The sequence below is a fragment of the Mesorhizobium sp. WSM4898 genome (genome assembly GCF_029625845.1).
GTDB lineage: Bacteria > Pseudomonadota > Alphaproteobacteria > Rhizobiales > Rhizobiaceae > Mesorhizobium.
The window spans coordinates 1,327,670-1,512,015 of sequence record NZ_JARTVQ010000001.1 but is presented as its reverse complement, the minus strand read 5'-3'; the positions used below and the strand labels follow the sequence as shown (position 1 = coordinate 1,512,015).

The following is a 184,346-nucleotide window of genomic DNA, read 5'->3' as shown; positions in this document are numbered from 1 at the left end:
AAGGCGCATCTGCGCGCAAAGGCCATCAGAACCATCGACGCCCTGTGGCAGGCCATCGGCGATATCTGCAATCTGTTCTCCCCAACAGAATGCAGAAACTACTTCACTGCCGCAGGCTATGGACTCACATGAAAATCCGCCGCTCTAGCTTAAGTGAATACGCGCCGAAATAGGCCGCCGAGTTGGCTATTCTCTATTGGCGACGAGCCATGCGCGAACTCTGGCGGCGTCAAGATCAGCGATCCTCGGCGGATTGGACACAGACAACATGCGAACTACAAACAATTCTCCCAGTTCGGGGTATTCATCGTAACGCTCCTTCGCAATTTCGCTGCCAATTTCACCTGCTTCCCTTAATCCATCAAGATGCGCCTCCAGTCTCTCTATCAGACGGCCAAGGCGCACGTCATCCATGTCAGGATTTTCGGCAGGGTGGAGTAGATGGTAGTCGTAAACGGTCCATAAGAATGCCGCCATCTCGGCATGCTGACGGACAATTTCGCGAAGAACTGGCGCGGGCATCAATTCAAATTGACCGAGCCGCCGCGGATACGGTTTGCCGCGCTGGCGTGGCTTGTCAAATACGTACCCCGTATTGTGATGTGGCCATCCTTCTCCATGACGATGGTCGCCTTGCCGCAGCGAAGCTCGATACGCTCGTTGGCGCTAATTCGGATTCGATCACCGTCTCGAATCACCGTCGAAGTATCCGACTTGGGAACGGAATCAATGATGCGCCCCACGATAAGCGGTCGACCGGGATCTCCGTCTTGAAACAGCAGAGCTACCTCTGCGCCAATCATTTCCGAAGTGAGTTCTGCAAGGCTACGCGCGGGAACAGCCGTCTCTCGCAGGTTGCCCGGAAAGACGACCAAGGGGGCATTCTCGCCGAAGCCCAGGAATATACCGATCACAACTCCGTCGATCCGTTCGGCCGTCCGTGTCATTTTTTAACGCCCTCAATTCTGCTTTATTTCCGAACCTTTCATCGTGATATCGCTAGAAGCCTTCACGTTGATCTTACCCGATCCTTTGACCGTGATATCCTTGCCTTCGATCGTGATCGTGCCGTCCTTCTTCATGCCGATTGCAGCTGATCCGCACTTGATGACGATTGAGTCTCCCGCGTCGATCACCAAATCTTTCCCAACTCTGATAGCACCGTCTTCGTTAATCTCGACCACGCTGCCCTTGCCAATCTTCAGTGCGCGTGCGCCAGCCACTTGCGTAGCATCGTCTTCTGCAATTTTGGCGCTGCGGCCCTTGCCGATTTCAGTAGTCTGACCACCTCCAATTTTGAAACTCTGATCGGCGCCGACATTGACGCTTTGCCCGGTTCCGATGTTCCAGCTATCAGCCGCTCCAATATCGTGGCTCTGCCCAGTTCCTACCGTCACGCTCCGCGACGCGCCGATCGTGTTCGTCTGCGAAGCGCCCACGGTCCTCGCCTCAGCCGCCCCAACCGTATCGACACGCGCCGCACCCACCGTCACCGTCTGCACCAGCCCCACCGTCTGCGAGTGGTTGGCGTCGATATTCTCCGTCGAGTTCGCCACGACATGGATGGTCTCGTTCGCCATCACCGTCAGCGAGCGGTTCGCGCCCACCGTTTCGGTATCGTTCGACCCGATATTCGTCGTCTGGTCGACGCCGATCTTGACCGTCTTGTTGTTGCCGACGTCCTCGTCGAGGTTGTGGCCGACGGAGTGCTTGGCGTCGTGGTCGATGCGGTCGGACTGGTCGTGCTGGACCAGCTTGTTGCGGTCGTGCTTGATCAGCAGATGGTGGTCCTTCTGGGCCTGGAAATTGACCAGTTCGGAGCCGGCCTTGTCCTCGAACATCAGCTCGTTGTAACCGCCGCCGCCCTTTGAGGAATTGGACTTCCAGCCCGATTGCGTCGCATTGCCCGGCAGCCCGTAGGGCGGCATCTGCGACGCGTTGTAGACCCGGCCAGTGATGATCGGCAGGTCCGGGTCGCCTTCGATGAAGTCGACGATCACCTCCTGGCCGATGCGCGGGATCTGGATGAAGCCCCAGCCGCTGCCGGCCCAGGTTTGCGACACCCGCACGAAGCAGGAAGAGTTCTGGTCCTTCTTGCCGAGGCGGTCCCAGTGGAACTGCACCTTCACGCGCGCATATTTGTCGGTGAAGATTTCCTCGCCCGAGGGGCCCACCACCGTCGCTGTCTGTGGGCCGCGCATGATCGGCCGCGGGGTGATGCGCGGCGGCCGGTAGGGCAATGTGGCGGGCGCCACGCCGAGCACCACCTTGAAATTCTCGCTATGGGCCTCGTTCTGGGTCCGGTAGCCCGGATCGAACAGCCGGTACTCGGCGCTGATCACCAGATAGTCCTGGTTCTGGTCGTCGCGCGGAAAGCTTTCCAGCTTGAACTTGCAGCCAGAGAAGAGGCCGCGCACGGTGCCCACCGCCGTGCTGCGCTGGTGCACGGCCTGAAGCTCCTCGCGGCGAATCCCCGCAATCGTGTCGCCGCGCCCGACATCGAGATGCGCGCCGGGCTGGCGGTAGTTCTCGCCCGCGGCCTCCTTGTGGCTGAACGGCTGGGCGGACTTCGCCATCAAATCCGCGCCGGGCTTCTCGAAATCAAAGTCGGTGTGGGCATAGGCCCCCGGCCGCACCGCGCTGCCTGGAATCCATTCGGTGATGTACTCGACGTCGCGCCGCGAGCCCTGGCCCTCGAAATTATAAAGCACCTTCTCGTAGCCCGGCGCCGGCTTCAGCTTGCTCATCGCATCGCACAGGACCAGCGTATGCTTGCCCTCGTCATGCTCGAAGAAATAGAAGATGCCCTCGTGCTCCATCAGCCGCTGCACGAAGTCCAGATCGCTCTCGTCATACTGGACGCAATATTCGCGCTGGGGATAAGACCCCTGCAGCCGCTTCTCGAATTTCGCGATGCCGTATTTCGAGAAGATTTTCTCGACGATCTCGACCGCCGTCATATTCTGAAAGATGCGGCAATCGGTGGTGTTGCCGAGGAACCAGAGCCATGGCCTGACCATCGCCTCATAAAAGGCGAGCCTGTCCTCGATGCGGATGAGCTTGAATTCCGACACAAGGCCGCTGAACCAGCGTTTCGGATCGGATTCGCCCTCGACCGAAACGACGCCGCCCAGCATCTTCAGCGGATCGACGTCATGGCTCTTGGAGACGAAGCCGATCGTATAGGCGAAACAACGGCTGATCTCGTCGCGCCCGACGAGATGGGTGAAGGTCAGCACATCGCCGCCAACGGGCGTCTGCACAACCGTGGCGCGTTCGTTCGGCATGGGTCGTGCCCCTCCTGGACGCGGCCGCCAGTATGATGGATTGAAGCCCCCGCTATGTTAACCGCATCACGTTCGGGAACTTTTCGCACCCACCGCACCGGACCTTTTTCAGCCTAGCACATGTTTGGTGGCGGCCAAATAACAGCTGTGGCTAAACCCGACATGCGCCGGTGTGAAACGCTCCTCTCCCGCCGCGCTCGCAAGCTGCTAGAATGCCAGAGCAATTCTCGGAACAGCGCATAGCGATTTTCCGTTCGGAGTTGCGTGAAGAATAAGCATTTGTTGACCAAGTTCGGCGACGCTTCCGGATGTTCATCTCGCTCCAGATCAGCAATGTCGACAGGCTGCCATCCGGCGCCGCCGCGAGCTACGCCGCCCGCGACCGCAGCTTCGAGATCGGGCGCGAGAATTGCGACTGGACGCTTTCCGATCCGGACAAGATCATTTCGGGCCGGCATTGCGAAGTCCGTTTCCAGGCGGGCGGCTTCTGGCTCTACGACATCTCGCGCAACGGCACTTTCGTCAACGGCTCCAGCCAGCGCATGGCCGGTCCGCACCGGCTGTCGCATGGCGACCGGATGCTGATCGGCCGCTATGTCGTTGCGGTATCGATTGACGAGGAAGGCGCCGCCGCCGCCCATCCGCGAACCCGGCCCGCGTCGACGCAACGCGAGCTGCCGCCATCGACGGGCAGACCGCTGGAGCTCGGCAAAGAGCCCTTCTTCAGTCGGACGGAGCAGCGGCCCGGGCGGGGGGCGGCATCGACATCTTCGGCGCTGCGGGCGCCTCCGACGCCGGTAAAGCAGGGTAGCCAGCCCGCGGGAACCGATATGCTGCTGCAGGATATCGCGAAGGCGGCCGGCATTTCGCCTGACCTGCTTCAATCGCGCGATCCGCATGAGGTAGCCGCCGAGATCGGCACCGTGCTCAGAACAACGGTCGAGCAGTTGTCGCTGCTGCTCAAGGCGCGCGCGGCGGCCAAAGTGCTGGCCAAGAGCGCCAACCGCACGATGATCGGCGCTGAAAACAACAACCCGCTGAAATTCGTTCCCGGCACCGACGACATACTGGAGATCATGTTCGCCAAACGCCGGACCGGCTATCTCGACGCCGCGCAGAGCGTCGAGGACGCCTTCCGGGACCTCAAGACGCACGAATTGGCCACTTATTCCGCCATGCAGGCGGCGCTTTCCAGGCTGCTCGACGACCTGTCGCCGGAGGCCATCGCCAGGAAGCTGCCGCCGGCCTCCTTCTCATCCAAGAAGAGCCAGGCGTGGGATGCCCTCGTCGCCACCTGGCGGACGATGGAGGAGAAGCATGAAAACGGCATGCTCGACGTCTTCCTGGCCTATTTCAGCGAAGCCTATGCCAAGGCCAGCAAGCAGAAGTAGGTGGACCCGGGCTATGTGACGGGTCTCACAGAAGAAAGCGCTGCTTCGAGCATCCTGCTTTCCGATTTCAATCAGCTGCCTGTACGGTTAGGATAGCGTACGGAAGCTTGCCTGGCGGGCAAAGCGGCGTGGCTTGGGGCGTGTGCAGCAATGTCATGTTTCGGCGAGATGAGCCTTTCCATCCGGCCCGCCCCCAAAGCTCGGCTTGAAAAGCCGCAAGCCGACCTCATTTCCCGTCAAGGAAATGTTCGCCGCGCCGCGACGGTGGATCGCCGATGAGTTCGAAGGACGATCCCTCCCGGCCGGCGGACAAGACCGTCATCCGAGCGCCACAGCCTAGACAACGCTCGCCCGCGGCTCCCGCGAGTTCCTCGTCGGCTGGCGCTGAGCCCGCTGCGACACCCGCCAGGGAATCGACGGTTTTCGACCCCGGCGTCGGCCGGCGGATGCCGACAGGCTGGTCCTCCGGAACCGTGGTCGTTCAAAACCCGGTTCCCGGGGCTGCCGCTGCAGCGGCGGCGCCCGCGTTGCAACAGGAAATCCTGCTTAGTGCCGCGGATGGCGTGAATTACGCCGCGGCAAATCCAATCCTCGCGGCCGCGGCGCCCTTGCTGATGCTGTTCGGCCAGCTGCGGCTGATCCCGGTCGAGCGGCAGGCGGCCCCTTTGGCAGAGCACATCACCGAAGCGATCGAGACATTCGAGCGGGAGGTGGCGAAAGCCGGCATCGCCGAGGAAGACGCCCGGATTGCTAAATTTGCTCTATGCGAAACCGCCGACGATCTGGTCGGCAACCTGCCGTGGCCGAAGGACGACGGCTGGAGCGCGCACAGCCTGGTGGCTCGGTTATTCCACACCAAGCCCACCGGCGCCGGTTTCTACGAGGCGCTGAACAAGATCCTGGGCCGGCCGGAGGGTCATAACGACCTCCTCGAACTGATGCACGCGTGCCTATCGCTCGGGTTCGAGGGGCAGTATCGTGGGAGGGTCGGCGAACGGGACGCGCTCGAACGCGTCCGGCGCGACGTCTACGACACGATCCGGTATTTTCAACCCGCCGGGGACGACATCTCGCCCCATTGGCAAGGTATGGCGGCGGCGCTGTCAAAGCCCCAGGCGCGGCTGCCGCTATGGGCGGTCGCGGCCGCCGCGGCGACGCTGGTGACGGCGGCCTTCTTCGGACTACGGATCCTGATCACCGACGAGGGCGACGCAACAGCCAGCGAATTGCTGGCGCTCAATCCCTCAACGCCGGTCACCATCGAGCGCGCGAGCGTCGCTCCGGTTGCCGAGCCGGCTGTAGCCGCTCCGCCGGAAGCCACCCCGTCGCCGCCTGCCGTTTCCACCGTCACCCAGATCGACGTTCCCACCATCACCCAGATCGACCGCATCCGCGCCGCGCTCGCCAACGAAATCGCCGGCGGCGGGCTGACGGTCGGCACGAAGGGCAACTTCATCGTGGTCGAAATCAGCAACCAGCTCTTGTTCGCGCCCGGGCAAGCCGAACTGAAGCCGGAGTTCCAGCCCATTGCGGCGGACATCGCCACGGCTCTCAATGCCGAGCCCGGACCGATATGGATCGTCGGCCACACCGACAATGTGAAGCCGAAGAAGTCGAGCCAGTTCAAATCGAACTTCGATCTTTCCGTCGCGCGCGCCAAAGCCGTACAGGCGATGGTGGCGAACGAGCTCAAGGACCCGTCGCGGGTCGCGGTGGACGGCAAGGGCGAGGACGAACCGATCGCCGACAATGCGACGGCGGACGGCCGCGCCAAAAACCGCCGCGTCGACGTGATGATCCCGAAGGAGGAGACGTTGTGAGCGCGCGCGGCGGGGAGCGGCACTGATGCGCTGGGTGCTGCGGCTGTTCAGCCTGCTCGCACTTGCCGGCTTCTCGGCTGCTGTCTGGTATGCGGGGCCGCTGATCCGGTATGCCGATACACGCCCGCTCGGACCGGTCTGGCTCCGGACAACGATCATCGGCGTGGCCGTTGCGCTGCTTGCAATCTTCTACGGCATCCGCTTCTGGCGAGCGCGCAAGGCGCAGAACGCGCTTGAAACGGGCATCGTACGCAGCGGCGACCGCAACGACGATTCAGAGGTGCTCGAGGCGCGTATGAGCGAGGCCATCGCGACCCTGAAGCAGTCGAGCGGCAGGCGCAACTTCCTCTATGAAATCCCGTGGTACATCATCATCGGCCCGCCGGGCGCCGGCAAAACGACGGCGCTGGTCAATTCGGGGCTGAAATTTCCGCTTGCCGGCTCCGGCAATGCCCAGCCGCTGGCCGGAGTCGGCGGCACGCGGTCCTGCGACTGGTGGTTCACCGAGGATGCCGTGCTGATCGATACGGCCGGCCGCTACACGACGCAGGATTCGGATGCCCAGCGCGACAAGGCGAGCTGGCTCGGCTTCCTTGGACTGCTCAAGAAGTACCGCACCCGGCAGCCGATCAACGGCGTGATCCTCGCCATCAGCGTCGCCGATCTGATCGGCTTCGACGACCAGCAGCTCGATGCGCATGTCACCGAGTTACGAAGCCGGCTGCGGGAGTTGCACGAGACGCTGAAGATCCAGTTTCCGGTCTACCTGCTCTTCACCAAGGCGGACCTCGTCGCAGGCTTCATGGACTATTTCGGCAATTTCGATGAAGTCCGCCGACGCAAGGTCTGGGGCGCGACGTTCCAGACCACCGACCGCAACAGGAACATGGTCGGCGAAACCTCGGCCGAGTTCGACGCGCTGGCCAGGCAGCTTGCGGACGAGATCGCCGACCGCCTGCAGGACGAGGCCGATCCGGTGGCGCGCATCGCGATCTTCGGCTTCCCGGCCCAGTTCGTCGCGCTGCGAACCCGCGTCGTGCGGTTCGTCACCAGCCTTTTCGATGCCTCGCGGGCCCAGGTGAATGTCAGCCTGCGCGGCCTCTATTTCTCGTCGGGCACGCAGGAAGGAACACCGATCGACCAAGTGCTGGGCGCGATCGGCCGCAATTTCGGCAGCGCTTCGCAGGCGCATCTTTCCGGTACCGGCAAGAGCTTCTTCCTGCATGATCTTCTGGCGAAGGTGATCTTCCCCGAGGCCGGCTGGGTCTCGTTCGACAGGACAGCGGAGCGGCGCGCCAGGCTCGCCAGATTTGGCAGCCTCGCCGCGATCGCATTGGCGGCTTTTGCAGCGCTCGGCGTGCTGGGCCTCAGCTACTTTGCCAACGAGTCGCTGATCGGCTCCACTAGACAGGCCATGGCGCGGTATCGGGACGGCGCGGATTCGCTGCTCAGGAGCACGACAGTTACTGATGTCGACCTCGAAAACGTCATCGGCCCGCTCGATCAACTGCGCAACCTGCCGGCGGGATATGAGACCGCCGGCCAAACGAAGCCGATCGAGGAGAGTTTCGGGCTCAGCCAGCGGGAGAGGCTTCTGTCGGCGTCCAAATCCGCCTATCGGCAGGCGCTGGAGCGTAGCTTCCGCTCGCGTCTGCTGGTTCAGGCGGAGCGCACGATCCAGGCCAAGATGGCCGACCCGATCGCGCTCTACGAACCGTTGAAGATCTATCTGATGCTGGGCGGCAAGGCGCCCAAGGTCGACGACGAGCTGATCGTCTCCTGGATGAAGCAGGATTGGGAGGAAAACCGCTACCCCGGCGAGAACAACCGCGAAGGCCGCGCGCAGCTCGAAAAGCATCTGCGCGCCATGCTGGCGCTCGACGATGCCTACGACCCGGTGTTCGAGCTCAACCAGCCGCTGGTCGAGGCCGCGCAACGCTCGCTCGGACGCATGAGCCTTGCCGACCGCGCGTCGGCGCTGATCAGATCGGCGGTCTATGCGGCAAGGCTCCAGGATTTTTCCGTTGCCGCCAAAGCCGGTCCGGAGGCGCAGCTGCTGTTCGAACGCATGGACGGCGCAGAGCTCGCCGACCTTGGCGTTCCCGGCCTCTACACCAAGGCGGGGTTCAACGGTTTCTACCTGCCGCAGCTCTCGCGCATCGCGCAAATGCTGGTCGATGACCAGTGGGTTCTCGGCGGCGGCGGCGAGCAGGGCGGCATCGATCAGGACCTGCCCAGGCTCGGCCCCGAACTCATCGATCGCTACGGCAAGGAGTTCGCCTCCGCCTGGAACGGCGCGCTCGACCAATTGAAATTCAGGGCGATGCTGAAGGACAAGCCGCAATATATCACGCTCTCGGCCGCCGCCTCGCCGGACTCGCCGCTGGACCGGCTGTTCACGGCCATTGCCGATGAAACCGCCCTGACAAAAGACGGCGCCGCCTTCGCAGGCGACACCGGAACGGCGCAGCAGGACCCGGTCGTTATGGCCAAGGGTCTCGCCCGCATCGGTCTGCAGATCGCCGGCGGCAAGTCGCAGAGCCGCGCCGGGGCAAGCTCGTCCGCCACGCAGAATGCCGGCGCCACCGTCGAGGCGCAGTTCAGGCCGTTCCAAGCGCTGGTGAGCGGCTCCAGCGGTCGCCGCCCGCTCGATGCGCTGACGCAAAACTTCCACGACATCTACCAGAGCGTGAAGCTGGCAGCGGATGTCCCCGCGCAGACGGAGCGCGTCAACGCGAACCTGAAGCTGCAGATTTCGACGATGCGCGCCAATGCCTCGCGCCTGCCCAAGCAGCTCGCGCGCATGGTCAACGCGGCGGCGGACGAGTTCGAAGGCAATGTCGCCGAGACTTCGGTAGCCAACCTCAACCAGATGCTCGACGAGACGGTCACGCGCCCCTGCGAGGAAGCCGTCAACGGCCACTATCCCTTTGCCGGCGACGGCAGCGAGGAAATCTCTCTTGCCGATTTCGCCAAGCTGTTCGCACCGGGCGGCCTGATGGACCGGTTCTTTGCGCAGAACCTGGCGCCGCTGATCGACATGACAGGCCAGGACTGGACCTGGAAGCAGGAGGCCCGCTCCAGCCGCGACCTCGCCAAATCGACCTTGAAGGCGTTCCAGTCGGCGGCGGAAATCCGCAGCGCCTTCTTCCCCTCCGGCGGTTCGGCGCCGTCGGTCTCGATCACCTTCACGCCCTCCTCGCTGAACAGCGAGGTGGATAGCGCGGTGCTCAACATAGATGGGCAGACGGTGCAAAGCACGCAGGCCGGCAATGCGCCGAGCACGGTGACATGGCCGGGCGGCGGCGCTTCCGGATCCGCGAGCCTCAGCCTGACGCCGGAGATGCCCGGCCGCGAGTCCGCCCTCAAATTCGAAGGGCCATGGGCTCTGAAGCGCCTGCTGGACAAGGCGAGCGTCACCAGCAACGGCGCCGGCGCCGAGGCGCGCTTCGTGATCGGCGGACGCGACGTCGCCTACAAGATGGAGAGCGGCTCTGGCGCCAATCCCTTCCTGCTCCCGGCGCTGTCCGGGTTCAGCTGTCCGAAGGCATTCTGAGATGGCGCCGTCATGGTCGATCGGATCGTTCCCGAGCAGCACCGTCTCCCGCCTTCATTTTGATACTCTAAAGTATGCGCTTGTGGCAAACTGGCCTGGGCACGCGGCCCATCGTTCGTCACAGAGGACGCTCGCGAAGCGCTTGGTGGCAAATTGAGCACTGTCGCCCTTTCCATTGAGAGTTTCGGCGTCAGCCACAAAGGCTGTGTGCGCGACCACAACGAAGACAACTATCTGGTCGAGCAACAAGCCGGCCTTTGGGTGGTGGCCGACGGAATGGGCGGCCATGAGGCCGGCGAGGTCGCTTCGGCCAGCATCGTCGACCACCTGGCGACGATCGGCATTGCGAGCTCGGCGCCGGACCTTCGCGCCCGTTTCGAGGACCGGCTGAGCCGCGCCAATGCCGAGATCCGCAACATATCGCGTTCGCGCGGCATCACCATCGGCTCCACCTTCGCCGCCCTGCTCGCCATGGAGGGGCGGTTCGCGGGCCTGTGGGCCGGCGACAGCCGCATCTATCTGGTACGCGGCGGCGCTATCTCGCAGATTTCCAGGGATCATACCGAAGTCCAGGAGCTGCTAGACCGGGGCATGATCAGCGCGGAGGAAGCGCTCACCTGGCCGCGCCGCAATGTGATCACCCACGCCGTCGGGGTCAGCGACGAACTCGAGATCGATTTTCAGCAAGGCGAGCTGATGCCGGGGGATATCTTCGTATTGAGCACCGACGGGCTCACCGCGCATGTCAGCGACGCGGAGATCGAAGCGGCGGTGAAGTCCGCGCCGCCGCAAGCCGCGTGCGAGAAGCTGCTGGAGACGGTGCTGGCGCGCGGCGGAACGGACAATGTCACCATCGTGCTGGTCAGGATCGGCGACGGACGCAACGGACCGCTCGATGCGGATCGGTCCAGGGGCTGAGACAGATGAGCGACGACGACAGGACGCGGATTTCGCCGAACCTCGCAAATACCGGCGTCGGCACGCAGCTCAGCGGCATCTACGAGCTCGACGAGCGCATCGCATCCGGCGGCATGGGCGAAGTCTATCGCGGCCACAATATCCAGACCGGCGACCATGTCGCGATCAAGATCGTGCTGCCCGAGTTCGCGCGCGACCAAACCATCCTGTCGCTGTTCCGCAAGGAAGCCTCGATCCTCAACCATTTGTCGCATGACGCGGTGGTGCGATACCACGTCTTCACCATCGATACGGGCATCGGCCGCCCCTACCTGGCGATGGAGTTCGTCGACGGCCAGTCGCTGTTCGATGTCATGCGGCGCGGCCCGATGGCGCCACCGGACGTGCGTCGGCTTTGCCATCGCCTCGCCTCGGGCCTGAGCGCCGTCCATCAGGCCGGCGCGGTCCACCGCGACCTTTCGCCCGACAACATTATCCTGCCGGGCGGCCGGGTCGAGCGCGCCAAGATCATCGACTTCGGCATCGCGCGCTCGGCGAATGTCGGCGGCGAGACGCTGATCGGCGGCAAATTCGCCGGCAAATACAATTACGTCTCGCCCGAACAGCTCGGCCTTTATGGCGGGGAGGTCAGCGAGCAATCCGATATCTACAGCCTCGGCCTGGTGCTGGCGGCCGCGCTGCGCGGGAAGCCGCTCGACATGAGCGGCTCGCAATATGAGGTCATCGAGAAGCGCCGCACCGTGCCGGACTTGTCGGACATCGATCCCGATTTCCGCGAACTCATCGAAGCGATGTTGCAGCCGGATCCTCAAGACCGGCCCGCCAGCATGGCCGAGATCGCCAGGGCAACGCGCGACGACGACCTCGACGCGACCTTGCCGCCGCCCGCATCGTTTGCTCCGCGCGAACGATCCGGCTTGCCACGCGCCGGCTGGACGGCGTTGCCAAACTCCAGTCCCCCGGCTTCTGCTGCCTCCGACGAACCGCGTTTCGTTCCGCATGTGCGGCCTGCGCACCTGTCGCAACCGAGGCCAGCGCCGGCGGCGGCTCCGGCCAGTGCCTCAAGCCGACCTGCGGAGCGAAAGCCCTCGCGGATCCCGGCCATAGCGGGCGGCGTCGCGGTTCTGGCAGTCCTGGCGGCGGCCGGCGTCTATTTGAGCGGCGCGTTGGTCACTCCGCCTGCCGTTGAAAAGCCTGGGCCTCTTACGCCGAAGCCGGCAGCAAAACCCGTCGCGGAAGCGCCCAAGCCGGTAGCGGAGGCATCGACGCCTCAGCCAGAGGCACCGCAACCTCGGCCGCAAGCGCCGGCCGAACCGCAGCCGGAAGCACCGAAGGCGGACAGCTCAGCCGCCGTTGAGCCGGCAAAGCCTGCCGCTCCGGCTCTGCCGCAACCGCAAGACACGACACAACCCGTCCAGAAGCAGGCCGAGACTGAGCAGAAGCCGACACAGCCTGCCCTATCGGCTGCGCCGCAACCGCAGGACAAGACTGCCCAGAAACAGGCGCAAGTAGAGACCGGACAGAAATCCGAGCCGACACCGCCTGCCCCTTCAGAGAGCCTGGCCAAAAACAACCAGGCGAAAGCCTCGCAGCCGGCGGAGGCCGAACCGGCTCAGCCGTCGGTCGAGAACTTGCCGGCACCCCTGCCGAAAGCAGCGGAAAACCAAAAGCCGTCGAGCCCGACGGCGGAAGCTGCTGCGGCGCCGGAAGCAAAACCGCCGGCGACGAAACCGAGCGCATCCGACCTCGTCGACGCTCTGTCCAAATTGTCGAAGTCGAAGACGCCGGCGCCGCAAGTTACGGAAAACCAAAATCAGGCGCCGGCTTCGACTGCGCGCCAGCCGGCAGCGCCCGAAGCGGCTACTGAGCCGGCAAGGCCGAAAGTCTCGACAGCACAACCGGCACCAATGCCGCAGCCACCGCCGGCCAACAAGCCATCTCAAAATACAGACGTCGCAATCAATCTGCCAAAGCCCCAGGTTCCGCCGCCGTCAAACAAAACCGACGCGTTGGCTCAGCGCGCCTCCTGGGTGCGCGACTTCAGCGGCGGCAATTGCTTCTACGCGACCCTGACATCGGCAACGGGCACATCCGCGGCGATCGAGGGTTTCGGAACGGCCGTGCAGCCTTTCGAGCAACTGCTCGGTGCGTTCCAGTCCAGGTTCAACGTCGAGCCGGACATCAGCGTGCGCCTGATTACCCCATCACAATGCGGCGTACCCACCTTCCTGCACCTTCTCGACCGAAGCGAAGCTGAACGACCGCAGCTCGTGCTCGACCGGACATCGGTGCCCGACGGATCACCGATCAGCGGCACGCTGGTGACGCGCGGGGGGCTCATCTCCAGCGTGTTGCTGATCAACCACAATGGCACCGCCTTCAACCTCGACAGCCGCATGGTCGCGCAGCCGGACAGGGCGACCTTCAAGATCGCCATCGATCTCGCCGCTGACGACAAGGCGGCCGGCAAGGCTTTGCCTCAGGTCATCCTGGTGATCACCGGGCCACGGGACGTCCAGGCCGCCATGTTCGCGGGCCCGACCCCCGCCTCGGAAGTGCTGCCCCGGATCCTTAAGGAGATCCAGACGGACGATTCCGGATTTTCGGCCACCGCCAAGTATTTCCGGCTTGGCGGATAGCGCGGACGCCGATGGTTCTCTGCCGCCTGCTCTCTTCCACCCTTTCCCAGTCACGCAAGGAGCGCGGACCGATCCGGCCTGTTGCTGATCGCATCGGCCGCATGAAGCTTGCTGCGCTTGCCGGCATGGCTTTGCTCTCCATGCTATCCGTCAACAAGGCACATGCCGAATTCACCGTCTGCAACCAGACGCTCGACGTCGTCAACCTCGCCGTCGGACAGAAGGTCGACGATGCCGACCAGACCGACGGTTGGTGGACGATCGGCGCCAACCAGTGCGTCAACGTCATCCGCGAGGAGCTGACCAACCGCTACATCTACATCTACGCCACGGACGTCTTCGGCCATGCGATCCTCACCGGATCGATCGAGATGTGCATCGACCGGCGCCGCTTCTCGATCCGCGGCATCGACGAATGCTGGCAGCGCGGCCATATCGCGGCGCGCTTTGTCGAGGTCGACACGCAGGAGCAGGTGCGCTGGACCTATTTCCTGAGCGGGAACGGCCCGTGACGCACAGCATCGACACGAGCTTCAAACTGAAGAAGCAGGCGCGCCTTGCCGAGCGGCGACGCAAGCTGTGGCGCTGGATTCTTTCCGGCGTTGCGGCACTCGTCCTCGTCTCGACAGCCACGGGTTTCTACCTCACACGCGATTACTGGTCCTTCGGCGACGAGGACGAGGAACTGCATCCGGTCGAGGGGATGGATGACGTGCCGCCCGACGCTTCGGTCTATGTGCCGGCCATCATCGACCTCGCCGGCGATCCGATGTGGATCACGCTCGCGCCCGATGCCGACACGGCCAAGGGCAAGACCGTCGCGCGCCCGGCCGAGCTCGACAGTTCCGGCGCCTCGCCGCAGATCGAAATCTTGTCCGATGTAATGTTGAGCGCCAGCGAAAAATTCATGACGACGATCCCCTCGACGCAGGAGGATTTCGCCTTCTTCCAGGCGCAGCGGCAGACCGCGCCGAAATCTCCTGCAACGGCGCCGCAGGATCGGCAAGCCGCCCCCCTCGCTCCGGGCGCAGCCGACGACCAGCAAGGCGATCTTGAGAACGACCTTCAGGCCGCACCCGACGAGAGCGAAGCTCCTGCCAGTTCAGCGCCCAAGGCGGATGCCGATGATCCGGAAGCGGGCTGGGGCGAGACCGTCGACCAGGGCGAGGCCGCCCTTCCCGCTTTCAAGAAGACCCAGATCGAGAACAACACGACCGTTGCGACCGTCAGCAGCGAATACCAGCGCTTCGAGGCGACCGAGGACACATTCGTAAAAATCCTCAACGACCGCAGCCTGGACAGCGTCGTCGCCGATGCGCATTTCTCCGCCGACGACGCGAAGCTGGCGGGCGAAGCGCTGAAGACGCTGTTCAACCGTGACGGGCTGGGGGCGGGCTTTGTCGTGGCGATGCGCGGATTCAGGCCGAGCCGCGAGACCACCACCATGTCGCTTATGCAGGTCTCGATCTACGCCAGGAATGTCTATGTCGGGACGCTGACGCGCAATGCTGCGGGCGCGTTCGTGTCGGGCGTCGACCCGTGGGTGCGGGAGGACCTTTTCAACTATTCAGGCGCATCCGACGAAGGCGGGCCCAAGCGCCAATATCGCCTGCTCGATGCGATATATTCGACGGCCGCCCGCAACAAGGTTCCGACCAGCGTGATCGGAGAGGCCATCATGTATCTGTCGCGAGGACAGGATCTCGACGCCTTCGCCAGCGAGGACCAGCGGCTGGTGCTGATCTACTCGCAGACGCCGCGCGGCCAGGGCGAAATCTCCGGACGGGTCCTCTATGTCGGCGTTCAGGGCACGGAGAAGACGCTCGACTGTTTCGTCTTCCAGCAGAGCGATGGCCAGTATGCGTGCGTGACGGGCAATGACGAGGTTCGCTCGCTCAACGTCACCAACGGCATGGTCACGCCGGTGAGCGGGGTGATGACCTCGACGTTCGGCCCGCGCAAGCACCCGATCCTGGGCACCGTTCGCATTCACAAAGGCGTCGACTGGGCCGCTCCGGTCGGCACGCCGATCATGGCCGCCTTCGACGGCGAAATCACCTTCCAGGGCGATGGCGGCAGCTATGGCAATCTGGTGAAGATTACCCATGCCAACGGGCGCGAGACGCGCTACGCGCATATGCAGAAATTCGCCATCGCGAGCGGCGTCGGCACCAAGGTGAAGGCCGGCGACGTCATCGGCTATATCGGCACCACCGGACTTTCGACCGGCCCGCACCTGCATTTCGAGCTCTACCAGAGCGGCCAGGCGATCGATCCGCTGGGTACGGTCACCACGGTCGCCACCTATGCTTCCGGCGGCGCCGGCGGCGGCTACGGCGATGCTGCCGTCGAGACGCTGACCGACCGCATCGTCCATGTCGAAAGCGGCGGCAAAGCGCGAGCCAAGAACCCGCTGTCCTCGGCGACCGGTGCCGGTCAGTTCATCACCAAGACCTGGATCCGGATGATGAATACCTATCGGCCCGATCTCGCCCGCTCGCTGTCGACCGCCGACCTGCTCGCGCTCCGCTACGATGCCACACTGTCGCGCGAGATGGTGCGCAATCTGGCGCGCGAGGGCGAAGCCTATCTTCGCGCCCGCGGCCACCAGATCACCGCCGGGCGGCTCTATCTCTGCCATTTCCTGGGCATGGAAGGTGCTGCCCAGGTGCTGGCGGCGCCCGGCTCGGCGCAATTGAGCGCAGTGCTCGGCTCCGCCGTGATCCAGGCCAACCCTTTCCTTACCGGAAAGACCACCAGCTACGTCGCCGACTGGGCCGAGCGGAAAATGGGTCAGAAGGTGACCCGCTTGGCGTCGTCCGATCAGAACCAGCAGACGACCACGACCCAGGTCCGACAGACATCGCCGGAGTTCGAGAAATACAAGCAAGCCGTCACGGCCCTGATAAGCTCGATCCAGGCCACCCTTTGAGGCCCTGTCGCGCTACCGTCGGTCGCTGTTCGCAGCGTGAGTGATTCGTGCGGCTTATTCCGTCCTGATCCGCATCTCGACCCGGCGGTTGACCGGATCGTAGGGATCGGCGACGCGCGGGTGCGACTTGCCGAGACCAATCGCTTCCAGCCGGGTGGCCTGTACGCCGTTCGCGGTCAGGAATGCGGCAACCGATTTCGCCCTGCGCTGCGAAAGCTCCTGATTGTAGCGATCCGAACCCGAAGCATCGGTGTGGCCTTCCACAACGAAGCTGAACGAACTCAGCCGGTTGTCTTTCAGCGCCTTGGCGAACTCGTCGAGCTCGGTGCGCGCGGTCTGGTCGAGCTGGGCGGAATCCAGCGCGAAATTGATCATCATGTCGAGCCCGGTTTTGGTCGGGGCCGCGGTCTGGTCGTTCTTGCTCTTGCACTCTTCTTCAGTGCCGACGCAGATGCCGCGCGTCGCGCCGAGATTGCCCGCGCCGGTGAAGAACTTCACGATGTCTTCGGATTTCTGAAGCGGATCAGCGGAAACGTGCGTCGAAAAAAGCACGGCCGCCAATGCAAAGGCTGAACTGGCCCACCGCATGACCGTTACTCCCTGTTTGAGCGGATTTCGCTGCGGCGGACGATAGCAAATCTCGCGCCGATTGTCTGTGAACAAACACACGCTGCGTGCGCCCGTCATTTGCTAAAGCTAACGCTTGACCAGCGCCTCCGCCGGGGCTTCAGTATCCCTATTCCTAATAAGGGCGTGGCAGCCATGGCGAGGGGGCTCCGGTTCAGGACGGCGCGGGATCTCTTCAGCGCTTGCCCCGCCATCGCCCGGGACATGAAAGCGGTCCCGACAGACCAGCCCTCGATCGAGTTTTGCCGCGCGCTGCTCGCTGGACGCGTTCCGGAGGAGGCAATCACCTTCTGCGCCTATCTTCTGCCGGAGCGGGCCGCGATCTGGTGGGCGCATGAGTGCCTGAGCAACCTTGCCGAGCTCCTCGGCGACAGGGACCTCGAATTGCTGGCGCTCGTCGGCGACTGGGTCGGCGAACCCGGCAACCCCGACCATCGCGAGGCGGTGGCCCAGGCCGTTGAGGTGCCGCCCGCGACGCCGGTTTCCTGGATCGCTTTGGCAGCAGGCTGGCGCGACGGCGACTCGGGCGTCGATCAGGCGACAGCCGAATTTCCGACCGCCCATGCCGTCAGCGCGGGGATACTGGCAGGCCTTGCGCGGGTATCGCTCGCGGACCGGTTTACCGTGCTTTCAGCCTTCGTCGAAACGGGCATCGAGATGGCGGAGATGGAGGCGCAGCAGCAATCGGCCGATGCTTACTAGCCAAGCCTGCTCAAACCAGCCAAGCCTGCTCGAATGTCGGCGATCACGGATAGCCGCCTTGCGCCCCTTGGGGTCAACCTCCCCAGCCGCCGCCACCACCACCACTATTGCCGCCGCTACCGCCTCCGCCCATCGCTGGAATAACTGGAGGCGGAGCTTCAGTTGTTACCTCCGCCGGTTCGATCGGCTTCTTCGCGGTGACCTTCTTCTGCTTGATCACCTTTGGCGTGGTCGTTGTCCGAACGACTTTTTGCTTCGTCATCGGCTCCGATTCGACCTGGGGCGTCACGGCGGTGCACCCCGCGACAGCCAGAACTCCAGTTAGGAATGTTGCGATGATTGCCAGTTTCGATGCCCTGCCCACCATTGCCTCCTTGTTGATCAGAACAAGTCCCGACGCGGATTGGCTTGCTCCCAGACCGCTCTGGCCGTCTTGACCAGTTGAACGTCCAACGAGCCCTCCGCCGAAATCTTTGATTTGAGTTCCCCACGCAGCTGTTTCAGGGCCGCCGTTTTCGCTTTAGCTCCGAACTTCGCCAGCGTGGCCTTGGCATCTGGAATTTCGTTGCGAACATCGAGCGCCGCCGCGAAAGCAAGGTAACGTACGGCGAGAGGCTGGTCCGCCTTGTCGCCCCGCTGCAGTTCCAGAGCCGCGCGATCATATGCGGCCGACTGATCACCGCGGTCGGTCGCTACCTCGAAAAGGCGTTGCGCCTCAGCAAGGTCCTGCTGCACACCGACACCGTCCCTGTACATACGCGCCAAGCTGCCGGGAGCGTAGGGTTGGCCGAGATCCATGGATTTCTGGAAGAGTTCGAGCGCGCTCTTGGGATCCTTCTCAACTCCAGTGCCGGCGAGATAATTTCGGCCGAGCAGGTTCATCGAATACATGTCCTGCCGTTCGACGCCCGCTTTGAGGAAGGCCACGGCGCGAGCCGGATCGGCAGGTACGCCGTTACGACCTTCCGTAAAAATCGCGGCGAGGTCGTTCATGGCATAAGTGTGCCCCATCGCCGCCGCTTTGAGCAGCAGGTCCAGGCCCTTGGTGGCATCACGATCGACGCCATAGCCGTTGAACAAAGCGCGACCCCACGAGGTCATTCCATACGGATCGCCCTTGTCGGACGCTGCGGCATAGAAGGTATTGGCCTGCTTGCGATTGACGGGCATTCCCGTTCCCGTGGCGTTGAGATAGCCAAGCTCGAACACCGCCCGGACATGCCCCATGTCGGCAGCCTCCTGGATCGCCTTCTTGGCCTCGTCGACCTTGCCGGCAACAAGCAGCGCACGCCCGAGCTGGTAGCGGAAGCGGGCGACGTCGGGATAGGCTTTCACCGCTGCCCGGCAGACATCCACGGCGTTGCTGCTGATTTCGTTCGGCAGCAGGCCGGGGACGACGCCCTGCAGGTCGAGAGGCTCGCCGGCCTCCCTGTCACAGGCGTCGACGCTTGGCGACAGTTTCATCGTCGCCGGCTTCGACGGCGTGTTGTCGGCCCTTATTTCGAAGCCGACGCTCAGCGGCTTGACGGCGCCGATCTGGGGTTCGTAGCGCAAGTGGTCGACTTCATCGGCCATCAGGCTTGAATCCGGAGACAAGGTCCGGTCCGGCAGCGACAGCGTTCCCGTTGCCGGATAGCTTGCAAGCTTCACGCTGACGGTGGGATCCTTGGTCGGAAAAACGAGCTTCAGCGGCACAGGGCCGACACCGACCGGGACGGTTACGTCACGGTTCTCGATCGCCTCGGCGGCGCCGGTGATGTGAATGCCGCGCTCCAGCACCTGCTGCTCCTGCTCGGCCTCGAGCGAAGCCATGAGCTGCTGCCCTTCGGCCGCGTTCCCGTTCTTGACCCGAAACACCAGGATACCTTGGGATTGACCGCCCCAATTGTCATGCGTGGCATAGGCCAGCATGTCGACCTCTTCCTGCGCGCCGGATCCTTTCGGCACGTCCATCTTAAGACGCGGCAGATCCTTGCCCGCAATCGGCTGGCCGACAGCGACAGGCTTGCCGTCCAGCGTCAGGCGTCCAAGCGCCGGCGGCCTTTCGATGCTGACGGTGACCGCGCCGCCGTCGACATCGACCGGCTCCGGCAGGTCAAGCGCCACCGGTCCGACGCCCGACGGCACGACCTTTTCCAGCACCGGCGGCAGTGCCGGTCGACTGGCGCGGCGCATCAGCACCACCTCGTCGATCAGCGACGAATTCTCCCAAGGAACCTGCTTGCCATCGGTGGCTTTGACCACGTCGCGGCGAACCGCCGCCATCACCGTGCGGATCTCCTGGTTGGGCGCCAGCGCCCGGCGCGAGAAGGCGGACGAGAACGGGCTGAGATCATCCGCTCCGTCATAGGCGACGGCTCCCGGCTCGGTGGCGAAGGCAATCAGCGTGTTCAGCGAGCTCTTCACCTGCGCAAGTCCGGTGCCGCCCGCGGCAATCAGCTGGTCCCGCAACCAATAGTCCTTGCGCGGGAACGGATTGTTGCGGCAGGCATCGAGGATGATCACCTGGATCTTCGATTTCGCCCGCAGCTGCTCCAGCACGTCGTCGAGCTTGATCGCCTGGACCTCGATGTCGGCCGCGGCCTTGAGCGAGGCATCGACCGGGATGAGGAAATTCTCGCCGCCGATCTGAAAACCGTGGCCCGAATAGTAGACGACGGCGAGATCGGCACCGTCCGCCGCGGCGAGATAGTTTCGGAACTGCTCCTCGAACCGAAGCTTGGTGAGATCCTTGGCGACGAACACGTCGAAGCCGGCCAGGCGGAATGTGTTCGACACATCCTCGGCATCCTTGTCCGGGTTCTTGAGAGCCGGGATGTCGCGGTATTCGGAATTGCCGATCACAAAGGCGACCCTGCGCTCCGCATGAGCTTCGAAGGCCGTGAAGCTCACGAGAACCAGGGCTGCAAGGAACGCGCAGCATCGCAGCATGGCAAATCCTTAACTGCTATGACCTGTCGGCCACAGGAACGCAGCTTGCGGCGCCGAGGTCTGTTAAAGAGTTCACAATCTGCCGGGACCAGAGCAGACCGCATGCATAACGACAGCGGGCATGCGTCTCATCCAACCAAGTTCTAAATTACTCCAGAGACCTATTCACCGCAATGACAAGACGCGTTTGATCGCCGGATTGCGTCGCGGCCATCCAACTTCAGGTTCAGGGCTGGTGGGCGTTTGCGCTGCCTATGCCATCCGCGCGGCGTGCCACTTCAAATGATCGTCCATGAAGGTCGAGATGAAATTGTAGGAATGATCGTAGCCCTCCTGCATGCGCAGCGTCAGCGCGATGCCTGCCTTTTTGCACGCCTCTTCGAGAAGCCAGGGACGAAGACCATCCTGGAGGAAGCCGTCGGCGCTGCCCTGGTCGACGAGCAGTTCGCCGTAACGATGGCCGTCCTCAATGAGCAGCGTGGCGTCACAGGCGCGCCAGCTCTTTTCGTCTGATCCCAGATATTTTTCCAGCGCCGGCCGCGACCAGCCCGCCGTCGTCGGCTGCACGATCGGCGCGAAGGCCGAGCAGCTCCGGAAGCGCTCAGGGTTCTTCAGCGCGATGGTCAGCGCGCCGTGCCCGCCCATCGAATGGCCGAAGATCGACTGGCGCGAAATGTCGACCGGGAAATTGGCGGCGACGAGCGCCGGCAATTCCTCAGTGACGTAGGAGTACATGCGATAGTTCTTCGCGTAGGGCGCTTGCGTGGCATCGACGTAGAAGCCGGCGCCGCAGCCGAACTGCCAATTGTCCTTCTCATCGGGAACGTCCGGACCGCGCGGGCTGGTGTCGGGGCAGACGACGACGAGTCCAAGCTCGGCCGCCAGTCGCCGGTATTCGCCCTTGTCCATGACATTGGCATGGGTGCAGGTGAGCCCCGAGAGATACCACAAAACCGGCAAAGGCCCGTCCTTCGCCTGGGGTGGCACGAAGACGGCAAAGGTCATGTCGCAAGCGCAGACTTCCGACGCGTGCGAATAGACGCCCTGGATGCCGCCGTGCGATTTGGACGTGGAAAGGACGTTCATCGGTTCTGCCTTCTCGCCGGGAATGTCCGGCCCGACATAGCTGCCGGACCCGGCGCCCGCAACCTTGCACCTCGCCAAAACGGCGCAGATGCGCGATCGAACGGCGGAAGGGCGGACATTTCGAGCCGCTCTCGTTATGCGTCGCCTCCCAGGCGAGCGTTCGCGTGTTCTAGGGTCGGCAAGAGAACATCCGGGCCGGATCGCAAAAAGAAGTCTTTTCTGTCCTTTGCTTCGCCGAAACCGAAGCGGGGCGCTCGCTGGCAAGCGGGCAGGGAAAATTCGACGGGTTGTGAACGGAAGCTATCCGACGGTGCAATGCGGGTGGGGGTGCTCGCATTGCACCGGCGGCTCGGCAATCAGCGGATTGATGAGCAGATCGCGGTGCGCTGCCGCTCGCCGCATCGTCAAGCGATAAGCTGGTCGATCCTGATCGGCAGATCGCGGATGCGCTTGCCCGTCGCGTGGTAGACCGCGCTGGCAACGGCGGCGGCGGTGCCGACATTGCCGAGTTCGCCCAAGCCTTTGACGCCGGCCGGATTGACGGCGTGGTCTACCTCCGGGACCAGGATCACCTGCAGGTCCCTGATGTCGGCGTTGACCGGCACGAGGTAATCCTGCAGGTCGCGGTTGACGTAGCGGGCATAGCGCCTGTCGACCTCGGTCGCTTCATGCAGCGCCTGGCCGATGCCCCAGATCATGCCGCCCATCAGCTGGCTGCGCGCGGTGCGCGTGTTCATGATGCGGCCGGCCGCGAAAGCGCCGACGATGCGCGGCACACGGATTTCCCGAGTACAGCTGTTGATGCGAACTTCGACGAACTCCGCGCCGAAGGCGTATTTCACCGAGTCCTCGTCCTGATCGCCGCCATGGAATTCCGACTGACCGGCATAGAGTTTCTTCACTGCCTCAGGCGTCGCGCCTTTCGGGGCAAACTCGGCATATTCCTCGATCGCGCCAATTTGCATCGCCTTGAAGACGTCCTCGATCTTCGCGGACGCTCCGCCCCTGGCCGCAAGCTTGCCGCCGTCAAGGTCCAGTTCCTCGTTATGTGAGCCGGCAAGCGGGCCGCCTTCGGCCGTGGCTCCGGCGGAGAGCTTCGCCCGGATGGCATCGCAAGCCTTCAGAACCGCCGAGCAGACGCTTGCGGTGGAAATCGAACCACCTGAGACCGGGGCCGGAGGCAGGCTGCTGTCGCCCATTTCGACGGTCACCTTGTCGATCGAAACGCCAAGACGTTCCGAGGCCATCTGGGCGGCCACTGTCCGGACGCCGGTGCCGATCTCATGCGAGCCGCATTGCACCCGCACATCGCCATCCGACGTCAGGCGCACGCGCGCCGCGCATGGTGCCACCGCGGTGGGGTAGATGGCGGTGGCGCAGCCCATGCCGATCAGCCAGTCGCCGTCGCGCATCGCGCCGACCTTGGGGTCCCGCTTCGCCCAGCCGAAGGCATTGGCCGCCTGTTCATAGCATTGGATCAGCGAGCGGCTGGAGAAGGGCTTCTTGCCGATCGGTTCCGCCTTCGGCTCATTGATGCGGCGGAACTCGACCGGGTCCATGCCAAGCGCCACCGCCATCTCGTCCATCGCGTTTTCCAGCGCGTAGACGTAAGGTGTCTCGGGCGGCGAACGCATGTAGCCCGGCGTGTTGCGATCTGCCTGGACCAGCGACACATGCGTCAACACCGAGCCGTAGTCGTACATGCGGCCGGTCGCCGAAGTGCCGCCGACAACATAGGGATCAGGGCGCGATGTCACCTCCCATCCTTCGTGCGCGAAAGCGGTGATGCGGCCGTCCTCGCCGGCGCCGATCCGGATGCGGTGGCGGGTTTCGGCCCGGTAAGTCTGTGTGCCGAAAGCCTGCATGCGGCTCGTCACGCAGCGCACGGGACGCCCGAGACGTTTTGCGGCTACTGCGACGATGGCGGTGCGCGGCGTCATCGGTCCTTTTGAGCCGAAGGCGCCGCCGATGAAGGGACTGACGATGCGCACATTGGCCGGATCGATTTTCAATTCTCTCGCAAGTTCGGCCTTCCAGCCGGTGACGTTCTGGGACGGCTCGTGGACGATGAGCTGATCGCCCTGCCAAAATGCCGTCGTGGAGAACAGCTCGATCGGGTTGTGGTGCTGGGTGGGCGTTGAATACCGAGCGTCGATCCTGACCGCGGCGGCTGCATAGGCGGCGTCGAAATCGCCTGCTTTCACATCCTCCTTGAACAGCGGACTCTTGCCGGCGGCGGGAATGGTTTTGGTGCCGGGACTATCGAAACTCGCGGACGGCTTCTCTTCCTCGTAATCGGCGCGGATCAACTGGGCCGCCTCCTCCGCCGCCTCGAATGTCTCGGCAACGGCCAAGGCGATGATCTGGCCGTCGTGGAAAATCGTCCTGTCATGCAGCGGTCCGATCGAGGTCGCGCCGGCGTTGCCGAATTTCGGCTTCTCGACCTTGTCCATGTCGCCATAAGTGACGATGTCGAGAAGGCCGGGCACGGCACGGGCATCGTCCAGGTGAAGCTTCGTCACCCTGCCCTTGGCGATGCTGCTGGTGGCCAGCGCGCCATAGGCTAGGTTTGCCGTCGGCAGGTCTGCCGGATAGTGGGCTTGCCCGGTGACTTTCAGCCGCGCATCGACGCGCGGCAGCGGTTCGCCCATGTTCTCCTTGGGCTTCGGAGCGGCTGGGTCCATGGTCACACCTTCATGTCTCGCGTTTCGAGCAGCGCGCGCACCAGCGTCCGCTTGCCGAGCTCGATCTTGAACGCATTGTGCTGGCGCGGTTCGGCACCGGCAAAGGCAGCGTCCGCCGCCGCACCTGCCGATGCCTCGTCGAGCTTCTTGCCCTGCAGGGCCGCTTCGGCCTCGCCGGCGCGCCACGGCACCGTCGCCAGCCCGCCGAGCGCAATCCTTGCCTCGCGGACGCTGTCGCCGTCGAGGTCGAGCGCAACGGCCGCCGAGGCCAGCGCAAAGGCATAAGACTCGCGGTCGCGGATCTTCAGGTAGCGCGAGCGCCGGGCCCACGGTAAGGCAGGCACCTCGATGGCGGTGATGATCTCGTCCGCCGCCAGATCCGTCTCGATATGCGGCGTGTCGCGGGGCAGCCGATGCAGCCTGGCAAAGGGAATTTCGCGCGCTCCGCGAGACCCCTCGGCTCGAATAACGGCATCGAGCGCAATCAGAGCCTGGGCAAAGTCGCCGTGATAGGTGGCAATGCAGGCATCGCTGGCGCCCAGCACCGCGTGCTGGCGGTTGAAGCCTTCCATCGCCGCGCAGCCCGAACCCGGCACCCGCTTGTTGCAGGCCCAGGAGGGCTCGCGGAAGTATTCGCAGCGCGTTCGCTGCAGCATGTTGCCGGCAAGGCTCGCCGTGTTGCGGATCTGGCCGCTTGCCGCCAGCCGCAAACTTTCGGCAATGACGGGATAGCGGCGTTTGACTTCGCCATGGTCGGCAGCCTCGCCCATCCGCACCAGGGCGCCGAAGCGCACGCCGTCGTCGGTAACCCTGATCTGCCTCAGCCCTGGCTCTTCGAGCCGGTTGAGGTCCAGCAGCCGGTTGGGCGCCGCCACCCCAAGTTTCATATAGTCTGCAAGATTGGTGCCGCCTGCGATGAACTGCGCGTTCGCCCGTGTCGGCTGGTCGTCCTCGGTGGTAAAGCGGGATGCGATGGCGACCGCGGCGGAGACATCTGTCGGCCGTTCATAGATGAAGGGGCGCATCGTCAGGTTCCTCTCGCCTGATCGCGCGCCTGGACGACCGCGGCGACGATGTTCGGGTAGGCCGCACAGCGGCAGATATTGCCGCTCATGTATTCGCGGATGTCGTCCTCGGAGTTGGCGTGGCCTTCGTTGACGCAGCCGATGGCCGACATGATCTGACCCGGCGTGCAGTAGCCGCACTGGAACGCGTCGTGGTCGATGAAGGCCTGCTGCATCGGATGCAGCTTGCCGTCGCTCGAGGCAAGCCCTTCGACGGTCGTCACCTCCTTGCCGTCGTTCATCACGGCGAAGCTCAAGCAGGAGAGCACGCGCTTTCCGTCCACCAGAACGGTGCAGGCGCCGCACTGCCCATGGTCGCAACCTTTTTTCGTGCCGGTAAGGCCGACATGGTCCCGCAGGGCGTCAAGCAGGCTGGTCCTGGCATCCAGCGAAAGCTCGTAAGGCTGCTTGTTGATGCGCAAGGACACCGCGACCTTTTCCCTCAAGCCGGAACGGGTCGCGGCCGGTTTTGCCGCTCTCGTTGGGGAGCTGAGCAAGGGCGCCACCGCGGCGGCTGAGACAGTAGCTGTCATGAAGCTTCGCCGGCTGAGGCCGGTCGCGCTTGGCGCAAAAATTCGGGACATGGCTCGCTCCCAGGCTGGCTGTCATCGGGGCTGGCTATGGGGCGCTAACCTCTCAACGGGGGCATTGTTCCGAATTTTGCAGGCGAAGGCCCGGAAGCTCACGCGACTGTGACAGCATCGACGGAAGTCGGAGGCAGAGCACGCCGGGACAGCAGAGGAACGTTCCGCGCAAGGGAGGTTGACTGCCACGCGGCGGTGCGCACCGGCGCTGCGCAAGCTCGCACAACCGATCGAAAGTCACACCGGTAGATACCAATTCCCCAGTTCGAACCGTAGCTGAGCAATAAGGCTAACAGGCCCTGCCCAACGACAGGAGGGGTGGCTTCGAGCAGGGCATGGGAGCGGGGCTCTGGTTCAATGCTGCGGTCCTTGCGCCACCAGATGGAAGCTGTATCGGTCGCGCACGAACTCGTTGAAGCACCGGCCCTTGGACCGAGCAGCCTTGAATGCCGCGTGGGTCTCTGGCTCAACCTGCTCATAGTCATTAGCGGTCGCCGCTCGGGACAAACCATACCGAAAGGATCTTCGTCGCCGGGTCGTAATAGATGTTCCGGATGGCGGTGGAAGGCATGACGAGCGCCCCGTTGGCCAATGCGTAATTCCCGGAGCTGTCAATGGGTTCCGTCGCACCGGCTGCCGACGGATCAGGGCCTTGCGAGACCTGCCGAATTGCCTATCTGAGGTTTATGCCGTCAACGAAATCGAGCGCCACGGCGCAAGTCCGCCAAGGAGATCTTTTCGGTGTCCCGAACAGCCTGCCGCAAGGATTCCGCTACCGGCCGGAGCTGATCACGCGCAACGAAGAAAGCGCGTTGGTGCGCTGCATCGAAGGCCTGCCGTTCAAGCCCTTCGACTTCCACGGCCATCTAGCCAACAGGCAGGTTGTCGGCTTCGGGCTGCGTTACGACTACGACCGCCGCGAGGTCGTGGAAGCACCGGCCATACCCGACTTCCTGCTGCCGCTTCGCGACAAGGTCGCCGACTTCGCCGGTCGGCCCGCGTCGGAGTTCTCGCAGGTGCTGATCAACGAATACCGGCCTGGCGCGGGCATCGGCTGGCATCGCGACAAGCCCCATTTCGAGCTCGTCGCAGGCGTCTCCCTGCTGGCATCCTGCAGTTTCCGGCTGCGCCGCAGGAACGGCGCGACATGGGACCGGCAGACGATCGAGGTCGAGCCGAGATCCGCCTATCTCATGGCCGGTCCGGCGCGCAACGAATGGGAGCACAGCATTCCGCCGCTCGCAGAACACCGCTACTCGGTCACATTTCGGACCTTGCGACCCACGCTGTAAGTCCGACGTTCTGCCAGGCCGATATTCCAAGTCGCCCAATCAGGGGTCGAGCCATGGCGTGGTGTCCTCCACAGCCGTGCCGGCCTTTGCCGGATCGGACGGACGGCGCGCGACGAAGCCGCCGAAACCAGCTTGCGCCTGCAGCTTTTCGCCCGCGATCAGCGGCTCACCACGCAGCAGCACGGTGATCGGCTTGCCCGTCACCGCCTTGCCTTCGTAAGGCGAAAAGTCGACGCGCGAGTGCAGCATTTCGTGGCCGATGGTCCACTTGCGTGCCGGGTCCCAGAGCGCGAGATCAGCGTCCAGGCCGGGGGCGATGCGACCCTTGCGGTGGTCGAGACCGTAGATCGCGGCGGCATTGCGCGAGGTCAGATCCAGATATCGCTGCAGCGAAAGGCGCCCCGTCAGCAGCCCTTCGGAAAACAGCAGCGGCAGCCTGGTTTCCAGGCCCGGAATACCGCTCAATGTCGTGGTGAAACCTGGCTCCGGCGCCTTGCCGATCTTGTCGGCGAAATAATAGGGCGAATGATCGGACGACCAGAGGTCGATGCCGCCGTCCGCCAGCAGCCGCCAGAGATGCTCGCGGCTATGCGGCGTGCGCGGCGGCGGCGAAAAGACGAAGCGGGCGGCGTCCTTGCCTGGGCGGGCGAGGTCCGCGGCACCGAGGAAGATGTATTGCGGGCAGGTTTCGGCCGCGACGTCGACGCCGCGCTGACGCGCCCGCGCGACTTCCTCGGCGGACTGCCGCGACGACACATGGACGATGGTCATACGGGCGCCGGTCATCTCCGCCAGCGCCAGAGCCCGATGGGTCGCCTCGCGCTCCATGATCTCGCTGTGCGCCACGGCGTGATAGCGCATCTCGGTGCGGCCAAGCTCGATCAGCCGCTGCCGCGTGCGCCGAATGGCGGCATCGTTCTCGGCATGAACCATGACGATCCAGCCGAGCTTCCTCGCCGTATCGAGCACGGTGAAGAACAGGTCGTCGTCGACCGCGAAGCCCTGGTAGGTCATGAAAAGCTTGACCGAAGCAATGCCTTGCCCGGCCAATTGGCTAAGTTGTGCCTCGACGTTGGCGCCGGTCCCCATCGTCACCACCGCATGGAGGCCGTAGTCGATGATGGAACGGCCGGCCGCGCAGCCCATCGCCCGTTCGAGCGCATCCACCGTGGTCATATTTGGACCCGGCATGCCGAAGGGCACGATGCAGGTCGTGCCGCCGAATGCGGCCGAGATGGAGCCCGATTCAAAATCGTCGGCGTTACCGGCCCCGCCCCAAACAGGCTGGTCGAGATGGCAGTGGGCATCGATGCCGCCAGGCATCACCCACAGGCCCGCGGCGTCAATGGTTTGCCCACCTTGCAGGCCTGAATCGATCGCCGCAATGCGGCCGTCATCGATGCCGACGTCGCAATCCCGCCAACCGTCATCCAAAGCGACCCTACCGCCTTTTACGACCAGCTGATGCGAGCGCCGCGCCATTCGTGCCGCTCACGCCGCTGTGCTGTTGCGGGTCACCGGGCAGGCAAGCACCGGTCAGGCCCTCAGCCGCTTGCCATCGGGATCGAAGGGCGGCCTCTCGAGCAACACGGCATTGTGCGGCCGGCCGAGGATCGCGACGGTGACGGCATCGCCGGATTTCACCGAGCCCGCCTTCACATAGCCGAGCGCCAGCGACATGCCGACATGATAGCCGTAGGCGCCAGACGTGACCTGGCCGACCGGCGTGCCATCGGGAAGGAAGATCGGCTCGCCGCCCGTGGCGTCGGCATCCTTCGCCTCGATCGAGATCATGATCAGCTCGTCGCGGGCCGGCTTCGATGCCAGCGCGGCGTAGGCGTCGCGGTTGAGGAAGTCGCCCTTATCCATCTTGATCAGGCGGTCGAACTTGACCTCCTGCGGCCAGTATTCGGGCGAGTATTCGCGGCCCCAGCTGCCATAGCCCTTCTCGACCCTTAGCGACATCAGCGCGCGCGAGCCGACCGGCCCGCCGCCTTCCTGACGCGCCGCGTCGAGCAGGGCGTTGTAAAGAGCGGTCTGGTCCTTCTCCTCGCAATAGAGCTCCCAGCCGAGATCGCCGGTGAAGGAGACGCGCAGCGCAATGACATCGAGGCCGGCAACGGTGATGCGGCGCGAGGCCATGAAGGGGAACGACGCCGTCGTCAAATCGTCATTGGTCAAGCGCTGCAGCACCGCGCGCGACTTCGGCCCGGCGACGTTGAAGCCGCACATGTTCTCGGTGAGCGAACGGAACGTCGTGCCCTCCGGCAAGGGCAGCATCTTGAAGAAACGCTGATGATAGCGCTCCGCCATGCCGGAGCCGAAGACGCGATACTCGTCCTCCGCCAGCTTGGTGACGGTGAAGTCGCCGGCGATGCCGCCGCGCTTGCCGATCAGCGGCGTCAGGCAGGATCGTCCGACCCGCGAGGGAATCTTGTTGGCGAAAAGCGCGTTCAGCCAGGCCTCGGCGCCCGGCCCCTTCACCTCGTATTTGGCGAAGTTGGAGATGTCGATGATGCCGACATGGTCGCGCAGCATGCGCGCCTCGCGGCCGACAGGGTGCCACCAGTTCTGCCTGGTGAAGCCGATCGTCTCCTCGCGCGGCTCGCCGTCGATCGAGAACCACAGCGGATGCTCCCAGCCGAAGTTCAGGCCGAACACCGCGCCGTTTTCCTTCTGCATGGAATAGGCCGGCCGTGTGCGCACCGGCCGTCCAGCGGCGCGCTCCTCGTTTGGGAAATGGATCTTGAAGCGATGGCTGTACTGGTCCTGCACGCGCGCCTTGACGAATGCCTTGCCCGCCCAGTGGCCGAAGCGGGCGAGATCCCAGCCGAACATGTCGAGCGTCGGCTCGCCCTCGATCATCCACTCGGCCGCCAGGCGCCCGAGGCCGCCGGATTGCGAAAAGCCCGGAATGATGCCGGCGCAGCAGAAATAGTTGCGCAGCTCCGGCACCGGGCCGAACAGCGCGGCGCTGTCCGGCGACCAGATCATCGGTCCGTTGATCACCGTCTTGACGCCGGCAGCGCCGACCGCCGGCACGCGGGCGATCGCGCGCATCATGTTCTCCTCGATGCGTTCCAGATCGTCCGGGAACAGCTCGTGGCCGAAATCCTGCGGCGTCCCGTCCTCGGCCCAGAATTTCATCGCCCGCTCATAGGCGCCGATCAGCAGGCCGAGGCCCTCCTGACGCAGGTAATATTCGCCATCGCGGTCGGCGACCGAAGGCAGACGCCGGCCCATCGAGGCGATCTCTGGGATGGTCTCGGTGACGAAATACTGGTGCTCGGTCGGTATGAGGGGCAGCGCCAACCCGGCCATCGCGCCGACCTCACGCGCCCACAGTCCGGCGGCGTTCACCACCCATTGCGTGCGGACGTCGCCCTTGGTGGTGCGCACGATCCAGCTGCCGTCCGGCTGCTGCTCCGTTCCGGTCACCGCGGTGAAGCGGTGGATTTCGGCGCCACGCTGGCGCGCGCCGGCCGCGTAGGCGGCCGTCACGCCCGAAGGATCGACATTGCCGCCTTCGGGTTCGTACATGATGCAGCGTATGCCGTCGAAGTCGACGAGCGGGTGCAGCCGCTCGGCCTCCGCGCGGTCGACCTCGTAGAAGTTCATCTTGTAGCGGCGCGCTTTGGCTTCCTGCAGCCGGAGCTGATGTTCACGCGCCTCGGTCTGGGCGAGATAAAGCGATCCCGGCTGGAAGATGCCGCAGCCCTGACCAGTCTCCTTCTCCAGCTCCTTGTAGAGCGCCATGGTGTAATGCTGCAGGCGGCTGATATTGGTCGAGTCGTGCAAGCCGTGAATGTTGGCCGCAGCATGCCAGGTCGAGCCCGAGGTGAGCTCGTCGCGCTCGAACAGCACGACATCGCTCCAGCCGTGCTTGGTCAGATGATAGAGGATCGAGCATCCGATCAGGCCGCCGCCGATCACAACAGCCTGGGCATGAGTCCGCATTTACGTGTTCCTTGTGGCTGTGTGCCGGAGCCGGACGGCCGGGCGACGGGCCGGATAACAACAGGGGTCCGTGCTGGCTCTTGTGCCGACAACATGACCCCACTTTTTCGAACGCCGGCAATGTAGAAAGCTCGGGAAACGACTGTAAAGCCTGCTATTGGGGCTGGCTGCTGCTTTTCGGGGCAGTTAAGAGCAAAAAAAACGAGGTCATAGCCACATCAATCTTCGTTTGTAGGCATAGAGGCCGGGTGTAGCTTTTGGCGGGGAATTGAGCAGCCGCGACCAGCGGCGCCACCAATGGGAGCCACCCGCCATGGACCTGCATTCCGAGCGCGGATACAGACCGGTCAGACCGGCATGCCTCTCGTCGTCCATGCGTCTTGACGGTCCGGCGGCGCGGTCGCGCCGCGGCCTTCAAAACCGGTTCCGCACCAGTCGAAAAGACAGCGCCGAAGCGCCCTGTCCGGCACGCGCATCGCGACAACTCGGAGGTTAAGACCTTGGACAAGACATCGCATCCCTATATTCCGACACTGCTCGATCAGCTTAACGAGGGCGAGATCAGCCGCAGGGACTTCTTGCGCAAGTCGACGCTGCTCGGGCTTTCGGCCGGCGCGGCCTATGCCATGGCCGGCATCATCGACCCGGCGACGCAAGCGCGTGCCGGCGACCTGCCGAAAGGCGGCAATTTGCGCATCGGCATGCGCTGCATGGAGATCAAGGATCCGCATCTGGCCGACTTCGCCGAAAAATCCAACGTCATCCGCCAGGTCTGCGAATATTTGACCTTTACCGACCGCAACAACATCACTCACCCCTATCTCTTGGAGAAGTGGGACGTCAGCGATGACCTGAAGACCTGGACGCTGCACATCCGCAAGGATGTGAAATGGCGTGACGGCAGGGCGCTTAATGCCGACGACGTGGTCTGGAACCTGAAGCGTGTCAGCGATCCCAAAGTCGGCTCCTCGGTGCTCGGCCTGTTCACCGGCTATCTCGTCGAGGAGTACGATACCGGCGAGAAGGACGACAAGGGCAATCCGAAGAAGTCGAGCCGGCTCTGGTCCGACAAGGCGATTGAGAAGGTCGACGACAGCACGGTGCGGCTGAACCTGTTCTCGCCGCAGATCGCGGTCGCCGAACATCTCTTCCATTATCCGATGTTCATCCTCGATCCGAAGGACAATGGCGCCTTCGGCCCGAGCGCCAACGGCACCGGTCCCTTCGAGATGGTCGAATACACGGTCGGCAAGGGCGCGAAGTACAAGGCGCGGGCCGATTATTGGGGCGGTGCCGCGCATCTCGACACGTTCGAATTCGTCGATCTCGGCGACAATCCCGGCGCCGGCATCGCCGCGATGGCGTCCAAGCAGGTCGATGGCCTGTCGGAAGCCGACGCGGTGCAGATCAATTCGATGAAGGCCTTCCCGCATGTCTCGGTCCACAAGGTCGAGACGACGCAGACCATCGTCATGCGCATGCATCCCGATGTCGAGCAGTTCAAGGACAAGCGCGTGCGCCAGGCCATGCGCCATGCGCTCGACCGCGACAAGATCATCCAGACCGTCCTGCTCGGCGCCGGCACGCCGGCCGAGGACCACCATGTGGCGCCGTCGCACCCCGAATATGCCGCGCTGCCCAAATGGCCGCGCGACGTCGAGAAGGCGAAGAAGCTGATGGCCGACGCCGGCCATGCCGACGGTTTCGAATTGGATTTGGTGACGCGGCCCGACCCGATCTGGGAGCTCAACACGACACAGGCGATGGCCGAACAGCTGAAGGACATCGGCATCAAGGCCAACATCAAGTCGCTGCCGAGCGCGCAGTACTGGGAAGTGTGGACCAGCGCGCCCTTCAGCCTGACCGCCTGGGGCCACCGCCCGCTCGCCATCATGACGCTCGGCCTCGCCTACCGCTCCAATGCCGCCTGGAATGAATCGCATTTCTCGAACGCCGAATTCGACAAGCTGCTCACCCAGGCCGAGGGCATTCTCGACCCGAAGGAGCGCAGGAAGGTGATGGAGAAGATCGAGCTGATCATGCAGGACGAGGGCCCGATCGTGCAGCCGTTCTGGCGCATCTTCTCGACCGTCATGGACAAGAAGGTGCAGGGCTTCGAACTGCATCCATCACAGTACATCTTCGCCAAGGATTATGCGGTCGCCTCCGCCTAGACCACGCTGCGCCCGGCCGGCGACAGAACGGCCGGGCGTTCCTTTCCACTCGCACCCAGAACGGAAACGTCCGGCTGATGGCAATATTCGTGGCGAAACGGCTGGCGATGATGCTGCTCACCATGGTCGCGGCGTCGTTTCTGGTATTCGCCGTCTGCGAGTTCACCCCGGGCAGCGTCGCGCGCAAATCGCTCGGGCCGTTCGCGACGCAAGAGCAGGTCGATTTCCTGACCAAGAAGCTGAGGGCCGACGATCCGCTGCTGGTGCGCTACGGGCGCTGGGCGGGCGTGCTGCTCGGCATCATTCCGGATCCGCTCCAGGACCCGAGCACCGGGCTCAATTTCAAGGATCCGCGCGGCGCGCAGTATTTCGGCAATTTCGGCTATTCGACGCTGAACAAGCTGCCCGTCAACGACGTCATCTGGAACCGGCTCGGCAATACGGCGATCCTGGCCGGGCTGGCCTTTCTGCTGATCGTGCCGCTGTCGATCGTCTTCGGCATCCTGTCCGGCCTGAAGGAAGGCGGCGTGCTCGACCGGCTCTTGTCGGTGATCTGCATAACCTTCACCTCGATCCCGGAATTCGCGTCGGGCGTGTTTCTGGTCACCCTATTCGTCATTCTCTGGCCCGTGCTGCCGGGCACCAGCCCGCTCGATACAGAGGGCGGCTGGTCCGTTCCCTCGCAGCTCGTGCTGCCGGTGGCGGTGCTCGTCATCTATGATTTCGGCTATGTCGCGCGCATGATCCGCGTGTCCATGATCGGGGTGATGGAAAAGCCCTTTATCCGCACCGCGGTGCTGAAGGGAATGAGCACGCGCCAGGTCGTCATCGGCCATGCCCTGCGAAACGCGATGATCGCCCCGTTCACGGTGCTGCTCCTGCAGATCAACTTCCTGATCAGCGGCGTGGTGGTGACCGAACTCGTCTTCGCCTATCCCGGCTTCGGTCGGCTGCTGCTCGATGCCAGCCTGTTCGGCGACATCGCGACCATCGAGGCGGCCACGCTGATCACCGTCGCCATCGCGGTCACGACGCAATTCGTCGGCGATCTCGGTTACATGCTGCTCGATCCACGCATAAGATTGCGATGAGCGCACTGGTCGAGCAAAGAGCTATGGAGGCGACAGCCGTCAAGGCAACGGGCAGGGCACGCCTGAAATGGGCGCGCATCCTGCGCTCGCCTACCGCACTGGTCGGGCTGTTCCTGGTCGGCTTCTGGGTGCTTGCGGCGATCCTCGCACCGGTGCTGCCGCTCTATTCTCCGACCGAGCAGGATGTGATGGCGCTAGCCGACCCGACGCCATCGGCGGCGCATTGGCTCGGCGTCGACATTCTCGGCCGCGATGAGCTGTCTCGCCTGATCTTCGGCGCCCGCACCGTGCTGGTCGTCGCGCCGCTTTCGGTTGCGGTCGCCATGATCGTCGGCATCACGCTCGGCATGATCGCCGGCTATTACGGCGGCTGGATCGATGCCGTGATCAGCCGCCTTTCCGACATCATCCTCGCCTTCCCGGTGCTGGTCCTCTACGTCATCCTGATCGCCAATATCGGGCCATCGATAATCAACATCGTCATCGCCACGACGATTGCCTCGGCGCCAGGAATCGGGCGAATAACGCGCGGGCTGGTACTCGGCCTGAAGGAGCAGGAATACATCGCCGCCGCAAGGCTGCGCGCCGAAAGTACTTTATACATCATGCTTGTCGAGCTGTTGCCCAACTGCCGCGGCATGCTGATCGTCGATGCCTGTCTGCGCATCGGCTACACCATCATCACCATCGGCATCCTCGGCTTCCTTGGCCTTGGCCTGCCGCCGCCCAATCCCGACTGGGGCGGCATGGTCAAGGAAAGCACGACGGTGCTCAACGTCTGGCCTTTGATGTCGGTGCTGCCCTCAATCGCCATCGTCAGCCTGGTTCTGGGTTTCAATCTTTTGGCCGACGGCCTGCGGGAGGCCTGGAAGCCATGACGATGGTCGCCGAGCCAATTTCGACGAAAGGCGAGCGTGCGTCCGAGACGCCGCTCCTCGCTGTCCGAGATCTGCGCATCGAGTTTCGCGGGAAGGCCGAGACGATCGTTGCGGTGCCGAAGCTGTCTTTCGAGGTGAAGCCCGGCGAAAGCTTCGGGCTGGTCGGCGAATCCGGCTGCGGCAAGAGCACCACGGCGATGGCGATCATGGGCTATCTCGGTGCGACAGGCGTCGTCGCCAGCGGCAGTATCCGCTTCGAACGCGAGGAACTGGTCAACGCACCGGCGCATAAGCTTCGCGCCATACGCGGGCGGCGCATCGCCATGGTCTATCAGGACCCGATGAGCGCGCTCAATCCGGTCAAAACGATCGGCGCGCAGCTTGCCGAGGTGCCGATGCTTCATCTCGGCGCAAGTCGCGTCGAGGCGCTCGACATGGCAGCCGCCATGCTGAAAGACGTGCGCCTGCCCGATGCCGGCGACATGCTGAAGCGCTATCCGCACCAGCTTTCGGGCGGCCAGCAGCAGCGCGTCGTCATCGCCATGGCGCTGCTCGGGCGGCCGTCGCTGCTCCTGCTCGACGAGCCGACCACCGGTCTCGACGTGACGGTGGAGTCGGCGGTGATCGATCTGATCGGCGAGCTGCGCCGTCGCTATGGAACCAGCCTACTGTTCATCTCGCACAATCTCGGTCTGATCGCCGAAAGCTGCGACCGGGTCGGCATCATGTATTCCGGCGAGCTGGTCGAGGAGGCGCCGACGTGCGAGCTGTTCGGCCGGCCACGCCATCCCTACACGCAAGGGCTGATCGACTGCATTCCCGATATCGGGCACGGCAAGCACAGTCGCACGCTTGCCGCCATTCCGGGCCATATCCCGCTGACGTCGGAGCGGCCGCGCGGCTGCCTGTTTGGTCCGCGCTGCGCCGGTTTCCGCGCCGGCCTGTGCGACCGGCCCGGCATGACGCTGGAACCGGTCGGCGAGCGGCATGTTGTGCGCTGCGTGCGCTGGCCCGAACTCGAGGTGGCTCATCGCGAGCTTCCGCCGCTATCCGGCGAGAGTGCGGCACCGGCAGCCGAGATCACTTTCTCCGACATCACCAAGTTCTATCACCTCGGTTACCACAAGACGCTGAAGGCCAATGAGGCCGTATCCTTCGAGGCCGGCAAGGCCGAGATCGTCGCGCTGGTCGGCGAATCCGGCTGCGGCAAGTCGACCCTGGCGCGTATCGTCACCGGCCTCGACCGCGCCACTTCGGGCGAAATCCGCATGGCTGGCGAAAACATCGCCGCGATCGAAGCGAGCGCGCGGCCGAAGCCCCTGCTGCAATCGATCCAGATGGTGTTCCAGAACCCGGACTCGACGCTCAATCCGTCGCACAGCGCCGGCTTCTCGATCCGTCGCTCGCTGAAGAAGTTCGGCATCCGCAAGGGCAAGGCGGCCATCGACCAGCGCATGCGCGAGCTGCTGGAGATGGTCCGGCTTTCGCCGGACTTCGCCGCCCGCCGGCCGAGCCAGTTGTCCGGCGGGCAGAAGCAGCGCATCGCCATCGCCCGCGCCTTCGCCTCCGATCCGTCGCTGATCGTCGCCGACGAGCCTGTGTCGGCGCTGGATGTCTCCGTGCAGGCGGCCGTGGTGACGCTGCTGCTCGACATCCAGAAGACCCGGCATGCGACGATGCTGTTCATCAGCCATGACCTGGCGCTGGTGCGCCACGTCGCCGACAAGGTCGTGGTGATGTATCTCGGCAAGGTGATGGAAAAAGGCACCGTCGAGGAGATCTTCGGCGGTGCGACCCATCCGTACACCGAGGCGCTGATCTCGGCGATCCGCAGCACCAAACCGGAAGGGGCAGAGCGCAACCGCATCACGCTGACCGGCGACACGCCGAGCCCCGTCGATGTCCCGCGCGGCTGCCGCTTTGCCAGTCGCTGCCATCGCAAGCTGGGTTCGATCTGCGACAGGGAACCGCCACCGATCCGCAGGATGTCCGCCACGCACGAGATCGCCTGCCACATTCCGGCGGAAGCGCTGGAGAGTCCCAGGCATCCGGACGAGGCGAGCGACCGTTCATGACGAGGCCAGCTTCACTGGGCCGCCTCTGGCGTCAGGCCGAACGGTCGCGCGCCATCCTGTCGATCATGGCGCGCATCTGCCTGGCCGGCACCGGCAGCGCCATGCTGACCACCGCGGTCTCGCTTGCATTGAGCGCGCCGGGAATCGACCCCTCCGAAGTGCAATTGGTGCTGACCGCTTACCCGGTCGGATTTCTCATCGGCTGCCTCGTCGCGCGTCCGCTGGTGTCGCGCGTCGGCCATGAGCGCGCCTTCTTCGCCATAACCGTGCTTGCAAGCCTCGCCGCCGCGGGGTTCGCGCTCACCGATTCCATGCCGGCATGGCTCTGCTTCCGACTGCTCGGCGGCCTTGCCATGGCGGCGATGTTCGTTGTCTGCGAAAGCTGGATCAACCTCTATGCCGACCAGCACAATCGCGGCAGGCTGTTTTCCATCTACATGCTGACGACGGCGGTCGCGGTGCTGTTCGGACAGCTGCTGCTGGAGATCGTCGGCGCGCATTCGCCGCATTTGTTCGCCGTCAGCGCGGCGACGGTGCTCTTGTCGGCGCTTGCACGGTTTGTCTCCAGGCCTTGGCCTGCCCTGCCCGCCGAGCAAACCGAGCCGTCCCTGGCCGATATCCCGGCGCATGACGAACGCTACGGCGTCATCCAGTTGCTGCGTCTCGCTCCGGTAACGGTGGTCAGCATCTTCCAGGCAGGCATCACCAACATGAACATCTTCGTGCTGACGCCAATCTACGGCGCCAAGATCGGACTGTCCGCCGCCGCCACTGTCGGCCTGGTGACGACCGTCAGCATTGCCGGCATGCTGGCGCAGACGCCTATCGGATGGCTGTCCGACCGGTTCGACAGGCGCATCATGCTGCTTGTCCAGGGACTGCTTTCCGTGTCGCTATGCGCCTCTATCGCCTGGCTGGGCAGCGGACCGCTACCGCTGCTCTTCCTGCTGTTCTTCCTCTATGGAGCAACCGCGCTCACGGTCTATCCTGTGGCCATCGCCTTCGCCAATTCGCGCATGCACAGCCGGCACATGGTGGCGGCTTCGGGGACGCTGCTTCTGCTCTATTCGATCGGCAACATCCTGACGCCGGGTCTCGCCGCGGGACTGATGGAGCGTACCGCGCCGCAGGCCATGCTGTTTGTGCTCGGCACCGGCGGCATTCTGGTGGCGGTTGCGGCTTGCATCAATCTGCGGCGGCGCCCGGTCAGTGTAGCGGTTGCGCAGCCGTGCGGAGGCGAGCCGTGAACAGCGCCCTTCCCCACCGTCTGGATGGCAAGTTCGTTCTGATCACGGGCGCCGCGAGCGGCATCGGCGCGGCGATCGCGCGCCGCTGCGCCGACGAGGGAGCCCGTGTCGCCTGCTCGGATCGGGACACAGCATCGACGAAGGCACTTGCCGCCAGCCTTGGGCCCAATGCTCTGGCTGTCGACTGTGATGTCACCGATCAGGACTCGGTCCAAGATGCTGTCGACGCGACAGCTCAAGCATTCGGCCGGCTGGACGGTCTGGTCCACAACGCCGCGGCTCCCTCGACCGACGGCACCGTCGCCGACCTTGCCGTCGGCAAGTGGCGGCTGGAACTCGACGTCAGCCTGACCGGCGCGTTCCTGATCTCCAAATTCGCCGTGCCGCTGATGGCATCGAGCGGCGGCGGGTCGATCGTCTTCATCGGCTCGCAATTCGCGCGCGTCGCTGTCGGCAAGGCGGTGGCCTATTGCGCGGCGAAGGCGGGGCTTGTGCATCTGGCGAAGGCCATGGCTGTCGACCATGCGGATCAGAACATCCGGGTGAACAGCCTGTCGCCGGGAGCGGTCGCGACCGCGCGCCTGCTGCAGCGCTGGCCCAGTCTGGAGGCGGCCGACAAGGGTCTAGGGCCTGCGCATCTGCTCGGACGAATTGCCGAGCCCGAAGAGATCGCGGCCGCCTGCGCCTTTCTGCTTTCGTCCGACGCTTCCTTCGTCACCGGCACGGACCTCCTGGTGGATGGCGGCTATGCGGTGCGTTGAACCAATTTCCAGCATAGGAGGCTCCAAGACATGACCCTTCTCGTCACAGGTGGCACCGGCTTCGTCATGAGCGTGGTGGCGCGTGCCTGGCTGGACCGCGACCCTGGCGCGCGCGCTGTCATCCTGGATCGCGCCGTCCTCGACGCCGCGGCAGAAAGGCATTTCGCTCCGGTGCGCGATCGGCTTACGGTGATCAGCGCGGATATCCTCGACCCGACGGCGTGGTCCGCCGCACTCGACAAAGAGCACATCACCGCGATCGTACATGGCGCGACGATCACACCGATTTCGCGCGGCAGCGCCACGGAGGCCAAGCGCCAGCCGGAGGCCGAGGACCCGGCCCGCATCGTCGATGTCAATCTCATGGGAACAGTGCGCATGCTTGAATGGGCACGCGCGCGAGCCAGCGTGAAGCGCTTCGTCTATGTCAGTTCGGGAGCCATCTATCGGCACAATGGCCCAGACTGGAGCGGCGAGCCGCTGCCGGAGGACGGCTACGTCGCGCCCTTGACGCTTTACGGCATCTCCAAATTCGCCTCCGAGATGGTGACCAACCGCTATGCCGACCTGTTCGGCCTGTCGGCGGTTTCGGTCCGGCTTGCTTCCGTCTACGGCCCGATGGATCGCGCGACCGAGAGCCGCAACTTTCGCCATGTCCCCAACCGTGTTGCGCACATGGCCCTGGCCGGCGAAACGATCCGGCCGAACAGTCTGGAGCCGGTGGGCGACTATCTTTCCTCGACCGATGTCGCTGCCGCGATCCTCGCGCTGCTCGATGCGCCGCGCCTCAATTACCGCCATTACAATCTCGGCTCCGGCTCCAGCCAGACCATCGGCGAGATCATCGCCTGGGCAAAGGAGCGTGTTCCGGCGCTGAAGGTTGAGGTGACGCCTGGAGAAGACGCCAATATCGTACAGGACGTGTCGCTGAAAGGCGGCATGTGGGGCGCCTACGACATCGCGCGGATCATGCGTGATACGGCATGGCGGCCGCGCCCGGGCAAGGAGGCGTTCCACGCCTATATGGACTGGATTTCGGCCAACGAGATGAAGTGAGAGGGATTGCCATGACAAGCGCTGCCTCACAACCGGTCCAGCCGCGCGACTTCGTCGGCTATGGACCGAACCCGCCCTATGTCACCTGGCCGGACGGCGCGAAAGTCGCGATCAATCTCGTGCTGAACTACGAGGAAGGGTCGGAGTACAACTGGCTGGATGACGGCCGCAACGACAATTGGGGCGAGTACAACAACCCCGGCCTTTCACCGCATCGCGACCTCGGCACCGAAACGCATTTCGAATATGGCAGCCGGGCCGGCGTCTGGCGGTTGGCTCGGCTGTTCGACCGCTACGATGTGCCGATCACGGTGTCGGCTTGCGCAGTGGCGCTGGAGAAGAATCCCGCCGTCGCCGAGTGGATGAATGCGCGCGGTCACGACCTGCTCGGTCACGGGCTGCGCTGGACCGATTATCCCGGCATGCCGCGCGAGGAAGAGGAGCGGCAGTTGCACGAAGCGATCGCACTTTATGAGAGGGTGCTTGGCCGGCGGCCGCTCGGCTGGAACTGCCGCTCGTTTCCAAGCGTCAACACCCGCGATCTGCTGGTGCGCGAGGGCGGCTTTCTCTACCACTCCGATCCCTGCAACGACGAGCTGCCCTATTTCGTCGACCATGGCGAGGAGAAAATCCTGGTCGTGCCCTATTCCAAGACGCTCAACGACAGCCGCTTCCTCATCGCGCCGGGTTACAGCAATCCACGCGACTTTGCCGAGGATTGCCGCTCGGCCATCGATTACATGCTGTGGGAGGCGGAAGAGACGGGCGGACGGATGCTCAACATCTGCGTGCACGCGCGCTGGATGGGTCAGCCGAACCGGGCGTCCGGCCTGCGCGAGGTGATCGAGCACGTGCAAAAGACGCCGGGGGCGATCTTCATGCGGCGCGCCGACATCGCGCGGTACTGGCTCGACAATCACCGGACGTTTGCCGGCAAGCGTGCCGGCTGAACAGCGGAATGTTCGAAACCCTCATCACCGGCGCGACAATCGTCAACGCGGAGGGCGAATCCCGCCGCGACATTGCCATCAACGCCGGCAGGATCGCGGCCCTGATCCAGCCAGGAGACGCGGCCGAAGCGCGGAAGGTGATCGACGCCAGCGGCTGTATGCTGCTGCCCGGTCTCGTCGATGCGCACGCGCATCTGCGCGAACCGGGACTGACCCACAAGGAAGACTTCTTGTCGGGCACGCATGCGGCCGCGCTCGGCGGCGTGACGACGGTGCTCGACATGCCGACCGACGAGCCCTGGACGGCGACGGCAGACCAGCTTGCCGAGAAGATGTCGATGGCCGAAGGCAAGCTCAACGTCGATGTCGGCTTCCAGGCTGTTGTCAGCGAGAGGCTGGACAGTCTCGAAAGGCTCGCGGCGCTTGCCCCGGTGTCGTTCGAGCTTTTCACGGCGGATGTCCCAGAGCCGTTTCTTTTTCCGACGGTGGACACCGTTCTTCACGCGCTCAAGCGGATGAGCTCGATCAAGACGATCGTCGGCATCTCGCCCGGCGATCAATCGCTGCTGGTGGGCAGCGCCGGGCGCGTTCATTCTTGCGACATCGCAGCGTTCCGCGAAAGCCGGCCACCACTGGCCGAGGCCAATGGCATCGCGCGGGCGCTGCTGGCGGCGGCCGAGACCGGCGCGCGCGTTCATGTCCGCCAGATCAACTCGGCGCTCGGCGTCGAGACCTGGCGGCGCCTGCGCGATCTTGCCGATGCCAGCGTCGAGACGACACCCCAGAACCTGTTCTTCTGCGCGGACGACTACGAAAAGCAAGGCGCGCGACTGAAGGGATCACCGCCGTTCCGGCCGAGGCAAGATGTGCAGCGCCTCCGCGAGGCTGTAGCGGCCGGGCTGATCGACATCATCGCCACCGATCACGCGCCACACAGCCCTGCTGAGAAGGCCGCCGACTATCCGGCTTTCGCGGACATCCCGGGCGGCATGCCCGGACTGCAGACGCTGCTGTCCGTCATGCTCAAGCTCGTCGACGAAGACCTGATCGGACTGCGCGACATCGCGCGCCTGTGCGCGGCCAATCCGGCCAACCGGTTTGGGCTTGGCCGGCGCAAGGGCAGGCTGGCCGTCGGCCACGATGCCGACATCCTCCTCATCGACCCGACGCGAACCTTTGCCATCCGCGATGCCGACCAGAAATCAAAGGCCGGCTACACGCCGTTTGACGGTTGGAGCATTTCAGCAAGCTTGCGGCAGGTGTTCCTGCGCGGCGAGGAAATCATGTGTGACGGCGCGCTGGTCAAGTCGGGACAAGGCCAAGTGGTGCGGTGGGAAAGCTGAGGCAGGCAAGATGGGTCTTCTGGACGGCAAGGTTGCCATTGTCACCGGCGCGAGCTCCGGCATCGGCCGCGCCATCGCGCAACGCTACGCACAAGACGGCGCGAAGGTGGTGGTCGCCGATACGCGCGAGGAGCCTATCGAAGGCGGCGAAACAACGGTCCGGCTGATCGAAGCGGCTGGCGGTGAGGCGATCTTCATCACCACGGACATTGCCGATCAGGAGGCCGTCATAACCATGATGCGGCAGGCGGTGGACCGGTTCGGGCGGCTGGATATCCTGGTCAACAACGCCGCGATCTACACCTCGACCAATCTGCTCGAGACCACGCCGGAGCAATGGGCGAAGGTGATCGACGTCAACGTCACCGGCTTCTTCTACTGCTCGCAACAGGCGGTTCTGCAAATGCTCAAGCAGGAGCCGGTCAACGGCGTACGCGGGCGCATCATCAATATCGCCTCGCAGCACGGTATGGTCGCCTGCCCGGGCGATTTCCCCTATTCGGTCAGCAAGGGCGCGATCGTGCAGATGACGCGCCAGATTGCGGTCGATCACGCCGAGGACCTGATCGTCTGCAATGCGATAGCGCCGGGCAAGATCATCACCGGCAAGCCGGGCATCGCCAACGACCCTGGTGCGCTCGACTATTCGCGCCGCCGCACGCCATGGCCGCGGCTTGGCGAGCCGAACGATGTCGCCGGCGCGGCGCTTTTCCTGGCCAGCGACCTTGCGACATACGTCACCGGGATCAACCTGATGGTGGACGGCGGCTGGATGGCCGGCTGACCGGTCATCGCGCGAAAGCAAAGGCCGGCTGCAAAGCGGCCGGCCTCCTTCCTATCCGACGATCACGACGATCGCAGCTACTTATTCGGCACTTCGTAGACCTTGCCGTGCCAAGGTGCTGCATCGATCTGGTCGAGGGCCATCACGTAAAGCTCCTTTTCATCGGGCCCGAAGGCGAAGTTCGGCATGGACGGCGACGGCACCGAAAGCGTGCGCAAGAGCTTGGCGTCCTTGTCCACCACTATGATCTTGCCCGGCGCGTCGAGCGAGCGCGGGCTCTGGCCGATATACATCTCGCCAGCCTCGTCCATCTTGATGCCGTCCGGCCAGATATGCGGCTGGTTCGGGAACAGATCGTCGAGCCGAAGGAAGACGCGACGGTTGCTCAAGCTGTGATCGGCCCCGACATCGAACTCGATGATGCGGTTGTCCTCGGTTTCGACCAGGTAGAGCATCTTGCCGTCGTTCGACATGACCAGCCCATTGGCATTGTGCAGGTCGCCAGCCACCTTCTTCACGCTGCCGTCCTTGCCGATGTAGTAGGCCGACGCGTCGATCAGCGGACCGCCCTTGCCGGAGCCGGTGAAGTAGATGCCGCCCTCCTTGTCCGGCGCGAAATCATTGGGGCCGCTGAACGGCTTGCCGTCGGTGTCCTTGTCGTAGGCCGGCAGCGTCTTGCCGTCGGCCGAGATGCGGCCGATCGTGTTGTTGTCGTAGCAGGTGACGACGAATTCGCCCGTCGCGGTCGGCAGCACGGCCGAAGGGCCGCAGCCATCCATCTTCCAGAAAATCGCGTTCTTCTTGCCGTCCCAAACGTCCACAGTGCCGCGGCCGTATTCGACGTAGAAGAGCTTGTCCTGGTACCAGATCGGGCCCTCGGCGAACCAAGCGTCGTCATTGATCACCTTGACATTCGCGGCGTATGCCGATGCGGTAAGAGCGAGGGCTAACACTGTGCCCAGCAAATGCTGTCTTGTCATGCGCTTCCCCTTTCTTTCGTTGAACTCCAGGCGCTTAGGGCTCGCCGGCGCCGATCTCCTCCTTGCGGCGCGCCACATAGGCGTCCAGCTCCTCGCGGATGGCTGGATCCATAACCGGTTCCTCGTAGTCGCTGAGTGCCTGCTGCCAGAGCTGCGTCGCCCGCTCCAGCGCATCGTGGCCGCCCGCTTCCTGCCAGCTGCCGTAATTTTGCCAATTGGACAGCATCGGCCGGTAGAAGGCGGTCTCGTAGCGCGCCATGGTGTGCTCCGACCCGAAGAAATGTCCGCCGGTCGGCACGGCCTTGATCGCCTCGAAGCCGAGGTCGTCCTCCTCGAACGGCATCGGCCGCAGGAACTCCATCATGTTCTGCAGGATCTCGACGTCGAGGACGAGCTTCTCGTAGGAGGCTGTCAGCCCGCCCTCCAGCCATCCGGCGGCGTGATAGATCAGGTTCGCGCCGCCGAGCACCGCGCCCCAGGTCGCCATCTCGGTCTCATAGGCCGCCTGCAGGTCGACGACATTGGAGGCATTGGCATTGGAGGTGCGGTAGGGAAGGTTATAGCGCCGCGCCAGCTGTCCGGCGACGATGTTGGCCTTGGCGTTCTCCGGCGTGCCGAAGGCAGGCGCGCCGGAACGCATGTCGACATTGGACGTGAAGGCGCCATACATCACCGGCGTGCCGGGATTGACCAGCTGCGTCAGCGTCACGCCGAACAGGGCCTCGGCATTCTGCTGCGCAAGAGCCGCGGCCAGCGTCACCGGGGTCATGGCGCCCATCAGGGTGAAGGGCGTGATCGTCACCGGCTGGCCGTGCTCGGCCATGGCGATCAGGCCTTCGGCCATCGCCTCGTCGAACAGGCGCGGCGAGTTGACGGAAATAATCGTCGTGACCCCCGGCGAATTGCGCAGTGCCTCGATGGTCGTGCCGCGTGCGATCGCCGTCATGGCGATGCTATCCATGGCGCGGCCGCGGCCGATCGCCGAGCAATGGAAGCTCAGATCCGACAGCGTGAGATTGGCGCGATAGGTGTCGAGATGGCGCGAATTCGCCGGCAGCTCCATAGGCGCCACCACCTGGTTGCCGATGATATGGATGGCGTTGAAATGGTGCGCGAGGCGGATGAAGTTCTCATAGTCAGCCAGATTGCCCTGCCGGCGGCCGTTGATGCGGTCATGCACATTGGGCGGCCCGGCGACCAGCCCGAACACCAGCGAATTGCCGCCGATGCGGATCTGCTTGTCCGGATTGCGCGAGCTTAGCGAGAAGGACGATGGCGCGTTCCTAAGCGCTTCTCTGACGATACTCTCGTCGATCCGCACCGTGTTCTCGGCCCGATCAACGATGGCGCCCGCGGCCTCGAAGATACCCAGCACCTTCTCGCCCATGACGCGGATGCCGAGTTCGGACATAATACGCATCGAGGTCCGGTGGAGCTTGTCCATCTGCTCCTCGTCGAGGATCTGCATCGGCGCGTAGGGGTTTGTGACGCGCTGCCAGGGCAGTTGCGCAATGCCGCCGCCACTGCGCCCGGCCGCTCTGGTGCGCCGTCCGCCGCTTCGCCTGTCATGCGCTGTCATCGGCCTGTCCTCCTTAATAGCCGCGTCCCGGATCCACCACATTCGCCAAAGGCTCGCCGCGCCGGTAGCGGGCGAGATTCTCGGCAAACATGCGTGCCGACTTCACGTCCCAGCCGTCGTAGACGGACGAGCAATGCGGCGTGACGATCACGTTCTCGTAGCCCCACAGCGGATGCGCCGGCGGCAGCGGCTCGAGGGCGAAGACGTCGAGCGCCGCGCCCTTGATCCGGCCACCGTCGAGCGCCGCAAGGAGCGCCGCCTCGTCAACGACGCCGCCGCGGGAAACGTCGATCAGCACCGCCGAAGGCTTCATCGCCGAGAAGGCTTCGCTGCCCACCATGCCACGTGTGCTTTCGAGCAGCGGCACCGCGCACAAGATGAAATCGGCACGGCCCCACAGGCTGGGCAGGTCGGCCATGCCGTGCACCTCATCGATGTGGTAGGTCGGTTTCGGGCTGGCGCGCACGCCCAGGGTCGTCATGCCGAAGGCCCTGGCCCGGACGGCGACCGCCTGCCCCGTCTTGCCGAGCCCAAGGATCAGAAGCGTCTTGCCCTGGATCGGCTCGACCTTGCCGGCCGTCCACCTCCTGGCAGCCTGCTCGCGTGCGAAGCCGCGCAGGCCGAGCGAGAAGGAAAGCATCGCGCCGAAGACATATTCGGCCATCATGTCGGCAGCGACGCCGGCCGAATTGGTTATCGTCACCCTTGTCGGATCCCAGGGGCGCAGGTGATCCGTGCCGGAGCCGCCGACCGAAACCCAGCGCACGGTCGGGCTCTCGACCAGCGCCGCGCGCGGATAGCGCGATCCCCGGTCGAATTTGATGGTGAACACCACCTCGGCGCCGGTGTCCGCAATCAGGTCGGGAAGCGCCTCGTAGCTGTCGCAGCCGAGCACCCTGAGATCGGGATGGGTTTCCGCCAGCGCCGCAATCGGCCCGTCCGGCGCGTCGCTGCTGACGATGATTGTTGGCCGCGCGGACATTTCAGCCCCGCCTCGGACCAGGAATGTGATCGGCAAGAGGACCCAGCGCCTCGAGCAAAGCCTTGCCTGCCTGCGGGCTGGTGTTCTCATGCGGCGCGCGCAGGTTGAGCCAGCGCTGGTCGCCGGAGCGCACGGCAAGTGCCGCTTTCATGCCGCCGATCAGCCCCGCGGTCTGAACCGCCTTTCGAAATTCCTTTATGGCGGCATCGGCGGCCGAGACGTCGCGGCCGGCGCGGGCGCCGTCATAGACGGCGCGGATAGCCTTGGCGTTGAGGTTGACGGAAGCGGAAATGCAACCCGCCGCGCCGGCGGCCAGGCCTTGGGTGAGCTGGCCTTCGGAACTCGGGAAGACGGAGACGTTGGGCGCCGCGGCGATCACGGCCGCGGTGTTGTCCCAGTTCCCGGCACTGTCCTTGTAGGCGACAACGGTTTCGGGAAATGCCGCGTTGAGCCGCGCCGTCAGCGCCGGCGATACCGGCACCCCGGAATTCTGCGGGATGTGATAGAGGATCAGCTTGAGCTTCGGGCTGGCGACTTTCTCGACCAGTTCCGAATAGTAGCGCGCCTGCCCGTCATCGCCCGCCGCGGTGTAGAAGAACGAGGGCAGCACCATGACGCCGGCGCAGCCGAGTTCCAGGGCATGCCGGCTGAGTTCGAGCGTCTCGGGCAGCGCGGTCACGCCTGTGCCGGGCATCATCTTATCCGCCGGGATGCCGGCCTCGGCCAGCCACTCCAGGGCTTGCATGCGTTCGCGCGGCGACAGCGACAGCGCCTCGCCGGTCGTCCCAAACGGCGAAAGGTAATGCGCGCCCTGAGCAAGCACCCATTTCGCATGGTTGACCCACAGATCGCGGGCGACGCTGCCGTCTTTGTCGAAGGGCGTCAGGATGGGCGCAATGACGCCTTGTACGCTGTTCATCGATGGTTCTCCCGGGTCGTCGTGTCGCCGTCGGCGAGCTGCGCCGCCGCGTCGACTGTTCTGATAAAGAATGCTGTCGAGGCGATGTCGAAGAAGATGTCGAAGCCCCCCACGCTGCGCACAAGCACGGCTTCGAGATGGGCGACGCGCGTCTGCGCGACCGCGTCATCGGCAAAACGGGCAGGCCTGAGGTCCAGTGCGCAAAGCCTCGCCATCACCGCTTCTGCCGACTGGCCGGAAAGTCGCATCCAGCTCCAGCCCTCCTCGCGCCAGGACCAATAGCCGCGCGGGTCCTTCTCGGCCTGCCAGTCGGCAATAAGCTTTGCGGCGGCGCCACCGGCCCCTATATCGTCAATCGCCAGGAAATCTTCGCTGCCAAGTCTTAGCAGCCTGACGCCGCCCTGTATGGCGATGCGATTGACGGGCGGTAAGGAGAGACCCTGCGCTTCGAGCCAGGCTGAACTGCCGGGGCCCTTGATGCCGAAGCGCGATCGGGCCGTCAGATCGGTCACTATCAGCTGCGCATTTGGCAGAACTGCTTCGGCGGCCGAGCCGTCCGGCGACAGGGGAAATGTTCGCATGGCAAGACCGGCCATCGTTACATCTCCTGCCGGACGTTCTGCGGATCGACGAAGGCGTGACCGATCACCGGCACCTGCACCAATTCGCCGCTGCGACACTTCACCGTGACCTTGCTGCCGGGAGCAGCGTCGTCGATATGGACATAGGCCAGCGCGATTGTGTGGCCAAGCGTTGGCGAGAAGCCAATCGAAGTGATCTGCCCAACCGGGTTGCCGCCGCGCAGCACCAGGCAGGACTCGCCGGGGATATTGCTTGCACCCTCGAAAGAGAGGCCGACGAGCCGGCGCCTTTCGCCAAGCCTCGTCCGCATCTCGATCGACCGCTTGCCGACGAAGAAGGGCTTCTTCTTCGAAACCGCCCAGCCGAAACCGAGCTCGTTGGGCGTGGTCAGCGCGTCGGTATCCTGGCCGATCAGGATATGCCCCTTTTCAAGCCGCAGCATGCGCGAGGCCTCGAGTCCATAGGGACGCAAGCCATGCGGCTTGCCGGCCTCGGACAAAGCGTCCCACAGCGCGACCGCATAGCTCGAAGGACAGTGCAGCTCGTAGCTCACCTCGCCCGTGAAGCCGATCCGCATCACACGCACCGGCAGGCCGGCCAGCATGCCTTCGCGCCCGTGGAGATAGGGGAAAGCGTCGCGCGAGAAATCGATGTCGCCATCTAGCGCCTGCAAGACCTCACGCGCCTTCGGGCCGGTGACGTTCATGCCGGAAAATGCTGCCGTGACGTTGAGCACGTCGACCTTCAGCCGCCACTGCGCATTCCAGAACAGCATGTCGGCCTGCACGCGGGCGACGGCGCCGGTCGTCGCGGTGACGTAGAACAGGTCATCGGCGAGACGATAGGCGACGCCGTCATCGATAACCGTGCCCATCTCGTTGAGCATCAGGCAGTAGCGGACCCGGCCGACGCGCTGGTTGGCATGCGCCATCGTGTACATCCGATCGAGGAAGGCGCCGGCGTCAGGACCGCGGATCTCCAGCTTGCCCAAAGTCGACACGTCGAGCATGCCGACGCCGTTGCGGACCGCGGCGATCTCTTCGCGGACCAGGCGGTCTATCCGGTCTTCCGGCCCGTAAAAATACGGCCGCCACCAGGCACCGATCGGCTTCATGCGAGCGTTGAGTGCGAGATGGCGCGCATGCAGCGCGGTGCGCCGCTCCAACGGCTCGTGATGGCCGGCGAGCACGCCGAGCTTCTCCGGTCCGGTCGGCGGCCGCGCCGTGGTGATGCCCACCTCGCCAACCCCGCGCCCCGTCGCTTCGGCGACGGTCCGCGCCGTGGCGAGCGCCGAATGCCTGCCTTGGCTCGGCCCCATGCCGACGGTGGAAAAGCGCTTCACCAGTTCGAGTTCGCGATAGCCTTCCTTGACCGCATTCCTGAGGTCCTTGACCTGCAGATCCTCATCGAAATCGACGAAGTCGCGACCTTTTGCGTTGCCGGCGAGCGGTTGTGCCCAGGCAGTTGGCTCGGGCTCGCATTCGTTCTGCACGTCAGGAGGATCGCCGTGGCCGAGCCGCTCCAGAGCCTCGCGCGCGGCGCGGCGGCCGTCGGCCATCGCAGACTGCAACCGCGATTTGCCGGCAACGGCGCCTGCCAGCCGGACGGCCGCGCCCACCGGCAGACTGAGCGTCATTCGCGCCGTCGCATCGTCGTAGCCAACTATCGCTCCCGCATGGCAGGGCAACTGCCAGGCAGGCACCGAGCCGACGGAGACCGCCACGAGATCGCAGTCGATCCAGCGGCTGCCAATGCGGACCCGCGTCACATGCTTGTTGCCGCGCGTCCCGGACGCTTCCTCGATCGGGGCGCCTGCGAGGATCCCTATCCCCCTGGCCCGAAGCTCACCGGCGCGGTCGCCGGCATTTGGCCGAGGATCGACGATCGCGGCCAGTTCGACGCCAGCCTCGACCAGATCCAGCGCGGAGTCGTAGCCATCGTCATTGGCGGCCAGCACGACGGCCCGCTGGCCAGGTTGCACCGCGTAATGGCGGAGCAATCGTTGCACGGCGCCGCCGGTCATGATGCCAGGCAGATCGTTGTTGCGGAACACCGCCGGCTGCTCGATGGCGCCTGTTGCCAGGACAACCTCGCGGGCGCGGGTTCGGTAGAGCCGGTTGCCCTGGATCAGCGGCAGCCAATTGTCCTCATACCAGCCGTTGCAGATGGTGCCGGTCATGATGCGCAGATTGGGGAGCTTGGCTGCCTTGGCTGCCAGACTGAACAATATGCCCGGATCGCAGCGGCGATAGGTCAGCGAACCGCCAATTTCGGGATTGTCGTCGCACAACAGCACGTCGGCGCCGGCTTGTGCGGCCGAGATCGCAGCCGATAGACCCGCCGGCCCCGCGCCGACGACCAGCAGGTCGCAGTGAAGATGCGCCTTGTCGAAACTCAGATGCGGCGCCTTGACGTCGACGATCCCGAGCCCCGCCTTGCGACGGATCATCGGCTCCCAGAAGCGGAGCCAGCTGTCCTGTCTCGGACCCATGAAGGTGCGGTAGTAGAAGCCGACCGGCAGGAAACGTCCAAAGCGGTCGATCACCGCATCGCGGTCGTTTTCCAGGGAGCCGTTGACGTTCTGCGCCGTAACCATCATGCCGTCCTGGAGCGGCGTCAGGTCGGCGGGAACATTCGGCTCCGACGGCAATTGCACCAGCGTGTTCGCTTCCGCGCCGGCCATGGTCATGATGCCGCGCGGCCGGTGGTATTTGAACGAGCGCGACAGGACCCACTGGTCCGAGGCCGCCAGCGCGCTGGCGATGCAGTCGCCGGCAAAGCCATGATAAGCCTTGCCTTCGAAGGTGAAGCGGACAGGCCGCGTCCGGTCGAGGCGCGAACCGTATGGCGTGCCAAGCCGCGTCATGGCCGGCTCCCAATGGCGTAGGTGCGGATGATCTCGTTGGTGACGACGTCGCGCTCGGCGAGGAAGAAGAAGTTGCTCGGCACGTGCCGCCAGCACTCGACCACCACACCTTTTCGATTGTCCGCGCGGAAGAGATGCCTTGCCCACTCAGCGTCGGCGGCAGCGTCCGCATCGGGCCTCTGCCGCAGCGGACCGAAGGACTGGAATTCGTCGATGTTGCGCGGGCCGTTCATGGGGCAGTCAAGCAGCTTCATGATCAGTGGCTCGCCGCCGTGGCGCCCATTTCGTTGAGCAGTCGGAACTTCTCGAAGCGCTCCAGCGCAAACGGCTTCAGCAGGTCGGGAACCCGGCCCCTGGCGATGGTTTCCGCCATGCGCTTGCCGGCGACCGCAGTCGCCTTGAAGCCCCAGGTGCCCCAGCCGCAATCGAGCCACAGATTCGCGAGAGGGCTGGCGCCCATGATCGGGCTGTAGTCCGGCGTCATGTCGGTGATGCCGGCCCATTGCCGCAGCACCCGCACACCTTGCAGGAAGGGAAACAGATGCACGGCGCCTTCCGCCAGATGCTCCTTCATGTCCAGCGTCGAGCGGGTCGAATAGAGCTGGTACGGATCCGAGCCGCCACCGATGACGATCTCGCCGCGCGAGGATTGCACCAGATAGGTGTGCAGCGATACGGACGAGACCAGCGTGTGCAGCCAGGGCTTCAGCGGCTGCGTCACCATTGCCTGCAAGGGGTAGCAGCGGATCGGCAGTTCCACGCCGGCCATCATCGCAACATCGTAGTTCATGCCGCCGGCGGCGATGAGCACGGAGCCGCAGGCGACCCGTCCGCGGTTCGTCACCACAGCGCGCACCGGGCCGTTCTCGACCTCAAAACCTTGAACTTCGGTGCGCTGATGGATTTCGGCGCCGCGGCGCGAGGCCTGCGCCGCGAAGCCCCAGGCAACCGCATCGTGGCGGGCCGTGCCGGCATCGGCATGCCAGAGGCCGCCGAGGATCTCGAGCGCACCGTCGCGATCCATGTTGAGTTCGGGCACCAGCTTCTCGACCTCTTTTGCGTCGATCACCTCGGTGCGCGTGCCCATATGCTTGCCCATCTCGGCGCGCAGATGGAAGGCGCGCAGCGTCGCTTCCGTGTGTGCGAGCGTCAGCTGGCCGCGCTGCGAGAACATGACGTTGAAGTCGAGTTCCTGCGACAGCGCTTCGAAGAGCGAAACGCCTTCCTTGTAGAAGGCGACGCCTTCCTGGGTGATGTAATTGGAGCGGATCGTCGTGGTGTTGCGTGCGGTATTGCCGCCGGCCAGATAGCCTTTTTCGAGCACCGCGATGCTGGCGATACCATGGTATTTCGACAGATAATGCGCGCAGGCCAAGCCATGCCCGCCGCCACCGACGATGACCACGTCATAGGACGGCTTCAGCTCAGGCGTCGCAGGAATGTCGCCCGTCACCGGATAGTCGCGGCTAAGCCCGTATTTGAGAAGCCTAAGCGGCATGGCTGCCCTGGCCGCCAGGAGGATCGTAGACCAGAGCGGTCACCTCGGAAAACCGGTGGTCGGCGTCGGTCAGGCCGAGAATACCGTCCCGGATCGCGGCGGCCCTGGTCGAGCCGAGAACGGGCGACGCAAACTCCATGTACTTGGCGACGATATCGTCTTCGCTGAACGGGGCTTCGGGGCCGCCGCGTGCGTGGACATCTCCGGACTCCAGCCGCCGGCCGTCAACCGTCTCGATCTGCACGTCGGCCCAGCGCCCGGCGGGGAAACGGTCGCTGTGCTTCGCCGCCTCGTTCACCTCGACGCGCTTCAGCATATCCGCGACGGCGGCATCGCGCAGACCCGAGCCCGAAATGTGCTCCACGCCGATTCGACCATAGTGGATCATCGTGGCCACGGCGAAGGGCAGGCTGTACTGCGCCTTTGATGTCGTGTCCGGCATGCCGGCAAACAGCGTCGCCGCATAGTGGAAGCTGTTGACATGGACTTTGCGTATGTCTTCCGGCCGAAGCCCATGCTGCAGGCAAAGCGCGCGCGTCGCGTCGATCGCCGCATGGGCCCAGCGGCAGACCGGATAGGGTTTTATGTATTGCCGGGTCATCTGCCAGAACAGGCCGAGGTCATCCCAATGTGCCGCGACCTCCGGCGCCTCGACCGTGATGGCCGGCGCGCCGGCGAAACCCGCTTCGGCAAGCACGGCGGCCGACAGCCCGACCAGCGCCCCCATGCCTGAGCCGTCGTGAAGCATGGTCGGCGTTGCGATCTCGCGCATCATCTGGCTGCGCGGCCCGTGATACTCGGCGATGCCGAAAGCATGGCGCAGTTGATCGTCGTCAAGCGAAAGCAGGCGGGCCGCGACCGCCGCCACGCCAAGAGAATTCCACGCGCCGGAGGTGTGATAGTCCGAGACGGTTGCGTGCAGCGCAATGCCGGCCCGCCCCGCGATCTCATAGCCGACGACGATCGCGGCCAGCGCCTCGGGGCCGGTCAACTCAGGCTTTTCTTCTGCGAGCGCAAGCAGCGCCGGGATAACCGCCACGCCGATGTGCCCCTTGGTCGGCGGGTAACCGTCATGGCCGTCGAGATTGTCGGTCTGGGTCGCCGCCGCGAAGGCGGCGCCGGCCATGCTGGCGCGCCTGCCGTCGAAGATCATCCTCGCCGCGTGCCGGTCGGCGCCGGAACCGTAGAGCATAACCGCGGCATCGCGCGCGATTTGTCCGGCCTGCATCGGGCCGGCGGCGATGGCAATGCCCATCGTGTCGAGGAACTGGAGGGCTGCCGATTTCAGAACGTCGCGCGGGAACGCGCCGGCCGACCTGCGCAGCACGAAGTCGGCAACACGGGCAAATACGGTGGAAGCAGACTCACCTTCCGCCGTCCGCTGGTCCATGGCGCCACCTTTCGCGTCCCGATCGCTCCAAGATAACTACGAATAATTTGGTCTCATGGGCCAGGCACGTAATTAGTTTGGCGCCATCGCACAAAAAAATCGGGGTCAAGGCGATTGCAGAGGCCAACGAAGCCGGTCTAGTTTTCGCTTCGCCAAGGAGCGATCGCATGAAGCCGCCACCCCCACTGAACTATATCCGCTCGTTCGAGTGTTCGGCGCGGCATCTCAGCTTCACCCTCGCTGCCAGCGAGCTCGGCTACACCCAGGCGGCGGTCAGCAATCATGTGCGGGGGCTGGAACACTATCTTGGCCGGCAGCTCTTCGTGCGCTATCCGCGCAGCCTGAAGCTGACCGAAATGGGCGAGGCCTTCCTGCCTACGCTGCGGCAGGCGCTCGACCAGATCGATCACGCCACGGAGGCGATCGTCGCCTCCTCGCGCAACAGGACGGTCGTCATCTCCTGCCCGATGAGCTTGGCCGAAAACTGGCTGGCCGGCTGCATGGCGGCGTTCCGGCAAATCCATCCGGAGATCGAGGTCGTTCTGCACGGCACGATCTGGGAAGACCTCAGCGAGCAGATCGCCGACATCACCATCTCGACCCGCCGCTTCGACGACCGCCCGCCGAGTGGCGTTCCGCTGTGGAACGACCAGCTCGCCATCCTCTGCGCACCCGGCCTGCTGTCCGGCCCGAAAGGGCTGCGCTCGCCGCGCGATATCCTCAACGTCGACTGGATCTTCGTGCATGGCCGCCAAGAATATTGGCAATGCATGGGCGACGCGCTGCAGATCGACATTTCGGATTATGAGAAAGGCATCACCACGAACGCCTCGAACATTGCGCTGGAACTGGCGGCAATGGGCGCGGGCTGCGTCGCCACGCAATATTCGCTGGCGAGAACCTATATCAGCCGCGGGCTTCTGGTAGAGCCTTTCCCCGTGCGAGCCGCCAGTCCATGGACCTATTATCTTTCGGAGAGCCAGCTCTCGAAAGGCAGCGTGGTGAGGACCGTCAGAGGGTGGATCATGGAACGAGCCAACGCCCATGTAGAAGCCGTTTAGGCTGACGGCTCGGCAACCATCCGTCCGGGGGAAGGAAGCAATCCGAAGACAACTACCCGAGGGTCTGACTTGCTAAGGCATAGGTCTTCGGCCTAGCCGAGCCGCCGTCGGAAAAATCGGCGAGGCATTTGCCCTTCGACATGGTCAGCACCGTGTCGAAGACCGGCATTCCGCTGTGCGACAGGAAGGCGGCGAACTCGCCATTGTCCATGTGCGTGTCGATCCTGAGGAAATATCCCGAATGGTCGGCCACGTGCGGCCTGACGACCGCCAGGGCGTCGGGGTCGCTTCCCGCCACCACCGGCCCTATGACATGGCCCCGTCCGAACGGTCGGCAGAGGGCAAAAGCGGTCAGCTTGTTCCCGTCGAAAAGCCCATAGCCGGCCGATTGCCCGAAGAGCTTTTCAACGAGCGCTGTGCGCCTCACGCCAAATCCCGCCGCGTCCAGCGCGATCGCTGCCGCAACATCGCCCGCGTCCAACGTCCGGACGCTACCGTGCGCCTCCGTCGGCCGGCCCGCTGTCGGCTCGCGGGCGATGCCCTGGCATTGATAGACGGTCTTCTCCGGCTGGAAATCGAGGGAGAGATAAAGCCGCCGCGCAGCACGGGTTGCATTGAGGCGCAGATCGCGCCCGGGGATCCTGTCGAAGATCCGCTTCATCAGCCATTGCGCCGCCCCCTGCGTCTGAAGCCGCGGCGAGGTGATGACCATCCCCAAGGTGGCGAAATTGGCGCCGTGCGGGAACCACATGGCCGAACCGAGAGCCCGGCCGATCTCATCGAGCGCCACGAAGCCTTGGCCCGATTCACGCAGGAATTGCCAATCCTCGGCGCGATGCGGCCATCCCACCGACAGGGAGAGCGCGTGCAACCTCTCCAGGTCGACATCTTGGACGTCGCCGATACGCATGGAGAAGGCATCGATTTTCAAGCTCTCGGACGGCTTCACTTCCATGGCCCTGAAAGAAACCCTCAAAAATAAAGAACCCTCAAAAATCAACGGGCGAGCAGACCGCTGCCCCGTGCCCGCCAACGCTAGACAAGCAAACCCCACAGGATTTGCTCGAAAGCCGTGCACCAACGCAAGATTCAACTGAAACACTTCCGCTTTCGGCATGCAATCGCGTGGCAACGCACCCATCCTCTGCGGAAATTCGCCAGCATGCGGCATCGATGCCGGCGAACCCTAAATGCCTTGAGGGCTGCAATGGACGTCTTCGACATCCTCGACCGTCTCGTCGCCTTTCCGTCGGTCGCCGGCAAGCCCAACGGCGACATTGCCGGCTGGATCGAGGCTCATCTCGCCGAACAAGGCGCGAAGGTGACCCTGCTCCCAGGGCCAGAGGGCGACCGTTTCAATCTTTTCGCCACCATCGGCCCGGCCGAGGTTCCGGGCTACATCCTATCCGGCCATATGGACGTCGTCCCCGCCGGCGAGCCGCAATGGAGTTCGGCCCCTTTTTCGCTGCGCCGGGAGAGCGAACGGCTCTACGGACGCGGCACCACCGACATGAAGGGGTTTCTCGCCGCCGCGCTCGCCGCCGTGCCTGCGCTTGTGCGGCTGCGCCTCGCCAGACCGATCCACCTCGCCTTCTCCTATGACGAGGAGATCGGGTGCCGGGGCGTGCCGCATTTGATCGCCGGGCTGCCCGAGCTTTGCGCCAAGCCGCTCGGCGTCATCGTCGGCGAGCCGAGCGGCATGCGCGCCGTGCGCGGCCACAAGGGCAAGGCGGCCGCCCGCGTAATCATCAGCGGCCGCTCCGGCCACTCCTCGCGACCGGATCTTGGGCTTAACGCCATCCATGCGATGTCCGATGTGCTGAGCGCCGCCGTGAGTGAAGCGGAGCGGCTGATGCATGGCCCGTCCGACCCAACCTTCGAGCCGGCCTATTCCTCGCTGCAGGCCGGTGTGATCGCAGGCGGCCAGTCGGTCAACATCATCCCCGACAGCTGCACGCTCGACCTGGAGGCGCGCGCAATACCGGGCATCGAACCGGCTGGCTTGCTCACCCCGGTCAAGGCGCGGGCTGAAGCTCTTGCCGCTCAAGGCTATGTTGTTGAATGGAAGCCGATCAGCGCCTATCCGGCGCTGTCGCTGCCGCAAGACTCGGCTCTGGCGGGACTGCTGCGCGAATTGACCGGCGAAGCGCCTTTAGCCGCCGTCAGCTACGGGACGGAGGCCGGACTTTACCAAGGCTCCGGGCTCGATGCGATCATCTGCGGCCCCGGCGATATCGGGCGCGCCCACAAGCCGGACGAATATATTCTCGCCAGCGAGCTCGCCGCCTGCCAGCAGATGATCGAGGCGCTGGGCGCGCGATGCGCGGCCTGAAGGAGCAGCCGGAATGACATTCCTCTTCAATTCCGACGCGCGGCGTGGCGCGATCTTCGCCGAGGCCTTCGCTAAGGAGTTGCCGGACCTCCCCTTCACGATCGATGCCGCTACGGTCGATCCCGACGCAGTGCGCTACCTGATCACCTGGACGGTGCCGGAGAACCTCGAGCGCTACACCAACCTCGAAATCCTGTTCTCCATCGGCGCCGGCGTCGATCAGTTCCGCTTCGACGCGGTGCCCGCCCCGGTGAAGATCGTGCGCATGGTCGAGGAGGGCATCGTGCGCATGATGCAGGAGTATGTGACGCTCGCCGTGCTTGCGCTCCACCGCAACTTGCCGGCCTATCTGGCGCAGCAGCGCGCCGGAGAATGGCGCGACATCCCTCAGCCTCAAGCCGCGTCGCGCCGGATCGGCGTGCTCGGCCTCGGACAGCTTGGCCAAGCCGTCCTCGACCGGCTGAAACCTTTCGGCTTCCAGCTCTCCGGATGGAGCCGCTCCCCGCGGCGGCTCGAAGGGGTGACCTGTTATCATGGCGAGCTTGGGCTGGAGCAGATGCTGGCGGCCAGTGACATACTGATCTGCCTGCTGCCACTGACCGAGGAGACGCGCGGATTTCTGAACGCCGGCCTGTTCGCGAAACTGCCTGACGGGGCGGCTCTCGTTCATACGGGTCGAGGCCCGCAGCTCGATCACGAAGCGCTTGTCGCCGCGCTCGATAGCGGCCATTTGTCGTCGGCGATGATCGACGTGACCGATCCCGAACCGCTGCCCGCGGGACATCCGTTCTGGTCGCATCCGAAGATCATCCTCACTCCGCACATAGCCAGCGTGACCCAACCCGCGACCGCCGCCCAGGCCGTCATCGACAACATCAAGCGCCATCGCGCCGGGCTCGATCCCATCGGGCTCGTCGACCGGTCGCGCGGTTATTGAAACTCAACTGGAAAGGCCATCCTTTGTCCCTGCTCAAGTCCATCGATATCAACCCGAGCTTTTCGCCCCGCGAATCGACCGCGCTGCCGGAGCGGCTCATTGCCGGCAATCCCGCCTTCAAAACCTGGGCGCAGGACGTGGCCAAGGACGACCTTGTCCATACCGGCGTCTGGGAGGCCACGCCCGGCGAAACGCGCTCGATCAAGGGGGAAACCTTCGAGTTCTGCCATATCCTCGCCGGCGTGGTCGAAATCACGCCCGACGCCGGCGAAACGGTGACCTACCGGGCCGGCGACAGCTTCGTCATGAAGCCGGGCTTCACGGGTGTTTGGAAGACCATCGAGACCGTGCGCAAGATCTACGTCACAGTGGGCTAGCGAGCGCCCGCGCAGGCCCTGACCGCCGCGGAAGATTTTGCCGTCTCTTGTCCCCAGCACGCAACATTCGTCGGCGGCGGATCGCCGAACAGCGCATGCTGCGTGTCGGCACGGGCTAGGCTGAGGCCGATGCTACCGAGTGGTTGCCCATGAGCCTGAGCTTCGATCCCGATACAATCTCGCTTCCCGTCGGCCATTTCATCGATGGAGAGCTGATTTCGGCCGAGGGTGCGATCGAGATGCGCCGTCCGTCCGACGGCAAGTCCTATGCCGCCTGCCCCGTGGCCGGTGCGCACTTGGTGAACCGGGCGGTGGAAAGTGCCAAAGCGGCGCTGAAAGCCAGCAACTGGGGCGGCGTCCGGCCGCGCGAGCGCACCAGGGCGCTCCACGCCTGGGCCGATCTGATGGAAGCGGAAGCCGAAACGCTCGCCAGGATCGAGGCGCTGTCCTCGACCCGGCCCGTGGGCCAGCTCGCCGCCGGCGACATCGCCGTGACCGCCGAGCAGATCCGCTTCTTCGCCGAGTTCGCCGATAAGGAAGGCAGCGAACTCGCGCCGACCGACGACGCCAGTTTCGGCATGATCATGAGCGAACCCTATGGCGTCGTAGCCGCGATCACGCCCTGGAATTTTCCGATCTCGATGGCCGGCTGGAAGCTCGGTCCGGCGTTGGCCGCGGGCAATGCAGTCGTGCTGAAGCCGTCCGAAATGACGCCGTTCTCGACCGTCTATTTGGCGCAGCTCGCCGTCAGAGCCGGCCTGCCGGCAGGACTTGTCAACGTGGTGCTCGGCGACGGCCCCACGACCGGCACGGCGTTGACCGGCCATCCCGAGATCGCCAAGGTCAGCTTCACCGGTTCAACCCGCGCCGGCTCGGCGATCATGGAGAACGTCGCCCGCACCGGCATCAGGCCGATGACGCTGGAGCTCGGCGGCAAGAGCCCGCAGCTCGTCTTTGCCGATGCCGATCTCGACAAGGCGGCGGCAGCAATCGCCGGCAGCGTCACCTTCAATGCCGGCCAGGCCTGCGTGGCCGGCACGCGCCTGATCGTCGAGAAGAGTGTGGCCGACAGCCTGACGGCGGCCATCCTTGAGCGAGTGAAGGCGGTGAAGCCCGGCCCGACCTGGGACGAGACCACGCAGTATTCGCCGATCATCTCGGAACGGCAGCGGGGGCGTGTCGACGCCATCGTGCGGGCCGCGCTCGAGGGCGGCGGCGAATGCCTGACGGGCGGCACCTTTATGGACAGCCCCGGCTATTTCTACGAACCGACGCTGATCGCCAATGTCGACCAGGTCAATCCGGCGATCGTCGAGGAAATCTTCGGCCCGGTCCTGACGGTCCAGACCTTCGAGACCGAAGACGAGGCGCTGGCGCTGTCCAGCCATCCGACCTACGGACTGGCTTCCGGCCTGTTCACCGCCGATCTGTCTCGCACAATCCGTCTCGCGCGCAAGCTCGAAGCGGGTACCGTGTGGGTCAACCGCTACAGCCGCTCGCGCGACCACATCCTGCCGACCGGTGGCTACAAGCGCTCCGGCATCGGCAAGGACCTTGGCCGCGAGGCCTATCTCGCCAACCGCAGGACCAAGAGCGTCCTGATCAGCCTGTGAAGAGATGCCGATGAAGACCTACTCGATCGCCCTGATCCCCGGTGATGGCATCGGTCGCGATGTGACCGCCGCCGCCTGGACGGTGCTGGAAACCGTGGCCAAGCACTCCGGCTTTGCCCTGACTGGGACCGAGTTTCCATGGTCCTGTCGTTTCTTCAAGGAAACCGGCCGCATGATGCCCGAGGACGGCATCGAGACCTTGCGCCGCTTCGACGCCATCCTGCTCGGGGCCGTCGGCTGGCCGACGCAGGTGCCTGATTCCGTTTCTCTCCACGGGCTGCTGCTGCCGATCCGCAAGGCATTCGTGCAATACGCCAACATCCGGCCGCACCGGCTGCTGCCGGGTGTGAGGGGGCCGCTGCGAGCCGAGAGCTTCGATATTCTGTGCATCCGCGAAAACACCGAAGGCGAATATTCCGGCGCCGGCGGACGTGTGCATCAAGGCACGCTGGACGAGGTCGCGGTGGAAACCTCGATCTTCACCCGGGCCGGGGTCGAGCGCATCCTGCGCTTCGGCTTCGAGCAGGCACGGGCGCGGCGCGGCAGGCTGGCTTCCGTCACCAAGTCCAACGCGCAGAAATATTCGATGGTGTTCTGGGACGAGATCACGCGAAAGCTGGCCGCCGACTATCCGGACGTCGACGTGACCAGCTATCATGTCGACGCACTCGCTGCGCGCATGATCATGGATCCGCAGAGCCTCGACGTGGTCGTCGCTTCCAATCTCTTCGGCGACATACTGACGGATATCGGCGCGGCGATCCAGGGCGGGCTCGGCTACGCAGCTTCCGCCAACATCAACCCCGACCGCTCGGCGCCGTCCATGTTCGAGCCGGTGCACGGCTCCGCGCCCGACATCGCCCACCTCGGCATCGCCAACCCGATCGCCGCCATATGGTCGGGCGCAATGATGCTTGAACATCTGGGCGAAAAGGACGCAGCCGGCCGCGTCATGAACGCGATCGAAGCGACAACGGCGCGAGGGGTGGGAACCACGGCCGGCAAAGATCGTACGGACGCCATCACATCCGCCGTTGTCGCGGCGCTCACCTGATTTGCGAGGTCGTTTTCGATGAAAAGCCTGAAAGACAAAACTCTCTTCCGCGAGGCCGGTCTGATCGGCGGCAGATGGGTCGCGGCAGGTTCCGGCAGAACGGTCGATGTGATCGATCCGGCAACACAGATATCGATCGGCACAGTGCCCGACATGGCCGGCCCGGAGGCCCGCGCGGCCATAGAGGCCGCGGCTTCCGCCTATCGGGATTGGAAAAAGAAGACCCACGCCGAACGCGCCGCCATGCTGGAGGCCTGGCATGGTCTGATGCTTAAGCATCTGGACGATCTCGCACTGATCCTGACCACGGAACAGGGCAAGCCGCTGGACGAGGCCAAGGGCGAGATCCACTACGGAGCGTCCTTCGTCAAATGGTTCGCCGAGGAGGCGCGCCGGATCAATGGCCACACCATCCCCTCGCCTACATCAGACCGCCGCATCATCGTCCTGAAGGAACCCGTCGGCGTGTGCGGCATCATCACGCCTTGGAACTTTCCCAATGCGATGATCACCCGCAAGGTTGCGCCGGCGCTGGCCGCCGGCTGCACGGTGGTGATCAAGCCCTCCGAGTTCACGCCCTATTCGGCGTTGGCGCTCGGCGTGCTCGCCGAACGCGCGGGTATTCCCGCCGGCGTCATCAACATCGTCACCGGCATGCCGGCCGAGATCGGCAACGAGATCATGGCGAATGAGACCGTGCGCAAGATCTCCTTCACCGGTTCGACCAGGGTCGGCTCGCTGCTGATGCGCGGAGCGGCCGACAGCGTGAAAAGGCTCAGCCTCGAGCTCGGCGGCAACGCGCCCTTCATCGTCTTCGACGACGCCGACCTCGACCTCGCCGTCGAGGGGGCGCTGGCGTCGAAGTTCCGCAATGGCGGCCAGACCTGCGTGTGCGCCAACCGCATTCTCGTCCAGGCCGGAGTCTATGACGCCTTCTCCGCCAAGCTCAGCGCCCGCGTCAATGCGTTGACGGTGGGACCGGGCACGCAGCCCGGTGTCGCCATCGGCCCAATGATCAACATGGCGGCGGTCGAGAAAATCAATCGGCACGTCGAGGACGCGCTTGCCAAAGGCGCGACGATCGTCACCGAGAAGCCGGTGCTGCCGGAGGGTCCTCAATATGTCGCCCCGCTGGTGCTGGCCGGTGCGACAAACGAAATGGAACTCGCCAGCGAGGAGACTTTCGGTCCGGTCGCACCGCTTTTCCGTTTCGAGACGGAAGAGGAAGCGGTCGCGCTTGCCAACGGCACACCTTACGGGCTTGCCTCCTACTTTTACACCGAGAACCTGAAGCGCGCCTGGCGCGTCGGCGAGGCGCTGGAGTTCGGCATGGTGGGTCTGAACACCGGCTCGGTTTCGATGGAGATAGCCCCCTTCGGCGGCGTCAAGCAGTCCGGCCTCGGGCGCGAGGGCGCGCAGGCCGGCATCGAGGAATATCTGGAACTGAAGAGCTTCCACATGGGCGGGCTGGGTTAAACCCCAGCCCCGATCACTGGATCCGGTCGAGCGCCTTGTAGTAGAGACCGACCATCGGCAGGAACCAGGGCTTGCCGGAATAGCCGGGAATGGCAGGCCACTCGAGCCCCTTCATCGGATTGCGGTCCGCGCGACCAAGCATGGCATCGGCCATGATCATGCCGAGATGGGTGGAAAGCTGGGCGCCGTGGCCGGAATAGCCCATCGCGTACCAGACCCCGTCATGGTAGCCGGCCCGCGGGAAGCGGTCCTTGGTCATGTCGACCAGCCCGCCCCAGCAATAGTCGATCTCCACCCTGGCGAGCTGCGGGAAGATCGCCGCGAGGCTTGCCCGCAGAATCTCTCCGCTCTTGGCATCGGAGCGCTGGTCCGATGTCGCCGAAAAGCGTGCGCGGCCGCCGAAGATCAGGCGCTTGTCCGGCGCAAGCCGGAAGTAGTTGCCGATGTTCATCGAGGTCACGCATGTCCGGTTGCCGGGCATGGTCGCGGCGATCTCGGCGTCGCTCAGCGGTCGCGTGGCGATGATGAAGCTGCCGACGGAAATGATCCTGCGGCGAAAATAGCCGAAATTCGGCGTGGTGTAGGCGCCGGTCGCCACCAGCACATTGTCGGCGCTGATGCGGCCGCGGGAGGTGGTCAGCTGATGCCGCGTGCCCGACTGCCTATGATCCGTCACCGCCGCATTCTCGTGGATGACGGCGCCATGGCGAACCGCGGCCGTCGCCAGCCCGGCCACGTAGCGGCCCATATGCATCATGGCGCTCTTCTTCGACAGCATCGCGCCATGGAAGGGCGAGCCGATCTCGGATTTGAGATCGTTCGGCGACAGCAGCGCCGTATCCGGATCCACCTCGGCATGGACGGCCTCGAAGTTACGGGCGATCGCTTCGAAATGCTGCGGCTTGGAGGCGAGCTTCAGCTTGCCGGAGCGGCGGAAGTTGCAGTCGATGCCCTCCTCGGCGACCAGCGCCTCGATCGTGTCGACGGAATCGTCCAGCGCCCGGTAGAGCGCGATCGCGCGCTCCTTGCCGAGTTCCGCCTTGGCCGAAAGATAGCTGTGGGCGAGGCCGTTGTTCAGGTGCCCGCCATTGCGTCCGGACGCGCCCCAGCCGACCCGCTCCGCCTCCAGCACCGCCACCTTGGCGCCGGCCTTCGCCAGTTGGCGGGCGGCGGCGAGGCCGGTGAAGCCGCCGCCGATGATGGCGGCGTCGTAGTGTCCCTCGACCGGGCCGTGCGCCCCGCCGGAAAAAACTGGAGCGGTGTCGTGCCAGTAGGAGACCAGCTTCATTTGCAATCCGTCAGTTTCAAAGCCCGACCACGCCCGGAAGACCGGAAATGTCGGCGATCTCGACATAGCCGTAATAGGGGTTGGCCGGCTCGTGGCCGCGATTGACCCAGACCTTGTTCTTGATCCCGAGGTCATGCGCCGACATCAGGTCGTAGCGGAACGAGGACGAGCAGTGAAGAACATCCTCCGGGCCACAGCCCAGCCTATCGAACATATATTCGAAAGCCTTGAAGCGTGGCTTGTAGGCCTGCGCCTGTTCGGCCGTGTAGACGGCATGGAATGGCGCGCCGAGCTTCTCGACATTGGACATGATCTGCGCGTTCATGGCGTTGGAGAGGATGACCAGCGGAATTTCCTTGGCAACCTTCGCCAGGCCAGCTGGAACGTCCGCGTGGGGTCCCCAGGTCGGGACACGCTCATAGACCATCGTGGCGTCGTCCGGGCTGAAGGCAACGCCGTTGCGCTTGCAGGCGCGCTCGAGCGCGTTGTGGACGACGTCGGCATAGGGCTTCCAGTCGCCCAGGATCTCGTCGAGCCGGTAAGCCGCGAAGTTCTTGATGAACGCCTGCATGCGCGGCTCGTCGAGTCGGCTGCCATAGAGGTCACGCGCCGCCTCCGCCATCTGGAAATTGGTCAACGTGCCGTAGCAGTCGAAGGTGATGTATTTGGGCCTGAAAGAAGCCATATCCGTCGATCTCCGGTGGAAGCACATCCGCGTTGGGACGTCTTTCATCATAGGCCGGCAGGAAGCGACCTACCTGACCGAAAAGCGCCTGCCGAAAGCAGAAAGTTCCGTATCCGCGGTTCCGTTTGGCACGCTGTAGCATCTTGAGCGTCGAAGGATGCCGCCGGTCGAGGCGCTAAACGCATCCAGTTCCATAGGGGCCAGCACAAGATGCGGCGCACGCCCTCAGCAACGGCGAATGATACCGCCGAAGTCGAGACCTTCAGACGATCTGCGGCGCACCGATGATCGAGACTTGGGGTCAGACTGAAAGGTGCGTCATGCAGCAAGGCGAGATCGAACTCCAGGACTTCGGGCCGGATCATATCGAGGGTGCAGTCGCGCTATCTCGGCAGGAGAATTGGCCGCATCGCCCGCAGGATTGGCAGATGGCGCTGCAGCTTTCGAGCGGCGCGGTTGCGCTCGACGACCAGGGCCGGGTCGCCGGGACAATCCTGGTAACGCCTTACGGCGCCGATTGCGCCATGATCAACATGGTGATCGTCGACAGGAACGCGCGAGGCAAAGGGCTCGGGCGCCGGCTCATGGAACAGGCCTTCGCCCTTGCCGGCGACCGTCCGCTGCGGCTCGTCGCCACGACCGACGGCATGCCTCTTTATGAGAAGCTTGGCTTCGTGCCCTCGGGCACGATTCTTCAGCATCAGGGCCAGGTGGCAGCGCTTGAGGCTTCCGACGGTGTGGAAGCCGCGGGCGCGCACCATCTGCCGGAAATCAAGGCCCTGGACCGTGACGCCTACGGCGCCGACCGTGAAGCTTTGATCGATGCGCTGGCCGAGCGGGGTGAATTCGCCGTCATCCGCCGCAGTGGCGTCATCGCGGCCTATGCCGCAATCCGCCCGTTCGGACGCGGCGAGGTGATCGGCCCCGTCATCGCCGGAAATGCAGACGACGCCAAGGCCCTTATCAGCTTTTTCGCCGCGTCTCGCCCTGGCGCTTTCCTGCGCGTGGATACCGAAAGCAGGACCGGCATCGCCGGCTGGCTCGGAGAAATCGGCCTCGCTCATGTCGGCGGCGGCGTCGCTATGGACCGTCCGGCCAAGAATGGGGCCGAACAGGCCAGGCCAAAAGTTTACGCCCTCGCCAACCAGGCGCTCGGATAGCCCGGAGGACAACAATGCTCGCCAATTCCCTGATCGAACTCGACCGCGCCCATCTCATCCATCCGGTCGCCTCATATCGCGGCCATGAGGCGCTCGGCGTGCGGGTGCTGAAATCGGCGAAGGGCGCTACCGTGACCGATGCGTCCGGCCGGCAACTTCTCGACGGCTTCGCCGGACTGTGGTGCGTCAATGCTGGCTATGGTCACGACAGCATCGTCGAGGCGGCGGCCCGGCAGATGCGCGAGTTGCCCTACGCCACCGCCTATTTCGATCTCGGCTCGGAGCCCGCCATCCGGCTCGCCTCGGAGCTGGCCGACCGGGCGCCGGGGGATCTCAATCACGTCTATTTCACGCTCGGGGGATCGGACGCGGTCGACAGCACGATCCGGTTCGTCCGCTACTACTGGAATGCCAGAGGCGAGCCTGAACGCGACCAGTTCATTTCCATTGAGCAGGGTTATCACGGATCGTCGGTGGTCGGCGCGGGCCTGACCGCCCTGCCCGCCTTTCATGCCGGTTTCGGCATTCCGTTCGAATGGCAGCACAAGATCCCCTCGCCCTATCCCTATCGCAATCCGGTTGGCGATGACCCGAACGCGATCATCGCCGCATCGCTCGCCGCGCTGAAGGCGAAGATCGAGGAGATCGGGCCGGAGCGGGTCGCCGCCTTCTACGCCGAGCCGATCCAGGGCTCGGGTGGCGTTATCGTCCCGCCGAAAGGCTGGATCAAGGCGATGCGCGAACTCTGCCGTGAATACGGCATCCTGTTCATCGCCGACGAGGTGATCACCGGTTTCGGCCGCACCGGCCCCCTGTTTGCCTGCACGGAGGAGGATATCGTTCCCGACTTCATGACCACCGCGAAGGGCCTGACCTCGGGCTATGTGCCAATGGGCGCCGTCTTCATGGCCGATCATGTCTATAACGTCATCGCCGATGGCGCAGGCGCCTCGGCGGTCGGCCACGGCTTCACCTATTCCGCCCATCCGGTCAGCGCCGCCGTCGCGCTCGAGGTGCTGAAGCTCTATGAGGAAGGCCTTCTGGAGAACGGCGCCAGGGCCGGCGCGCGCTTGATGGCGGGCTTGTCTGCCTTGAGCGATCACCCACTGGTCGGCGATGTGCGGGGTCGCGGCATGCTCGCCGCCATCGAACTGGTGGTCGACAAAAAGAAGAAAACGCCGCTTCCAGCCTCGGCCATGCCGGCGCGGCGCGTCTTCGACAGGGCCTGGGACAATGGCCTGATCATCCGCGCCTTCGCGCATGGGGTTCTCGGCTACGCCCCGCCGCTCTGCTGCACCGACGGCGACATCGATGCCATCATCGAGCGCACGCGCCGGACGCTGGACCAGACGCTGGACGACGCCGATGTCCGCCGGGCGCTTGCATGAAGGGCGACGCATTTTTCGCATCTCGAAATATCGCCGCGGCAGACGATTTCGCAATTTTGTGCCGCTGCCTCGCGCCTTTTCGGCGAATCCAGCGCGGGGGAAGTGCCAGACTGCTTTTTAAGACAAGGCCAGAAAGCCCGGATTTCCGGGCTTTTGAAAAAGGCCGACGCCCCGGACAGCACGGAATTTTGTTCTGTTCAGCATCAGTAATTCGGCCGCGCGCGGAGGAGAGCCAGTCTTGCCCAGGGGCTTTAGCGAATTCGAATACATGACCTTCGATGTGGTCGGCACGCTGATCGACTTCGAAGGCGGCATAACGACCTGCCTGGCCGGGATCGCTGCGGACGCCGGTGTCTCAATCGACGGCGAAGAAGCGCTGGCCCTTTACCGGCAGGCCCGCTACATGCCCGATGCGAACCTGTTCCCCGACGATCTCGCACGTGTCTACATGGTCATCGCACCGCGGCTCGGCCTGCCGGCCGAGGAGAAATACGGCGCCCGCCTGCGGGACTCGGCCAGCGTCTGGCAGGGCTTCTCCGACAGCAGGGCGGCGCTGGCCGACCTTGCGACGTCTCATAAGCTGATTGCCATGACCAATGCCCGGCGCTGGGCTCTCGACCATTTCGAGAAGCAGCTCGGATCGCCCTTTTTTGCCACCTTCACCGCCGACGATACCGGCACGGAAAAACCGGATCCCGCCTTTTTCCAGAAGGTCTTCGATTTCGTGGCGTCGCGCGGCGACAGCAAGGACGACATCCTGCACGTCGCGCAAAGCCAGCATCACGACATCGGCATATCCCGGGCGCTCGGCATGACCAACTGCTGGATCGAGCGCCGTCATGCCCAGAAGGGCTATGGCGGCACGATCGAGCCCGAGCGCTTCACCGTGCCGGACTACCACTTCACCTCGATGGCCGCGTTTGCGGCGGCCGTGCGGGAGAGCATGAAAGAACGAACCTGAACCCAAGCCCGGAAAAGCCGCAGCAAGACGCGCGTCCTGACCAACCAACGAAAGGGGAATGACATGACCGACAAGATCACCAACTGGACCGGAGCAGACGATGCGATGGTCGAAAACGCCATCCGGCGAGGCGCGAGCCGCCGCGAACTCCTCAAGATGCTGCTGGCGGGCGGCGCCGCGGTTGCCGCGGGCGGCGTTGTGCTTGGCCGTGTCACGCAGGCCGTCGCCGCCACGCCGGTCTCCGGCGGAAACTTCAAGGCGGCCGGCTGGTCGTCATCGACGGCCGACACGCTCGATCCGGCAAAGGCATCGCTCTCCACGGACTATGTCCGCTGCTGCTCGCTCTATAACCGTCTGACCTTCCTCGACAAGGATGGCAAGACGCAGATGGAACTGGCCGAAAGCATCGACAGCAAGGACGCAAAGACCTGGACGGTGAAGCTGCGCAAGGGCGTCACCTTCCACGACGGCAAGGACCTGACGGCTGACGACGTCGTCTTCTCGCTCAAGCGCCATCTCGACAAGGCGGTCGGCTCCAAGGTCGCCAAGATCGCCGCACAGATGACCGGCTTCAAGGCGGTCGACAAATCGACGGTCGAAATCACCCTCGCCGATCCGAATGCCGACCTTCCGACCATCCTAGCGCTGCACCACTTCATGATCGTGGCCGACGGCACCACCGACTTCTCCAAGGGCAACGGCACAGGCGCCTTCGTGCTGCAGACGTTCGAACCGGGCGTCCGTTCGGTCGTCACCAAGAACAAGAACTACTGGAAGTCGGGCAAGCCCTATCTCGACTCCTTCGAATTCATCGCCATCAGCGACGACAGCGCCCGGGTCAACGCCTTGCTTTCCGGCGATATCAATTTTGCTGCCGCGATCAATCCGCGCGCAATGAAGCTGCTGCAGAGCCAGCAGGGCTTCGAACTGTCGAAGACGACCTCGGGCAACTATACGGACCTCAACATCCGGCTCGACATGGATCCGGGCAGCAAGGCCGATTTCGTGACCGGCATGAAATACCTCGTCAACCGCGAGCAGATCGTCAAATCGGCATTGCGCGGCCTCGGCGAAATCGGCAACGACCAGCCTGTCTCGCCGGCTAACATCTTCCACAATGCGGACCTCAAGCCGAAGGCTTTCGACCCGGACAAGGCGAAGTTCCACTTCAAGAAGGCGGGCCTGCTCGGCCAGTCCATTCCGGTGGTCGCCTCGGACGCCGCGACCTCGTCGATCGACATGGCGGTCATCATCCAGGCCGCCGGCGCGGAAATCGGCATGAAGCTCGACGTTCAGCGGGTCCCGTCCGACGGCTACTGGGACAATTACTGGCTCAAGGCGCCTGTCCATTTCGGCAACATCAATCCGCGCCCGACGCCGGACATCCTGTTCTCGCTTCTTTACGCCTCCAACGCGCCCTGGAACGAAAGCCAGTACAAGTCCGAGAAGTTCGACAAGCTGCTCGTCGAGGCGCGCGGCCTGCTCGACCAGGCCAAGCGCAAGGAGATCTACGGGCAGATGCAGACCATGATCTCCGAGGAAGCAGGCACCATCATCCCGGCTTACATCTCCAACGTCGATGCCCTTTCCAGCAAGGTGAAGGGTTTGGAGGCGAACCCGCTCGGTGGCATGATGGGGTACGCAATGGCGGAATACCTCTGGCTCGAAGCCTGAGAGGCGCCTGCAGGGGACCGGTCAGCCGGTCCCCTGCACTGCATTGCGCAAGATTGTTTGGCCGAACGCAACCGCAGGGAGCTTCCATGAAGTCTGGGGTTCTAAACCTCGTGTTGAAGCGGCTGGCGATCGCGATCGTCACCCTTCTGATCGTCCTGTTCGCCGTGTTTTTCGCCACCAGCATGCTGCCGGGCGACACGGCGTCGATCCTGCTTGGCCAGGCGGCGACGCCCGAGGCGGTCGCCGGTCTGCGCGAGGCCATGCATCTCAATGATCCGGCGATCCTGCGCTTCCTGCGTTGGCTTGTCGGTCTGCTCCACGGCGATCTCGGGACCTCCTACGCAAACGAAATGCCGGTCGCGGCCCTGATCGGCGGGCGCTTCGTCAACACCATGAAGCTCGCCGGCATCACCACGCTGATCTCGGTGCCGCTGGCGCTGACGCTCGGCATCACCGCCGCGATGCTACGAGGCTCCGTCTATGACCGCACCGTCACCGTGCTTTCTATCGGCGTGATCTCGGTGCCGGAATTCATGGTCGCGACCCTCGCCGTCTTGCTCTTTGCCGTTTATCTGAAATGGCTTCCGGCGTTGTCTTCGGTCAACGAGGCGCACTCGCTTGCCGACCTCGTGCGCATCTATTCGATGCCGGTGATCACCCTCACCTTCGTTATCTCGGCGCAAATGATCCGCATGACGCGCGCCGCGGTGATCGAAACGCTCTCAACGCCTTATGTCGAGATGGCGCTTCTCAAAGGCGCCTCTCGCAGCCGCATGGTGCTCAAGCACGCCCTTCCGAACGCGCTTGGGCCGATCGTCAACGCGGTCGCGCTCTCGTTGTCCTATCTGGTCGGCGGCGTCATCATCGTCGAGACGATCTTCAATTATCCCGGCATCGCCAAGCTGATGGTCGATGCGGTCGCGACCCGCGACCTGCCGCTGATCCAGAGCTGCGCGATGATCTTCTGCCTTGGCTATCTCCTGCTCATCACGGCCGCCGACATCGTCGCCATCATGTCCAACCCGAGGCTCAGATGACAGTGGCGCGCGCGGCATCCTCCCGACGGTCCTTCCTGGGCCACAGCTACAACGTCGTGGGCGTCGTGGCCTCGCTGGTCATTCTGGCATGGACGCTGGTCGCGATCTTCGCGCCCTTCATCATTCCCCATCCGATCGGCGACATCGTCGACGACGACTATTTCGGCCCGATGCGCCAGGGGCTGTGGCTCGGCTCGGACTATCTGGGGCGTGACATGCTCTCCAGGGTTCTCATGGGAGCACGCTACACCGTCGGCATATCGCTTGCCGCCGTCTCGATCGCCTGCTTTTCAGGGGTCGTGCTGGGGATGATCGCGGCCGTCACCGGCGGCTGGTTCGATACCTGCCTCAGCCGCTTCCTCGACGCCATGAACTCCATCCCCAGCAAGCTGTTCGGCCTTGTTGTCGTCGCCGCGGTCGGCTCATCGATCCCGGTGCTGATCCTGACGCTCGCCGTCATCTACATCCCGGGCGCCTACCGCTTCGCGCGGGCGCTTGCCGTCAACATCAACACCATGGATTTCATGACCGTCGCCCGCGTCCGCGGCGAGAGCACTATCTATCTCATCGGCTCCGAGATCCTGCCGAACATTATCCGGCCTGTGCTTGCCGACTTCGGCCTGCGCTTCGTCTTCATCGTGCTTTTGCTCTCCGGCCTGTCCTTCCTCGGGCTCGGTCTGCAGCCGCCTTTAGCCGACTGGGGCGCGCTGGTGCGCGAGAACATCGGCGGCCTGCCCTTCGCGGCCCCGGCCGTCATCGTGCCGTCGCTGGCGATCGCCAGCCTGACCATTAGCGTCAACCTCTTAATCGACAACCTGCCGCAGAAGATCAGGGACCGGGACGCATGACCAATCTCGTCGAGGTCAGAAACCTTCGGATCGAGGCAAAGACCGACGCCGGACGTCTGGTCGAAATCATCAAGGGCGTCAGCCTCGACATCGCCGATGGCGAGATCGTCGCCCTGATCGGCGAGAGCGGCTCCGGCAAGACGACGGTGGCGCTCTCCCTCATGGGCTATGCGCGGCCCGGCTGCCGGATTACTGGCGGCGAGATCAATGTCAACGGCAAGAACATGGCTGCGCTTACCGAGCGGGAACGCGCCAGGTTGCGCGGCACCGACATCGCCTATGTTCCGCAAAGCGCCGCCGCCGCCTTCAACCCCTCATCGACCATCATGGAGCAGGTGATCGAAGTCACGCGCATCCACGGCCTGATGCCACCCGAGCAGGCGCGAAAGCGCGCGGTCGAGCTGTTCCGGGCCTTGTCGCTGCCTGATCCGGACGGTATCGGCGCCCGTTATCCGCACCAGGTTTCAGGCGGGCAATTGCAGCGACTGGCGGCCGCCATGGCGCTGATCGGCGATCCCAAACTGGTCATCTTCGACGAGCCGACGACCGCACTCGACGTGACGACCCAGATCGACGTGCTCAAAGCATTCAAGTCGGTGATGAAGGCGGGCGGCATAGCGGGTGTCTACGTTTCCCACGACCTCGCGGTCGTCGCCCAGATCGCAGATCGCATCGTGGTGCTGAAGGGCGGCGAGGTGCAGGAGACCGGCACGACGGCCGGAATCCTTTCGGCTGCCCAGCATCCCTATACACGGGAATTGCTGGCCGCTTTCGAGCCGAAGTCGAGGCAGATACGGGCGGATGAAGATTCCGGACCAAAGCCGCTGCTTCGCATCGACAATCTGATAGCCGGATACGGCCCGGTGAAAGGTGACGGGCAGCCGGTTATCCGCGCGGTCGATTCCGTCAGCCTGGTCGTGGAGAAGGGCCGCAATCTCGGTGTCATCGGCGAGTCCGGTTGCGGAAAATCGACGCTGGCGCGCGCCATCGCGGGCATTCATCCGGCGGCGACCGGCGATATCGTCTTCGACGGCAAGGCACTGGAGCGCGCCGCCCGGAAACGCACTCGCGACCAACTGCGCGAGATGCAGATCGTGTTCCAGTATGCCGATACCGCGCTCAATCCCGCCAAGCCCATTGAGGACATCATCTCGCGACCGCTGGCCTTCTATCATGGGCTCGACAGGCAGGCGCGCTCGAAGCGTGTCGACGAGTTGCTCGACATGGTGCGCCTGCCGAGGTCGCTGCGCTACCGTCATCCCTCGGAGCTCTCGGGCGGCCAGAAGCAGCGCGTGAACTTCGCGCGCGCGCTGGCGGCCGGTCCGAAGCTCATCATCTGCGACGAAATCACCTCAGCGCTCGACACGGTTGTAGCATCCGCCGTGATCGAGCTGCTCAAGGAGCTGCAGCGCGAGCTGGGGCTCTCCTATATCTTCATCAGCCACGACCTCTCCGTCGTCGAGGCCATCTGCGACGAGATCATGGTCATGTACAATGGTGAGCGGGTGGAGCAGATCACGCCCGACAAGGTCAAGTCGCCCACGCACCCCTATTCCAAACTTCTGTTCTCCTCCGTGCCGAAGCTCGATCCGACCTGGCTCGACGGCCTCGTCCGCGACCCCGAGCTGGTCAGCCAGTACGGCCACCGCTGACCAAACTGACCGTAGGGGATTCGCCGGACTACAGTTGCGAGCAGAGCCGGTAGGCCTCATAGATTGACGAGTAGATGTCCCTGCTGGCGACCGCGTCTCCAATGCGGTGCAGGACGAAGGATCCTGGAGCTTGGAGCCCTTGCACCCCCTTTGTCGCCACTCCCGTCATGAGCGCGATGTCGGTGACGCCCTTATTGGCGGAGCGGGCACGCAATTCCTGGTAGGTATCTTCCACAGGTGCCGTGCCGCGCTCGACAATGAGTTGGGCCGCGGTCATTTCCGTTTCTGCACCGGTGAGCTCATGCCGGAACCGGGCGGCGATGCCGTTGCCGTGGCGCGCTGCCTTGATGAGCCGCAGATCGCCGACGACCCGGATGCCGAGTTCGGACGCGAGTTTGCGGAAACTGACCCGGTCCGGATAGGGTGTCTCGATCGCAAGGGTGTCGTCAGCCATGGCCAGGCTGACCGCATGTCCCAGGCGGGCAAGATGCAGGCCACAGGATATGGCGGCCTGGCGTCCAGTCTCATCGTAGATGAGCACATCGGCCTTCGCGGGCATGACCCCGGTCAAGATATCCCAGACGCTGTCGCAATGTTCAGCGCCCTCCAGCCACTCCATGTCCGGGATGCCGCCTGTGGCGACGATAACGGCATCCGGTTTCTCGGCAAGCACTCCATCTGCGTCCGCATAGGTGTTGAGGCGGACATCCACGCCCAGGCGCGCGAGCTCTTCGGCGCGCCAGTCGACTATACCGATCAGATCCTTGCGGTCGGAAGCCGAGGCCGCAACGAGCACCTGCCCGCCGAGCCGGGCCCCAGCTTCGAACAAGGTCACGCTGTGCCCGCGCTCGGCGGCGACCCGGGCCGCCTCCATCCCGCCCGGACCACCGCCGACGACGACCACCCGTTTCGGCGTTTCGGTCCGGTCAATGATGTGGCTGACGGTCGTTTCATGGCCGCTGGCGGGGTTGTGAATGCAATGGACCTTCTTGTACAGGCAGTAGGACGCGCCGACGCACGGGCGGATGCGGTCTTCTTCGCCCCGCATCACCTTGTTGACGATATGCGGGTCGGCAATATGCGCTCGAGTCATGCCGACCAGATCGACAAGGTTTGCGCGGATCGCGTGCCGCGCCGTGGCTACGTCCCTGATGGCGGCGGCGTGGATGACCGGCAGCCTGGTTTCCCGCTTGAACTGCCCAACCAACGGCAGAAACGGCGCGCTCCTGATAAACATGCCGGGCATATTCTGCTCGGCCAGCGACAAGTCGGTGTCCATGCGGCCGAAGATGCAGTTGAAGAAATCGACATGGCCTTCGCGCTCGAACAGCCGGGCGAAGGCAAGGCCTTCCTCGAAATCCGATCCGTCGTCGACCGCCTCGTCGATCACGAAGCGGATCCCGACGGCGAAGTCGTCGCCCACCGCGCGGCGGATCGCTTCGTGAACCATCAGCCCGAAGCGCGCGCGGTTTTCCAGCGAGCCGCCGAAAGCGTCCGTGCGCCTGTTGGTTCTGCGCGACAGGAATTGGCCGATCAGATGGCCGCCGGTGACGGTCTCGACGCCGTCCAGGCCGCCGTCAACGCAGCGCCTGGCGGCACTGGCGTAGTCCTTGACGATCCTGTCGATGTCCGCGGCGTCCATTTCTTTGGGGAAATTCCGGTTTCGCGTCTCGCGGACGCGTGACGGCGCAACCGAGGGCAACCAGTGACCGGCATAGGCAGTAGCGCGCCGGCCGAGATGCGAGACCTGACACATGACCGTCGCGCCGTGGCGATGAATTCGCTGCGACAGCGATTGGAGATGAGGGATGATGCGATCGCTGGAAAGATCCAGCTGACCGCCGCCCCAGCTCGAATCGGGCGACGTCATCGCCGAGCCGCCGACCATAGTCATCGCCAGGCCGCCGCGCGCCTTCTCTTCATGATAGCGCTGATAGCGCTCGAGCGGCAGGCCACCCTCGTCCAGCATTGAGGCATGACTGGTGCTGACGACGCGGTTGCGCAGCGTTAGACCCTTGAGCCGAAACGGCTGAAGCAGTGGATCGCCGGATGTGCTCCCCGCTTGGAATGCCGCTGCCGGCACATGCTGCTCCGAACCATTCATGAGGGTTATAGTTCGCGATTTGCAGGACTGCAGGAAAGCTTGAAAATTGTTGGGGCGGCTATACGCTTGGCGTATGGCTGGCTTCGCAAAACTCGTTCCATCCGCACGCGGACTCCTCGTTTTCGAGGCCGCTGTCCGTTCAGGAAGTTTCACGGCCGCAGCGCGCGAGTTCAACGTCACGCAACCCTCGATCAGCCGCAGCATCGCTCAGCTGGAGGCCGATCTCGGCGTGGCTCTGTTCACGCGCGGTCCAACGGGATTGTCCCCGACCCCGGAGGGGCGCGCCCTCTATTCGGCTGTACGGGAAGGATTTGACGGCATCGAGGAGGCGATCGGCACGATCAAGCGGAACAGTGCCGCAAAGCCGGTGGTTACCCTTTCGCTCTCGAGCTCTCTCGCTACGCACTGGTTCGTTCCGAGGTTAACGGCGTTCAACACGCGATTTCCCGACGTGGACCTGAGGTTCGAACTCATCGCCGGCGTTCTGCGAGGACCCGCCGAGAATGTCGAGCTTGCCACCAGAATCCTGGCCGACGACGACACCCACTATCACCGCTGGGCCTTCTCGCCGGAAATCATCGTTCCGGTGTGCAGCCCATCCTATCTGTCGCACCACGGCCGCTTGAACCATGACTCGGACGGCGAAGGTCATATCCTGCTTCATCTCACCGACGCCAAGGAGCAGTGGCTGGACGCCTGGGGCAGCGTAGCCCACCGCAAGACCAGCAGGGCGAAATGGCTCGAATTCTCGGACTACGCGGTCGTGCTTCAAGCCGCGATGAACGGAGAAGGCGTGGCGCTCGGCTGGCTCAGCAATGTCTCAAGGGCACTGCTTCAGGCAACGCTCGTTCCGGCCTCGGACAGGCAGATCAACACCGGACGGATCCATGAATTGATTGCACCTCGCTCACGGCCAGTGCGGCCGATCGTCTCCGATATCCGCGCCTGGATGATCGCCGAGATGCAAGCCGAGTTGAAAGCGTTGCGCGCACTATTGCAGCCCGGGGTCCTGTAGCCCGGACCGCAGCAGACAACTGCAGCGCCCGGGCACAGCTACCCGCTGACTACATGGGAAACAGGCTGGGCAGCGGCATGTGCGATTTGACGATCGGCGACTTCAGCACCACGAAGCTGAAATACTTGTCGATGCCGATATCCATATCGGTCAGCCGCTCCATGATCGTCTGGTACTCGCCAATCCCGGCGGTCACGAATTTCATCAGATAGTCGTAACCGCCCGACACGAGGTGGCATTCGATGACCTGATCGATCTTCTCGACGACGGCGAGAAAGCGGGCAAAGTCCACCTGGCGATGGTTCTTCAAGGTGATTTCGGTGAACACGGTCAGTGTCTGGCCGAGCTTGCCGATGTTGACCTGCGCGGAATAGCCCTCGATATAACCTTCCGACTGGAGCTTCTTGACCCGCATCAGGCACGGGCTCGGCGACAGGTGCACCAGTTCGGCCAATTCCACATTGGTGATGCGGCCGTTCTTCTGCAATTCATGCAGAATCTTGATGTCGATCCGATCCAGTTTCACGTCCATCTCCGAAGAACGCAAGCCACAGCACAAAATGCCGCCACTTCTCTAGCCGTGACACTACCACAGCCGGCAGGCCTGTCTATCCGATGGGCCTGCTCTGACACGCAGGGACTCTCGATTTCATTGCGCGCTACGGAATAAAATTCTGCCTGAAGCATAACTGCGGCAGCGGCTGCCTGCGCAACGCGCTAGATTCGAGCCTCAAAGGCAGAGAGAGGACCATGCGCGCGCCGCTGCAACAGATCGAGACATCCGACGAACTGCCGCAATCCGCGGATGCGGTGGTGATCGGCGGCGGCATTGTCGGCGTCTTCGCGGCCTACTACCTGGCTAGGCGCGGCTTGAAGGTCGCGCTTGTCGAAAAAGGACGCATCGGCGCCGAGCAGTCCAGCAGGAACTGGGGATGGTGCCGCCAACAGAACCGCGACGCCCGCGAGCTGCCGATGGCGACGCGCAGCCTCGATCTCTGGGAGCGCTTTGCGGCCGAAAGCGGCCAGGACACCGGCTTTCGCCGCTGCGGCCTGCTCTATCTCAGCAATGACGAGGCGGAACTGGCCGGCTGGGCGCGCTGGCGTGACTTCGCCAGAACAGCGGGCGTCACCACGCACATGCTCGACAGCGCCGAGGCCAGCGGGCGGGGCCGCGCCACCGGCCGTACCTGGAAAGGCGGCGTCTTCTCGCCGACCGACGGCACCGCCGATCCGTCGCAGGCCGCGCCAGCGGTCGCCCGCGCCATCGTCCAGCTTGGCGGCACGGTGCATCAGAATTGCGCCGCGCGCGGTATCGAGACCGAGGGCGGTCGCCTGTGCGGCGTGCTCACGGAAAGCGGTACGATCCGCACGAAGGCGGCGGTTTTGGCCGGTGGCGCCTGGGCGTCCTCCTTTTGCCGTCAGTTCGGCTTCCGCTTCCCGCAGGCCTCGATCCGCTCCTCCATCCTGTCCGTCTCGCCCGGCGCGGGGGGCTTGCCGGATGCGCTACACACGGCAAAAATCTCGGCGACGCGGCGCGGTGACGGCGGCTACACGCTCGCCATAAGCGGCCGCGGACGCGTCGACGTGACGCCGCAGCAGCTGCGCTTCGCTTCGCAGTTCGTCCCCATGTTCCTGAAGCGCTGGCGCAGCCTCGCGCCCGGCGGGTTGCAGGGGGTGCGCTCAGGCCACGAAACGCTCCAACGCTGGCGGCTCGACCGGCCAACGCCGATGGAGCGGATGCGTATCCTCGATCCGATGCCGGATCAGGCGACCATCCGCCTGACCCATGCCCGCGCGCTCGAGCTGCTGCCTGCGCTGCGGCAGACGAAGATCAGCGCGGCCTGGGCGGGCTACATCGACAGCACCCCGGACGGCGTGCCGGCCATCGGCGAGATACACGCCGTTCCAGGCTTCTTCCTGGCTGCCGGATTTTCGGGTCACGGCTTCGGCATCGGACCCGGTGCCGGGCACCTCGTCGCCGATCTTGTCACCGGGTTGGAGCCGATCGTCGATCCGAAATCCTACGATCCGCGGCGTTTCGATGCTTCGGCGTGGGGCAAGGTCGCCGACTTCTAGTTTCAAACGCGACATTCCGACATCGCTTGGCAGGTGAACCCTCCGGATTTGCATCAGCTCTCCCGAAGAAAGGCGCCGATGGGGGCAGGCCGGATGGGGGCCTGCCCGCGAAACCGGCCGACATCCTCGGGCCTACAGCCGGCGTGGGCTGCGATGAGTTCGGCGGCTGCCAACTGGCAATAACGCCCCTGGCAGCGCCCCATGCCGACGCGCGAGAGCGATTTCACCCTGTTGGCCTCGCCGCCGCCGAGAGTCGTGCCCTCGCGCACGGCCCCGGCAGTGACGTTCTCGCAGCGGCAGACGATCGTATCGTCGGGAAACGCCCTCACCATCGCGCCTGGCCAAGGAAAGGCCTGGGCCAGACCGCGGGCAAAGCGCTCGAGCCGTGCGAGCCTGCGCGGGTCGGCGCCGACGGAGGGCACCGGGCGTCCAAGATCGGCAAGGCACGCCGCCGCGGCAACGCGTCCTGCGATCTCCGCGCCGTCCGCCCCTAGGAGACGGGCCCCATCACCGGCCAGGTAGATGCCATTGCCGGCTCGCCCCATCTCGTCGGCCTTCGGCAGCCATTGCCGCCACTGTTCGTCATAGGTGAAGGCGCATCCCGCAAGGTCAGTCAGATGAGTCTCCGCCCGCAGGTGCCAGCCCATGCCGACCATGTCACATGGGGTGTGCCGCTCCCGGCCGCCGGCGTCGCGCCAGCGCATCCCGGTGACACCCTGTCCGTCGGCATCGATTCGTTCCAGTGTCACGCCAGCGTGATAGCGGCGACCCAGCCGCGCCCGCAGGGCCAGCCCGCGCAACGCCACGATTGGGCGGGCGGCAAGTCCCCAGAACCCGCGCATCTGCTGGCGCCAGGAAGAGGTGTCGAGCACCGCCGCCACATCCGCTCCGGCCTTGAGGAGTTGCATGCCAACCAGCGTCAGCAAGGGGCCCGACCCGATAAGCACGATGCGCTGTCCGAGCGCGACGCCCTGCGCCTTGAGCGCGATCTGCGCCGCGCCAAGGCTGAAGACGCCGGCGTTCTGCCAGCCAGGGACCGGAGCGACGCGGTCGGATGCGCCGGTGGCGAGGATCAGGCGGTCGTAGAAGACGACCTCCGCGCCGCCCTCCCCCAGCACATGCAGCCGCCCCTCATGCACGGCGATGACGGAGCTGCGCGCGCAATAAGTGAGCCGCCCTTCATCGGCCATCCGGTCGAAGAGCAAATGCAACGCGCGAGCCTTGTCCGCCTCGGAGCCGTACAGTTGCTCCGGAGTTCGGACGAACCCGGCAGGCGGGCGGCGATAGATCTGCCCACCCGCGCGGTGCCCTTCATCGATCACCACCGGATGGAGCCCGGCGTCGACCAGTGTCGCCGCGGCCCTTATGCCGGCGGGGCCCGCACCTACGATCACGATGCGCGGCGATGACGGCTCGCTCACGGCCAGTTCTCCGGCGGCGTCGTGCGCAGCCGCATGCCTTCGACGGCAAGAGTTGTGCACGCACGCAGGCGCGGTCCCTCTTCTTGCCACACCCAGCAGTCCTGGCAGGCTCCCATTAGACAGAAACCTGCGCGCGGCTCGGGACCGAACTCGGAACTCCGGAGCGCATGTGCTGTAGCCAGCATTGCGGTCAGCACGGTGTCGCCGTCCAGCGCGTTGCGCGTCTCACCGTCGAGAAGGAATTGCACCTCCTCGCGATCGCGCTCGGCCAGCCGGACGATGCGGCCGACCGTCATCATTCGGCGGCCTCTCGTACCGGCCCCGGACGAGGCAGTTCGGGAAAGCGTTCGCAGACCGCCTCGAAGGCCGCTTGGACGCCTTCCGGCCCGGAGCGACCTTTCATGCGGCGAAAAATCTCCGTCTTGGCGAAGAACCGCCAGTGGATCGGCAAGGCGTCCAGCAGAGCGTGGAGCCGATCATAGGCAGCCGGCGTCCACTGCGCTTCGTAGCTGTCGCGCTCCGGCCCGAAATGGAAATGGCCGACGGACGGCGTGTGCCTCGCGCGCAGCCGCTCCGTCGCGCGCTCGTCGACTTCGCCGCCGCGGATAACGACCCCGTAGTCGCTTTCGGCTGCGGCCGGCGAGAGATAGCCGCGCCGCACATCCTCACCGACCCGCCAGGGCTCGCGCTGAAACGGGTCGCCGCGTCCGCCGCCGCCGGCGGATCGGATCTCGAGCACGTCGCCCGGCTGCAGCACCGCCGTGTCGATGTTGCCCAGCCGCCGCTCGCGGCCGGTGCCCGGATTGACGACCATGTCCGACAGGCCGGCCGCCTTGCCGCCCAGCACGCCCCAGGGACGGAAGAAGCTGCGGTCGCGATTGCGGGCCGTAATCCGGGAGTCGGGGGCAAAGACACGAAAAGCCATCTCGGTCGCCAGCCCGCCGCGCCAGCGGCCCGCACCGCCGCTGTCCTGGGCGAGCCCATATTTCACGAACTCGACCGGCGTCTCGGTCTCGGTGATCTCGATCGGCGTGTTCTTGAGATAGGCAGCATCGGCGCCCGATCCATTGGTGCCATCGCGATGCGGCATCGCGCCGCCGCCACCCACGACGGGGTTGACCGCCGCGATGACGCTCCTGCTGGTGCGCTCATCGATGGTCATGACGTTGACGATGCAGTTGTTGCCGGCCGGCGCCGCCGGCAAGCGCTCCGGCAGCACCTGTGAGAAGGCCCCGAAGATGACCGAGCGCAGCCGGGCGCAGGTGAGCGAGCGCATGCCGACGGCGGCGGGATGGACGGGGTTCAGCACCGAACCTTGCGGCGTGATGCAGGTGAACGGCCGGGTGAGGCCCGCGTTGAGCAGGATTTTCGGGTTGAGCGTGTAGAGCACGTAATAGACGCCGACCAAAAGCATCGTGTGGCGCGGGTCGCCGCCCGAAGGCACGTTGAGCGAGGAGCCGAGCTGCGGATCGGAGCCGGTGAAGTCGAGCACGGCCTCATCGCCTTTGATCGTCAGCGTCAGCTTCAGCCGGCAGGGATTGGCCTCGACCGAATCCTCATCGGCATAGTCGGCGAATTGCCAGGTGCCGTCGGGCATGGCGCGCAGCACGGCCCGCGCCTGCGCCTCGGCATGGTCGAGAAGAGCTGAAACGCCTTCGACGAAGCCGGCCTTGCCGAACTTCTTCACCATCGCCTGGATCTTGCGCTCGCCGGTGTTGAGCGCGCCGACCAGCGCCTTGATGTCGCCGATGTTGAGGTCCGGCTTGCGCACATTGGTGCTCATGATCCTGAGGATCGTCTCGTCGAAGACGCCTTCCCTCACCAGCTTCATCGGCGGAAAGCGGACGCCTTCCTGATGGATTTCGGTGAGCGCGCGGCTGAGCGAAGCCGGCACAGCCCCGCCCATGTCGGTGTTGTGGATGTGCCCTCCCGTCCAGGCGACGATCTCGCCGTCGACGAAGACCGGCTTCCACAAATGCGTGTCGGGTGCGTGCGTGGCGACGTGGCCGGAATAGGGATCGTTGGTGAAGGCGACGTCTCCCGGCCGATAGTCGTTCACCATGGCGATCGCACGGTGATAGGAAAGCCCGGGGTACCATGTGGCGCCGAGCTCCATCGGGACGGCGAAGGTCGCTCCCGAGCGGTCCATCAGCATCACCGTAAAATCCTGCGTCTCCTTGACGAAGGCGGAGTGCGCGGTGCGGTGCAGCGTGTGGGCCATGTTCTCGGCCGCCGCGCGGGCATGGTTAGCCAGAACCTGAAGATTTGTGCGGTCGAACAAGGCGTCACTCCGCGAAAGTCAGTACGAGATTGAGGTGGCGATCGACCCGCGCCTGCGTTCCGGCGGGGAGGGCGAAGGTGGTATCTTCCTGCACTACCACCGCAGGCCCGTGAAACGCGCTGCCCGGCACCAGGGTCTGGCGGTCATGGAGGTCGACGGTCTCGACGGTCAGACCGGTATAGACCGGCACCCGGCGCGCCGGATGGGTCGGGACGTCGATCTCCTCGGTCTCGGGGAAGGAGAGCGCCGGACCTGCGCCTATCGCGGACAGCCGTACATTCACAAGCTCGATCGCGCCGTCCGGATCGTGGAAGTCGTAGAGCTGCTCATGGGTGCGGTGGAATGCCTGCTCGATCGCGGCCGCGTCGCCGTCCGCCAGCCATTGGGGCGAAAGGACAACCTCGATCTCATAGCTCTGGCCGAAGTAGCGCATGTCGCAGGAGAGTGTGAGTTGCGCGGCCGCATCGTGCCCCTGCGCCGCAAGCCAGTCGCGGCCCTCCTGCGCCATCGCCTCGAAGGCCTCGCGGATTCCGGGAAGCGACGCGCCGGATAGCGGGCTGAAGATGGTGCGGATGAAGTCCCCGCGCAGATCAGCCACCAGCCCACCCAGCGCCGATACCACGCCGGGGCGGCGGGGCGCCATGACGCGCTTGATGCCGAGCTCGCGGGCCAGGAAGGCGCCGAGCATCGGGCCGCCGCCGCCGAATGGCATCAGCGTGAAATCGCGCAGATCGACGCCGGCGCGCGAGGCGAGCTTCTCAACCTCGACGAACATTTCCGACACCGCGATGTCGAGGATCGCCTGCGCGGTCTGCTCGACCGGACGGCCGAGCCGGGCGGCAAGCTCGCCGACCACGCGATGCGCCAGTTGGATCTCGATCCTGAGCTGGCCATAGGCCATCTCCCTATGGCCGAGCCATCCGCACACCACCATGGCGTCAGTTACCGTCGCCCGCTCGCCGCCACGGCCGTAGCATGCAGGTCCCGGCGTCGAACCGGCCGATTCCGGCCCGACCCGCAGCACTCCTTGCGCGTCGACGCTGGCGATCGAGCCGCCGCCGACGCCGATCGAGCTCACTGATACGGAAGGGATATGGAGCGGAAATTCGCCGATCAGCTCGCCGGTGCCGAACTGCGGCTCGCCGTTTATGATGAGCGCGAAATCGGCCGAGGTCCCGCCGATGTCGAGGGTGAGAACCTTATCCTCGCCGGCCTGACGCGCCAGCCACGAGGCGCCGATGACGCCGGAGGCCGTTCCCGACAGCAGCATATTCACGCAGGCGCGCTTGCCTTCGGCGGCGTTCATCAGCCCACCGTTCGACTTCGTCAGCATCGGCCGGGCCGGCACGCCGCGATGCTTCAGCCGCTCTTCCAGCGCGGTCAGATAGCCAGAGACGCGCGGATGGACATAGGCATTGAGAATGGCGGTCGAGCTGCGCTCGTATTCGCGGATGACCGGCCACACCTCGGCGGAGGTGAAGACGAAGAGGTCGGGCGCCAAGCGCGCGATCGCCGCCTTGACCGAAGCCTCCTGCGCGGCGTTGCGCCAGGAATGAAGGAAGGACACGACGATCCCCTGCGCCCCGTTCGCTTTCGCGGCCGCGACCGCGCTCTCCACCGCCGCCGTGTCGGGCGCCTGGGATTCATTGCCATCGACGCGCATGCGGGCCGGAATGCCGAACACCATGTCGCGCGAGATCAGCGGATCCGGCCGCGCGCAGAACAGCGAATACATGTCCGGCATGCGAAGCCGCGCGAGTTCGATCACGTCCTCGAAGCCGGCATTGGTGAATAGCGCCAGCGGCGCGCCCTTGCGCTGGATGATGGTGTTGATGCCGACCGTCGTGCCGTGCACGAAGCGCGTCATATGGGTCGCGTCGAAGCCTTCGCGTTCGGCCAGCAAGGTGAGCCCCGTCATCAGCTCGGCACCCGGATCTTCCGGCGTCGTCAGCACCTTCAGCGAAGCGACGCGTCCGGAGTTTGCTTCGAGCGCGCAGAAATCGATGAATGTCCCGCCGATATCGACGCCGACCTTCCAGTCGGCCTTCTTCAGCGCCTCATCCGTCGCAGTGGCTCCATCCATGGTGCGTCCCTTTCCGTCTGCTCGGAAACTCGCACGAGCGGACAGTCACGGTCCAAGATGGATGATGGGCAAGAATATAAGTCGTACTTATACCTTGACGCTATGCTCGCCGACAACGGCGGAGCAGGCCGTGCGGATGTCATCGCGCATCGTTTCGTCGGCCCTCGAAAGGGCTCGTGCGCGGGACGTGAGCAGCGCGATCGGGAATTCCGGGCCGCCCGCCAGCGGCCTGACAGCGAGGCCGGAAAACTGGTGCCACGGCAGCAGCGCGTCGACGAGAGCCACGCCCAGACCAGCCTGGACGAAGCCGACGGCAGAAATCGAAACGTCGATCTCCAGCGACGGTGAAAGCGCCACGCCTTGCGCGCGGGCCGCGTGGGCCAGTTCGTCGGCGGGACGCGTGTTGCCGCGATAGGATATCAGTTGCTGCCCGACGAGATCGGCGAGCGTCAGCTCGGGCTTATTCTGCAGCGCGTGTCCGCGCGGCAGCAGGCAGGCGAAGCCGACGCTGCCGATCACCTCGGCCTCGATATCGGGAGGCAGGCGGTCATCCATGGCCACGCCGAGGCTGGCATCGCCGGCGCGCAGCATGTCTACAATCGCGGCGATCGGCGCGCTATGGGAACGAAGCAGCATGTCGGGATGCTGCGCCCGAAATGCGGTGAAGGCGCGCGGCAATATCGCCATGGCCGGCGGCGGCGAGGCGGCGACCCGCACCAGTCCGGCCCGACCGAGACGCAGATCGGTGGTCTTGCGGCGCAGGCCGTCGAGCCCCGCCGACAGCCTCTCGGCATCGGGAAAGATCTCGAGCGCCTCAGGGGTCGGCCGCAGCCTGCCCTTGACCCGCTCGAACAGCGTGAAGCCGAGCTCGTCCTCAGTGTGGAGCAGTATCTGGCTGAGCGCGGGCTGGGAGATGTTCAGCATTCGCGCCGCGGCGGTCACGGTGCCCGCGCGCATGACGGCGATGAACACTTCGAGCTGCCGGGCCCGCATTCCTACTCCATAGGTAAAACTTATGGCTTTTATCCAAAGCCATCTTTGACGCATTGCCGCGGCGCCGACAAGATGGATCAGGATCAGCCCTCTGCGCTAAGGAACGACAATGGATGTGATCGTGCTGGGCGGCGGCCTGATGGGGACAGCTTCCGCCTATTTCCTGGCCAGGCGCGGCGCCCGCGTGACGCTGGTCGAGCGCAACCGGATCGGCGGTGGAGCAACCGTCGCCTCCTTCGGCAACATCCGGCGCACGGGGCGTCATCTGCCGCAGCTTCCGCTGGCCCACCGCTCGCTCCGGCTGTGGGGCGAGGCCGAAAAAATGCTGGGGCGCGATGTGGAATTCCGCGCCACCGGTCACGTGCGGCTGATCTTCGACGAAGGCGGTCTCGCCGACATGCGCAGCTATGCCGAGGCGGCGCGTCCCTGGGGACTCGAGCTGGAGCAGCTCAGCCCGCGCGAGATCCGCGCGCGTTTTCCCGGCCTCGGTCCCGACGCGATCGCGGCGTCGTTCTCTCCGCATGACGGCAGCGGCAATCCGCGGCTGATCGCGCCGGCCTTCGCCGAGGCCGCCCGCAAGCTGGGCGCGAAAATCATCGACGAAGCTCGGGTCGAAAGGATCGAGCGGACCGACTCCGGTTTCCTTGTCGCCAGTTCAAAAGGCGCTTTCGCCGGCGAATGCCTGGTCAACACCGCCGGCGCCTGGGGCGCGCGCGTCGCCGCGCTGTTCGGCGAAGAGGTCCCGCTCGATGCCCGCGGTCCACAAATGGGTGTGACCGAGCCACTGCCGCACCGGATCCTGCCGGTGGTCGGCATCTGGACGCGCGACAAGGACTATGGCGCCTATCTGCGTCAGGTCGAGCGCGGCAACATCGTCTTCGGCGGCGCCGCCGAAAGAGTGTCGGTGGACCTCGATCCAGGCCATGCGGCCGCCGACCCCATGCGCCTGCCGACGCAATTGCGGGCCGTCGCGCGGCTGCTGCCGGCGATCGCGCAAGTCGCGGTCATCCGCACCTGGTCGGGCTGCGAAGGCTATGTCCGCGACATGCTGCCGGTCATGGGACGCTCGTCGACGACGCCGGGCCTGTTCCACGCTTTCGGCTTCAGCGGGCACGGCTTCCAGCTCGGTCCGGGTGTCGGCGACGCCATGGCCGAGCTCATCACCACCGGCGACTGCGAAACGGCCCTCGACGATTTTAGGATAGATCGCTTCAATCGCGGAGCCTGACGAGGCGAGTCGATCCCCTGGGCTCAGGCGTCCTTTGACGCGGAAGAAGGGAGCTTCCATCTGTCCGAATGACGGCTTGTTGGGTGAGCAGAAAGGTCGCTTTCGGATGGCTCAGACTGGAGTTCGCCCCCAGCAAACCGCGGCCGCGGATTGGAACGCGTGGGCGCTGCGCGACAAGCGATTCATAAGTGTCGTTGTACGAGCATTCCCCGATCGGCGATTCTTATCCCATGCTTTGCTCAGCCCTATCGGCTTAATGTCGAACGCAGGATGCCGCGCAGAACATGGCGCGCTTCTACGGACTTTCCATCGAAACGACATTGTTTTGCGGCGCTTCGGCCAAAGGATGACGACTGAACCTAGACAGTAAGGAGCTTGCGTACATCGGGCCTGTCCAGATCCTCGGCGGGGCCGGTATGCACGATCTGGCCGCGATCCATGATGTTGACCTCGTCGGCAAGCTCGCGGCAGAAATCCAGATACTGCTCGACCAGAAGCACCGCGATCCCCGCCTGGTCGCGCAGATAGCGGATGGCGCGGCCGATGTCTTTGATGATTGATGGCTGGATGCCTTCGGTCGGCTCGTCGAGCACGAGCAGCTTCGGCCGCATCACCAGCGCGCGGCCTATGGCGAGCTGCTGCTGCTGGCCGCCGGACAAGTCGCCGGCGCGGCGGCCGAGCGTCTGCTTCAACCCTGGAAACAGCTCTAAGACATGAGCTGGAACGTTGCGGTCGGCGCGCTTCAGCGGTGCGAACCCCGATTCCAGATTTTCGCGCACCGTGAGCAGGGGAAAGATTTCCCTGCCCTGCGGCACGAATGCGATGCCCGACCGGGCGCGGTCATACGCCGCGCTCCGCTCGAGCGCTTTCCCCTCGAAGGCAACACTTCCGCTCGTCAGCCTATGATGGCCGACGATGGATCTCATCAGACTGGTCTTGCCGACGCCGTTGCGGCCGAGTACGCAGGTGATCTTGCCCGCGCCCGCTTTCAGCGAAACGCCGCGCAGCGCCTGGGCGGCGCCGTAATGGAGCGTGGCGTCGGAGACTTCGAGCATGGTCAGCCCCTTCTCCAGCACCTGAGGAAGGAAAGGTCGAAACGATGCAACGAGACCCGCCAGATCATGCTCAGCGCCCCAGATAGACTTCGACGACGCGTTCGTCGGCCGAAACGAAATCGAGCGTGCCTTCCGACAGCACCGAGCCCTCGTGCAGGCAGGTGACCTTGACGCCGAGCTCGCGCACGAAATGCATGTCGTGCTCGACGACGACAACCGAATGGTCGCGGGCGATGTCCTTGAGCAGGCGCGCCGTCTCCTCGGTCTCCGCGTCGGTCATGCCGGCGACCGGCTCGTCGACGAGGAGCAGCTTCGGGTCTTGTGCCAGCAGCATGCCGATCTCCAGCCACTGCTTCTGGCCATGGCTGAGATTGGCGGCGACCTCCCCGCGCTTGTCGCCGAGGCGGATGATGCCGAGGATGGCGTCGATGCGCCTGGCCCCGCTCGGCGAGCCGCGATGGAAGAGCGCTGGAAAGATCGAGCGCGGCCCCTTCAGCGCCAGCATCAGATTGTCCTCGACGCTGTGGCTCTCGAAGACGGTCGGCTTCTGGAACTTGCGGCCGATGCCCATCATGGCGATCTCGGCTTCGTCATGCCGGGTGAGATCGACCCGACCGTCGAAGAATACCTCGCCCTCGTCCGGCCGCGTCTTGCCGGTGACAATATCCATCATCGTCGTCTTGCCGGCGCCGTTGGGTCCGATAATGGCGCGCATCTCGCCCTTGTCGAGCACCAGCGACAGGTTGTTGATGGCGCGAAAGCCGTCGAAGGAGACCGAGACGCCGTCCAGATAGAGGATGGTGTTCGACTTGCTCATGGTCGCTTACTCCGCCGGCTGCGGTTCGGGGCCGTTGGCCGACCACGCGCCCGGCGTTCTCGCCGCCGAGCGCTCGATCTTCGGCTGCGCTTCCGGCGGGTCGATGCCGGCTTTCGCGGCGAGCGAGGCCGCGCGCAGCGCCCTGGCCTTGCCGCGCCAGCTATCCCACATGCCGACCACGCCCTTGGGCAGGAACAGCGTTACGGCGACGAACAACCCGCCAAGCGCGAATAGCCAGAATTCAGGCAGCACGCCGGTGAACCAGGATTTGCCGGCATTGACCAGGAGCGCGCCGATAATCGGGCCGACGATGGTGCCGCGCCCGCCGACGGCGGTCCAGATCACCACTTCTATCGAATTGGCGGGCTCGAACTCGCCGGGATTAATGATGCCGACCTGCGGCACGTAGAGCGCGCCGGCGATGCCGGCCATGACGGCCGAGACGCTGAAGGCGAAGAGTTTTACATTCTCGGCCCGCCAGCCGAGGAAGCGGGTGCGGCTTTCGGCGTCGCGCACCGCCATCAGCAGCTTGCCGTATTTGGAGCGCACGATCGCCGCGGTGACAAAGACGGCGAACGCCAGCGTCACGGCGCTTGCTGAAAACAGCGCCGCGCGCGTCGCGTCGGCCTGGATGTTGAAGCCGAGGATGTCCTTGAAATCGGTCAGGCCGTTATTGCCTCCGAAACCCATGTCGTTGCGGAAGAAGGCAAGCAGCAGCGCATAGGTCATCGCCTGGGTGATGATCGAGAGATAAACGCCGGTGACGCGGCTGCGGAAGGCGAACCAGCCGAATACGAAGGCAAGCAGGCCCGGCACGGCCAGCACCATCAGCACGGCGAACCAGAAATGGTCGAAGCCGTGCCAGAACCAGGGCAGTTCCTTGTAGTTCAGGAACACCATGAAGTCCGGCAGGATGGGATTGCCATAGACGCCGCGCGAGCCGATCTGACGCATCAGATACATGCCCATCGCATAGCCGCCGAGCCCGAAGAAGGCGCCGTGGCCGAGCGAAAGGATGCCGCAATAGCCCCAGACCAGATCGAGCGCGAGCGCCAGCAGCGCGTAGCAGAGATATTTCCCGACCAAAGAGACGATGTAAGGCGGAATGTAGAAAGCGCTTTGAGGCGACACCGCGAGGTTTAGCAGCGGCACGATGGCGGCCGCCGCCAGCAGGACGAGGATGGCGATCGCGATGCGCCGGTCGGCGCCGAAGAAGCGCTGCGTGATCATGCTTCCACCGCCCTGCCCTTCAGCGCGAATAGGCCGCGCGGCCGCTTCTGGATGAACAGGATGATCAGTACCAGCACGACGATCTTGCCAAGCACCGCGCCGGCGTACGGCTCGAGGAACTTGTTGACGATGCCGAGCGAGAAGGCGCCGACCAGCGTGCCCCAGAGATTGCCGACGCCACCGAAGACCACGACCATGAAACTGTCGATAATGTAGCCGCGGCCGAGATTGGGCGAGACGTTGTCGATCTGGCTGAGCGCCACGCCGGCGATCCCGGCGATGCCGGAGCCGAGCGCGAAAGTCAGCGCGTCGATCCAGGGCGTCCTGATGCCCATGGATGCGGCCATGCGCCGATTGGCGGTGACGGCACGCATCTGCAGGCCCCAGGGCGTCCGCTTCATGACGTAGAGCAGCACACCGAACACCAGCAGCGCGAACACCAGTATCCACAGCCGGTTCCAGGTGATGGCCAATTGACCGATGTCGAACGATCCCGACATCCAGGACGGATTGCCGACCTCCTGGTTCGTCGGACCGAAGACGGTGCGCACCGCCTGCTGCAGGATCAGCGAGACGCCCCATGTGGCAAGAAGCGTCTCCAGCGGCCGGCCGTAAAGGAAGCGGATGACGCCGCGCTCGATGACGAGGCCGACCAGCGCCGAGACCAGGAAGGCGAGCGGCAGCGCGATGACCAGCGACCAGTCGAAGAGGCTCGGAAACGACGTGCGGATCACCTGCTGGACGACGAAGGTGGTGTAGGCGCCGAGCATCACCATCTCGCCATGCGCCATGTTGATGACGCCCATGACGCCAAAGGTGATGGCGAGACCGATAGCGCCGAGCAGCAGCACCGATCCGAGTGATATGCCGTACCAGATGTTCTGGCCGGCATCCCACAATGCCAGCGTCGAATTGATATGGCCGATCGCGGCGGTTGCCACGTTCTTGACCGCTCCCTGCGCGCCAGCCTCAACGGAGGTCAGCAGGGAAAGCGCATCGCGGTCGCCGCGCGCCGCGATGGCCGAGATGGCGGCGAGCTTGTCGGCTTCCGGCTTGTCGGAAACCAGAACCGACGCCGCGCGCGCCTGCACGAACATCTTCTTGACGGCTGGGTCGGTCTCAGCAGCGATCGCGGCATCGAGCGGTTCGATATTCGCCGCGTCGGGCGTCTTGAACATGGTCGCGGCGGCGGCAAGGCGCACGCTCGCGTCCTTGGCGCGCAGCGTCAGCGTCCCCAGCGCGTCGCGTATGGCGCGGCGAAGACCGTTGTTGACCTTGATCTTGGTGAGATCGGCCTTGGCGGCATCGGCGGACTTGTCGCCGCTGAAAGGATCGAGCAGTTCGACACCGCTCGCCGCGTCCTTGCCGATGAAGACCTGCGAATCGGCTTTGCGAATATAGAGGTTGCCGTCGGCGAGCGCCGACAGCGGCCTTTCGACGGCCGGATCGCCGCTGGCCGCGAGCTCGCGCACGATGGCTTCCGTGGCCGAGAAATTAGTCGCTGTAGCGAACTTGGCTATTGCCGCGCGAAGATCGGCCTCGCCTGCCTTCGAGGGCAGCAGGCTTGCCATCGTCAGCAGCAGCGTCAAGCCAATCGCGCGCAACAGGATCATCAGCTTCAGCGGATCTCGAACGTTTGAGATTTCTGCCCGGGCGGGACGCGAAGGCCCGCCCGGGCCGCGGTCTCGGATCGCGGGGCCACGCGGCGACCCGACAGACCTGGGAGGATCAGTTGGTGCCCTTGCCGCCGCACTTGCCGGTGGCGACGTTGAAGTTGCCGCAACTGAGCGGCGCGCGCCAATCGGAGATCAGGTTCTTGGAATCGGGCAGGTAGTCGGACCATTCGTCGCCCATCACAAGGCCGGGCGTTTGCGAGACGGTCTCGAACTGGCCGTCGGCCTGGATCTCGCCGATGAGCACCGGCTTCGTGATATGATGGTTCGGCATCATCGTCGAATAGCCGCCGGTCAGGTTCGGCACCGAGACGCCGACCATGGCGTCGATGACCTTGTCCGGATCGGTAGTACCGGCCTTCTCGACTGCCTTCACCCACATGTTGAAGCCGATATAGTGGGCTTCCATAGGGTCGTTGGTCGTGCGCTTGTCGTTCTTTATGAACTTGTGCCAGTCGTCGATGAACTTCTTGTTCTCGGGCGTGTCGACGCTCTCGAAATAGTTCCAGGCGGCGAGGTGGCCGACCAGCGGTCCGGTGTCGAGACCGGCCAGTTCTTCCTCGCCGACTGAGAAGGCCATGACTGGAATGTCCTCGGCCTTGATGCCCTGGTTGCCCAGTTCCTTGTAGAACGGCACGTTGGCGTCGCCGTTGACGGTCGAGATCACGGCCGTCTTCTTGCCGGCCGAGCCGAACTTCTTGATCGCCGAGACTTCGGTCTGCCAGTCGGAGAAGCCGAACGGCGTGTAGTTGACCATGATGTCCTCGGCCGGCACGCCCTTCGACTTCAGATAGGCTTCGAGGATCTTGTTGGTGGTGCGCGGGTAGACATAGTCGGTGCCTTCGAGCACCCAGCGCTTCACCGAGCCGCCATCGGCGCTCATCAGGTAGTCGACGGCCGGAATGGCCTGCTGGTTGGGGGCAGCACCCGTGTAAAAGACGTTGCGCTCGCTTTCCTCGCCCTCATACTGGACGGGGTAGAACAGGATGTTGTCGAGCTCCGAGAACACCGGCAACACCGATTTGCGCGACACCGAGGTCCAGCAGCCGAAGACCGCCGCGACCTTGTCCTTGGAGATCAGCTCGCGCGCCTTTTCGGCGAAGAGCGGCCAGTTGGAGGCCGGATCGACGACAACCGCCTCGAGCTTCTTGCCGAGCAGGCCGCCCTTAGCGTTCTGCTCCTCGATCAGCATCAGCATGACGTCCTTCAGCGTCGTCTCCGAAATCGCCATGGTCCCCGAGAGCGAATGGAGGATGCCGACCTTGATCGTGTCGTCGGCCGCTCTGGCGGGAGCCGATATCGACAGGCCGGCAGCGATCACGCCGGCCGAAAACATTTTTGTTATTGTCGAAAAATTGCCCCTCATATTGCACACTCCCAAGCTGGTTGTTTTGCATTGCAACATTGCGGTGCAAGCGGCGTGCCAAACCTGACAGTCCAAAGTGCCGGGCAAAAAAATCGATCAGTTACAGTTGGTTATAATTTCAACTCAAGTTTTCAACGGCCGCTTCCGCTTCAAGGCGTTGTCAAATTTTGGGCTTCTGCCTCTATTTTCATCGCAATTTTCTATTGCATGTTTTACATCGCCGTTTGCCTTCTGCCGACCCCCGTAGTCGCACGGCGAGAGATGTTGGGAATTGAAATCTTTGCGCCGCGGGCGGCTAACAAGTGAGGGACCCGGTCCGTCTCGGCGGCGGGCTTTTCCAATCTGAAGCAAATTGTAGACCGCTCGATTGGTGTCGTCGGTGACGCGAACCCATTGGGTCTCGTCTCGCCGGTCCTGTACGTGGCGGCCGGTCACCCATTCAGCGGCTTCTTTAGGTGAGGTGGTCCTCGCGTAGGCAATACTGCATCCGTCCCCGACATCGTTTCAACGGTGTAGCTGGTCACCGGAAAGCTCTTCAATAAAGCGCCGCCAATGCATTGAAAGAGCCCGACGGTGTGAGGGACGGCTCTTTTGTCGGGTCTCCTCTGATCAGCCCGTTCCAATCGGGCCCGATATGCCATCCCGACGCAACAGCGCCGCCCAGCTACCGAACTTCGACAAGGGGCGAAGGTCCCAGGAGTTGTTCACCGGCGGCTTTTGTCTAGTGCCGCCGCTCGACAGGCGCGCGACAGGTGAACGAAATAGGCCCCCCTGACGCGTTTTCTGCACCCCACTACCTCCGAAGGCTCACGCGCGGCCTAGCCCGGCTTCTGTGGCAAATGGCAATGGTTCCAACATCGCCCCGCCCGATTTCACATGCCCTTCGCTTCGGCAGCGCAGACCAGCCGTCAGCGGGTTGGCGATAGCGCGTGAATTTCTCCTCGAGCGCCACGACTGCTTCGCCCTTGCTGCGTTCAGTGGCCCGCCCACCGACATGCGCGCGCCGGCCGCCGAACATTGGTCATGACGGTCCAGAACAACGTCCCGGCACTGGGCCCATCCGCCGCCAAGGATCCGACGCTATCGGAGCCGAGGAACGTCGGGGAGAATCGCAGGGACTCGGACTGCAAAGACGAGTGTCGCTGACTCGCCCCGGGTAACTCCGGCGGCTGTGCAATCGACTTTCCTTCGCGGCCGCCTAGCAGTTCGCGTCAGTCTGCGGATCGCACGCCTTGTTTTTCTGGCCCCGTGGCTTGGGCTTGGCCGCCTGCTCGGGCTCGGCCTGCTGCTGCTCGGCGGCGGCCTGCTCCTTCGCCTTCCGTTTCTCAGGCTTGGCCGCCTGTTCCGGCTCGGCCTGCTGCTCGGCGGCGGGCTGCTTCTTGGCCTTCGGTTTCTCAGGCTTGGCAGCCTGTTCCGGCTCGGCCTGCTGCTCGGCGGCTGGCTGCTTCTTGGCCTTCGGTTTCTCAGGCTTGGTAGCCTGTTCCGGCTCGGTCTGCTGCTGCTCGGCGGCGGGCTGCGTCTTGGCCTTCGGCTTCTCGGGCTTGGCCGCCTGTTCCGGCTCGGCCTCCTGTTCGGCGGCGGGCTGCTTCTTGCCCTTCGGCTTCTCAGGCTTGGCGGCCTGTTCCGGCTCGGCCTGCTGCTGCTCGGCGGCGGGCTGCTCAGGCTTGGCGGTCTCTTCCGGCTCCGCCCCATCGGCCCTTGCGCCTTCGGTCGGCTTCGATTTACGGCCAGCCTGAACCTGCTTCACCTGCTCGATGTCCTTTAGCTTAGCTGGTTTTGCCTTGGGGTCGGCTTTCACCTCACCTTCGAAGACCGCGACCGTGTCATTTTCCAATTTGCCGGACTGCTCGGGCGCGTCGGTCTTGCTGACCTTGACGGCAGTCACATTCTGGTCCGTCTCCTTTTCGATCACATCAACATCAATGACTTTGTTGACCACCACGTTGTTCTGGATGGTCACGTCGCCGGCCGGCTGGGCCGCCTCGACAATCCGCACAAACTCGGACCTATCACGGATAACGGCGACAGAAACGTCGGCAGCAAGGAATTCGCGGCTAGGGACTACCACCCAGTAATAATCCGGCGTCGTGTCGAAGGTCACCTCGATTGAAATCAAGTCCGGATCACGGCGCGGCGGCAGCGGAGCCCAAATGATGTGCTCCCTGTCACGACGCCAAGTTACCCATGCTGGCGCCCAGCGAGTGCCCGGAACCCAGTACCAGCCGATATCGTCGGCATAGCCCCACCGGCCGTAATGGTACGTCGCCCAGCCGAATGGCTCGTCGGATACCCAGAGCCAGCCATACTCCTCTGTATAGACCCAATGGCCCAGGGTATACGGGCGCCAATCGTCAGGTACATCAACTGGCACGAAAACGGTCGCTCCATGATACGAGACCCAATCGCCATGGGACGACAGGTCTTCGTAGAATGTGCTGATCGAAACCTCGGTGGCGGCCCTTGCCTGCGACACTAGCGAGAATGGTGCAATCGGGTTGGGGATATCAACGACCGTAAGCAGACAGGCGGTTACGCCGCCCAGCATCAGCCGTACCGCATTTTGGGCAAGGACGCGTTTCATCCCAGTCTTCCTCCGAAACAGATGCGCCCTTCATCTTGAAAACTCGCCGGCAATCGGATTGTTCCGCCTTGCTCCCGCCAGGGCTCGTGGACCTTGCAAATGGTAGCTATGGCGAGCCATTGAACGTAATCGCCCGATGGCCGAACTTCGCGGAAGCTTAAAGTACCGTCATCAGGTTTTGAGGGCTGATTTGCAGAATTTACCTTTAGTTTTCAGCTGCTTGGCGTGGAAAAAGGTGACCGTCAGAAGCCCTCTATGACGTGACGGTACTGTCAAAAATCATCGTGGCAATGTGGGTGAGGTCCGGCAACCGGTACGGCACCTCCAAACGACGCACACCGATAACCGGCGAAAATTGCCGGCCAAAACTACTTTTTATATCAGTGACTTAGATCGAACTCTAGCGCAATTTCAGCGGTGTTCGGATGGGCCTGAATCATTCCCACTCGATGGTGCCCGGGGGCTTCGACGTAACGTCGTAAACGACGCGATTGATGCCTTTCACCTCGTTGATGATGCGGGTGGCGGCGGCGCCCAGGAAGTTCATGTCGTAGTGGTAGAAATCGGCCGTCATGCCGTCGACCGAGGTCACAGCGCGCAGCGCGCAGACGAATTCGTAGGTGCGGCCGTCGCCCATCACGCCGACGGTCTGCACCGGCAAGAGCACGGCGAAGGCCTGCCAGATGGCATCGTAGAGGCCGGCCTTGCGGATCTCGTCGAGGTAGATGGCGTCGGCCTCGCGCAGGATCTCGAGCTTCTCGCGGGTGATGCCGCCCGGGCAGCGTATGGCGAGGCCAGGACCCGGGAACGGATGGCGGCCGATGAAGCTTTCGGGCAGGCCGAGCTCTCGGCCCAGCGCCCTCACCTCGTCCTTGAACAACTCGCGCAGCGGCTCGACCAGCTTCATGTTCATGCGTTCGGGCAGGCCGCCGACATTGTGATGCGACTTGATCGTCACCGACGGGCCGCCGGAGAAGGAGACGCTTTCGATGACGTCGGGATAGAGCGTGCCCTGCGCCAGGAAGTCGGCGCCGCCAAGTTTCTTGGCCTCTTCCTCGAACACCTCGATGAACAGGCGGCCGATGGTCTTGCGCTTCTTTTCCGGATCGCTCTCGCCTTCCAGCGCCGAAATGAAGCGGTCGGAAGCGTCGACCAGGATCAGCGGCAGGTTGTAATGCTGGCGGAACATCTCCACCACGCTTTTCGCCTCGTCCTTCCGCATCAGGCCGTGGTCGACGAGGATGCAGGTCAACTGATCGCCGACCGCCTCGTGGATCAGGAGCGCAGCGACCGAGGAATCGACGCCGCCTGATAGCGCGCAGATCACCTTGCCCTTGCCGACCTGCTTGCGGATCGCCTCGACCGCCTGCTCGCGATAGGCAGCCATGGTCCAGCCCGTGCTGAGGCCGGCGATATGGTGGACAAAGTTGCTCAGCAGCTTCGCGCCGTCCGGGGTATGGACGACCTCGGGATGGAACTGCACCGCGTAAAACTTCCGTGCCTCGTCGGCAATCGCTGCGAAGGGCGCGCCGGTGGAGGTGCCGACGATCTTGAATCCTTCCGGAATGGCGGTGACGCGGTCGCCGTGGCTCATCCAGACCTGATGACGCGTGCCCCTGGCCCAGACACCCTCGAACAGCGCGCAGTCGTCCTCGATCTCCAGGAAGGCCCGGCCGAACTCGCGGTGATGGCCGGCCTCGACCTTGCCGCCGAGCTGAGCGCACATCGTCTGTTCGCCATAGCAGATGCCGAGCACCGGAATGCCGGACGAAAAGACCTCGTCGGGCGCGCGGGGCGAGCCGATGTCGACGGTCGAGTGCGGGCTGCCCGATAGGATGACGGCCTTCGGCCGGATGCGGCGGAAGCCCTCTGCGGCTGACTGGAACGGAACGATCTCGCAGTAGACCCCGGCCTCGCGCACGCGCCGCGCGATCAGCTGCGTGACCTGGCTGCCGAAGTCGATGATGAGAACGGTGTCGGGATGTGTCGTCATGGCGAGCCTTTAAAGAAAGAACCGATTCGACGCAATGGTGGCGCGTTGCGGCGTTCGGTCCTTGCCAAAACGCCTAAAGCGCGTCGCGTCGAACGGGCCCAGGCGACGAGCTTCAAGTTTCATCTTGATACATGTCGTTCTCCCAAAAGCACTGCGCACTTTTGGGCGACATGCATTAAGTAAGGCCGATCGCGCCGGACGCAATCGCCTGCTCTAGCAGACCTATCGCCGCCGCCAGCTTCTCGTCGATGACGTGCAGATACTCGGTCCAGTCGCCGACATGCCTGAGATCGACCGCGCCGTCGGAAATACCGCGCAGGCCGATCAGAGGCACGCCGAACAGCTGGCAGGCGCGCAGGCAGGCGAAGGTCTCCATGTCGACCATGTCGGCGTCGATCGCGTCATAGGCGGCGCCTGTGACGATGGCGCCTCCGGTCGACAGCGTCGCGGTCCTGATGCCGGGAATGAGGAAGGGCAGCGGCACCGTCACGGGCAGGTCGAGGAACGGCGTCGCGCCCTTCGCGAAGCCGAGCGGCGAAGCGTCGATGTCGCGGTAGCTCACCGACACGGCCTGGTAGATTTCGGTCTGTTCGAGCGTTCGGCTTCCCGCGGAGCCCAGCGATACGACGAGATCAGGCAGCGCATCCTCGGCCTTCAACGTGGCGAGCTCGGCGCCGAGGCGCACGCCGGCCTCGACCGGGCCGACGCCGGTCATCAGCGGCGTGAACAGCTTTTTGAGATGCGGACCGTATTCGGCCTCGGCCGCCATGACGAAGAGGACGGATTTTTCCCCTAACCGCGCAACGCTCGCCATGGATCACCCCTCGATGCCGTCGCGGCCAACCACCGTCATCATTGTGCCGGTCATGGTGGCGATCAGCTTGGCCTCGCCATCGGCGGCGAAAGCATAGGCCTGGCCATCGGCAACAATGATGGTGCGGCCTGGCTTGGTCACCGAGCCGCGGAACAGGAAGCGCTCGCCCTTCCCTGGCGCCAAGAGGTTGACCTTGAATTCGATGGTCAGCACGCTGGAATTCTGCGGCATCAACGAGAAGGCGGCATAGCCGCAGGCCGAGTCCAGCGCGGTCGAGATGACGCCGGCATGCAGGAAGCCGTGCTGCTGGGTGAGCGAAGGGGCATAGGGCATCTCGATCTCGATGATGCCGGGCGTGACCAGCGTCAGCTCAGCGCCGATGGTGGCCATGGCCTTCTGGCGGGCAAAGGAAGTCCTGACGCGATCCTCATAGTCGGGAGCGGGTACGATCTTGGCTGCCATGGCCTTCGCTCATTTTTGCTGGCGAAGCTTATTGCAGAGGCAGGCAGGACAGGCAATCTCTTATGTTGCAGCGCAGCAAATGCCGGCTGCCCTCATGCGGCCCTGCGCAGGGCGTGGAAATAGAACCCGTCAGTGCCACTGAGCGCCGGCGACAGCGAGATGCCACCGGCTTCGCCAATACGCGCAGCGCCCTCGTGGCCGGGGAAACGGCCGTCCCAGAGTTGGCGGTGGTCGACCGGCGCAAAATCGCCGTGGCGCTCGCGGAAGGCGGCGACCTGCTCGCCGTTTTCGGCATCGAACACCGAGCAAGTGATGTAGACGAGCAGCCCGCCGGGCTTCACGAAAGCCTGCGCCATGTCGAGGATCGCCTGCTGCTCACCTTTGCGGGCATCGAGCTGTCTGTCCGTCAGCCGCCACTTGGCGTCCGGGCGCCGCCGCCAGGTGCCGCTGCCGGTGCAGGGCGCATCGATCAGCACGAGGTCCATGTGGCCGGTGAGCGGCGCGAGTTCCGCGGGCTTGCTGACGACCTGGATGTTGCGGCTGTGCGCGCGGCGGATGCGCTCGAAGATCGGCGCCAGCCGCACCTTTTCCGCATCATGGGCGAAGACCTGGCCGCGATTGTCCATCTCTGCCGAAAGCGCCAGGGTCTTGCCCCCGGCGCCCGCGCAATAGTCGAGCACCTGCATGCCTGGCTCGGCGCCGGCGAGCGCTGCTGCAAGCTGCGAGCCCTCGTCCTGCACCTCGAACCAGCCTTTCTGGAAGGCGGGCTCGGCCTGGACGTTCGGATGCCTGCCGTCGCCATTGATCGGCGGGATGCGAATGCCGTGCGGCGCGATTGCGGCAGCTGCTGCACCGGTGCCCTGGAGTTCCGTCAGCACCTTACCACGGTCTGCCTGCAGCGCATTGACCCTGAGATCCAGCGGCGGGCGCATCGCGAGAGCCGCGCCCTCTTCGACCCAGGCATCGCCAAAGGCGTGTTCGAGGAGCGGCTCGCACCAGTCCGGAACATCGGCCCGCACGGCATCTGGCGCATCGGCGAGCCTGCCGGAGGCTGCCGCTTTCAGTTCGGCGGCGCTGAGCAGCGGCGGCGCGAATTTGTCGCCGTCGAGAGCGTCATTCAGCGACCGCGCCGTCTGGCCCCATTCCAGCAGCAACGCGCCGAAGCCGATGGCGCGCGGCGTCTCCTCGCCGAAGAGCCAGCCGGCCGAGCGCTTGCGGCGCAGCGCGTCGTAGACGATGTTGCCGATCGCCGCGCGGTCGCCGCCACCGGCAAAGCGGTGCGACAAGCCCCAGTCGCGCAAGGCGTCGGCCACCGGCCGATGCCGCCGGCCGATGTCTTCAAGCACTTCGATGGCTGCCGCCAGCCTTCCGCCCAGTCTCATTCCTGCTTCCGTCTATCGTTGCTTTCCGCCCTGCTCTTAGAGCCTTTCCGGCTCCGATTGAAACAATTCTCTTGCGGTGAAGCCAAAACGACCTGCCCATGCCATCGTCCATGAACAGACGGAAGGTTCTTTCGCGGCAGTCGGCGGTCAGCGGACAACAAGAAAAACGCATCGCACATGAAACTTCTCTAATGTCTTGACTGGCGGATGCAAAGCAAGACCGCTGGCTTAACACTCAGCCTTCCAAGTTTTGCCGGCAGGAATACTCTTTCGTCTGTGATTCGCGACGCGGAAAACGCGGTCTGGCGGATCCCTATGAGGAGAGGGCAATGAAGACTTATCTAGCAGAAGTTCTAGGCACGTTTCTGTTGGTGTTCATCGGCACGGCCTCCGTGGTCACGGGCGGCTTCGGCGGCGCGCTGCCGCTCGGACAGGAAGGTATCGGCCTGGCGTTCGGCATCGGCCTGATCGCCGCGGCCTATGCGATCGGCCCGATCTCGGGCGCGCATCTCAATCCGGCGGTGACGCTCGGCGTGTTCCTTGCGGGGCGGATGCCGGCGAGGGAAGTCGTGCCTTACTGGATCGCGCAGATCATCGGCGCCATGATCGCTTCGCTGGCGCTGTGGATCATCGTCACCGGTCAGGCCGGCGGCCACACCGGGGGCTTCGGCGCCAATGGCTGGGACGAGGCGAAATGGGGCATGAGCTCGGCCTTCCTGTGGGAGCTGATCGGCACCTTCACCTTCGTCACCGTCATTCTCGGCGTCACCAACGCCAAGCACATGACGGCCTTTGCCGGCCTGGTGATAGGCCTGACGCTGGCAGGGCTCCACTTTGCCATGATCCCGGTGACGGGCACTTCGGTCAATCCGGCGCGCTCGATCGGCCCGGCGCTGTTTTCGGGCGGGGCGGCGCTCGGCCAGCTCTGGCTGTTCATCGTCGCGCCACTGATCGGCGGGGCGATCGCCGGCATCGTCGCCAAGACTGGCATCTTCGAAAAAGACTGATACGTAATGCAAAAGGCGCGGGCATGAACCCGCGCCTTCTCTTTGGGAGGATGAGACCTAAAGCGCATCGCGATCTTTCAGTTTCGCTCCGTGCGCTTTAGTTGCCTTTGTGCCCAAAAGCGGCTCCCACTCTCGGGAGACATGCTTTACTTCGCGACCAGTTCGAAGCGGTCGAGATTCATCACCTTCGTCCACGCCTTCACGAAGTCCTTGACGAACTTCTGCTTGGCATCCGCCGAGCCGTAAACCTCGGCCAGCGCACGCAATTGCGAGTGCGAGCCGAAGATCAGGTCGGCGCGGGTGCCGGTCCACTTGACTTGCTTGGTCTTGCGGTCGCGCGCCTCATAGACCTCATCCGAGTCTGGCTCGGAGCCGGCCGCCGGATCCCAGATGGTCGCCATGCTGAGCAGGTTGATGAAGAAGTCGTTGGTCAGCGTGCCCGGCCTGTCGGTGAACACGCCGTGCTTTGAGCCGCCATGATTGGCGCCGAGCACGCGCAGGCCGCCGACCAGCACCGTCATTTCCGGCGCCGTCAGCGTGAGGAGCTGCGCACGGTCGACCAGCATCGCTTCGACGGACATGGGCAGCCTGCCGCGGACATAGTTGCGGAAGCCGTCGGCCCTCGGCTCGAGTGCCGCGAAGGATTCGACATCGGTCTGCTCCTGCGAAGCGTCCATGCGGCCTGGCGTGAAGGGCACGTTCACCTCATTGCCGCCGTCCTTCGCGGCCTTCTCGATCGCGGCGGCGCCGCCGAGCACGATCAGGTCGGCGAGCGAGATCTTCTTCTCGCCAGCCTGCGCCGCGTTGAACTCCTGCTGGATGGCTTCGAGCTTCGCCAGCACCTTCGAAAGCTGGGCCGGCTGGTTGACTTCCCAGTCCTTCTGCGGGCTGAGACGGATGCGGCCGCCATTGGCGCCGCCGCGCTTGTCCGAGCCGCGGAAGGTCGAGGCCGAGGCCCAGGCAGTTGAGACCAGTTCAGGAACCGTGAGGCCGGAGGCCAGGATCTTCGCCTTCAGCGCGGCGATATCCTCTTCGCTGACCAGTTCGTGGTCGATCGCCGGAATCGGATCCTGCCAGATCAGCTCTTCCTTCGGCACGAGCGGGCCGAGATAACGAACCACCGGGCCCATGTCGCGATGGGTGAGCTTGAACCAGGCGCGGGCGAAAGCGTCGGCGAACTGGTCCGGGTACTGGTGGAAGCGACGCGAGATCTTCTCATAGGCCGGATCGAAGCGCAGCGCGAGATCGGTGGTGAGCATGGCCGGAGCATGACGCCTGGAGGGATTGTGCGCGTCCGGAACCGTGCCGGCGCCGGCGCCGCCCTTCGGCGTCCACTGATTGGCACCGGCCGGGCTCTTCGTCAGCTCCCATTCGAAGTTGAACAGGTTGTCGAAGAAATTGTTGCTCCATCTGGTCGGCGTCGTGGTCCAGGTGACCTCCAGGCCCGAGGTGATGGCGTCGCCGGCAATGCCGGTGGCATGTTTGCTCGACCAGCCGAGGCCCTGCGCTTCGATGCCGGCACCTTCCGGCTCCACGCCCACCAGCGAGGCATCGCCGGCGCCATGGGTCTTGCCGAAGGTGTGGCCGCCGGCGATCAGCGCCACGGTCTCTTCGTCGTTCATGGCCATACGGCGGAAGGTCTCGCGGATGTCGCGGGCCGCGGCGACCGGATCCGGCTTGCCGTTCGGGCCTTCCGGGTTGACGTAGATCAGGCCCATCTGAACGGCGCCGAGATGGCCCTGCAGTTCACGGTCGCCGGAATAGCGCTGGTCGTCCAGCCACTTCGTTTCGGAGCCCCAATCCACGTCCTGCTCCGGCTCCCACACGTCGGCGCGGCCGCCGGCGAAGCCGAAGGTCTTGAAGCCCATCGATTCCAGCGCGACGTTGCCGGCAAGGATCATCAGGTCGGCCCAGGAGATCTTGCGGCCGTATTTCTGTTTGACCGGCCACAGCAGCCGGCGTGCCTTGTCGAGATTGGCATTGTCCGGCCAGCTGTTCAGCGGCGCGAACCGCTGCTGGCCGGCACCGGCGCCGCCACGCCCGTCGCCGATGCGATAGGTGCCGGCACTGTGCCAGGCCATGCGGATGAAGAGCGGTCCGTAATGGCCGAAATCGGCCGGCCACCAGTCCTGCGAGTCGGTCATCACATGGTGCAGGTCCTTGATCACGGCATCGAGATCGAGGCTCCGGAATTCGGTGGCGTAGTTGAAATCCTCGCCCATCGGGTCCGAGAGGTTCGACTGCTGATGAAGAACGCCAAGGTCGAGCAGATTCGGCCACCAATCCCGATTGGTCCTGCCGGCGGATCCATGCGCCACGGGGCATTTGCCAGCGCTGTTGTCGTCGGTTTTCGCGTCCATCTTACTCTCCAGGGTTTTGATTTTTCCGAGATTGATTCTGCGCAGATTTCGGGGCCGGCCAGCGGCCGCGCCAATCTGGAATGATTCCAGCCTAGGCCGGCTTGGCGATAAAGACAAATTGCCTTTCCTGTTCGTTTTGATAAGCTTTCCTTATGATCGGCCTCACCGTGCGACAGATGCTTTATTTCGACGCGCTGGCGCAGACGCTGCATTTCGGCCGCGCCGCGAAGCTTGCCGGCGTCAGCCAGCCGGCGCTCTCCGCCCAGATCGCCGAAATGGAAGAGCGGCTGAACTGTCTTCTGTTCGAGCGCGGCGGCAAGGCGGTGCGGATGACGGACGAAGCACTTGTGCTGCAGCCGCGCATCGAGCGCATTCTTGCCGATATACGTGACGTCGAGACAACCGCCCGGCGCGGCCGCCCTGCGATGGAAGGCCGCTTCCGGCTGGGCATCATTCCGACCGTAGCGCCCTATCTCCTGCCGTGGGTCCTGCCGGAATTGAAGAAGCATTTCCCGGGCCTGCAGCTCGAACTGCGCGAGGCGGTGACGGCATCGCTGGTCGAGGACAATGTCTCGGGCAAGCTCGACGCTTTCATCGCCGCGCTGCCGCTCGACCATCCGGGGCTTGTCACGGAAGAGCTCTTCCCGGACCGCTTCTTCCTTGCGGTGCCCGCCGGCGATCCGGCTTTCGCCTCGCCGCCCGTGCCGCCGGAAAGCCCGGCGCTGGAACGGCTGATGCTGCTCGAGGAAGGTCATTGCCTGCGCGAACAGGCTCTGGCCGTCTGCGGCAATGTTCGGCCGGTGGCGATGGCAAGCTATGGCGCCACCAGTCTCACCACGCTCTTGCAGATGGTGGCGCATGGGCTGGGCGTGACGCTGGTTCCGGAAATGGCGGCAAGCGCCGCCGGCGTCATGCCGGACCTCAAGATCGTGCCGTTCCAGGAGCCGATGCCGCAGCGCATGATCTGCCTCGCATGGCGGCGCAACAAGGTGCGCCAGGACGAATGCGTGGAACTGGCAAAGATCATACGGGGATTGGATCATGCGGTGCTGGCGAGCTGACCCTGGTTTCTGAGCTTTGCCCAATCCCAATTCTCAGCCAACGCCCCGTATCGGAAGCTTCTGCTGCTTACCGGAGCTAACGCTGCCCGCTTCGAAAATCCGATAGTGCGGGTCCCAACCTCGAGTTCTCTATCCCTCGTTCGATTGCAAGCCTTCACGGCACAAATATGAGAAATACGTAGGTAAAGAACACCACAATATGAACCATTCCGGTCAGGAATGTCGTTCTTTCGGTGCTGAAGCTTACGCTGCAAATGAAAAGCGCCAGGGCCAAAAGTACCGCATCAGCCGCCGGAAGCCCAAGGGTCAACCCTCGGCCTGTCAGCAGGCTGGCGGCCGCGACCGCCGGTATCGTCAGACCGATGGTGGCGCAGGCCGAACCCATCGCAACGTTGAGGCCGCGCTGCAGCTCATTGTTGAGCGAGGCGCGAACCGCCGAAATGGCCTCCGGCATCAAAACCAGCCCGGCGATCATCGCTCCCACGATACTGTCGGCCTGGGTCACCTGGTAGGCAACGAGCGTGTCCTCGACACCGGCGGCGACCTGCTCGGCCAGCATGACGATGCCGATCAGCCCGCTCACCAGCAGCAGAACGCCGACAGAAAGGCTTTCGTGAAGGGCAGTTCGCATCGAAACGTCGTGCGCCTGTTCCTGGACGAAGTCGTCCCGGTGCCGAACGGTCTGGGCGAACACGAAGCTTGCATAGAGCAGCACTGAAAGGACGCTCACAAAACCAAGCTGGCCCGCCGAAAACGTGCCTGGATCCGTCGTCTGGGTGTAGGTCGGCAGGACAAGCGTCACGACAGTCAGCGCGATCAGAACCGCGAGATACGCGCTGGTCCCTTGCCGAACGATTGCCTGCTTGCGATGACGCCAGCCGCCAAGCGTGAGACACGTACCGACGACGCCGGTAGAGATAATCATCACCGTCGAGAAGACGGACTCGCGCGCCAATGTCGGGTTGTTCTCTCCATGCAGCATCATGGAAACGATGATCGACACTTCGATTGCCGTCACGGCAAAGGTCAGCACCAACGTCCCGTACGGCTCCCCCACGCGCCGGGCCACTGCCTCGGCGTGGTCGAGCACCACGAAAATGGTGATGAACATGATCGCACTCGAAAGCGCTCCAACGACAATCCTGATGTTCAGCGAACCTTCGTCCACCGAAAGGCCGCTGGCTCTGACCGCGACAGCCATCACCAGGGCGGCCAATGGCATCGTGTAGGAAGTCACCGACCGCGCGAAACCAGTCATTGAAGCCCCTGCGTTTCCGCGAATTTAGCGGAAAAGCCTGTGGGAAACACCCCAGCCGACATCATTGCGAAGCGGACGGACCGATCACCCGGCGTTCGACTTCTTTGCAGAAAGCCGACCCGCTGCTGCCGAGGATGCGCGAGGAGTTGCGGCGCCGGCTGTTCCAGCGCACCGAAACGTCGAGATGCCGTGGTCTACGCCGTTTCCCTCCCCGACAACGACCATCCACAAAGCACCCGTGCTAGGACTTGGCGTACTCCCCTTGCCGGTCTGGGTGAGGCGGCTTTAGGACACGATCGAACAGCTTCTGGCATCGACGGTGTCAATCGCCTTGCGAACCGCCGTGCAGAATTTTCCCAAAAGTTCCGGCTCGTTCCCCAGCCGCTGGCGCAGGGAGAAGGGTATCTCCAGCTGCGCTCCTTTGCCGGTCAATCCACGATTGACGATGTTCAAATCGCCGATGCCTGGAAAAATATGGTTGTCCCTTTTGGTGTTGAAGCCGGCTTCCTGGAGGCGCCGAACTATCTCTGTAATCAGCGCGGCATCCTTGCCGCCCATATAGATTGTCGAGGGATCGTCCCGATCCTGGCGACCATGGATAGCAACGACAATCGACTTCGCCCGCACCAAGTCGAGCGCGGATTCCTCGTCAAAGTTATTTGATGTTATGTGCAACTCGCGATTGTTTTGCGGCATCAGTCCTTCAAAGCAATACAGATCCAGATCGCTCCCTGCCACCGTCTCGGCAATCAGGGAGGTGCGGGGCTCGATCTTCCCACCGTGCGGCGCGAGGACGATCGCATTGCCGGTTCGAGCGCCACGCCGCACGACGATGCGATAGTCCACGTTTTCGATTTTGGCGGCCTTCAGCGCCGCAAAATTGGGGAACTCGTTGTCCATAATCCCATCCAAACGCGTGGTCGGCAGTTGCGCTTCAAGCGCGTTTTGCGAAGGCTGAATATTTCCGGATCAATCCCGCCTCACGCCGTCTTCTGCGCCACCAGCCCCAGTTCCTCCACCATTGCCTCGCGCATCAGGAATTTCTGCGGCTTGCCGGTCACCGTCATCGGCAGCTCGGTGCGGAAGCGGATGTAGCGCGGCACCTTGTAATGCGCGATCTGGCCGCTGCAGAAGGCCTTGATCTCCTCAGCGGTGGCGATCTGGCCGGGCTTCAGCACGATCCAGGCGCAGATCTCCTCGCCATATTTGTCGTCGGGAATGCCGAAGACCTGCACTTCCTTGATCTTGGGGTGGCGGTAGAGGAATTCCTCGACCTCGCGCGGATAGACGTTCTCGCCACCGCGGATGACCATGTCCTTCACCCGGCCGACAATGTTGCAATAGCCCTCCGCGTCGATCGTCGCGAGGTCGCCGGTGTGCATCCAGCCGTCAGCGTCGATCGCCTCGCGGGTTTTTTCCGCGTCGTCCCAATAGCCCTTCATCACCGAATAGCCGCGTGTGCAGAGCTCGCCCGGCTCGCCGACCGGGACGGTGGCGCCATCGGCGCCGATCGCCTTGACCTCGACATGCGGATGGATGCGGCCGACCGTGGAGACGCGTTTTTCCAGCGGGTCGTCGACGCTGCTCTGGAAAGAAACCGGACTGGTCTCGGTCATGCCATAGGCAATGGTCACTTGCGCCATATGCATCAGCGACACCACCTTCTTCATCACCTCTATCGGGCATGGCGAGCCGGCCATGATGCCGGTGCGCAGGCTGGAGAGGTCGAAGCTAGAGAAATCGGCATGATCGAGCATGGCGACGAACATGGTCGGCACGCCATAAAGGCCGGTGCAACGTTCCTGCGCGACGGCTCTGAGCGTCGCGCCCGCGTCAAAACCTTCGCCCGGGAAGACCATCGTGGCGCCTTTGGTGACGCAGCCCATCGTGCCCATCGACATGCCGAAGCAATGATAGAGCGGCACAGGGATGCAGAGCCGGTCGTCGACGGTGAGCTTGATCGCCGAGGTGACGAAGCTGCCGTTGTTGACGATGTTCGAATGGGTGAGTGTCGCGCCCTTCGGCGCGCCCGTCGTTCCGCTGGTGAACTGAATGTTGATGGCGTCGCCGGGCCTCAGGCTTTCGGAGATGCGATCGAGGCTGTCATGCTCGTCGCGTCCGGCCATTGCGAGCACATCGCCGAAATTGAACATGCCGGGCGAGTTGTCCTCGCCCATGCGGATGACGATCTTCAGCGACGGCAGCTTCTTTGCCTCGAGCTTGCCGGGCTCGGCTTTGGCGATCTCCGGCGCCAGCGTCTCGATCATGCCGAGATAGTCGGAGGTCTTGAAGCTGACCGCCGTGACCAGCGCCTTGCAACCGACCTTGTTGAGCGCATATTCGAGCTCGCTCAGCCGGTAGGCCGGGTTGATGTTGACCAGGATCAGGCCGATGCGCGCGGTGGCGAACTGGGTCACCAGCCATTCCCAGCGGTTGGGCGACCAGATGCCGACGCGATCGCCCTTCTCCAGGCCGAGCGCCAGGAAGCCGGCGGCCAGCGCGTCGACCGCATCCGACAGCTCGCTCCAGGTGAAGCGCTTGTCTTGGCCGACGAAGACGGCGGCATCGAGCGTGGCGTATCTGCTCACCGTATCGGAGAACAGTTCCGGAATGGTTTTGTCGAGCAACGGCGTCGAACGGTCGCCCGAGACATGCGCCCTGCCGTCCATCGGAGCAATGAAGGTGCCATGCGTTCCGCGCCCGCGCAGATTGGTGGCGTTCATGAGCTCGTCGAGTTTGATCGCCATCGCCGTCACCTCCCGGGATGAGCCAGCCTATCAGCCTGCCGGGACGGTGGAAACCCGCCGAAGGTATGGGTTAAGCGACCAGCGCAGCCATCTTCGTGGCGATGCCACGCAACTGTGCCTCATCGGCCGCGTCGCGGACCTTCCTGGAAGCAACGAGACAGGCTTGCGACTTCAGGATTATTCCATCGCCCAGCACCTTGAGATGGTTGGCGCGCAGCGTCGAGCCGGTGGTGGTGATGTCGACGATGACGTCGGCAAGGCCGGCCGCCGGTGCGCCTTCGGTGGCGCCGAGGCTTTCGACGATGCGGTAGCCCTGGATGCCGTGCTTCAGCGAAAAGAACTGCTGCGTCAGCCGCCAGTATTTGGTAGCGATCCTGAGCCGCCGGCCATGACGCTGGCGGAAATCGGCGGCGACATCGTCGAGATCGGCCATGGTATCGACGTCGAGCCAGATATCCGGCACCGCCACGACGACATCGGCATGACCGAAGCCGAGACGGGCGACGATCTCGGCGCGCGCTTCCCAGCCCGCGAGGTTTTCGCGCAGCAGATCCTCGCCGGTGATGCCGAGATCGACCGCGCCCTGGCCGATCTCGCCGGCGATCTCGGACGCCGAGAGGAAGGCCACCTCGACATTGTCGAGGCCGTCGATACGGGCGCGGTATTTGCGGTCGTCCTCGGGCAGAGTGACCGCCAGTCCGGCCTTGGCCAGGACTTCAAGCGACTGCTCCTTGAGACGGCCCTTGGATGGGATCGCCAGCGTGATCATCGCGTGGGCTCCCGTAATGCTTCGATGCGGTCGAGCCACACCGAGAAGCCGACGCCGGGGATAGGCTTCTTCGCGCCGAGCAGCGTCAGCAGCCGATCGTAACGACCGCCGCCCACCAGCGGACGGTCGCCACCCTGGGCAGCAATCTCGAAGACGAGACCGGTATAGTAATCGAGCGGACGGCCGAAGGCGGCGTCATAGCGGATCTTTTCGACCGGCAGGCCATGCGCCGCGATCGCCTCGGCGCGGGCGGCGAAATTTTCGAGCGCCGCGCCAAGGGACAGGCCGGCAGCGGCGGCGAATTTTTCCAGCGCCTCAGTTGCTCCGCCCAGCGCGACGTCGATCTCGAGAAATCCTTTCAACGCCGAGAACGCCTCGTCGGACAGCCGCACGCTGCGCAGTTGCGCCTTCTCGATCAGCCGCCGCGCGATGTCGGCCGGGGCGCGGCCCGAGGAGGCCGACAGCCCGGCCTCTTCCATGCCGGCGGCGATATAAGCGGCGAGGCCGTCGGTATCGCTGTCGAGCACCAGCAAGGCCACCGGACCCGACAGCTGGCTGTTGCGCGGCGGATTGGCGAGGTCGGCAAGGGCCGCTTCCAGCATCGACGCCGAGCCGAAGGCGCGGGCGAGGCGCATGCGCCAGCCACGCGGCAGGCCGAGCGCGGCCAGCACCGCCTCGAACAAGGTCTGGTCGCCGAGCGTGATGGCGAGCGGCACGCTGGGCAGCACCAGCGAGAGCAGCGCGTGCGCGTCGGCCAGCGAGCGCGCGTCAGCGGCGGCGGTATCACGATCGCCGAGATCCTCGATGCCGGCCTGGAAGAACTCGTTGCCGCCCTCGCGGCGCTGTCGGAACACCTCGCCGAGATAGGAATAGCGCCGCGGCGTGCCGGCCTGGCTGGCGATGTGGTCGAGGCAGACCGGAATGGTGAATTCGGGCCTGAGGCAGAGCGTCTTGCCGGTCTCGCTCTCGGTCAGGAAGATGCGGCGGCGCAGGTCTTCGCCCGCCATGTCGAGGAACGGATCGGCCGGCTGCAGCACGGCCACCTCGACCGCGTGGGTGTCCCGGGCAGCGAAGAGTTTTGCGACGTCGGCGGCGATGGCGGGATAGCGGGAAGTCATAAAGCACCACCTCCCCTTCTCCCCTTGTGGGAGAAGGTGGATTGGCGCGCAGCGCCAAGACGGATGAGGGGTGCTGGAAGGAATGAGACGCCGGCGCTCCCTGGAACACCCCTCATCCGACCGAGCTTCGCTCGGCCACCTTCTCCCACAAAGGGAGAAGGAGAGGTTGGCGCCCTACTTGCCACGTGCCCGCTCCTCGGCCTGCGCTGCCAGGATCTTCTTCACCTCGGAGAGCAGCTCGCTCTCCGCTACCGTCACCTGCGCCGGGCGCGCGGCGCGCCATTCCGCGTTATCGGTGATCTCGGCCGACAGGCGCGCGCCTTCGATCAGGTCCTTGATCTGCACCTCGCCCTTGACGCGCTCGTCGCCGCCCTGGATGAGGGCGATCGGGCTGCCGCGACGGTCGGCATATTTCAGCTGCGCCTTCATACCGGCGCCGCCGAGATACATTTCCGAGCGAATGCCGGCGGCGCGCAGATCGGCGACCATCTTCTGGTAGCGGCCGAGGCTTTCCGTATCCTTATCCATGACCAGGACGACGACCGGCGCAATGACGTCGGAAGTGTCGAGCTTGCCGAGGTTCTTCAGCGCCGTCATTAGCCGCGAGACGCCGATCGAGAAGCCGGTCGCCGGTACCGGCTCGCCGCGGAAACGCGAGACCAGCCCGTCATAGCGGCCGCCGCCGCCGACCGAGCCGAAGCGCACGATCTGGCCGTCCTCGTTGGGGATCTCGGCCAGCAGCTCGGCCTCGAAGACCGGGCCGGTGTAATATTCGAGGCCGCGCACGACGGAGCGGTCCATCGCAATGCGGTCCTCGCCATATTCTGCAGCCCTGACCAGAGCTTCAATCGTTGCAAGTTCGCCGACGCCTTCCTGATACACAGCGTTGGCACCGACGCTGGAATCCTGGCCAGCCTGGCCGTTCCTTGCCGTTGCGAGAAGAACCGATTCGGCCTGCGCGTCGTTCAGCCCCGCGCCCTTTGCGAAATCGCCTTCGCCTTCCTTGCCGCCATCCCATCGGCCCGGGCCAAGCAGCAGCCTCACGCCTTCCGGGCCGAGCTTGTCCAGCTTGTCGATGGCGCGCAGCACCGTCAGTCTGCGCCCAGCATTCTCCTCACCGCCAAGCCCAATCGCCTCCAGCACACCGTCCAGCACCTTGCGGTTGTTGACGCGGATGACGTAGTCGCCCCGCTTGATGCCAAGCGCCTCCATCACGTCGGCCATCATCATCGCCATCTCGGCGTCGGCGGCGACGCCCGGCGTGCCGATCGTATCGGCGTCGAACTGCATGAACTGGCGGAAGCGGCCGGGGCCCGGCTTCTCGTTGCGGAACACCCAGCCGGACCGGTAGCTGCGATAGGGTTTCGGCAGGCGGTCGTAATTCTCGGCGACGAAACGCGCCGTCGGCGCCGTCAGGTCGTAGCGCAGCGACAGCCACTGGTCGTCATCGTCCTGGAACGAGAAGACGCCTTCGTTCGGGCGGTCCTGGTCGGGCAGGAATTTGCCCAAAGCATCGGTATATTCGATCATCGGCTGGTCGACCGGCTCGAAACCGTAAAGCTCATAGACCGAGCGTATAGTCGCCATCATCTTCTCGACGGCGCGAATGTCTTCTGCGCTGCGGTCGGCAAAACCGCGCGGCAGGCGCGCTTTCGTCTTTTCCGATTTGTCGGCCATGGATGGGTCTTTTCGCTATGTGAACGCTGACTTATTTCGAGCGGGCGTGTCCTAGACGATACCGCCTTGGGCGGCAAGGGTTGGCGCCTTCCCTTCTCCTTGTGCGAGAAGGAAAGGCCGTGCCTTCGAAACAAAACGGCGCCAAGAACGAAACAATTGCGTCACCAGCGCGGCATGCTGCCGACACAATCAAGGACCATAAAGCGCGCCGAAATAAGGGTTCGGGCCATGACGACCACGGAAGACATCATTGAGAGCAAGCCGGTTCCCAAGCTCCGGCCGGCCGACAGCGCCACCCCCAAGCCGGCGCAGCAGCCCGCAGGGCCGTTCGGGGTCGTGGCGGAAGCCCACAAGCCGACGGTGCGCGACGCGCTGGTGACCGGACTGCTGGTGATCTACCCGGCCTTTGCCGCCGTGGCGGCCATCATCGCCGGGCTGTTTCTGACTAGCGCCGGTAGCCTCTGATCTTGCCCCACCCTCCAATCTGAGGACGCGTAGCGTCGGAGGCGAGAACTCGGTTTTGCGACCCGACCCGCGCCTTCGGCGCGACCTGCCCACAAGGGGGCCATAAGGGGCAGGTAGAGGTGACGCTATTTCGGCCTCTTGAACCTCTGCCGTTCGGCCTCCACCTCTGCCCGGCAGACACAGCCTTCGAGATGGTCGTTGACCAAGCCCATCGCCTGCATGAAGGCATAGACGGTGGTCGGGCCGACGAAGCTCCAGCCGCGCTTCTTCAGTTCCTTCGAGATCCGGACCGAGACCGCCGTCGTCGGATTGGCGCGCAGTTGGGCGAGGTCGACGACCCTCGGCCGCTCGTCAGGCCCCGGCTCGAACTTCCAGAACCAGGCGGCCAGCGAGCCGAATTCATCGGCCATTTCACGGGCACGCCCGGCGTTGTTGATGGTCGAGACGATCTTGCCGCGATGGCGGATGATGCCGACATTGCCGAGCAGACGCTCGACATCCTTGTCGGTGAACGCCGCCACCTTGTCGAAGTCGAAATTGGCGAAAGCCTCGCGGAAATTCTCGCGCTTGCGCAGGATAGTCAGCCAGGAGAGACCGGACTGGAAACCTTCGAGGCAGATCTTTTCGAAGAGCCGGCGATCGTCCGCTACCGGCCGGCCCCATTCATGGTCGTGATAGTCCAGATAGTCCGGCAGATTGCCGTGCCAGAAGCAGCGCGCGATACCGTCGGGGCCATCGAGCAGGCCGGCATTTTCTTGTTCCATTGTTAGAAATCCGTCCGTTAATGCGCGCAAGCGTCGGTTTTACCGTGGCTTTACCAGATTCCTGAACCGGCCGGTAACCACACCACAAAGTTTACTGACAAGTCGGCATTTTACGCGTTCCGATTCATGTTTTGCTTGCCGCTCAGCGCCAAGGATCGCCACGCCGAGGGCTCTTCCCTGCTCTTGGACGAGTTCGACGATCAAGGTGCGTTCCGATGAAGACAGCGTTCACTTTCGTGCTCGGCGCAGCCGCGGTGCTTGCCGCCGGCGCGACGACCTCTTTCGCCAATGACCGTTATGCCGACAGGCCGCCCGTGATGGTGAGCCCCGATCTTTCAGCGCCTTGGGTGCTGCAGCTCGGCCATGCGCCAGGGATCGTGCGCCCGAGCCGCCGGGCGACCCAGCAGCCGCTGCGGCGGCTTTTCCAGGCGCAGCCCGACCAGCAGCGCACCGCAGCCGTGCGGCAGCCTGCCAAGCGCATGGTGATGCGGCCACAGATCAACCCGATCTACCTGCCTCAGGAAGTCGCCTATGACGGGCCGCAGAGGCCGGGCACGATCGTCATCGATACCCACCAGAACTTCCTTTATCTTGTCGAGAAGGACGGCAAGGCGCGCCGTTACGGTGTCGGCACCGGCAAGCCCGGTTTCGAATGGTCGGGCACGCACAAGATCACCGACAAGAAAGTGTGGCCGGACTGGCGCCCGCCGGCGGCAATGATCGCCCGCGAGGCGGCCAAGGGTCGCTACCTGCCGACCTATCTGGCCGGCGGCATCGAGAACCCGCTCGGCGCGCGCGCACTCTATCTCGGCACCACGGAATACCGCATCCACGGCACCAACCAGCCCTGGACGATCGGGGGCGCGGTGTCCTCCGGCTGCATCCGCATGCGCAACGAGGATGTTGTCGACCTCTACGAGCGCGTCAATGTCGGAACAACCGTCGAGGTGATATAGTAATTGCGAATCAGCCGGTTAGGCGGCGCTGAGCAGTTTTGGCGCTTGCTGTTGCCCTCAAGCCATAGCGCGCCTTTGATAGACATGCTTAGACTGGCATCGAGTTAACGGGGGACGGGCCGTGTGGGGATACGGTCAGTCACGAAAGGGCAGCACGGGAGACCGCGCTGCCCTTTTCGTTTCAAGCCCGTCAGCGGGTCGCCCCGGAAGCAGCATGCTTCGCATTCGGGGCTGATTTCCCGGCCCACCTCTGCTATGCAGCGCACAATCTTGTTTTTACGCAATTCCGGACGGAAAACCGCCCTTCTGGAGTTGCTCCAGAAGGCAGAGGTTTCCACCTATGACCCGGTCCGACGACAGCCGCTATCTCAGGGGCGGTCCGGTCGCCCAGCGCATCATCGCTTCGGTACGCGAGGAAGCGGCCATCGCCACAGCGGAAGGCTTCCCGCCGAAGCTGGTCTCGATCACCGTCGGCGACACCGACGCGGTCGACGTCTATGTGCGCAACCAGCGCGCCAAGGCCGGGCTTGCCGGCATCGGCTTCGAGGAACGGCGCTTTGCCGCCGACATCACGGCGGGCGAGCTGGAAGCCGCCATTCACGGCCTCAACGCCGATCCGCGCGTCACCGGTATCATCATCCAGCGGCCGGTGCCGGCGCATATCCCGATCAAGACGCTGCAGGCGGCGGTGCACCCGCTGAAGGACGTCGAGGGCATGCATCCGGCCTCGATCGGCAACATCGTCTACAACCAGCTCGACCTCGCGCCCTGCACGGCGGCCGCATCGGTCGAACTGCTCAAAGAGACCGGCCTCGACCTGAAAGGCCTCGAGGTGGTGGTGGTCGGCCATTCCGAGATCGTCGGCAAGCCGATCGCCTTTCTGCTGATGAGCGAGGGTGCGACAGTGACGGTGTGCCATCACATGACGCGCTCGGTGGCGGCGCATGCGCGGCGCGCGGACGCGCTGTTCGTCGCCGTCGGCAGGCCGCGACTGATCAAGGCCGAGATGGTGAAGCCCGGCGCCTGCGTCATCGACATCGGCATCAATTCCGAGATCGGCCCGGACGGCGAGAGCCGCATCGTCGGCGATGTCGACACCGAGAGCGTCAAGGAGGTCGCCTCCTGGATCACGCCGGTGCCGGGCGGCGTCGGCCCGCTGACGGTGGCGATCCTGCTGCGCAACACCATGGTGGCGCTCAGCCGTCAGCGCGCGCTCTACCGCGCGACCTACGGTGTGGCGGACCAGCTGGCGGCTGAGTAGCTATTCCGCGCCACCCAGGCTGTTCTCGGAAACGCCATCGGGCTTCGGGCCGCCATAGGCCCAGTCGAGCAATTTTATCGTGTGCACCACCGGCAGCTTCGCCGCGGACGCGATCTGCGTGATGCAGCCTATATTGCCGGTGGCAACGATTTCGGCGCCGGTCGCCTCGATATTTTTCACCTTGCGGTTGCGCAGCTTGGCCGAAATGTCGGGCTGCAGGATGTTGTAGGTGCCGGCCGAGCCGCAGCAGAGATGCCCCTCGCGCGGCTCGCGCACGACGAAGCCCGCCTTGGCCAAAAGCTCCTTCGGCTGACGGGTAATCTTCTGGCCGTGCTGCATCGAGCAGGCGGAATGATAGGCGACGATCGTGCCCGGCTTGCGCACCGGCTCAGGCAGGTCGAGGGCAGCGAGATATTCGGTGATATCCTTAGCCACCGCCGAGACACGAGCCGCCTTTTCCGCATAGGCCGGATCGAGACGCAGCATGAAGCCGTAATCCTTGATGGTGGTGCCGCAGCCGGACGCGGTGATGATGATGGTGTCGAGCCCGCCCTGGTCTATCGCGCGCGTCCAGGCGTCGACATTTTGCCTAGCCGACGCAAGAGCCTGATCCTCGCGGCCCATGTGGTGCACCAGCGCGCCGCAGCAGCCCTCGCCTTCCGGCACCACGACCTCGACGCCGAGCCGCGTCAGCAGCGAGACGGCCGCCTCGTTGATGGCGGGATCGAGCACCGACTGGGCGCAACCGGTGAGGATGGCGACGCGGCCGCGTTTCGTGCCCTGCCCCGCATGCACCCCGGGCGAGGCGATCGGCGATGCCGGCGGGATCGACGACGGCGCAAGCTCTAGCATGGCGGCGACCGGCTTCAGGGTCGGCAGCTTTTCCAACAGGCCGATCAATGGCCGGCCGAGCCGGGCGAGCTTCAGCGCGGCGCGGAAGCGGCCTGGATAGGGCAGCACGAAAGCCAGCATGGCGCGGATCAGCCGGTCGAGCAGCGGCCGTCTGTAGGTCTGCTCGATGTGGGCGCGGGCATGATCGACCAGATGCATGTAATTCACGCCTGACGGACATGTCGTCATGCAGGCAAGGCAGGAGAGGCAGCGGTCGATATGGGTGACGATCTCCTTATCCGCCGGCCGGCCGTTCTCCAGCATATCCTTGATGAGATAGATGCGGCCGCGCGGCGAATCCAACTCGTTGCCGAGCGTTACATAGGTCGGGCAAGTCGCGGTGCAGAAGCCGCAATGCACGCATTTGCGCAGGATCTTCTCCGATTCCGCGACATGCGGGTCAGCGAGCTGCGCGGCTGAAAAATTGGTCTGCACGAAAAATGTCCTTATCGTCTAAGCATGATCTTTTCCGCAAACCGGTTTTCACTTTGCTGGATCATGCTCTCATTGACCGAGAAGCCAGCTTTGCGGGTCCCTGATCGGCTCGCCACGCTGCAGCGTCTGCAGGCCGAGAATGCAGCGGACGATGAACCAGACGGCAACCGCAAACATCAGCAGGAAGCCGATCGCGAGCATCATCAGGACCACCGAGATCAGCGCGTAGAGAAGGCCGATCCAGAACGTCCTGATCAGGAATGTGTAGTGGCTTTCGACATAGCCGCCCGCCTTGCCGCGATTGATGTAGGCGAGCACGATTCCGATAATGCCGGTGACGCCGACGACAAGGCTGGCGAGATAGAGAATGTAGATGATCAGCGCGTTGGTCTGACCCGGCTCAAGCCAGCGATCGGTCTGGCGCGAGCCGCTGCCCGGGCCTGGATTGGCATTGCTCATGGTGCTGCTCCCTCCGTTGACAGAGAAAGAGTAGCAGAGCTGGAAGTAGGCGCCATGCGGCCGGGGTTGAGAATGTGCTTCGGGTCAAACTCGGCCTTCACCCGCGCGGAAAGCGCCGCCAGATACGGCGGTTGCGGTTCGAAAACGGGGAGCGCCGCGCGATGCGAGGCAGATGCGCGCGCCAGCGTCGCGTGACCGCCGCCATATTTGCGAATAAGACCGCGCAGCAGTTCCGCGTCCGGGTCGTCCTCGCGCATCGAGAGCCACGCGAGACCGCCCTGCCAGTCATAAAAGGCGTCAACCGCCGCCTGCATGCGCAGCGCCATCACCATATGATGCGCCTCAGACGGCGGCATCGAGACGCGCCAGACCGGCCCTGCGCCGCCATCGGCAAAAGGCACACAGTCGCGGATGTCGCGCCAGATCGCCTTCGACGCTTCGCCGGCAATTTCCTGCAGCGGGCCGGCCTTGCTGAGCAGGTTCCGCAATGCCTCGGTACGGTAGACGACCGAGGGGCCAAAGCCTTCGACGCGCAGCAGCGTCGCGGCATCGCTGCCGAGATGGCCGGCGGCGACCCGCGCGGCGATCCGCTCGGGCAGGTGCGCGGCGCTCGAGACCTCGGCGCTGGAGCCCAGCGCCAGCGCCATAGCCGCAACGGCAGCATCGTCGAGCAGGCCTCGAATGGCCAAAGTCACCTCCGTTTCCGCCGCCGGCAGCACCTTGAAGGTGACGTCGGTCAGCGCGGCGAGCGTGCCCCAGCTCCCCGCCATCAGCTTGGAAAGGTCGTAGCCGGTGACGTTCTTGACGACGCGGCCGCCCGACTTGAAGGCTTCGCCGCGGCCGGAAACCGCCGATATGCCGAGAATGTGGTCGCGTGCCGCACCCGCCTTGAGCCGGCGCGGACCGGATAGGTTGGAAGCCAGCACGCCGCCCAGCGTTCCCTTACCCGGCTCGCCGCCGAGCAGCGGCCCGTAATCCATCGGCTCGAAGGCGAATTGCTGGCCGTTCTCGGCAAGCAGCTTTTCGACTTCGGCGAGTGGCGTGCCGGCGCGTGCCGAAAGCACCAGCTCGGCCGGCTCGTAGAGCGTGACGCCGGTGAGCTTCGACAGGTCGAGCCAATGTTCGGTCTGCAGCGGCCGGCCAATGCCCCGCTTGGAGCCATGGCCGAGGATTTCGAGCGGGCTTTCCTCCGCGGTGGCCCATTGGATGGTGGAGAGGACTTCGGCGGGGCTGGATGGGGTGAAGGTGGTCATTGCAATCTCCGGTTCCTCGCCCCCGCGAAGCGGGGAGAGAAACCCAAGTTCTGGGACGTTCCCATCAAAACCTCGGAATGTCCGGAAACGCCATCTGGCCCCGATGCACGTGCATGCGTCCGAGCTCGGCGCAGCGGCGGAGCTGCGGGAAGACCTTGCCGGGGTTGAGCAGGTGGCTGGGGTCGAAGGCGCATTTGACGCGCATTTGCTGGTCGAGATCGACTTGGTTGAACATTTCGGGCATCAGGTCGCGCTTCTCGACGCCGACGCCATGCTCGCCGGTGAGCACGCCGCCGACCTCGACACACAGCCGCAATATGTCGGCGCCGAAACGCTCGGCCTTGTCGAGCTCGCCCGGCACGTTGGCGTCGTAGAGGATCAGCGGGTGCAGGTTGCCGTCGCCGGCATGGAAGACATTGGCGACGCCCAACCCGTATTCTTCGGAGAGATCGCGCATGCCGGCGAGCACGCGCGGCAGCTGCTTGCGCGGGATGGTGCCGTCCATGCAGTAATAGTCGGGCGAGATGCGGCCGACGGCCGGGAAGGCGGCCTTGCGTCCGGCCCAGAAGCTCAGCCGCTCCTGCTCCGACTGCGAGATGCGGCAGGTGGTCGAGCCGTTGCGGTAGGCGATCGCCTCGACCAAGCCGATCAGGTGATCGACTTCGACGCTCGGCCCGTCGAGCTCGACGATCAGCAGCGCCTCGACATCCAGCGGATAGCCGGCATGGACGAAATCCTCGGCCGCGTGGATCGCCGGGCGATCCATCATCTCCATGCCGCCCGGGATGATGCCGGCGCCGATGATGTCGGCGACGCATTGGCCGCCCTGCTCGCTGGTCGGAAAGCCGATCAACAGCGCGCGTGCCGTCTCCGGCTTCTTCAGGATGCGCACCGTCACCTCGGTGACGACGCCGAGCAGGCCTTCCGAACCGGTCATGACGCCGAGCAGGTCATAGCCTTCCTGATCGAGATGGCTGCCGCCGAGCCGCACCACCTCGCCATTCATCAGCACCATCTGGATGCCCAGCACATTGTTGGCGGTAAGCCCGTATTTCAGGCAATGCACGCCGCCGGAATTTTCCGCGACATTGCCGCCGATCGAGCAGGCGATCTGGGAGGATGGATCGGGGGCGTAGTAAAAGCCCTCCTGCTCGACGGCGGTGGTGATGCCGAGATTGGTGACGCCCGGCTGGGCGACGACGACACGGTTCGGATAGTCGATCGCGAGGATGCGGTTGAAGCGGCTCATCACCAGAAGCACGGCATCTTCGAGCGGCAGCGCGCCGCCCGACAGCGACGTGCCGGAACCGCGCGGCACGACGCGGATGTTGCGCTCGTTGCAATATTTCAGCACGCGGGAGACCTGCGCCACCGTCTCGGGCAGCACGACGACGAGCGGCAGTTGGCGGTAGGCGGTCAGGCCGTCGCTCTCGAAGGCGCGCATCTCGGTGGCCGTGTCGACAACGCCCTCGCCCGGCACGATGATGCGCATGTCGGCGACGATCTCGGCGCGCTTGCGCAGCGTCCCGGCATCTGGCTTGGGCATGGCAAGGCCGGACATCGAAGCCTCCTCCACTCGACTGGTCAAAATCTTTTACCAGCCGGGAGCATTCCTTGCAAACGCTGCTTTGGTCGAAATCGGATGGCGAACGACGGCCGAGCTTTCGCAGCGGCAATCTGCCGCTGGCTTCTGCCCGCTTGAGGGACCCTCGAGGGGAGATGGCCGCGAAGCGGTCAGGGGTTCGCCTCACGTAACCGCCGGCTCGTCTGGCGTCGAGGAAGATCCTGGAGCTTCTCGCGCCGCGGCCCCCTGTTGTCTTCGGGAAATCTCCCGGTCGAGGGGAAGTTTACTCGCCCGGATGCTTGGCCGGCTCGGAGTGCATCCTGCGCACGCGGCGCACGCCCCACCAGACGAGCAGGATGGCGACCGGCACCGAAGCCGCGGTGACGACTTCCGGCGGGAAGGCATGGCCGAAGCTCGACGCGCCTTTGGCGACATAGCCGATGAGGCCGACGACATAATAAGAGACGGCAGCGACGGAGAGACCTTCGACCGTCTGCTGCAGGCGCAACTGCAGCCTGGCGCGATTGTTCATCGAGGCCAGCAGGTCGCGGTTCTGCTTCTCGACGTCGACATCGACCCAGGTGCGCAGCAACGTGGTGGCGCGGGTGAGTTTTCGCGAGAGGTTCGCCTGGCGCTCCTCCACCGAGCGGCAGGTTCGCATCGCCGGCGCCATGCGCCGTTGCAGGAAGCCTGCCCAGGTGTCGTAGCCCTGTACCGACTCCTCATCCAGCGCCTCCAACCGCTCGCTGACGATGCCGTCATAGGCGCGGCTGGCGCCGAAACGGTAGAGGCTGGATGCCGCATCGGCCTCCAATTCGGCTGCAAGTTCGGTGAGGTCGGCGAGCAAGGTCTGGCTGTCGCGGGTCTCGGCCGCCTTCATTTCAAGCGTCGTCTGCGCCAGCCGGTCCTCGATGCGGCGGGCGCGGCCAGACAGCGTCAGCGCCAGCGGCAGGCCAAGCATGGCAAGCGTCCGGTAGGTCTCGATGTCGATCAGCCGTTGCGACAAGGCGCCGGTGCTCGCCGGCGTCAGGCCGCGGTCGAGCACCAGCATGCGGGTCAGCCCGTCACCATCCTGGCGAAAGTCGGTGACGATGGCCGCCGCACCGCGCTCGACCAGCGAATAGCAGAGGCTGGTCGGATCGAAGCCGGCGATCAGCTTCTCGCTCGCCTGCGTCCATTTGCGGATTTCGAGCCGGATGCCGGAGATCACCGTTCCCGGCGGCGAGAAGCCGTTGCCGAAGGGCGAATCCTCCTGGCCCCGGCTGCTTTCGGCCAGCGGCCCTTCCCAGAGATAGGTCGAGAACTCCGTATGCCGTTCCCAGCGCAAGGTGCCCTTGCCCCATTTCATGGCATGGTGGCGGGCATGGCGTTCGGGCGCTGCGATGCCCAAGCGCCGCGACAGGTCCGACAGCACGGCAAGGTCGACGGCCGAGCCGCCTTCGGTCATGAACGAGAGTTGGATGAGCACGCGCGGCTTCTCGACCAGCGGGTGCGGACGAGCATGGACCTCGCCTAGCGCGCCGGGGCGACCCTCATGGGCCGGAAAGCCCATGACGCTGCCCTGGGCACGCGGCTGGAATTCGAGATTGGCGTCCGACACGGCTGGTCCCCCTGGTTTCGACCCTTCGTGCAATCGCGTTGTCTTGCGGCAATCGGCAGGGGCCGTAAACAGCAAATTTCAACTGCAGCCGATTCACAGAGCCGCCGAGGAGTCGACCTGATTCGGCGAATTGGATAAATAATTTGACCAGTTGGCGACGGAGGCTTAGATCTGCGCGACATCCATTCCGTTTCCAGGCGCGCTTCCATTGAGCGATATCTTCTCCAGGATCGAGCATTCGCGCACCGCCGACGAGGTGGTGCAGCAGATCGAGAGCCTGATCCTCGAGGGCGTGCTGCGCACCGGCGACCGGCTGCCGGGCGAGCGCGAGCTGGCGCGTCAGTTCGACGTGTCGCGGCCGATCCTGCGCGACGCGCTGAAGGCGCTGGAAGGACGCGGGCTGCTGACCACCAGACCGGGCGGCGGCACGCATGTCGCCGACGTCATCGGCCAGCTTTTCACCAGGCCGGTGACCGATCTGATCTCGATGCACCGCAAGGCGGTGACCGACTATCTGGAATACCGGCGCGAGGTCGAGGCAATCGCGGCCGAATACGCGGCGCGGCGAGCGACGCCCGAGGATCTGGCGCTGCTTGACCGCATCATGGCGCGCATGGACGAGGCGCACCGTACCGGCGACTTCGACGACGAGGCGGAAATCGACGTCGAATTCCACCACGCGGTCTGCGAATGCGCGCACAACATCATCCTCCTGCACACGCTGCGCTCCTGCTACCGGCTGCTCTCCGAGGGCGTGTTCCAGAACCGGTTGCTGGTCTTCACCGTGCCCGGCGCGCGCGAGGCGTTGCTTGAGCAGCACCGGGCAATCCACGCCGCGATCAAGGCGGCGGATCCCGCCGCCGCCCGCAAGGCGGCGATGGACCACATTACCTATGTCGAGCGCTCCATGGCTGAGGCCGAGCGCAGCGGCGACTGGCAGCGCGTGTCACGGCTGAGGCTCAGGCAGCGCTCGGAAGCCGGCGACATCGAACCGACACGCAAACGCTCCTAAGCACTGATCACGCGGGGACTACCATGAGCGACATCCTCACCATCGCCGACCTCAAGGACATGGCGCGCCGCAAGGTGCCGAAGATGTTCTTCGACTATGCCGATTCCGGCGCCTGGACGGAGAGCACCTACCGCGCCAACGAGGAGGACTTCGGCAAGATAAAATTCCGCCAGCGCGTGCTGGTCGACATGAGCAACCGCTCGCTGGAATCGACCATGATCGGTGAGAAGGTGGCGATGCCGGTGGCGTTGGCACCGACCGGGCTGACCGGCATGCAGCATGCCGACGGCGAGATGCTCGCGGCGCAGGCGGCTGAGGAATTCGGCGTGCCGTTCACGCTCTCGACCATGAGCATCTGTTCGATCGAGGACGTCGCCTCGGTGACCAAGAAGCCGTTCTGGTTCCAACTCTACGTGCTGCGCGACAAGGATTTCGTCGTCAATCTCATCGACCGCGCTAAGGCGGCGAAATGCTCGGCGCTGGTGCTGACGCTTGACCTGCAGATCCTCGGTCAGCGTCACAAGGACGTGCGCAACGGGCTGTCGGCACCGCCCAAGATGACGCTCGCCAACATTGTCGATCTCGCCCTCAAGCCGCGCTGGTGCCTGGGGATAGCGGGCACGCCGCGCCGCACCTTCCGCAACATCGTCGGCCACGCCAAGGGTGTCGGCGACGTTTCTTCGCTGTCGTCCTGGACGACGGAGCAGTTCGACCCGCAGCTGTCCTGGAAGGATGTCGCCTGGATCAAGGAGCGCTGGGGCGGCAAGCTGATCCTGAAGGGCATCCTCGACAAGGAGGATGCGTTGATGGCGGCCGAGACGGGAGCCGACGCGATCATCGTGTCCAATCATGGCGGGCGGCAGCTCGACGGCGCCGCCTCCTCGATCTCGGTGCTGGAAGAGATCGCCGACGCTGTCGGCGATCGGATCGAGGTGCATATGGATGGCGGCATTCGCTCGGGTCAGGACGTGCTCAAGGCGCTCTGCCTCGGCGCCAAGGGCACCTATATCGGCCGGCCGTTCCTTTACGGACTCGGCGCGATGGGCAAGGCGGGCGTCACCAAGGCGCTGGAGATCATCCGCAAGGAGATGGACATCACGCTGGCGCTGTGCGGTAAGCGTCTGGTAACCGACATGGGCAAGGACCAGCTGCGGCGCTAGGGGCTTATTCACCGATCCGCTCTAGTTTCCCGTGATGACAGACACGGGAAGACGTCGCCTTGACTGAAGCCGGCATCCACTATCTAGACGCGCGCGGGCCGAAAGGCATACGCATCTATGCCATCGGCGACGTGCATGGCCGTCATGACCTGCTCGCCGCCATGCACAGCCGGATAGCAAGCGATCTGGAGTACGGACCAAAGTCCGATTGGCGCATCATCCATCTCGGCGATTATGTCGACCGCGGACCGGACTCGAGGAACGTCATCGAATTCCTGATCGAGGCGCGGAGCCGTGATCCCCGCAACATCATGCTTGCCGGCAACCATGACATCGGCATGCTCGAATTCCTTGCCAAACCCGATCCGGAGGGTCTGTTCATGCGCTATGGCGGCGTCCAGACCGCGGCGTCATACGGGGTGAAGCTCTCGACCGGCAGCAGCTGGTTCGGCAGGTCGGACGAGGCGCTGGAGCACGGACACGCGGCCCTGGTCGAAGCAGTGCCGCAAGCCCATGTCGACTTCCTGCGCTCGCTGTCTTTTTCAGCGTCCTTCGGCGACTTCTTCTTCTGCCATGCCGGCATCCGGCCGGGGGTGCCGCTCGAAAGCCAGAACGAGCTGGACCTGATCTGGATCCGCGACGTCTTCCACGATTACCCGGGGCTGTATCCCAAAGTGATCGTGCACGGGCATACGCCGGTGCCGGACGTCGAGGTGATGGCCAACCGCGTCAATCTCGACACGCTCGCCTGGCAGGCGGGAACGCTCAGCGCACTTGCCGTCGACGGCGCTGAAAAGCGCATTCTGACGGTCGAGGGAATGGCGTTCTGGCCATGACCCCAAGTGTGGGATCAGCTTTCCGTTTGTCGGGAAGGATCAGGCTCTAGCGAAGCGCCGCGGTGACGCCGTAGCCGTCGACGGCCTGGTGATTGTTTGCAGCGTCGGCAGAATAAATGCCGAGGCCGCACACGACGATGGCAGACAGCATTACAAAGGACAAAAGCGCTGCTTTCACGGACGTCATCTCTGGTTGAGCTTTCTGCATCTGTGCATGAGGCGGTTACCAATGCGTTGAAACGATAAAATGCGTCTCAATGTTTCGACGATTTCGCCCTTCTAAGCAGATTCTGTATCGCCGGTGTGTCGCTTGGATCACACAACAGGTTCATCGCGGTTGCACGGACGATACAGAGGGCGCCCTCTTAGGCGGGCGGCCGGACACAAACCAAGAATGAAGTGCGTTTTCCCCAGGCGGAACTGCCGCCGCGTGCCAATTATGTCACGCTCCGCGGCGGTGCGACGGTCAGATCGTCGCCACCCAGGCACGCGCGATCGCGAGCCCTGCGGCGTCGGCGTGCGGTCCGTTGCTAGCCATCTCGTAGTCGAGCCTGCCGGTCCAGTCGGGATGGCGCTCGGCGATCAGCGCCGCGAAGGAGGTGCTCCAGTCGCGCACCAGCGGGCGATCCGCCTCGAAATGGAACTGGAAGCCATAGACGGCGCGGCCAATACGAAAAGCCTGGTTCGCCGCGACATCATTGCCCGCAAGCCGCACGGCCTTCTCGGGTAGGTCGAACGTATCGTCGTGCCATTGGAAAGTCGGGAACTTTTCCGGCAAGGTGCCGAGAACAGGGTCGTGCTTGGCTTCGGCCGTTAGCGACACCCCGCACCAGCCGAATTCAACCGCACCGCCGATGTGGTTGTCGGCGCCAAAGGCGCGGGCGACGAGCTGGCCGCCGAGGCAGATGCCAAGCACCGATCGGTCCTTGCCGGCGAAATCGCGCGTCAATTCGAGCAAGGCGGGAAAATAGGGATAGTCGTCGTCGGCCAGCGCATTCTGCCCCCCGCCCAGAACCACCATGGCATCGTGACCGTTCGCGTCCCGGGGCAGCGCATCGCCTTGGTAGGGGCGGCGCAAGTCAAGCTCGGCGCCAGCCTCCGCGAGAGCGGCGCCGACTTGGCCGAGGCCGGTATTGTCGTAGTTCTGGACCACCAGCACCCGCATCCCCGAATCCCTGCTGACATGAAAATGACGCTGGGAGCGATATCATGCCGCCTCGGTTTCAGCCAAGCCGCGCGCCGGAGAGAAAGCTATGCCACTGCAGAACCGGGTCGATCCGTTCGGCGTCATCCATGCCGTGCCCGAGCGCGGCCTCTTCACCGGTAATCGCGGTATCATCCATGACCCCGAGACTAAAACTCTTCTGAGGAAGCGTTGGGCGCTCCCGGCCTGGATCATCTGCGTCTGCCAATTCCGCGGCGTGCGACGCGAGCCGATGGGCCGCAATCGGCCTGGAGGAAAGGCCGGCTGGACCGAGCTGTTCTTTCTCGACGAGGTGACGGCGCTCGCGGCCGGTCACCGGCCCTGCTTCTTCTGCCGGCGCGACCAAGCGAGAGATTTCGTGCGGCGCTTCGGCGAGGTCTTCGGCATTGCCGAACCGCGCGCGCCGATGGTCGACGAGCGGCTGCACAGGGAGCGGCTGGCCTCCGGCGGGCGGCCGCCGGCCGTCTCATCCGATGAACTCGCCGGTTTGCCGGATGGAGCAGTCGTGGCCGAGGGGGAGACCGCATACGCGCTCCGCGCCGGCAAGGCGCTCGAATGGTCCTTCGCAGGGTATGCCGCGCCTCTTCCGTCCAACCGCCTCGCCGGGCGATCGCTGCGACTGCTCACGCCTGCCACAAGCGTTTCGGTGCTGAGACATGGCTACGCGCCGGTCTGGCATCCGTCCGCCGATACTTGACGACAACCTGCGCCTCGCCCATTGCTCGGCCATGCGCGCCAACTACAAAATGCAGCGGCTGTTCGTGCCGGACGATCTCGGACCGGGCTTCGAATTCGATGCTGGACAGCAGCAGAGCCACTATCTCGCGCATGTGATGCGGCTCGGCGAAGGCGCGGAGGTCCTGCTCTTCAACGGTCGCGACGGCGAGTGGTCGGCTTCGATCGCCGCCAAGACCAAGAAAGCCGTGCGGCTCAAGGTGCTTACCCTGCAGCGGCCGCAGCCGCCGCTGCCCGATCTCGTCTATTGCTTCGCCCCGCTGAAGCAGGGCCGCCTCGACTATCTGGTGCAGAAAGCGGTCGAAATGGGCGCCGGCATCCTGCAACCGGTCATCACTCAGCACACACAAGTGGCCAAGCCTGGCATTGATCGGCTGCGCGCCAATGTTGTCGAAGCGGCCGAGCAATGCGGCATCCTGGCGGTGCCTGAGGTGCGCGAAGCAGAGAAGCTGGAGCGGCTGCTCGGCGGCTGGGACAAGGAACGGCGGCTGATCTTCTGCGACGAGGATGCCTCGACCAACAATCCACTGCCAGCCTTGCAGAAGGTAAGCGAGAAAAAACTCGCGCTGCTGGTGGGGCCAGAGGGCGGCTTTTCCGATGACGAGCGCAGGATGATGCGGGCGCTGCCCTTCGTCAGCGCCATTCCGCTCGGGCCGCGCATCCTGCGCGCCGACACCGCGGCGGTCGCGGCGCTCGCGGTGATGCAGGCGACGATCGGCGACTGGTGATCAAATCCAGTTGAGGCGTGGCTCAGGATTTTTCGCTTGATCGGCTACTGGCATTTCGTCCATCTAGCGCCCGGCGGCTAGCTGACAGCTGCGGAGGGCTTTCTTATGGCGCGCGACACAACCGATATCCAGCCCATCGAAGGCATCGACGAACTCGTCGGCTATCTGGCGGCGGGCAACAAGCCGCGCGACAAATGGCGGATCGGCACCGAGCACGAGAAGTTCCCCTTCTATGTCGATGGCAACGCGCCGGTGCCCTATGGCGGCGAGCGTGGCATCCGCGCCATCCTGGAAGGCATGCAGGAAAAGCTCGGCTGGGATCCAATCATGGATGCCGGCCGCATCATCGGCCTGGTCGAGCCGACCGGCCAGGGCGCGATCTCGCTGGAGCCGGGCGGGCAGTTCGAGCTCTCCGGCGCGCCGCTGGAGACGATCCACCAGACCTGCCGCGAGGGCAACGCGCATCTGGCGCAAGTGCGCGAGATCGCCGAGCCGCTCGGCATCCGCTTCCTCGGCCTCGGCGGCAGCCCAAAATGGTCGCTTGCCGAAACGCCGAAAATGCCGAAGTCGCGCTACGAGATCATGACTCGCTACATGCCGAAGGTCGGCTCCAAGGGCCTCGACATGATGTATCGCACCTGCACGATCCAGGTGAATCTCGACTTCGAAAGCGAATTCGACATGCGCCGCAAGATGCAGGTGTCGCTGAAGCTGCAGCCGCTGTCGACGGCGCTGTTCGCCAATTCGCCCTTCACCGAAAGCCGGCCGAACGGGCTGCAGAGCTGGCGCGGCGACATTTGGCGCGACACCGACAACCAGCGCTCCGGCATGCTCGAATTCTGCTTCGCGCCGGATTTCGGGTTTGCCGACTATGTCGAATGGGCGCTCGACGTGCCGATGTATTTCGTCATCCGCGACGGGCAGTATCACGACATGACGCGCTACACCTTCCGCCAGTTCATGGCGGGTGCCGCGTGCACGCAAGTGCCCGACGGCCTGCCGACAATGGGCGACTGGGCGAACCACCTCTCCACCCTCTTCCCCGATGTGCGGCTGAAGCGCTTCCTCGAGATGCGGGGCGCCGACGGCGGACCGTGGCGGCGCATCTGCGCGCTGCCGGCTTTCTGGGTCGGCCTGCTCTATGACGAGCAGGCACTCGACGCCGCGGAGACGCTGACCTCGAACTGGACCTACGAAGAAGCGCTGGCGATGCGCAACGCCGTGCCGGAGCACGGCATTTCGGCGCCATTCCGCAACGCCACCTTGCGCGAGGTTGCCCGCGACGTGCTGGCCATCGCCCGCACGGGTCTGAAGAACCGCGCCAAGAAGAACCGCGACGGCTATGACGAGACCTCGTTCCTCAACACGCTCGACGAGGTCGTGGCGCGCGGCACCACCAGCGCCGAGGAGATGCTTTCGGCATATCACACGCGCTGGGGCGGCTCGATCGAGCCGGTGTTCATGGAATATGCCTACTGACCGTTCGCCGGCCACCTGAGCCGTGGCTCGGCAAAAGCTGCTTCATTCGGTGATGGAAACGAACTAGGCTCCCCCGTGAGGATATTGCGGAGGAGATCTCATGCCTTCCCTGTTCGATATTTTTTTGCAAGCCCAGAACGGCGCCGGCATGCAGGCGCTGGCCCAGCAGTTTGGCCTTTCGATGCAGCAGGCGCAGGCCGCGGTGCAGGCGCTGCTGCCGGCCTTCTCACAGGGGCTTCAGCGCAACACCGCCGATCCCTATGGAATGGGTGCTTTCATGACGGCGATGGCGAGCGGCCAGCACGCCAAGTATTTCGAGGACGCGACCCGGGCCTTCACGCCGCAAGGCATCGATGAAGGCAACGGCATTCTCGGCCATCTGTTCGGCTCGAAGGACCTGTCACGCGCTGTCGCGGCCCAGGCCGCGCAGGCGACCGGCCTTAGCCAGCAGGTGCTGCAGCAGATGCTGCCGGCGATGGCGTCGATGATGATGGGCGGATTGTTCAAGCAGACCAACAGCCAGATGCAGGCCGCCGGCGGCTTCGGTGGCGGCGGCAATCCTTTCGGCGAGATCATCGAGGAGATGATGCGGCAGGCGGGAGGCGGCGCACAGGCCCCGCAGCCGGCGCCAAGTCCCTATGGCGACAATCCGCTCGGCAAGGTGCTGCAAGACATGTTCGGCGGCGGCGCCCAACAGCCGCAAAGCCAACCGCAGCAGGCGCCTAACCCTTACGGCGACAATCCGCTGGGCAAGATGTTCGAGGAAATGCTGCGGCAAGGCGGCGGTTTCGGCACGCCAGACGGACAGCAGGCGCCGCAGCAATCCCAGCCGCAGCCGCAAACCAATCCGAGCGGCCGGCCGAGAAATCCATTCGACGACATCTTCGGCAGGATGTTCGAGACCGGCGCGCAGCAGCGCGAGGAATATCAGAAGGGCATGGAGACGATCTTCGACCAGTTCAAGCGCGGGATGGACCGACGGTAGGGCGCTCAACTCAAAAGAAAAATGCCCGGTCCTGGAGGGGAACCGGGCAATGTGCAGGCAGGCCGGCGGGGAACCGGCAGGGAGTGTGGGAGCCTGCATGAAACTTGGTCGCGCCGAGCCCTCGAAAGGTTCAGCGCGAGCGCAAACGCAGCCGGCGAAGCCGCTCAGGCGACCTTGCGGGCGAGGTCCTCGATCATATCGACGCGCTCTTCTGCGATTGCGCGCAGCTTCACCGTCGGATCGCGGCCGAAAGGCACGCTGACGGCGACGTGGAGGTCGGCGCGGGTCAGGCCGATGTCGGCAAGCTCGGCATCCGACATCTCGCCAAGGCGATAAAAGGCGCGGCGGTTTTTCCAGGCGCGGAAGGCATCGGCGACCGCATTGAGCACGCGGGTCGCAACGGCCGGACGCGTGGTGATGCGCGGGGTCTCGGAGGCGAATTCGATCGTGGTCATGTCAGTCTCTCCTTCGGAGTCGTGCAGACGAAACCATGCAATCGGCGCCTGGGAGGAGCGCCGTTGCGGTCTCGATACAGTTAACGTGACGCATGTCGTTGCCCCCCAACACGGGGGCCACTTTTGGGCGACATGCTGTGCCTTCATGTGGACGATGGCAATTTGCCACGCCGCGATTGATTAATCCAACGAATGTTTCTAATCTTTAGCATCAACACGAATGATGGATTGGACCGATGAAAGCGCCGCTCGATCTCGATCAGTTGCAGACCTTCATCTCGATTGCCGACACCGGCAGCTTCACGCGGGCTGCCGAGGAGGTGCACCGGACACAGTCTGCGGTGTCGATGCAGATGCGCCGTCTTGAGGAGCGGATCGGCAAGCCGCTGTTCGAAAAGGATGGTCGCACCAACAAGCTGACCGAGGAAGGCGACAGGCTGCTTTCCTATGCAAGGCGGCTGATCTACCTCAACCGCGAGACTTTGGCGGCCTTCGACGACCAGCGGCTCGAAGGCACGATACGGATCGGCACACCGGATGACTATGCGGACCGCTTCCTGCCCGAGATCATGGCGCGCTTCTCGCGCTCCAACCCGCGTGTGGAACTCACCGTCATCTGCGAGCCGACGCCGGGCCTTGTCGAGCACATCAAGCGCGGCAATCTCGACCTCGCGCTGGTGACGCACAACGACACGCGCGGCCAGTCGGAGGTGGTGCGGCGCGAGCCGCTTCTATGGGTCACCTCGGCCAATCATGCCACGCATGAGCAGGAAATCCTGCCGATGGCGTTCGGCCGGCCGAACTGCATCTGGCGGCGCGCGGCGGTCGACGTGCTCGACCGGCAGAACCGCGAATACCGCGTGCTCTTCTCCAGCTTCTCGGCGACCGTGATCACCGCCGCCGTGCTTTCCGGCCTCGCCATCTCGGTGCTGCCGGAATGCGCGCTCAGGCCCGGCATGCGCGTGCTCGGCGAGGCCGACGGGTTCGACGCGCTGCCGGATTGCCGCATCGGCATCATGCGCGGCCAGACCTCGCAGCCGGAGATCGTCGATGCTCTGGCCCGCCATATCGCGGAAAGCCTGGACAATATTTCCGTGCCGGTCAGCGAAGAGACGGGAAGCTTCGACTTCGCGGCACTCGCCTTCGCCAAGATGAAGCGGACCAAGGCAAACCAGATCCTGCCTGGATGGTAGGGGTTCAGGCGCGAGCGGCGGCGGGCTGAATCTCGTCCGGCGAAGCTAGACCAGAAAGGCCGAGCAGTTGGACCGGCTCAAGCGGCGGCGACAAGAAATAGCCCTGGAGTTGCCGGCAGCCCATTGCGACCAGCAGCATCTTCTGCGCCTCGGTCTCCACGCCCTCGGCGGTGACGTCGACCCCGAGCGCCATGGCAAGATCGATCAGGGCCTTGACGATCGCGGCCGAGTTGCCGTCGCCATCGAGAAGCCGCACGAAGGAGCGGTCTATCTTGAGCTTATCGATGGCGTGGCGACGCAAGTAGCTGAGCGATGAATAGCCGGTCCCGAAATCGTCCAGAACGATGCCGACGCCCAACTGCCGCAAGGTGGTCAGAGCCGCCCTCGAAGCATCGCTGTTGTCCAGAAGCACGCTTTCGGTGATCTCGAACTGCAGGCGCTGCGGCGCCAGCCCGGTGTCGGCAAGGATCGACGCGACCTGTTCGGGAAAGCCGGCGTCGCGCAACTGCAGCGGTGATACGTTGACGGCGAGCCACGGCAGGTCGGTTCGCACGGCGAAACGGCAGGCCTCCTGCAGCACCCACGCGCCGAGTTGGCCGATCATGCCGCGCTCTTCGGCGATGGCAATGAATTGCGCCGCCGGCAATGCGCCATGCACGTCATGCCCCCAGCGGATCAGCGCCTCCGCGCCGAGGATCGTCTTGCCGTTCGCCGCGAACACCGGCTGGTAGGCGAGCCTGATGCTGGTCCCGCCGTCGAGAGCCTTGCGAAGCTCGGTCTCGACTGTGCGCTTGCGCAAGAGCAGGTCGTCCATGTCGCCGGCGAAGACCTGGTGCCGGCCCCGGCCGTTCTTCTTGGCTTCGTAAAGCGCGATGTCGGCCTTGCGCAGCAGATCGTCGGCATCCGTTTCGCCGCCGTCCGATAGCGCGATGCCGATCGAGGCGCTGACGAAGACCTGATCTTCCATGAGCTTGAACGGCTCCTGCAACTTCTGCAGCAGCCGCTCGGCGATATCCTCGGCGGCACGGATATCGCGGATGTCGACGAGGATCAGCGCGAACTCGTCGCCGCCCAGCCGCGCCACGGTGTCCACCTCGCGAACGGTGTGCTGGAGCCTGGCCGCTGTCTGACGCACAAGCTCATCGCCCGCCGGATGGCCGAGCGTGTCATTGATGTGCTTGAAGCGGTCGAGATCGAGATAAAGCAGCGCCACCCTTCCCATCTCGTGAACCGCCATATCCTGGCTGGCCCTGAGCAGGGCCCGACGCAAGCGGTCCTCGAACAAAGCCCGGTTGGGCAGGCCGGTGAGCGTGTCGTGGAATGCGAGATATTGCGCCTCGTCCTGGCTTGTCTGCAGCGCGGACGAGGCGCGGCGGAGCCTGCTCAGCAGAAACGCCAGAACGCCGGCCGCGACAAGCAGCGCCAAGACCAGCGCCGGGGCCATCTTGCGCACCAGCGTGAGACCTGGCCGTTCCTGGTCCCAGCCGACATAACCGAGGATGATACCGCGGGAATCGACCAGAGGCACCGCAGCGGCTCCGACCGATTGCGACAGCGGCACGAGACGCGCGCCGTCGAGCAGATATTTTTTGGCGATCTTGCCGATGACCGCGTCGTTGATGAACTCCACCGAAACGTGCAGATATTCGGTGCCGGGCGCCTGCGTGACCCGGTCCGTACTCGGCACCAGCGCCATGACGCTCAGGATCGCCGGTTTTCCCTGGAGCGACACAAGGTCCTCCGCGACCATCTTGGCCGGCTGGCCGGAAGCGTCCGCCTTCTGTGGCTCAGCCAGCATGCGGCGCAGCTTCTCGATGGATGGCTGCAAGGCAGGCTCGTCATCGCCATAGACGGACGCATCGACCACCTTACCTTCCTGCATGGCATGGACCGGACGATTGGCGGCATCGAGAATGTAGACCCGGTTGTGACCGTAATAGGTATACATCCAGACGCTGAGGTTCTCCTCGATCCAGGTCCAATTGCCGGCCCTGACATTGGCGACCGCGTCGTCCCAGACCGCAACGCTTTCCTGCTCACGCTGAACAGACGCAATCTGGTCCTTCAAACCCTCGTCGATGAATATCTTCTGCCGTTCGAGCGAGGCGTTGTCAGCCTGAGCCGCCGCGTAGATGCCGAAGCCGACGACCATGGCCAGCGCGAAGACCGCCAACGTCAGCACGGTCAGCGTCACCTGATGCGTCAAAGGTCTGGTGTTGGCGGTTGCGCTCATGTGTTTCCGGCTGGCTCTTGCTACCGCCAGTCAAAGCAAATCGGGCTTAAGATCGCGTTATAATATTAGCGAGATTTCAGCTCTGCCTTGACGCCGCCCGATAAGCGTTCCCCAATCAGAGCATGAGCGAAGCAGCAACCGAATCACGCAGCAATGCCACCGAATATACGGTGAGCGAGATTTCCGGCGCGTTGAAGCGCACGGTCGAGGATGCTTTCGGCAATGTGCGGGTGCGCGGCGAGATTTCCGGCTACCGCGGCCCGCATTCCTCCGGACACGCCTATTTCGCGCTGAAGGACGACCGTGCGCGGATCGAGGCCGTGGTCTGGAAGACCACCATGGCGCGGCTGAAATTCCGCCCCGAGGAAGGGATGGAAGTGATCGCCAGCGGCAGGCTGACGACCTATCCCGGAAAATCCAACTACCAGATCGTCATCGACAATCTGGAGCCGGCCGGCGCCGGCGCGCTGATGGCGCTGCTGGAAGAGCGCAAGCGGCGGCTGCAGGCCGAAGGCCTGTTCGATGCCGGCCGCAAGCGGCGGTTACCATTCATGCCGCGCGTCATCGGCGTCATCACCTCGCCCACGGGCTCGGTGATCCGCGACATCATCCATCGCATCAAGGACCGTTTTCCGCTCACTGTGCTGGTGTGGCCGGTCCGGGTCCAGGGCGACACGACCGCAAAGGAAGTGACCGCAGCCGTCAACGGCTTCAACGCACTGACCTGGGACGGCGCAATCCGCCAGCCCGATCTCCTGATCGTGGCGCGCGGCGGCGGCAGCCTCGAGGACCTTTGGGGTTTCAACGACGAAGGGCTGGCGCGCGCCGTCGCCGCCTCGCGCATCCCGATCATCTCGGCCGTCGGACACGAGACCGATTGGACGTTGGTCGACTTCGTCGCCGACATGCGGGCGCCGACGCCGACGGGCGCCGCCGAGATGGCAGTGCCGGTCAAGGCGGAGCTCGAAGCGACACTGGCAAATCTCGGCGCGCGGCTTAGTGCCTGCACCTCGCGGCACCTGGATCGCAAGCGCCAGGCGGTGCGCGCCGCGGCGCGGGCGCTCCCCTCACCCGACCAGCTGCTGGCGTTGCCGCGCAGGCGCTTCGACGAGGCAACGAGCCGGCTCGGCCGCGGGCTGACGGTGAGCATCGAACGCAAGCGCGCAAGGCTGGAGCGGCAGCGGCTGACGCCGGCCACCTTGTCGCGCCGCCTCAATGAGACGCGCAGGCTGACAGGCAGGGACATCGCCCGCGCGCGGGCCGCGTTCTTCGCAATCGTGCGGCAAGGCCGGGCGCGCTTTCAGCGCAACTCGGCAAGGCTGTCGCCGGCGCCGATCGTCAGGCGCCAGAAGCTGCAGGCCGACACGCTCGCCGGACTGACCCGCCGCCAGGAGCAGGCGATGGCGCGGCGGCTGGACCGCCTGCGTGCCGCTCTTACCCAGGCCGACCGGCTGCTCACCACGCTGTCGCACAAGGCCGTGCTGGCGCGCGGCTTCGCGCTGGTCAAGGACGCCGATGGGACCGTCGTCAAGCGCGTCGCGGAGCTGGCGCCGGGTGCGGCGCTGCAGCTGGAGTTCGCCGACGGCAATGCAGAGGCCATCGCCACCAGCGGCGGCGCGCGGCCGAAGTTGGCCGCCAAGCCCTCGGGCAAGGCCAAGGAGCCGGGCAACCAGGGCTCGTTGTTCTGAAATGAGCAGGAGCGACCCGCATCTGCGCACGCCGTCGGGCAAGCCGCGCCTGCGCTCGTTCAACATCGCACTGGACGGCACGCCCGGCCGCTTCAACGCCATCACCGACGTGCCGGGCGCCGCGGTCGGCTATACGACGCTGATTGCTGGCGGGGGCCCGCTGCAAGTCGGGATAGGACCCGTGCGCACCGGCGTGACTGCGATCCTGCCGAGACCTGTCGGCGAACTGGCGACGCCGGTGTTTGCCGGCGTGTTCAGCCAGAACGGCAATGGCGAGCTGACCGGCACGCATATCATCGAGGAGACCGGCGCCTTCAACCTGCCGGTTACCATCACCAACACCCATTCCTGCGGCCTTACCCGCGACGGAACGCTGCGCTGGATGAGCCGGGTGCTGCCGGCGGCGCTCGACAGCGCCTGGGGCCTGCCGGTGGCGGCGGAGACCTATGACGGCTTCCTCAACGACATCAACGGCCACCATGTGAGCTTCGAGCATGTCGCCTCGGCGCTCGACGGCGCGACGGACGGCGCGATCGAGGAAGGAAGCGTCGGCGGCGGCACCGGCATGATCTCGTTCGGCTTCAAGGCCGGGTCAGGCACCGCCTCGCGCATCGTCGAATGGCAAGACAGAAGCTACACGCTCGGCGTGTTCGTGCAGGCGAATTTCGGCAAGCGGCGCAACTTCACCATTCGCGGCCGGCACGTCGGGCCGGAACTCACCGAGCCGGCGATCCGCGAAGGCACGCCGCGCGCCGAAAAGGGCTCGATCATCGCCGTCGTCGCTACGGATGCGCCATTCCTGCCGCACCAGATGAAGCGCCTCGCCAGGCGCGTGCCGCTCGGCATCGCCCTGGCCGGCGGCTACGGCTACCATAGCTCGGGCGATATCTTTCTTGCCTTTTCGACCGCCAATCGCGAGGCCGCGCTGGCGGCTTCAGGCCGCGTCGCCCGCGCGGAGTTCATTCCCGATGTCGATATCGACCCGTTCTTCGATGCTGTGGTGCAAGGGGTGGAGGAGGCGATCCTCAACGCGCTCGTCGCCAATGAGGACATGACCGGGCGCGACGGCAATTTCGTGCCGGCGCTGCCAAAGGCGTGGCTGAAGGACAATTTCGGCTAAGCCGGACGCCCGGCTGAGGTCAGACAAACCGCGCGCACGGTATCTTATTCGGACGGCTTGTCCGACGTCGTCTGTTGCTCGCTCTCCTCGGCGACTTCCTCAAGGCGCGAAGCGATCAGTTCCTGGATGTCGCCGACCTCTTCCTGGATGTCTTCCAGAAGGATGCCTTCCTCGGCGGCCTTGGCGCAGCACTCCTTGGCGAGAGTTTCGGCCTGCTCGTCGATCTTCACCGGCGAATGCTGCCATTGGACCTTTTCGCCAATCCATCCGCGCAAGAACTCGATCGCATGTTCACTCATACTGCTTTTCCCTAGCGGCAATGCCGATTGGTAGTCATGAACGCTCGCGTCCCGCCACGGGACGCAGGCCCATTCGAGCCGAGTCGGCCCCTGCCGGCAAGACGTCTTGCCAATGGGACAAGATGCCTTGCCCATGGGACAAGATGTCTTGCCCAGGGTCCGCGGAGCCGAAGGACTGGAAAGGTTCGAGGGACACGTTCAGATTGTTGAGGATAATGCTTAGGCCAGGACCGTCAAAGATCCGCTCTGTTGTTTTTACTTGCTTTCTTCCGGTTTTTCAGACCGATTTCCGTCACAACACCACGCATTTACGGCGATCTCGCAGGCGCAGCCAAGGTGCGAGAAACCGAAAGCCGCCGCTATATAGTGATCTCCCCATACAATGTCGACTCTGATCGTCGTGCCTGCTTCTTTCCGCCGCGTCAGGCAGGTGGCGGACAGCCTTCGGGGAAAGGTCTCGGCACCCCTGCTGCGCATCTGGGCATGACGCTGCGCCATACTTGGCAGGTGGCGATGACCATCGCCTCGACTTTCGTTGCCGCGACGCTGCAGCTTCTCATTCCACATTCGTTGCGGCGCGCCATCGACCAGGCGCAGGGCGTGATGGTTGCGGGCGGCGGGACGGCTGCCGAACAGGCGCTTCGGAACACGGCCCTGACACTGCTTGCAGTCAGTGTCGTGCAGGTCTTTTCACGATGGCGCAGAACGAGGCCGTCGGCCATCAGACCGGCTATGAGAGGCGCCTGGCCTTCTGCGAGGTGCGCGGGCTGCTCAGCCTGAGCTGCCCTTCGTCGCCCGGCGATGCTTCGTCACCCAATAGAGGATTGGGACGCGGCGGCCGGAAAAGCGACGTGACCGCCAGGAATCGATGGTACCGTTGGCTGGGCTCGAACCAGCGACCCCCAGATCCACAATCTGGTGCTCTAACCAACTGAGCTACAACGGCACATCCGCCTGAGCGCAATCCGAGGAGAAAATCATTCCCCGTGTCCGCTCCGTCGTCGGCGATGCGTCCAATACGGATTATCGGAGTCTAATTCAAGGCCTTTGATGAGGCAAAGATCCGATGAACGAACCCGCGCAGTCCTGATTGGGCAAAGAAAAGGCCGGCGGGAGGAGGTGCCGGCCTTTTCCTGTTACGAGCCAGCGGGAGGAGGAGCTGGCTGGTCACCCCGGAGAGCAAAGGGAGGAGGTTTCACACTCCGGGTATTCATCTCATCAATTCATCGCACATCCATTTGTCTGACGAAATGCGACGTTTTGATGCATCGTTGAGTTGCGCCTGAAATCAGGCCGCCTTGATGTCCTTGAACGCCTTCTCGAAAGCGGTCTTCACCGGCTTCGAGACGTCCTCGACAGCCTTGGAGGCGACGGCCTGAAAGTCCTTGGCCTGCTCGACGGCCATCTCAGCGCGCTTGCGCAGGAAGGCAGTCTGCAGCTCGACGACTTCCGACAGCGTCTTGGCGCCGACCAGGGCTTCAAGGTGCGAGAAGCTGGCCTCGGCATTGGCGCGAAGGATGGCAATGGTCTTCAGCGAGACATCGCCGGAAACGGTCTTGGCGGTCTCGTAGGTCGACTCCAGAACCTTCTGGGTCTCCTCGGCGCCGTTCTTCAGTTTGGTGTAGGCCTCTTTCGACTGCTCGACGCCCTTCTCGGCGAAGGCGCGGATCTGGTCGGTGGCTTTGGAAGCGTCAAAGCTCGGGAATTCAACGTTCTCGATGGTCTCGGTCTTGGCAGTCTTGGACATTTTCCAACCTTTCAAGGGCAGCGGCTTTGACGGAAAGCCGTCTCGTTCATGTATGATGGCAATATAAAGGCAAGTTTTGTGCATTGCAATATCTTTGTTGCACTGCACCATAAAAAATCGCCCCGCCATTAACCAAGAGCCCAGAGATTTCGGCCGATACACGGCATGGCTTGTGGACCTTGGTCCCGTACGCTTTTATTAACAAAGCGTTAACTCAAAAAGCCCGCCTGGAAGGTCTGCCAGCGCATGCCGCCTGAAAACTACTCCTTCCTCGACGTCGCCGTGCTCGACGCGGTGCGCCAGCGCTTCGCCGCCGGCGACGCGCTTGCCATACTGTCGGCCGATCTCGAGCAGGTGATCTGGGCCAACGGGCCAGGTGCCGCGGTATTCGGCTATCCGGAAATCGAAGCAATCATCGGCGCTTCCGCGCGGCTGCCGCTAATTGCCAGGCGGCAGATCATGGCGACCAGCGGCTTTCCGGATATCGGCAGCGACCGCGCCGTCACCGTGCGGCTGGCGACCGGCATGGTCAGCCGCGCCGTCGGCTTGCTCGCCAGCGCGGTAACGATGCCGGACGGCGAAAAGGCGATCATGCTGGCGATGCCCGCGGCGCAGACCGGCTCGCGCGGCGCCGCCGAAATAGCCAGCCGCGCCATTGGCGGCTTCACCGAGGCCGGACATTTCATCGCCTTCGTCGATGCCCAAGGCCATGTCGAGGCGGCTTCGGAGGGATTTGCCGCGCTCGGCATCAGGCCGGAGACGCTCGCTGCCCTGGTCGCGGACGTGGCAAGTGCTGGAGACCGCATCGTCAAGCGGCTTGTTCCCGGCGCAAGCACCTCGTACCCGGCCGGGCTTGCGCGCTTGACCGACGCGCGCCATCTCCTGGTGGTGATCGACGAAGACCAGCTCGACGGCGAGCGGAACGACCAGCCCGACGCCGGTAAGTCGGCAGCACCGGAAGGCGCGCCCACCGTCTCCGAAGACAAAAACACCACAGTCATCGCCGAGCCGAGCCGAGAGAACAATACCCAGTCTCCGGCCGCGGCAAAGGGCGAAAAGGCAGACGCGGTCCCGCCGGCGGCCACGGATGACGCCCAGCCAACGCAAGGGACCGCGGCCACGGCCGACCACGCGCCGGATGCTGCGCTGGCAGGCGGTGCCGGCCCGGCGCAGCATGACCATTGGTATTTCAATGCCGGCGGCGACGACGTGAAGAGGCCGGAGAGGCCGCCACAGATCGGACCGGCGGAGGTCGCGGCCCCAAGCCGGCAGCACACCGCCGGAACGGCGGCGGCCGAGCCGAGCGCGGCGCGCAACATCGACCGTTCGGCGCCGCCGCTGCGTTTCGTCTGGCGGACCGACGCCGAAGGTAAGTTCAGCGCGCTGTCGCCGGAATTCGCCGATATCGTCGGCAAACCCGCCGCCGATGTGATCGGTCGCCGCTTCAGGGATGTCGCGACGACTTTCGGCCTCGACGCATCGGGCGAGATCGCCACTCTGCTCGAGCGGCGCGATACCTGGTCGGGACGCTCGGTGCTGTGGCCGCTGGCGGGCACGGACCTGAAGATCCCCGTCGATCTTGCGGCGCTGCCGGTCTATGGCCGCAGCCGCGCCTTCGAAGGCTTCCGCGGCTTCGGCGTCGCGCGCAGCGCCGACGCCGTTGTCGACCCGGAAGCGCTCGGCATGGCGCTGGTGCCCAATGGCGCCGCTCCGACAGAACCCGAACCTGCCGCCGGGCAACCCGCGGCCGAGCCGGCGAAACCTGCCGACCCGTTCCTGGGCGAAGTGCCGGCGCTGACCATCGTGCCCAAGCCGGAGCGCCGCTATGCCGACAAGGTGATCCGGCTGGCCGAGCACAGGCAGCCGGCCAACGACAAGCAGCCGGGAAATGACAGGCCGGCGAGTGAGAAAGGGCTGTCGATCCTCGAGCGCAGCGCCTTTCGCGAGATCGGCGAGCGGCTGCGGAAGGACAGTTCGGGACCGGCCGAGCCGCCAAGCGGCGCAACCGCGGGTGCTCAAAAGCAATCAGATGCGGCTGCAACCGCCGACAAGGCTGCTCCCACGGCCGAACAACCGTTGGCCGGTGAGAGGAAGACCGACCACTCCGATCTGAACGCGACTGACGCGACCTCGCCTGAGCCGGCCATACCGGAAGGCAACGAGGCCATTGGTACGGCCGAAGCGGAGACCGAGGCGGAAGATCAGAAGGATCTGGCTCGGCTCGACGGCCTCGATGTTCCCGAGACAGCCGCTGGGAAAGACGAAACGCCCGCCGCCTCCGGGTCGCTGCTCAACTATGCCGGGCGCGAGAAACCCGCCGATGAAGCGGAGGAAGCGGCGGGTTCCGACACCCGCCAAACCGCAGCGGCGGACAGGGCAGCCGAATCGACGGCCGAGCGGCCGGCAGCCGAAGCCCCTGCCCCAGAGGCAGGCGCTGGCGACGACGACGGTATGACCGCCGACGATTTTCGCGACGCGGAAGACAGCGAGGACTGGGCCGGTTCCGACCGGGACGGCGCCCTGCCTGCGCCTGAACAGCCTGGCGAAGCAAAAGCGCGGCCACCGAAAAGGCCGCGCCTCACGGTGCCGCCGCTCAAGCTCGAGGGCTTCGTGCCCTCGGCTTTCTCCACCGGGGAAGGCGACAGGGCTCCCGACACGTCCATCCTCGCCAGGCTGCCTGTGCCGCTGCTCATCCATTCCGGCGACGTGCTGCATTATGCCAATGAGGCGTTCCTCGAACTCACCGGATACGACGCGCTGGAAGACCTTGCCGATGCCGGCGGGCTCGGCGCGCTGTTCGCCGACCATTACGCCGATGATGGCGAGACTGACGAAAGCGACCGTTCGCTGAAGCTCACAACCCGCCAGGGCCAGGAATTCCCGATCGATGCGCTCCTGCGCTCGGTGCCGTGGCGCGGCGGCAAGGCGCTGATGCTGGTGGTGCGCCGCTCGGGCGAGGACGAGGCGCCCTCCTCGCATCTCAGCGCGGCCAATGACGAGCCGAACCAGCAGCCGGACGTGTCCGAACTGAAGTCGCGCATCGCCGAAATGCGCACCATCATCGACACCGCCACCGACGGCGTGGTGCTGATCGGCCGCGACGGCAACATCCGCTCGATCAGCCGCCCGGCTGAAGCCCTGTTCGGCTTCGACAGCGACGAGATCGCCGGCAAGCCCTTTGCCTCGCTGTTCGCCATCGAGAGCCAGCGCGCGGCGCGCGACTATCTCGTCGGCCTCTCCGAACCTGGCGTGGCGAGCTTGCTGAACGACGGGCGCGAGGTGATCGGCCGCGAGGCGCAAGGGCGCTTCATCCCGCTGTTCATGACCATCGGCAGACTGCCCAACGACAGCGGCTTCTGCGCCGTCGTACGCGATATCACGCAGTGGAAGCGGGCCGAGGAAGACCTCACCCAGGCGCGCGCCGTGGCCGAGCGTGCCTCCTCGCAGAAGACGGATTTCCTCGCCCGCATCAGCCATGAGATCCGCACGCCGCTCAACGCCATCATCGGCTTTTCCGAACTGATGGTGGACGAGAAGTTCGGCCCGGTGGCCAACGACCGCTATCGCGACTATCTGCGTGACATCAACCGTTCGGGCAACCACGTGCTCGACCTCGTCAACGACCTGCTCGACATCTCCAAGATCGAGGCCGGCCAGCAGGAGATGGCCTATGAGGCGGTGTCGCTCAACGACACGCTGGCCGAAACGGTGGCGATGATGCAGCCGCAGGCCAACCGCGAGCGCGTCATCATCCGCTCGAGCTTCGCCTCGCGGCTGCCGGAAGTGGTGGCGGATTTGAGGAGTGTGCGCCAGATTGCGCTGAACATACTTTCCAACGCCATCCGCTATACCCAGGCCGGCGGCCAGGTGATTGTGTCCACCGCCTACGAGACCTCCGGCGACGTCGTCATGCGCGTGCGCGATACCGGCATCGGCATGACGCCGGCCGAGATCGAGCAGGCACTGAAGCCGTTCAAGCAGATCAATGCGCTCAAACGCGGCCGCGGCGACGGCACCGGCCTCGGGCTGCCTCTGACCAAGGCGATGGTGGAGGCCAACCGTGCCCGCTTCACTATCACATCGACACCTGGCGAAGGCACGCTGGTCGAGGTCGTCTTCCCATCGACGCGCGTGCTGGCCGAATAACGATCCGCAAGACCGAGCTTCGGCCAAAGAAAAAGGCGTCCTGGAGGACGCCTTGGAAAATGGGATGCTGTCACAACGGGGCTTGAGCTGAACCTCAGGGGACGAGGAACGGGATTTCTCCCTCAAGTTACACGCGACTATCGGCGCCGTCCCTTAACAAGTCCTTACCGGGAGCCAAAAAAATTTACGAATGTGTACCACTCGTGAAATCTAGGTAAATTGGACCGACACTATTTCTTAACCATGCCGGGGAGGCCTAATCAGCAAGCTGCGGCAGGTTCCTGAACAGCTCCAGCGCCTCCGGATTGGCGAGCGCTTCCTTGTTCTTGATGGCGCGACCATGCACCACGTCGCGCACGGCAAGCTCGGTGATCTTGCCCGACTTGGTGTGCGGGATGTCGGTGACGGCAACGATCTTCGCCGGCACATGGCGGGGGCTGGCGCCCGAGCGGATTCTGGCGCGGATGCGCTTTTGCAGATCCTCATCGAGGCTCACGCCGGCGGCCAGCCGCACGAACAGCACGACGCGCACATCGTTTTCGAAATCCTGGCCGATGCAGAGCGCCTCCAGGATTTCCGGCATCTGCTCGACCTGGTTGTAGATCTCAGCCGTGCCTATCCTGACCCCACCGGGATTGAGCGTGGCGTCGGAGCGACCATGGATGATCATGCCGCCATGCGCGGTCCATTCGGCGAAGTCGCCATGGCACCAGATGTTGTCGAAGCGCTCGAAATAGGCCGCGTGGTACTTCTTGCCATCCGGATCGTTCCAGAAGCCGATCGGCATCGACGGGAATGCCTTGGTGCAGACGAGTTCGCCCTTCTCCTGCCGGACCGGCTTGCCGTCGTCGTCCCACACGTCCACCGCCAGGCCGAGGCCCGGCCCCTGGATCTCGCCGGTCCAGACCGGCTCGGTCGGGACACCCAGCACGAAGCAGGAAACGATGTCGGTGCCGCCGGATATCGAGGCGAGATGCACGTCCTTCTTGATGCCGTCATAGACGAAGCGGAAATCCTCCGGCGACAGCGGCGAGCCGGTGGATGAGATGGTCCGCACGCTTGCAAGGTCGTGGCTGTCGATCGGCTTCAGCCCTGCCTTGCGTACGGAATCGATGAATTTCGCCGAAGTGCCGAAATAGGTCATCTTCTCGGCATCGGCGAAATCGAACAGCGCATTGCCGTCGGGGTAGAAGGGCGAACCGTCATAGAGCAGCAACGTCGCCCCCGAGGCGAGGCCCGAGACCAGCCAGTTCCACATCATCCAGCCGCAGGTGGTGAAGTAGAAAAAGCGGTCGCCGTCCAGCAGGCCGGCATGCAGCCGCTGCTCCTTGACGTGCTGGATCAGCGTGCCGCCGGCCGAGTGCACGATGCATTTCGGGATTCCGGTCGTGCCGGAGGAGAACAGAATGTAGAGCGGGTGCGAAAAAGGCAGCCGCTCGAAGGCGAGCGGACTGGCGGCAAAGGGCGAGAGCGCTCCTTCCAGCGCCTCGGCCTTGTCGATGGTGGCGGCGACATCGGCCGACGTGCCGAGATAGTCAACGATCAGCACCTTGCGCACGGTCGCGAGTTTCTCGGCCACCGCGCGGATCTTGTCGGCGACCTCGATGGCTTTGCCGTTGTACCAATAGCCGTCAGGCGCGATGAAGACGACCGGCTCGATCTGGCCGAAACGGTCGAGCACGCCCTGTTCGCCGAAATCAGGTGAGCAGGAAGACCAGACCGCGCCGATCGAGGCGGCAGCCAGCATGGCAGCGACCGTCTCCGGCATGTTCGGCATCATGGCGGCGATGCGATCGCCCTCTCTGACGCCGATCGACAGGAAGAGCTGCTGCAGGCGCGAAGTGAGCGCATGGAGCTCGTTCCAGGACAGCCGGCGCTCGACCTTGTCCTCGCCCCGGAACACGATAGCGAGGCTGCCGCCGGTTTTTTTCAGAAGGTTCTCGGCGAAATTGAGTTTCGCGTCGGGAAAGAAGGCGGCGCCAGGCATCTTCTCGCCATCGACCAGAGCCCGCTCGCCCTTGTCGCCGACAAGTCCGCAAAAGTCCCAGACGAGGTCCCAGAATGCCTCGCGGTCGTCGATCGACCAGCGGTGGAGCTCGGCATAGTTGGAGAAAGCCTGGCCAGACTTCGCAACCGCAGCTTTCATGAAGGCGGTCATGGGCGCGGAGGCGATCCGGTCCTGCGTCGGCGTCCACAAGGGGGTGTCGGCAGCCATATCGTTCCTCCCAAAGCGCGTCGCGATTGCGGCAATTAAGCCTGATGTCGCCTGCGTCGTTGTCCCAAAACCGGCGTGGCGTTGGCGGACCGGACGGGTTTATCGCTTATGCATACCGCAGCGCAGCAGAGCAAGATTTTGTTGAAATGGCCGGCAAGGACACGGCGCAAACGCCATCGGAGGGCCATAAAGACTTGAAAAGCGTCGGCGCTCGGCTACACCCGTCGGGCGATTTGTCGGCAATGGAAACTCACGGGGCGAGATGAGATCATCTTTGATCCGGCGCGGGGTATGGGTAATCGGCGTTGCGGTGCTGGTCATCGCGCTCGCCGTCGCCGCCTTGCCGCTGATTGCCTCGACGCGCATCGTACGCGACCGCATCGCTTGGGAATTGAGCGCCTGGAGCGGCTTTCGCGTGACGATCGACGGTTCGCCGCGCATCGAGGTGTGGCCTAAGTTCCGGGCCATCCTCAGCGATGTGACGCTGTCGCAATGGACGGAAACCGACGCGCCGCCGGTGATCGAAGCCGAGCGCGTCGAAGTCGATCTCTCGGCCATGGCCGCCGTGCAGGGCGACGTCCAATTCTCGACGGCAAGGCTGGTGCGGCCGACGATCAGGGTGGAGCGCAAGGCGAGCGGCCTCTATCTGCCGCCGCTGCCGACCGGCGGCCGCATCACCCGCTCGATCGACACTGCGCGCGGCGTGGTCACCGCGAACCCGCAGAAGCCCGACCTCGGCAGACTCCCTTCCGATCCGTTCGGCATCGTCGAGTTCCGCGACGGCCGCGTCGTGACCTCGGTTGGCGGCAAGGATACCGAGATCCTGAGCAGCCTCAGCGGCCAGGTGAACTGGGCGGCGATGAACAGCGACGCCGCGCTCACGGCGACCGGCATATGGCGCGGCGAAAGCGTCCAGATCGATTTTTCCTCGGCGAAGCCGCTGGTGCTGTTTGCCGGAGGGGTCGCCCCCGTCACGCTCGCCTTCAAGGCGGCGCCCGCCACACTTTCTTTCGACGGCGTCGCCTCGATGTCGGAGAACGGCTATCTGGACGGCCAAGCGAGATTCACCGCCCCTTCGCTGCGACGCCTGCTTGAATGGTCGCAGGCCGGCATGGCGCCTGGTGCTGCGATCGGCTCCGTCTCGGTCGCGAGCAAGGTGGCGGCCTCGGCGGGGCGCGCGAAGTTCGAGAACACGACGGTGGCGCTGGACAACAACCCCGGCATGGGAGCGCTGGACTTTTCGTTCAGCGAGCCCCTTCCCGTTGTTTCCGGCACGCTTGCGTTCGATGCGCTCGATCTTCGATCGGTCCTTTCCGCTTTCACGCCGATCGCTCCGGCCGGCCAGGCAGGCCCCGGCGAGTTCGACACCGGTTTCGCCGACAAGATCAACCTCGATCTCAGGCTGTCGGCGGCGCACGCCACCGCCGGCCCGATCCAGCTTGCCGATGTCGCCGCGACCGCGCAGGTCAAGAACGGGCTTGCCGTCTTCGACATCTCCGACGCGTCGGCCTTCAACGGCAATATCCAGAGCAGCCTGCGCTTCGACCGCAAGCCGGACGGCACTCAGGTCGAGTTGCGGCTTTTGGCATCGGACGTCGACACCGGCGCCTTCGCCACCGCGGCGGGGATGACGCGGCTGGTGCCGGCCGGAACCGGAACCGTCTCGGTCATTCTGAAGGGGCCGGGCAAGGCCTGGGACTCGATCTTCGAGAACGCCGACGGGTCTTTCTCGGCGACGTTCGGGCCGGGCTCGATCAACGGCCTCAACCTGCCTGCCTTTCTCAAGCGCAACGAACAGGGCGGATTCTTCGCCCTCGACGACGTCGCCGACGGCTCGCTGCCCATCGACGGCGCCGAGATCAAGGCGAGCATCTCGAAAGGTGTGGCGCGGCTGGACAAGGCAGAGGTCAATGCACAGAAGTACAAGATCTGGCTTTCGGGCATCGCCTCCTATACCGGGCGCGGGCTGGCGCTCTCGGGCGGCATCATCCCGAACGGACAACCTGCGCAGCAACAGCCGGCCCAACAACCGGCTACCGCCGGTCAGACAGCGGTGCAGGCGCCGCAGCCCCCAAAGCAATCGTTGTTCTTCGTCGGCGGCAACTGGAGCACTCCGTTCATCTCGCCGATCAGCCGCGGCGTTTCAGGCCAATAGAACAAGGCGCAGGTCGCGCCCGTCTTTGTTCCCTATCCGCGTTGCGCCGCCTGCTCATCGCGCTGGCGCTGGACCTCGCGGCGCTTGTTGGCGATCGAGGCAATGATGACGCCGATCGCGACGACAGCGATCAGGATGGTGCAGGCGGCATTGATCTCCGGCGTCACGCCGAGGCGCACCTGGCTGTAGATCTTCATCGGCAGCGTCGTGGCGCCGGGGCCCGAGGTGAAGGAGGCGATGACCAGATCGTCGAGCGAGAGCGTGAAGGCCAGCATCCAGCCGGAGATGATCGCCGGCAAGATGACGGGCAAGGTGATCTGGAAAAAGGTCTTCACCGGCGGCGCGCCGAGGTCCATCGCGGCTTCTTCCAGCGAGCGGTCGAAGGAGACCAGGCGCGACTGCACGACGACGGCCACGAAGCACATGGTGAAGGTGATGTGGGCGAGCGTGACGGTGAAGAAGCCTCGGTCAAGTCCGACGGCCACGAAAAGCAAGAGCAGCGACAGGCCGGTAATGACTTCCGGCATCACCAGCGGCGCAAAGACCATGCCGGAAAACAGCACCCGCCCCTTGAAGCGTGTGTAGCGGGTCAAGGTGATCGCCACCAGCGTGCCGAGCACGGTCGCAACGGTCGCCGAGATGACGCCGACGCGGGCCGTCACCCAGGTGGCGTCCATCAGGCCCTGGTTGTGGAACAGCGACACGTACCATTTCGTCGAGAAGCCGCCCCAGACGGTGACGAGCTTCGATTCGTTGAAGGAAAAGACGATGAGAAGCACGATCGGCAGATAGAGAAAGGCAAAGCCGAGCACGATCGAGGTGATGTTGAAGCGGCTCCAGGTGCCGTTCATTTGCCTTGCTCCTGGGCTTTCGCTTGAGCCTGCTGGAAGAACATGATCGGGACGGTCAGCACCAGGAGCAGGATGACCGCCACCGCCGAGGAGACCGGCCAATCGCGGTTGGCGAAGAATTCGTTCCACAGCGTCTTGCCGATCATCAGCGTCTGCGAGCCGCCGAGAAGGTCCGGTATGACGAACTCGCCGACCGCCGGGATGAAGACCAGCAGGCAGCCGGCAATCACGCCCGGCAGCGACAGCGGGAAGGTGATCTTCCAAAAGGCGCCGATCGGCGGGCAGCCGAGATCCTGCGCCGCCTCGATCAGCGAATAGTCCATCTTCTCCAGCGACGAGTAGAGCGGCAGCACCATGAAGGGCAGATAGGAATAGACGATGCCGATGAAGATCGCGGTGTAGGTGTTGAGGATGACCAGCGGCTGGCTGATCAGGCCAGTGGCGAGCAGCACCTGGTTGAGCAGCCCTTCGGGTTTCAGGATGCCGATCCAGGCATAGACGCGGATCAGGAACGAGGTCCAGAACGGCAGGATCACCAGCATTAGCAAGGTCGGCCGGATCGTCGCCGGCGCGCGCGCCATGCCATAGGCGATCGGATAGCCGACGACCAGCGTCAACACCGTCGAGATGCCCGCGATGATGAGGCTGGTCACATAGGCGTTGAAGTAAAGCGCGTCCTGAGTCAGCCAAGTGTAATTGTCGAAGTTGAGTTCGCGAAAGCCTGCGAAGAATCCGGAAATGCCGTCGCCGAAATCGAGCACCGGGGTGTAAGGCGGCATCGAGATCGCCGTCTGCGACAGCGAGATCTTGAAGACGATGATGAACGGGACAAGGAAGAAGAACAGCAGCCAGAGATAGGGAACGATGATAACGAGACGGTCGACGAAACCCTTCGCCAGCCTGGTCGGCAACTGAGCGGCGGTTTCGGCCGAGGAAGGGGCGGCGGCGATATTGGTCATGGCCGCCCTATTACCTTGTCAGCACGACGCCGGCGTCCGGCCGGAAGGAAACCCAGGCGCGGTCGTTCCAGGTCAGCGGGTCCTCGCTGACCCGGGCAGCGTTCAACGCGCTTGCCCGCACCATCTGTCCGTCGTCGAGCTTGATGTGGTAGACGGTCATGTCGCCAAGATACGCAACGTCATAGACTTCGCCTTCCAGCGCATTGACGGCATCTGCCGGCTTCCTCGACGAGACCTTGATCTTCTCGGGCCGGATCGCGAAGACGATGTCGGCGCCCTTGGTGGTGTCGGCGGCATTCTCGACAACGATCTGCGCACCGGTCGCGCCGGTGATGCGCGTCGTATTCGCTGCCCGCTCGGCAACCTTGCCCTCGAACATGTTCACATTGCCGACGAAATGCGCCACGAAGCGCGACGTCGGGGCCTCGTAGATTTCCGCCGGCGTCGCCACCTGCATCACCTCGCCCCTGTCCATGATGGCGATGCGGTCGGCCATGGTCATGGCTTCCTCCTGGTCGTGGGTGACGACGACGAAGGTAAGCCCAAGTTCCTGCTGCAGGTCCATCAGTTCGAACTGCGTCTCCTCACGCAGCTTCTTGTCGAGCGCGCCGAGCGGCTCGTCCAGCAAAAGCACCTTCGGCCGCTTGGCGACCGAGCGGGCAAGCGCCACGCGCTGGCGCTGACCGCCGGAAAGCTGGTGCGGCTTGCGCTTGGCGAACTGCTCGAGCTTGACCAGCCTCAGCATCTCGGCGACGCGCTTTTCGATATCGGGAGCGGGCATGCCTTCCTGCTTGAGGCCGAAGGCGATGTTCCTTTCCACCGTCATATGCGGAAACAGCGCATAGGACTGGAACATCATGTTCACCGGCCGCTTATAGGGCGGAATGCCGCGCAGGTCCTGGCCGTCGAGCAGAATGCGCCCCGCGGTCGGCTCCTCGAAGCCGGCGAGCATCCTGAGCAGGGTCGACTTGCCGCAGCCCGAGGCGCCGAGAAGGGCGAAGAACTCACGTTCGAAGATGGTCAGCGACAGATTGTTGACAGCGGTGAAGTCGCCAAACTTCTTGGTCACCTTGTCGAACTGGATATACGGCTTGGCGCTCGGATCATTCCATGGCGCGAAATCCCTGCGGATGCTGCCAAGCGATTTCATGTCCCACTCCGGGTCTGTTTCGTTCCGCTGGAACGGTTCATGGTTTCGAGAAAACGCCGAACCGCTCCAGCTTTTTGTTTTTGACGCAATTCCGGGCGGAAAACCGTCCCACACTGTTGCTGGAATTGCTTCTAAAGAAAGCGACCCCGGCAGTTTCTGCCGGGGTCGCGTCTCGATGCTTATTGGCCGGTGACGATCTTGGTCCAGGTGCGCGTGATGATGCGCTGTGTCTTGGGATCGTAGGGCTGCACGGTGTAAAGCTTCTTGGTCGTCTCCTCGTCCGGATAGACCGAGGTGTCCTCCAGCAGTGCCTTGTCGACGAACTGCTGCGAGGCCTTGTTGCCGTTGGCGTAGAGCACATAATTCGAGGATTTGGCGATGACTTCCGGGGTCATCATGTAGTTGATGAACTCATGCGCTTCCGCGACATGCGGCGCGTCGGCGGGGATCGCCATCTGATCGAACCACATCTGGGCGCCTTCCTTGGGCACCGAATAGCCGATCTCGACGCCCTGCTTGGCCTCCTCGGCGCGGTTTCGCGCCTGGAACACATCGCCCGACCAGCCGATCGCCAGGCAGATGTCGCCGTTTGCCAGCGCGTTGATGTATTCCGAGGAATGGAACTTGCGAATATACGGGCGGACCTTGAGCAGGGCCTCCTCGGCCTTGGCGATATCGTCGGGCGAGGTGCTGTTTGGATCGAGGCCGAGATGTTTCAACGTGGCCGGAATGATGTCGGAGGGGGAATCCAGCACATAGACGCCGCAATCCTTGAGCTTGGCGAGGCTCTCCGGATTGAAGAACACGTCCCAGCTGTCGATCTTGTCGGTGCCGAGTGCCGCCTGCACCTTCTTGACGTTGTAGCCGAGGCCGACCGTGCCCCACATATAGTTGACCGAGTACTCATTGTTCGGATCATACTTTGCGGTGCGCTCCGAAATGACATCCCACATGTTGGAGATGTTCGGCAGCTTGGACTTGTCGAGCTTCTGGAAGACGCCGGCCTGGATCTGGCGCGCCAGGAAATTGGCGCTGGGCACCACGACATCATAGCCGCTGCCCCCGGCCAGCAGCTTCGTCTCCAGGATCTCGTTGGAATCGAAAGTGTCGTAGACGACCTTGATGCCGGTCTTCTTGGTGAAGTCCTCGATGATCGAGCTGTCGATATAGTCCGACCAGTTATAGACGTTGACGACGCGGTCGTCGGCATGGCCGCTCGCGGCGAAGAGCGCCAGAAAGGCCGAAGTCGCCGAAAGCAAAAGCGCTTTGCGGATCATGATATTCTCCTTTGGTGAGTGTTCCCGTGCCGGCTCGTCGCGACATGGGCGCGGGACGGCGTTTGTTTCAGACTATGGAGATTTCCGGAGAGCCACAAGCGCGCGCGCCTGGCAGTGCGCCGGATCGTTGAGTGACGGGCGCCGCCCTTGCCTCCTTTCCAGGAAGCTGTTCGGACGGCCTCAGCGGCGTTGGCCGCGGCGTAAGCAGAGATGTAACGATGCGGTCCGGCCTCAATGAGGCCGGCGGAGTCACTTGGCAAGATACGCCTGTCTTGTTGTTGCCGTAATTGCAGCCTGCCCGGCCCGCAGCGGAGTTGTCAATGGGGAAGACACGCGAGCATCAATTGGGAGACGGCAGCCCGGTGATGCCCGGCCGCTCGGGCCGGGTCTGCCGCTTGAACTCAAACGCAATATGAACAAGCAGCGCGGCGATGACGACCGCGCCGCCGATGATGGTGCGCCCCGACGGCACCTCGGAATGGACGAGCCACACCCAGATCGGACCGAGGATCGGCTCGAAAGTGCCGAGCAGCGCCGCGACGGCCGCGGGCACCAGGCGGGCGCCCATGGCGAAAAAAGCAAGACCGACGCCGAGATTGATGACGCCGAAGGCGAAGAGAAAGCCCATGTCGCGCCCGGAGACGGTGAATTCCGTGGCTTGCGAGGCAGCAAAAGCACCGGCGAGCAATGCGCCGAGGCAAGTGGCCGGCACCATGCGCACATGGGCAAAGCGCCGGGTGATCACGGTCGCGAACGACAACATCACCGCGATCAGCAGCGCCAGGCCATCGCCGATCGGCGAGACGGCGCCGTCAAGCGATTCCGAGACCATGATGGCCACGCCGGTGATGACGGCGGCAATGGCGACCCAGGTTCCTGGGGTCACGCGTTCGCGAAACAGCACCCAGGCGAGCATGGCCGCCAGAAGCGGGACACCGGCCTGCATCAACAAGATGTTGGCGACCGTCGTGTAGGCGAGCGCGACGATGAAGCTCGTGGAGGCGGTGGCGAAGCAGAGAGCGACGCCCAGCCCAGGCAGGCCCATGTCGCGGAACAATCTCCAGGTGCCGCGCCAGCCGTCGCGCCAGAGCATGAAGGCGACGAGGAAGCCCACCGCCCAGATCGAGCGCCAGAACACCACGGTCCAGCTGTCGCCGACATGGATGAAGCGAGCGATGGTGCCGCCAAAACTCCACATCAGCGCCGACAGGAAGACCAGCAGCATGCCGATCCGCTCCTCGCGCGGCGAGACGGCGGCCAAGGCAACGCGAGACGAGGCGGTATCGGTCATAGGCGAGACTGTCAGCGATTTGCCGGCGGCACGATCCACCACGGACGACCACACCATATCCCATTCGCGTAGCGCAAATGCTCGAGCCAGGCGTGATCCAGCATCCGCTGAAATGTAGGACAAAGCCGGCTTGCGAGCCGCCGAACCGCTGCGGCTGGCGGGGGTGCTACCCCTGGAAATCGAAGGCGCTGAGACCCGTCACCATCTCGTCGAGGCCAAGCGGCCGGGTCACCGGCGGCTCGGCGCGCGCCAGGCAGCCAACGCGCTCGCAGAGCCTGCAGGCCGGGCCGACCGGCGTTGCATATGCCGTGCTCTGCGCGGCCTTGGCGGCGGACGGTCCGGGCAGCGCCGCGCTGTAGACGATCTCGTCGCGAAAGCCGATGTCGCAGCCCAGCAGAAGCGCCGTGCGCCGCGGCCGCTCGGAGAAGGCGCCTTGCGGCCCTTCGAGCGTGCGGGCGATGCAGAGGAACTCGGCCCCGTCCGGCATTTCCACCGCCTCGACCAGGATCCGGCCCGGCTGCGAAAAGGCCGCATGGACAGGAAGCTTCGGACAGGCGCCGCCGAAACGGCTTTGCGGATAGCCCAGGCTGCCCGCCTTGCGGAAGCGGTTGCCGGCACTGTCGACCTCCAGCATGAAGAACGGTACGCCTGAGGCGCTCGGCCGCTGCAGCATGGTCAGGCGGTTTGCCGCCTGCTCGAAGGAGACGCCGAAGCGCGAACGCAAGACGTCGATGTCGTAGCGGGCGCGGACGGCCGCTGCATGAAAGGCGTGATAGGGCATCATCAGCGCGTGCGCCGCATAGCGGCCGAGCTCGAAACGGGCTAAGCGGCGTGCTTCGTCCGTGCCGAGCTTCAACGTCTGGATCTCGCCCGCCACGGCCACCGTCATGCGCATCAGGCTCGCCTCCATGGCGACCTCGCGCAGCTGATCGAAGGGGGAGAGCCGCTCTGACAGGAACAGGCGTTGCGAATGGCGATCGTAGCGCCTGCGCCAGTTCGGCATGGTGGCCACCGGCAGCACCTTGACCACGATGCCGTGCTCGCGCCTTAGCCACGCCTTCAGCGTGCCGAACAGGTCGTCGCCTGGATCGAGCAGCGAAATGAAGGCCTCGGCTTCCTCCTCCAGCGCGGCGAAATGGTTCGGCCTGCGCTCGAAAGTCTCGTGCACTTCGTCGACAGGCAGGCGCGTGCCGGACAATGCGGTCGCCCTGCCCTCCCGCGCCAGGAGTTCATTGAGATCCGACAGCCGATCGGCCTGCTCGCGATAGGCGCGAAACAATTTCACCATCGCGGCGGAAGCGTTCGGCGCGATCTCGGCGAGGTCGATCAGTTCCTGGTCGCCCGGCAGTTCGCCGGCCAGCAGCGGATCGCCGAACACTTCCTTCAGCGCCGCGATCGATCCTTTGGTCTCGCCTTGCAATTCGTGCGGGTCGATCTTGTAGGCCGACGCCAGCTTGAGGATCAGCTGCACCGTCAGCGGCCGCTGGTTGCGCTCGATGAGATTGAGGTAGGACGGCGAGATGCCCAGGCCTTCGGCCATCGCCGTCTGGGTCAGGCCCTTGGCGTTGCGAAGCCGGCGGATGCGCGGCCCGGCGAAAATCTTCTGCTCGGCCAATCGGCTACCTTGAAAAGAGTTTTACATAACGGCGCGCCGTCGCGGGCTCATCCAGCTTTTTACAATCATGACAGATTTACAGCCCCGACCTGTCAAACGCAACACCAGTTTTCCCGTATTTTAGCGGGCAAGCTCCGGTTTTTCTGGCGACTTTTGCGGCGCAATGTAAACAATGTAACACGTGAACGGCCCACAGATACGTCCCTCAAACGGGCCATCTAAACAAGCAAGACTGACCTGGAGCAATCGATGACTGATTTTTACAACCTCGTCCCGTCCGCGCCGGAGGGCCGTTTCGACGGCATCGAACGGCCCTACTCGGCGGAGGACGTGAAGCGGCTGCGCGGCTCGGTCCAGATTCGCCATACGCTTGCGGAGATGGGCGCGAGCAGGCTGTGGAAGCTGATCCACGAGGAAGATTTCGTCAATGCGCTCGGCGCCATGTCGGGCAACCAGGCCATGCAGCAGGTCAGGGCGGGCTTGAAGGCGATCTATCTGTCGGGCTGGCAGGTCGCGGCCGACGCCAACACCGCGTCGGCCATGTATCCGGACCAGTCGCTTTATCCGGCGAATGCGGCGCCGGAGCTGGTCAAGCGCATCAACCGCACGCTGCAGCGCGCCGACCAGATCGAGACATCCGAAGGCAAGGGTCTTTCGGTCGAGACCTGGTTCGCGCCGATCGTCGCCGACGCCGAAGCCGGCTTTGGCGGGCCGCTCAACGCGTTCGAGATCATGAAGGCCTTCATCGAGGCCGGTGCCGCTGGCGTCCACTATGAGGACCAGTTGGCGTCGGAGAAGAAGTGCGGCCATCTCGGCGGCAAGGTGCTGATCCCGACCGCAGCGCATATCCGCAACCTTAATGCGGCCCGGCTTGCAGCGGACGTGATGGGCACGCCGACGCTGGTGGTGGCGCGCACCGACGCGGAAGCCGCCAAGCTGCTCACCTCCGACATCGACGAGCGCGACCGGCCTTTCGTCGACTATGACGCCGGCCGCACGGTCGAGGGCTTCTATCACGTCAGGAACGGCATCGAGCCCTGCATCGCGCGCGCCGTCGCCTACGCGCCGCATGCAGACCTGATCTGGTGCGAAACCTCGAAGCCGGATCTTCAGCAGGCAAGGAAGTTCGCTGAAGGGGTGCACAAGCACCACCCGGGCAAGCTGCTCGCCTATAATTGCTCGCCGTCGTTCAATTGGAAGAAGAACCTGGACGACGCGACCATCGCGAAGTTCCAGAAGGAACTCGGCGCCATGGGCTACAAATTCCAGTTCATCACACTGGCCGGGTTCCACCAGCTGAACTTCGGCATGTTCGAACTGGCCCGCGGCTACAAGGAGCGCCAGATGGCGGCCTATTCGGAACTGCAGGAGGCGGAATTCGCGGCGGAGGTCCATGGCTATACCGCGACCAAGCATCAGCGCGAAGTCGGCACCGGCTATTTCGATGCCGTTTCGATGGCGATCTCCGGCGGCCAGTCTTCGACCACCGCCATGCATGAGTCGACCGAGCACGCCCAGTTCAGGCCGGCGGCCGAGTAATGACAACACCAGAGGAAACGCCCGAAGGGCACTTACGTCGAGGAGAACAGCAATGGCATCGATAAGCCGGGTCAAGGAACGGGCCGAAGAACAATCAAGCGCGATGAGCGTCGATCAGCAGGCGACGATCCGCATGCTTGCCAACGACCTGCACAGGCTCAACCAGTCTGTGATGAAGGCGGTCGAAGCAGGTGTGTCCGTCGAGCTGGTGCGCTCTGCCAGGCACCATGGCGGAGACGGCAACTGGGGTGATCTTTTGATCCCAGTGATCGTCACCCATCAGAACCAAGGCTGACGTAACGTCAACAATCACTCGCGAGTGTCTCCCGTGTGCTATACGTTCCGGGGGACGTTCGTTTTTTCGAATTGTGGCCGTGGCGCTGGGGAGAACTTGCGCCGGATTTTAGCAATTCTTCCTATATTATCATTTTCCACTATTTTTGCTTGACACCGCTGGCGATCTCGCGCCAATTGCGCGCTTAAGGTTTCAACCCTGCATTGAACCAGAGCCTCCGCCATACATGTGTCCCGCCAATCGTGACGACTCTGAAAAACCAATGAAACCGGCGGACCGTGGCGCGGCGGCCCGGCTGCCGGCGGATATCTCCAAGGTCCTGGTGGTCGGCAAATCGTCGATCAACCGGGTCGTCGTATCGAAAATCGTGGAAAAGTCCGGGCTGAAGCCGATTTCGGAGCCACCGGAGGCGGCCGAGAAAGCTTTGGCCGGCCTGGTTCCCGGCGCAATCATACTCGATGGCGGACCCGACGACAGGGATTGCGACAGGTTGCTGTCCGGCATCGACGCGCTGCGGCGCGCTTCCGGCAAGGCGCGGCCCGCCGTGATCCTGCTTTCAACCAGGAATGGCACGCCGGACAGCCTCGGCCTGTCGAGCGTGGTCGACGCCGTGGTCGCCAAGCCGATCACGCCCGAAAGGCTGCAACCAGTAATCGATCGCCTGGTCGGCCGCGGCTAGGCAGAGGCGACGCTCAGCCGGGCTTCGCTATAGCCTCGACCAGTGCCGGCAACTCGCCGAGATCTGCGATCTCGCGAAAACGCGGCGCCGCGACAGGCGCCTCGGCGTGTTCGATCGCCCAGGTCAATTCGTGCGGCACATGGATGCCCCAGCCACCGGCCTCGATGGCGGGAACCACATCGGACTTGAGCGAGTTGCCAACCATCATGCTGTTCTGCGGACCGTCGCCATGGCGGCTGAAGATGCGGGCATAGGTGGCTGCGCTCTTGTCGCTGACGATCTCGACGGCATCGAAGAGATCACCCATTCCCGACTGCGCGAGCTTGCGCTCTTGATCGAAGAGGTCGCCCTTGGTGATCAGCACCAGATGGTAGGAGCCCGCCAGCTTTTCGACCGTCTCGCGGGCATGCGGCAGCGGCTCGATCGGATGGCTCAGCATCTCGCGGCCGGCAGCCAGGATTTCGCCGATGACCGAACCGGGCACCTCGCCGTTTGTGATCGCGACGGCCGTCTCGATCATCGACAGCGTAAAGCCCTTAATGCCGAAGCCATAGAGGGCGAGGTTGCGCCTTTCCGCTTCGAGCAGCCGTGCCGCGATGTGCTCATGATCGCCGTGCTCGGCCAGCAAGGCGGCAAAACGCTTCTCGGTCAGGCGGAAGAACTGCTCGTTCTGCCACAGCGTGTCGTCGGCATCGAAGCCGATGGTGGTCAAACGTGGAGCGGACATGTGCGACCCTTTGCTTACAGGCTCATCTAGACCCTGTGGCGCTGCGCCGCCAGCAAGAAGACAGGCACGCCGGTTCCTTTGGGCTGCGGCTCGGCTTGCCTGTGGCGACGCGGGCGCCTCCCCTTTCCTTCCGCCACGGCGCCCGGCTATACTTTGAAATCCGCAACACAATCTGGTGAATGATGCCGCCTGAAAAAAAGGAAGTCCGTCCGTCGAGCCGGGGGGGACGCGCCCGCACGCCTGCCTTCTTGAAAAACGAACGCGGTGTGAAGAACTGGAAGGAAGCCAGCGCCTGGCTGGAATGGCGCGGCATCGAGGACATCGAGTGCATCACGCCGGACCAGGCCGGCGTCGCCCGCGGCAAGATGATGCCGTCGAAGAAATTCACCTCCAACACATCGCTGGCCTTACCTTCGGCCGTCTTCATGACGACGATATCCGGCGGCTATCCGGAAGACGGCAATGGCTTCCACTATCCGGAGGACGACGGCGACCTGAAGCTCTTGCCCGATCTCTCGACACTGACCGTCGTGCCCTGGGAGGAAGATCCGACCGCCGCGGTGATCTGCGACCTCGTCCACCAGGATGGCCGCTCCGTCGAATTCACGCCGCGCAACGTGCTGAAGCGCGTGCTGGCCGCCTATGACGACCGGGGGCTGAAGCCGGTGGTGGCGCCCGAGATCGAATTCTATCTGGTACGCAAGAACCCCGATCCGGACTATCCGCTTACGCCGCCCGTCGGGCGCTCAGGGCGGCCGATCGGCGGCGGCGCCGGCTATTCGATCGCGGGCGTCAACGAGTTCGACGAACTGATAGACGACATCTACCATTTCTCGGAGCGGCAAGGCCTAGAGATCGATACGCTGATCCACGAGGAGGGCGCCGGCCAGCTCGAGATCAACCTGCGTCACGGCAATCCGATCGAGCTTGCCGACCAGGTCTTCATGTTCAAGCGCACGATCCGCGAGGCGGCGCTGAAGCACGAAATCTACGCCACCTTCATGGCCAAGCCGATCCAGGGGCAACCTGGCTCGGCCATGCATATCCATCAGTCGGTGGTCGACAAGAAGACCGGCAAAAACATCTTCTCGGCCGAGGACGGCGCCGAGACGGATGCGTTCTTCCATTTCATCGGCGGCATGCAGAAGCACGTGCCGAACGCGCTGGTGATGCTTGCGCCTTACGTCAATTCCTATCGGCGGCTCACGCAGGCAGCGTCGGCGCCGGTCAACAACAAGTGGGGCTACGACAACCGCACGACGGCTTTCCGCGTGCCGCGTTCCGATCCAGCGGCGCGGCGCGTCGAAAATCGGATTCCGTCCTCGGACGCCAATCCCTATCTGGCGCTTGCCGCCTCGCTTGCCTGCGGGTTGATCGGCATGAACAACAAGGTCCAGGCCGAGCCGCCGGTGCTGACGACCGCCAACGAGGACGAGATCGACCTGCCGCGCAGCTTGCTCGAGGCCGTGGACCTTTTCGAGGCCGACAAGGAGCTTGGCGCCATTGTCGGCAAATCCTTCGCAGCCACGTATGCGGCCATCAAGCGAGCCGAGTTCGAGACATTCATGGAAGTGATCAGCCCTTGGGAGCGGGAGTATCTGTTGCTGAATGTGTGAGCGGCCACTTCGTCGAGTGAATGGGTGAATAGTGAATGGTGAGTAATTTCATATTGGATGGGTGAACGCAGCCAGAGCGCTCTAGCACAGCATTCACTATTCACCATTCACCATTCACCTGCGTTTCCGCATGCCTCGATGGGCGGGTATTCCGGCCACGGCATCATGCTGTCCAAACTTCTTCGGCAAGCTCTACGCCGAGACGGTCGCGGGCAATCGCGACCGCTGAAGCTGATCGAGTATCTGAAGATTCCCGCCTTCCCGGACAGCTGTTGTTTACGCGCACCGCTGCTGTTTCTGGCGCTCAACTGGTTCGCACTGCGCCGCAGGATCTGAAGCCGGAACATGTGCAGAAGCTGTTAATTCGACAAGTCCGCTTCCCTAACGGCACGTTGCGGAATCCTTAACAAACGCGCAGAATTTCGCAAAAAGGCGCACTGATGCCATAATCGGCGGTAAAAGATGCCGGTTCTGGGCGATAAGACGGGGATTTGCGCGGGCCTGCCCGCTGGAAATTTCGGGACCGATGCCGATCAGCCGCGAACGGTTTGCGGCAAGATCGAAAGAACGTCGGCCCGGTTGTTGGAGGTGGTTTAGGTGAACGAGCCCTTCAGTTTCGGTGCGCCGGAACGACGGCACTTTGCCGTGCGGTTCGGCTATGACATGCGGCCCTCGTTCTGGCAGGGCCTGCAGTCGAACGCGCATCTGGTGATCGCGGCCGTCGGCACCGCGGCGCTGCTTGGCGTGGCGGCGGTGGCGCTTTGGCTGGCCTTGCCGGCCAATGAGCGGCAGGCGATCGCGAAAACGGAGCAGACCGTCCCCGCGATCCCGGTCAAGACGAAGAAAATCGCCCCGGCCGCGGCGAGCTCTGTCAGTGTCGCCGCCGCGCCGCAAGCGGCGCGCAAGGCCGATGCGGTTTCGCCCATGACTGCGGCCCGGGAAACTGCCATCCCGGCACTGGCTTCCAACAATCCCCGCTGGAACGGCACGGTTGGTGAGCCCGCGCCCGCGGCGGATGCTCCGCCGGCCTCATCCGCTCAGGCAGCGGAGAAGCCGGCGACGCAGAACGACAAACCGGCCGTTGCCGCCTTCGCCGAAACCGGGTCCGGAAACGATGCTTCGGCCGCCCTGGCTGAGGTCGCGGCGCCAGCGCCGGCGGCTGCCCAACCGGCAGACGCAAAAAAGCCTGACGACAAAATGGATGCGGCCCAGACCGCCGCCATCCCGGACGCGAAGCCCCAGGTTGCCGAGGCCCAGCCGGCGTCACCCGAGGATGCGGCTCAGGACGAGCCGAAGCCCGAAAACGCCGGCACTGGCACCAATGGACGCGTCCTGAGGGCTGTTACCATGCGTTCCGGCCCGAAGAACGGCGCCGCCGCGATCGTCACTGTGCCTGCCAAGTCAGCCGTGCACGTGATGGGCTGCAAAAAATGGTGCGAGATCGTCTATAACGGCAAACGCGGCTGGATCTACAAGAGCTTCGTCAAGACCGGCGCCTGATCTGGACGCTCTTGGCGGCCTGACGCCGCCGCGACGTCGGTTCAGATGCAGCGCCCGCCGTCGACCTCCAGCGCCACGCCGGTGATCAAGGCCGCCTCGTCCGAAGCCAGCCAGAGCGCCGCGTTGGCGATGTCGAGCGGCGTCGACAGCCGGCCGAGCGGGATAGACGCGCGGAATTTTTCACGGATGTCCGGCGTGTCGGCGCCCATGAACTTCTCCAGCATGCCGGTCTCGCCGGCGACCGGGCAGAGGCAATTGACGCGAATGTTCTTCGGGGCGAGTTCGACCGCCATCGACTTGGTGGCGGTGATCGCCCATCCCTTGGAGGCGTTGTACCAGGTGAGGCCCGGCCGCGGCCTGATGCCGGCTGTCGAAGCCGTGGTCAGTATGACGCCGCCGCCCTGCCGGTCCATGATCGGCACCACGGCAAGCGCGGCATGATAGATCGCCTTCATGTTGACAGCGGTGATCAGGTCGAAGGTTTGCTCGTCGACGCCGAGCATGTCTCCGTTGCGATGGGTGTAGCCGGCATTGTTGACCATGATGTCGACGCGGCCGAAGGCGCTTTTGGCGGCATAAACCATCTCGTCGAATTCGGAGCGTTGCGAGACGTCGGTCTGGGTCCAGATCGCGTTGTCGCCGATTTCCTTCGCCACGCGCGCTGCGCCCTTGGCGTTGAGGTCGGCAACCACGACGCGCGCGCCTTCCTCGGCGAAGCGCTTCGCCATGCCCTCGCCGAAGCCCGACGCCGCGCCGGTGATGATGGCAACCTTGTTTTGCAGACGCATGGTTTTCCCCATCATTGAAGGGCTGGCGGTCGCCATTCTCCCTTAGCTTTCGTCACATTCAGGTTCTATGTTGCAGGCGCGAACGCTTCCGGAAAGCTGTTGCTTGCCGACAAGCCTCCCGGTGGCGCCAGTGTCAAGGCCGCATTTGGGCCCAATCGATTGTTCAGCGATTGGTCCCGGATGTGACACCATGACACTGGACGATTTAAATCGATTAGAATATAGCAGCCCCGCTACCGGCTAGCGACATCAAACCGGACTGACCATGACCAGCCAGATCATCCCTGTCGAACCTTTCGACTTCATCATTTTCGGCGGTACCGGCGACCTGTCGGAGCGCAAGCTTCTGCCCTCGCTCTACCACCGCCAGCGCGACCACCAATTTTCGGAGCCGACGCGCATCATCGGCACGTCGCGCGCGAAGATGAGCGATGCCGAGTTCCAGACCTTCGCCAAGAAAGCGATATCGGACCATGTGAATCCGGCCGACATCGAGCCGAAGGAACTGGACACATTTCTTGCTCGCCTTTCCTATGTCTCGGCGGACGCCACCTCGGGCGTCGGCTTCGACAAGCTCAAGAAGGCCATCGGCGACAGCGACCGCATCCGCGCTTTCTACCTCGCGGTGGCGCCGGCGCTGTTCGGCGACATCTCGCATCAGCTCAAGGAACACAAGCTGATCACCCCGAACTCGCGCATCGTGTTGGAGAAGCCGATCGGCCGTGACCTCGCCTCGGCACGGGCGCTCAACGACGCTGTGGGTGACGATTTCCACGAAAGCCAGATCTTCCGCATCGATCACTATCTCGGCAAGGAAACGGTGCAGAACCTGATGGCGCTGCGCTTTGCCAACGCGCTTTATGAGCCGCTGTGGAACTCCGCCCATATCGATCATGTGCAGATCACCGTGGCCGAGACCGTGGGTCTCGAGGACCGCGTCACCTACTACGACAAAGCCGGCGCGCTGCGCGATATGGTGCAGAACCACATCCTGCAGCTGCTTTGCCTGGTTGCCATGGAAACACCGTCCTCGATGGACGCGGACGCCGTGCGCGACGAGAAGCTGAAGGTGCTGCGGGCGCTGAAGCGCATCAACGGCAACGAGGCGCCGAAGCACACGGTGCGCGGCCAGTATCGCGCCGGCGCCTCCGCCGGCGGGCCGGTCAAGGGCTATGTCGAGGAGCTCGGCAAGGACAGCAACACCGAGACCTTCGTCGCCCTCAAAGCCGAGATCGGCAACTGGCGCTGGGCCGGCGTGCCTTTCTATCTCAGGACCGGCAAGCGGCTGGCGACCCGCGTTTCGGAAATCGTCATCGAATTCAAACCGATCCCCTATTCCATCTTCGGCGACAGCGCCGGGCCGATCTTCGCCAACCAGCTGGTGATCAGGCTGCAGCCGGACGAAGGCGTCAAGCAGTACATCATGATCAAGGATCCGGGCCCGGGCGGCATGCGGCTGCGCCAGATCTCGCTCGACATGAGCTTCGCGCAATCCTTCCACAGCCGCGCGCCGGACGCCTACGAGCGGCTGATCATGGATGTGGTGCGCGGCAACCAGACGCTGTTCATGCGTCGCGACGAGGTCGAGGCGGCCTGGAAGTGGATCGATCCGATCCAGAACGCCTGGGAAAGCGCCAGGCAGGAAGCGCAGGGCTATACGGCCGGCACCTGGGGTCCGTCGGCCTCCATCGCGCTCATCGAACGTGACGGACGGACATGGCACGAGAGCAATTGAGCGGGGCCGCTTACGCCTGGAACGGCTTTGCCGACCGCCAGCAGCTGGCGGCGGCCCTTGCCGGCCACGTCGCCGCCCGCCTGACCAAGGCGATCACCGACCGCGGCACCGCATTCCTCGCCGTATCCGGCGGCACGACGCCGGCAAAGTTTTTCGCCGCGCTCTCTTTAATCCCGATCGCCTGGGACAAGGTCACCGTGACGCTGGTCGACGAACGTTTCGTGCCGCCCTCCTCGCCGCGCTCGAATGCCGGGCTGGTGGCGGCCAACCTGCTCCAGAACAAGGCAGCGGCAGCGCGCTTCGTGCCGCTCTACCATGAGGCGGCGACCATCGAGGACGCAGCGGCGTCGGACAGCGAGCCCCTGCAATCATTGCCCTGGCCTCTGGATGTGGTGGTGCTTGGCATGGGTGCCGACGGCCACACGGCCTCCTTCTTTCCCGATGCCGGCAATCTCGCCGAGCTCATCGACCCGTCCTCACCGCGGATCGTGCTGCCCGTGCATGCGCAAAGCGCCGGCGAGCCGCGGCTGACGCTGTCGATGGCGCGGATCGTTGCCGCCGGTTTCATCGCGCTCCACATCGAGGGAGAGGACAAGCGTATTGCCTTCGACGGAGCGATGGGAGCGGGCATGAAAAAGCCCATCCGCAACGTGCTCGAGGCGGCGCCGATACCGGTAGAGGTGTTCTGGGCACCCTGATTTCACCAAAGGAACAGCCCCGGAGGCCGTGGGAGGATGTTTTCCGGGGCCCGAAAGGACCAGCCATGACAGCCAGACGCGACATCGAAGCCATCACGGAACGCATCCGCCAACGTTCGAAAGCCGGCCGCGAAGCCTATCTCGGCCGCATCGCGGAGGCGTCGGGACGCGCCGCCAACCGCGCGGTGCTCTCCTGCGGCAACCTCGCCCACGGCTTTGCCGTCTGCAGCCCATCGGAGAAGGTGGCGCTCGGCGGCGATCGCGTGCCCAACCTCGGCATCATCACCTCCTACAACGACATGTTGTCGGCGCATCAGCCGTTCGAGACCTTTCCGGCGCTTATCAAGAACGCGGCACGCGAGGCAGGCGGCATCGCCCAGGTCGCCGGCGGCGTGCCGGCGATGTGCGACGGCGTGACGCAAGGCCAGCCAGGCATGGAACTGTCACTGTTCTCGCGCGACGTGATCGCCATGGCAGCGGCGATCGGCCTTTCGCACAACATGTTCGACGCCGCCGTCTTCCTCGGCGTCTGCGACAAGATCGTGCCCGGGCTGGTGATCGCGGCGCTCACCTTCGGGCACCTGCCGGCCGTCTTCATCCCCGCCGGACCGATGACGTCGGGCCTGCCGAACGACGAGAAGGCCAAGGTCCGGCAGCTCTATGCCGAGGGCAAGGCGGGCCGCGCCGAGCTGCTCGAGGCGGAGTCCAAATCCTATCACGGGCCGGGCACCTGCACCTTCTACGGCACCGCCAATTCCAACCAGATGCTGATGGAGATCATGGGCCTGCACACGCCCGGCGCCTCCTTCGTCAACCCGGGTACGCCGCTGCGCGACGCGCTGACCAGGGAGGCGGCGAAGCGCGCGCTGGCGATCACCGCGCTCGGCAATGCCTATACGCCGGTCGGGCGCATGATCGACGAGCGCTCGATCGTCAACGGCGTGGTCGGCCTGCACGCGACCGGCGGCTCGACCAACCACACCATCCACCTCATCGCCATGGCCGCGGCAGCCGGAATTTCGCTTACCTGGCAGGACATCTCCGACCTGTCGGAGGCCGTGCCGCTGCTCGCCCGCGTCTACCCGAACGGACTCGCCGACGTGAACCATTTCCACGCCGCCGGCGGGCTCGGCTTCCTGATCCGCGAGTTGCTCGACGAAGGCTTGCTGCACGAGGACGTGCAGACGGTCTGGGGCGAAGGCCTGCGGCCCTATGCTGTCGAGGCAAAGCTCGGCGCCGACGGCAGCGTCGTGCGTGAAGCGGCGCCGCTCGAGAGCGGCGACGAGAAGGTGCTGGCGCCGTTCAAGAAGGCGTTCCAGCCGACCGGCGGACTGAAGGTGCTTGCCGGCAACCTCGGCCATGCCGTGATCAAGACCTCTGCGGTCAAGCCCGAACGGCGCGTCATCGAGGCGCCGGCCAAGGTGTTCGACAGCCAGCAGGGGCTGAACGAAGCTTTCAAGTCGGGCACGCTGACCGGCGACTTCGTCGCCGTGATCCGCTTCCAGGGGCCGAAGGCCAACGGCATGCCGGAACTGCACAAGCTGACCACCGTGCTCGGCGTGCTGCAGGATCGCGGCCAGCGCGTCGCGCTGGTGACCGACGGGCGCATGTCGGGTGCTTCCGGCAAGGTGCCGGCGGCGATCCATGTGACGCCGGAAGCGGTCGAGGACGGGCCGATCGCCAGGATCCATGACGGCGACATCATTCGCCTCGACGCCGACGCAGGCACGCTGGAGGTGCTGGTGCCGGGAACGGAGTTCGCGCTGCGCCGCACGGCGGATGCCGACCTGATCGGCAACGAGTTCGGCTTCGGCCGCGAGCTGTTCGCCGGCTTTCGCCAACTGGTTGGCCGCGCCGACCACGGCGCCGCCGCCTTCGCAAATGCCTAACCTCAATCTGCTAAAAAAAGAGCGGCTCGGTGCCGCCGCTCGGAGCCGCCCTTTGTCGTAAGCGGTGTGCCATCGGCACCTAGACAAGAGGTCTCACGAGGTATTCTTGCCACTGAAGACCTCCGCCAAATAGTCAATAAACACCCTGACTTTACGTGGGGTGTGACGTCGCTGAGCGTAGAAGGCGAAGATCGGTTGCTCCATGGGTTCATGATCCGGCAGCAGCCGCACGAGGCGGTTCTCCGCTATATCCTGGGCGACCATGAAATCGCCCAAGAGGGAGTACCCCCCTCCCGCTAGGCAGGCGTTTCTCACCGCTCGCGCTGAGTTCATTGTCAATTGCTGCGGCACTTCGAAGTCAATGACCTTTCCTTGATGCGAAAACTTATGAACGCGCCCCCATTCCCCGCTGACCTGAGTAACGGATGGGCACGCTCTGATCTCGTCCAAGGTCCTGGGTGTCCCATATTGCTGGCAAAACTGGGGTGTCGCGACGAACACGATCCTCTGCGTGAAAATCCTCTGCGCAATCAGGGATGAATCGTTCAACGGTCCTACCCGGATGGCGACATCGAAGTGCTCGCCAATGAGATCAACCAAACGATTGCCAAGGTCGATTGAGACATCGAGCTGCGGGAACCGTCGCACGAACTCAGGAACCACTGGTGCCAGGCACTCATTACCAAAGGCCGTTACGCAGGAGACGTGGAGTTGGCCGCGAGGAGTTTCGTGGCGTTCGCGTACTGCGCTCCGCATCTGATCAAGCTCCTCCAGGAGGCCGGTGCTCTTTTGCACGAACTCCATCCCGGCATCCGTCAGATTGATCTGCCTGGTGGTGCGGTTAAAGAGACGTACGCCGAGATCGGCCTCCAAGTCCGCCACAATGCGGCTTACCGAGGCAGCGGAAAGGCGCAAATCCCGGCTCGCAGAAGAGAAGCTGTTATGCCTGGCGACTGCCACGGCCACCTTCATGGCCTCGATCATATCCATCCGCCATTCTTCCGAAATTCAAAATAATGTCTCTCACCGTGCGCTCTTTAACACGGAAGCCGAAATCATGCATCAATGGGGCGAACGCTCAAATTGAGGAGATGGACATGTCCAAAAATCCTAGCTGGATACTTCGCAGCTACCCTTCCGCAATGCCCTCCGTCGAGAACTGGAGCCTGGAGGAGCGTTCAATTCCCGATGCCGCGGATGGTGAGCTGCTGGTGAAAACTCTGTGGCTCTCCGTCGATCCCTATATGCGCGGTCGGATCAGCCCCGCGAAGAATTATGCTGCTGGTTTTAGAATTGGCGACCTGATGTGTGGCGGCGGAATTGGCGAGGTAATTACGTCTGAGTCTCCAGACTTCAAGCCAGGCGACCTCGTGATGAGCGATCATTTTGGTTGGCAGCCGTTCAGCGTGATCCCGGCCGCGTCAGCCAAGCCCGTGACGACAACCGACGCTCCGATTCAGGCCGTACTGAGCTATCTCGGCATGCCCGGTCTCACCGCCTACTTTGCCCTCCTCAAAACCGCAACTCCGAAGGTGGGGGAAACGGTGTTGATCTCTGCCGCTTCAGGAGCTGTGGGGCAGATTGCGGGACAGATCGCGCGGATCAAAGGGTTCGACCCAGTCGCTGTTGCGGGCTCGGACGAGAAGCTGGAATGGTGCAGGGAGCTTGGATATCGGACTGGCGTCAATCATCGACGCTCCGCTGATCTCGTGGCAGATGTCGCCACCGCATGCCCTAGCGGCGTCGATGTCTTTATCGACAACACCGCCGGGCCGATTCACGATGCAGCCATGTTAAACCTCAACATCTTTGGCAGAGTGGTGATTGTCGGCACTATTGCCTTGGCCAACCGGTTTGACCAACCAGATATCGGTGTCAGGCATCTCAGAAGGACACTAATCACCCGTGCGCGGATAGAAGGGTTCTTGCTCGACGACCACGAAGGAGAATACGAGACCGCGATTGCCGATCTGCTGTCATGGTACAAACAGGGACTGCTTCAGACACGGGAAGATGTTGCGGAAGGGATCGAGACCGTGCCCCACGCTTTCGTTCGGATGTTGAAGGGAGAGAACTTCGGCAAGCAACTGGTCAAGCTATGACGCTCTAACCAGGGTTGTCCGCTTCGGCCCGGCCCGATTTTTGTGCACGCGTTACTCAAGCGGATCGTTCCAAGGCAGCAGCTCATCGATCCGCCTCCGCTTGTGGCCGTTGACGATGGCGGTAAGCGTGGTGGTCAAGTAGGCCTGCGGGTCAACAGCATTGAGTTTGCAGATCTCCTCTGGCGCAGGCAAAACTAGGTTGCCCTGCCGGGCCAGCGTTCGCCAGGACGACAGATGGTTGGCCTCCAGCCCGTGGCGCTCCGCTACTTCGTTCACCGTCACGCCCGGACGCAAGCCCTCCGAAACGATCTGTGCCTTGACCTCATCCGGCCATTGGCGATGCGCCTCACGTCGGCCCCGCCGTGTCGTGAGAACCTCCAATGTCGTGTCCTGGAGAAACTGCTTCTCGCTCATACATGGAACCTTGATCACAGATCAGGCGTCAGCGGACAACGTTGGGGGCAAAACAGCGGTTACCCTTTTTCGTTCATTTGCGGACGGCGATGCCTACTGAACGGTGATCTCGCTCCGCTCGCCGGCCTTGATCGTCACCGGCATTTCCTTGTCCTGGCCCTGATCGGACATGTGCCGCACGACGACATAGTCGCCGGCGGGGATAGTCTGTTGCCAGCCGTCGCCATAGGTCAGGCCGAGCGACTTGCGCTTGCCCTCAGCATCCTTCTTTGACGAGAACACCTCGATCGAATAGGCGCCGGGCGCCGACATTGCCAGCACGCCGGCGCCGAGAGCCACCTTCACATCCTGGTTGTCGCCGGCCTTGATGCTGAAGGGCTGTTCGACAACGGCGAGATCGAGCGTGGTTAGCGCGACATAGTCGTCCGGCGGCAGCCAGAACTTGCTGTCCGGACCGTAGGAGTGCTCCACGCTTTCACGCGAACCGTCGATCTTCTTCTTCGCCTTGACGATCTCGAAGCCGATGCCGGAATTGTCGGCCTTGTCGCCGCCGGCGGTGTAGTAGGCGTTAAGCACGGCATGGCCGACGCCGACCACGATATCCTTCTCGACCGTCTGTCCGGCGGCAAGCTGGATGGTTTCGGTCACCGTGCCGGCGCCGATCTGCACCGTCACCTTTTGCTCGCCGGCGGGCACGGTGGCCTTGGTGTCGCCATAGTGGGTCGTGCTGCCGCCCGGATAGGCGAAGTCGACACGCGCCTCGCCGCTGATCTCCGAGCCCTGGCTCGCATGCGGGTGGATAACCAAGGTTCCGGCGTTCAGCGTGAACAACGGGCTGTAGGTCTGGCCGGCTTCGATCTTGATCTTCTGCTCGCTCCTTGCCTCGTCGGCGCGACCGACGACAATGTAATCGCCCGGCTCGAGATTGATCTTGAGCTCGCCATACTCGGTCATGACCTGATCGCCGCGCGAGCCGTCGGACTTGGCCTTGTAGATCTCCCAGGCATTGCCGTCGGTGATGGCATCGCCGCCTTCAGCCATGACGACGCTCGGCGTGAAGTTGAATTCAGGCTTGGCGGGTTCGGGTGCAGGCGCCGGCGCCGGGGCCGGAGCAGGCTCTGGCGCGGGCGCCGGCGCCGCGACGGTCTCGACCAGCGCTTGCTGCAATGCCTTCTCGTCGGAGGCCTGGATGTATTTTCCGCCGGTGTTCTCGGCGAGGCAGGCGATCTGCCTGCCTTCGTCGGCGGTCAGGCCGAAGCCGACTACGTCGGCGGTGAACTCGACGCCGGTCTCCTTCAGCTCCTTGCCGAGCGCGCACGGATCGCCACCGCAGGTCTCAAGACCGTCGGTGATGAGAACGACCGTGGCCTTGTCCTCGGTGTATTTCAGCGCTTCGGCGGCCTGCTTGACGGCCGCCGTCAGCGGCGTCTTGCCGAGGAATTTCATGCTGTCGGCGGCCGCCGAGATCGCGCTCGCCGAACCCGCCTGCGGCGGCACGATCAGCTCGATGTCCGCGCAGCTACCTTTCTGGCGATGCCCGTAGGCCATGAAGCCGATCTCGTCGTCGCCCGGCACCGACTGCAGCACCGTGCGCAGCGATTCGCGCGCGATCTCGAGCTTCGGCTTGCCGTCTATCTGGGCCCACATGGAGCCGGATGCATCGAGAATGATGATGACCTTGGTGGCGGCAAAGCCAAAGGTGGTCATCGACAAAAGGAGGATCGCCGCAGCGACGCTCCGTGCCAGTCCCGCCATGAAAATCTCCTGAGTGAACCCCCGTCCGCGCCGGGAAAGCTATTTGAGCCGGGCTTTGCAGACAAGTCCGATGGCCGGCAAGTCGCTCAATAGGTGGTTCGGCGCTCTTCCGACGGCGGACGGCCGAACTGCAGCCGGTAGCTTTGCGCGAAATAGGAGTGGGAGGTGAAGCCGGTGGCGATCGCGACGTCGAGGATCGGCATGTTGGTCTGGCGCAGCAATTCGCGCGCCCGCTCGAGCCTGAGCCGCATGTAGTAGCGGCCCGGCGTCACGTTGAGATGGCGCAGGAACAGGCGCTCGACCTGGCGCACCGACAGGCCCGCCGACTTGGCAAGCTGCACCGCCGACAAAGGCTCATCGAGATGGTCGGCCATCAGCTCGACGATACGTCTCAGCTTCTCCGACTTGCCGGTGAGGTCGCGCTCAGGTCCGACGCGCTGGCGGTCACCGGCCGAGCGGATGCGCTCGTGCTGGAACTGGTTGGCGACGCCATTGGCGAGGTTGGAGCCGAAATCGCCGCGCACGATCTCCAGCATCAGATCGATCGAGGTGGTGCCGCCGGCGCAGGTGTAGCGCTTGCGATCGATCTCGAAAACGTTGCCGGTGCAGTTGATGTCCGGAAAACGCTCCATGAAGCCGGCGCGGTTTTCCCAGTGGATAGTGCAGCGGTAGCCGTCGAGCTGGCCGGCCTCGGCGAGCAGATAGGAGCCGACCGAGAGCGCGCCGAGCGCGTTGCCGCGGCGGCCCCAGCTGCGCAGCGCCGCCAGCACCTTGCTCTTGCCGGGGAACTCGGTGGTGAGCCCGACCGAGACGAACAGGATATCGACCGGCGGCATGTCGGCGACTGAATAGTCGATCTTGAGCGGAAGGCCGTTGGAAGCCATGACCGCGTCGCCATCTGCCGATATCGTCGTCCAGCCGTAATAATCGCGGCCGAGCAGACGGTTGGCCGAGCGGAAGCAATCGATCGCCGCCGCCAGCGAGAACATCGAAAACTTGTCGACCAGCAGGAAGCCGAACTGCCGACCGCCCTGAACGGGATCGCCCATGACCGGCCGTTCAACAGGAGCAGTAAGATTCGGCAAGGATGCTGCTTTCCGATCAGAAGGACGGCCGCTTCAATCCGGCCGCGAGGTAGGCGGAAGCTACAGTGTTGGCCATCAGCATGGCAATGGTCATCGGTCCGACGCCGCCGGGGACCGGCGTGATGGCGCCGGCGACCGCGGCCGCTTCGGCATAGACGACGTCGCCGACCAGCCGCGACTTGCCTTCGCCCTTCTCCGGCGCCGGAATGCGGTTGATGCCGACATCGATAACGGTGGCGCCGGGCTTCACCCAATCACCCTTGATCATTTCTGGACGGCCGACGGCGGCGACCAGGATATCGGCGGTGCGCGCCAGCGCCGGCAGGTCCTTGGTACGGCTATGGGCAATGGTGACGGTGCAGTTGGCGGCGAGCAGCAGATTGGCCATCGGCTTTCCGACGATGTTGGAGCGGCCGACGACGACTGCATTGAGGCCGGAAAGGTCCTTGCCGCGCACGCGCTGGATCAACAGCATCGAGCCGGCGGGCGTGCAGGGCACGAACGCCGTCTCGAGCTCGCCGGTGCCGAGCTTGCCGACATTGATGAAGTGGAAGCCGTCGACATCCTTTTCCGGCGCGATCGTCTGGATGACGTTGCCGGCATCGATATGGCCGGGCAGCGGCAGTTGCACGAGGATGCCGTGGATCGACGGGTCGGCGTTGAGATCGCCGATGGTCTTCAACAGCTGCTCTTCGGTCGTCTCAGCCGGCAGCGTGTGCTGGAGCGAATGGAAGCCGCACTCCTTGGCCGTGCGCGACTTCGAGGCGACGTAGACCTGGCTTGCCGGATCCTCGCCCACGATCACCACCGCCAGACCGGGCCTGGTCGCGCCCTTGGCCGAAAGCTCGGCGGTCAGCGCCTTGACCTTCGATACCACGTCTGCGGCGACACTCTTCCCGTCGATCACTTCGGCCATCATTCACCTTCAACACTGTTGCGCGGCCATGCTTGGCACGCAGCCCTGATCCTCAATCCAGCAGTCGGCACGCGAACGCGGCGCGCAAGCGGTCAAATGCCGCGCGGCATTTTCACGAAAATTCGACAGGGCAATCCCGTCAAAACGTCGTCGGATGCCGTAAACCCGAAACCGGCTGCTCTTATCGAAGGCCGCTTTTAGCGAAGACGGGGTGTTTTAGAAATAGCGGCGGCGCGAGCGGCTTTCGGTCAGATCGCGCACCGCCTCGCGGAATCGCCGGCAGGGCCGCAGCGTGCTTGGCCTACGACAAGTGTCGCTGCGACCTCTCTCGGCTCGCCGCCCCGACTGATCTGGCCGATCGATCTCCTCGAGACTGGACTTTTCCGCAACCGCGCGAGCGGCTAAGGAGAGCCCTCTTTGCGGAGGTTTCGATGACCATCAGGCTCGTTCTCGCCGGTTGCGGCAATATGGGTTACGCGATGCTCTCTGGCTGGCTGAAATCCGGCAAGCTCGAGCCGTCGGCGGTGTTCGTGGTCGAGCCCAATGCCGAGTTGCGCAGGCGAGCCGAACATCTTGGTTGCGGCGCCGCGGCCGACGCATCCGCAATTCCCGCCGATGCCATGCCCGATCTCGTCGTCATCGCCGTGAAACCGCAGGTCATCCGCGATGTGACGGCAAGCTACAAGCGCTTCGGCGACGGCAGGACCACCTTCGTCAGCATCGCCGCGGGCACGCCGGTCGCGACCTTCGCGGAGATCCTGGGCGGGCTCGCGCCGATCGTGCGCTGCATGCCGAACACGCCGGCGGCGATCGGCAAGGGCATGATGGTGGTGTTTTCCAACCCGCTCGTTCCCGACAACGTCAGGCGCTTCGCCGCCGAGCTGCTGTCGGCGAGCGGTGTCGTGACGACGATCGACGACGAGAGCCTGATGGACGCCGTGACCGCGGTCTCCGGTTCCGGCCCGGCCTATATTTTCCATTTCATCGAGGCGCTGACGGTCGCCGCCGAGAAGGCCGGCTTGCCGGCCGAGACAGCCAAGCTGCTCGCCCTGCAGACCGTCTATGGTGCAGCCTCGCTTGCCGCCGAAAGCGATGAAGAGCCGGGCGTGCTGCGCCAGCAGGTCACCAGCCCGAACGGCACGACCGCCGCAGCGCTTGCAGTGCTGATGGGCGAAGACCGGCTGACGAAGCTTTTGACCGACGCGGTGGAAGCGGCGCGGCTCAGATCGATAGAGCTGGGGAAGTAGTCCTGACGCCATACAGCATCTCGTCCTGCAGTTGGCGCAGGGCAAATAGCTTGGTCGTCTTGTCGGGCGCAGCGTTGTCGGCGGTCAGGAGTTCGCCCTTCCTGACCGGCTTCAGCACCTTGCCGCCTTCAAGCAGTCCGACCGGCACGGCACGGCTGGCGCGCGCCTCGGCGACCGTCATGGTCCAGGAGCGGTAGCAGGTCTCGCCGATGGCGTCGAAGATCTCGCCTGCGGCGAGGTCGCGCTTGGCGACCGCGCAGACCTCGGCCACCGGTGTAGGCAGCGGCACCATGTCGGGTTTGCCGTAGAGCATGATGCGGGCTGCGGTCAGCGGCACCTCCAGCGAGGTCAGGTGGTACGGCCTGAAGAAGCTGTAATAAGGGCCGTGGCCGACATGGAGATCGTCCATGCGCTCGACGACACGCGGATGCGTCGCCTCGACGATGACGAAGACGCCAGGCGCCACGCCCTTGCCGATCGTGTAGTCGACGATACCCTTCTTCGACAGGATGCCGCCGTCCTCGCGCGGGATGAGCACCTTGGCCAGCTGATCACGGTCGGCTTTCGGGCCGTGCATGCCCGGAACATCGGGCACCAGGCCGGTGGCGTTGGCGATGGCGCACATCTCGACCATGGTCTTGGAGCCGTCGACGAACTCGACCAGCATGCGCGGGTTCATGTTCCGGCGCAGCGCTTCATCCCGATAATCGTCGGGAACGGCGTCGTGGTTGAGCGGGTTGTTCTTGCCCTTGCCAGCCGAGACGATGGTATAACCGAGCGCCGAGGCGAACTCGATCAGCTCCATGCAGCTCGACGGCTCATCGCCCGCGCCGACCGAATAGACGACGCCGAGCCGATCCGCCTGCTGCTTGAGGTAGCAGCCGATGGTCACGTCGGCCTCGACATTCATCATCACCAGATGCTTGCCATGCTGCATGGCCATCAGGTCGAAATCGGCGGCGACGCCGGGTTTGCCGGTGGCATCGATGACGACGTCGATCAGCGGGCTGGTGACCAGCAGCTCATTCGAGGTGATGGCGATCCTGCCGCCTTCTATCGCCTGGCTTACCTTGGAGGCGGTCTCGGCTTCGGCAGCCATTGCATCGTCGCCATAGGCGATGCGGATCGCGTCGCGAGCCGTGTGCGGGCGGCGCGTGGAAATGGCCGCAATCGAAATGCCCGGCATCAGCATGCCCTGCGTCACCAGATCGGTGCCCATCTCGCCGGAACCGATGACGCCGATGCGCACGGGGCGGCCGTCGGCGGCGCGCCGGGCGAGATCGCGGGCAAGCCCGGTCAGGGCGACATTTGTCATAGAAGAATGTCCATACTTTGCTTCAGCCCGCAATACAGGGAACGATCCCCGTTTGCCAACAAAACCAGCCACCCATGGCAATTTCGTGCGCACGTCTTGCAGGACCGGCGCAGATTTCCCGCAACGATCCGCAACCTTCAGGTGTTTGAAAGCCTTGGCCATGTCCGGAGGAAGGGCGGATGCCGCGGTTCGTGCCAAGTGCCGATCTGACCGCCAAAGTTGGCACGGTGAGCGACGCCTCGGTCGATTCCTTTGTGCGGACTTACTGTTTATTTAGAGAAAATGGTGTTCGCGGTCGCTTTCAACTGAATGGCGCCCCCGGCGGCGATCGTCTTCTGTGCCATTTTTGCTACATCGGTCGGGACTAATGGCTGGAATCCACGCTTTTGGAGCGCTCTAAATCAATAAGTCCTCCCATCCGCGAAAAATCTGCTAGATACTGGTTGCAAGCTCCGGTGGCAGGCTTGGGCGAAATAAGCGCTGACAAAAACAAAAAGGCGCGGGGATAGTCACGGGGTAGAAATGACCAGGACGGGTAAAGTGACCGTCGGCTGGCGCCTTGCGCTTGCCATGACGGTGTCGATGCTGGCTTGCGGAAGCGCCAGCGCACTCACGCTCAAGGAAGCTGTAGCAGTCGCGGTCGAATCCAATCCGGAGATTGGGCAGGCGATCGAAAACCGCGAAGCCATCGAATTCGAGCTGCGCCAGGCGAAAGGGCTCTATCTTCCCAGCGTCGATCTCGAAGCGTCGACCGGCGTCCGCCGTCTGGATAACGACTCCCGGCGAGCGCTCGACGAGGACCATGACGCGCTTTATCCAAACGAAGCGGACCTCACCGTCTCACAGACGCTCTATGACAGTGGCGCGAGACGGGCCGAATTGAACCGCCAGGCCTCGCGCGTCGACGGAGCTTCCTTCAGGGTGCTGGAACGGTCCGAATTCATCGGGCTTGCCGTCGTCCAGGACTATCTCGAATACATGCTGCAGGCGTCGATCGTCGCCGAAGCGAAGAAGAACCTCGGCTTCCATCAGTCTATACTCGGCGACATCAAGCAAGGCATCGCGGGCGGCGCGCTCAACGATGCCGACCGGCAGCAGGCCGAGGAGCGGCTTTACGCCGCCAAGGCGCGGATGCAGGAGGCGACCGAGGAACTGGAAGCGGCCAAGATCCGCTTCTTCAAGAATGTCGGCAAGCCGCTGACCAACCCGTCGCGGCCGGCCGATGTGGCCGGCGCGCTGCCGCGCTCGCTCGATGACGCGATCGGGCTTGCCAGACAGAACAATCCGCGCGTCCACATGGCCAACAGCGACATCGATGCTGCCGCGTCGCTGGTCGACGCCGCGCGGGCGAAATACGGCCCCACCATCACCGCCGAGGGTGTCGCGCGGGGCGGCTATGACATCGACGGCGACGACGGCGACACCAGCGACCTGCAGGCTCGGGTGGTGCTGCGCTGGAATCTCTATCGTGGCGGCATCGACAAAGCCAACGAGCAGGAGCAGATCCGCCGCACCAGCGAGCAGCGCCTTGCGCTGCATCAGGTGCTGCGCGAGATCGAGGAAGCCGTCCGCACATCTTGGGACCGCCGCTTCCGCCAGGCGGAACTTGCGCAGACGCTGCGCCTGCAGGCAGCAACCAACGAAAGGCTGGTTGCCTCCTACCGCGAGCAGTTCAAGGTCGGACAGCGCTCGCTGCTCGACGTGCTCGATGCGCAGAACACGCGCTTCAACACCGCGACGCTGGCCGACACCTCGTCCTACGCGTCGCTGTTTGCCCAATACCGGCTGCTGGCCGCGACCGGGGAGTTGCTGAAGACGCTGAACATCCAGCCGGCCAAGCAGGCAGCCGCCTACGCGCGCAGCGAATTCGGCACGCCGGCGACAGCCGATACCGAAACCTATGCGCGCACACCATCGGAGCAGAAGAACGATCTGCCGTTCGACATCCTCGCGCCGGTCAGGAAGAAGTAGCCGATGTAAGCATCGATCTCTGGTCCTTCGGGCGGATCGTGAACCAGCAACCTAATATCATCTCGCCCAAGGAGGCTTTCAAAGCCTGCTTCTCGGCGATTGCAGCCTATCTCGGCCGGCCGAGCGCCGAGACCGTGCTGTTTGCCGGGGTGCCGATTTCGGACACGCGCATCGAGCCGGACGACATCAGGCATCTGGCCGAACGGATCGGTCTCGAGGTCCAGGCGTTCAACCATCGCGATTTCGTGCGCGGCCGGGTCGATCTTCCGGCCATCGTCTTCCGCGCCAGCCAACTGCCGGTTGCGTTGCTCGCCGAAACGGAAACCGGGCAGTTCCTCACGGCGCCGCAGGAAAACGGCCGCACCACGATCGGCAAATCGGAGCTTGCCGAGAGCTACATCAGCGGTGGCGCCTCATTCTCGATCACCTATGCCAACACCGCCGAGGAGATGACGGTCGGCACGGCGCCGAAGATCGAAAGACGCCATTGGCTGACCGGAACGATGGGGGCGTTCTGGCGCACCTACTCGAAGGTCGTGCTGTCGGCGGTCTTCATCAACCTCTTGGCGATCGCCTCGCCGATCTTCACCATGAACGTCTACGACCGCATCCTGCCGAACAAGGCGATCTCGACGCTCTGGGTGCTGGCGCTCGGGATCGGCGCGGCCATCCTGTTCGACCTGTTGCTGAAGACGGCCCGTGCCTCGCTTATCGACTATGCCGGGCGCAAGGCGGATCTCAGGATTTCCTATCTGCTGTTCGAGAAAGTGCTCAACTCGTCGCTTTCGGCGCGGCCGGGATCGACCGGCGAATACGCGAATCGTGTCACACAATATGAGTTCGTGCGCGAGTTCTTCACCTCGAATACCATAAGCGTCTTCATCGACACGGTTTTCGTCTTCGTCTTCCTGCTGGTCATCTACGCCATTGGCGGCTGGCTGGTGATCATACCGGCGCTCGCCTTCGTCATCGCCGTCATTGTCGGTCTGGTGACACAGAGGCGCATCGGCAGGCGGGTCGCCGCCTCGATGAACGAATCTGCCCAGCGCCAGGCGCTCCTGGTCGAGTCCATTTCCACGCTGGAGACGATCAAGTCGCTGCGCGCCGAGGCCTATCTGCTGCGCAAATGGGGCGAGCACTCGAAGAACGCCGCCAACACCTCGGAGAAGATCAAGGAGCTTTCCGCCGCTGCCGGCAACATCACCGGCGCCATCCAGCAATTCGTCACCGTCGCCCTGGTGGTTGCCGGCGCCTATGCCTTCTCGGAAGGCCAGGTCTCGACCGGCGCGATTATCGGCACGGTCATGCTGGCGGGCCGCGCGGTCGCGCCGCTCGGCCAGATCGCCATCACACTCTCCCGCTTCCGGCAAGCCGTGCTGTCGCTCAGGATCGTCAATACGATCATGTCGCAGCCGGAGGACCGGCCCGACACGGTCGGCTTCGTCAACCGGCCGATCCGCAGCGGCGCGATGCTGTTCAAGAATGTCGGCTTCGCCTATCCAGGCACCGAAAACGAGGTTCTGAACGGGCTCAACATTGCAATCCGCCCCGGCGAGCGCATCGGCATCATCGGCCGCATCGGCTCCGGCAAGACCACAATGGGGCGCCTAATCGGCCGGCTGTTCCTGCCGACGTCCGGAGAACTGCTGCTCGACGGCATCGACATCCGCCAATACCACCCGTCCGAAGTTCGTGCCGCGGTCGGTATCGTCGCGCAGGCCGGCGACCTGTTTTCGGGCACGATCAAGGAAAACCTCCTGATGGCCGCGCCGGACGCGACCGACGAGGAAATCATCGATGCGGCGAAGGCCGCGGGCGTCGACGATTTCGTCTCTCGCCATCCGCGCGGCTACGACATGAATGTCGGCGAGCGTGGCACCAATCTGTCGGGCGGCCAGAGGCAGGCCGTGGCGATCGCGCGGCTGTTGCTGACCAAACCGAAAATCGTGTTCCTGGACGAGCCATCGGGTTCGATGGACCTGGCCTCGGAACGGCAGTTGATCAGGCAGCTCAAGGTGGCGTTCGACCGCAACACGACGCTGATCGTGTCGACCCATCGCTACAGCATGCTGGAGCTAGTCGACCGCCTCATCGTCATCGAGCAGGGGCGCGTGGTCGCGGACGGAGCAAAGGAACAAGTCATCCAGGCATTGCAAAAGGCGAATGCCTGACCGGGACGTTGGGGAATGTTAGCAAAAGACGACCGGCCGCCGCTTTTCGCATCGGCGTCCGTATACATCATAGGGGCACTGTTCGTGGCCTTCACCGCCTGGGCATCCTTTGCCGAGGTCGATGAGATCGCGCGCGGCGACGGCAAGGTCATTCCCGCTTCCAAGACGCAGATCATCCAGGCGAGCGAAGCCGGCGTCGTCCAGGAAATCGCTGTCAAGATCGGCCAGACCGTCAGGAAGAACGATCTGATCATCCGCCTCGACAACACAGGCAACACCTCGAGCCTGGGTGAGGAGCAGGCCAAGGCGCGGGCGTTGCAGGCGCGCATTGCCAGGCTCAAATTCGAGCAGAGCGGCAATCTCGAGGGCGCGTTCCCCTGTCCGTCCGACATCCAGAAGACTGCCCCGGAGATCTGCGACAACGAGCAGAAGCTGCTCGTTGCGCGCCGGGACAACTTCCAAGTCAAGCTGTCGGTGCTGAAGTCGCGTCTCGATCAGCGCGAGAAGGAACTGGACGAGGCAACCGCCAATTCCGACCGCCTGTCCAAGAGCCTCGCCGTCAGCGACCAGGAAACGGCGCTCGTCGAATCGATGGTCAAGAAAGGCCTGATGGCCAGGACCGAACAGATTCGCGTCGAGCGGGAGCAGACCGATCTGCGCGGGCAGCTCAACCTTGCCGGAGAGACCATCAAGAAGAGCAAGGCGGCCATCACCGAGGCGCAGCTTCAAGTCGACGAGCTCGGCCTGCAATTGCAGCAGGAAGCATTGAGCGACTTGACGCAGGCGCTGGCGGACCTCTCTGTGGTGGACGAAACCATTCGCGGCGCCACCGACAAGGTGGCGCGGACCGATATTCGCTCGCCTGTCGACGGCATCGTCAACACGCTCGATGTCAACACGCTCGGCGCTTTCGTCCAGCCGGGCGCGGTCGTGGCCGGCATCGTGCCGACCTCGGAGACGCTGCTGGTCGAGGCGCGGGTCTCGCCGCGCGACGTCGCCTTCATCCAGCCGGACCAGGACGCGCTGATCAAGGTCACGGCCTACGACTTCTCGATCTTCGGCGGCATCGAAGGCAAGGTCTCCAACATCACCGCCGACAGCCTGGTCGACCAGAAGACGGGCGAGCCCTACTATCAAGTGCGCGTCGCGACCGAGAAATCCACGCTGCAAAGGAACGGCAAGACTTATTCGATTATCCCCGGCATGATCTGCTCGGTCGATATCAAGACCGGGCGCAAGACGATCCTCAACTATCTTTTGAAGCCCATCAACAAGGCGCGCCAGGAGGCGATGAGTGAACGATAGCGCCGCACGCCCCGACACTCCGCGCGACCGGCTGCTGCCGCCGCTCGCAGCCGAGGATTTCGGCCCGGAGTTCCGCGTCGTGGCGCGTGGCGGCGTGCGCCGCGGCATCCGGCTGGAGCGAGCCTTCTGGGTGTCGCTGAAGCAGATGGCCGAAAGCCGCAAATGCACGATCGGCATGCTGGTCGAGGAGATCGCCGAAAATCATCCCGACCAGGGCAATCTCACATCGGCGATCCGGGTCGCATGCATGCGCGGCCTCGCCGAGGAAAGCATGGAACTGCGCAAGCTCGCCTCGATCCGGACCATCAACGCGATCCTGGTCGCCTGCCCCTCGCCCGCCTTCGCGCTGTCTTCGTCGAAGAAGATCCTGACCTTCAATGCCCCGTTCCAGCAATTGGTCAGGCGCCAGCTGCCGAACGCGCCGGGCGACGACGGCAGGCAGGACCTCAAGCTGGCGCTGGACCTGAACGTCGTCGACGTTTTTGCCCGGCTCGACGCCAATGGCGAGACACCCGTCACCACCGGCTTCGTCATCGGCGCCGGCGAGCGCCGCTACAGGGGCCAGCTCAGCGCGGTGCGCGCGCCGGTCACAGAGCCGGAGCTGTTGATGGCGTTCGTCTTCAACGGTTGAAGAGGCGAGCCGCCTATTTCGTTGCGAAACCGGAGCCTGCCGACGTGACCGTCACATCGGGCGAAGCGCCTTCGCCGGGCGCCACTGTCGCGAAACCACCGGCGATGTCGGCGATCTGTGCGCCGGCTTTCGTGCCGTGGATCCAGGCGCGGTCGGTGCTGAAGGAATAGAGCGGGACATAATCGGGAAGATCGCGGTCCATCGTTACAACGTTGCTGAGGCTGTCCAGGATGAAGGTGCCGCTTCCGGTGCTCACCGACAGCACCGCGTGAAAGAATTTCCGGCGGCGATCCTGCAGCACGACCAGCGACATGCTCTGCGCCGGGATCCCGGCGCGCAACAGCGCCGCCATCTTCAGGATCGCGAAATCCTCGCAATCGCCGGCGCGATGCTCGAGGATCTCCGACGGCTTCGCCCAGTAGTCGAGCTTGCCGTAGACGACGCTGTCCTTGCGATAGGCGATCAGCCGGTTGATGCTGCTGTTGACGAAGTCCAGCTTGTCGCGAAAAGCCTTGTTGGCTGCAATGCCGACGATCTCGCCAAACGCAGCGTTCTCACGATCGCAGGCACTTCCGGCCGTGCAGTCGATAATCGCCTTGTAGACAGGCGCCCAGCGCGCGGCGACCGGGAAGTTGCGCATGGACAAGGCGACCGACCCGAACACGCCCGGAATGATCGCCCCAGTCTGAATCGGGTCAACCTGGATCGGGTCGATCCGGATCGGATCGACTCCGGGGGTAGCCTCTCCACTCGCAGAACTTGCCGCCGGGCGGACTTCGAGAGGCGCATAGGCACTGGCGGCACCGCCGACCCGGTAGGCGGCAACAGGCTGCCATGGCTGCAATCTGGCCAGCGAAACGCCGCCGAGATCGGCCGGCGCAGGCAGCGTTTGAGAGGCGGGACTTGCGACGGAGACTGCGCTGGCGGACGACGCATTCGGCAGACCGGCCAGGCCGATTGCCAGCAGCAGAACCTTGACCCTCGACGCCGACGAGGCAGCTTTTTGTATTTTCATGACGCCCACCTTTGACTGTGGACGCTACCGATCTTGTCTCAAATTATCGGAAAGGAAGGTGGGTAAGTTTCCGCGAATCAATCTATTCTGCTTTGTCTCAAATTTTATTTAAATTTATACTTGAATTTGTCGAACTGCCGCCGCGCTCCCCAGCCGGTTCGGCGGCGCCCCTGAAGATATATAATTGGATATATCGTTGCGATTTACCAAGTGTAAAAAATGCAAATCCATGCATATTCTAGTATATCAGAAAGATTGAAGGTACGTTGCAAAGTTCGAGCCCCGCATGTCTCTTGCCGGGAAATGCCGAAGGGGGCTTGAGCTATGACGACCAGTATCGAATTCGACGCCGTTTCAAATTTCTCGGACGAGCACGCGACTGTCGGCAAACAGCCGATTTCGGGTGTCATTTCGGGTGTCCAAGTCGCCCAGACCTCCGGCGGCCAGACGGCACCAGCGGCAGGCGAACCTGTGCCGGTCGATGTGGGAAGCGGCGCGCCGGCAAAGGGCGACGGCAACGCCCAGAACGCACAAAGCACAGCCAAGCCGGCGGCGGACGCCAACGCTCCTGCCGCCAACGCCCCTGCCGGAAACGCGCCGGCACCGAACACGGCAGCCTCGAACGTTGCGCATGAATATCACGCCGAGGCCGGCAATGTCGTGAAGCTTCCGGCCAATGTCTCGATCGACGACATCAAGGTCGACGGGCACAATCTGGTGCTGGTGCAGCCGGACGGCGCCGAGATCGTCATCAAGGACGGCGCGCTCAACGTGCCGACCTTCATCATCGGCGATGTCGAGGTGCCGCGCATTGCCCTGATCGCCGCGCTCGAAGCCAGCCACGTCGATGTCGCCTTCGGCGCCGACGGCTCGATCTCGGCCGGCGGAAATGGCTCGCCAAGCAGCGCCGGCGGAGACTTCTCGGTGCCTCCGGGCGGGATCGGAGACGGCTTCGGCCTGTCGGCACTTTTGCCGCCGACTGCATTGGCGTTCGGACAGCCGGAGAACCGTGAACTGTTCCCGTCCCTGCTGAAGCCGGACTCCACGCCGTCGATCGGGACCATTGGCGAAGCGAGCGTCAACGAAGCCGGCCTGCCGCCACACGGCGGATTGCCGGCCGGTTCCGGCGAGATCGCCGACGGCGATTCCGGCAACAACTCCAACACCTCCGAGACCACTTCCGGCACCATTGGCTTCACCTCGCCGGACGGCGTGTCGCAAGTGACGCTCGGCGGCCATGTGCTGACCTCCGCGGCGCAGACCTTCACCGACGCCACCGGCTCGCTGACCGCAAGCTATTCTTTCGACGCGACTACCGGCACCGGCACGATCAATTACAGCTACACGCTGAACACCAACACTTCGGGCGACGGCACGAGTGTGAGCTTCGCGGTCGGCGTGACCGACTCCGACGGCGATGCCGCGCCTCCCGGCACCCTCGTGATCAACATCATCGACGATGCGCCGACTGCTGTTGCGGATACGGATGCTGTGCCTTCGGGCTCACACGCGCCGATCGACGGCAACGTCATCACCGGCGCGGGCAGCGACGGCAATGCGACAGGCGCCGACATCCAGGGCGCCGACGGCGCGAGCGTTACGTCGGCCTATGGCAAGGACGGCCCGGGCTCGGCGCAGACGGTAACGGGCGCCGGAGTGTCGATCGTCGGCGAGTATGGCACGCTGGTGCTGCACTCGGACGGCAGCTACACTTACACCCGCGCCGCGGAGACGAAGGGCGGGGTGGACGACGTATTCCACTACACCCTGACGGATGGCGACGGAAACCAGTCTTCGACGACACTGACCATCTCGATCGGCAACTCGACGCCTACCGTGACCGACCTGACGCCGGCAGCCAATGGCGGCGACGTGACGGTCAATGAAGCCGCACTAAATGTCGGCACACCGGGCGGCCCCGGATCCGACCCGGCAAGCACCGCCGAGACCGGCGCGGGCACCTTCACCATCGCCTCGCCCGACGGCATCGCCACGCTCAGCATCGACGGCCACGCCTTCATCACCAACGGCGT

At 64.2% G+C, this 184,346-nt stretch carries 144 protein-coding genes, 1 tRNA gene and 5 pseudogenes; 71 read left to right on the top strand and 79 right to left on the bottom strand.

Annotated features, from left to right (window positions below):
- Positions 1-132, top strand: a pseudogene (locus P9228_RS07395) (IS630 family transposase); the annotation flags it as partial.
- Between the two features lie 54 nt (positions 133-186).
- Here P9228_RS07395 and P9228_RS07390 read toward each other — a convergent pair.
- Genes P9228_RS07390 through tssI form a run of 3 tightly spaced genes read right to left on the bottom strand, consistent with a single transcriptional unit; the run spans position 187 to position 3,287 of the window.
- A complete protein-coding gene (locus P9228_RS07390) occupies positions 187-522 on the bottom strand; it encodes a hypothetical protein (RefSeq protein ID WP_095825717.1) in 336 nt (111 codons plus the stop codon).
- Positions 522-947: a DUF6484 domain-containing protein gene (locus P9228_RS07385; RefSeq protein WP_095825718.1), complete on the bottom strand. Its 426-nt coding sequence runs from the start codon at positions 945-947 to the stop codon at positions 522-524. The genes P9228_RS07390 and P9228_RS07385 overlap by 1 nt, the downstream gene beginning before the upstream one ends.
- A gap of 12 nt (positions 948-959) precedes the next feature.
- Positions 960-3,287 carry a type VI secretion system tip protein TssI/VgrG gene (gene tssI, locus P9228_RS07380; RefSeq protein WP_278052864.1) on the bottom strand — a complete coding sequence of 776 codons (2,328 nt, stop codon included), beginning with the start codon at positions 3,285-3,287 and terminating at the stop codon, positions 960-962.
- 308 nt (positions 3,288-3,595) lie between these two features.
- Here tssI and tagH point away from each other — a divergent pair, with 308 nt between their 5' ends.
- From tagH to P9228_RS07345, 7 genes are all read left to right on the top strand, one after another.
- Complete coding sequence (tagH, locus tag P9228_RS07375) at positions 3,596-4,678, top strand: type VI secretion system-associated FHA domain protein TagH (protein ID WP_278052863.1); 1,083 nt, start codon at positions 3,596-3,598, stop codon at positions 4,676-4,678.
- Positions 4,679-4,953: 275 nt separating this feature from the next.
- Positions 4,954-6,498: a type VI secretion system protein TssL, long form gene (tssL, locus tag P9228_RS07370; protein WP_347404260.1), complete on the top strand. Its 1,545-nt coding sequence runs from the start codon at positions 4,954-4,956 to the stop codon at positions 6,496-6,498.
- A gap of 25 nt (positions 6,499-6,523) precedes the next feature.
- Positions 6,524-10,054 carry a type VI secretion system membrane subunit TssM gene (gene tssM, locus P9228_RS07365; RefSeq protein ID WP_278052861.1) on the top strand — a complete coding sequence of 1,177 codons (3,531 nt, stop codon included), beginning with the start codon at positions 6,524-6,526 and terminating at the stop codon, positions 10,052-10,054.
- Between the two features lie 153 nt (positions 10,055-10,207).
- Positions 10,208-10,972 carry a protein phosphatase 2C domain-containing protein gene (locus P9228_RS07360; protein WP_066989102.1) on the top strand — a complete coding sequence of 255 codons (765 nt, stop codon included), beginning with the start codon at positions 10,208-10,210 and terminating at the stop codon, positions 10,970-10,972.
- Positions 10,973-10,977: 5 nt separating this feature from the next.
- The gene (locus P9228_RS07355) at positions 10,978-13,611 is read left to right on the top strand and encodes a serine/threonine protein kinase (protein ID WP_278052860.1); all 2,634 of its coding nucleotides are present in this window, start codon (positions 10,978-10,980) and stop codon (positions 13,609-13,611) included.
- A gap of 101 nt (positions 13,612-13,712) precedes the next feature.
- Complete coding sequence (locus tag P9228_RS07350; protein ID WP_127215028.1) at positions 13,713-14,123, top strand: DUF1036 domain-containing protein; 411 nt, start codon at positions 13,713-13,715, stop codon at positions 14,121-14,123.
- On the top strand, positions 14,120-16,543 hold the full coding sequence (locus tag P9228_RS07345; RefSeq protein ID WP_278052859.1) for a peptidoglycan DD-metalloendopeptidase family protein: 2,424 nt from the start codon (positions 14,120-14,122) through the stop codon (positions 16,541-16,543). Before P9228_RS07350 ends, P9228_RS07345 begins: the two co-directional genes overlap by 4 nt.
- Positions 16,544-16,597: 54 nt before the next feature.
- Here the strand turns inward: P9228_RS07345 and P9228_RS07340 are convergent, their stop codons facing one another.
- Positions 16,598-17,131, bottom strand: coding sequence for an OmpA family protein (locus P9228_RS07340; protein WP_179293662.1), 534 nt, complete (start codon positions 17,129-17,131; stop codon positions 16,598-16,600).
- Positions 17,132-17,305: 174 nt separating this feature from the next.
- Between P9228_RS07340 and P9228_RS07335 the strand changes: the two genes are divergently transcribed.
- Positions 17,306-17,872: a hypothetical protein gene (locus P9228_RS07335; RefSeq protein ID WP_278052858.1), complete on the top strand. Its 567-nt coding sequence runs from the start codon at positions 17,306-17,308 to the stop codon at positions 17,870-17,872.
- A gap of 73 nt (positions 17,873-17,945) precedes the next feature.
- On the opposite strand, the gene P9228_RS07330 is transcribed toward P9228_RS07335, so the two are convergent.
- From P9228_RS07330 to P9228_RS07300, 7 genes are all read right to left on the bottom strand, one after another.
- The gene (locus P9228_RS07330; protein WP_278052857.1) at positions 17,946-18,239 is read right to left on the bottom strand and encodes a hypothetical protein; all 294 of its coding nucleotides are present in this window, start codon (positions 18,237-18,239) and stop codon (positions 17,946-17,948) included.
- A 14-nt stretch (positions 18,240-18,253) separates the two neighbouring features.
- Entirely contained in the window at positions 18,254-20,803 is a 2,550-nt protein-coding gene (locus P9228_RS07325) for a caspase family protein (protein WP_278052856.1), read from the bottom strand.
- A gap of 252 nt (positions 20,804-21,055) precedes the next feature.
- Positions 21,056-21,889, bottom strand: a complete 834-nt coding sequence (fghA, locus tag P9228_RS07320; RefSeq protein ID WP_278052855.1) for an S-formylglutathione hydrolase — start codon at positions 21,887-21,889, stop codon at positions 21,056-21,058.
- Between the two features lie 404 nt (positions 21,890-22,293).
- The gene (locus tag P9228_RS07315; protein ID WP_278052854.1) at positions 22,294-24,573 is read right to left on the bottom strand and encodes a xanthine dehydrogenase family protein molybdopterin-binding subunit; all 2,280 of its coding nucleotides are present in this window, start codon (positions 24,571-24,573) and stop codon (positions 22,294-22,296) included.
- 2 nt (positions 24,574-24,575) lie between these two features.
- Positions 24,576-25,598, bottom strand: a complete 1,023-nt coding sequence (locus P9228_RS07310; protein WP_278052853.1) for a xanthine dehydrogenase family protein subunit M — start codon at positions 25,596-25,598, stop codon at positions 24,576-24,578.
- Between the two features lie 2 nt (positions 25,599-25,600).
- Positions 25,601-26,170 (bottom strand): (2Fe-2S)-binding protein, encoded by a 570-nt coding sequence (locus P9228_RS07305; protein ID WP_278052852.1) that lies wholly within the window; start codon positions 26,168-26,170, stop codon positions 25,601-25,603.
- A gap of 405 nt (positions 26,171-26,575) precedes the next feature.
- Positions 26,576-26,851, bottom strand: a complete 276-nt coding sequence (locus P9228_RS07300; RefSeq protein ID WP_278052851.1) for a KTSC domain-containing protein — start codon at positions 26,849-26,851, stop codon at positions 26,576-26,578.
- A 56-nt stretch (positions 26,852-26,907) separates the two neighbouring features.
- Between P9228_RS07300 and P9228_RS07295 the strand changes: the two genes are divergently transcribed.
- Entirely contained in the window at positions 26,908-27,513 is a 606-nt protein-coding gene (locus P9228_RS07295) for an alpha-ketoglutarate-dependent dioxygenase AlkB (protein ID WP_278052898.1), read from the top strand.
- 39 nt (positions 27,514-27,552) lie between these two features.
- Here P9228_RS07295 and hydA read toward each other — a convergent pair whose 3' ends face one another.
- Both hydA and P9228_RS07285 read right to left on the bottom strand, forming a co-directional pair.
- Complete coding sequence (hydA, locus tag P9228_RS07290) at positions 27,553-28,995, bottom strand: dihydropyrimidinase (RefSeq protein WP_278052850.1); 1,443 nt, start codon at positions 28,993-28,995, stop codon at positions 27,553-27,555.
- A gap of 54 nt (positions 28,996-29,049) precedes the next feature.
- Entirely contained in the window at positions 29,050-31,470 is a 2,421-nt protein-coding gene (locus P9228_RS07285; protein WP_278052849.1) for an FAD-dependent oxidoreductase, read from the bottom strand.
- Between the two features lie 500 nt (positions 31,471-31,970).
- Between P9228_RS07285 and P9228_RS07280 the strand changes: the two genes are divergently transcribed.
- From P9228_RS07280 to P9228_RS07235, 10 genes are all read left to right on the top strand, one after another.
- A complete protein-coding gene (locus tag P9228_RS07280) occupies positions 31,971-33,644 on the top strand; it encodes an ABC transporter substrate-binding protein (protein ID WP_278052848.1) in 1,674 nt (557 codons plus the stop codon).
- 77 nt (positions 33,645-33,721) lie between these two features.
- A complete protein-coding gene (locus P9228_RS07275; protein WP_066989127.1) occupies positions 33,722-34,735 on the top strand; it encodes an ABC transporter permease in 1,014 nt (337 codons plus the stop codon).
- Positions 34,732-35,613 carry an ABC transporter permease gene (locus P9228_RS07270; protein WP_245299494.1) on the top strand — a complete coding sequence of 294 codons (882 nt, stop codon included), beginning with the start codon at positions 34,732-34,734 and terminating at the stop codon, positions 35,611-35,613. The genes P9228_RS07275 and P9228_RS07270 overlap by 4 nt, the downstream gene beginning before the upstream one ends.
- Positions 35,610-37,688: an ABC transporter ATP-binding protein gene (locus tag P9228_RS07265; protein WP_095801028.1), complete on the top strand. Its 2,079-nt coding sequence runs from the start codon at positions 35,610-35,612 to the stop codon at positions 37,686-37,688. The genes P9228_RS07270 and P9228_RS07265 overlap by 4 nt, the downstream gene beginning before the upstream one ends.
- The gene (locus P9228_RS07260; RefSeq protein ID WP_095801029.1) at positions 37,685-38,935 is read left to right on the top strand and encodes an MFS transporter; all 1,251 of its coding nucleotides are present in this window, start codon (positions 37,685-37,687) and stop codon (positions 38,933-38,935) included. Before P9228_RS07265 ends, P9228_RS07260 begins: the two co-directional genes overlap by 4 nt.
- Complete coding sequence (locus P9228_RS07255) at positions 38,932-39,696, top strand: SDR family oxidoreductase (RefSeq protein ID WP_278052847.1); 765 nt, start codon at positions 38,932-38,934, stop codon at positions 39,694-39,696. The genes P9228_RS07260 and P9228_RS07255 overlap by 4 nt, the downstream gene beginning before the upstream one ends.
- Before the next feature lie 30 nt (positions 39,697-39,726).
- Positions 39,727-40,752 carry an NAD(P)-dependent oxidoreductase gene (locus P9228_RS07250; RefSeq protein WP_278052846.1) on the top strand — a complete coding sequence of 342 codons (1,026 nt, stop codon included), beginning with the start codon at positions 39,727-39,729 and terminating at the stop codon, positions 40,750-40,752.
- Positions 40,753-40,763: 11 nt separating this feature from the next.
- Positions 40,764-41,702 carry a polysaccharide deacetylase family protein gene (locus P9228_RS07245; protein ID WP_278052845.1) on the top strand — a complete coding sequence of 313 codons (939 nt, stop codon included), beginning with the start codon at positions 40,764-40,766 and terminating at the stop codon, positions 41,700-41,702.
- Positions 41,703-41,710: 8 nt separating this feature from the next.
- Positions 41,711-43,045 carry a dihydroorotase family protein gene (locus P9228_RS07240; RefSeq protein ID WP_278052844.1) on the top strand — a complete coding sequence of 445 codons (1,335 nt, stop codon included), beginning with the start codon at positions 41,711-41,713 and terminating at the stop codon, positions 43,043-43,045.
- 10 nt (positions 43,046-43,055) lie between these two features.
- Positions 43,056-43,829 carry a glucose 1-dehydrogenase gene (locus P9228_RS07235; RefSeq protein WP_278052843.1) on the top strand — a complete coding sequence of 258 codons (774 nt, stop codon included), beginning with the start codon at positions 43,056-43,058 and terminating at the stop codon, positions 43,827-43,829.
- Between the two features lie 77 nt (positions 43,830-43,906).
- Here the strand turns inward: P9228_RS07235 and P9228_RS07230 are convergent, their stop codons facing one another.
- From P9228_RS07230 to P9228_RS07190, 9 genes are read right to left on the bottom strand one after another with little or no spacing between them, the layout of a single operon-like run.
- Positions 43,907-44,809, bottom strand: coding sequence for an SMP-30/gluconolactonase/LRE family protein (locus P9228_RS07230; protein WP_278052842.1), 903 nt, complete (start codon positions 44,807-44,809; stop codon positions 43,907-43,909).
- 34 nt (positions 44,810-44,843) lie between these two features.
- Complete coding sequence (locus P9228_RS07225; RefSeq protein ID WP_095825743.1) at positions 44,844-46,388, bottom strand: trimethylamine methyltransferase family protein; 1,545 nt, start codon at positions 46,386-46,388, stop codon at positions 44,844-44,846.
- 13 nt (positions 46,389-46,401) lie between these two features.
- Positions 46,402-47,370 (bottom strand): D-2-hydroxyacid dehydrogenase, encoded by a 969-nt coding sequence (locus P9228_RS07220; RefSeq protein WP_095826972.1) that lies wholly within the window; start codon positions 47,368-47,370, stop codon positions 46,402-46,404.
- Between the two features lies 1 nt (position 47,371).
- Complete coding sequence (locus P9228_RS07215) at positions 47,372-48,289, bottom strand: dihydrodipicolinate synthase family protein (RefSeq protein ID WP_278052841.1); 918 nt, start codon at positions 48,287-48,289, stop codon at positions 47,372-47,374.
- On the bottom strand, positions 48,286-48,885 hold the full coding sequence (locus P9228_RS07210; RefSeq protein WP_278052840.1) for a hypothetical protein: 600 nt from the start codon (positions 48,883-48,885) through the stop codon (positions 48,286-48,288). The genes P9228_RS07215 and P9228_RS07210 overlap by 4 nt, the downstream gene beginning before the upstream one ends.
- A gap of 2 nt (positions 48,886-48,887) precedes the next feature.
- On the bottom strand, positions 48,888-51,737 hold the full coding sequence (locus P9228_RS07205; RefSeq protein WP_278052839.1) for a 2Fe-2S iron-sulfur cluster-binding protein: 2,850 nt from the start codon (positions 51,735-51,737) through the stop codon (positions 48,888-48,890).
- Positions 51,734-51,991 (bottom strand): sarcosine oxidase subunit delta, encoded by a 258-nt coding sequence (locus P9228_RS07200; RefSeq protein ID WP_127239902.1) that lies wholly within the window; start codon positions 51,989-51,991, stop codon positions 51,734-51,736. Before P9228_RS07200 ends, P9228_RS07205 begins: the two co-directional genes overlap by 4 nt.
- A 2-nt stretch (positions 51,992-51,993) precedes the next feature.
- Positions 51,994-53,235, bottom strand: coding sequence for an FAD-dependent oxidoreductase (locus P9228_RS07195; protein ID WP_278052838.1), 1,242 nt, complete (start codon positions 53,233-53,235; stop codon positions 51,994-51,996).
- Positions 53,225-54,625, bottom strand: a complete 1,401-nt coding sequence (locus P9228_RS07190) for an MmgE/PrpD family protein (RefSeq protein ID WP_278052837.1) — start codon at positions 54,623-54,625, stop codon at positions 53,225-53,227. The genes P9228_RS07195 and P9228_RS07190 overlap by 11 nt, the downstream gene beginning before the upstream one ends.
- A 167-nt stretch (positions 54,626-54,792) precedes the next feature.
- Between P9228_RS07190 and P9228_RS07185 the strand changes: the two genes are divergently transcribed.
- A complete protein-coding gene (locus P9228_RS07185; RefSeq protein WP_095801130.1) occupies positions 54,793-55,686 on the top strand; it encodes a LysR substrate-binding domain-containing protein in 894 nt (297 codons plus the stop codon).
- Positions 55,687-55,738: 52 nt separating this feature from the next.
- Here the strand turns inward: P9228_RS07185 and P9228_RS07180 are convergent, their stop codons facing one another.
- Positions 55,739-56,641, bottom strand: coding sequence for a GNAT family N-acetyltransferase (locus tag P9228_RS07180; RefSeq protein ID WP_278052897.1), 903 nt, complete (start codon positions 56,639-56,641; stop codon positions 55,739-55,741).
- Positions 56,642-56,893: 252 nt separating this feature from the next.
- Between P9228_RS07180 and argE the strand changes: the two genes are divergently transcribed.
- The 6 genes from argE (at position 56,894) to P9228_RS07150 (ending at position 63,475) form a co-directional block, all read left to right on the top strand.
- A complete protein-coding gene (gene argE / locus P9228_RS07175; RefSeq protein ID WP_095825749.1) occupies positions 56,894-58,018 on the top strand; it encodes an acetylornithine deacetylase in 1,125 nt (374 codons plus the stop codon).
- A gap of 13 nt (positions 58,019-58,031) precedes the next feature.
- Complete coding sequence (locus P9228_RS07170) at positions 58,032-58,955, top strand: glyoxylate/hydroxypyruvate reductase A (protein WP_278052836.1); 924 nt, start codon at positions 58,032-58,034, stop codon at positions 58,953-58,955.
- A 23-nt stretch (positions 58,956-58,978) separates the two neighbouring features.
- The gene (locus tag P9228_RS07165; protein ID WP_067328000.1) at positions 58,979-59,332 is read left to right on the top strand and encodes a cupin domain-containing protein; all 354 of its coding nucleotides are present in this window, start codon (positions 58,979-58,981) and stop codon (positions 59,330-59,332) included.
- A gap of 149 nt (positions 59,333-59,481) precedes the next feature.
- On the top strand, positions 59,482-60,945 hold the full coding sequence (locus P9228_RS07160; RefSeq protein WP_278052835.1) for an aldehyde dehydrogenase family protein: 1,464 nt from the start codon (positions 59,482-59,484) through the stop codon (positions 60,943-60,945).
- Between the two features lie 10 nt (positions 60,946-60,955).
- The gene (locus P9228_RS07155) at positions 60,956-61,999 is read left to right on the top strand and encodes a tartrate dehydrogenase (RefSeq protein ID WP_278052834.1); all 1,044 of its coding nucleotides are present in this window, start codon (positions 60,956-60,958) and stop codon (positions 61,997-61,999) included.
- 18 nt (positions 62,000-62,017) lie between these two features.
- Complete coding sequence (locus tag P9228_RS07150; protein WP_127239899.1) at positions 62,018-63,475, top strand: NAD-dependent succinate-semialdehyde dehydrogenase; 1,458 nt, start codon at positions 62,018-62,020, stop codon at positions 63,473-63,475.
- A gap of 13 nt (positions 63,476-63,488) precedes the next feature.
- Here the strand turns inward: P9228_RS07150 and P9228_RS07145 are convergent, their stop codons facing one another.
- Entirely contained in the window at positions 63,489-64,763 is a 1,275-nt protein-coding gene (locus P9228_RS07145) for an FAD-binding oxidoreductase (protein WP_278052833.1), read from the bottom strand.
- Positions 64,764-64,779: 16 nt separating this feature from the next.
- Positions 64,780-65,448, bottom strand: coding sequence for a haloacid dehalogenase type II (locus P9228_RS07140; protein WP_067327464.1), 669 nt, complete (start codon positions 65,446-65,448; stop codon positions 64,780-64,782).
- A 320-nt stretch (positions 65,449-65,768) separates the two neighbouring features.
- On the opposite strand from P9228_RS07140, the gene P9228_RS07135 reads away from it, so the two are divergent.
- The 7 genes from P9228_RS07135 (at position 65,769) to P9228_RS07105 (ending at position 74,168) form a co-directional block, all read left to right on the top strand.
- Positions 65,769-66,608, top strand: a complete 840-nt coding sequence (locus P9228_RS07135; protein ID WP_095801047.1) for a GNAT family N-acetyltransferase — start codon at positions 65,769-65,771, stop codon at positions 66,606-66,608.
- A gap of 14 nt (positions 66,609-66,622) precedes the next feature.
- On the top strand, positions 66,623-67,996 hold the full coding sequence (locus P9228_RS07130; RefSeq protein ID WP_278052832.1) for an aspartate aminotransferase family protein: 1,374 nt from the start codon (positions 66,623-66,625) through the stop codon (positions 67,994-67,996).
- 238 nt (positions 67,997-68,234) lie between these two features.
- Positions 68,235-68,957, top strand: coding sequence for an HAD-IA family hydrolase (locus tag P9228_RS07125; protein WP_278052831.1), 723 nt, complete (start codon positions 68,235-68,237; stop codon positions 68,955-68,957).
- Between the two features lie 63 nt (positions 68,958-69,020).
- Positions 69,021-70,631: an ABC transporter substrate-binding protein gene (locus P9228_RS07120; protein WP_278052830.1), complete on the top strand. Its 1,611-nt coding sequence runs from the start codon at positions 69,021-69,023 to the stop codon at positions 70,629-70,631.
- 86 nt (positions 70,632-70,717) lie between these two features.
- Positions 70,718-71,668, top strand: a complete 951-nt coding sequence (locus P9228_RS07115; protein WP_066989177.1) for an ABC transporter permease — start codon at positions 70,718-70,720, stop codon at positions 71,666-71,668.
- The gene (locus P9228_RS07110; RefSeq protein ID WP_067327451.1) at positions 71,665-72,516 is read left to right on the top strand and encodes an ABC transporter permease; all 852 of its coding nucleotides are present in this window, start codon (positions 71,665-71,667) and stop codon (positions 72,514-72,516) included. Before P9228_RS07115 ends, P9228_RS07110 begins: the two co-directional genes overlap by 4 nt.
- On the top strand, positions 72,513-74,168 hold the full coding sequence (locus P9228_RS07105) for an ABC transporter ATP-binding protein (RefSeq protein ID WP_095826959.1): 1,656 nt from the start codon (positions 72,513-72,515) through the stop codon (positions 74,166-74,168). The genes P9228_RS07110 and P9228_RS07105 overlap by 4 nt, the downstream gene beginning before the upstream one ends.
- Before the next feature lie 28 nt (positions 74,169-74,196).
- On the opposite strand, the gene P9228_RS07100 is transcribed toward P9228_RS07105, so the two are convergent.
- Positions 74,197-76,272: an NADH:flavin oxidoreductase gene (locus P9228_RS07100; protein WP_278052829.1), complete on the bottom strand. Its 2,076-nt coding sequence runs from the start codon at positions 76,270-76,272 to the stop codon at positions 74,197-74,199.
- A 73-nt stretch (positions 76,273-76,345) separates the two neighbouring features.
- Between P9228_RS07100 and P9228_RS07095 the strand changes: the two genes are divergently transcribed.
- Positions 76,346-77,287, top strand: a complete 942-nt coding sequence (locus P9228_RS07095) for a LysR family transcriptional regulator (RefSeq protein ID WP_067327442.1) — start codon at positions 76,346-76,348, stop codon at positions 77,285-77,287.
- 49 nt (positions 77,288-77,336) lie between these two features.
- Here the strand turns inward: P9228_RS07095 and P9228_RS07090 are convergent, their stop codons facing one another.
- Positions 77,337-77,813 carry an Lrp/AsnC family transcriptional regulator gene (locus P9228_RS07090; RefSeq protein WP_066989429.1) on the bottom strand — a complete coding sequence of 159 codons (477 nt, stop codon included), beginning with the start codon at positions 77,811-77,813 and terminating at the stop codon, positions 77,337-77,339.
- 224 nt (positions 77,814-78,037) lie between these two features.
- On the opposite strand from P9228_RS07090, the gene P9228_RS07085 reads away from it, so the two are divergent.
- Positions 78,038-79,363: an FAD-binding oxidoreductase gene (locus P9228_RS07085; protein ID WP_127214259.1), complete on the top strand. Its 1,326-nt coding sequence runs from the start codon at positions 78,038-78,040 to the stop codon at positions 79,361-79,363.
- Between the two features lie 53 nt (positions 79,364-79,416).
- Here the strand turns inward: P9228_RS07085 and P9228_RS07080 are convergent, their stop codons facing one another.
- The 5 genes from P9228_RS07080 to P9228_RS07060 form a co-directional block, all read right to left on the bottom strand.
- Entirely contained in the window at positions 79,417-80,784 is a 1,368-nt protein-coding gene (locus P9228_RS07080; RefSeq protein ID WP_278052828.1) for an FAD/NAD(P)-binding oxidoreductase, read from the bottom strand.
- Positions 80,781-81,083, bottom strand: coding sequence for a (2Fe-2S)-binding protein (locus P9228_RS07075; protein ID WP_095825763.1), 303 nt, complete (start codon positions 81,081-81,083; stop codon positions 80,781-80,783). Before P9228_RS07075 ends, P9228_RS07080 begins: the two co-directional genes overlap by 4 nt.
- Positions 81,080-83,065, bottom strand: coding sequence for a hydantoinase B/oxoprolinase family protein (locus tag P9228_RS07070; RefSeq protein ID WP_278052827.1), 1,986 nt, complete (start codon positions 83,063-83,065; stop codon positions 81,080-81,082). The genes P9228_RS07075 and P9228_RS07070 overlap by 4 nt, the downstream gene beginning before the upstream one ends.
- A gap of 4 nt (positions 83,066-83,069) precedes the next feature.
- Positions 83,070-85,148, bottom strand: a complete 2,079-nt coding sequence (locus P9228_RS07065; protein ID WP_278052826.1) for a hydantoinase/oxoprolinase family protein — start codon at positions 85,146-85,148, stop codon at positions 83,070-83,072.
- Positions 85,149-85,235: 87 nt separating this feature from the next.
- Positions 85,236-86,141, bottom strand: coding sequence for a LysR family transcriptional regulator (locus tag P9228_RS07060; protein ID WP_278052825.1), 906 nt, complete (start codon positions 86,139-86,141; stop codon positions 85,236-85,238).
- A gap of 109 nt (positions 86,142-86,250) precedes the next feature.
- Between P9228_RS07060 and P9228_RS07055 the strand changes: the two genes are divergently transcribed.
- Complete coding sequence (locus P9228_RS07055; protein ID WP_278052824.1) at positions 86,251-87,369, top strand: FAD-binding oxidoreductase; 1,119 nt, start codon at positions 86,251-86,253, stop codon at positions 87,367-87,369.
- A gap of 359 nt (positions 87,370-87,728) precedes the next feature.
- Here the strand turns inward: P9228_RS07055 and urtE are convergent, their stop codons facing one another.
- The 10 genes from urtE to P9228_RS07005 all read right to left on the bottom strand — a co-directional run bounded on the left by urtE (position 87,729) and on the right by P9228_RS07005 (position 100,742).
- On the bottom strand, positions 87,729-88,424 hold the full coding sequence (gene urtE / locus P9228_RS07050; RefSeq protein WP_278052823.1) for an urea ABC transporter ATP-binding subunit UrtE: 696 nt from the start codon (positions 88,422-88,424) through the stop codon (positions 87,729-87,731).
- Between the two features lie 70 nt (positions 88,425-88,494).
- On the bottom strand, positions 88,495-89,241 hold the full coding sequence (gene urtD / locus P9228_RS07045; RefSeq protein ID WP_127323950.1) for an urea ABC transporter ATP-binding protein UrtD: 747 nt from the start codon (positions 89,239-89,241) through the stop codon (positions 88,495-88,497).
- 6 nt (positions 89,242-89,247) lie between these two features.
- Positions 89,248-90,471, bottom strand: a complete 1,224-nt coding sequence (gene urtC / locus P9228_RS07040) for an urea ABC transporter permease subunit UrtC (protein WP_095830570.1) — start codon at positions 90,469-90,471, stop codon at positions 89,248-89,250.
- Positions 90,468-92,084 carry an urea ABC transporter permease subunit UrtB gene (gene urtB / locus P9228_RS07035; RefSeq protein WP_278052822.1) on the bottom strand — a complete coding sequence of 539 codons (1,617 nt, stop codon included), beginning with the start codon at positions 92,082-92,084 and terminating at the stop codon, positions 90,468-90,470. The genes urtC and urtB overlap by 4 nt, the downstream gene beginning before the upstream one ends.
- 115 nt (positions 92,085-92,199) lie before the next feature.
- Positions 92,200-93,510 carry an urea ABC transporter substrate-binding protein gene (gene urtA, locus P9228_RS07030; RefSeq protein ID WP_127215183.1) on the bottom strand — a complete coding sequence of 437 codons (1,311 nt, stop codon included), beginning with the start codon at positions 93,508-93,510 and terminating at the stop codon, positions 92,200-92,202.
- A gap of 1,198 nt (positions 93,511-94,708) precedes the next feature.
- Entirely contained in the window at positions 94,709-96,091 is a 1,383-nt protein-coding gene (locus tag P9228_RS07025) for a cell envelope integrity protein TolA (protein WP_278052821.1), read from the bottom strand.
- A gap of 436 nt (positions 96,092-96,527) precedes the next feature.
- On the bottom strand, positions 96,528-98,084 hold the full coding sequence (guaA, locus tag P9228_RS07020) for a glutamine-hydrolyzing GMP synthase (protein WP_067327399.1): 1,557 nt from the start codon (positions 98,082-98,084) through the stop codon (positions 96,528-96,530).
- Between the two features lie 175 nt (positions 98,085-98,259).
- Positions 98,260-98,898 carry a 5'-methylthioadenosine/S-adenosylhomocysteine nucleosidase gene (locus P9228_RS07015; RefSeq protein ID WP_095801066.1) on the bottom strand — a complete coding sequence of 213 codons (639 nt, stop codon included), beginning with the start codon at positions 98,896-98,898 and terminating at the stop codon, positions 98,260-98,262.
- Between the two features lie 3 nt (positions 98,899-98,901).
- The gene (locus P9228_RS07010) at positions 98,902-99,360 is read right to left on the bottom strand and encodes a PaaI family thioesterase (protein ID WP_066989431.1); all 459 of its coding nucleotides are present in this window, start codon (positions 99,358-99,360) and stop codon (positions 98,902-98,904) included.
- A gap of 92 nt (positions 99,361-99,452) precedes the next feature.
- A complete protein-coding gene (locus P9228_RS07005; RefSeq protein WP_127239663.1) occupies positions 99,453-100,742 on the bottom strand; it encodes an RsmB/NOP family class I SAM-dependent RNA methyltransferase in 1,290 nt (429 codons plus the stop codon).
- A gap of 329 nt (positions 100,743-101,071) precedes the next feature.
- Between P9228_RS07005 and P9228_RS07000 the strand changes: the two genes are divergently transcribed.
- Positions 101,072-101,749: an MIP family channel protein gene (locus P9228_RS07000; protein WP_278052820.1), complete on the top strand. Its 678-nt coding sequence runs from the start codon at positions 101,072-101,074 to the stop codon at positions 101,747-101,749.
- Between the two features lie 146 nt (positions 101,750-101,895).
- Here the strand turns inward: P9228_RS07000 and katG are convergent, their stop codons facing one another.
- Positions 101,896-104,109 carry a catalase/peroxidase HPI gene (katG, locus tag P9228_RS06995; protein ID WP_095801068.1) on the bottom strand — a complete coding sequence of 738 codons (2,214 nt, stop codon included), beginning with the start codon at positions 104,107-104,109 and terminating at the stop codon, positions 101,896-101,898.
- 152 nt (positions 104,110-104,261) lie between these two features.
- Here katG and P9228_RS06990 point away from each other — a divergent pair, with 152 nt between their 5' ends.
- Positions 104,262-105,170, top strand: a complete 909-nt coding sequence (locus tag P9228_RS06990) for a hydrogen peroxide-inducible genes activator (protein ID WP_095801069.1) — start codon at positions 104,262-104,264, stop codon at positions 105,168-105,170.
- Positions 105,171-105,324: 154 nt separating this feature from the next.
- Here the strand turns inward: P9228_RS06990 and P9228_RS06985 are convergent, their stop codons facing one another.
- The 6 genes from P9228_RS06985 to hisS form a co-directional block, all read right to left on the bottom strand.
- On the bottom strand, positions 105,325-106,428 hold the full coding sequence (locus tag P9228_RS06985; protein ID WP_278052819.1) for a calcium:proton antiporter: 1,104 nt from the start codon (positions 106,426-106,428) through the stop codon (positions 105,325-105,327).
- Between the two features lie 285 nt (positions 106,429-106,713).
- Entirely contained in the window at positions 106,714-107,328 is a 615-nt protein-coding gene (locus tag P9228_RS06980) for a poly-gamma-glutamate hydrolase family protein (protein WP_278052818.1), read from the bottom strand.
- A gap of 80 nt (positions 107,329-107,408) precedes the next feature.
- The gene (locus tag P9228_RS06975; protein ID WP_278052817.1) at positions 107,409-109,175 is read right to left on the bottom strand and encodes an AMP-binding protein; all 1,767 of its coding nucleotides are present in this window, start codon (positions 109,173-109,175) and stop codon (positions 107,409-107,411) included.
- Positions 109,176-109,245: 70 nt separating this feature from the next.
- Positions 109,246-109,944 (bottom strand): ATP phosphoribosyltransferase, encoded by a 699-nt coding sequence (hisG, locus tag P9228_RS06970; RefSeq protein WP_278052816.1) that lies wholly within the window; start codon positions 109,942-109,944, stop codon positions 109,246-109,248.
- Positions 109,941-111,062, bottom strand: a complete 1,122-nt coding sequence (locus P9228_RS06965; RefSeq protein ID WP_066989230.1) for an ATP phosphoribosyltransferase regulatory subunit — start codon at positions 111,060-111,062, stop codon at positions 109,941-109,943. The genes hisG and P9228_RS06965 overlap by 4 nt, the downstream gene beginning before the upstream one ends.
- A gap of 174 nt (positions 111,063-111,236) precedes the next feature.
- Entirely contained in the window at positions 111,237-112,739 is a 1,503-nt protein-coding gene (gene hisS, locus P9228_RS06960; protein WP_278052815.1) for a histidine--tRNA ligase, read from the bottom strand.
- 228 nt (positions 112,740-112,967) lie between these two features.
- Between hisS and P9228_RS06955 the strand changes: the two genes are divergently transcribed.
- Positions 112,968-113,204 carry a hypothetical protein gene (locus tag P9228_RS06955; RefSeq protein ID WP_278052814.1) on the top strand — a complete coding sequence of 79 codons (237 nt, stop codon included), beginning with the start codon at positions 112,968-112,970 and terminating at the stop codon, positions 113,202-113,204.
- Positions 113,205-113,329: 125 nt separating this feature from the next.
- On the opposite strand, the gene P9228_RS06950 is transcribed toward P9228_RS06955, so the two are convergent.
- Positions 113,330-113,968 (bottom strand): DNA-3-methyladenine glycosylase I, encoded by a 639-nt coding sequence (locus tag P9228_RS06950; RefSeq protein WP_127215715.1) that lies wholly within the window; start codon positions 113,966-113,968, stop codon positions 113,330-113,332.
- Positions 113,969-114,183: 215 nt separating this feature from the next.
- Here P9228_RS06950 and P9228_RS06945 point away from each other — a divergent pair, with 215 nt between their 5' ends.
- Together P9228_RS06945 and P9228_RS06940 are read left to right on the top strand one after the other, a co-directional pair.
- A complete protein-coding gene (locus P9228_RS06945) occupies positions 114,184-114,924 on the top strand; it encodes a L,D-transpeptidase (protein WP_127403499.1) in 741 nt (246 codons plus the stop codon).
- 340 nt (positions 114,925-115,264) lie between these two features.
- Positions 115,265-116,185, top strand: coding sequence for a bifunctional 5,10-methylenetetrahydrofolate dehydrogenase/5,10-methenyltetrahydrofolate cyclohydrolase (locus P9228_RS06940; protein WP_095781901.1), 921 nt, complete (start codon positions 115,265-115,267; stop codon positions 116,183-116,185).
- Here the strand turns inward: P9228_RS06940 and glcF are convergent, their stop codons facing one another.
- The 5 genes from glcF to P9228_RS06915 all read right to left on the bottom strand — a co-directional run bounded on the left by glcF (position 116,186) and on the right by P9228_RS06915 (position 122,387).
- Positions 116,186-117,511: a glycolate oxidase subunit GlcF gene (glcF, locus tag P9228_RS06935; protein ID WP_278052813.1), complete on the bottom strand. Its 1,326-nt coding sequence runs from the start codon at positions 117,509-117,511 to the stop codon at positions 116,186-116,188.
- 69 nt (positions 117,512-117,580) lie between these two features.
- Positions 117,581-117,970: a DUF4870 domain-containing protein gene (locus tag P9228_RS06930; protein ID WP_278052812.1), complete on the bottom strand. Its 390-nt coding sequence runs from the start codon at positions 117,968-117,970 to the stop codon at positions 117,581-117,583.
- Positions 117,967-119,223 carry an FAD-binding protein gene (locus P9228_RS06925; protein WP_278052811.1) on the bottom strand — a complete coding sequence of 419 codons (1,257 nt, stop codon included), beginning with the start codon at positions 119,221-119,223 and terminating at the stop codon, positions 117,967-117,969. Before P9228_RS06925 ends, P9228_RS06930 begins: the two co-directional genes overlap by 4 nt.
- A 64-nt stretch (positions 119,224-119,287) precedes the next feature.
- Positions 119,288-120,784 (bottom strand): FAD-linked oxidase C-terminal domain-containing protein, encoded by a 1,497-nt coding sequence (locus P9228_RS06920; protein WP_278052810.1) that lies wholly within the window; start codon positions 120,782-120,784, stop codon positions 119,288-119,290.
- A gap of 286 nt (positions 120,785-121,070) precedes the next feature.
- Complete coding sequence (locus tag P9228_RS06915; protein WP_067327348.1) at positions 121,071-122,387, bottom strand: DUF3422 family protein; 1,317 nt, start codon at positions 122,385-122,387, stop codon at positions 121,071-121,073.
- A 208-nt stretch (positions 122,388-122,595) separates the two neighbouring features.
- Between P9228_RS06915 and P9228_RS06910 the strand changes: the two genes are divergently transcribed.
- The 3 genes from P9228_RS06910 to P9228_RS06900 are packed head-to-tail and all read left to right on the top strand — an operon-like array spanning position 122,596 to position 125,395.
- Positions 122,596-123,399, top strand: coding sequence for an FCD domain-containing protein (locus P9228_RS06910; RefSeq protein ID WP_095801083.1), 804 nt, complete (start codon positions 122,596-122,598; stop codon positions 123,397-123,399).
- A 23-nt stretch (positions 123,400-123,422) separates the two neighbouring features.
- A complete protein-coding gene (locus P9228_RS06905; RefSeq protein WP_278052809.1) occupies positions 123,423-124,559 on the top strand; it encodes an alpha-hydroxy acid oxidase in 1,137 nt (378 codons plus the stop codon).
- A 59-nt stretch (positions 124,560-124,618) separates the two neighbouring features.
- Positions 124,619-125,395: a metallophosphoesterase family protein gene (locus P9228_RS06900; protein ID WP_278052808.1), complete on the top strand. Its 777-nt coding sequence runs from the start codon at positions 124,619-124,621 to the stop codon at positions 125,393-125,395.
- A 46-nt stretch (positions 125,396-125,441) separates the two neighbouring features.
- Here the strand turns inward: P9228_RS06900 and P9228_RS06895 are convergent, their stop codons facing one another.
- Positions 125,442-125,582 (bottom strand): hypothetical protein, encoded by a 141-nt coding sequence (locus P9228_RS06895; protein ID WP_124997890.1) that lies wholly within the window; start codon positions 125,580-125,582, stop codon positions 125,442-125,444.
- Positions 125,583-125,861: 279 nt separating this feature from the next.
- A complete protein-coding gene (locus P9228_RS06890; protein ID WP_278052807.1) occupies positions 125,862-126,560 on the bottom strand; it encodes a type 1 glutamine amidotransferase in 699 nt (232 codons plus the stop codon).
- 88 nt (positions 126,561-126,648) lie between these two features.
- Between P9228_RS06890 and P9228_RS06885 the strand changes: the two genes are divergently transcribed.
- The 4 genes from P9228_RS06885 to P9228_RS06870 all read left to right on the top strand — a co-directional run bounded on the left by P9228_RS06885 (position 126,649) and on the right by P9228_RS06870 (position 130,526).
- Positions 126,649-127,296, top strand: a complete 648-nt coding sequence (locus P9228_RS06885; protein WP_278052806.1) for a hypothetical protein — start codon at positions 126,649-126,651, stop codon at positions 127,294-127,296.
- A 31-nt stretch (positions 127,297-127,327) separates the two neighbouring features.
- Positions 127,328-128,062, top strand: coding sequence for a 16S rRNA (uracil(1498)-N(3))-methyltransferase (locus P9228_RS06880; RefSeq protein ID WP_127217556.1), 735 nt, complete (start codon positions 127,328-127,330; stop codon positions 128,060-128,062).
- Between the two features lie 105 nt (positions 128,063-128,167).
- Positions 128,168-129,541 carry a glutamate--cysteine ligase gene (locus P9228_RS06875; RefSeq protein WP_278052805.1) on the top strand — a complete coding sequence of 458 codons (1,374 nt, stop codon included), beginning with the start codon at positions 128,168-128,170 and terminating at the stop codon, positions 129,539-129,541.
- 100 nt (positions 129,542-129,641) lie between these two features.
- The gene (locus P9228_RS06870) at positions 129,642-130,526 is read left to right on the top strand and encodes a DUF937 domain-containing protein (RefSeq protein ID WP_278052804.1); all 885 of its coding nucleotides are present in this window, start codon (positions 129,642-129,644) and stop codon (positions 130,524-130,526) included.
- Positions 130,527-130,690: 164 nt separating this feature from the next.
- Here the strand turns inward: P9228_RS06870 and P9228_RS06865 are convergent, their stop codons facing one another.
- The gene (locus P9228_RS06865; RefSeq protein WP_095801090.1) at positions 130,691-130,981 is read right to left on the bottom strand and encodes a DUF1127 domain-containing protein; all 291 of its coding nucleotides are present in this window, start codon (positions 130,979-130,981) and stop codon (positions 130,691-130,693) included.
- 236 nt (positions 130,982-131,217) lie between these two features.
- On the opposite strand from P9228_RS06865, the gene P9228_RS06860 reads away from it, so the two are divergent.
- A complete protein-coding gene (locus P9228_RS06860; RefSeq protein ID WP_066989268.1) occupies positions 131,218-132,174 on the top strand; it encodes a LysR substrate-binding domain-containing protein in 957 nt (318 codons plus the stop codon).
- 4 nt (positions 132,175-132,178) lie between these two features.
- Here the strand turns inward: P9228_RS06860 and P9228_RS06855 are convergent, their stop codons facing one another.
- Positions 132,179-134,407, bottom strand: a complete 2,229-nt coding sequence (locus P9228_RS06855) for an EAL domain-containing protein (RefSeq protein WP_278052803.1) — start codon at positions 134,405-134,407, stop codon at positions 132,179-132,181.
- 122 nt (positions 134,408-134,529) lie between these two features.
- Here P9228_RS06855 and xseA point away from each other — a divergent pair, with 122 nt between their 5' ends.
- Positions 134,530-136,095, top strand: a complete 1,566-nt coding sequence (gene xseA, locus P9228_RS06850) for an exodeoxyribonuclease VII large subunit (RefSeq protein ID WP_278052802.1) — start codon at positions 134,530-134,532, stop codon at positions 136,093-136,095.
- Position 136,096: 1 nt separating this feature from the next.
- Positions 136,097-137,215, top strand: a complete 1,119-nt coding sequence (locus tag P9228_RS06845; protein ID WP_278052801.1) for a P1 family peptidase — start codon at positions 136,097-136,099, stop codon at positions 137,213-137,215.
- 44 nt (positions 137,216-137,259) lie between these two features.
- Here the strand turns inward: P9228_RS06845 and P9228_RS06840 are convergent, their stop codons facing one another.
- Complete coding sequence (locus P9228_RS06840) at positions 137,260-137,514, bottom strand: hypothetical protein (protein ID WP_278052800.1); 255 nt, start codon at positions 137,512-137,514, stop codon at positions 137,260-137,262.
- Between the two features lie 483 nt (positions 137,515-137,997).
- Between P9228_RS06840 and P9228_RS06835 the strand changes: the two are divergent.
- Positions 137,998-138,272, top strand: a pseudogene (locus P9228_RS06835) (ABC transporter ATP-binding protein); the annotation flags it as partial.
- Between the two features lie 111 nt (positions 138,273-138,383).
- On the opposite strand, the gene P9228_RS06830 reads toward P9228_RS06835, so the two are convergent.
- Together P9228_RS06830 and P9228_RS06825 are read right to left on the bottom strand one after the other, a co-directional pair.
- Positions 138,384-138,460, bottom strand: a tRNA-His gene (locus P9228_RS06830).
- A 342-nt stretch (positions 138,461-138,802) separates the two neighbouring features.
- A complete protein-coding gene (locus P9228_RS06825) occupies positions 138,803-139,261 on the bottom strand; it encodes a phasin (RefSeq protein ID WP_066989279.1) in 459 nt (152 codons plus the stop codon).
- A gap of 246 nt (positions 139,262-139,507) precedes the next feature.
- Between P9228_RS06825 and P9228_RS06820 the strand changes: the two genes are divergently transcribed.
- Positions 139,508-143,407: a PAS domain S-box protein gene (locus P9228_RS06820; RefSeq protein WP_278052799.1), complete on the top strand. Its 3,900-nt coding sequence runs from the start codon at positions 139,508-139,510 to the stop codon at positions 143,405-143,407.
- Positions 143,408-143,663: 256 nt separating this feature from the next.
- On the opposite strand, the gene P9228_RS06815 is transcribed toward P9228_RS06820, so the two are convergent.
- Positions 143,664-145,622 carry an acetoacetate--CoA ligase gene (locus P9228_RS06815; protein WP_278052798.1) on the bottom strand — a complete coding sequence of 653 codons (1,959 nt, stop codon included), beginning with the start codon at positions 145,620-145,622 and terminating at the stop codon, positions 143,664-143,666.
- A gap of 262 nt (positions 145,623-145,884) precedes the next feature.
- Here P9228_RS06815 and P9228_RS06810 point away from each other — a divergent pair, with 262 nt between their 5' ends.
- Positions 145,885-147,777: an AsmA family protein gene (locus tag P9228_RS06810; protein ID WP_278052797.1), complete on the top strand. Its 1,893-nt coding sequence runs from the start codon at positions 145,885-145,887 to the stop codon at positions 147,775-147,777.
- A 32-nt stretch (positions 147,778-147,809) separates the two neighbouring features.
- Here P9228_RS06810 and P9228_RS06805 read toward each other — a convergent pair whose 3' ends face one another.
- From P9228_RS06805 to P9228_RS06780, 6 genes are all read right to left on the bottom strand, one after another.
- On the bottom strand, positions 147,810-148,628 hold the full coding sequence (locus tag P9228_RS06805) for an ABC transporter permease subunit (protein ID WP_278052796.1): 819 nt from the start codon (positions 148,626-148,628) through the stop codon (positions 147,810-147,812).
- Positions 148,625-149,587, bottom strand: a complete 963-nt coding sequence (locus P9228_RS06800; RefSeq protein WP_278052795.1) for an ABC transporter permease subunit — start codon at positions 149,585-149,587, stop codon at positions 148,625-148,627. The genes P9228_RS06805 and P9228_RS06800 overlap by 4 nt, the downstream gene beginning before the upstream one ends.
- A gap of 10 nt (positions 149,588-149,597) precedes the next feature.
- Positions 149,598-150,737, bottom strand: coding sequence for an ABC transporter ATP-binding protein (locus tag P9228_RS06795; RefSeq protein ID WP_278052794.1), 1,140 nt, complete (start codon positions 150,735-150,737; stop codon positions 149,598-149,600).
- Between the two features lie 179 nt (positions 150,738-150,916).
- Complete coding sequence (locus P9228_RS06790) at positions 150,917-152,014, bottom strand: polyamine ABC transporter substrate-binding protein (protein ID WP_095801099.1); 1,098 nt, start codon at positions 152,012-152,014, stop codon at positions 150,917-150,919.
- A 340-nt stretch (positions 152,015-152,354) separates the two neighbouring features.
- Positions 152,355-153,305 (bottom strand): DMT family transporter, encoded by a 951-nt coding sequence (locus P9228_RS06785; protein WP_067327997.1) that lies wholly within the window; start codon positions 153,303-153,305, stop codon positions 152,355-152,357.
- A gap of 166 nt (positions 153,306-153,471) precedes the next feature.
- Positions 153,472-154,920, bottom strand: coding sequence for an XRE family transcriptional regulator (locus tag P9228_RS06780; protein WP_095801100.1), 1,449 nt, complete (start codon positions 154,918-154,920; stop codon positions 153,472-153,474).
- A 249-nt stretch (positions 154,921-155,169) separates the two neighbouring features.
- Between P9228_RS06780 and aceA the strand changes: the two genes are divergently transcribed.
- From aceA to P9228_RS06765, 3 genes are all read left to right on the top strand, one after another.
- Entirely contained in the window at positions 155,170-156,459 is a 1,290-nt protein-coding gene (gene aceA / locus P9228_RS06775) for an isocitrate lyase (RefSeq protein WP_067327261.1), read from the top strand.
- A 52-nt stretch (positions 156,460-156,511) separates the two neighbouring features.
- Positions 156,512-156,754, top strand: coding sequence for a hypothetical protein (locus tag P9228_RS06770; protein ID WP_066989302.1), 243 nt, complete (start codon positions 156,512-156,514; stop codon positions 156,752-156,754).
- Positions 156,755-157,016: 262 nt separating this feature from the next.
- Positions 157,017-157,433 (top strand): response regulator, encoded by a 417-nt coding sequence (locus P9228_RS06765; protein ID WP_164747267.1) that lies wholly within the window; start codon positions 157,017-157,019, stop codon positions 157,431-157,433.
- Between the two features lie 13 nt (positions 157,434-157,446).
- On the opposite strand, the gene P9228_RS06760 is transcribed toward P9228_RS06765, so the two are convergent.
- Positions 157,447-158,160: an HAD family hydrolase gene (locus P9228_RS06760; RefSeq protein WP_095781924.1), complete on the bottom strand. Its 714-nt coding sequence runs from the start codon at positions 158,158-158,160 to the stop codon at positions 157,447-157,449.
- 182 nt (positions 158,161-158,342) lie between these two features.
- Here P9228_RS06760 and P9228_RS06755 point away from each other — a divergent pair, with 182 nt between their 5' ends.
- The 3 genes and pseudogenes from P9228_RS06755 to P9228_RS06745 all read left to right on the top strand — a co-directional run bounded on the left by P9228_RS06755 (position 158,343) and on the right by P9228_RS06745 (position 161,276).
- On the top strand, positions 158,343-159,776 hold the full coding sequence (locus tag P9228_RS06755; RefSeq protein WP_095776675.1) for a glutamine synthetase family protein: 1,434 nt from the start codon (positions 158,343-158,345) through the stop codon (positions 159,774-159,776).
- A gap of 126 nt (positions 159,777-159,902) precedes the next feature.
- Positions 159,903-160,112, top strand: a pseudogene (locus tag P9228_RS06750) (FAD-dependent oxidoreductase); the annotation flags it as partial.
- 261 nt (positions 160,113-160,373) lie between these two features.
- Positions 160,374-161,276, top strand: a complete 903-nt coding sequence (locus P9228_RS06745; protein WP_278052793.1) for an SH3 domain-containing protein — start codon at positions 160,374-160,376, stop codon at positions 161,274-161,276.
- Positions 161,277-161,317: 41 nt separating this feature from the next.
- On the opposite strand, the gene P9228_RS06740 is transcribed toward P9228_RS06745, so the two are convergent.
- Positions 161,318-162,064: an SDR family oxidoreductase gene (locus tag P9228_RS06740; protein ID WP_278052792.1), complete on the bottom strand. Its 747-nt coding sequence runs from the start codon at positions 162,062-162,064 to the stop codon at positions 161,318-161,320.
- A 265-nt stretch (positions 162,065-162,329) separates the two neighbouring features.
- Between P9228_RS06740 and zwf the strand changes: the two genes are divergently transcribed.
- The 3 genes from zwf (at position 162,330) to edd (ending at position 166,386) form a co-directional block, all read left to right on the top strand.
- Positions 162,330-163,799: a glucose-6-phosphate dehydrogenase gene (zwf, locus tag P9228_RS06735; protein ID WP_095801102.1), complete on the top strand. Its 1,470-nt coding sequence runs from the start codon at positions 162,330-162,332 to the stop codon at positions 163,797-163,799.
- Positions 163,781-164,497, top strand: a complete 717-nt coding sequence (gene pgl, locus P9228_RS06730; RefSeq protein WP_095801103.1) for a 6-phosphogluconolactonase — start codon at positions 163,781-163,783, stop codon at positions 164,495-164,497. The genes zwf and pgl overlap by 19 nt, the downstream gene beginning before the upstream one ends.
- A 65-nt stretch (positions 164,498-164,562) precedes the next feature.
- Positions 164,563-166,386, top strand: coding sequence for a phosphogluconate dehydratase (edd, locus tag P9228_RS06725; RefSeq protein WP_278052791.1), 1,824 nt, complete (start codon positions 164,563-164,565; stop codon positions 166,384-166,386).
- Positions 166,387-166,479: 93 nt separating this feature from the next.
- On the opposite strand, the gene P9228_RS06720 is transcribed toward edd, so the two are convergent.
- Positions 166,480-167,376, bottom strand: a complete 897-nt coding sequence (locus tag P9228_RS06720) for a LysR family transcriptional regulator (protein WP_127248308.1) — start codon at positions 167,374-167,376, stop codon at positions 166,480-166,482.
- A gap of 107 nt (positions 167,377-167,483) precedes the next feature.
- Here P9228_RS06720 and P9228_RS06715 point away from each other — a divergent pair, with 107 nt between their 5' ends.
- Complete coding sequence (locus tag P9228_RS06715; protein ID WP_095801134.1) at positions 167,484-168,488, top strand: NADP-dependent oxidoreductase; 1,005 nt, start codon at positions 167,484-167,486, stop codon at positions 168,486-168,488.
- 51 nt (positions 168,489-168,539) lie between these two features.
- Here P9228_RS06715 and P9228_RS06710 read toward each other — a convergent pair.
- From P9228_RS06710 to folD, 5 genes and pseudogenes are all read right to left on the bottom strand, one after another.
- Positions 168,540-168,665 (bottom strand): annotated as a pseudogene (locus tag P9228_RS06710) (transposase domain-containing protein); the annotation flags it as partial.
- Positions 168,666-168,902, bottom strand: a pseudogene (locus tag P9228_RS06705) (transposase); the annotation flags it as partial.
- Between the two features lie 93 nt (positions 168,903-168,995).
- Positions 168,996-170,657 carry a VWA domain-containing protein gene (locus tag P9228_RS06700; protein ID WP_278052790.1) on the bottom strand — a complete coding sequence of 554 codons (1,662 nt, stop codon included), beginning with the start codon at positions 170,655-170,657 and terminating at the stop codon, positions 168,996-168,998.
- 86 nt (positions 170,658-170,743) lie between these two features.
- Positions 170,744-171,706 (bottom strand): GlxA family transcriptional regulator, encoded by a 963-nt coding sequence (locus tag P9228_RS06695; protein WP_082953990.1) that lies wholly within the window; start codon positions 171,704-171,706, stop codon positions 170,744-170,746.
- A gap of 52 nt (positions 171,707-171,758) precedes the next feature.
- Positions 171,759-172,658: a bifunctional methylenetetrahydrofolate dehydrogenase/methenyltetrahydrofolate cyclohydrolase FolD gene (folD, locus tag P9228_RS06690; protein WP_095801135.1), complete on the bottom strand. Its 900-nt coding sequence runs from the start codon at positions 172,656-172,658 to the stop codon at positions 171,759-171,761.
- A gap of 431 nt (positions 172,659-173,089) precedes the next feature.
- Between folD and proC the strand changes: the two genes are divergently transcribed.
- Complete coding sequence (proC, locus tag P9228_RS06685) at positions 173,090-173,905, top strand: pyrroline-5-carboxylate reductase (protein ID WP_278052789.1); 816 nt, start codon at positions 173,090-173,092, stop codon at positions 173,903-173,905.
- On the opposite strand, the gene P9228_RS06680 is transcribed toward proC, so the two are convergent.
- Positions 173,880-175,220, bottom strand: a complete 1,341-nt coding sequence (locus P9228_RS06680; RefSeq protein WP_278052788.1) for an NAD(P)H-dependent oxidoreductase — start codon at positions 175,218-175,220, stop codon at positions 173,880-173,882. The two genes, proC and P9228_RS06680, sit on opposite strands and share 26 nt — an antisense overlap.
- Positions 175,221-175,742: 522 nt before the next feature.
- Here P9228_RS06680 and P9228_RS06675 point away from each other — a divergent pair.
- The 4 genes from P9228_RS06675 to P9228_RS06660 are packed head-to-tail and all read left to right on the top strand — an operon-like array spanning position 175,743 to position 181,298.
- Entirely contained in the window at positions 175,743-177,191 is a 1,449-nt protein-coding gene (locus P9228_RS06675) for a TolC family protein (RefSeq protein ID WP_082953989.1), read from the top strand.
- 38 nt (positions 177,192-177,229) lie between these two features.
- Positions 177,230-179,362, top strand: coding sequence for a type I secretion system permease/ATPase (locus P9228_RS06670; protein WP_082953988.1), 2,133 nt, complete (start codon positions 177,230-177,232; stop codon positions 179,360-179,362).
- Positions 179,363-179,377: 15 nt separating this feature from the next.
- A complete protein-coding gene (locus P9228_RS06665) occupies positions 179,378-180,667 on the top strand; it encodes an HlyD family type I secretion periplasmic adaptor subunit (RefSeq protein WP_066989331.1) in 1,290 nt (429 codons plus the stop codon).
- Positions 180,657-181,298, top strand: coding sequence for a ribbon-helix-helix domain-containing protein (locus tag P9228_RS06660; RefSeq protein WP_095781935.1), 642 nt, complete (start codon positions 180,657-180,659; stop codon positions 181,296-181,298). The genes P9228_RS06665 and P9228_RS06660 overlap by 11 nt, the downstream gene beginning before the upstream one ends.
- 13 nt (positions 181,299-181,311) lie before the next feature.
- Here the strand turns inward: P9228_RS06660 and P9228_RS06655 are convergent, their stop codons facing one another.
- A complete protein-coding gene (locus tag P9228_RS06655; protein WP_278052787.1) occupies positions 181,312-182,313 on the bottom strand; it encodes a transglutaminase-like cysteine peptidase in 1,002 nt (333 codons plus the stop codon).
- Positions 182,314-182,637: 324 nt separating this feature from the next.
- Between P9228_RS06655 and P9228_RS06650 the strand changes: the two genes are divergently transcribed.
- Positions 182,638-184,346 (top strand): Ig-like domain-containing protein (locus tag P9228_RS06650; protein ID WP_278052786.1); only part of this gene is annotated, 1,709 nt, incomplete at its 3' end.

What these genes read in the sequence shown, in the direction of transcription:
- P9228_RS07390 (WP_095825717.1), bottom strand. Translation starts at nt 522, where the DNA reads ATGCCCGCGCCAGTTCTTCGCGAAATTGTCCGTCAGCATGCCGAGATG.
- P9228_RS07385 (WP_095825718.1), bottom strand. Translation starts at nt 947, where the DNA reads ATGACACGGACGGCCGAACGGATCGACGGAGTTGTGATCGGTATATTC.
- tssI (WP_278052864.1), bottom strand. Translation starts at nt 3,287, where the DNA reads ATGCCGAACGAACGCGCCACGGTTGTGCAGACGCCCGTTGGCGGCGAT.
- tagH (WP_278052863.1), top strand. Translation starts at nt 3,596, where the DNA reads ATGTTCATCTCGCTCCAGATCAGCAATGTCGACAGGCTGCCATCCGGC.
- tssL (WP_347404260.1), top strand. Translation starts at nt 4,954, where the DNA reads ATGAGTTCGAAGGACGATCCCTCCCGGCCGGCGGACAAGACCGTCATC.
- tssM (WP_278052861.1), top strand. Translation starts at nt 6,524, where the DNA reads ATGCGCTGGGTGCTGCGGCTGTTCAGCCTGCTCGCACTTGCCGGCTTC.
- P9228_RS07355 (WP_278052860.1), top strand. Translation starts at nt 10,978, where the DNA reads ATGAGCGACGACGACAGGACGCGGATTTCGCCGAACCTCGCAAATACC.
- P9228_RS07350 (WP_127215028.1), top strand. Translation starts at nt 13,713, where the DNA reads ATGAAGCTTGCTGCGCTTGCCGGCATGGCTTTGCTCTCCATGCTATCC.
- P9228_RS07340 (WP_179293662.1), bottom strand. Translation starts at nt 17,131, where the DNA reads ATGCGGTGGGCCAGTTCAGCCTTTGCATTGGCGGCCGTGCTTTTTTCG.
- P9228_RS07335 (WP_278052858.1), top strand. Translation starts at nt 17,306, where the DNA reads ATGGCGAGGGGGCTCCGGTTCAGGACGGCGCGGGATCTCTTCAGCGCT.
- P9228_RS07330 (WP_278052857.1), bottom strand. Translation starts at nt 18,239, where the DNA reads ATGGTGGGCAGGGCATCGAAACTGGCAATCATCGCAACATTCCTAACT.
- P9228_RS07325 (WP_278052856.1), bottom strand. Translation starts at nt 20,803, where the DNA reads ATGCTGCGATGCTGCGCGTTCCTTGCAGCCCTGGTTCTCGTGAGCTTC.
- fghA (WP_278052855.1), bottom strand. Translation starts at nt 21,889, where the DNA reads ATGAACGTCCTTTCCACGTCCAAATCGCACGGCGGCATCCAGGGCGTC.
- P9228_RS07315 (WP_278052854.1), bottom strand. Translation starts at nt 24,573, where the DNA reads ATGGACCCAGCCGCTCCGAAGCCCAAGGAGAACATGGGCGAACCGCTG.
- P9228_RS07310 (WP_278052853.1), bottom strand. Translation starts at nt 25,598, where the DNA reads ATGCGCCCCTTCATCTATGAACGGCCGACAGATGTCTCCGCCGCGGTC.
- P9228_RS07305 (WP_278052852.1), bottom strand. Translation starts at nt 26,170, where the DNA reads ATGACAGCTACTGTCTCAGCCGCCGCGGTGGCGCCCTTGCTCAGCTCC.
- P9228_RS07295 (WP_278052898.1), top strand. Translation starts at nt 26,908, where the DNA reads ATGCCGTCAACGAAATCGAGCGCCACGGCGCAAGTCCGCCAAGGAGAT.
- hydA (WP_278052850.1), bottom strand. Translation starts at nt 28,995, where the DNA reads ATGGCGCGGCGCTCGCATCAGCTGGTCGTAAAAGGCGGTAGGGTCGCT.
- P9228_RS07285 (WP_278052849.1), bottom strand. Translation starts at nt 31,470, where the DNA reads ATGCGGACTCATGCCCAGGCTGTTGTGATCGGCGGCGGCCTGATCGGA.
- P9228_RS07275 (WP_066989127.1), top strand. Translation starts at nt 33,722, where the DNA reads ATGGCAATATTCGTGGCGAAACGGCTGGCGATGATGCTGCTCACCATG.
- P9228_RS07270 (WP_245299494.1), top strand. Translation starts at nt 34,732, where the DNA reads ATGAGCGCACTGGTCGAGCAAAGAGCTATGGAGGCGACAGCCGTCAAG.
- P9228_RS07265 (WP_095801028.1), top strand. Translation starts at nt 35,610, where the DNA reads ATGACGATGGTCGCCGAGCCAATTTCGACGAAAGGCGAGCGTGCGTCC.
- P9228_RS07260 (WP_095801029.1), top strand. Translation starts at nt 37,685, where the DNA reads ATGACGAGGCCAGCTTCACTGGGCCGCCTCTGGCGTCAGGCCGAACGG.
- P9228_RS07250 (WP_278052846.1), top strand. Translation starts at nt 39,727, where the DNA reads ATGACCCTTCTCGTCACAGGTGGCACCGGCTTCGTCATGAGCGTGGTG.
- P9228_RS07245 (WP_278052845.1), top strand. Translation starts at nt 40,764, where the DNA reads ATGACAAGCGCTGCCTCACAACCGGTCCAGCCGCGCGACTTCGTCGGC.
- P9228_RS07240 (WP_278052844.1), top strand. Translation starts at nt 41,711, where the DNA reads ATGTTCGAAACCCTCATCACCGGCGCGACAATCGTCAACGCGGAGGGC.
- P9228_RS07235 (WP_278052843.1), top strand. Translation starts at nt 43,056, where the DNA reads ATGGGTCTTCTGGACGGCAAGGTTGCCATTGTCACCGGCGCGAGCTCC.
- P9228_RS07230 (WP_278052842.1), bottom strand. Translation starts at nt 44,809, where the DNA reads ATGACAAGACAGCATTTGCTGGGCACAGTGTTAGCCCTCGCTCTTACC.
- P9228_RS07225 (WP_095825743.1), bottom strand. Translation starts at nt 46,388, where the DNA reads ATGACAGCGCATGACAGGCGAAGCGGCGGACGGCGCACCAGAGCGGCC.
- P9228_RS07220 (WP_095826972.1), bottom strand. Translation starts at nt 47,370, where the DNA reads ATGTCCGCGCGGCCAACAATCATCGTCAGCAGCGACGCGCCGGACGGG.
- P9228_RS07215 (WP_278052841.1), bottom strand. Translation starts at nt 48,289, where the DNA reads ATGAACAGCGTACAAGGCGTCATTGCGCCCATCCTGACGCCCTTCGAC.
- P9228_RS07210 (WP_278052840.1), bottom strand. Translation starts at nt 48,885, where the DNA reads ATGGCCGGTCTTGCCATGCGAACATTTCCCCTGTCGCCGGACGGCTCG.
- P9228_RS07205 (WP_278052839.1), bottom strand. Translation starts at nt 51,737, where the DNA reads ATGACGCGGCTTGGCACGCCATACGGTTCGCGCCTCGACCGGACGCGG.
- P9228_RS07200 (WP_127239902.1), bottom strand. Translation starts at nt 51,991, where the DNA reads ATGAAGCTGCTTGACTGCCCCATGAACGGCCCGCGCAACATCGACGAA.
- P9228_RS07195 (WP_278052838.1), bottom strand. Translation starts at nt 53,235, where the DNA reads ATGCCGCTTAGGCTTCTCAAATACGGGCTTAGCCGCGACTATCCGGTG.
- P9228_RS07190 (WP_278052837.1), bottom strand. Translation starts at nt 54,625, where the DNA reads ATGGACCAGCGGACGGCGGAAGGTGAGTCTGCTTCCACCGTATTTGCC.
- P9228_RS07185 (WP_095801130.1), top strand. Translation starts at nt 54,793, where the DNA reads ATGAAGCCGCCACCCCCACTGAACTATATCCGCTCGTTCGAGTGTTCG.
- P9228_RS07180 (WP_278052897.1), bottom strand. Translation starts at nt 56,641, where the DNA reads ATGGAAGTGAAGCCGTCCGAGAGCTTGAAAATCGATGCCTTCTCCATG.
- argE (WP_095825749.1), top strand. Translation starts at nt 56,894, where the DNA reads ATGGACGTCTTCGACATCCTCGACCGTCTCGTCGCCTTTCCGTCGGTC.
- P9228_RS07170 (WP_278052836.1), top strand. Translation starts at nt 58,032, where the DNA reads ATGACATTCCTCTTCAATTCCGACGCGCGGCGTGGCGCGATCTTCGCC.
- P9228_RS07160 (WP_278052835.1), top strand. Translation starts at nt 59,482, where the DNA reads ATGAGCCTGAGCTTCGATCCCGATACAATCTCGCTTCCCGTCGGCCAT.
- P9228_RS07155 (WP_278052834.1), top strand. Translation starts at nt 60,956, where the DNA reads ATGAAGACCTACTCGATCGCCCTGATCCCCGGTGATGGCATCGGTCGC.
- P9228_RS07150 (WP_127239899.1), top strand. Translation starts at nt 62,018, where the DNA reads ATGAAAAGCCTGAAAGACAAAACTCTCTTCCGCGAGGCCGGTCTGATC.
- P9228_RS07145 (WP_278052833.1), bottom strand. Translation starts at nt 64,763, where the DNA reads ATGAAGCTGGTCTCCTACTGGCACGACACCGCTCCAGTTTTTTCCGGC.
- P9228_RS07140 (WP_067327464.1), bottom strand. Translation starts at nt 65,448, where the DNA reads ATGGCTTCTTTCAGGCCCAAATACATCACCTTCGACTGCTACGGCACG.
- P9228_RS07135 (WP_095801047.1), top strand. Translation starts at nt 65,769, where the DNA reads ATGCAGCAAGGCGAGATCGAACTCCAGGACTTCGGGCCGGATCATATC.
- P9228_RS07130 (WP_278052832.1), top strand. Translation starts at nt 66,623, where the DNA reads ATGCTCGCCAATTCCCTGATCGAACTCGACCGCGCCCATCTCATCCAT.
- P9228_RS07120 (WP_278052830.1), top strand. Translation starts at nt 69,021, where the DNA reads ATGACCGACAAGATCACCAACTGGACCGGAGCAGACGATGCGATGGTC.
- P9228_RS07115 (WP_066989177.1), top strand. Translation starts at nt 70,718, where the DNA reads ATGAAGTCTGGGGTTCTAAACCTCGTGTTGAAGCGGCTGGCGATCGCG.
- P9228_RS07110 (WP_067327451.1), top strand. Translation starts at nt 71,665, where the DNA reads ATGACAGTGGCGCGCGCGGCATCCTCCCGACGGTCCTTCCTGGGCCAC.
- P9228_RS07105 (WP_095826959.1), top strand. Translation starts at nt 72,513, where the DNA reads ATGACCAATCTCGTCGAGGTCAGAAACCTTCGGATCGAGGCAAAGACC.
- P9228_RS07100 (WP_278052829.1), bottom strand. Translation starts at nt 76,272, where the DNA reads ATGAATGGTTCGGAGCAGCATGTGCCGGCAGCGGCATTCCAAGCGGGG.
- P9228_RS07095 (WP_067327442.1), top strand. Translation starts at nt 76,346, where the DNA reads ATGGCTGGCTTCGCAAAACTCGTTCCATCCGCACGCGGACTCCTCGTT.
- P9228_RS07085 (WP_127214259.1), top strand. Translation starts at nt 78,038, where the DNA reads ATGCGCGCGCCGCTGCAACAGATCGAGACATCCGACGAACTGCCGCAA.
- P9228_RS07075 (WP_095825763.1), bottom strand. Translation starts at nt 81,083, where the DNA reads ATGATGACGGTCGGCCGCATCGTCCGGCTGGCCGAGCGCGATCGCGAG.
- P9228_RS07065 (WP_278052826.1), bottom strand. Translation starts at nt 85,148, where the DNA reads ATGGATGGAGCCACTGCGACGGATGAGGCGCTGAAGAAGGCCGACTGG.
- P9228_RS07060 (WP_278052825.1), bottom strand. Translation starts at nt 86,141, where the DNA reads ATGCGGGCCCGGCAGCTCGAAGTGTTCATCGCCGTCATGCGCGCGGGC.
- P9228_RS07055 (WP_278052824.1), top strand. Translation starts at nt 86,251, where the DNA reads ATGGATGTGATCGTGCTGGGCGGCGGCCTGATGGGGACAGCTTCCGCC.
- urtE (WP_278052823.1), bottom strand. Translation starts at nt 88,424, where the DNA reads ATGCTCGAAGTCTCCGACGCCACGCTCCATTACGGCGCCGCCCAGGCG.
- urtD (WP_127323950.1), bottom strand. Translation starts at nt 89,241, where the DNA reads ATGAGCAAGTCGAACACCATCCTCTATCTGGACGGCGTCTCGGTCTCC.
- urtC (WP_095830570.1), bottom strand. Translation starts at nt 90,471, where the DNA reads ATGATCACGCAGCGCTTCTTCGGCGCCGACCGGCGCATCGCGATCGCC.
- urtB (WP_278052822.1), bottom strand. Translation starts at nt 92,084, where the DNA reads ATGATCCTGTTGCGCGCGATTGGCTTGACGCTGCTGCTGACGATGGCA.
- urtA (WP_127215183.1), bottom strand. Translation starts at nt 93,510, where the DNA reads ATGAGGGGCAATTTTTCGACAATAACAAAAATGTTTTCGGCCGGCGTG.
- P9228_RS07025 (WP_278052821.1), bottom strand. Translation starts at nt 96,091, where the DNA reads ATGAAACGCGTCCTTGCCCAAAATGCGGTACGGCTGATGCTGGGCGGC.
- guaA (WP_067327399.1), bottom strand. Translation starts at nt 98,084, where the DNA reads ATGACGACACATCCCGACACCGTTCTCATCATCGACTTCGGCAGCCAG.
- P9228_RS07015 (WP_095801066.1), bottom strand. Translation starts at nt 98,898, where the DNA reads ATGGCGAGCGTTGCGCGGTTAGGGGAAAAATCCGTCCTCTTCGTCATG.
- P9228_RS07010 (WP_066989431.1), bottom strand. Translation starts at nt 99,360, where the DNA reads ATGGCAGCCAAGATCGTACCCGCTCCCGACTATGAGGATCGCGTCAGG.
- P9228_RS07005 (WP_127239663.1), bottom strand. Translation starts at nt 100,742, where the DNA reads ATGAGACTGGGCGGAAGGCTGGCGGCAGCCATCGAAGTGCTTGAAGAC.
- P9228_RS07000 (WP_278052820.1), top strand. Translation starts at nt 101,072, where the DNA reads ATGAAGACTTATCTAGCAGAAGTTCTAGGCACGTTTCTGTTGGTGTTC.
- katG (WP_095801068.1), bottom strand. Translation starts at nt 104,109, where the DNA reads ATGGACGCGAAAACCGACGACAACAGCGCTGGCAAATGCCCCGTGGCG.
- P9228_RS06990 (WP_095801069.1), top strand. Translation starts at nt 104,262, where the DNA reads ATGATCGGCCTCACCGTGCGACAGATGCTTTATTTCGACGCGCTGGCG.
- P9228_RS06985 (WP_278052819.1), bottom strand. Translation starts at nt 106,428, where the DNA reads ATGACTGGTTTCGCGCGGTCGGTGACTTCCTACACGATGCCATTGGCC.
- P9228_RS06980 (WP_278052818.1), bottom strand. Translation starts at nt 107,328, where the DNA reads ATGGACAACGAGTTCCCCAATTTTGCGGCGCTGAAGGCCGCCAAAATC.
- P9228_RS06975 (WP_278052817.1), bottom strand. Translation starts at nt 109,175, where the DNA reads ATGGCGATCAAACTCGACGAGCTCATGAACGCCACCAATCTGCGCGGG.
- hisG (WP_278052816.1), bottom strand. Translation starts at nt 109,944, where the DNA reads ATGATCACGCTGGCGATCCCATCCAAGGGCCGTCTCAAGGAGCAGTCG.
- P9228_RS06965 (WP_066989230.1), bottom strand. Translation starts at nt 111,062, where the DNA reads ATGACTTCCCGCTATCCCGCCATCGCCGCCGACGTCGCAAAACTCTTC.
- hisS (WP_278052815.1), bottom strand. Translation starts at nt 112,739, where the DNA reads ATGGCCGACAAATCGGAAAAGACGAAAGCGCGCCTGCCGCGCGGTTTT.
- P9228_RS06955 (WP_278052814.1), top strand. Translation starts at nt 112,968, where the DNA reads ATGACGACCACGGAAGACATCATTGAGAGCAAGCCGGTTCCCAAGCTC.
- P9228_RS06950 (WP_127215715.1), bottom strand. Translation starts at nt 113,968, where the DNA reads ATGGAACAAGAAAATGCCGGCCTGCTCGATGGCCCCGACGGTATCGCG.
- P9228_RS06945 (WP_127403499.1), top strand. Translation starts at nt 114,184, where the DNA reads ATGAAGACAGCGTTCACTTTCGTGCTCGGCGCAGCCGCGGTGCTTGCC.
- P9228_RS06940 (WP_095781901.1), top strand. Translation starts at nt 115,265, where the DNA reads ATGACCCGGTCCGACGACAGCCGCTATCTCAGGGGCGGTCCGGTCGCC.
- P9228_RS06930 (WP_278052812.1), bottom strand. Translation starts at nt 117,970, where the DNA reads ATGAGCAATGCCAATCCAGGCCCGGGCAGCGGCTCGCGCCAGACCGAT.
- P9228_RS06925 (WP_278052811.1), bottom strand. Translation starts at nt 119,223, where the DNA reads ATGACCACCTTCACCCCATCCAGCCCCGCCGAAGTCCTCTCCACCATC.
- P9228_RS06920 (WP_278052810.1), bottom strand. Translation starts at nt 120,784, where the DNA reads ATGTCCGGCCTTGCCATGCCCAAGCCAGATGCCGGGACGCTGCGCAAG.
- P9228_RS06905 (WP_278052809.1), top strand. Translation starts at nt 123,423, where the DNA reads ATGAGCGACATCCTCACCATCGCCGACCTCAAGGACATGGCGCGCCGC.
- P9228_RS06895 (WP_124997890.1), bottom strand. Translation starts at nt 125,582, where the DNA reads ATGACGTCCGTGAAAGCAGCGCTTTTGTCCTTTGTAATGCTGTCTGCC.
- P9228_RS06890 (WP_278052807.1), bottom strand. Translation starts at nt 126,560, where the DNA reads ATGCGGGTGCTGGTGGTCCAGAACTACGACAATACCGGCCTCGGCCAA.
- P9228_RS06885 (WP_278052806.1), top strand. Translation starts at nt 126,649, where the DNA reads ATGCCACTGCAGAACCGGGTCGATCCGTTCGGCGTCATCCATGCCGTG.
- P9228_RS06880 (WP_127217556.1), top strand. Translation starts at nt 127,328, where the DNA reads ATGCGCGCCAACTACAAAATGCAGCGGCTGTTCGTGCCGGACGATCTC.
- P9228_RS06875 (WP_278052805.1), top strand. Translation starts at nt 128,168, where the DNA reads ATGGCGCGCGACACAACCGATATCCAGCCCATCGAAGGCATCGACGAA.
- P9228_RS06870 (WP_278052804.1), top strand. Translation starts at nt 129,642, where the DNA reads ATGCCTTCCCTGTTCGATATTTTTTTGCAAGCCCAGAACGGCGCCGGC.
- P9228_RS06865 (WP_095801090.1), bottom strand. Translation starts at nt 130,981, where the DNA reads ATGACCACGATCGAATTCGCCTCCGAGACCCCGCGCATCACCACGCGT.
- P9228_RS06860 (WP_066989268.1), top strand. Translation starts at nt 131,218, where the DNA reads ATGAAAGCGCCGCTCGATCTCGATCAGTTGCAGACCTTCATCTCGATT.
- P9228_RS06855 (WP_278052803.1), bottom strand. Translation starts at nt 134,407, where the DNA reads ATGAGCGCAACCGCCAACACCAGACCTTTGACGCATCAGGTGACGCTG.
- xseA (WP_278052802.1), top strand. Translation starts at nt 134,530, where the DNA reads ATGAGCGAAGCAGCAACCGAATCACGCAGCAATGCCACCGAATATACG.
- P9228_RS06845 (WP_278052801.1), top strand. Translation starts at nt 136,097, where the DNA reads ATGAGCAGGAGCGACCCGCATCTGCGCACGCCGTCGGGCAAGCCGCGC.
- P9228_RS06840 (WP_278052800.1), bottom strand. Translation starts at nt 137,514, where the DNA reads ATGAGTGAACATGCGATCGAGTTCTTGCGCGGATGGATTGGCGAAAAG.
- P9228_RS06825 (WP_066989279.1), bottom strand. Translation starts at nt 139,261, where the DNA reads ATGTCCAAGACTGCCAAGACCGAGACCATCGAGAACGTTGAATTCCCG.
- P9228_RS06820 (WP_278052799.1), top strand. Translation starts at nt 139,508, where the DNA reads ATGCCGCCTGAAAACTACTCCTTCCTCGACGTCGCCGTGCTCGACGCG.
- P9228_RS06815 (WP_278052798.1), bottom strand. Translation starts at nt 145,622, where the DNA reads ATGGCTGCCGACACCCCCTTGTGGACGCCGACGCAGGACCGGATCGCC.
- P9228_RS06810 (WP_278052797.1), top strand. Translation starts at nt 145,885, where the DNA reads ATGAGATCATCTTTGATCCGGCGCGGGGTATGGGTAATCGGCGTTGCG.
- P9228_RS06805 (WP_278052796.1), bottom strand. Translation starts at nt 148,628, where the DNA reads ATGAACGGCACCTGGAGCCGCTTCAACATCACCTCGATCGTGCTCGGC.
- P9228_RS06800 (WP_278052795.1), bottom strand. Translation starts at nt 149,587, where the DNA reads ATGACCAATATCGCCGCCGCCCCTTCCTCGGCCGAAACCGCCGCTCAG.
- P9228_RS06795 (WP_278052794.1), bottom strand. Translation starts at nt 150,737, where the DNA reads ATGAAATCGCTTGGCAGCATCCGCAGGGATTTCGCGCCATGGAATGAT.
- P9228_RS06790 (WP_095801099.1), bottom strand. Translation starts at nt 152,014, where the DNA reads ATGATCCGCAAAGCGCTTTTGCTTTCGGCGACTTCGGCCTTTCTGGCG.
- P9228_RS06785 (WP_067327997.1), bottom strand. Translation starts at nt 153,305, where the DNA reads ATGACCGATACCGCCTCGTCTCGCGTTGCCTTGGCCGCCGTCTCGCCG.
- aceA (WP_067327261.1), top strand. Translation starts at nt 155,170, where the DNA reads ATGACTGATTTTTACAACCTCGTCCCGTCCGCGCCGGAGGGCCGTTTC.
- P9228_RS06770 (WP_066989302.1), top strand. Translation starts at nt 156,512, where the DNA reads ATGGCATCGATAAGCCGGGTCAAGGAACGGGCCGAAGAACAATCAAGC.
- P9228_RS06765 (WP_164747267.1), top strand. Translation starts at nt 157,017, where the DNA reads ATGAAACCGGCGGACCGTGGCGCGGCGGCCCGGCTGCCGGCGGATATC.
- P9228_RS06760 (WP_095781924.1), bottom strand. Translation starts at nt 158,160, where the DNA reads ATGTCCGCTCCACGTTTGACCACCATCGGCTTCGATGCCGACGACACG.
- P9228_RS06755 (WP_095776675.1), top strand. Translation starts at nt 158,343, where the DNA reads ATGCCGCCTGAAAAAAAGGAAGTCCGTCCGTCGAGCCGGGGGGGACGC.
- P9228_RS06740 (WP_278052792.1), bottom strand. Translation starts at nt 162,064, where the DNA reads ATGCGTCTGCAAAACAAGGTTGCCATCATCACCGGCGCGGCGTCGGGC.
- zwf (WP_095801102.1), top strand. Translation starts at nt 162,330, where the DNA reads ATGACCAGCCAGATCATCCCTGTCGAACCTTTCGACTTCATCATTTTC.
- pgl (WP_095801103.1), top strand. Translation starts at nt 163,781, where the DNA reads ATGGCACGAGAGCAATTGAGCGGGGCCGCTTACGCCTGGAACGGCTTT.
- edd (WP_278052791.1), top strand. Translation starts at nt 164,563, where the DNA reads ATGACAGCCAGACGCGACATCGAAGCCATCACGGAACGCATCCGCCAA.
- P9228_RS06720 (WP_127248308.1), bottom strand. Translation starts at nt 167,376, where the DNA reads ATGGATATGATCGAGGCCATGAAGGTGGCCGTGGCAGTCGCCAGGCAT.
- P9228_RS06715 (WP_095801134.1), top strand. Translation starts at nt 167,484, where the DNA reads ATGTCCAAAAATCCTAGCTGGATACTTCGCAGCTACCCTTCCGCAATG.
- P9228_RS06700 (WP_278052790.1), bottom strand. Translation starts at nt 170,657, where the DNA reads ATGGCGGGACTGGCACGGAGCGTCGCTGCGGCGATCCTCCTTTTGTCG.
- P9228_RS06695 (WP_082953990.1), bottom strand. Translation starts at nt 171,706, where the DNA reads ATGGGCGATCCCGTTCAGGGCGGTCGGCAGTTCGGCTTCCTGCTGGTC.
- folD (WP_095801135.1), bottom strand. Translation starts at nt 172,658, where the DNA reads ATGGCCGAAGTGATCGACGGGAAGAGTGTCGCCGCAGACGTGGTATCG.
- proC (WP_278052789.1), top strand. Translation starts at nt 173,090, where the DNA reads ATGACCATCAGGCTCGTTCTCGCCGGTTGCGGCAATATGGGTTACGCG.
- P9228_RS06680 (WP_278052788.1), bottom strand. Translation starts at nt 175,220, where the DNA reads ATGACAAATGTCGCCCTGACCGGGCTTGCCCGCGATCTCGCCCGGCGC.
- P9228_RS06675 (WP_082953989.1), top strand. Translation starts at nt 175,743, where the DNA reads ATGACCAGGACGGGTAAAGTGACCGTCGGCTGGCGCCTTGCGCTTGCC.
- P9228_RS06665 (WP_066989331.1), top strand. Translation starts at nt 179,378, where the DNA reads ATGTTAGCAAAAGACGACCGGCCGCCGCTTTTCGCATCGGCGTCCGTA.
- P9228_RS06655 (WP_278052787.1), bottom strand. Translation starts at nt 182,313, where the DNA reads ATGAAAATACAAAAAGCTGCCTCGTCGGCGTCGAGGGTCAAGGTTCTG.